Genomic DNA, 230,686 nt, shown 5'->3' on the forward strand with positions numbered 1-230,686 from the left:
TTTGTCATATTTATATTGAGAAGCATGACGATTGACAAACCCAGACAACCAAGATTCATAATCTTTTTCTTCCAACGGTCTAATGATAAGACGTTGTGTACTGAATTGCAACCCTAAATTATTATTCATTCAAAAACCCCTTAATAAAAGGCTTTAGCAACCAAACTATAACATCGTTTGGTATAAAATCAACCTTTTAATTTGAAACGATGAGACACCTATATAAACAATCAAATACATTACTTTTAATCATTATATAACATAGTTTTTAAAATCATTTTTTACGATTTTATTTTCTATCATTTCTTCTATAATTCATTTTTATTATTAATGCATCACAATCATATAATTTTCTATAAAATCAACGACCTATCTTAAAATCATACCCTATTCAAAAGTCAAAAAACGAAAGCATAAAGAATATAACCTCTTTTTCTAAAAATTGCGTTCTTCAACCCATTCTTTGTTAATTTAGAAAAAAGATATAAGCACTAACATGCTTACATCAGAACGACTATACTTCATATATAGATGACATAATCTAAAGCTGTTGCACGCTTCATAGCTCAATTAATAAAGGAATGACATTTCATATTCCACTTTATAATCACCTTACTGTCAATATCATAAAAAAACCTGAGATACATAAATATCTCAGGCATTTCTTACGATTATCATAACTAGAACCCTCAACACACTTATATTGCGTTTTTAAAGAGTCATCTACGCTGCCTAAGTATGGTAACAAAATGATTTAGAAATGATAGCTTTTTTCAAGTTCCCATCAAGTATGACTGGCATAAAATACCATTGGACTCTAGCTTTATATCGTTCTTTAAATAGTTCCTAATTCTTTACCTACTTTTTCATATGCAGCTAATGCTTGGTCAAGCATTTCTTTTGTATGCGCTGCTGTTGGCATATTACGTACACGACCCGTACCTTTAGGTACTGTTGGAAAAACAATAGATTTCACATAGATACCTTCGTCTTTTAAGCGACTACTGAATGTTTGTGTTTCTTTTTCATCACCTATAATTACTGGCGTAATAGGCGATTCAGAATTACCAATATCAAAACCTAATTTTTGTAAGCCATCTTTCAAGTAATTACCATTTTCCCAAAGTTTATCATGTAACGCTGTAGATGCCATTAATTTTTTTACAGCTTCTGTGATTGCTTTCGTGTCTCCAGGTGCTAATGATGTTGAGAATAAAAATGGTCTAGATTGCGCTTTTAACCAATCGATTAATGATTTCGTGCCTGCTACATAACCACCAACAACACCGATGGCTTTTGATAATGTACCAATTTGGAAATCAATCTTATCTTGTAATCCGAAATGTTTAACTGTTCCAGCACCTTTACCCATGACACCTGATCCATGTGCATCATCGACATAAGTAATTAAGCCAAATTCTTCTGCAATCTCAACGATTTCTGGTAACTTAGCTACGTCACCATCCATACTAAATACACCATCAGTAATATACATGACTTTGTTATATTGTCCAGATTCTACAGCTTCTTTCGCTTTAGCACGTAAATTAACCATATCTGAGTGGTTAACACGAATAATCTTTGCTTTAGACAAACGACAACCATCAATAATAGAAGCATGGTTTAATTCATCTGAAAGAATCGCGTCATTTTTATTCATAACTGCTGAAATGGCAGCCATATTACAGTTGAATCCAGATTGGTACGCCATAGCTGCTTCAGTCCCTTTAAATTCTGCAAGTGTTGCTTCCAATTCATCATGCACATCTAAGGTGCCGTTGATTGAGCGTACGGCGCCCGCGCCTACACCATGTGTATCGATGGCATCCTTTGCTGCTTGTTTTAAATCTGTATCTGTTGCTAGTCCCAAATAGTTATTTGATGATAAGTTCACATAATTTTTTCCATTAATAGTAATTTCTGGCCCATTAGCGCCTTCAATTGTATCAATTTCATTATATAATCCGTTATCTTTCAAATATTGAATATTTTCATCTAAAAAGTCATGTAGTGACTGTACCACTGCAATGTCCCCCTTTGAGTTATCTAATGTTATGCTTATCATACCCCATTTTTTATCAACAGGAAAGTAGAATCATCTTAAACAGTAAAGCGTTTTCTACGATTTAATTGCTATGATAATCATTGGCTCTACAGTTAAGTCATTTAAAATGGTATAATGGAGTAATCATTTTTAAGAAAGAAGGGTTGAAGTTGTTTGACTGGTTTCAACTAGCTAAAGAAAAAGAAAACTCAATGATTCAAGTGCGTCGTTACTTACATCAATATCCTGAATTATCATTCGAGGAGTATCATACACGTGATTACATCCTCAATCAACTCAGCCAATTATCATGTGAAGTACGTTCACCGGTTGGACGAAATGGTATCGTTGCGACATTTACAGGTCATGGCGATGGGCCTACAATCGCTTTACGTGCTGACTTTGACGCATTACCTATCGACGAATTGACTGATTTAGATTATAAATCTAAAAATCCAGGTGCTATGCACGCTTGTGGGCATGATGGTCATACTGCAATATTATTAGCCGTTGCAGAAATCATCGAAGCACATCAAAATGCGCTCAATGGCAATGTAGTATTAATCTTCCAATATGGTGAAGAAATTATGCCCGGCGGATCGCAAGAAATGATTGATGATGGCTGTTTACAAAATGTAGATAGAATTTATGGCAATCATTTATGGAGTGGTTACCCAACTGGTACGATTTATTCTCGACCAGGTGCTATGATGGCATCCCCAGATGAATTCAATGTGACAATACATGGCAGAGGCGGTCATGGTGCTAAACCACACGAAACCATTGATCCTGTTGTGATTATGGCTGAATTTATTATGAGTGCACAAAAGATTGTATCTCGAACTATCGATCCAGTAAAGCAAGCTGTCATCAGTTTTGGAATGGTGCAAGCTGGTTCAGCAGATAACATCATACCAGACAGTGCATTTTGTAAAGGAACGGTTCGTACATTTGATACAGAGATACAAGCCCATGTCATGAATAAAATGGATAAATTATTACAAGGATTGGCTGTCGCAAACGATATCACATATGATTTGGATTATATCAAAGGTTATTTACCAGTCCATAACAATCCGACATGCTATGAAATTGTAAAACAAGCTACTAATGATATGAATTTAAGATTTAATGAATCAGAACTGATGATGATTGGTGAAGACTTTTCACATTACCAAAAAGTACGTCCAGGTGCGTTCTTTTTAACTGGCTGTGGCGACCCTGAAAAAAATACCACATATCCGCACCACAGTCCTTATTTCAATTTAGATGAAAAAGCTATGAAATACACGGCTAGTCAATTCTTAAAAATATTAGAGTTAGAAAACGTAATTAGCCAACCTACAACATAACTAACATCTTAAACCCATATAAAATAACAATGGCTGGTAAAATTCAAAAATATACTTATTCCAAAGCGTTCAATTTTCAATTCCAAGTGTCTTTGATATAAAATAATTCATAGGCGCATAATCTCTCCTTAATTTATTTGGTCGGATATTTAAATTATAGAGATTTTGCGCTTTTTTTGTATCAAAAAACAGGACTGATATAAAAACCAGTCCTGTTTAGCATAGTGTCTAAAAAAAGAGCCTCCAATATTGGAGACCCTCTTAATCTATTTTTAAGATAAACTATCTTATTTGAAGATTTCAGTTACAACGCCTGATCCAACAGTACGTCCACCTTCACGGATTGAGAAACGAGTACCGTCTTCAATAGCGATTGGAGAAATCAATTCAACTTGCATTTCTACGTTATCGCCAGGCATAACCATTTCAGTACCTTCTGGTAAAGTAACAACACCAGTTACATCAGTAGTACGGAAATAGAATTGTGGGCGGTAGTTACTGAAGAATGGCGTATGACGTCCACCTTCATCTTTAGATAAGACATAAACTTCTGCTTTGAAGTTTGTGTGCGGTGTAATTGAACCAGGAGCAGCTAAAACTTGACCACGTTGGATATCTTCACGTGCAACACCACGTAATAATGCACCAATGTTGTCACCAGCTTCAGCATAGTCTAATAATTTACGGAACATTTCTACACCAGTAACAGTTGTTTTGCTTGATTCTTCTTGCATACCGATGATTTCAACTTCTTCACCGACTTTGATTTGACCACGTTCAACACGGCCTGTAGCAACAGTACCACGACCAGTGATTGAGAATACGTCCTCAACTGGCATCATGAATGGTTTGTCAGAATCACGTTCTGGAGTTGGAATGAAGTCATCAACCGCTTGCATTAAGTCTAAGATTTTTTGCTCATAGTCAGCGTCGCCTTCAAGTGCTTTTAATGCTGAACCAGAGATTACAGGTACATCGTCACCTGGGAAGTCATATTCGCTTAATAAGTCACGAACTTCCATTTCTACTAATTCTAATAATTCTTCATCGTCAACCATGTCAACTTTGTTTAAGAATACAACTAATGCTGGAACACCAACGTTACGTGATAAAAGAATGTGTTCACGCGTTTGTGGCATTGGGCCATCAGCAGCAGATACTACTAAGATAGCTCCATCCATTTGAGCAGCACCAGTGATCATGTTTTTAACATAGTCAGCGTGTCCTGGGCAGTCAACGTGAGCATAGTGACGTTTGTCAGTTGTATACTCGATGTGAGACGTATTGATTGTAATACCACGTTCTTTTTCTTCTGGAGCGTTGTCAATCATGTCGTATGATTGTGCAACAGCGTCACCATTTTTTGCTAAAACAGTTGCAATAGCAGCTGTTAAAGTAGTTTTACCGTGGTCAACGTGTCCGATTGTACCAATATTGGCATGTTCTTTTGAGCGATCGAATTTTTCTTTAGCCATTATAAAATCTCTCCTATTCGTTAGAAAATTAATTGTAAAATTTATCTCTCATGACAGTTTCTCACCATCATGAGAAAATGATTTATTTAGGTTTAAAAGGACTGTACAGTACCTTTATAATGCATTTTCCCAAAAAAATCAATTGATAAAACTGTAAACTACATAATTAAACTTTACATGTATTGTACAGACTAGCGCTAAACAATACAAGTTTAATTATTCAGCTTTATTACCACTGTTTTTCTTGATAATATCTTCAGCAACTGATTTTGGAACTTCTGCATAGTGATCGAAGTACATTGTGTATGTTCCACGACCTTGTGTGTTAGAACGTAATGCAGTTGCATAACCGAACATTTCTGAAAGTGGTACAAAAGCATTTACAACTTGTGCATTACCACGAGGCTCCATACCATCAACGCGTCCACGACGAGAAGTTACGTCACCCATGATGTCGCCCATGTATTCTTCAGGCATTTCGATTGTTACTTTCATCATTGGTTCTAAGATAACTGGATCACATTTTTTGGCAGCTTCTTTAAGTGCCATTGATGCAGCAATTTTGAAGGCCATTTCTGATGAATCGACATCATGGTATGAACCATCAAATAATCTAGCTTTAACATCAATTAATGGATATCCAGCTAATACACCATTTTCCATTGAATCTTTAAGTCCTGCTTCAACTGATGGGATGTATTCACGAGGAACTACACCACCAACGATAGCGTTTTCGAATTCGAAACCTGCACCTGTTTCATTAGGTGAGAATTCAATTTTAACGTCACCGTATTGACCACGACCACCAGATTGACGAGCGAATTTACCTTGAACTTCTGCTGATTGCTTGAATGTTTCACGATATGAAACCATTGGCGCACCAACATTACATTCAACGTTAAATTCTTTCTTCATACGATCAACTAAGATATCTAAGTGAAGCTCACCCATACCGCCGATAATAACTTGTCCAGTTTCTTCATCAGTATGCGCATGGAACGTTGGGTCTTCTTCTTGTAATTTAACTAAAGCTGTAGTCATTTTATCTTGGTCTGCTTTAGATTTTGGTTCAACTGATAAGTGAATAACAGGTTCTGGGAAATCCATTGATTCCAAGATAATGTCATTTTTCTCACCACATAAAGTATCACCAGTACCAGTTTCTTTAAGACCTACCGCAGCAGCGATATCTCCTGAGTAAACTGTGTTTAACTCTTGACGAGAGTTGGCGTGCATTTGTAGTAAACGACCTACACGTTCACGTTTGTTCTTCGTAGAGTTTTTAACGTATGAACCAGATGATAATGTACCTGAATACACACGGAAGAATGTTAATTTACCAACATAAGGGTCAGTCATTACTTTGAACGCTAATGCAGCGAACTCAGCGTCGTCATCAGCTCTTGCGATAACTTCTTCGTCTGGGTCTTCAGCACGGTGGCCGACAATTGGTTTAACATCTAATGGTGATGGTAAATAATCAATTACTGCGTTAAGCATTAATTGAACACCTTTGTTTTTGAAGGCAGTACCAACAAGAACTGGGTAGAATTCAATATTATTAGTTGCTTGACGAATAGCATCTTTTAATTCAGCTACAGTAATTTCTTCGTCACCAAGGTATTTTTCCATTAATTCATCACTAGTTTCAGCTACTGCTTCAATTAGTGTTGCACGAGCTTCTTCAGCTCTTTCTTTGTGATCTTCAGGAATTTCAATTTCTTCAATTTCAGTTCCTAAATCATTGTTGTATTTGAAACATTTCATTTCAACTAAGTCGATGATTGCTTCAAATTCATCTTCCGCACCAATTGGTAATTGGATTGGTTGCGCATTCGCTTGTAAGCGATCATGAATAGTGCTTACAGCATATTCAAAGTTCGCACCTAATTTGTCCATTTTGTTTACAAAAACAATACGAGGAACGCTGTAAGTTGTAGCTTGACGCCAAACTGTTTCAGTTTGAGGTTCAACACCTGATTGTGCATCAAGTACAGTTACCGCACCATCAAGTACACGTAATGAACGTTCAACTTCTACAGTGAAGTCTACGTGTCCAGGTGTATCAATGATGTTTACACGGTGATCATCCCATGAAGCTGTTGTTGCAGCTGATGTAATTGTGATACCGCGATCTTGCTCCTGTTCCATCCAGTCCATTTGTGAAGCTCCTTCGTGAGTTTCACCGATTTTATGGATACGTCCAGTATAGTAAAGAATACGTTCAGTCGTAGTTGTTTTACCAGCATCGATGTGAGCCATGATACCGATATTACGAGTTCTTTCTAAACTAAAATCTCTAGCCATGTATTTTTCTCCTTCCAGTATAACTGCGAATAAATACTATAAATATGGCGATACCCTAAACATGCACCTAGATAGTAAACTATCGTTTTGGAACACGCTCAGGGAAAAACCTACTATCCTACCAACGATAGTGAGCGAAGGCTTTGTTAGCTTCAGCCATTTTATGAACGTCTTCACGTTTCTTAACTGCACCACCAGTGTTGTTTGCAGCATCTAAGATTTCGTTAGCTAAACGTTCTTCCATAGTTTTTTCACCACGAAGACGTGAATAGTTAACTAACCAACGAAGGCCTAAAGTAGTACGACGTTCTGGACGAACTTCTACAGGTACTTGATAGTTAGAGCCACCTACACGGCGTGCTTTAACTTCTAATACTGGCATGATATTGTCGATCGCTTCTTCGAATACTTCGATAGCTTCACGACCGCTGCGTTCTTGAACTAATTCAAATGCAGAATAAAGAATTTTTTGAGCTGTTCCACGTTTACCATCTAACATAATCTTGTTAATTAATTTTGTAACTAATTTTGAATTATGAATTGGATCTGGTAATACGTCTCTTTTTGGTACTGATCCTTTACGAGGCATAATGTAAATCCTCCCTTCCTAATTGTAATATATTTTTATGCTTTATAACGAAAATTTACGCAATCTTAAACTTATTTTTTATTTTGTTTAGGTTTTTTAGTTCCGTATAATGAACGTCCTTTTCTACGACCGTCAACACCTGAAGTATCAAGTGCACCACGTACGATGTGGTAACGCACACCAGGTAAGTCTTTTACACGTCCACCGCGTACAAGTACAACACTGTGTTCTTGTAAGTTATGGCCGATACCAGGGATATACGCGTTGATTTCAATATTGTTAGACAAACGCACACGCGCATATTTACGTAACGCAGAGTTAGGTTTTTTAGGTGCCATAGTACCTACACGTGTACAAACACCACGTTTTTGTGGTGAATTTAAAGTAGTGTACTTTTTCTTTCTGCTATTGAAGTTTTTGTTCAATGCTGGTGAATCATAGTTTTTTGATTTTCTTTGTCTTGGTTTACGTACCAATTGGTTAATAGTTGGCATGAATGTGTCCTCCTCTCTTCTTTTATAATCCCACACATCCAGGTGGTTCATTTTAAGGGTAAATAAAATTTAGTAAGAAAAATCTTACTAATCTCATTTCAATAATGCAACAATTGTCGCATCAACGTTTATACCTACATACTTTCCTAAAGCTTGTTTGCTTTCGAAAAATGAGATAGATATGTCTTTGTGATTGATATGACTGAATACGCGAGTCATTAAATGAACTTCAACGTCTTCAGCAATAATCAATGATGTAACTTGATCTTTATTCAAAGCTTTGAGCGTTTGTTTAAGACCAATAACATAGTGTTGTTTGTTAAAGCGTGCAACTTTTTCATTAGACATTTAAATATCCTCCAAAGTTCTGCTTGCATCAACCTTAATAATAATAACATCTAAATTACTGCTAAGTCAACTTTAATTAACATTTTTTACAGGAATTATTTTTTAAAAATAAGAGAGCGAAACAAAGGTTAAATTTATAAAATTTAATCTCTGTTTCTACCCTCTGTAAAAGGATTAGGTTTTAAAAATTTAGTATAAACACTTTTAATTTTTAATATTGGACTGGATCAATACAGTACTCATAATGAATACAATATGCGCTAATCATTTTTTAACAATAGCATTAGATTTCAGTTGTTTGAATATCTTCTACAACTTCTTCTGGTGTTGCTTTGTCATACTGAACATCGCTATAACGTCTCATACCTGTACCAGCTGGAATTAATTTACCAATAATAACGTTCTCTTTAAGTCCAAGTAAATTATCACGTTTACCTTTGATTGCTGCATCTGTAAGTACACGTGTTGTTTCTTGGAATGAAGCTGCAGATAAGAAGCTTTCAGTTTCAAGAGAAGCTTTCGTAATACCAAGTAATACTGGTTTAGATGTAGCTGGACGTTTACGGTCTTTGAACGCTTCACGGTTAGCATCTGTAAAGTTATGAATGTCAACGAGTGCACCTGGAAGTAATTTCGTATCTCCAGCTTCAATGATACGCACTTTACGTAACATTTGTCTTACCATAACTTCAACGTGTTTGTCATCAATTTCAACACCTTGCATACGGTAAACTTTTTGCACTTCTTTTAATAAATAACTTTCAGTAGCATTTAGACCTGAAACAGATAGGAAGTTCTTAGGTTCAATTGAACCTTCTGTAAGAGCTTCACCACGTTCAACACTTTGGCCGATTTCAACTTTTAATCTTGAAGTACCTGAAGCCAGGTAAGATTTAGTTTCATTTTCGCCTTTGATTACGATTTCTTGTTGACGGTCTTTTGCAACACTAATGTCATCCACAACACCTTCAATTTCAGTAATCACTGCCTGACCTTTAGGGTTACGCGCCTCGAAAATCTCTTGGATACGAGGAAGACCTTGAGTGATATCGCTACCTGCTACCCCACCTGTATGGAATGTACGCATAGTAAGCTGTGTACCTGGTTCACCAATTGATTGTGCAGCAATTGTCCCAACTGCTTCACCAACTTCAACTTTTTCACCAGTAGCAAGGTTTTTACCGTAACATTTTTCACATACACCATGACGTGTGTTACATGTAAATGCTGAACGGATATACATTTCTTCTATACCAGCGTCCGTGATATTCTTAGCGATTTCTGCTGTTACCAATTCATCTGGTCGAACAATCACTTCGTCTGTTTCTGGGTGACGGATAGTTTCTTTTGAGTAACGGCCTTCAATACGTTCACTGAATGGTTCGATCATTTCTGTACCTTCTTTAATATCAGATACAAGTAAACCTCGGTCAGTACCACAGTCTTCCTCACGAACAATAACATCTTGTGCCACATCAACAAGACGACGCGTAAGATAACCAGAGTCTGCTGTTTTAAGTGCTGTATCGGCAAGACCTTTACGTGCACCGTGAGTAGAAATGAAGTACTCTAATACAGTTAAACCTTCACGGAATGATGAAGTAATTGGTAATTCAATAATCTTACCTGATGGTGCAGCCATAAGACCACGCATACCTGCTAACTGAGTAAAGTTAGATGCGTTACCACGAGCACCAGAGTCACTCATCATAAAGATTGGGTTGGTTTTTTCAAGTGATCCCATCAATTCTTTTTGAATTTGATCTTTAGCATCTGTCCAAATTTCAACAACTGCATTATAGCGTTCAAATTCTGTGATTAAACCACGGTTAAATTGTTTTTGTACTTTATCTACTAATTTTTCATGTTCATCTAAGATTTGTTGTTTATCTGGTAATACAACAATGTCAGATACACCAACAGTAATACCCGCTTTAGAAGAGTATTTGAATCCTAAGTCTTTCATTCTGTCTAACATCATTGATGTATCAGTGATGCTGAAGCGATTGAAGACTTCTGCAATGATATTACCTAAGAAATTCTTATTAAATGGATCGATGAGTTCTTGGTTATCAAAGTATGCTTTCAATCCATCTTCACCTAATTCAGTAGCAGAAACGAAATATTTATCTGGTGTACTGTTTTCTAAATTAGATTTAGTTGGTTCATTAATATATGCAAATGAATCAGGGATGATTTCATTAAAGATAACTTTACCAACAGATGTTGTTAAGATTTTTTTGTTTTGTTCTTCTGTAAATGTTGGGTTGTTAAATGATGATGCATGTACGCCAATACGCGTATGCAAGTGCACATAACCATTTGCATAAGCTTTGAGTACTTCATTTGTATCATTGTAAATTGTACCAGTATTTACAGCATCTTTACGCTCTAAAGTAAGATAATAGTTACCTAATACCATGTCTTGTGATGGTGTAACAACAGGTTTACCATCTTTAGGGTTTAAGATATTTTGAGCTGCAAGCATTAGCATACGTGCTTCTGCTTGTGCTTCTTTAGATAGCGGTACGTGAACAGCCATTTGGTCACCGTCAAAGTCAGCGTTATAAGCTGTTGTTGCAAGTGGGTGTAAACGGATTGCACGGCCTTCCACTAACGTTGGTTCAAATGCTTGGATACCTAATCTATGAAGTGTTGGTGCACGGTTTAAAAGAACTGGATGTTCTTTAATAACATCTTCTAATACATCCCAAACTTCATCATCCATACGTTCAATCTTGCTCTTAGCATTTTTAATGTTTGTTGCAATTTCACGCTGAACTAACTCTTTCATAATGAAAGGTTTGAATAGCTCTAATGCCATTTCTTTAGGTAGACCACATTGATACATCTTCAAGCTAGGACCAACAGCGATAACTGAACGGCCTGAATAGTCAACACGTTTACCTAATAAGTTTTGACGGAAACGACCTTGTTTACCTTTCAACATATGTGAAAGTGATTTTAATGGACGGTTACCTGGTCCAGTTACTGGACGACCACGACGACCATTATCTATTAATGCATCCACTGCTTCTTGTAACATACGTTTTTCGTTTTGTACGATGATGCCAGGAGCACCTAAATCTAACAAACGTTTCAAACGGTTATTACGGTTAATAACACGACGGTATAAGTCGTTCAAGTCACTTGTAGCGAAACGTCCACCATCTAACTGAACCATTGGTCTAATTTCTGGTGGGATGATTGGGAGTACATCTAATACCATCCAAGCTGGATTGTTACCAGAATGTCTGAATGATTCAACTACTTCTAGACGTTTAATTGCACGTGTAAGTCTTTGTCCAGTTGCAGATTCTAACTCATCACGCAACGCTTTTAATTCGGCGTCTAAATCAATTTCATCTAGTAATTCTTTGATTCCTTCAGCACCCATTTTAGCTGTAAATTGACCTGGGAATTTATCATAGTATTCTCTGAATTCTGCTTCAGATAATAATGTCTTTTTCTCTAATCCAGTTGGTCCTGGGTTAACTACAACGTATGAAGCAAAGTAAATAACTTCTTCTAACGCTCTTGGTGACATATCTAATAAAAGACCCATACGACTTGGGATACCTTTGAAGTACCAAATGTGAGATACAGGTGCAGCTAATTCAATGTGCCCCATTCTTTCACGGCGTACTTTAGATTTAGTTACTTCTACGCCACATCTGTCACAAACCATACCTTTATAACGTACACGTTTGTATTTACCACAACTACATTCCCAGTCTTTTGTAGGTCCGAAAATTCTCTCACAGAATAGACCATCTTTTTCTGGTTTTAAAGTACGATAGTTAATTGTTTCTGGCTTTTTAACCTCACCAAAAGACCATGAACGGATTTTTTCAGGTGAAGCAAGTCCTATTTTCATATAATGGAAATTATTTACATCAATCAAGGAGCCTACCTCCTTCAATTTAGATTAGCTGTGCAAATTGATTGATTGCTCTATATCAATAATAGATAAACCGAGAATGAGGCAAGTAATCAATACTTAACCTCAATACGGTAAATCTTTTTATAAACTTAAATGCGAATTGTATTAGTCAGTAATTTCTTTTTGTGATTGTGGTGCTCCTTTTTGTTGGAGATCCACTTTGCGTTCTACTGCGTCTTCATCTTCATTATCCTGCATGTCAATTTCATTGTCATGCTCATCCATAATCTTAACGTCTAAGCCTAAACTTTGTAGTTCTTTCATCAATACTCGGAATGATTCAGGCACACCAGGTTTAGTAATGTTTTCACCTTTAACAATAGATTCGTAAGTTTTAACACGACCTACAGTATCATCAGATTTATAAGTTAAGATTTCTTGAAGTGTGTATGCAGCACCGTAAGCTTCAAGTGCCCATACTTCCATCTCACCGAAACGTTGTCCACCAAATTGTGCTTTACCGCCAAGTGGTTGTTGTGTCACAAGTGAGTAAGGTCCAGTTGAACGTGCGTGTAGTTTATCGTCAACCATATGTGCAAGTTTCAGCATATACATAACACCGACTGAAATTCTGTTATCAAATGGTTCACCTGTACGTCCGTCATACAATACTGTCTTACCGTCACGTGCCATGCCAGCTTCTTCAATTGTTGACCATACATCTTCGTCACTCGCACCATCAAATACTGGTGATGCGACATGAATACCTAAGTTTTTAGCAGCCATACCTAAGTGCAACTCTAATACTTGTCCGATATTCATACGTGATGGCACACCTAATGGGTTAAGCATGATATCAATTGGTGTACCGTCTGGTAAATAAGGCATATCTTCTTCAGGAACTAGCTTAGAAATAACACCTTTGTTACCGTGACGACCACACATTTTATCACCAACATGAATTTTACGTTTTTGAACGATATAAACACGTACTAATTGGTTTACACCTGGAGATAGTGTGTCATCTCCCTCTTCACGGTTGAAGACTTTAACATCTAGAACAATACCGCCTGCACCATGAGGTACACGTAACGATGTATCACGTACTTCACGTGCTTTTTCACCGAATATTGCATGTAATAAACGCTCTTCTGCTGTTAATTCTGTTACACCTTTAGGCGTTACTTTACCTACTAAAATGTCACCATCATTAACTTCAGCACCTACGTATACAATACCACGGTCATCTAAGTTTTTAAGTGCACTATCTGAAACGTTAGGGATATCACGTGTAATTTCTTCAGGTCCTAGTTTTGTATCACGCGCTTCTGATTCATACTCTTCAATATGAATAGAAGTATAAACGTCATCTTTCATTAGACGTTCACTCATAATTACAGCATCCTCGTAGTTATAGCCGTCCCAAGTCATGAAGCCGACAACTACGTTTCTACCTAACGCCATTTCACCAAGTTCCATTGAAGGACCATCGGCTAATATTTCACCTTTAGCTACGACATCACCTGTAGCAACGATAGGTCGTTGGTTATAGCAAGTACCTGTGTTTGAACGTTTGAACTTAGCTAATGGGTAACGATCGATTTCTCCCTCGTATTCTTGGCCATCTTCTTCAATAAGTTGACGTACAAGGATTTCATTAGATTCAACGTGCTCAACACGTCCTTTATTTTTAGCAACAATAGCTGCACCAGAATCGCGTGCTGCTACGTGCTCCATACCAGTACCTACGAAAGGTGATTCTGGATTCATCAATGGTACCGCTTGACGTTGCATGTTTGCACCCATTAATGCACGGTTAGAGTCATCGTTTTCTAAGAAAGGAATACATGCTGTCGCTGCCGAAACAACTTGTTTAGGAGATACATCCATATAATCCATTTTTTCTTTAGCCATCACTGTGTTATTACCACGGAAACGACAAACAACTTCGTCGTCTAAGAAGCGACCATTTTCATCTAAATTAGAGTTCGCTTGTGCTACCACATAGCTATCCTCTTCATCAGCTGTTAAGTAATCGATTTGATCAGTAATGCTGTTTGTTTCAATATCTACTTTACGGTATGGTGTTTCGATAAAGCCAAATTCGTTTACACGTGCATAACTTGATAATGAGTTGATCAAACCAATGTTTGGCCCCTCTGGCGTTTCAATTGGACACATACGACCATAGTGTGAATAGTGAACGTCACGTACTTCCATTTGAGCACGTTCACGTGTTAAACCACCAGGCCCTAATGCTGATAGACGACGTTTATGTGTCAACTCTGCTAATGGGTTAGCTTGGTCCATGAATTGTGACAATTGAGAACTACCAAAGAATTCTTTAATAGATGCAATTACAGGACGAATATTGATTAATTGTTGTGGTGTAATAGAGTCTGTATCTTGAATAGACATTCTTTCACGTACAACACGTTCCATTCTTGATAAACCAATACGGAATTGGTTTTGTAACAACTCACCTACTGAACGTAGACGACGGTTACCAAGGTGGTCAATATCATCTGTAAAGCCAATACCACTTAACAAGTTAAAGAAATAAGACATTGATGCAATGATATCTGCCGGTGTAATGCATTTCACTTCAGAGTCTGGGAACGCATTACCAATCACTGTAGTCGTACGACCTTCTTCATCATTCGGAACATACACTTTGATTGACTGTATTTCAACTGGCTCATCAATCACTGTACCTTCTAGTTCAAACACTTCACTGTTCGCGTTAGCTTCTAATACGTCCATAATTTCATCTAAATTACGACGATCTAAGACTGTGCCTTCTTCAGCAACAATTTCGCCTGTTTCAGTATTAACAATAGGTTCTGCTAATTTTTGATTGAATAGACGGTGTTTTAAATGAAGTTTTTTATTTGCTTTATAACGACCTACACTTGCTAGGTCATAACGTTTTGGATCAAAGAAACGTGAATATAGTAAACTTTTAGCATTTTCAACTGTAGGAGGTTCGCCTGGGCGTAAACGCTCATAAATTTCTAATAATGCTTGATCTGTGTTTTCTGTACCATCTTTTTCTAATGTGTTACGTAAGTACTCGTTATCACCTAAAAGATCAATGATTTCTTGATCTGTAGAGAATCCTAAAGCACGTAACAACACGGTTAATGGTAGTTTTCTTGTTCTATCAATGCGTACATATACTACGTCTTTTGCGTCAGTTTCATATTCTAACCATGCACCACGGTTAGGAATGATTGTTGCATCATAGTTTGTGCGACCATTTTTATCTAGTTTTTCATTAAAATATACGGATGGTGAACGAACTAGTTGAGATACAATTACACGTTCAGCACCATTAATGACAAATGTACCTGTATCTGTCATTAATGGGAAATCACCCATAAACACTTCTTGCTCTTTCACTTCGCCTGTTTCTTTAATGATTAGACGTACTTTTACACGTAGAGGTGCAGAATACGTCGTGTCACGGTTTTTCGATTCTTCTAAATCATATTTCGGTTCACCAAGTCTGTAATCAACAAACTCTAAAGATAGATTACCTGTGAAATCTTCAATCGGTGAAATGTCTCTAAACATTTCATATAAACCTTCTTCTAAGAACCACTCGTAAGATTTAGTTTGAATCTCAATTAAATTCGGTAATTCTAATACCTCTGAAATTCTCGCATAGTTTCTACGTTTACGATGTCTTCCATATTGGACAAATTGACCTGCCAAACAGATTCACCCCTCAAAAATTGCGTGTTTACTTTTACTAAATAAGCAAATATAATTAGACAAAAAGAAAACGGTAGCATACCTCATGACACCATTTTCTATTTCACCTTATATACTTTGTTAATTTATACGTAAAAGTACACACTTATTGAACATAATTTTTTACATTCTATTACTATATCAGAACAGTGCTTTTTAATCAACCTTTTACACTGCTTAATATGTAATAGCCTTTACTTTTTTCTATGACTTTCACGTTGTCAAATGTCTCTTCCATTTTCTTCTTAGCAGATGGCATACCTTGTTTTTTCTGAATAACAACATAAAGCGTGCCATTTGATTTTAATTTTTTAAATGAATCTTCTAAAATACTGTGAACTACCTTTTTGCCTGCTCTAATTGGTGGGTTAGTTAGGATTGCATCAAAAGCATTATCCTCTACCTTCGACAAACCATCACTTTCTTTAATTTCTACATTTTCTATGTGATTTAGTTTTCCATTTTTGGCCGATAAAGCAAGTGCACGTTGGTTTACATCAACCATCGTTATTTCATGATGCGGGGATACTTTCGCAATCATCAAACCAATCGGTCCATAACCACAGCCAACATCTATTATTTTTTTAGTGGGCCCAGGGGGATTTTCTTTTAAAAAAGTGCGTATTAGTAAATCTGAACCAAAGTCTATTTTCCCTTTAGAAAACACGCCTGAATCAGTTACTAATTTTAAATCATAATTTTTGTAGGAATACGTAAAAGGAAGTTCATCACTTTCTACTTCAGGATTTTCATCATAGTAATGACTCATGATTACACCTCTTTTAATCTAATTCGTCTTAGATTAATACTATACCCATAACGCGATGCTATTAACAAATGCTTGGAGGGGTATAGATCAAATAAGATAAAACCCCGTTATATCGATAACGGGGTTTTCATTTCTCAAAGATTTCAGAATATCCATATAACACTTAAAATCAACGTACCGAAGCAGCTAATGTATTAAGCAATTCGGATAATCTTCAATATATAATTATGAACTGTTAGCCAGCTAGAATTATTTTAATTCTACTGTAGCGCCAACTTCTTCTAATGTTTCTTTAAGTTTTTCAGCTTCTTCAGTTGGTAAGCCTTCTTTAATTACTTTAGGCGCTCCGTCAACTAATTCTTTAGCATCTTTCAATCCTAAGCCAGTAGCTTCTTTAACAGCTTTAACGACTTTGATTTTAGATGATCCAGCTGATGTTAATTCAACATCGAATTCTGTTTTTTCTTCAGCTTCGTCTCCGCCGCCTGCTGCATCTGCTGCTGCTACTGGAGCTGCTGCAGTTACACCAAATTCTTCTTCAATTGCTTTTACTAAGTCGTTTAATTCTAAAACTGACATTTCTTTAATTGCTTCAATGATTTGTTCTTGATTAGCCATTTTAATATTCCTCCATTAATTTTGATTAGTTAATTATGCGCAATTATTCAGCGCTTTCTTCGTTTTGTTCTTTATCTTCTCCAACAGCTTTAACCGCATAAGCGAAGTTGCGTACTGGAGCTTGTAATACTGATAAAAGCATAGAAACAAGACCGTCATGTGATGGTAATGTACCAACTGTGTTAACTTCTTCGCCTGAAATAACAGAACCTTCCATAACACCTACTTTAATTTCTAAAGCTTTATGTTCTTTTGCAAATCCTGCAAGTACTTTTGCTGGAGCAACAACATCTTCTGTTGAAGTAGCAACTGCAGTAGGACCTACTAAGTGTTCATTTAAACCTTCTAAACCAACTTGTTCAGCTGCACGACGAACCATAGTATTTTTTAATACTTTGAATTCCACGCCAGCTTCACGTAATTGTGAACGTAATTCAGTTACTTCAGCAACAGTTAGACCACGATAGTCAACGATTACAGTAGATACTGAATTTTTAAGTGACTCAGCAATTACATCAACTTGTTGTTTTTTAGCTTCGATGATAGCAGACATTTAGACACCTCCATAGTTTTTTTATTTGGTGCTTTTAATCTTGATTACAACCATTAATCACGACAACTAATAATTTTGTCTCAATAAAAAAAGCACTTTCTACCCACGGCAAAAAGTGCTTGAAAGATCTAAAAATCTTCACGTTCAAGTCAATTTTAGCCTCGGTAGGATCATTTTTAAGTTATCGCTAACTCCTACTGTCTTAGGTAAAATAATACATTAACCAATATAACTGGTTCAATGTGGTATGTCAATACATTTTTAAGGGGACAGGGTAGAAATCATTTCAAAATGATTTCGCCGTCCACCTCTGGCAAGTAGAACGAGAAAAAAGAGTACAAGTACTATGTTCTTTCATAAATGCTACTAACTCAACAGATTAAGCATTGGCACTTTAAAATCTTAATAAAGCACATTTTCTTTTTAGTCATCTATTGCCAATATAATATTCAACTCTGAAACATTATTTATATCTCAGTATTTTCATTTATATATAAGATTATAGTTTGAAACTAGAAGTATCAACTTTAACTCCAGGGCCCATTGTTGTCGTAACAGCAACAGATTTGAAGTAAGTACCTTTAGCTGAAGATGGTTTAGCTTTAGTTAACACATCTTGTAATGCTTTGAAGTTTTCAACAAGTTTGTCCGTATCAAATGATACTTTACCAATTGAAGCATGCACAATACCTGCTTTTTCAGCACGATATTCTACTTTACCTGCTTTGATTTCTTCAACTGCTTTTGTAACATCCATTGTTACAGTTCCAGTTTTAGGGTTTGGCATTAAACCTTTAGGTCCTAATACACGACCAAGTTTACCAACTTCGCCCATCATGTCTGGTGTAGCTACTACTACGTCAAAATCGAACCAACCTTGTTGGATTTTTTGAACATATTCACCTTCACCTACGAAATCAGCACCTGCTGCTTCTGCTTCAGCTGCTTTATCACCTTTTGCGAATACTAATACACGTTGTGATTTACCAGTACCGTTTGGTAGCACTACTGCACCACGGATTTGTTGATCATTTTTACGTGTATCAATTCCTAAACGGAACGCCACTTCAACTGATGCGTCAAAGTTTGCGATACTTGTTTCTTTAGCTAACTCAACTGCTTCTTCAACACTATAGTGTTTTTGGCGGTCAATTTTATTAGCTACTTCTTGAAATCTTTTACTTTTCTTAGCCATTTCATGTCCTCCTTTAGTGGTTTTAGCGGAATTTCCTCCCACATTTACTTGCTTTTGCAAGTTAAGAGCAGATAACAGAGAGGTTGCAAAATTGTATTTTATATCAGGAAACATTTCCTTAATAAACGACACGCTTCCTCTTATTACGACAATATTGAACGCTCTGATCCTGTTTGTCATTTCTGTCATCTGCTTCATCGTCAATCTATGTTTTTAGTTAATTTTTAAAATTATTGAACTGTGATACCCATACTACGTGCAGTACCTTCGATAATACGTACAGCTGCTTCTTCGTCTGCAGCATTTAAGTCTTGCATTTTTTGGTTTGCAATTTCACGTACTTGATCTTTAGTTACTGTAGCAATTTTGTTTTTGTTAGGTTCACCAGAACCTTTTTCAACGCCAGCTGCTTTTTTAAGTAGTACTGGAGCCGGTGGTGTTTTTGTAATAAATGTAAATGAACGATCTTCATAAACACTAATTTCTACCGGAATGATTAAACCTGCGTCTTCTTGTGTACGTGCATTGAATTCCTTACAGAATCCCATAATGTTCACACCTGCTTGACCTAATGCTGGACCAACGGGTGGTGCTGGGTTCGCTTTACCTGCAGGAATTTGTAATTTAACAACTTTTTCTACTTTTTTAGCCACGATGTGCACCTCCTTGATATCGTGATGTGGTCACAGGACTGAGTTTTGTCCTCCCACTCTTCTACATTTCGTGACGAAATGAACGCTCTATGAGCGCGACCACAGTATTATAACATTGTCCTTATATATAAAGCAAGAGTAAAGCGTAACTTTTTATATAGCTCCCCTAATCATTTTAATGATAAGGGGGCTTAATGCATGAGCTCTAGCTCGGGCGTTCCTCTAATTACGTCATTAAAATGATTGGATAGCCTTAATGCATATAAAGTAACACTTCTTGCTTCAACAAGATTAGTGTTACTTATACAAGTGCGAGCGCACTTGTATAGCTTTACTTTAACAAATCCTTGAAAAGAACTTTATCCGTTAATATATGCTTTTCGCTATATTTGTTTAGCTATAATTTTTCAATTTGATCAAATTCTACTTCAACCGGTGTTTCTCTACCAAACATGTCTACAAGAACTGTCAATTTGAATTTATCCGCTTCAATTTCTTGAACTTCACCCACTTGGTTCGCAAATGGACCAGATTTGATTTGAACTTGTTCACCTAAATCTAATTCAACATCAATTGTTTTTTCTTTCATGCCCATTTGTTTCAAGATGAAACGTGCTTCCTCAGGTAATAACGGATTAGGTTTTGATCCAGCACCTGCTGAGCCAACAAATCCTGTTACTCCTGGTGTATTTCTTACAATATACCATGATTCATCGGTCATTATTAATTCTACTAAAACGTAACCGGGGAACGTTTTTTTAGTTAATGTTTTGGCTTTACCATCTTTAACTTGTGTTTCTTCTTCTTCTGGTATAACCACTCTGAATATCAATTCAGTCATATTCATAGATTCTACACGTTTTTCTAAATTCTTTTTAACTTTGTTCTCGTAACCAGAATAAGTATGCACAGCATACCAACGCTTTGCGCCAACTTCTTCAGACATGTCGTCACTCCTATCTATTTAATTAACTCTATAATTCTACCAATTCCTAAATCTAAAACATAGAAGAACGCTAAGAAAAATATTACCGTTGCTACAACGATGACAGTATATTTAAACAATTCTTCTTTCGTTGGCCAACTTGTTTTTTCCATTTCTGACTTTACGCCTTGAAAGAAATTTTCTTTTTTAGCCATTAGCAATACCTCCGTATTAATTCGTTTTTTCCTCATTTGCTTATTCATACGACAAATTAAGCAAATACAATACTCACAACTTAAATTGGAAGGATATATTTACTCAATTGCTCCATCTAATATACCGATGATTATTTCGCTTCTTTATGCAATGTATGTGCGTTACATCTCGGACAATATTTTTTTAATGTCAATCTAGATGTAAGGTTACTTTGCTTGGGCACATTATAGTTTCTATTCCCACATGCTTCGCAACTTAACGGTACTTTTTTCATATAACTTCACCTTACTCATTATAATACCAATCTACTATACATAACATCGCTGTCTATTGTCAATCTTCCACCATTGCTTTCTATCAATCCATATAGTCACTATCGCACGCTAAATAACTTAGGTAGTAAAATGAAATTTATTTCAAAAAATGTCTCAACTTTATTTTACATCTATGTATTGTATTGTAAACTACTTTGACATCGACACATAAAATAGTCGCTATTTCACACGGTTTATAATCTTTCAAAACATATCTTATAATAGTTTGTTCGAGTTCTGTTAATTTATCAATGTTCTGGTACAGCGTAGATACTATTTCTTTTCTTAAAACAATGCCATCTATCGTGTGTTGCTGTCTTAACATTTGCTCAGTTATTAAAAATTCATTTTCTAATAATTTTTGACGTTTTAAGTTTATTAATTTTTTTCGTATGTAATCATTTTTGGTGTTTTTAATAATACGATTTACATAATGCGCTAATGGTGTTTCTTTTGAAAAATCAAATTGGCTGAGTGCTTTGAATACTTTAAACAGTATTTCTTGTTGAAGATCTTCTTTCTCGTTAGGGTGTATTGAGAAATGATTTAAACTTTTCCAAATATACGGCTGCATTTTATCTAACAACTCGATTAATGCATTCGCATCATCCAGTGTATTATTTAAAATAGTTGTAGATTCTGGTTGGCATATCCTTTGTAGCATATTTTAAATCCTTTCCTTAGATTAAGGATAGCATACAAAGTTCCTTACAAAAAAATCAAGGGGACAATCTCTTTATTTATGATTGTTCCCCCTCCTTATTTTTTCAAATTCTTCTAAAATTTCGTTAGACAGCTCGATTCGAGTCCTAGGCTTACGCTCATTAAAGCCGTCAAGCTTTTTCGATACTAAAATCTCGTTTTCCCTTAGGTCACGCCACATCTCTCTTGAAGATATACGATATGCACCTGCGCCAAATATAGCGTGTTGTTCACTCATGTCGCTCGTTACAACTGTAATGTGCCTCGTATGTTTGTCATATAAATCATACACATATTTTTCAATAAAACTATCTGCTGTTTCTTTTTCTTTAGTGAATATAATCTTTACACCATGATACATATACTCCGATCCTGTACCAGATTGCTCATAAGCATCAAACACACATACGACTTCATCAGCTATAACTGCATTGTAATTTGCAATAGCCGTCAATAACTGGTCTCGAGCTTCTTCTAAATTTTCTTGCGCTATTTGACTTAATTCTTGCGATTGGCCAATCATATTATAACCATCAATAATTAAGTAACGATCTTTCATGATTTATCTCCAATCTGGTTACGTTTACGATACACTTCGTACATCATTAGACTTGCTGCAACAGAAGCATTCAAACTATTTACATGGCCTACCATTGGAATATTAATATAAAAATCACATTTGTCTTTAATTAAACGACTCATGCCTTGGCCTTCACTTCCAATAACGATTGCCAAAGGCATGCCAGCGTCCATTTCACGGTAATCTGTTGCGTTTTCAGCTTCTGTGCCCACTACCCAATAGCCGTTGTCCTTTAATGTTTCAATCGTGTTCGCTAAATTTGTAACCCTCATCACCGGGACATGTTGTATTGCTCCTGTAGAAGCTTTTGCAACTGTTTGAGTCAGTGAAACCGAGCGTCTTTTAGGGATAATCACACCGTCAACGCCAGAGGCATCAGCAGTTCTCAAGATTGAACCTAAATTATGAGGATCTTCAAGTCCATCTAAAATTAAAACTGTAGATAGTTTTTCATTTTCTTTTTGCTGTGCCAGAAACGCATCGAAATCCGCATATTCGTACGGTGCAATATACGCAGCGACACCTTGGTGAGGGGCGTCAGACAATCCATCTAATTTAGATTTTGGCACTGATTGTACAATGATTTTATTACTATTTGCTTTTTTTAAAATTTCATTTATTTGTCCTTTTTTTACGGTGTCTTGAATTAAAATTTTATTAATTGTATGCCCAGAAACAATGGCTTCTTTTACGGCATGACGACCTACGATAACAAGCTCTTCCAAACTCTCACTACCTTTCATCTATACTTTTCACAATATGTTCAAGCAATGTTGTTAAACGGCTTTGATCTTTTTCAAGATATAAAAAACCAATGATTGCTTCTAACCCTGAACTTTTTCGATACGTTTGTATGTCTGTATTTTTCGCCTTCGTATAACTCTTCGCATTTCTTCCACGGCGAACAATATCTAATTCTTCTTCGGTAAACCAGTTGCTTTCTAACAAGCATTCAAGCGATTGTGCCTGGCTTTTCGCAGACACGTAACGCTTGGCTTCTTGATGTAATCGATTAGGTTTAGCTTTTAATTTCAATATAATATACTCTCTCACAAATTGGTCTAAGACCGCGTCCCCCATATATGCCAAAGTCAATGGGTTTAACAATTTATTATCCATATTAGCCACGTTTAAATCTCACGCCTTGAGGTGTGTCTTCCAAAATAATATTTTGTGCTTTCAATTGATCGCGAATTTCATCTGCACGTGCAAAATCTTTATTTTTTCTTGCTGTGTTTCTTTCTTCGATTAAAGCTTCAACATCTTCGTCTAATAATTCGTCACTTGTTTCTGGTTTTAAAGGTACACCTAATACATCACTAAAAATTTGATATACTGTTTTAAATCGTTCAATCACTTCAGTTGACGTTGTATTTTCTAATACATATTTATTAGCTAATTTTGTCAAATCGTACCAAGCTGTAATGGCATTAGCTGTGTTAAAGTCGTCATTCATAACGGTTTCGAACTGTTCTAAAATCTGGTTGATTTCTTCTATATAATTATCTTGAGCTTCGATATTTGTGGCAATCGCTTCACGTTCCTCGATAGCTTGGTAACTATTACGGATACGTTCTAAACCACTTCTAGCAGCACTAACAAGTTCCATATTATAATTGATTGGGCTTCGATAATGTACACTAATCATGAAAAATCGTAATACATCTGGATCAATTTCTTTAATAATCTCGTGTACTAACACAAAGTTACCTAGGGATTTACTCATTTTTTCGTTGTCAATATTAATAAACCCGTTATGCATCCAATAGTTGGCGAATGGCGCATGGTTATGGGCTTCAGATTGGGCGATTTCATTTTCATGATGTGGAAATTGTAAATCAGTACCGCCAGCATGAATATCTATCGTCGCACCAAGTTCATGGTAAGCCATAACAGAGCATTCAATATGCCAACCTGGTCTACCTTTGCCAAATGGACTGTCCCAACTAATTTCATCAGGTTTTGCTTGTTTCCATAATGTGAAATCTAGCGCATCTTCTTTTTGCTCGCCTTGCTCAATGCGTGCACCTACTTTCAAATCATTAAGGGATTGATGACTGAGTTTACCGTAATCTTCAAATTTACGTGTTCTAAAATACACATCTCCACCACTTTGGTAGGCATAACCTTCTTCTACAAGTTCTCCTATAAACTTAATAATGTCATCCATATGATTCATTACTCTTGGGTTTGAAGTTGCTTTTTTCACATTCAAAGCGCCAACATCTTCGTAAAATGCATCGATATAACGATTAGCGATTGTGTTAACAGGTTCATTCAATTCTTTCGAGCGCTTAATCAATTTATCATCTACATCAGTGAAATTTGAAACATAATTTACTTCATAACCTTGGTATTCAAGGTACCTTCTCACAACATCATAGTTAATTGCTGGTCTGGCATTACCTATATGGATGTAATTATATACAGTTGGTCCGCAGACGTACATCTTAACCTTACCTGGTTCTATAGATTTAAACGTCTCTTTTTGACGCGTTAACGTGTTATATAATGTAATCATCTTGAATCTCTCCATTTCTTGTTTTCTCAAGTTGTTTCTCTAATTGTTTTAATTGTTCATAAATCGGATCTGGTAAATTACGATGGTCGAATGTCTTACCAATTCTTCTACCATCTTGTTTAACAATGTGTCCTGGTATACCAACGACTGTAGAATAGCTAGGCACCGAATTCAATACTACTGAATTCGCCCCGATGTTTACATTCGAATTAATTTTAATATTACCGAGTACTTTGGCGCCTGCTGCTATCAGTACATTATCACCTATATCAGGGTGACGTTTTCCTTTTTCTTTACCAGTACCACCTAAAGTAACGCCCTGATAAATTGTAACATTATCACCAATTCTGCATGTTTCTCCAATAACAACGCCCATGCCGTGGTCGATAAATAAACGTTTCCCAATTTGGGCGCCAGGATGAATTTCGATGCCAGTAAAAAAACGTGAAATTTGTGAAATTAATCTTGCTAATATATATCTTTTCTTTTTGTATAAAGCGTGTGCGATTAAATGACTCCATACTGCATGTACGCCCGCATATGAAGTGACTACCTCTAAAGTAGTACGTGCAGCTGGGTCTTGTTCAAACACCATATTTATATCGTCTTTTATTCTTTTTAATATTTTAAACAAGGTTGCGACCTCCTTATTAAAAAAGCACCTCTAACATTATTGTTAGAGGTGCTTTGCACGGTTCCACTCTTTTTTTAAAACAAGCTGCTTGTTCATTAAGTTAGCAATAATCTAACATGGTAAAACAACTTATATTAACTCATTAAAGTTATTCAGTTCATTATTCTAAAGGTGCATTCAACAATTTCCATGATGTGCTCGCAGCAACCGCACACTCTCTTGACACATTCCATTGCCTACTAATCCTTTAGTGTATTCAATTATAATCATAGGTGCTTGATTGTAATTTTTCAAGTATTATCTATTTGATACAATTTACTTATAATCAGCATTAAACGTATTTTTTTAAGCGATTCAATACTTTATCTTTACCTAATACTTCGATTGTATTTGGTAACTCTGGACCATGCATTTGTCCTGTCACAGCTACACGTATTGGCATAAATAATTGTTTGCCTTTAATACCTGTCTCTTTTTGAACTTCTTTAATTGTTTTTTTGATTTCTGCCGCTTCAAAAGGTTCTAGTGCTTCTAATTTGCCATATAAATGGTTCATTAATTCTGGCACTTGTTCCCCATTGATGATTTCTTGCTCATCTGCTCCTAATGTTTGTTCATCACGGAAGAAAATTTCAGATAACGGAACAATTTCGCCAGCGTAACTCATTTCTTTTTGATAAAGAGCAATCAGTTTACGTCCCCATTCTTTATCTTCTTCAGATGGGTTTTCAGGTAATAAATTCGCTTTAACTAAGTGAGGAAAAGCAAGTTCAAAGACTGTTTCAGTGTCTTTTTGTTTCATATATTGGTTATTAATCCAAGCTAATTTTTGTTTGTCGAAGAATGCAGGTGATTTAGATAATCGTTTTTCATCAAAGATTTTAATGAATTCTTCTTTAGAATAAATTTCATCTTCACCTTCAGGGGACCAACCTAATAATGTAATAAAGTTAAATAACGCCTCAGGCAAATAACCCAAATCGCGATATTGCTCAATAAATTGTAGGATTTGGCCATCGCGTTTACTTAATTTTTTACGTTCTTCGTTTACGATTAGTGACATGTGTGCAAATCTTGGCGCTTCCCAACCAAACGTTTCGTAAATCATTAATTGTTTGGGTGTATTTGAAATATGGTCATCTCCACGAATAACATCTGAAATTTCCATCAAGTGGTCATCAATTGCTACTGCAAAATTATACGTTGGCACGCCGTCTTTTTTCACAATAACCCAATCGCCCATATTATTTGAGTCAAATGAAATTTCACCTTTCACCATATCGTCAAATGCATATGTTGTATCTTTTGGCACTCGGAAACGAATCGAAGGTTGGCGTCCTTCTGCTTCAAATTGTTGGCGTTTGTCTTCTGTTAAATGCGCATGTTTACCACCGTAACGCGGCATTTCACCACGTGCAATTTGTTGTTCACGTTCTTCTTCTAATTCTTCTTCAGTCATATAGCATTTATACGCTTTATCTTCATCTAACAATTGTTGGATAAGTGGGTTATATATTTCAGCACGTTCTGACTGGCGATAAGGCCCATAACCTTTATCTTTATCTACAGACTCATCCCAATCAATACCTAACCATTTTAAGTTATCAAATTGTGAAGATTCTCCATCTTCTAAATTACGTTTACTGTCCGTATCTTCTATACGAATTACAAAATCTCCATCATAATGTTTAGCAAATAAATAGTTAAATAATGCAGTTCTTGCATTACCAATATGCAAATAGCCTGTTGGGCTTGGGGCATATCTAACTCTTACACGATTACTCATTATGTTCACTCCTGTTTAATAATTTTTCACGATTTTAATCTTATATTTTCAGCTTAACTGCGCACACACATAAAAAGAATTCAACCTATGTTACTGCACTTTTCAAATGTGCCTAACAATAAGTTAATATAAAAGCATTCAAAGCGTGTTGCTCATTTGCTTATTTATGATATCATAGCTCATCATTTTTTAAAGCATCACTATACTAAAAACAAACGTATGACGCCCATTGAATTTCAAGTTTATAATTCTAAGTACAGTAATACAATTTCGCTATCTATTGTAGCACTTTAAAGATGATTATGATATCACTGTGCTTAAATTAAAATGCTATCTGAACAATTTTTTGAAAATATTGCTCATAATGAAAAGGTTTCATGTGAAACTGTAACTTTTTTAGCTACAATATCAAATGAAACTCGCTTTTTAATTTCAGTATATTTTTTTAGCAAAAATAATGCGTCCGGATGAAGTTTGCAACAAACTTACTACTTCTAAATCAATATATTCACCGATATATTTTTTAGCGTTATCTACAACTACCATTGTACCGTCATCTAAATACCCTACTGCTTGACCAGCTTCTTTCCCCATCTTAGTCAACAACAAGTTAAATCGATCGCCTTGATGTACGGTTGGCTTAATTGCTTCTGATAAGTCGTTCACATTCAACACTTGAACACCTTGTATATAACAGACCTTATTTAGGTTGAAATCTGTAGTAATAATTTGTGCTCTATAATGCAATGCCAATTTAATTAACATTGCATCTATATCACTATGCGATTTTGTTGGATGTATAATGCGCGTAGGGTGCTTTCCATCATGCAAAGCATTGAGCATATCTAAGCCTCTTTGCCCTTTTTCTCTCTTTACACTATCGTTTGCGTCTGCAATTACTTGCAATTCATTAATTACCCCTTGTGGAATTAATATTTCACCGTCTATAAAACCACATTTCAAAACATCTAAAATACGCCCATCAATAATGGCACTCGTGTCTATGATTTTAGGCATTGCACTACGTGTATTCATTGACACAGATCGCGCCATATTTTCAGGTAAAAACAATAGCATTTCATCGCGTTTGCGTAGACCAAATTGAAACCCTAAATACCCCAAGATAATCGTGATAATAATAGGTACAAAATGATTTAAAACATTGTTACCAATAATTTGGAAAATAAATGATATCATAACTGAAATAAGTAACCCTATAATGAGTCCAATTGTGGCGAACAATATTTCAATTGCGCTTTGACGCATAATCATTTGTTCTAGTTCTTTCAATGCTAATGTTACTTTTTTAATAAACCAACCAAAGATTACAAATATCAGTACAATCCCTAGTAGCCCATTGAAATAATTATTTGTTAGTAGCGTGAAATGCCCCAAACCAGCATCTGTAATAATTTCTGGTATAAGATACACGCCTAAACTTGCGCCTAATATAATATAGCACAAGATTACAATGAGTCTTATCATGTTCAAATGTTAACGCTCCTTTCACATGAAAGCTATTTTGACTATATAAGCCAGTTACATGTTGTATCATTAAGTGATATTAATGCTTAGTTAAAGCATATTTTAAAGCCTCATGTACATTTTTAACACCAATGACTTTAATACCGCTAGGGAATTCCCATCCACCAATATTGGATTCAGGAATAATAATACGTTTAAATCCTAGTTTTTCCGCTTCTTGTACGCGTTGTTCGATACGAGAGACGCGTCTTACTTCTCCCGTCAATCCAACTTCACCAATAAAGCAATCCAATCCGTCTACAGTTAAATCTTTAAAACTAGACGCCGTGGCAATAACAATACCTAAATCGACAGCAGGTTCTGTTAATCTGACGCCACCTGCTACTTTAATATAAGCATCTTGTTGTTGAAGCAAATAATTTTCTTTTTTCTCTAAGACAGCCATCAATAAACTTAATCGATTATGGTCTATGCCTGTAGCCATACGTCTTGGGTTGTTAAATGTGGTCGGTGTCACTAATGCTTGTACTTCTATGAGCAATGGTCTTGTGCCTTCCATTGTCGATACAATTGTTGACCCAGGAACATTAGTAGAACGCTCTTCCAAAAACATTTCTGAAGGGTTTTTCACACCTTTCAATCCACTCTGCTTCATTTCAAAAATACCCATTTCATTTGTCGAACCAAAGCGATTTTTAACTGCTCTTAAAATACGATAAGCATGATGCTCATCACCTTCAAAATAAAGTACTGTATCCACCATATGTTCTAATAAACGTGGACCTGCAATTTGCCCTTCTTTAGTTACATGACCAACAATAAAAGTTGGGATGTTTAATTGTTTAGCAATATTCATTAAGCTCTGTGTACTTTCTCTTACTTGAGATACTGAACCAGGCGCAGAGCTGATTTCAGGATGGAAAATAGTCTGTATAGAATCAACTACAAGTAAGTCTGGTTTCAATTGTTTAACCGTTTCATGTATCACTTCTAAATCTGTTTCCGCAAACACATTTAAATTACTTGAATCCTCTTCTAATCTATCTGCTCTTAACTTAGTTTGATTTAACGACTCTTCACCTGTTATATATAAAACGCTTTTACTTTGTGATAAAGCAGCACAAATTTGTAGTAATAAGGTCGATTTACCAATACCTGGGTCGCCGCCAATTAATACAAGCGAACCGTTTACAATGCCACCGCCAAGTACTCGGTTAAATTCTGCTGAGTTGGTTTTAATACGTGGTGTCGTCTCATGTTTAATTTCATTTAGTTTTTGTACTTTCGCGCTATTTTCACGACTTCGAACCCCATGTTTTGGGCTTGTCGATTTTTGTTCTATAATTTCTTCCATTTGGTTCCAACCACCACAGTTGGGACATTTGCCCATCCATTTTGGTGATTGATAACCACACGCCATACATTCAAAAATCACTTTCTTTTTGGCCAAAACTGCACCTCCATCTTTATTGAACAAATCTATTTTATACCTCTGTCTAATTAAAAACAAACTTTATTTATATTCGATTCATTTCGATATTTATTGTTTCTTAGCCTTTAATTTTATATTATAGCATGCACTTCAATAGATTAATGTTAAAGTCTATTTTTTAAATTAACACTATTATATATTCAGTACTATTAATATGATATAGGTGATTAAAATTTTTGACTAACATACGATGATGTTTCGTTTATTAACATTTTAGTGATACTTTTTATAAAAGAAGCGCTCCCCAAGTTGCATTTGCATACTTGAGAAGCGCTATTCATACTTGATATCACTTTAATAACTCAATCTTATGAATCAGAAGTCTCTTTTTCTTTTTGATCTTCTGTTCTATCTTTAATATCGTATTTATATTCTTTACCGTCATAATCGATATAAACATTTTTACCTTCGATTTGGTTACCATCCAAGATTAACTCACTTAAGTTATCTTCGATTGTTTTTTGAATTTCGCGGATAAGTGGTCTAGCTCCGTATTCTGGATCATAACCTTCTTCTGCAATTCTTTCTTTCGCTGCATCAGAAACTACGATATCAATATCTTGTTCTGCTAAGCGATCTGTTAATTTATTCACCATCATAGTCACAATTTCTTTCAATTCATCTTTAGAAAGTTTGTGGAATACAATAATGTCATCAACACGGTTTAAGAATTCTGGGCGGAAAGCATTTTTCAATTCTTTCATCATTGTTTTACGAATTGATTCATAATCTTGTCCTTCAGATGCGCCGCCAAAACCTGCAAAGCGTTGATCTTGCAGTTCTTGAGCGCCAACGTTGGAAGTCATAATAATCACTGTATTGCGGAAATCTACTTGACGTCCTTTTGTATCTGTTAAGTGTCCATCATCAAGCACTTGTAACAAGATGTTAAATACATCAGGGTGTGCTTTTTCAATTTCATCGAATAGTATAACTGAATATGGTTTACGTCTAACTTTTTCAGTTAATTGTCCACCATCATCATGACCTACATAACCTGGAGGTGCCCCAACTAAACGGCTCACAGCGTGTTTTTCCATAAATTCACTCATATCTACGCGAATCATTGCATCATCTTCACCAAACATGGATTCTGCTAATGCACGTGCTAATTCTGTTTTACCTACACCTGTAGGGCCTAAGAAGATAAAGCTACCAATTGGACGTTTAGGATCTTTCAATCCTGCTCTAGCACGTCTTACTGCTTTACTGATAGAAGTAACTGCTTCTTTTTGGCCAATAACACGTTTGTGTAACGTATCTTCCAAATTAAGTAGGCGGTCTGATTCTGTTTCATTAATTCTAGTTAATGGAATACCAGTCCAACCTGCAATAACTTCTCCAATATCTTCTTCAGACAATGATGTGCTTGCACCGTTTTGAGCGTTTTTCCAATTATTATTCGCTTCTTCATATTGTTTTTCTAATTTAGTTTGTTTATCACGTAAATTTGCTGCATTTTCAAATTCTTGTGCGTGTACAGCAGCATCTTTTTCATTTTTAACTTGTTCAATTTCTTGCTCTAATTCTTTCAAGTTAGGTGGCGTTGTATGACTTTTTAGTCTTACTTTAGAACTTGCTTCATCAATTAAATCAATTGCTTTGTCTGGTAAGAAGCGGTCTGACACATAACGATGACTTAATTTCGCAGCAGATTCTAAAGCTTCATCTGAAATATTAATGCGGTGATGCGCTTCATAACGGTCACGTAAGCCTTTCAAGATTTCAATTGTATCTTCGACTGTTGGCTCGTCCACTTGAACTGGTTGGAAACGACGTTCTAGTGCTGCATCTTTTTCAATGTTTTTACGATATTCATCCAGTGTAGTTGCACCAATACATTGTAGTTCGCCACGCGCTAACGCTGGTTTTAAAATATTAGATGCATCAATTGCGCCTTCTGCACCACCAGCACCAACTAAAGTGTGTAGCTCATCAATAAAGAGTACAACATTGCCTGCTTGGTGAATTTCTTCCATAACTTTTTTCAGACGTTCTTCGAATTCACCACGGTATTTCGTACCAGCTACTACTGTTCCCATGTCTAGAGACATCACGCGTTTACCTTTAAGTGTCTCTGGTACTTCGTTGTTAACGATTGCAAGTGCTAAGCCTTCTGCAATTGCTGTTTTACCTACGCCCGGTTCCCCAATTAAGACTGGGTTATTCTTAGTACGTCTACTTAATACTTCGATAACACGTGTGATTTCTTTATCTCTACCAATCACAGGGTCTAAAGTACCATCATTTGCAATAACTGTTAAATCGCGTGCAAGGCTATCTAATGTTGGTGTGTTATTAGATTTATTTGCTTGTGCGTTTTTATTGCTCATTTCAGGGCTACCTAAAGCTTTAACAACTTGCGCACGTGCTTTAGTAATATTTAAATCTAAATTAGCAAATACGCGTGCTGCAACGCCTTCATTTTCTCTAATTAGACCAAGCAAGATGTGTTCTGTTCCTACAAAATTATGATGTAGTTTTCTTGCTTCATCCATTGATAACTCAATCACTTTTTTAGCGCGTGGTGTGTAGTGTAAAGCACCCATTTGTTCTTGGCCGTGACCAATTAATTTTTCAACTTCTGTCACTACTTTTTCTTCAGTAATATCGAATGATTCTAATACTTTTGCTGCAATACCTTCTGGTTCTTTCATTAAACCTAAAAGTAAATGTTCTGTTCCAATATTTGAATGATTTAAGCGAATCGCTTCTTCTTGAGCATGTGCCAATACGCGTTGTGCACGTTCTGTCAGTCTACCAAATAACATAGCATGACCTCCTAATTTATATGTTCTCTTAATATATCTGCTCTTTTTTCATTAACTGCTCTATCATCTTCATCATCTAACAAGAATGGTGATTGAATTGCGACCATTAACTCATTAAATTTGAAGTCTTCTAAATCAATATAGCCTAAATCTATACCGAGTTTCACTTCACTTAATCTAAATGACGCTTCTTCCATAGATATTAGTCTACTATATTTTAATATTCCTAACGAACGATATACTCTATCTAATGTTTCAATTTCATTATGCTTACTGAGACGTTCGCGAATTTGCATTTCTTCGTTAATAATTTGTTGCACAACTTCAGTTAAACTTTCGATAATTTCTTCTTCTGTTTTACCAAGTGTAAGCTGATTAGAAATTTGATAAATATGACCATATACTTGAGAGCCTTCACCGTAGATACCTCTTATAGTAAATCCAAAGCGATTGATTGTTTGAGCGATTCTATTCATCCGCTTCATAATCGTTAGGCCAGGAAGATGTAGCATTACACTCGCTCTCATACCAGTCCCTATATTTGTCGGGCAAGTTGTTAAATAACCAAGTGTTTCATCAAAGCTAACATCTAGTTCACTATCGAGTGTATCATCTATAGAAGAAGCCTTATCATATAATGTTTGCAATGATAGGTCATTTCCCATAGCTTGAATGCGTATATGATCTTCTTCATTTACCATAACACTTAAAGATTCATCATCATTCAAAAGCACAGCTGAAGCAGGCTGCTTTATTAACTCTGGGCTTATAAGATGTTTCGCTACAAGTTTATACTTACTCTGTTGATCCAAAGTGTCTAATCTCTGTATAAACATATCAGGAAGCGCATCTTGTACCTCATTTATTACTCTATAACCATCTTGTTCTGAAGGAAACATCAAAGGATGAACATGATTTTCTAAATTTCTAGCTAATCGGAGCCTTGAGGACATCACAATTGGACTCTCTTCCTCATCTCTCATCCACTCACTAATATGAGTACTAATATCATTTTTACTCATCATGTTTCACCTCGCTGTCTTCTTTTAATGCTTTAATTTCATCTCTAACAATTGCAGCTTCTTCAAAATTTTGTTCTTCAATCAATTGATTTAAATAGTTTGTTTTTTCTTCTATTTGTTTTTTTAACGCTAACTTTCTGTGTGAAGAGCGTGGTGTTTTTCCAGTGTGTTCAATTTGACCACCTTGTACACGTCGTACAATATCAACAATGTCATCTTTAAATGTTGCATAGCAGTCTGCACAACCAAATTTACCGACATGTGCAATATCTTTTAACGTCATTTGACAAGTAGGACATCTTTTCTCTTCTTTAAAAGCTATTTCATCGAAATCAATACCATGTTTAGCTGCTAAATGCTGTAATATTTGCTTTACAACAAAGGCACCCTCAATATCATCTTGTGACTGCATTTGCTGATTTTGAGTCCAAGGATTACCTCCTTGTGCACATGTGGAACATACCCATCTTTCATGTATACCGTCTTGTCCTTTAACCGCTAACTTAACTTCCGCTTCATTTAAATGACAATTTTCGCACAGCACGACTAAACACCTCTCTTTAATAGTAATTTATCACATGTAATACGCGTTTAACTATATTAGCACGTATGATATCTCTTGATAATACATCCATTTTCAATGTTTCTCTATCAATGACCGCATAAATCATCTTCGCTTCCCGTTCGCTAAGATATTCTTTATCTAATAAGCCATCTATAATGTAATAGGCTTGTTGTTGTGAAATAGACGGTCCTATTAATTGAAGTAAATGGTTAATGTAACCTGTTTCGTCTTTATTTTCAATTTTAGTGATTCGAATGTAGCCGCCGCCACCTCTTTTACTTTCTATTTCATAGCCGTGTTCATTAGTGAATCGTGTTTTGATCACGTAATTTAATTGAGAAGGCACACAGTCAAAACGCTGTGCAATATTTGCACGCTGAATTTCAACAACATCTTCATTGGCGTCTTCAAATAATTTTTTAATGTATTGTTCTATGATGTCGGACATGTTATGCATGATTATCACCTCTTTTGACCTTCTTTGACTATATTATATGACCAACTTTGACCTTTTTCAACCAATATGTTTTAAAAATTTTCATTTTATGCATGTAAGAAATCTCCCATTTATTGTATTATAGGAGTTAAGAAAAAATTTAAAGGGATGAAATTATTATGCATATTATCATTGGTTTAATTGGGATTGCAGTTTTTCTTGCATTAGCTTTTCTCTTTAGCTCTGATAGAAAAAATATTCGTTGGCAATACATTGGCCTATTACTCGTCATACAACTTGTATTTGCGTTTATACTATTAAAAACAAAATTTGGTATTACTGTCATTGGTGCCATTTCAGACGGCTTTAACTATCTACTAGCTAAAGCTGCAGAAGGCGTCAACTTTGTTTTCGGTGGGTTTGAATTTGTGGATCCTAACAATCCACCATTCTTCTTCAATGTCTTATTACCAATTGTTTTTATTTCAGCACTAATTGGTATTTTACAATATACAAAAATATTACCATTTATTATTAACTATTTAGGATTAGCTATTTCTAAAGTGAATGGGATGGGACGCTTAGAATCATATAATGCAGTAGCAGCAGCAATTTTAGGACAATCAGAAGTATTTATTTCGCTAAAAAAAGAATTAGCGCATATTCCTAGACAACGCCTTTATACATTAACTGCTTCAGCCATGTCTACTGTATCAGCTTCAATCATTGGCGCGTATTTCACATTAATTGAACCACGGTATGTTGTTACAGCAGTCGTTTTAAATTTATTCGGCGGTTTTATTATTGCTTCTATTATCAATCCATACAAAGTAGATGTTAATGAAGATAAATTAATCGTTGAAGACAGTGAAACAGAGAAACAATCTTTCTTTGAAATGTTAGGGGAATACATTTTAGATGGATTTAAAGTCGCTGTAATCGTAGGTGCAATGCTAATTGGTTACATAGCCATTATTGCTTTACTCAATGGAGTTGTCAGTGCTATTTTCACAGCAGCTTCAGGTGGAAGTATTACTTGGGACTTCCAAACTTTCATTGGTTTCATATTTGCACCATTAGCCTTCTTAATTGGTGTGCCATGGAGCGATGCCGTTCAAGCTGGCTCGATTATGGCAACAAAATTATTGTCAAATGAATTCGTTGCTATGCAAAGTTTAAAAGAAGTTAAAGACATGAGCGAACATGCTAAAGGCGTTATATCTGTATTTGTTGTCTCATTTGCTAACTTCAGCTCTATCGGAATCATTTCAGGCGCAATTAAATCACTTAACAACGAAAAAGGAGATATGGTAGCGCGTTTTGGGTTGAAACTTTTATTTGGTGCTACACTCGTTTCATTTATTTCTGCTGCAATCGCAGGTTTCTTCATCTAAATGAAATTAAGATAAAACAGGTCGATTCTTATATATACAAGAATCGACCTGTTTTTATTTGGTTTATTTTAAACTTTTTCACTTAGTGTTGTTTTCACAATATGATTAATGAAATATCGTGTTATACGGTAATCATCTGTTAACTCCGGATGAAATGAGACACCTAAATAGCGTCCTTCTTGGACTGCTACAATCTTTTCTCCGATTTTGCTTAAGATGGATACATTTCCATGCACTTCTGCTATATGTGGGGCTCTAATAAAGACGCCTTCTATGTCAGCAGCAACATCTTTAACATCTAATTCACTTTCAAAACTATCTACCTGTCTACCGAAAGAATTTCTTTGGACTGAAATATCTAATTTGTTGAGATAGCCTTCTTCTCCAACGATATCTTTTGCCATGACAATGAGCCCCGCACACGTTCCAAACATAGGTAAATCAGATTGTTGTAATGCTTCTTTAAAACCATACAAATTCATTAGTCGGCGCAATGTCGTTGATTCGCCACCAGGTAGTATTAAACCATCAATATCTTTTAATTGTTCTACATGCTTAACAGCGATGCCTTCATGACCGCTTAGTTCAATATGTTTTAAATGCTCTCTTACAGCCCCTTGTAAGGCTAAAACACCTATTTTCATATTACCAACCACGCTCTTGCATACGTTCTTCTAAGGATAAGTCATTAATATCTAAACCTTTCATCGCAGTACCTAATTCTTTAGCTAAACGTCCAATTAATTCATAGTCTTGGTAGTGTGTTGTAGCTTGTACAATTGCTTTGGCAAATTTTTCAGGGTCTTCTGATTTAAAAATGCCTGAACCAACAAATACACCATCAGCCCCCAATTCCATCATTAAAGCTGCGTCTTGTGGGGTTGCAACACCGCCTGCAGCAAAGTTTACAACTGGTAACTTACCATTTTCTTTAATTGATTTTAACACATCATACGGCGCGCCAATATTTTTGGCTTCAGTCATAATTTCGTCGTCATTCATCACTGTGATGCGATTCACTTCAGCGTTTACTTGTCTAATATGTCTAACGGCTTCAACAATATTACCTGTACCTGGCTCGCCTTTTGTACGTAACATAGCAGCTCCTTCGCCTATACGACGTGAAGCTTCCCCTAAATTGCGACAACCACAAACAAATGGTACTGTAAAGGTATCTTTACGCAAGTGGAATTCTTCGTCTGCTGGTGTTAAAACTTCTGATTCGTCGATATAATCAACACCCATGGCTTCAAGCACACGTGCTTCTGTTATATGACCAATACGGCCTTTTGCCATTACTGGTATAGATACTGCATTCATCACTTCTTCTACAATTTTAGGATCTGCCATTCTAGCAACACCGCCTGCAGCTCTTATATCAGAAGGCACACGTTCTAATGCCATTACTGCAACTGCACCTGATTCTTCTGCAATTTTCGCTTGTTCTGCATTAACGACGTCCATAATAACACCGCCTTTTTGCATTTCAGCCATTCCTCTTTTAACTCTTTCTGATCCTGTAAATTTAGACATCTTATTTACCCCTTTACTTAGTTGATTAAATTCATTTTAAAAGATAAACTGGTATTTAAAAAGGTACACTTTCAAAATAATTTAGGAGGTCAGTTTATTGTCTAAAAATCATCTCTATGTCAATTTATATGAAACTTTGAAACAACAAATCATAGAAGGTCAATATAAATCTGAAGATAAGTTTCCATCTAAACGTGCGTTGGGACAACATTTATCAGTAAGTAACACTACGATTGAACATGCCTATCAACTTTTATTAGATGAAGGGTACATTTATTCTAAACCGAGGTCGGGTTATTTTGTTTCTGATATTGAAACGCTTCCTATCATTCCTACAAATATCAATCATGCACATCAGATATTTAGCTCAAACGAAAACTTCCATAATCCAAAACCAGATTACGATTTAGCGTTTAATATGTCTGAAATTGATACAGAATACTTCCCAATGAAACAATTTAGAAAATATGCTAAAGATGCTTTTGAAGATGATGAACTCGATCTTCTGCTACATGCAAGTTTCAAAGGGGAAATCTCATTAAGACAAGAAATTGCGCATTATTTATTTAATAGTCGTGGTGTTACTTGCCATCCTGAACAAATTATTATTGGTTCTTCGACTGAGCAACTTATCAATCTTTTAACAGATATTTTAAGTAACGGCAAATTTTTAATAGAAAACCCTAGTTATCCCCCTATTAAGCAAGTATTAGATAAAAAACAAATAACCTACCTTCAAGTCCCGGTCAGCCATACAGGGATAGAAATAGATTATTTCCAAAAATCAAATAATAATATTGCTTATGTCACACCTTCTCATCAATTTCCAACAGGTTATGTGATGAGCTTAAAAAAACGCACACAACTTATAAATTGGGCACAACAAAGTGAAGGTAGATATATCATTGAAGATGATTATGATTCAGAATTTCGATATTTTGGGAAACCTATTCCTGCCTTACAAAGTTTAGATACTAAAGACAAAGTTATTTATATCAGTACTTTCTCCAAATCACTGTTCCCAAGCTGTAGAATAGCTTATTTAGTATTGCCGAATAAATTATTATCAACTTATAATCAATTAAATAACAAGGAAGGTAATACAGTTCCTGCTCACACGCAAAAAATAGTAGCAAATTTTATGAAATCCGGTAGTTTTGAAAGACATTTAAATAAAATGAGAAATGTATATAGACATAAATTAACGACTATTTTAAATGCATTGATGCCATATCAATCTCAGTTAAAAATAGACGGTGCTTTAGCAGGTATGCATTTTACATTAACTGTAAAAAACAGTCTCACAATGAAACAATGTCTAGAGAACGCCAAAAAAAACAAATTAAAAATCATACCTTTTAGTCAATATGACAATAACCAAAATTCAGTAAAATTTATTTTAGGATTTGGTGGGATACCTATATCTCAATTAAAAGAACATACAGATGCGCTTATTAAATCTTTAATAGTATAAATTAGTATCATTTAAATAATAGATTAAAAATTCTTTCTTTTAAAATGTCACTTTTCTTTTTATGCAGTTAATGGAACTTATACATGAGCTGAGGGCTCATGTATTCCTCACTTGCACGCTTTCCTTACTCACTTACCACTTGTAAGCTCGTTTCGTCTTTCGCGTAGTTCGTCAGCTTCAAACGCTTTCTCATAACAATTGTTTTTCAGTGCTTCACACTGGTAGTTAAGTCCTTTTGGCAAAAAAAAGAGACCTTTCGGTCTCGGCTCATCGCACCCTATATGTTTGCCTGGCAACGTCCTACTCTTGCGGAACGTAAGTCCGACTACCATCGGCGCTAAGGAGCTTAACTTCTGTGTTCGGCATGGGAACAGGTGTGACCTCCTTGCTATAGTCACCAGACAAGTTGATGTATAAATCATTATACATTCAAAACTAGATAGTAAGTAAATTTTAGTTCTACAAACAAAACATTTAAATTTGATTAAGTCTTCGATCGATTAGTATTCGTCAGCTCCACATATCGCTATGCTTCCACCTCGAACCTATTAACCTCATCATCTTTGAGGGATCTTATAACCGAAGTTGGGAAATCTCATCTTGAGGGGGGCTTCATGCTTAGATGCTTTCAGCACTTATCCCGTCCATACATAGCTACCCAGCGATGCCGTTGGCACGACAACTGGTACACCAGAGGTATGTCCATCCCGGTCCTCTCGTACTAAGGACAGCTCCTCTCAAATTTCCTACGCCCACGACGGATAGGGACCGAACTGTCTCACGACGTTCTGAACCCAGCTCGCGTACCGCTTTAATGGGCGAACAGCCCAACCCTTGGGACCGACTACAGCCCCAGGATGCGATGAGCCGACATCGAGGTGCCAAACCTCCCCGTCGATGTGAACTCTTGGGGGAGATAAGCCTGTTATCCCCGGGGTAGCTTTTATCCGTTGAGCGATGGCCCTTCCATGCGGAACCACCGGATCACTAAGTCCGTCTTTCGACCCTGCTCGACTTGTAAGTCTCGCAGTCAAGCTTCCTTGTGCCTTTACACTCTATGAATGATTTCCAACCATTCTGAGGAAACCTTTGAGCGCCTCCGTTACTCTTTAGGAGGCGACCGCCCCAGTCAAACTGTCCATCTGACACTGTCTCCCACCATGATAAATGGTGCGGGTTAGAAATCCAATACAGCGAGGGTAGTATCCCACCAGCGCCTCCACGTAAGCTAGCGCTCACATATCTAAGGCTCCTACCTATCCTGTACAAGCTGTACCGAATTTCAATATCAGACTACAGTAAAGCTCCACGGGGTCTTTCCGTCCTGTCGCGGGTAACCTGCATCTTCACAGGTACTATGATTTCACCGAGTCTCTCGTTGAGACAGTGCCCAAATCGTTACGCCTTTCGTGCGGGTCGGAACTTACCCGACAAGGAATTTCGCTACCTTAGGACCGTTATAGTTACGGCCGCCGTTTACTGGGGCTTCGATTCGTAGCTTCGCAGAAGCTAACCACTCCTCTTAACCTTCCAGCACCGGGCAGGCGTCAGCCCCTATACATCACCTTACGGTTTAGCAGAGACCTGTGTTTTTGATAAACAGTCGCTTGGGCCTATTCACTGCGGCTCTCCTGGGCGTTAACCCTAAAGAGCACCCCTTCTCCCGAAGTTACGGGGTCATTTTGCCGAGTTCCTTAACGAGAGTTCGCTCGCTCACCTTAGAATTCTCATCTTGACTACCTGTGTCGGTTTGCGGTACGGGCACCATAAATCTAGCTAGAGGCTTTTCTCGGCAGTGTGAAATCAACGACTCGAGGAAACAATTTCCTCTCCCCATCACAGCTTGACCTTAAGAGTGCCGGATTTGCCTAACACTCAGTCTTACTGCTTGGACGTACAATCCAATCGTACGCTTCGCCTATCCTACTGCGTCCCCCCATCGCTTAAAACGAATTATGGTGGTACAGGAATATCAACCTGTTATCCATCGCCTACGCCTATCGGCCTCAGCTTAGGACCCGACTAACCCAGAGCGGACGAGCCTTCCTCTGGAAACCTTAGTCAATCGGTGGACGGGATTCTCACCCGTCTTTCGCTACTCACACCGGCATTCTCACTTCTAAGCGCTCCACATGTCCTTGCGATCATGCTTCAACGCCCTTAGAACGCTCTCCTACCATTGTCCTACGGACAATCCACAGCTTCGGTAATATGTTTAGCCCCGGTACATTTTCGGCGCAGTGTCACTCGACTAGTGAGCTATTACGCACTCTTTAAATGATGGCTGCTTCTAAGCCAACATACTAGTTGTCTGGGCAACGCCACATCCTTTTCCACTTAACATATATTTTGGGACCTTAGCTGGTGGTCTGGGCTGTTTCCCTTTCGAGCACGGACCTTATCACCCGCGTTCTGACTCCCAAGTTAAATTGATTGGCATTCGGAGTTTGTCTGAATTCGGTAACCCGAGAAGGGCCCCTCGTCCAAACAGTGCTCTACCTCCAATAATCATCACTTGAGGCTAGCCCTAAAGCTATTTCGGAGAGAACCAGCTATCTCCAGGTTCGATTGGAATTTCTCCGCTACCCTCAACTCATCCGCTCACTTTTCAACGTAAGTCGGTTCGGTCCTCCATTCAGTGTTACCTGAACTTCAACCTGGTCAAGGGTAGATCACCTGGTTTCGGGTCTACGACCAAATACTCAACGCCCTATTCAGACTCGCTTTCGCTACGGCTCCACATTCACTGCTTAACCTTGCATCAAATCGTAACTCGCCGGTTCATTCTACAAAAGGCACGCCATCACCCATTAACGGGCTCTGACTACTTGTAAGCACACGGTTTCAAGTTCTATTTCACTCCCCTTCCGGGGTACTTTTCACCTTTCCCTCACGGTACTGGTTCACTATCGGTCACTAGAGAGTATTTAGCCTTGGGAGATGGTCCTCCCGGATTCCGACGGAATTTCTCGTGTTCCGTCGTACTCAGGATCCACTCAAGAGAGAACAGATTTTCGACTACAGGATTATTACCTTCTTTGATTCATCTTTCCAGATGATTCGTCTAATCTATTCCTTTGTAACTCCGTATAGAGTGTCCTACAACCCCAACAAGCAAGCTCGTTGGTTTGGGCTATTCCCGTTTCGCTCGCCGCTACTCAGGGAATCGAATTTTCTTTCTCTTCCTGCGGGTACTAAGATGTTTCAGTTCTCCGCGTCTACCTTCGATACGCTATGTATTTACGCATCGATAATACGACATAACTCGTATTGGGTTCCCCCATTCGGAAATCTTTGGATCACAGCTTACTTACAGCTCCCCAAAGCATATCGTCGTTAGTAACGTCCTTCATCGGCTTCTAGTGCCAAGGCATTCACCGTGCGCCCTTAATAACTTAATCTATTTGCTTTCCAACTCGACAACCGTCGGTTGAAAACCCAAAATGTTATTAATCTGTGAGTGTTCTTTCGAACACTAGCGATTATTTCTTTTTGAATTCAAGCTTATTTAAAACTCTTATTCACTCGGTTTTGCTTGGTAAAATCATAAATTTTACTTACTTATCTAGTTTTCAATGTACAAATAATAAAAGAATACTCCAATGAGCATTCAAAACTGAATACAATATGTCAATGTTATTCCTTGTTCATCTTCTAAAGAAGATGTTCCGAATATATCCTTAGAAAGGAGGTGATCCAGCCGCACCTTCCGATACGGCTACCTTGTTACGACTTCACCCCAATCATTTGTCCCACCTTCGACGGCTAGCTCCATAAATGGTTACTCCACCGGCTTCGGGTGTTACAGACTCTCGTGGTGTGACGGGCGGTGTGTACAAGACCCGGGAACGTATTCACCGTAGCATGCTGATCTACGATTACTAGCGATTCCAGCTTCATGTAGTCGAGTTGCAGACTACAATCCGAACTGAGAACAACTTTATGGGATTTGCATGACCTCGCGGTTTAGCTGCCCTTTGTATTGTCCATTGTAGCACGTGTGTAGCCCAAATCATAAGGGGCATGATGATTTGACGTCATCCCCACCTTCCTCCGGTTTGTCACCGGCAGTCAACTTAGAGTGCCCAACTTAATGCTGGCAACTAAGCTTAAGGGTTGCGCTCGTTGCGGGACTTAACCCAACATCTCACGACACGAGCTGACGACAACCATGCACCACCTGTCACTTTGTCCCCCGAAGGGGAAGACTCTATCTCTAGAGTTGTCAAAGGATGTCAAGATTTGGTAAGGTTCTTCGCGTTGCTTCGAATTAAACCACATGCTCCACCGCTTGTGCGGGTCCCCGTCAATTCCTTTGAGTTTCAACCTTGCGGTCGTACTCCCCAGGCGGAGTGCTTAATGCGTTAGCTGCAGCACTAAGGGGCGGAAACCCCCTAACACTTAGCACTCATCGTTTACGGCGTGGACTACCAGGGTATCTAATCCTGTTTGATCCCCACGCTTTCGCACATCAGCGTCAGTTACAGACCAGAAAGTCGCCTTCGCCACTGGTGTTCCTCCATATCTCTGCGCATTTCACCGCTACACATGGAATTCCACTTTCCTCTTCTGCACTCAAGTTTCCCAGTTTCCAATGACCCTCCACGGTTGAGCCGTGGGCTTTCACATCAGACTTAAGAAACCGCCTACGCGCGCTTTACGCCCAATAATTCCGGATAACGCTTGCCACCTACGTATTACCGCGGCTGCTGGCACGTAGTTAGCCGTGGCTTTCTGATTAGGTACCGTCAAGACGTGCACAGTTACTTACACATTTGTTCTTCCCTAATAACAGAGTTTTACGATCCGAAGACCTTCATCACTCACGCGGCGTTGCTCCGTCAGGCTTTCGCCCATTGCGGAAGATTCCCTACTGCTGCCTCCCGTAGGAGTCTGGACCGTGTCTCAGTTCCAGTGTGGCCGATCACCCTCTCAGGTCGGCTACGTATCGTTGCCTTGGTAAGCCATTACCCCACCAACTAGCTAATACGGCGCGGGTCCATCTATAAGTGATAGCAAAACCATCTTTCACTTTAGAACCATGCGGTTCTAAATATTATCCAGCATTAGCCCCGGTTTCCCGGAGTTATTCCAGTCTTATAGGTAGGTTACCCACGTGTTACTCACCCGTCCGCCGCTAACGTCAAAGGAGCAAGCTCCTTATCTGTTCGCTCGACTTGCATGTATTAGGCACGCCGCCAGCGTTCATCCTGAGCCAGGATCAAACTCTCCATAAAAAATTATGATGTTTGATTAGCTCATAAAATACTAATTTGTGTTATCAATAACACGTTGTTTTTGAATCAACATTTAATGTTGAATTCGGAATTAACGTTGACATATTGCAATTCAGTTTTCAATGTTCATTGTTTGTTTTTAAATATGGTGGAGACTAGCGGGATCGAACCGCTGACCTCCTGCGTGCAAAGCAGGCGCTCTCCCATCTGAGCTAAGCCCCCATAGTTTTATAAGAGTCGGGAAGACAGGATTCGAACCTGCGACCCCTTGGTCCCAAACCAAGTGCTCTACCAAGCTGAGCTACTTCCCGTATTTATTATAATATGCATTTTAAAATGGTGCGCCCAATAGGAGTCGAACCTATAACCGCTTGATTCGTAGTCAAGTACTCTATCCAATTGAGCTATGGGCGCTCTATTAAAATGATGGTGCCGAGGACCGGAATCGAACCGGTACGATGATCTCTCATCGCAGGATTTTAAGTCCTGTGCGTCTGCCAGTTCCGCCACCCCGGCAATATAATGGAGCAGAAGACGGGATTCGAACCCGCGACCCCGACCTTGGCAAGGTCGTATTCTACCGCTGAACTACTTCTGCAAATTGAAACTGGATGAGCCATAGAGGATTCGAACCTCTGACCCTCTGATTAAAAGTCAGATGCTCTACCAACTGAGCTAATGGCTCATGAAATGGTGCCGGCCAGAGGACTTGAACCCCCAACCTACTGATTACAAGTCAGTTGCTCTACCAATTGAGCTAGGCCGGCTATTCATTTTTAAAAGATGGTGGAGGATGACGGGTTCGAACCGCCGACCCCCTGCTTGTAAGGCAGATGCTCTCCCAGCTGAGCTAATCCTCCACATGATTATTATAAAGCCTGGCAACGTCCTACTCTTGCGGAACGTAAGTCCGACTACCATCGGCGCTAAAGAGCTTAACTTCTGTGTTCGGCATGGGAACAGGTGTGACCTCTTTGCTATTGCCACCAGACAAAATAACTTACTCAATATATGATACACGTTTTATCAAATAATTGCAACGGTCAATTTTACACTATTTTTAAAATTTCTTTAAAAATCATTTACATAAGACTCTGTTGCTTTCTCTTGAATTTGACGACTTTTATATATTACTTCATTTTTCGTTATTAGTCAATAACTTTTGTGTTTTTTATTTTTAAACTTTATATTTAAGATTTCAATGTCTCGTTTCCTCAACTCGACTTGAATAATCTTATCATATGAATATGTTAAATGCCAAACCTTTTTTAGTATATTTTTATATTTTAATAGGCATTTATGTCCCAAATGTTTCTTATTACAAAAATTAATTAAAGTAATATTAACATATCTAATAATTAATAACAGTAATTACATTTATTCCCTATTAATAATATAAAAACTAGATCAGTTATACCCCTATTATACAATATATACTGACCTAGTTTCTTGTTTCTATTTAATTGTGATACGTTTTTTATATAAACGGCTTATTTTTGTCTCATGTATGGGAATAATAGCACGTCACGAATCGAAGCTGAATCTGTAAGCAACATAACCAATCTATCAATACCGATACCTAGACCGCCTGTTGGAGGCATACCGTATTCTAATGCTTCAATAAAATCTTCGTCCATTTCATGTGCTTCGTCATTGCCTTCTTCTTTTTCGACTAGTTGAGCTTCAAATCTTTGTCTTTGATCGATAGGGTCATTCAATTCTGTAAATGCATTGCCGTGCTCTCTGCCTACAATAAACAGTTCGAAACGATCTGTAAATCTAGGATCTTCTGGATTTTTCTTAGCTAATGGTGAAATCTCGATAGGATGTCCATATACAAATGTTGGCTGAATTAATGTTTCTTCTACTTTTTGTTCAAAGAATTCATTTAAAATGTGTCCGTATTTCATATTACCGGTGATTTCGACCCCATGTTCTTTTGCGAGTGTTTTTGCTTCTTCATCACTTTGTACGTTATAGAAGTCTACACCGGTAGTCTCCTTAACTGCATCTGCCATATGGATTCGTTTCCAGTTTGATTCTAAATCAATTACATCTTCACCATAATTAATTTTGGCAGTACCTAATACTTTATTAGAAATGTGTCTGATCATATCTTCCGTTAAATCCATAATATCATGATAATTTGCATATGCTTCATATAGTTCAATCATCGTAAATTCAGGGTTATGACGTGTAGATACGCCTTCATTTCTAAACACACGACCAATTTCATATACTTTTTCCAATCCGCCTACGATAAGGCGTTTTAAGTGTAGTTCAATTGCAATTCGCATATAAAGCGTAGCGTCTAATGCGTTATGATGTGTTACAAATGGTCTAGCAGCAGCACCACCAGCTATTTGATGCATCATCGGTGTTTCTACTTCTAAGAAACCTTGTTGGTTTAAATAGTTACGCATCTCTTGTAAAATTTTGCTTCGGTTAATAAACGTTTTTGTGCTATCTTGGTTTGTAATTAAATCGAGATAGCGTTGACGATAACGTTGTTCTATATCTTGTAAACCATGGAATTTGTCTGGTAATGGACGTAATGCTTTAGTTAAAAGGACAAATGATTTAGCTTTAACTGACAACTCACCTGTTTTAGTTTTAAACATTACTCCGTCGATACCGACTATATCTCCTAAATCTGTTGAATTCCAAATATCAAATTGCTCATCGCCTACTTGATCTTTTCTTACGTAAATCTGAATCTGACCAGATAGGTCTTGTACATGTGCAAAACCAGCTTTACCTTTACCACGTTTTGTCATGACACGTCCAGCGATGCTAACATGGCTCTCTTCTTCTTTTTCTTGCAATTCTTCTTTTGTAAATTGGTCCCAATCTTCATGTAATGGTGTAGCCATTGAAGTTCTTTCGAATTTTTGACCAAACGGATCGATACCTAAATCATATAGTTCTTGCATTTTTTGACGACGTACTTGCATTTGGTCGTTCATTTCTTCTGACATAACTTTCTCTCCTTTATGCTTCTTGTTCCACATTTTTAGTTTCTTTATTTTTTACTTATTGTTAGAAATTGTGAATCATCTATATCATTTCTTATTTAGTTTCTTTTTGATTTAAAACATTTCTAACTTTGTCTTACTATGAAAAAATTTAAATACGCTGGATACATATTTACACATTCTCATTATGACAACTTTTTTCTCTTTTCAATTCTACTAGACGTTGCAAACGTAATAAAGGGATTAAAAATTCATCTTTTATAGAAAACACGTCAACAAGTTGTTTAATTTGTACAAACACATAATAAATGATTCAAAGCTCAACTCATACTTCTGAGCAATTACGCTCTATCTACCTCTCAATTTTGATACTTCTTAACTGAGTTATCAGTTGTCACTAAATTACCAACCTTTTTATTAGTGAGTGGCACAATACAATCTGATGCGATGTCATTTAATGGGATAAGCACAAATGAGCGATCCAACATGCGTGGATGCGGCACAATCAAATCATCTTCTTCAATGACTTGATCACCATATAATAAAACATCGACATCTAAAGTTCTAGGGCCCCATCGTATATCTCTCACTCTATGCAGTTGTTGCTCTGTATCAAGACATGCGTTCAATAAGGCGTGTGGTTTTAGTGACGTTTGAATTTCAATGCATTGATTTAAAAATTGAGGTTGGTCGACATACCCAACAGGTTCAGTTTCATATATTGGCGATATTTGCGTTACATGGATGCCATCTTTTTCATTCAAAATACGAATGGCCTTCTTAAGTTGTACTTCTCTTTCTCCAACGTTACTTCCTAACCCTAAATATGCATATTCCATTAGAAATTCTCCCTCACTATTTCTATACCTACACCATCATAATGACCTGGTATAGGAGGATTTTCCTTAGTGATCCTAACTTTCGTTTCCATTACACGATTATAGTGTGAATTTATACGTTTTGCAATACGTTCAGCTAGATGCTCTAATAAATTTACTGGTTTACTTTCCATGATTGCTTTAATTTCATCGTATATCTCACCATAGTGAACTGTATCAGTGACTTGATCAGTTTTACCAGCAATACTCAAATCCACTTTCATTGTTACATCTACAATAAATATTTGGCCAATTTCATTTTCTGCTGGTAAAGCGCCATGGTAACAATAAAACTTCATACCATTAAGAAAGATTGTATCGTGCATACTCATTCTCCTTTAAATAATCCATACTTTGTCCTAAACGAGCATTGAGTACAACGTTATGCACTCTTACACCTTTAACGCCTTTCATTATACCATATGCAGTCGTGGCTGCTGTCGCTTCATCTCTTTCAGTCGCTTTGGTATCTTTATCAACCATTTCTTTAATAAATCTTTTTCTACTCGTCGCTAATAATACAGGATAGTCTGTAGCTACTAATTCATCTAATCGAGCCATTACTTCTTGTTCTTCTTCTCTGGTTTTAGCAAAACCAATACCCGGGTCAACCCAAACTTTCTCTTGAGGAATGCCAGCCATTTCCGCTTTGTTAGCTTGTTTTAATAAATATAAGAGCATTTCTTCAACAACAGGTTCTGACCTCTGACCATCACCATTATGCATCAGTACAATTTCACCTTCATATTTGGCTACAACGTCGAATATTTTTTCGTCATACAAACCAGCCCATTGATCATTAATCATAGTTGCGCCTAATTTCATTGCAGCTTCTGCAATCTCACTTCTATATGTATCAATAGAAAGTTGAATATCAAATTGATTTAACGCTTTTACAACAGGAATTACGCGTTCCAATTCTTCTGTCACGCTAATTTCTTCATAGCCTGGACGTGTAGATATACCGCCTATATCTATGATATCTACACCTTCATCAATCATTTCTTCAGCTCTTTTGATTGCTTTTTCTACAGAATTATATTTACCGCCATCAGAAAATGAATCTGGGGTCACATTTAATATGCCCATAATTTTTGTATGTGCCATAGTCACTTCTTCCTTTCACGCTTAGATGCTCCATTAGCATTATAATTACTATTCTATAATAACGCTAATTATTATTTTTTTCAGTAAACAATGCTTAAACCATTTATAAGAAACAATTAACGAGATGCTCATTTTTAAAAAGAAACCTAGCGGTCATTTAATTGACTTTTGCATTTCAATATAAAATACTGAGTGTTTATTACAGGTAAAATATAAAATTAACCAATTGTTTTCCTTGAACGATTATTAATACTAAAAAAACCGATCGCGTATATACACGACCGGTTAGGAAAAATAAAATTTAATCTTCAAATGAATATAACGGTGTAGAAAGGTAACGTTCACCATTACTTGGTAATACAGTGACTACTGTTTTACCTTTACCTAATGATTTAGCTTTTTCTAAAGCTGCATAAATTGCTGCACCAGAAGAAATACCACCTAGGATACCCTCTTCTTTAGCAACTTTACGAGACATATCCATTGCTGTTTCGTTACCAACTTTGATTACTTCATCATAAACATTTGTATCTAGTGTGTCTGGTACAAAACCAGCCCCTAAGCCTTGTAATTTATGTGGACCAGGTTCTCCACCACTTAGTACAGGAGAATCTTCTGGTTCAATCGCCACAAGATTAATGTCAGGATATTTTTCTTTCAATACTTTACCGGCACCAGTCAATGTACCCCCAGTACCAACACCTGCTAAGAAAGAATCAATTGTTTTTCCTTCAAACTGTTCGACCAATTCTGGACCAGTTGTCAATTCATGTACGCGTGGATTAGCCGGGTTTTCGAATTGTTGTGGTTCATAATAACCGTATTCTTCTTTTAGTTCTTTCGCTTTTTTAATAGCGCCTTTCATCGCTTCTGCCCCTGGTGTTAAAACCACTTCTGCACCGTAAGCTTTCAATAAATTACGACGCTCTTGGCTCATTGTTTCAGGCATCGTAAATACTGCATTATAACCTTTAGCAGCACATACAAAAGCTAATCCGATGCCTGTATTACCACTCGTTGGTTCGACAATTGTATCACCTGGTTTAATCTTACCTTCTTTTTCGGCTGCTTCAATCATCGCTAAGGCAATACGGTCTTTAACTGAGCCCGCTGGGTTTTGGTACTCTAGTTTTACATAAACATCTGCTGAATTTTCATCCACCACATTATTTAATTTAACTACCGGCGTATTGCCAATAATTTCGACGATATTATTTACTGGTTTATTTGTCATAAGTATTGCTCCTTTTCATTAAAAAGTCTAAAACCTACTTTTTCTATCGGATATACTTTTCATTTTATCAGATTTTGTTTTGAATACAACTGAGAAGATTGAATATTGCAATATTTTTATAATATGCTACTGTTACACTTCTATTTTATAGCAATTATTGCATCTTTTCTAATAATTCCTGTAATTCGCTTTCTGAATATTGATATTTGTTTCTGCAAAAGTGACATTCTGCCTCTGCGCCATTATCTTCATTAATCATGCTTTCTATTTCAGCTTGGCCGAGGCCTTTGATTGCATTCAAGAATTTTTCATGACCACAATTACATTCAAAACTTGTAGGCATATTTTCTAAAATTTGTACATTATCTTCTCCTAGTACTTCAAATAGAATTCCTTCAGGTGTTAAGCCTTGATCAATCAATTTAGAAACTGGCGTCATGTTATTGATAACTTCTTCCAACTTATTAATCGTTTCTTCTTCAGCACCAGGCATAACTTGAATAATAAAACCGCCAGCTGCTTTGATAGAATTATCAGGGTTTACTAGTACACCTAAACCAACAGATGAGGGTGTTTGTTCACTTTTAGCAAAATAGTAAGTGAAATCATCCCCCAATTCACCGGATACAAGTGGACTTGAACCTGAAAAATAGTCTTTCAAGCCAACATCTTTTACTACTGTTAATGCGCCATTACTGCCTACCGCACGGCCAACATCTAATTTACCTACGTTATTTAAAGGAAAATGTGTTTGTGGGTTTGTTACATATCCTCTCACGTGGCCATTAGCATCTGCATCAGCAATGATTTTTCCAATCGGGCCTTGGCCATCCACGGTAACTGTTAATTTTTGTTCTCCTTTAAGCATAGCCCCCATCATTAATGTAGCAGTCATTGTTCTGCCAAGTGCTGCAGATGCTGTTGGCCAAGTATAATGTCTTGTTTGCGCTTCTTGTACGCTTTCTGTAGTTAAGGCACTATATGCTCTTATTTGTCCTCCATAAGCCAATGCTTTAACAATATAATCGTTTGTCATTTCTGTAATTACTCCTTTGATTTATTTTAATGTTTAAATTCATTTTTTAGTTTTCATTTAGAACTTTTTACTACTTTTTATCAATGCAATTTATTGTAATTGTTCAGGCAAAAAATTGCTACATATCTGTTTATAATGTTTATTTAAAAAATAAGTAACCATAAAAAGCTTCTTTCTACATCAATATGATAGCAGAAAGAAGCTTTTCGTTCAGTTATTAATTTCTATTGCTTGGATCATTAGGATCGCTTGGATTGCTTGGTTTATCAATGTTCGGCGGTTGTTCATGACCTGTGTCTTCATCAGAATCATCATCGCCGTCGTGTTGTCTTTCTTCTTTTTCTTTATCGATATCTTCTTCTTCTTTGTGGTCTTCTTCTTGTTGTTTATTACCGATGTCTCGTTGCTCTTTACGGACATCTTCATAAGATTTACCGTATTTACCTTCTTTAAATTCTTTTTCTTGATCACTCACAACTTTCGCTGCATCATAATCCACTTCAGGAAGTACACCATCATAGAATAGTGAATGAATTTGTTCAGCAACTAATGTTTCTTCTTTTAATAAAGCCTCTGCAATTAAAATTAATTGTGATTGATGTTCTAAAAGAATGTCTTTACAACGTTCATATTGCTCTTTGATGATACGTTGGACTTCTTTATCGATTTCATAAGCAATTTGACCAGAGTATTCTGGTTCGCCTTGCATATCTTTACCTAAGAATACTTGTCCACTGCCACTGCTTGAGAATTGAACTGTACCGAGTTTCTTACTCATACCATATTCAGTAACCATTTGACGCGCGATTTGTGTTGCACGTTCAAAGTCATTTGAAGCACCAGTTGATACTTCGTTGAAGTTAATATCTTCAGAAACACGTCCGCCTAGCAAGCCACAAATTTTATCTAATAACTCTGGTTCAGTCATTAAGAAACGATCTTGTTTTGGTAACATCATTGCGTAACCGCCAGCTTGTCCACGTGGCACAATAGTCACTTTATGGACAACCTCTGCCTCATCAAGTACCATACCAATAATCGTATGACCTGCTTCGTGGTGCGCCACAATATTACGTTCTTTTTCTGAAATAACACGTGATTTTTTAGCAGGGCCAGCAATAACACGGTCAGTAGCCTCTTCTATATCACGCATGTCGATTTTCTTCTTACCTTCACGCACTGCAACTAATGATGCTTCGTTTAATAAGTTTTCTAAATCTGCACCTGAGAAGCCAGGTGTTCTTTGAGACACTGCTTTTAAATCCACTGTTTCATCAAGTGGTTTATTTCTAGCATGAACATGTAAAATGGCTTCACGCCCTTTGACATCTGGACGGCCGACTTGGATTTGTCTATCGAAACGACCTGGACGTAATAATGCCGGGTCTAAAATATCAGGTCTGTTTGTAGCGGCAATCATAATGATACCTTCATTTTCACCAAAACCATCCATTTCAACTAGCAATTGGTTTAATGTTTGTTCACGTTCATCGTGACCGCCACCTACACCAGCGCCACGTTGACGACCAACTGCATCGAGCTCATCAATAAAGATAATACAAGGTGCGTTTTTCTTAGCATTTTCAAACAAGTCACGTACACGGCTTGCACCGACACCTACAAACATCTCAACGAAGTCTGAACCACTGATTGAGAAGAATGGCGTACCTGCTTCACCAGCTACTGCACGCGCTAATAATGTTTTACCGGTACCTGGAGGCCCAACGAGTAAAACACCTTTTGGAATTCTAGAACCCATTTGTTTAAATTGTTTATTATCTTTTAAGAAGTCTACAATTTCTATTAATTCTTGTTTTTCTTCTTCTGCACCCGCTACATCTGAGAAGCGTACACGTTTTTTCTGGCTATCGTACATTTTAGCTTTGGACTTACCAAAGTTCATCATACGGCCGCCACCGCCGCCGCCTCCTTGTGCTTGGCTAAGGAAGAAAATAAATAATAAGGCAATGATTAATACAGGAATTAATGTAGTTAAAATACTTACAAATACACTTTGTTTTTCTTCTTCTTTAACTGTAAATTTCAATCCATCTTGATTTTGTGCTTTGTCTGTTATTTTTTCAAGCTCTTTATCATTGTTATATAAAATTGTTGAAGAATAATCTTCATCATTTTTAGTTTTACCACTTACCATATATACATTTTGTTCAGGTTGAATTTCTAATGATTTTAGTTCACCTTTATCCAGTTGCTTAACAAATTGGTTATAAGTAAGCTGTTTTGGCATATTTCCGTTACCATTTAGCCACGAAAACAAACCAAATATAATAACGCCAATGATTGCGATAACTAGCACGTTACGAAAGGCTTTCTGCATGCGTCGTTTCCTCCTACTTCAATAATAAAACTAACAAAAATTGTAACACAATACATAAGTTTCAGGCCAGTAATTATACTTTTTGTACATATGTTAAGACCTTTGTTAATTTTTTACTTTAATAATTTTTTAGATAAGATATACAAATGTTAAAACATACGCTTTATTAAACTTCTAAAAGTTTATGTATAGGCGAGTCAATTAAGTTAACATCACTATGTATATTAACTTATATTATCTAATTACGTTTTATAGTATATAACAATATTTCATCCGATTAAATTGTACTGCTTACTTTGAATAAATTTCTGGTTTAAGTGTGCCGATAAACGGTAGGTTTCTGTATTTCTCAGCGTAATCTAAGCCATAACCCACAACGAATTCATCTGGTATCTTTTTACCCACATATTTGGCTTCGATATCTGCTTTGCGTCGGTTTGGCTTATCTAACAATGTTACAATTTCAAGTGAGTTTACTTTTCTTGATTCTAATAATTCTGTAATTGATTTTAAAGTTGTCCCTGTTTCTAAAATATCTTCGATAATTAAAAGATCTTTCCCTTCTATAGAAGCACTCAAGTCTTTTAATATTTGTACTTCACCAGTAGACTCTGTCCCACCATGATAACTAGAAACATCCATAAAATCGATAGCTAGGTGTGTATCGATGTGTTTAATAAGGTCTGTCATAAACATTACTGAACCTTTTAAAATACCTATGCAAACAAGTGGCTTACCAGCGTATGCTTCAGTGATTTTCGCTCCTAAATCTTTGCATATGCCTTCTATTTCTGCCTCGTCTAATAACACTTCTTTTAAATCATCTCGCATATTTTCATTCCTCTCCCATATTTCGTATAAAAATAGATGTTTTATATTTATTATTTAAATATAACGTACCTACCGCAATAATTTCATCATCTGCATTAACTAAAATCGGTAACTGATTTCGTTCGGTTTGTATAATTTTATAATCAATAAGTAACCTACTAACCTTTTTGTGGCCTTGTACACCATTTAGTTTGAATTTATCCCCATCGTTTCTTGTTCTGACGAGTAATGGGTAACACTCATTTGGAAAATCATTCGTAATATCAATACTATAATGACCATAGTTATATACACCTGGGTGTTGAATCTGTATTGGCACAAGAGATTCATTATAATTTGCCATTATTATAAATTTATCATAAGCGATATAAATATTCCATTTATCTGTCGTATATAATGTGCATTGACTTACATGATTTTCAATTTGCCTGAACCAAGATTCATACATTTTTTCTGTCATCGGTTTTAATATACCTAATTTCGAAACAATTATATCTAATATGATTGTTTTCAAATTATGATTTAAATTAGAAAATAAGTCTCTTGGGATTACTATTTCTCTCTTATTAGCAATACCTTTAACATACATTTCAATAAAATGATTTGCTTCTTTTTTAAGGTCTTCTAGTTGTGTGTCATGCCATGCTTTCAATTTTAACAATTGTTTTGTCGACAAATGGCAGTTACGTTCTATTGCTGGTAAAATACGATTACGAATATCATTTCGTACATACTGATTTTCAGCATTCGTTTCGTCTTCATAATAAGGAACTTCATGCAAGCGCTGGTAATTTCGAATCTCAGCTTTAGTTATTTCTAACAGAGGTTTGCACAATGCATATGACCCTCTTGCAGTAAGATACGACATACCCAAACTACTTCGAGTGGAACGCCCAGTCATCAATCGATAAAAAATCGTCTCAATTTGGTCGTCTTGATGATGTGCCGTTAATAAAATATCTGCGCCAAGTTTTTCCATCATATCATCAAACCACTCGTAGCGTTTTAATCGAGCGATGCTTTCAATACTATTCCCTTTCTCAACGACATTCGATAAGTCTAAATGATGCACGTATAGGGGAATTTGGTATGAAGTACAGAAATGTTTTATAAATGTTTCTTCTTCCTTTGCAACATCGCGAATATGGTGATTCACATGTAAGCACGTTAGTTTACGATATGTTTGAGATAAATCAGTTATTAATTGATGCAATAATGCCATACTATCTATGCCTGTAGAAACAGCCAACACAATATGTTGATGCCCATCCCAACCGGCCGTGTTAATCTTCATCATAGCTTACCTCCTTTATCATAATATGAAAGTACTCCGTATCGCTAATTATTGGTACGATTGGTAAGTCTATATACAACAAAAAAGAGACTGTTTCCTTAAGCAAGAAAACAGTCTTATATTGTTAAAGTCAAACTTAATTTAGAATCATAATAAATGTTGTACTTAAGCAATTAATTTAAGTTCTCTTGGGAACAGTCTTATTTTATATATTTTTTAGCGTCTAGTGCCTTTTCCGCCACGTCTAGATTCAGTTTGACGTTTAATAGAAGTTAGCTTATCTTCGCTATCTTTTAAGAAGTTTGTTAATTTCTTTTCAAAATCCTCACCTTTAGGTTGAGATTGTTTATGATTTGGTTTGTTTTGAGGTCTACGTGGACGATCTTTTGCTTTTTTAATTGATAAACTAATTTTTCCGTCATCAGCAATTGAAAGCACTTTAACTTCAACTTCCTCACCAACAGATAAGTGATCCTCTACGTTTTCAACGTAATTATCTGCAACTTCACTTATGTGAACTAAGCCACTTTTTCCTTCTGGAAGTTCGACGAAAGCGCCAAACTTTTTAATTCCAGTGACTTTACCTTTAAGCTTGTTTCCTACTTCGATTGACATATTATAAATAAATCCTCCCGATTTGTTTCGATTTTAATCCTATTATATGCCTGTTTGCATAAATTAACAATGGTATAATGATGCAAAAAATTAATTTCAATTATTTACTATCTTTTTTATCTTTAGATTTAGAGTCAGACTTATTATCGCTAGGCAATTTAAAAATAACTTCCCCGTCGTTACTTAAATAGTAATCATCTCGTGCAACTTTTTCAATATAATCTTTATCATTCAAATTATTTAATTGCTCCTTCAACGCTAATTCTTCATCTTGTTGTTTTTGATATTTTTGTTCTTTTTGTTGACGTTCGGCTGCATCTTCACTATTACTTTGTTTTTGAGTGACAAGCATTACAGATAAAATAATGATAATGAGTAGTAAGATACCGCCAAATAAAGTGATACGTCTGCGAATGACACGTTTTCTCGTTTGTTTTTGTTGCTTTTTTTTATTTTCTGATGAAGTATACGTATTCCCTATATTTTCAACTTTTTTACTCAATTGCTTGTCACCTCTCTTTCTATATTTATATTTCACTTACTTTTTCTTCTTTAATTAATTCGTACATGCCTTTTGCATTTTCTTTCGTTGCATGTTCACTTAATCCTGTTACTTTAATTGTTACCACTTTTTGCCCAAATCGAACAACAAGTTCGTCAGATTCTTTAACATCTGTGCCTGCTTTAGCAACTGATCCATTGACAGTGACACGTCCTTGGTCACTGATTTCTTTTGCCAACGTACGACGTTTTACCAACCTTGAAACTTTAAGATATTTATCTAATCTCATCCCTTTTCCCTCCTTGCTCTAAAATTTGCTTTAAGTCCGCTTCACTTAATGACATATTTTTGGTTTTATCATACAACGCTAAGAAGTGGTCTGCAAATACTTTTTCAAACTTAACACGTTGTTTCTTTCCTTCTTTCGATTTCGCATCGGACCATATATTTTTTAAATCTTCTTCCGTTTCTGCTTTAGCATCATTAAAAACATGTGGGTGTCTGCGTATCATTTTTTCTGAAAGACTTTGAATCACTTCGTATATATCGATGTAGCCTTCTTTTTTACCTATACTTGCATGGAGCAACACCTGTAAAAGTATATCTCCTAACTCTTCAATCATATGCCAGTCATCTTCATTATCGATGGCTTCAAATAATTCAAATGTTTCTTCCAATAAATAACGTTTTAACGTGTGATGTGTTTGCACTTTATCCCATGGACAGCCTGTTTCCTCATCCACAAGTCGTTCTATAATACTAACTGCGTAGTCAAAATCACTATAATATGCTACTTCTTTTTCAACTTTCGGAATAAATACACTGGTTATGTTATTAAAAGCGTCGCTATAATGGTCTAATTCGTATAAAGGCGTGGCAATTACGTTGGCCTTGTTGTTTCTGGCTCCGTCCACAATATATACCATTTGTTCATCACTATAGCGTTCCATCAATGTTACTTTTAAATCGCCAGCAACCATCGAACTATAAACTTGCGTAACCAATGTATGTGTTCGGATATTCAGCTGTTCAGTTTGTATATCTGTTGCATCTAACATGGTAAAGCCATCATTCGGGTCAACTTTTATAGCTTCAAATATATCGTCTATAAAACTTTTTCCGCCTAAAATTTCAACTTCAACATCAGCATGTGTTTGGGCATATTGCTCTAATTTCACTGTCGTCGTTTCAGCTACACGCGGATGACCCGGCACCGTATATACAATGTCGCGTTCATTTACAGCGCTTATTAATTGCGACACAATTGATTCATACACTTCTTCAAAGGATTGGTTGTTTTGATATGCTTGGTCAAAACTATCGAATTGAATACCTTCCATCGTTAAGTCTTGAATAACTGGATGCTCTAATGTACGTGTATATACTAACGCTTGTTGTTTTAAAAATTTATAAATACCTAAAGGTAAATCATCTACACCATAATTGCCTAGCCCAACGATTGTGATTTTATTTGTCATTAACGTTTCCCTCTTTTCATGTGGAATAGCTTATCTCCAAAAGGTAAATGCTTAAGTTCTCTAAAGCTTAATAAATTCAGACGTACAATAGCAAATATCACCACACTTATGCCCATAAATGCTGCTATCGCTAACTCAACTAATCCTTCAACTCTTCCTTCACCTGGGATAAGAAGTAATACAATTTGTACGGCAAACGATAGCATCACCATTGTGAGCAGTAATTTAAAGATAAATTTTTGCATCGCTTGAAAATGATACGCTTTTAATACTTGGATATGCAATATCCAAACAAATACAATAAGTGATAGTACAGTACTCAGACTTGCGCCTATTATTGAAAGTTGCGGTATTAACACAAGGTTTAATATCGTTTTAATAACAATGCCAGCGCAGAACGCTAATAATATCATTCTCACTTGATTTTTCACTTGTAGTAACGCAATATCCATCATTATGAGAGACACACATATGACTGTAAGCATATAAATTGAAAGCGTTCCGTTTAAGCTATCGTTTTTAAAAAACACATGGTTCATGATTGGAAGCAAATTGATTAAACCAACAGCAGCTGACACACTAAATAAGATGGTTATCTTTATAGACGCATTAGCATAACGATTCATGCGCATATATTGTTTCGTTTTTATCGCATCAGTCAGTAGTGGAATAAGCACAAAACAAAATGTAGTTGTTACAATCAAACCCATCTGAATAAATGAAGCGCCTCGGTCAAAAATTCCTTTTTGAACTGTAGCTGCTTCAAAACCTAGGCCCATATACTGAAGTGAACGTATTATTGTAAAGCTATCAACTACTTGCCATACAATAACAATCAATTGACTTACTGCAAAAACGATAATTCCAAGCGTTAATTTTTTCCAAGCTACATGGTTTCCTGTATATGTGCGTGTTAATTTAAATGGTCTGCGTTGTATCAGAAATAGGCTTGAAACTAAAAAACCTATTGCAGAGCCAAGAATCGCTAATGTACCCGCTTGGTAAATATCCCATGACTGACTTGCGAACATCACGATAGCAGCCATTATAATTGCTACACGAATAAACTGCTCTATTACCTGTGAAATAGCTGGCGTGTTCATATGTCGGTGCGCCTGGTAATACCCACGATATACACCGAGGACACCAACAAATAAAAAGCTAACACTTGCCGCTCTTAACATGGGTGCTAAATTGATATCTCCCATCAGTAGTGCCACCCAATGGGCACAAATGAACATTAGAAAGAAAAATACAATACCTATATATTGCAACCTTAGTAATACGCGAGTGTATTGACTGGCTTGACCGTTCACACCGAAAGTTTGAGTTACAGCACTTGGGATTGCATTCATTGTTAAAATAACGCCTAATGCTACAATTGGATAAACTTGTTGGTAAGCGTATAATCCCTCGTCCCCTAGTATATTTTGATATGGAACGCGATACAAAGCACTAAGTACCTTGACGATAATAAGTGCTATCGTAAGTACAACGACACCATTAAAAGTATTTGGTGTGTCAAATTTAGTTTTCATCCGGTATAACCATACTTTCTTCTAAACATTTTGCTAAGAATTTTAAGTTATCTAACCAAGCTTTACCTTTATTTAACGTCACTTTCATTTTACCATCTTGAACGCCAACTTTCATTGCACGCCCTAAAGGTTGTGTTTGTTTAAAGAGTGTTTCACCATTTATATCAGTAGTCCCTTTTTCAGATAAATCAATTTCAATTTTTTTACCCATATCTTTAATTAGTGTTACTCCTGCGTGCAATGCATATACTTTAATTTCCATCATTTCTAATAATCTTTCAACTTCAACAGGATAGTCGTTGAAGCGGTCTATGAGCTCATCTTTAATGTCCATCAATTGTGATTTTGTTTCAATTTTACGCAGTTTTTTATAAATTTCAATTTTAGCCTGTTCATTTGGAATATATTCTGCTGGTAAATAAGCATCAATATTTAATTCTATTTCAACTTCTGGTACGTCAGGTTTTTCTTCTTTAATACCGCGTTTTTCATTAACGGCTTCTTCTAACATTTGGGAATATAAATCAAAGCCTACTGAATCAATAAACCCATGCTGTTGCTTACCTAAAAGGTTACCAGCACCACGAATATTCAAATCACGCATAGCGATCTTAAAACCTGAACCTAATTCAGTGAATTCTTTAATTGCTTGTAATCTTTCTTCCGCAGTTTCTGATAACACTTTATTAGAAGGGTGTAAGAAATACGCATAACCAATACGACTTGAGCGTCCCACGCGTCCTCGTAATTGATATAATTGACTAAGCCCAAATTTGTCAGCATCCTCAATAATTAAGGTGTTCGCATTTGGGACATCTACGCCCGTTTCAATTATTGTTGTTGTGACAAGAATATCAAATTCATGATTGATAAAACTCAACATAGTTTCTTCTAAGTCTCGTTCATTCATTTGTCCATGCGCTACGCCAATATTGGCGTCTGGCATTAACATTTGTAACTGTTCTCGTTTCTCATAAATCGATTGGACTTTATTATATAAATAAAACACTTGTCCATCTCTTGAAAGTTCTCTTTCCAAAGCTTCTTTAATAAAATTCATATTTTGTTCTAACACATAAGTTTGGACTGGAAAACGATTTTCTGGTGGTGTTTCGATCACTGATAAATCACGAACACCTAACATACTCATATGCAACGTTCTTGGGATAGGCGTTGCTGTTAGTGTTAATACATCAACATTGGCCTTAAGTGATTTAATTTTTTCCTTATGTCGCACACCAAATCGTTGTTCTTCGTCGACAATTAATAATCCTAAATCCTTATAATGGATATCTTTACCTAATAGTTTGTGTGTACCTACAACAATATCCATCTCACCTGATTTCAAACCTTCTTTAACTTCTTTAACTTCTTTGGTAGTTCTAAATCTACTAATGAGTTGAATTTCTATTGGGAAATCTTGCATACGTTCTATTAACGTTTCATAATGTTGTTGCGCTAATATTGTCGTAGGCACAAGGAATGCTACCTGCTTACCTTCCATAACTGCTTTAAACGCTGCTCGAACGGCGACTTCTGTTTTACCGTAACCAACATCACCGCATAACAGTCTGTCCATTGGTTGCTCAACTTCCATATCTTGCTTAATTTCTTCAATCGATTTTCCTTGGTCGGGTGTCAATTCATAAGGGAAATCTATTTCAAAATCATTTTGCTGTGGTGTATCTGGCCCATATTTATACCCAACTGACATTTCTCTTTCTTTATATAGTTCTATTAATTCATCAGCCATATCTTCAACATTTTGTTGAACCTTGGCTTTTGTTTTTTTCCATTCGGTGCCCCCGAGTTTGTTTAACTTGGGTGACTTGTCTTCGGAAGCCACGTATTTTTGTACTTGATCCATTTGATCGACGGGTACAAATAATTGGTCGGTTCCTTTATATTGCAGTTTGATATAATCTTTATGAACGCCTCCAACTTCAAGGGTTTCAACACCTAAATATTTACCGACACCATGATGCACGTGGACCACAAAATCTCCAACTTTTAAATCTTGATAGGATTTAATTTTCTCTGCATTGGTTAATTTTTTATGTTGTTTCGCTTTTTTCTTCTGCTTAGATTTAAAAAGCTCACGTTCTGTTACAACGGCTAACTGCATATAAGGTAATTCAAAACCTTCTGACAAACTACCTTCAGTGATAATTGCGCTACCACCTTCAACCTGTGGGCTTGGTGTATCGATAAACGTTGGTATATGCATTTCATTTAACATTGATTGGATGCGCTCTTTTTTTAATTCAGTTTCTGCTAATACGATGACAGTATAATCATTCTGAATAAAACGCTGAAATTCTGAACGCATAATATCATATTGACCGTAAAATTGTTGTACCGGTTTACAAGAAAACTTAATGATATCATTCAATTCTACAGACATGGTCGTAGTAAATAGCGTAAAGTACGTGACTGGATATTGTTTTAATAAAGATTCAAAACCATCATATTGTAAAAAGTTTTGACCCATAAACCCTTTACCACTCTCGATTAAACCTTGCATAAATTCATCCGCTTCAGAAATCAGGTTTGTTTCTGTTTCTTTAATACGATTGTATTCATCAACAGCAACTATGGCATCATCTTTGAAATAATCAATAATGGTTGCAGGTTCTTCATACATAAACGCTACAAGCCTACGTAGTACTTGATGATCAAATAAAGAAGATTCAAACAGCTGAAAGCTTTCATAAGTCTCTTTCAAATCATTACGTACTGATTTATCTATTTTAGGACGCGTATATTCATATGCTTCTTTTAACTTTAATTTTGTGTGTTTCAATACATCATCAGTAATGATATAATCACTGGCCGTTGTGATTTCTACTTGATCTAAATTAGCCTCTGAGCGTTGTGTTTCCACATCAAAGTGGCGAATAGAATCTACTTCTGTATCGAACAGTTCAATTCGTACAGGCATGCCTATCAATGGGTATATATCAATAATCCCCCCACGTAAAGAAAATTCCCCAATATGTGAGACAACACTTTCTCTTCGATATCCCATGTTCACAAGTTTATTTAAAAATTCATCAACGTCTATATCATCGCCAATAGCTAGTCTAAGTTGATGCGATTGCCACATTTCAACTGGTGTTAACCACTTTTTCAATCCGTTTAAAGGCACGATAAACAAGCCTCTCTTTTCTTGAGCAAGCGCAGTTAATGTGCGCACACGTTCACTCATAAATTGAGGGCTTTGTGTTGAAAATTCTTCTGTCATAATATCTTGCATTGGATATTTGTATATATCATCAGCGTCTATATATTGAAGCAAATCGCTTTCTAACTTATCGGCTTGATATAAATTATTTGTTATCACAAGCATTTGTTTAGGACTGTGAATAAACTTTTCAGCTATAATGGTCGCTTTGGCAGAACTAGATAATCCTGTTACTAATACATTTTCTTCACCAAATACTGCATTCAATTCTTGGTAACGTTTATCTTCTTTAATATATTCTGTAATTATTGATTTCACTTGACCTCACCATTAAACTCATTCATCACATGATCAAAACGAGCGCTTTCAATATATGCTTCTACTGCACGTGCTGAATGTTCTATTACTTTATTCATTGTTTCCATTTCTTGTTTTGTAAACCTTTGTAAAACATAATCAACGATAGACATGCCATTGGAAGGACGATCCACTCCTATTCTAATACGTTTAAATTGATCTGTACCTAAAGATTGTATAATCGATTTCATACCGTTATGACCACCAGCGCTTCCTTTTTGTCGCAAGCGAATCTCACCTTGTGGTAAATCTAAATCATCATATAGTACGAGTAAATCGTCTACATCAATATCATAATACTTCATCAGCGGTCCTACTGCTTCACCAGATAAATTCATCATCGTCATCGGTTCAATAAACATAACTTTTTCACCCGCTAAACGTTCTATGGTATAAGCACCTTTATATTTTTGTTTATCTAATTTAAATTGGTTTTGTTCTAACATATAATCAACGACTTCAAACCCAATATTATGTTTGGTTTGCTCGAAGCGTTTGCCTATATTGCCTAAACCTACAATACATTTCATTACGTTACCTCCAATAATTATTAATCGTCATATATTTTTGTTATTTTGTAACTTTATCATGTCACTCATTTTTGTAATCATATCATTCACTATATTAACATAAAAAAACACCAGCTTAACGAATTAAGCATGGTGCTTTTATAAGGATATGTTTTCTTTATTGAAATCGTGTGTCATAAAGAAGGGGTTAAGAGAATTATTCTTCTTCTTTTTCTTCTTTATCTTCACCTACAACTTCAGGCTCTTCAGTTGTTGATTCGCCTTCCATTGCTTCGATTTCTTCTTCTGTAGGTTCTTCAGTTGGAGGAACTACAGTAACTACTGAGTCTTCAGGATCATTTTCAATTGTGAAATCACCTGAAACTTTAATGTCTGCTACTGTGTAGCTATCGTTGATTTCTAATGCACTAATGTCAACTTCAATTGACTCAGGGATATTATCTGGCGTAGCAGTTACTTCAAGATCGAATAGTGGTTGTTCAACAACGCCACCTTCTTTAGCGCCTACTGCTTCACCAACTAGTTGAACTGGTACTTCAACAGTACGTTCTTCGCTCATATTGATTGCTAAGAAGTCAATGTGAGTGATTTGGTTTTTAAGTGGGTCGAATTGGTAGTCTGAAACCATTACTTTAATTGTTTTAGAACCTACGCCTAATTCGATAACACCGTTACGTCCAACTTCACGGATAACTTTGATAAATTCTACTTCGTCAACTTTAACTGAAGTATTTTTTGTACCGTAACCATATACGATTGCAGGTACTTTACCAATTTTTCTAAGTGTTTTAAGGTCTGAACGTGTTTGTTTACCTTGACGAATAATTGACTTTAATGAAGCCATATTATTTCCACCTTTCATTTTTTGTTCTTATCATCTGAATAAGAACCCCTCACTTGCCCATCAACATGATGTTGCTTGCAAGTGTTTATTAAGTCGTGAAATCACGAACGGAATAATTATATATCTATTTGGTTAATTAGTCAAATAGTACACTAACAGATTCTCTTTCGTAGACACGTATAATCGCTTGTGCTAATAAGCCTGCTACTGATAATTCTTTAGTATTAGCTGGTTTACGTTTTTCATCTAATTGAATTGAATTTGTAACTACTAACTCTTTAATTGCTGAATTTTCAATACGTTCTCTAGCTGGGCCTGACAATACAGGGTGCGTACAGCACGCGTAAACATCTTTCGCACCTTTATCTTTTAATGCTTGTGCGGCTAATGTAATTGTACCAGCAGTATCAATGATATCATCAATAATAATTGCTGTACGGCCTTCAATTTCACCAACAATATTCATTACTTCTGCTACATTCGGTTTAGGACGTCTTTTATCGATGATAGCGATTGGCGTTTTAAGTATGTCTGCAAGTTTACGTGCTCTTGTTACACCACCGTGATCTGGAGAAACTACAACACATTCTTCAGGGTCGATGTCTGTATCATTTTTAAAGTACTCTGCTAAAATTGGTACACCCATTAAGTGATCAATTGGCATATTGAAAAATCCTTGGATTTGTGGTGCGTGTAAATCTAGCGCAATCATACGATCTGCGCCGGCAGTTTCGATTAAGTTCGCCACTAGTTTCGCAGTAATTGGTTCACGACTACGCGCTTTTCTATCTTGGCGTGCATAACCATAATATGGCACTACGATATTAATATTCGCTGCTGAAGCACGTTTACAAGCATCAATCATAATTAATAATTCCATTAAATGTAAATTGACTGGATTTGAAGTTGGTTGAATAATAAACACATCACAGCCACGAATGCTTTCTTCAATATTAATTTGAATTTCACCATCGCTAAAACGTTTTACAGAACATTTTCCTAGTTCAATCCCAACATTATCTGCTACTTCCTGGGCCAATGGTTCGTTACCCTTTAAAGAAAATATTTTCAAAGCAGAATTCTTATACTCATTGTTTAACATTTATAGTCCTCCAATTAATTCATTCAATTAGTTTCGTTTGTAGACAAAATCACATTTATCCACATAAAAGTATCGTTTGAGGTCATTCCAACATTTTGGTTAATTTCAAATGAATAGAACGGCCATCTAATCATGGCTATTGTTTTAGATAACCTTCTTTAGTTGTTTGTCTCGCTCTTGCTAATGCTAAACTGTCTTGTGGCACATTATCAGTAATTGTAGAACCTGCAGCTATAAATGATCTATCACCTAAGGTTACTGGTGCTACCAAATTAGTATTGCAACCTATAAAGGAGTCATTACCGATAATTGTTTTGAATTTATTTTTGCCATCATAATTCACTGTAATGGAACCACAACCTACGTTTGTACGTTCGCCAATTTCTGCATCACCTATATAACTTAGATGTGGCAATTTGGCACCTGCTTTTACAATCGATTTCTTAACTTCTACAAAGTTTCCAACTTTCACGTTTTTACCTAAATCCGCACCAGGTCGTAACTGCGCAAACGGTCCAATAGTGGCATGATCATCTATGACCGCTTCATTGATTACTGACTGTTTAATTGTAACATTAGCACCAATTTTACTATTTATAATCTCTGTATTGTGGCCAACGACCGTATCTTCACCAATTATGCTACGACCTGCTAACTTAACGCCCGGTTCGATAATCACATCAGCAGCGATTTCTACATCTGCGCCTATATATGTAGTAGCAGGGTCGATAAGTGTTACGCCATTTCTCATATGACACGCATTAATACGTTTTCTATAAGCCTTTTCTGCTTCGCTTAACATAACTCGGTCATTTACGCCCATGATTTCGTCAAAATCATCTGTGCAATATATGCCAACATTACCTTGTTCTTCTAAAATTAAAGTTAAAACGTCAGGTAAATAATATTCATTTTGAACATTATCATTTTTTACTAACTCTAATTTTTCAAAAAGTACTTTATTATCAAATGCAAAAATACCTGAGCTAATTTCATTTATTTGTTGTTCAATTTCTGTGGCATCTTTTTGTTCTACAATCTTCACCAAGCGGCCATTTTCGTCTCGAACGATTCGTCCATATCCAAAAGGGTTGGTTGTAGTAGCTGATAAAACCGTTGCTTCAGCTTGGTTTTTCTCATGATGTTCAACTAGTGACTTAAGTGTTCCTGTAGTGATTAAAGGTGTATCACCACAAACTACTAATGTTGTGCCTTGTTTGTCACTTAAATGTTCACTAGCTGTTTTAACAGCATGTGCGGTGCCAAGTTGTTCTTCTTGGAAACTATATAGAGAAACATCTCCTAACGTTTCTTTTACACTTTCTGCGCCATGGCCAACAATTGTTACAAGATTTTCTACTCCAGATTGTTTAACGTTATCAACGACATGTTCAATCATTGATTTGCCCGCAACCTCATGTAGTACTTTGTATTTCTTAGATTTCATACGTGTACCTTTTCCAGCTGCAAGTACTATTGCATGTCTTTGCATGTGTGTAACCCTCCATTAAATTATACACTTCTATATTATTATAATTTAACGCTAGTGCCACTTTCAAGGCTCAGAACCCTAATGTTATATAATAGAAACAAATCAGTTAACTTTCTTTTAAAAATACATATTTATATTTGTCATCTTTGCCTATATAAAAGGGCCTGAAAATGAAACACAAAAAATTTCGCTAAATACATTTTAATCGTTATGTTTTTTGGAAAATAAACCGTTATTAATTTAAATGAAACGATTTCAATTATCAAAACGTCACGAAAGCATATTGAAATGCTAACAGTTTATTTATGATTACAGAAATATAAATTTTGTCACCTTTTCATTATAGCAATTCATTTAATTTTTTATATTTTTTATTTTAGTTCAACAAAATAAAAGGATTGGATTTCGTTTAATGGAAATCCAATCCTTTTAAAATCATATTTTTCTCTTTGTATTAAGCTTCATCATTTGATTCTTCAGATGATTGAGCATTTTTATCAGGGATAACTTCATCAGTTTCGTCATAAACCTTCATAACCGCATCTTGAATCTCTTGTCTCATTTCTGAGTTAATTGGATGCGCGATATCTCGGAATTCACCATCTGGTGTTCTTTTACTTGGCATTGCGACGAATAGACCTGAGTTGCCTTCAATCACTCTTAAATCATGTACAACAAATGATTCATCTAGCGTAATTGAAACTAAAGCTTTCATTCTTCCATCTGTTTGTATCTTTCTAAGTCTTACATCTGTCACTTTCATGTAGTGAGCCCCCCTAGTATCTCTTTGTTAGAAGCTTAACAATTTCATCAAAAATTATAAATCCTTTTAGTTACTTCACTTCAGCTATTACTTCAATTTCAACTTTAACGTCTTTAGGCAATCTTGCGACTTCAACACAACTTCTTGCAGGTTGATGTTCTGCAAAATATGTGCCATAGACTTCATTTATATTTTGAAATTCATTCATATCAGCAATGAATATCGTTGCTTTAATTACTGAATCTATATGTGCCCCAGATTCGTTCAATACAACTTTCAAGTTTTCTAAAACTTGTTTAGTCTGTTCTTTTACATCGTCGCTGACAATTTCGCCATTTAAATTTAATGGAATTTGCCCAGATGTAAATACAAGCCCATTTACTACTGTAGCATGCGAGTATGGACCTAATGCTTCAGGTGCCTTTGAAGTGTTAACCACTTTCATGATGTTGATCCGCTCCTTTAAGTAAATTTAGTTAAACTGTTGCCTTTTTCCACTGTAAATTCCTGATTGTATTCATCTACATCAGATAATCTAACCAAGGAAGTATAATCTTCAATTAGTCTTTGCTTAACTTCTTTTGATTCTACTAATACCGATACCCCTTTAACATGTGCTTTAAACTCATTCATTAAATTCATCACGCCATTAATAGAACCACCAGCACGCATGAAATCGTCTACAACCAAAACATTTGAGTTTTCTGGTAAAGTACGTTTAGATAATACCATCGTTTCTATCTTTCTAGTAGAACCTGAAACGTAATTAATGGAAACTGTAGAACCTTCTGTAACTTTATTATCTTTTCTTATAACGACTACTGGTAAATTCAAAACATTTGCAACTGCATTAGCAAGCGAAATACCTTTCGTAGCAATTGTTACAACCGCATCCAAATCTTGGTCCATATATAGCGTTGCAATTAGTTTTCCTACTTTATTCAGTAGTGTAGGATTCCCCATTAAATCAGATAAAAATAAATAACCTCCGGGTAATAATCTATCTTTTTCTTGAAGGAGTTCAATCACCTCTTCAATCACTTCACTTGCTTCTGCTTCACTCATTTCTGGTTTATACGTTACACCACCGCTTGCTCCAGCCGTAGTAATCACTGTTCCAAGTTCTTCCTTTTGAAATGTAGTTTTAATAATTTGTACGTCTTCACTAATGGATGATTTTGCTTGCTTAAACTTTTGTACAAAATACGTTAGTGGTATTAATTTATTGGGGTTATTCATCAAGTATTGTGTCATATAAACAATACGTTCACTTCTCTTATAGCGCATTTAATTCATCCCTTCTCACTAGCCTAATAATCTTACAACATATACTTCATTGCAACAGCCATTGACTGCATTATAAACATGCTTTGCTTGGCGTTCTTTCTGGGTCAATCCGTAAACTGCTGGTCCGCTGCCACTCATCACAGCCCCATCCGCCCCATTTTTCAGCATATTTTCTTTTATTTTGTAAATCTCTGTATACATTTTTCCTGAGACAGGTTCCAATCGGTTCGAAAGACTGTTACATAATAATTCATAATCACCTGTGTCTAAAGCTGTTTCACAAGCTTTAGTATAAACCTCATGTGTTTGCGTTAAGTCTAATTTTCTAAAAATATCAGGAGAAGATATACCTAAATCAGGTTTAGCGACAACCGCCCAAGCGGAAGGTGGTCTGTTCATAAAACGAATCAGTTCGCCTTTCCCCTTGCAAAAAGCAGTTTTTCCATATATGCAAAAAGGGATATCGGTTCCTATTTGTATACCTAATTCACATAATTCTTCTAGTGGCCTGTTCAACTTATATAAACGGTTCATCCCTCTCATTGTCGCTGCAGCATCTGTCGAACCACCTGCAAGTCCAGCTGACACTGGTATATTTTTATCTATAGTAATTGTAACGCCTTGCTTTAAATTATAGTTTTTTTTCATTAACTCTGCAGCTTTATAAGCTAAATTTTTACTATCGGAGGGAACATAACTTTGTTCTACGTCCACGACTATGTTTTGATCTTTACGTAATTCAAAAGATAGGCGATCATTGAGGTCAATTGTGGTCATAATCATTTCAACTTCATGAAAACCATCATCTCGTTTAAAGAGTGTATCCAACGTTAAATTTATTTTCGCTGGCGCAGTCTCATAAATCATATTCCCCACCCTCTTTCAATTCGATATGGTAATAAAATGATTTTAACATATTGTTATGCATGAGTTACTACTTTTTAAAAAAAGTTAAGTTTATACTTTAAATTATCTATGCATCTTTAACTATGTATTCCAATCCATATGGTATAAAAAACCAGTTAACAATTTATTTTACAATATTATTTTACTCATATAAAATCATATCTCTTTTATTAGGACAGGCACACATTACAAAAAAAGGTATATTGGCGATTATTCACCAACATACCTTTTTCTAATCAATCTCATATTAAAATTTAAAATAAAAAGTGTGGCTCCTAGAACCAAACTTCTCTTTTACATTACTTTTTATTTAGTGTGCAATTGCTTCTTGATGGTTATCATCTTCAAAAGAAACTTGTACGTTTTCTGTTAAAACGTCAGTGTATGTATAAGATACACGCTCAAAATTATGAATATCTTGATCTAACTCAACAATAAAAACAGAAGGGTATGTTTCTTTTAAAACCCCGCTACGTTCAATCGTTTTTTTTCGTCCACCATTCGCTTTCAGTACAATACGATTTCCTAATTGACAATCAAGTGAATTTTTGATGTCTCCAATAGATTTTGGCATATTGCTCCACCTCGCTACACATTGTATAATAACACAATTAGCGTGATTTTGTCAAATAAACATCAATTTTAGCAAGGCGAGGCACAGTTGTCAATAATTTAAAATTCCAATTCTGGGAAATTTTTCAATTCATTGTATAAATGTGCAAATTCTTTTATCGAAAGTGTTTCTCCGCGTCTTCTCGGATCTATGTTACTAGATTCCAACCAATCCAGTATGGTTTGTTTATTTTCTTTACCATTTGTAAACAGGCTTTGATAATTATTATTAATTGTTTTTCTTCTTTGTCCGAATGCAGCTTTTGACATTTTGAAAAATTTATCCTCATCTTCTACTTCGACAATGGGTTGATCGCGTTTCATCAATTTCACAACAATTGAATCTACATTTGGAGGTGGTAAAAAAACCGTTTTAGGAACTGTTAATACCTTGCTCGTTTCAGTATAATACTGCGCGACTATAGATAAAGATCCATAAGCTTTGGTTCCTACCTCAGCGTCTAATCTTTCTCCAACTTCTTTTTGCATCATTACGACATAACCATCAATAGGCAATTTCTGTTGCATCAAGTTTAATAAAATAGGCGTCGTTATATAATACGGTAAATTAGCAACAACTAAAATTTTCTCACAATCTGCGAGCGCTTCAGTCACATAATGTGCAATATCAGCTTTCAATATGTCCTCATTTACTATCGTAACGTTTTGGTATGGCGCCATAGTTTCATTTAATACTGGTATCAAGCGTTGATCAATTTCAAAAGCAATGACTTTTTTTGCATTTTTTGCTAATTGTTCTGTCAATGAGCCCATGCCTGGCCCTACTTCGATAATACCAGTGTTTTCATCTATATCACTTGCATCCATGATATTATGAATGATATTTACATCGATTAAAAAGTTTTGACCTAAGCTTTTCTTAAAACTAAAACCATAATGATTCAATAAAGCTTTTGTTCGTGATGGTGTAGCGATATCCTTATTATCCACTTATAATTCACTTCCTTTATGATCATTTAATGCATTCCTAACATCTTCTTCAGTGTAACCAAATGCGTTTAACTTGTTGAGCAATTGTTTACCATTAGAATGGCCTATATGAAGTTTGCTACCTAACACTTCTCGTTTTCTACGTGCATCTTTACCTATAATTAGGCCAAGGTCAATCAGAACATCTTTACTTATACTTTCATGGCCTTCTTCAAAAGGCGTGCTCACATGCATCAATGCTTTTTGTATATCTTCAATTCGTGCGTGTTCAACACCAATTTTACCGCGTTTACTTTTTGCTTTTTCTCGATCAATATAGGCATGTTTAACAGTTGGAATATATTTTTGAATTGTGTTTCGAATTTTATCACCTGGGAAATCAGGATCAGTTAAAACAATCACACCTCGCGTTTCAAATGCTTGTGCAATCACATTTAAAGTATCCTCATTAATTGCGCTACCATTCGTTTCAATCGTATCGCATTCGACAGCTCTTTTTACCCGTTCAGTATCGTCTCTACCTTCTACTACAATAAATTCATTAATTTTCACTCATTGTGACACCTTTCGTTTAATTACTTCAAATTCAAAAAACAAAAAAGATACCGGCTCAAATTATGGTTACTACTTAGTATTTGATATACCAACTAAGCCATATTTCAGACCGATATCTTTATCATAATATCTTTATGCTTTTAATTTAAATAATCGCTCTGCATTTTCAGAAGTTTGACGACAAACTTCTTCATAACTAACATCGCGTAGCTCAGCAATTTGTTCAGCCACTAAAGTGACACGTGCTGGTTCATTTCGTTTTCCTCTATAAGGATGTGGTGATAAGAATGGCGCGTCTGTTTCAACTAATAATCTATCAAATGGTACATGTTTAGCAACTTCCTTAGGTTGTTTGGCATTTTTAAAAGTAACTGGACCACCTAAAGAAACATAGAAGTTCAGTTTATTGATAACATCATCTGCAATTTCAGGTGAAGCGCTAAAGCTATGCATAATACCACCAATTTCTTCGGCGTGTTCTTCTTTTAAAATATCCACACAATCTTGTGTTGCTTCTCTATTATGAATAATAATCGGCAGATTAACGCGTTTAGCAAGTGCAATTTGTTTTCTAAACAAAGCCTGTTGAACATCTTTAGGTGATTTATCCCAATGATAATCTAATCCTGTTTCACCAATGCCAATCACTTTAGGATGGGCTGCTAATTTTTCTATCCATTCTAATCTTTCTTCTGTGCAATCAATCGCATCTACAGGGTGCCATCCAATAATACCGTAAATAAAGTCATACGCATCTATAAGTTCCATAGTACGTTCAATTGTTGGTGTATCAAAACCTACTACAAACATGCGATCCACGCCATTATCTCTTGCACGCTCAATTACCGCTTCTAAATCTTCGTCATATTGTTCTGCATTTAAATGAACATGTGTGTCAATTAGCATTTTAAATCGCTCCCTTAATCTAGAATTACTTAATTAATGCACCGTTTGGAATTGCGTTTGGTAGACTTATAAGTGTTAACACATCATCTTTTTCAGCAGATAGAATCATACCTTCTGATTTTCTACCCATTAATTTTGCAGGTTTCAAATTAGTCACTACAGCGACTTTTTTGCCAATGATATCTTCAGGTTGATAGAATTTCGCAATACCTGAAACAATTTGACGTTGCTCATTATCTAAATCAACTTGGATTTTCAATAATTTGTCAGATTTTTTGACATTTTCTGCATCAGTGATTGTTGCTGCCTTGATTTCTACTTTGTCAAAATCTTTAATATCGATTTGCGATTTACTAGGTACTTCCTCTTTAGTTTCTTCGACTTTATCTGATTGCATGGATTGCTTAATGTACTCAATTTCAGCATCACTATCTAAACGTGGGAAGATAGGTTGAGGTTTATCGCTAACCATAATAGGTTCAGTTAATGCACCGTATTGTGCTAAACTACTAAATTCATATAATTCAGGTGAATTAATATTTAGTTGTTCAAATATTTGTTTTGGTGCATTTGTTAAGAATGGTCTTAGCAATACTGCAATCATACGTATATTTTCTACTAAATGCGCCATTACGTTCCCTAGCATATCTCGTTGGCTTTCATCTTTTGCTAGAATCCATGGTGATGTTTCATCTATATATTTATTTGTTCTACTAATAAATTTCCAAATTGTTGAAAGTGCTACTGAAAATTGTAAATCGTCCATATTTTCATGGAATGTCTTCACTGTATCAAGGCCCATTTGTTCCATTTCTTCGTCTAACTCATGTTTAGGTCCTTCATAAGCTGGTAATTCACCATTAAAATATTTATTAACCATTGAAATTGTACGGTTAACTAAATTGCCTAAATCATTAGCTAAGTCATAATTTGTACGTTCAACGAAACCTTCAGGAGTAAACACACCATCAGACCCAAATGGCAACTCACGCATTAAATAATATCTCGTTGCATCTAAACCGTAACGGTCAATCAATACGTTAGGGTCTACCACATTACCTTTTGACTTGCTCATCTTGCCATCTTTCATAAGAATCCAACCATGGGCAAAGACTTTTTTAGGTAACGGTATATCTAACGCCATTAATAAGATTGGCCAAATGATAGAATGGAACCGAACAATTTCTTTTGCCATAATATGAATATCTGCAGGCCAATATTTTTTAAACAAACTTTCATCATCTGATAAATAACCTAATGACGAAATATAGTTTACCAATGCGTCAATCCACACATAAACAACATGCTTAGGATTTGATTTAACATGTATACCCCAATCAAATGACGTACGTGATACTGCTAAATCTTCTAAGCCTGGTTTGATAAAGTTATTAATCATTTCATTTTTACGAGATGGTGGTTGGATAAAGTCTGGGTTTTCATCATAAAATTCTAGTAAGCGATCCGTATATTTTGATAAATTAAAGAAATAACTTTCTTCTTTAACTAATTCAACTTCGTGTCCAGAATCTGGACTTTTCCCGCCAATAATTGCGCCATTTTCATATATTGGATCAACAAGTTGCGTTTCAGTATAATAAGTTTCATCTGGTACTGAATACCAACCTTCGTACTCCCCAAGATATATATCACCTTGTGCTAACAAACGTTCAAATATTTGTTGAACAACTTCTTTATGTCTCTCTTCTGTTGTACGAATAAAGTCATCGTTTGATATTTCTAATTTTTCCCATAACGCTTTGATACCTGAAATCATTTCATCAAGATAGTCTAATTCTGATTTCCCAGCCTTTTGCGCTTTTTCTTGTATTTTTTGACCATGTTCATCGGTACCTGTTAAATATCGAACATCATAGCCTTGCATTCTTTTATAACGTGCGATTACATCACCAGCTGTTGTTGTGTAAGCATGACCGATGTGTAAGTTTCCACTCGGATAATATATAGGTGTAGTGATATAAAATGTTTCTTTCGCCATCAATGTTCCTCCTCGTTTCTTTCACTCTAAATATATCTAAATTTATTTTTATTTTCAATGAAGCAGATAAGTATCAATTTATATTTATTAATCAATTTAAAAAGCCTAATTTAGTATCATTTTGAGTCATTTACTTTAATTATTTTCCACTCAATTTTAAACATGATAAATAATCTCTATCTTATCTACATTACCATAAATCATGCATATTATGGGAGTTTTTAGCTTGATTTTATTGATAAAACTGAAAAAATTTATTATTATGTTTACTTTTTCAAGACGTTTTTATTAAGCCTATTTATACATTATGATATATATCATATACTTCACTTGTTTTCATACGCCTTTCTTCAGCAACTTGTTTAATCGCAGCTTTGGGTTTCATATTTTGATTTACGTAATATTCTACATGTTCATTTATCGACATATCTTCAAACCAAGAAGTATCTTCGTCTGCTACAGCTCCCTCAATAACAATGACAAACTCGCCTTTAGTAGGTATCTCTTCTTTATCTAATTTCAATAATAATGTATCTACGTCCTCTGTAACGATTTGCTCGAATTTTTTTGTTAATTCTCTGCCAAGTGACACATATCTTTGAGCGTCAATTTTTTGAACTGTTTTTAACGTATCTTTCACACGATGTGGAGATTCATAAATAATCAAAGTGCTGTCTTCAAACATTCGCTGTTCAAGCAGAGTATATTTGGCCTTTTCTTTTCTTGGTAGAAACCCTAAAAAAGTATATGTAAACGAAGGTAACCCGCTCGCCATTAGTGCAGTCAATCCAGCATTTGGTCCCGGCACAGTTTCCACTCTAATACCCTTTGCTCTAGCAGCGACAACAAGCTCGTGTCCTGGATCACTTATCAAAGGAAGGCCAGCGTCAGAAACTAGTGCAATATTAACGTCCTCATTTAATTGTTGAATAAGATACTCTGTCTGCTGTTCTTTATTATGGTCATGGTATGACTTCAAAGGCGCATGTATTTCGTAATGTGTGCACAGCTTTTTTGTCACACGTGTATCTTCGCATGCGATCATATCAACTGAACGCAAAATATTAACCGCTCTATATGTAATATCAGCTAAATTGCCAATTGGCGTGCCTACTAAATATAAAATTCCCATATCTTATTCCTCACTTATCAATTGTAATTTTTCCTGTCTAGAAAATGTTTTGATTTCATGTTCTCTTTTTAATGCTTCTGATTTGGTATCATACACTTCTTGATAAACTAACTCTACCGGACGTCTTATTTTAGTATATTTGGCACCTTGCCCACTATTATGCTTTGCAACGCGTTTTGTGATATCTTTTGCATAACCCGTATATAAACTACCATCTTTACATTTAACGATATAAATAAAATGCTTATCCATAATAGATTTCTCTCATTTCCTCAGTATATGCGCCATCTTCATGATAAATATAAAAAGGTTGCTGTATATCCAACCCTTGATTACCACCTTTTCTGCCTTCAACAACAATTGTTTGCGCTACCTTCCCTGGTTTACTGTAAATAAAATATAACTTTTTAGGTTCAATTTGATATTGTCTCATGCTGCTTAAGACGTCCATAAGACGTTCTGCACGGTGTACCATTAAGAACCGTCCACCCTCTTTTAATAAGTGCCTGGCTTCAAAGCAACAATCATCTAGCGTACACATTATCTCATGTCTTGCTATCTTATGGGCATTCTTTTGATGTTGAAATTGCTGATTCACTTTAAAATAAGGCGGATTACAAGTTACGAGACTATATTGAGATGGCTTAAAAGATTGATGCGCTTGTTTTAAATCCATATGATGCATGTGAATTCTATTTTCCAATTGATTATGAGCAATGCTTCTTTCAGCCATATCAATTAGTTGTTGTTGTATTTCGATGCCTTCAATAAATTGATTGCTTTTATATGACAGTAGCAAAGGAATGATCCCGTTACCAGAACATAAATCCATAATCATATCCTTTTTCTTAACTTTAGTAAAATGCGCTAGTAATAAAGCATCCGTTGAAAAAGAAAACACCTCATCATTTTGTATAATTTTTAACTTTTCTTTTAATAAAAAATCGAACCTTTCATTTTCCATTAACATTTTCTGCAACCTCCAAAAAAGAGGATGAGCATACGATGCTCATTAACTAAGCCTATCGTTTCTCTCATCCTCAATTTCATTTCTCTATCGTTTTATAAGCTATATTTTAACTATTCGCTTAATACTTCTAAACAGAATAAACAGTCGTCACCTTTTCTATGCTTGCCGAACAACTCTCCGTTACAAATATGAAATCCTTCTTTGTAAAGCATTGCCAAGTTATCTTTACTGCGCAATGGGCGCTTAGGTTGATTCTTTTTATCAGTTTCAATTTTTTTAGTTTTTTCTTCTTTATCTATTAAAGTTTTTAAATTCTCATTTTCTATTTGTAAGGCGACATTTTCTTCAATTAATTCTACTGTAAGATTTTTCAAATTAACCATGTCATGATTAATCTGATTAATGTTTTCCTCCAAATGAGCTAGTTTTTCAAATATGTCGCTTCGATTCAATGTTGTAACGGCCTCCTAATTTAATGTTTCTAATTCTTCCATTTTATATTCTAATGGTTGCTCAAGACCTTCTATCTTAACTTGCATAGATATATCTAAAATATTTAGACCTACGACTCTGCCATTACCTTCTGGTGTTTTAATTTCATCACCAACATCTGGTAATTGCGCACGTGCTTCCTCATAATAATCGTTTTCATATTTCAAACAACACATCAAACGACCACATGCCCCCGATATTTTTGAAGGATTTAAAGATAAGTTTTGGTCTTTAGCCATTTTTATTGAAACTGGCTCAAAATCGCCTAGAAAAGTTGAACAACATAAAGAACGACCACACGGGCCGATGCCACCTAATAATTTCGCTTCGTCTCTGACACCAATTTGTCTTAACTCAATTCTTGTTTTCAATCTTTGTGCGAGTACTTTTACTAGTTTTCTAAAATCTACACGTTCGTCTGAAGTAAAGTTAAAAATAACTTTTGATTTATCCAAAGTAAATTCACAATTGACTAAACGCATCTCTAAGTTTTGTTGTTGAATCGTTTCTTTACAAAGGTTGAAAGCTTGCTTTGCATCATACGTATTTTGTTCATATTGTATCATATCTTCATCCGTAGCAATGCGCACAATCTGCTTTAATGGCAATGCTACGTCTTCATCCGCTACGTTTAATGGCTCATATTTAACGTAGCCCATTTCCAATCCTCTTTTTGATTCAACTACGACCCAATCTCCCACACTCAAGTTGAAATTTTTTGGAGCATAGTACTCCATTTTACCTGAATTCTGAAAATGTATGCCTACAACGTTTTTCATAATTATTTCACCCCTTTTATTACAATTTGTTCAAATACTAATGTCGGATTTACATTTTGATGTAATTTTTTATGTGCTTCAGTTATTTGGTCAAACATCAAAATTATCTGATTATATGTTAAGTTTTGTGAATATTGTTTAATTTCTCCCTGCAAATCTTGAAATATCATTTCATCTTCAATTCCTACTTTAGCATGCATAATATCTTCAAAGAAACTATTAACCGCAGCTAATGATAATAATTGTAATCGCTTATTTTTGGCATGTTTTAATAAATCAATAATAGCTATTAATGCCATAGAACGATTTTTCAACAATAGCTGACACCATTTTATAATGCTTTTTCGTAATGCCATTAAATCTGTTTCATCATTTAACGCAACTGCAGTCTCTATTTGCGTTGTGTATGTACTTAACAATTCTGCAACAGGACGTGTGATATCAAGCTCCACTAACCGGTCAATAAAATTCAATTTATTAATCGGCTTAAAATAAACGTGCTGGCATCTTGAGTGAATAGTATCCAAAATTTGCTCTGGTTTCGTAGTTAATAAAATGGCAACTGTATTATCTGGAGGTTCTTCTAAAAATTTTAATATACTATTCTCACCTTGAATAGTTAACTTTTCAAAAGACTCGATAATGTATACTTTGTAATCCCCTTCAATAGGCAGTTGATTCATATGATGTACTAATTGCTCTATTTGGTCTTTTTTAATTGTTGTTTCTTCAGAAGATACATACATAAAATCTGGATGGTTAAATGTTTCTACTTTCAACTGACATTGATCTTCTTGATTACATAAAATCAATTTAGAAAAATCAATAGCGACTTGTTGCATTGCCTGTCCATCGTCGCCCTCAAATAAATATGCATGCGATAGTTTGTTCGATTGATATGCTCTTGTCAGCCTTTCTTGTTCATCCATTATAATGTTGCTCCTTTATATAAAAAGGCTGCTTATACATAGTGACCTTACAAATTACATTTAGGAGGTACTAACCAATTAGTACAATGTAATTCAGAAAGTTACCATATATAGCAACCATGTTTTAGAATTGATGGAACGCTTCAACAGGCATTACAAATACCGTTGCTCCTCCAACTTCCACTTCGACTGGATACGGTATATAAGAATCGGCACTTCCACCCATCGGGGTGATCGGCGATACGAGTTGTTCTCTATTACCACAAGTATCATTAATAACTTGTAGCATTTCATCAACACGATTATCTTCTACACCAGATAAGAACGTTGTATTACCTGCTCTTAAAAACCCACCTGTCGTTGCAAGTTTTGTAGCTCTAAAATTATGTTTAACAAGTTTGTCCGAAAGTTCCTGACTATCCTGATCTTGTACGATTGCTATAATCATTTTCATACTAAACACCTCTTTTAAATATTATATCATAATTTTTCTAAATATTTAGTGATAGATTCATAGGTTGTATTGACTACTTTATCTATACTTTGATTAGCATTTATTACAATAAAGCGTTCAGACTCATTATGAATAATCTTTTTATAACCTTCAACTACTTTTTCATGAAATTTTACATCTTCTTGATCTAGCCGGTTTTGATCTCTTTGATTTTTGAGTATGCGCTCTCTACCAACTTCAACGCTAACATCTAGATAAATGGTTATATCTGGATACAAACCGTTGATTGCAAATTCATTGATTGATTTTACTTCTTCTATACCAATACCCCTTGCATAGCCTTGGTATGCTAATGAACTATCAATATAACGGTCACACAAAACGACTTTACCTGTATTTAATGCTGGAATGACTTTACCCACTAGATGTTCTCTTCTAGAAGCTGCGAACAATAAAGCCTCAGTACGATCATCCATCGTATCACCTTCAAGTAGTACTTCTCTTATTTGTTCTCCTGTCTTAACACCACCAGGTTCTCTTGTAAGTATGATATTATACTCATTTTTTAATTTTTCTGCAACTTGTTGTATTACAGTTGTTTTCCCCGAACCTTCAGGGCCTTCAAAAGTTATAAAAGCTGACATCTTATTCATCCTTAATTTCTATTTTATAATTTTTTATTCCTTCAACTCTTAGTTGATGACTACACCAATAATCCATTAATTTTACCATATTTTCAGTGATTTTTTCTCCTTTAAACATTAAAGGAATACCAGGAGGGTAAGGAATAATGTGATTAGCTAATATTTTATTTTCAGCGTTTCTAAAATCTATTTCACGTACATGAGCTATATCGCCGCCATGATACAAACCACTTTCAGTTCTAAAAGGGACACTATGGTTCGTTTCATTTAACCTTTTTTCTATATACATATTGTCCAAACGCGATAATAAGGCCGCAAACGGATATCTATCATCTTCGTGCCAAAGCGGTAATACTATTAATACTTGAAAATCGTCTGAAAGTTCAACGTAAATATTTTGTTCTTCGAAATAGGACTGTAACGCGTAACCTTTATAGCCTTTATACCTTATACTCAATTTCAATGGATCTTCTGCCTCAACAATTTCTAATCCTTTTCTCTTTAATAATTGGATCAGTTGTTTTCTTTTTTTAAAAAAGAGTTTACTATCATAATCATCATAAAATGTTTGCGCAAGCTCTAAACTGTTCATCAATAAGTACGACGGGCTAGAAGATTGAAAATACGTTAAATATTTAATCACTTCATTTCGATAAGGCGCATTTTTATGAATGAATATCACAGAACTCATCGTCAATGCTGGTAATGTTTTATGATATGACTGAACCACATAATCTGCGCCTAAAGTTAATGATGATACTGGAAAATGCTCTAAACCAAAATGTGCGCCGTGTGCCTCATCTATTAAAGAAGGCACATTAAGTGCTTTTAAACAGTCCATTATATAGTGTATATCAAAACATTCACCATAATAATTTGGGTAAGTAAATATCGCCAATTTGCTGTCTTTTATTTGATTGTATAAGAATGATTTTTTAGGGCCTAAATATTGGTTTGTAGCATCGCTTATATCCATTTCTAATAGTTTTGCTTGTGCTTGTACTAAATCTAATCCATGAAACACAGATTTGTGCGCGTTTCGTGCTATTGCATATTTGCCTATTTCTTTAGAAAACGCTTGAATTACAGACAATATTCCAGAGGTAGTACCATTAACTAAATAATAAGCATCATAATCAGGATGTTTACTTATACCTTCCATACTTTCCGCTATAGCTGATTCGGGATGATGTAAATCATCAAGGCCTGTGATTTCTGTCATATCCATTTTGAAATTTAATTGTTCTAAATAACCAATTGTCATATTTTTATGTCCAGGTACATGTAATGAAATAGGATATGCGTTTAACAGTTCATTAAATTTACGCATTAACGGTCCATTCATAATTATCCTCACTTTTCAACTTCTATATTCCACTATTTAATTTATTAAATTTAGAGGGATTTGATACAAAATCGCTAACTTTGTAATACTTTATATTTTAACATACTCATATTAAAAAAAGAGAAACACAGAAGTATTACTTCTCAGCTTCATTTAAACTCCCAATCTCAATTTATTGAGTTAGTCGGGTTTATGTATGAGCTGAGGGCTCATGTATTCCTCACTTGCACGCTTTCCTTACTCACTTACCACTTGTAAGCTCGTTTCGTCTTTCGCTTAGTTCGTCAGCTTCAAACGCTTTCTCATAACAATTGTTTTTCAGTGCTTCACACTGGTAGTTAAGTCCTTTTGGCAAAAAAAAGAGACCTTTCGGTCTCGGCTCATCGCACCCTATATGTTTGCCTGGCAACGTCCTACTCTTGCGGAACGTAAGTCCGACTACCATCGGCGCTAAGGAGCTTAACTTCTGTGTTCGGCATGGGAACAGGTGTGACCTCCTTGCTATAGTCACCAGACAAGTTGATGTATAAATCATTATACATTCAAAACTAGATAGTAAGTAAATTTTAGTTCTACAAACAAAACATTTAAATTTGATTAAGTCTTCGATCGATTAGTATTCGTCAGCTCCACATATCGCTATGCTTCCACCTCGAACCTATTAACCTCATCATCTTTGAGGGATCTTATAACCGAAGTTGGGAAATCTCATCTTGAGGGGGGCTTCATGCTTAGATGCTTTCAGCACTTATCCCGTCCATACATAGCTACCCAGCGATGCCGTTGGCACGACAACTGGTACACCAGAGGTATGTCCATCCCGGTCCTCTCGTACTAAGGACAGCTCCTCTCAAATTTCCTACGCCCACGACGGATAGGGACCGAACTGTCTCACGACGTTCTGAACCCAGCTCGCGTACCGCTTTAATGGGCGAACAGCCCAACCCTTGGGACCGACTACAGCCCCAGGATGCGATGAGCCGACATCGAGGTGCCAAACCTCCCCGTCGATGTGAACTCTTGGGGGAGATAAGCCTGTTATCCCCGGGGTAGCTTTTATCCGTTGAGCGATGGCCCTTCCATGCGGAACCACCGGATCACTAAGTCCGTCTTTCGACCCTGCTCGACTTGTAAGTCTCGCAGTCAAGCTTCCTTGTGCCTTTACACTCTATGAATGATTTCCAACCATTCTGAGGAAACCTTTGAGCGCCTCCGTTACTCTTTAGGAGGCGACCGCCCCAGTCAAACTGTCCATCTGACACTGTCTCCCACCATGATAAATGGTGCGGGTTAGAAATCCAATACAGCGAGGGTAGTATCCCACCAGCGCCTCCACGTAAGCTAGCGCTCACATATCTAAGGCTCCTACCTATCCTGTACAAGCTGTACCGAATTTCAATATCAGACTACAGTAAAGCTCCACGGGGTCTTTCCGTCCTGTCGCGGGTAACCTGCATCTTCACAGGTACTATGATTTCACCGAGTCTCTCGTTGAGACAGTGCCCAAATCGTTACGCCTTTCGTGCGGGTCGGAACTTACCCGACAAGGAATTTCGCTACCTTAGGACCGTTATAGTTACGGCCGCCGTTTACTGGGGCTTCGATTCGTAGCTTCGCAGAAGCTAACCACTCCTCTTAACCTTCCAGCACCGGGCAGGCGTCAGCCCCTATACATCACCTTACGGTTTAGCAGAGACCTGTGTTTTTGATAAACAGTCGCTTGGGCCTATTCACTGCGGCTCTCCTGGGCGTTAACCCTAAAGAGCACCCCTTCTCCCGAAGTTACGGGGTCATTTTGCCGAGTTCCTTAACGAGAGTTCGCTCGCTCACCTTAGAATTCTCATCTTGACTACCTGTGTCGGTTTGCGGTACGGGCACCATAAATCTAGCTAGAGGCTTTTCTCGGCAGTGTGAAATCAACGACTCGAGGAAACAATTTCCTCTCCCCATCACAGCTTGACCTTAAGAGTGCCGGATTTGCCTAACACTCAGTCTTACTGCTTGGACGTACAATCCAATCGTACGCTTCGCCTATCCTACTGCGTCCCCCCATCGCTTAAAACGAATTATGGTGGTACAGGAATATCAACCTGTTATCCATCGCCTACGCCTATCGGCCTCAGCTTAGGACCCGACTAACCCAGAGCGGACGAGCCTTCCTCTGGAAACCTTAGTCAATCGGTGGACGGGATTCTCACCCGTCTTTCGCTACTCACACCGGCATTCTCACTTCTAAGCGCTCCACATGTCCTTGCGATCATGCTTCAACGCCCTTAGAACGCTCTCCTACCATTGTCCTACGGACAATCCACAGCTTCGGTAATATGTTTAGCCCCGGTACATTTTCGGCGCAGTGTCACTCGACTAGTGAGCTATTACGCACTCTTTAAATGATGGCTGCTTCTAAGCCAACATACTAGTTGTCTGGGCAACGCCACATCCTTTTCCACTTAACATATATTTTGGGACCTTAGCTGGTGGTCTGGGCTGTTTCCCTTTCGAGCACGGACCTTATCACCCGCGTTCTGACTCCCAAGTTAAATTGATTGGCATTCGGAGTTTGTCTGAATTCGGTAACCCGAGAAGGGCCCCTCGTCCAAACAGTGCTCTACCTCCAATAATCATCACTTGAGGCTAGCCCTAAAGCTATTTCGGAGAGAACCAGCTATCTCCAGGTTCGATTGGAATTTCTCCGCTACCCTCAACTCATCCGCTCACTTTTCAACGTAAGTCGGTTCGGTCCTCCATTCAGTGTTACCTGAACTTCAACCTGGTCAAGGGTAGATCACCTGGTTTCGGGTCTACGACCAAATACTCAACGCCCTATTCAGACTCGCTTTCGCTACGGCTCCACATTCACTGCTTAACCTTGCATCAAATCGTAACTCGCCGGTTCATTCTACAAAAGGCACGCCATCACCCATTAACGGGCTCTGACTACTTGTAAGCACACGGTTTCAAGTTCTATTTCACTCCCCTTCCGGGGTACTTTTCACCTTTCCCTCACGGTACTGGTTCACTATCGGTCACTAGAGAGTATTTAGCCTTGGGAGATGGTCCTCCCGGATTCCGACGGAATTTCTCGTGTTCCGTCGTACTCAGGATCCACTCAAGAGAGAACAGATTTTCGACTACAGGATTATTACCTTCTTTGATTCATCTTTCCAGATGATTCGTCTAATCTATTCCTTTGTAACTCCGTATAGAGTGTCCTACAACCCCAACAAGCAAGCTCGTTGGTTTGGGCTATTCCCGTTTCGCTCGCCGCTACTCAGGGAATCGAATTTTCTTTCTCTTCCTGCGGGTACTAAGATGTTTCAGTTCTCCGCGTCTACCTTCGATACGCTATGTATTTACGCATCGATAATACGACATAACTCGTATTGGGTTCCCCCATTCGGAAATCTTTGGATCACAGCTTACTTACAGCTCCCCAAAGCATATCGTCGTTAGTAACGTCCTTCATCGGCTTCTAGTGCCAAGGCATTCACCGTGCGCCCTTAATAACTTAATCTATTTGCTTTCCAACTCGACAACCGTCGGTTGAAAACCCAAAATGTTATTAATCTGTGAGTGTTCTTTCGAACACTAGCGATTATTTCTTTTTGAATTCAAGCTTATTTAAAACTCTTATTCACTCGGTTTTGCTTGGTAAAATCATAAATTTTACTTACTTATCTAGTTTTCAATGTACAAATAATGGGGCCTAAGTGGACTCGAACCACCGACCTCACGCTTATCAGGCGTGCGCTCTAACCAGCTGAGCTATAGGCCCATTTCGATTTTTGAATACTCCAATGAGCATTCAAAACTGAATACAATATGTCAATGTTATTCCTTGTTCATCTTCTAAAGAAGATGTTCCGAATATATCCTTAGAAAGGAGGTGATCCAGCCGCACCTTCCGATACGGCTACCTTGTTACGACTTCACCCCAATCATTTGTCCCACCTTCGACGGCTAGCTCCATAAATGGTTACTCCACCGGCTTCGGGTGTTACAGACTCTCGTGGTGTGACGGGCGGTGTGTACAAGACCCGGGAACGTATTCACCGTAGCATGCTGATCTACGATTACTAGCGATTCCAGCTTCATGTAGTCGAGTTGCAGACTACAATCCGAACTGAGAACAACTTTATGGGATTTGCATGACCTCGCGGTTTAGCTGCCCTTTGTATTGTCCATTGTAGCACGTGTGTAGCCCAAATCATAAGGGGCATGATGATTTGACGTCATCCCCACCTTCCTCCGGTTTGTCACCGGCAGTCAACTTAGAGTGCCCAACTTAATGCTGGCAACTAAGCTTAAGGGTTGCGCTCGTTGCGGGACTTAACCCAACATCTCACGACACGAGCTGACGACAACCATGCACCACCTGTCACTTTGTCCCCCGAAGGGGAAGACTCTATCTCTAGAGTTGTCAAAGGATGTCAAGATTTGGTAAGGTTCTTCGCGTTGCTTCGAATTAAACCACATGCTCCACCGCTTGTGCGGGTCCCCGTCAATTCCTTTGAGTTTCAACCTTGCGGTCGTACTCCCCAGGCGGAGTGCTTAATGCGTTAGCTGCAGCACTAAGGGGCGGAAACCCCCTAACACTTAGCACTCATCGTTTACGGCGTGGACTACCAGGGTATCTAATCCTGTTTGATCCCCACGCTTTCGCACATCAGCGTCAGTTACAGACCAGAAAGTCGCCTTCGCCACTGGTGTTCCTCCATATCTCTGCGCATTTCACCGCTACACATGGAATTCCACTTTCCTCTTCTGCACTCAAGTTTCCCAGTTTCCAATGACCCTCCACGGTTGAGCCGTGGGCTTTCACATCAGACTTAAGAAACCGCCTACGCGCGCTTTACGCCCAATAATTCCGGATAACGCTTGCCACCTACGTATTACCGCGGCTGCTGGCACGTAGTTAGCCGTGGCTTTCTGATTAGGTACCGTCAAGACGTGCACAGTTACTTACACATTTGTTCTTCCCTAATAACAGAGTTTTACGATCCGAAGACCTTCATCACTCACGCGGCGTTGCTCCGTCAGGCTTTCGCCCATTGCGGAAGATTCCCTACTGCTGCCTCCCGTAGGAGTCTGGACCGTGTCTCAGTTCCAGTGTGGCCGATCACCCTCTCAGGTCGGCTACGTATCGTTGCCTTGGTAAGCCATTACCCCACCAACTAGCTAATACGGCGCGGGTCCATCTATAAGTGATAGCAAAACCATCTTTCACTTTAGAACCATGCGGTTCTAAATATTATCCAGCATTAGCCCCGGTTTCCCGGAGTTATTCCAGTCTTATAGGTAGGTTACCCACGTGTTACTCACCCGTCCGCCGCTAACGTCAAAGGAGCAAGCTCCTTATCTGTTCGCTCGACTTGCATGTATTAGGCACGCCGCCAGCGTTCATCCTGAGCCAGGATCAAACTCTCCATAAAAAATTATGATGTTTGATTAGCTCATAAAATACTAATTTGTGTTATCAATAACACGTTGTTTTTGAATCAACATTTAATGTTGAATTCGGAATTAACGTTGACATATTGCAATTCAGTTTTCAATGTTCATTGTTTCGTTTGTTTCAATCACAAGAATTAATTCTACAGATTTTAACTTAGAAAGTCAATCACTTTTTAAAATTAATTTTAATGATGTTTATTCCATAAAAAAACGACCCAAAGGTCAAAATGGAATTGCCTGGCAACGTCCTACTCTTGCGGAACGTAAGTCCGACTACCATCGGCGCTAAGGAGCTTAACTTCTGTGTTCGGCATGGGAACAGGTGTGACCTCCTTGCTATAGTCACCAGACAAGTTGATGTATAAATCATTATACATTCAAAACTAGATAGTAAGTAAATTTTAGTTCTACAAACAAAACATTTAAATTTGATTAAGTCTTCGATCGATTAGTATTCGTCAGCTCCACATATCGCTATGCTTCCACCTCGAACCTATTAACCTCATCATCTTTGAGGGATCTTATAACCGAAGTTGGGAAATCTCATCTTGAGGGGGGCTTCATGCTTAGATGCTTTCAGCACTTATCCCGTCCATACATAGCTACCCAGCGATGCCGTTGGCACGACAACTGGTACACCAGAGGTATGTCCATCCCGGTCCTCTCGTACTAAGGACAGCTCCTCTCAAATTTCCTACGCCCACGACGGATAGGGACCGAACTGTCTCACGACGTTCTGAACCCAGCTCGCGTACCGCTTTAATGGGCGAACAGCCCAACCCTTGGGACCGACTACAGCCCCAGGATGCGATGAGCCGACATCGAGGTGCCAAACCTCCCCGTCGATGTGAACTCTTGGGGGAGATAAGCCTGTTATCCCCGGGGTAGCTTTTATCCGTTGAGCGATGGCCCTTCCATGCGGAACCACCGGATCACTAAGTCCGTCTTTCGACCCTGCTCGACTTGTAAGTCTCGCAGTCAAGCTTCCTTGTGCCTTTACACTCTATGAATGATTTCCAACCATTCTGAGGAAACCTTTGAGCGCCTCCGTTACTCTTTAGGAGGCGACCGCCCCAGTCAAACTGTCCATCTGACACTGTCTCCCACCATGATAAATGGTGCGGGTTAGAAATCCAATACAGCGAGGGTAGTATCCCACCAGCGCCTCCACGTAAGCTAGCGCTCACATATCTAAGGCTCCTACCTATCCTGTACAAGCTGTACCGAATTTCAATATCAGACTACAGTAAAGCTCCACGGGGTCTTTCCGTCCTGTCGCGGGTAACCTGCATCTTCACAGGTACTATGATTTCACCGAGTCTCTCGTTGAGACAGTGCCCAAATCGTTACGCCTTTCGTGCGGGTCGGAACTTACCCGACAAGGAATTTCGCTACCTTAGGACCGTTATAGTTACGGCCGCCGTTTACTGGGGCTTCGATTCGTAGCTTCGCAGAAGCTAACCACTCCTCTTAACCTTCCAGCACCGGGCAGGCGTCAGCCCCTATACATCACCTTACGGTTTAGCAGAGACCTGTGTTTTTGATAAACAGTCGCTTGGGCCTATTCACTGCGGCTCTCCTGGGCGTTAACCCTAAAGAGCACCCCTTCTCCCGAAGTTACGGGGTCATTTTGCCGAGTTCCTTAACGAGAGTTCGCTCGCTCACCTTAGAATTCTCATCTTGACTACCTGTGTCGGTTTGCGGTACGGGCACCATAAATCTAGCTAGAGGCTTTTCTCGGCAGTGTGAAATCAACGACTCGAGGAAACAATTTCCTCTCCCCATCACAGCTTGACCTTAAGAGTGCCGGATTTGCCTAACACTCAGTCTTACTGCTTGGACGTACAATCCAATCGTACGCTTCGCCTATCCTACTGCGTCCCCCCATCGCTTAAAACGAATTATGGTGGTACAGGAATATCAACCTGTTATCCATCGCCTACGCCTATCGGCCTCAGCTTAGGACCCGACTAACCCAGAGCGGACGAGCCTTCCTCTGGAAACCTTAGTCAATCGGTGGACGGGATTCTCACCCGTCTTTCGCTACTCACACCGGCATTCTCACTTCTAAGCGCTCCACATGTCCTTGCGATCATGCTTCAACGCCCTTAGAACGCTCTCCTACCATTGTCCTACGGACAATCCACAGCTTCGGTAATATGTTTAGCCCCGGTACATTTTCGGCGCAGTGTCACTCGACTAGTGAGCTATTACGCACTCTTTAAATGATGGCTGCTTCTAAGCCAACATACTAGTTGTCTGGGCAACGCCACATCCTTTTCCACTTAACATATATTTTGGGACCTTAGCTGGTGGTCTGGGCTGTTTCCCTTTCGAGCACGGACCTTATCACCCGCGTTCTGACTCCCAAGTTAAATTGATTGGCATTCGGAGTTTGTCTGAATTCGGTAACCCGAGAAGGGCCCCTCGTCCAAACAGTGCTCTACCTCCAATAATCATCACTTGAGGCTAGCCCTAAAGCTATTTCGGAGAGAACCAGCTATCTCCAGGTTCGATTGGAATTTCTCCGCTACCCTCAACTCATCCGCTCACTTTTCAACGTAAGTCGGTTCGGTCCTCCATTCAGTGTTACCTGAACTTCAACCTGGTCAAGGGTAGATCACCTGGTTTCGGGTCTACGACCAAATACTCAACGCCCTATTCAGACTCGCTTTCGCTACGGCTCCACATTCACTGCTTAACCTTGCATCAAATCGTAACTCGCCGGTTCATTCTACAAAAGGCACGCCATCACCCATTAACGGGCTCTGACTACTTGTAAGCACACGGTTTCAAGTTCTATTTCACTCCCCTTCCGGGGTACTTTTCACCTTTCCCTCACGGTACTGGTTCACTATCGGTCACTAGAGAGTATTTAGCCTTGGGAGATGGTCCTCCCGGATTCCGACGGAATTTCTCGTGTTCCGTCGTACTCAGGATCCACTCAAGAGAGAACAGATTTTCGACTACAGGATTATTACCTTCTTTGATTCATCTTTCCAGATGATTCGTCTAATCTATTCCTTTGTAACTCCGTATAGAGTGTCCTACAACCCCAACAAGCAAGCTCGTTGGTTTGGGCTATTCCCGTTTCGCTCGCCGCTACTCAGGGAATCGAATTTTCTTTCTCTTCCTGCGGGTACTAAGATGTTTCAGTTCTCCGCGTCTACCTTCGATACGCTATGTATTTACGCATCGATAATACGACATAACTCGTATTGGGTTCCCCCATTCGGAAATCTTTGGATCACAGCTTACTTACAGCTCCCCAAAGCATATCGTCGTTAGTAACGTCCTTCATCGGCTTCTAGTGCCAAGGCATTCACCGTGCGCCCTTAATAACTTAATCTATTTGCTTTCCAACTCGACAACCGTCGGTTGAAAACCCAAAATGTTATTAATCTGTGAGTGTTCTTTCGAACACTAGCGATTATTTCTTTTTGAATTCAAGCTTATTTAAAACTCTTATTCACTCGGTTTTGCTTGGTAAAATCATAAATTTTACTTACTTATCTAGTTTTCAATGTACAAATAATAAAAGAATACTCCAATGAGCATTCAAAACTGAATACAATATGTCAATGTTATTCCTTGTTCATCTTCTAAAGAAGATGTTCCGAATATATCCTTAGAAAGGAGGTGATCCAGCCGCACCTTCCGATACGGCTACCTTGTTACGACTTCACCCCAATCATTTGTCCCACCTTCGACGGCTAGCTCCATAAATGGTTACTCCACCGGCTTCGGGTGTTACAGACTCTCGTGGTGTGACGGGCGGTGTGTACAAGACCCGGGAACGTATTCACCGTAGCATGCTGATCTACGATTACTAGCGATTCCAGCTTCATGTAGTCGAGTTGCAGACTACAATCCGAACTGAGAACAACTTTATGGGATTTGCATGACCTCGCGGTTTAGCTGCCCTTTGTATTGTCCATTGTAGCACGTGTGTAGCCCAAATCATAAGGGGCATGATGATTTGACGTCATCCCCACCTTCCTCCGGTTTGTCACCGGCAGTCAACTTAGAGTGCCCAACTTAATGCTGGCAACTAAGCTTAAGGGTTGCGCTCGTTGCGGGACTTAACCCAACATCTCACGACACGAGCTGACGACAACCATGCACCACCTGTCACTTTGTCCCCCGAAGGGGAAGACTCTATCTCTAGAGTTGTCAAAGGATGTCAAGATTTGGTAAGGTTCTTCGCGTTGCTTCGAATTAAACCACATGCTCCACCGCTTGTGCGGGTCCCCGTCAATTCCTTTGAGTTTCAACCTTGCGGTCGTACTCCCCAGGCGGAGTGCTTAATGCGTTAGCTGCAGCACTAAGGGGCGGAAACCCCCTAACACTTAGCACTCATCGTTTACGGCGTGGACTACCAGGGTATCTAATCCTGTTTGATCCCCACGCTTTCGCACATCAGCGTCAGTTACAGACCAGAAAGTCGCCTTCGCCACTGGTGTTCCTCCATATCTCTGCGCATTTCACCGCTACACATGGAATTCCACTTTCCTCTTCTGCACTCAAGTTTCCCAGTTTCCAATGACCCTCCACGGTTGAGCCGTGGGCTTTCACATCAGACTTAAGAAACCGCCTACGCGCGCTTTACGCCCAATAATTCCGGATAACGCTTGCCACCTACGTATTACCGCGGCTGCTGGCACGTAGTTAGCCGTGGCTTTCTGATTAGGTACCGTCAAGACGTGCACAGTTACTTACACATTTGTTCTTCCCTAATAACAGAGTTTTACGATCCGAAGACCTTCATCACTCACGCGGCGTTGCTCCGTCAGGCTTTCGCCCATTGCGGAAGATTCCCTACTGCTGCCTCCCGTAGGAGTCTGGACCGTGTCTCAGTTCCAGTGTGGCCGATCACCCTCTCAGGTCGGCTACGTATCGTTGCCTTGGTAAGCCATTACCCCACCAACTAGCTAATACGGCGCGGGTCCATCTATAAGTGATAGCAAAACCATCTTTCACTTTAGAACCATGCGGTTCTAAATATTATCCAGCATTAGCCCCGGTTTCCCGGAGTTATTCCAGTCTTATAGGTAGGTTACCCACGTGTTACTCACCCGTCCGCCGCTAACGTCAAAGGAGCAAGCTCCTTATCTGTTCGCTCGACTTGCATGTATTAGGCACGCCGCCAGCGTTCATCCTGAGCCAGGATCAAACTCTCCATAAAAAATTATGATGTTTGATTAGCTCATAAAATACTAATTTGTGTTATCAATAACACGTTGTTTTTGAATCAACATTTAATGTTGAATTCGGAATTAACGTTGACATATTGCAATTCAGTTTTCAATGTTCATTGTTTCGTTTGTTTCAATCACAAGAATTAATTCTACAGATTTTAACTTAGAAAGTCAATCACTTTTTAAAATTAATTTTCAACTTGTCTTTAAGTTGTTGTTTTGTGTTTGTCGTTTTGTTTCGTCCGACAAGTAAATACTATACACGCTTAATGCACTTTAAACAACAGTAAAATTTACACTTTCCCTCCCAGTCACAAGGAAGTTCACAAAAATAAACATACTTTCAATAGCAAATGATATATATCGTTCGTTATAATATACTTTTTGTCGTTTCATTTATTAAAACAATCAGTTTTAAATTCTATAAACCAAACTTTACTCTTTTTTACGTTTTTTTAATTTTCTTTTTAAAAAAATAAAACCACTTTAAAAAAGCGGTTTTACTTTACTCTAAATATACAGTTAATTTTTGTTACATCTCTGTTCTGCCCATAATCGCTTTAGATAATGTTACTTCATCAGCGTACTCTAAATCCCCACCGACAGAAAGTCCTTGGGCTAACCTAGTTACAGTAATACCTATCGGTTTAACTAATCTCGATATATACATCGCAGTTGATTCACCTTCTAAGTTAGGATTCATCGCTAAAATTAATTCTTTTACTTCATCATTTTTCAAGCGATTGATCAAACTTGGAATATTGATATCTTCTGGTCCTATACCATCCATTGGAGATATCGAACCATGTAAGACATGATATAGACCTTTATATTCACGCATTTTTTCCATAGCGATAACATCTTTATCATCTTCTACTACACAAATAATGGAACGATCGCGCTGTTTATCTTGACAGATATAACATGGATCTTGTTCTGTTATGTGGCCACATTCATTACAATAGGTAAGTTCTCGTTTTACATCCACTAAGGCTTTAGCAAATTGTACGACATCGTCTTCTTTCATATCTAATACATGAAACGCCAGACGTTGAGCTGTCTTGGGCCCAATGCCTGGCAGTTTCATGAAACTGTCGATAAGTTTGGATATTGGTTCTGGATAATGCATACTATCACATACCAGGAATATTTAAGCCTTGTGTATGCTTACCTAAACGTTCTTGTGTAAGTTCATCAGCTTTGTTCATCGCTTCATTTGTAGCAGCGATCACTAAATCTTGTAACATTTCGATATCGTCTGGATCAACTGCTTCTTCTTTAATTTCTACATCAAGCACTTCTTTGTGGCCAGATACCGTTACAGTCACCATACCGCCACCTGCTGTACCTTGTACTTTCTCTTCTTTTAACTTTTCTTGCTCTTCACCCATTTTCTTTTGCATTTTTTGCATTTGTTTCATCATTTGTTGCATATTTCCGCCACCGCGCATATGTTTATCCTCCTTAAAACTTCAATCTCTCTGATTGTAATTAATCTTTTGTTTCATTATACATGCCTTTTAATTCATTGTCATGTCTTACTCTTCATCTATGACGTTCACTGTGTTTTCACCGAATAGGTCTTTAGCTTTTTGGACTACGTCGGCTTCCTCATCTGACTGGGTTGTGGTTGAAGCATTATGTTCTTCGCTCGTACCCTGTTTACGATTCTGAAGGTATTCCGTTCTCACTCTCATCCATTGGTCAGCAGGCACACCGACGACTTTCACTGTTTTCTCAATGATATTACAAACAACATTTTCTATATTCTCACGCTTTTCATCATCTTTATTTACAATTTCACAATGTATTTCTTCCTCGAATTTAATCAACACATGTGTTTCACTTGCTGCTACTGGTTCTGAACTTTGAAGTAAGCTAACTAATGACTTCATATCATTACTTTTAGCATGATCTATAACTTCTTGCCAATGATCTTTTAGTTGTTTGATATCTTCTTTATTTGCTTTATCTAGCACTTTCGCAATTTGTTGCATTGAAAAAGCATTCTTCGATTGAGTCCCTTTGCTAGCTGTTCTTTTAGATTGCGATTTAACATTATTAACTGATACACCTTGGTTTTTTAATGTTTTCAGCTCATTTTCTAGTTGTTCCATACGTTGTAATAATACTTCGTTATTAGGTTCACTAGCCACACTTGTAGTAGCAATAGTTTGAACATTTTCCGATTTATCTTTAATCATCTCAGCTAATTTCACTAATAGGACTTCAAAATGCACACTTTGATTCACACTAAATCTAATTGAAACAAGTGTATCATTAATAACATCAATCATTTTGTAAAGTGTGTCTAAATCAAAATGCATCAACGCATCGTGTTCAGTTTCTATGTTAGATGTCTTATTCATAATTGTATCTCTCACAAAATAAATCATGTCATTAATAAGACGGTTTACTTCTTTACCTTGTGAGATAAATTGATGATAGGTTGAGAAGGCGCTTTTTACATCTCCTTCAACTACCTCTTTAAGTAAGTCATTTAGTGCGCTCGCATCCACACTTCCTGTTACATTCAAAGCATCTTGCAATGTAAGGTGTTCATCACCAAAAGCAATAGCTTGGTCCATGATACTTAGCGCATCCCGCATACCGCCTTCAGAAGCTTTAGCAATAAAATCTAATGCTGATACATCATATTCTATTGTTTGGGAATCTGCTACAAATTTTAATCGTTCTACAATTTCATCATGGCTAATTGCTTTAAAATCAAATCTTTGCGCTCTTGATATGATTGTCGGAGGTATTTTATGTGGTTCAGTCGTCGCAAGTATAAATATTGCATGAGCTGGTGGTTCTTCCAATGTTTTAAGTAAAGCGTTGAAGGCCCCTGTGGTTAACATATGAACTTCATCAATAATATATACTTTAAATTTCGATTCGCTAGGTGCATATTTTACCTTGTCTCTAATATTTCTTATTTCATCAACACCATTGTTACTAGCGGCATCTATTTCAATCACGTCTGAATTCGTTCCACGTGTAATCCCCGTACAAATAGCACATTCATTACAAGGTTCGCCATCCGTATGTTCAAGGCAATTAATCGCTTTAGCGAACACTTTTGCAATACTTGTTTTACCTGTACCTCTTGGCCCACTAAAAATGTACGCATGTGATTGTTTACCTTTTGAAATTGCATTACGCAATGTCTTAGTTACATGTTCCTGACCTACTACATCTTCAAAGCTTTGCGGCCGAAACATTCTATATAAAGCTTGATAATTCACTTTCGCACCTCCAATAGCATTCAATAACTATTATATCATTGTGTTTTACACTTTGAATATTAATTAAATGATTCTGGGTAAACTACATCGCCATTAGGCCGTTCTACAAGTTGATCCCATAGGAATTTAACCATAAAATGCTCTGAAGGCACGCCAAACGGGCTAGCAATATCGTATTTACTTGCTTCTTCATAACCTAGTTTCCCATAATAATTAGGATCCCCCAGTACAATAATAGTAGTATATTCTTGTGCCTTAGCACGTTCTTCTACAGCTTGCACAAGCGCTTTACCGATTCCCTTGTTTTGGTATTCTGGCAATACAGTTAAAGGCGCTAAAGCTAAAGCTGTATAACGCGTTTCATCATTTATGATTTTTATTTCTGAGAGCATTACATGGCCAATTACATCACCGTCGTCTGTTTTCGCGACAACTTCCAATTCATAATTATATTCAGCTGACTCCCTGATTTTCAGAACTAAATCTTGCTCATCGTGGTTGGAGGCTGCGACATTTCTAAAAGCAGTTTTTATTTCGTCTAAACTTGTATCATAATCATTTTCAGTTAAAGTACTTAAATAAATTTGCATGAGCACTACCCCGTAAATTACTGAATTTAATCTTCGACAGCACACTTTCAAATTAGGTTTCAGCTAATTCCAATTATACACATCAAAGGATTATTATTATTTTAATATAAAAAAAGAGTGACTGCTATCAAAAGATAAGTCACTCCTTATTTATTAGTTAATTGAATTAATTTAAAATTTAAAACCGGCACCTTCGCTTCGACTACGTATCATAAACGTTACCAAAGTCGACAGCTAAATCTCGGCAACCCTACGGCACATACGATAATCCACTTAATGCTGCTTCCGTCAGGACCTGACATGATTCATGGGTTCATATTGCATAGGACCGAAATCTTCAAACACTACGTGCTTTGGGCAGACTTCACAAAAACGTAGCCTTAGCGAAGGAATTCAGTCTCGCGTAAAGCGGATTTCGAGTACAGGGAACCGCTACCTCCCCACCTAGCACGGCAAGATATATCATACTATAATGTGTCGGCTGATTGCAAGTCATACCATCCATTAATTTTAACTTATTTTATTAATGTATATCATAGCCTTACCATTGATCATAAAATTTTATGACGTCTAGAAAAATCATTGAACTTAAATTCAGTTGCTAAATGTTTAGAAATATTATATTGGAATTTCGATGTATCCTTTAAATGCACAATACCTCTCACTGTGGCGGTATACGGGGGTGTTACATCTCCAAATACTTCGTATTCTAAATTTCCAAATGATTCAAAAGTAATCGATTTATTTGAGTAGCTAATTTCTAATTTCAGTATTTGCTCTATATAGTGATATAGCGAATCTTTAGCGATATCTAAAGTGATATCAGGCACAATGTCTTTCACTAAATAATCTTCATCGATAATTTTCACACGGTTATCAAGTTTTCTTGTCCGGATAATATGCCATAATTTTGTACTCGAGCGAAGATTCAATGCTTTTTTTACCTCTGGAAAATCACTAGCAGATACACTTTCCAGTAACCGAACATCTGTCTCGTGGCTTAGCCCTAACCCACGTTGCACTTCTCTAAAACTTGTTAGATTAGCAAACGGAAACTCTGTGACACCTTGATAAATAACAACAGAACCTTTGCCTCTTATTTTCTGAATCATACCGTCTCTAACGAGTAAATTCAATGCTTTGCGAACTGTTTCACGAGAGGCACTATAATCTATTACCAATTCATTTTCAGAGGGCAATTGAGCACCATATGGCAATTTTGATTCTATGATGTCAGCGCGTAAATTTTCATATATCGAAATAAATTTTTTCTTTGTCATGTGATATCACTCACTGCCTTTTAATCTAAATTATTGTGCGACCACTATCGCACCAAAGCCTTCTATCAATCCATTGACAATAGAACCGTTTTGTAAAACGATTTCTCCTTCAACATCTAAACCCTCAGGTATCGCAACTTTGTTTTTTGAAAAATTAGCGATGATTAACCAAGTTTCATTTTTATAATGGCGTTTATAAACAAACAATTTATCATGTGTCATATAAAGCGGTTCAATATCGCCATAAGTGATAATATCGTGTTCATGTCGTAATTGAATTAATTTTCTGTAAGTTTGTAAAATAGATTGGTCATCTTCGATAGCCGCTTCAACATTAATATTTTCATAATTGTCTGGGATATCTATCCATGGTGTGCCAGAAGTAAAGCCAGCATTTTCACCACTTGTCCATTGTACAGGTGTTCTTGAATTATCACGGGACTTTTGTCCTAAAATCGTTAATATTTCATCTTCTGCGTAGCCTTCATTTTTCAATCTTTTATAAGCATTGAGCGTTTCTATATCTCGATACTGATCTATACTATCGAAATGAGGGTCTGTCATACCAATCTCTTCACCCTGATAAATATATGGCGTGCCTTGTAACATGTGCAACGTTATAGCAAGCATTTTCGCACTACTTTTGCGTAACGCTTCCGTCGAATCATCTCCAAACCTTGTTACAACACGAGGTTGGTCATGGTTACACCAAAAAATCGCATTCCATCCGCCACCATTATAGATTCCTGTCTGCCACTCCATCAATATATTTTTTAATTGATGGAAATCTAACTTCGCGTTGGTCCATTTTTCTCCATCTATATAATCCACTTTTAAATGATGAAAGTTAAACACACTACTTAATTCTTGTCGTTCAGGATTTGAATATTTAATACAATTATCAATTGTGGTTGAAGACATTTCTCCAACTGTCATCATATCTTTATCACCGAATGTTTGTCGATTCATTTCATGCAAGTATTCATGTACACGTGGTCCATCCGTGTAAAATTCTTTACCGATTTTTGATGAGTTTTTAAACTCACCCTTAGAAATAACATTGATAACATCGAATCTAAAACCATCCACGCCAAAATCAATCCAATAATTAATCACTTTATAAAGCGCTCGGCGTACTTCTGGGTTATCCCAATTCAAATCTGCCTGTGTTACATCATATAAATGCAAGTAATATTCATCTGTCTTCTCATCATATTCCCAAGCATTACCACCAAATTTAGATTCCCAATTGGTAGGCGGTTGATTATCTGCTGACCTTCTAAAGAAGTAATAATCTCTATAAGGATTTTCTTTGCCGGAATAAGCTTGTTTAAACCATTCATGTTCTGTAGAAGTATGATTAATAACAATATCCATCATTACTTTCAAATCACGTTTATGTGATTCAGCTATCAAAGTTTCTAAATCATCAATCGTACCGAACTGTTCGTTTATTTTATAATAATTGCTAATATCGTAACCATTATCATTCATAGGTGATTCATAAACGGGCGTTAACCAAATATAATCTACACCTAGATATTGTAGATAATCTAATTTTTCAATTATACCACGTAGATCGCCTTCACCATTACCAGTAGTGTCATTGAATGACTTGGGATAAATTTGATAAACTACCGACTTTCTCCAATCATTTACAACCACATAATTACCACCTTTTCTTAATATATTTTTAAAATCAATAGACGAGACAGCAATCTGTGTTTCTTTAAAGATTTTATTGCCTCGCCTTGATAAAAAGACAAGCACTAACGTAAATTATTAAGTTTGTGCAAGAATTACCCGCCTTCTTAAGAACGGCATAAGCCAACACTTACAAATAAGTAAAGTTAATTTAATAAATCAAGAAGCCGCTCTATAAAACGATGTTATAAACTCATTTTCATTTCAGCCTTCTACTACAAAGATCATTGATGATTATCGATGCATAGCGTCTTAGTTACCCTTAACGATATAGTTTCTTTATTCTTCCACCATTTCTTTCGCTTCTTCTTTACTAAATTTAGAGAACACGACTGTTAGAATTGCTGGCACAACCATAGCAATAATCGTACAAATACCATACACAAGCCAATAATTGCTTTGAATTGAAATAATGGCTGGCACACCACCTACACCTACTTTACCCAAAACACCGCTTGCACCTATGATGGCGCCTATCACGCTGGAAGTTAAAATTGCTGCTACAAACGGATATTTCAACGGTAAGTTGACACCGAATAATGCTGGCTCAGTAACACCTAAGAAACCTGAAACGCCAGAAGTCATTGCAAGACCTTGTTCTTTGGCCATTTTTCGTTTTTTGTAAACATACCAAGCACCAAACGCTGCTGACCCCTGACAAATGTTAGAGATTGCTAAGATTGGCCATAAATATGTGCCTTCAAGGCTGCTTCCCATCAATTGGAAATCAACTGCCAAGAACATATGGTGCAATCCAGTAATCACTAACGGTGCATAGAACAAGCCATATATTACACCGCCTAACCAACCTACATGTTCAAAGACAAATGTTACTCCGTTCGTGATACCTGTTCCTAACCATAATGCAATTGGCCCAATAACGATAAATGCTAAGAAGCCAGTAATTAATAAGGCCACAGGCCCAACAACTAACATTTTAATTGAATCATGCACATATTTATTTAAGAATTTCTCAATTTGCGCTAATACATAAGACGCTAATAAAATTGGTAATACTTGGCCTTGGTAATTCAATTGTTTAATTTCTAAACCAAAAATATGCCAAGCCGGAATATCACCCTTACCAATATCATATTGTGAAGCCAACTGTGGGTTCATTAAAATTAACCCTAATACTAAACCAAGTATTTGGCTACCACCAAATACGCGCATACTACTCCAACCAATTAATGCCGGCAAGAAGATAAAAGCAGTATTCGCAATAACATTAATAATATCCGCAATATCACCTAATTGTGGATATTGTGCAACGAGTGGTTGTTTCCCAAATAAATCTTCCATCGTTAACACATTATAAATCCCTAGTAACAAACCAGCTGTTACAATAGCTGGCAAGATTGGAATAAAGATATCTCCCAATAACTTAATCAATCTTTGAATTGGATTACCCTTTTTGGCAGCTGCAGCTTTCGCGTCATCTTTCGAGGACGCTTCAGCCCCAGTTTCTTCAATAAACTGCTTGTAAACTTCATCTACTGTGCCTGGTCCAATAACAATTTGATATTGATTGTCTGCTTTAAATTGACCCTTAACCAAATCGTTATTATTCAAACGATCTTTGTCAACTTTATCATCATCTTTTAAAACAAGTCGTAAACGCGTTACACAGTGTGTTGCTGTGTCCAAGTTTTCTTTGCCTCCAATAGCTTCGACGATATCTTGAACATCTTTCTTTTTAACAGCCATGATGATTCACTCCCTTAATTTTTCTATGTTATCCAGATTATAACTTGTCTATACAAGTTTTGCAAAGGCTTTCATAAAGAGAGATAAAAAAAGACCGAAGCGAGACCAAATATAGCATTTGATTTGCATTCACGACCTTGTATAAATCAACCACCTTTTATTTATTTGTGCTTAACGATATAATCTGCCAAACAATACATTATCTACTATAATTCAACATTTATAGATACGCACACGAACCACATTAAATTAGTTACAAGTTAAACTATTGGAGTTATAGTTATGTTAAAATACCCATTTCAAAACAAAAAAGACAAACAATTCATATACATATGAATGTTTGTCTACTCTATTAATTAGTCTTGGTTTTTAATGATAATGGCGGAGGAAGAGGGATTCGAACCCCCGCGGGCCGTTAAGCCCCTGTCGGTTTTCAAGACCGATCCCTTCAGCCGAACTTGGGTATTCCTCCAAATAAACACATTAATTATAGTATTATAGTGTATTGCAAAAGTCAATTATAATTAAAATGTTACACCAACGTTTTTTCCGTTAGGTATCCATCCACCGCATTAGCAACTGCTCTACCCTCTTGGATTGCCCAAACAACAAGACTTTGGCCTCGTCTTGCATCACCTGCCACAAAAATATTTGATTGATTCGTTTTGAAATTTTTGTTATCTGCGATAATTTTATTTCTTTCAGTTTGGATATTGAAAGCGTGTGGCACTGTAGTTTCCGTGCCAACAAACCCTATGGACAACAATACCAAATCTGCTGGCCAGTGACGTTCTGTACCATCGACAACCACCATGCCTTCATCTGTTTCTTCAAGGATCTGTGTGTAAACGCCGGTCACATTTCCAATTCGATCAACATCATAACGCATTGTTTGTACGCCATATGCACGTGGCTCAAATCCGAAACGCGCCTCGTACTCTTTATGTGCATAATCCATTTTAAATACAGGCATTGCTAATGGCCAGTAACTGTTTTCATCAAATTCTATTGCCTCAGGTTGCTTTGTATACTTATTAAATTGAACAATAGATTTACAATTTTCTCTCAATGCCGTAGCAACACAATCTGCCCCAGTGTCTCCAGCCCCGATGACTATTACATTTTTACCTTCTGCAGAAATAGATGGTTCCTTAATTTCATCGTTTAAGTATTGAGCTTGTTCTGTTAAATAATCCATTGCAAAGTGAATACCGAACCCCATACGTCCTTCTAGAGGTAAATCTCTCGCATTTTGCGAACCGGTACATAAAATAATAGCACCATATTCCTCATTAAGTGTTTCTTTACTAATGTCTACGCCAATTTCTGTATCTGTTTCAAATTGAATACCTGATTCTTCCATCACTTTTATTCTACGACGCACTACATCTTTGTCTAATTTCATATTAGGTATACCATACATAAGTAAGCCACCAGCTTCATGTGCGCGCTCATACACTGTTACGTTATACCCTAATTTATTTAATTCATCAGCAGCAGTTAAACCAGCTGGCCCACTACCCACTATAGCAACTGATTCATCTTTACGATGTTCTGGCGTTGTCGGTTTTACCCAACCATTTTCAAAGGCTTCGTCTATAATAGTTCTTTCAATTCCTTTAATAGCAACTGATTCACGATTGATTTTCATGACACAAGATTGCTCACAAGGTGCTGGACAGACCCGCCCTGTAAATTCCGGAAAATTGTTCGTTTCATTTAACCGCTCGTAGGCCGTTTTGAAATCTTGTCTATAGACAAGGTCATTCCATTCTGGAATGTAATTGCCAATAGGACACCCAATTGTTTCTCTGCCGAAAGGCTCCCCTGTCTGGCAAAATGGTGTCCCGCAATCCATACAACGGGCGCCTTGTTGTGCCGCTTCGTCTTTCGTAAATCTTTGTTGAAACGCACCGTGATGCTTCAAACGATCGACCAAAGATAACTCCTGCAGTTGTTGTTTGTCATAATTCATAAATCCTTTGAATTCACCCATGATAAATCCCCCTTCTAGTATTAATATACAGCAGTCAATTGTTGCTCTGATTCTATATATGTGCGCTTATCATTAAAAGCATTTAATAAAGCTTGATCAAGTTCATCTGAGTTTTGCTTTTGCAAGTCGATTTTTTGCATCATTAGTTTATATTCTTTAGGGATAACTTTAACGACTTTATCTGCGACATGCTCAAAGTCAGCTAGGATTTTTTTCGCTTTTGTGCTATTTGTGTATTGCACATGTCCTTCTAACATAGACTTCAAAACTTCGTATTCTTCTGCTACAGTAATGAAATCAAGATCCAAGCTATCAAGTTGATTTTCTGATTTAAATTTTTCTAAGTCAGATGGAAAAATATAACTCACGCCACCACTCATACCTTGTCCAAAGTTTTTTCCTACATCCCCAAGAACGATGACACGGCCACCAGTCATGTATTCAAGACCATGGTCACCTATGCCTTCAACAACTGCCTGTACACCACTATTTCTAATACAGAAACGCTCGCCTGCTTTACCATTTATAAACGTTTTGCCGTGTGAAGCACCGTAAAAGCAAACATTACCCACGATAATTTCGTCTTCACGTTGCTGGTTTGGTGCTTTAACAATCACTTTACCACCAGATAAACCTTTACCTACGTAATCATTAGCATCTCCTGTGTGATGAATGGTTAAACCATGCGGCGTATATGCACCCAAACTTTGCCCTGCATGCCCCACTGTCTTAGCGTAAATTGAATCTTCAGGCAATCCTTCTTTGCCATGGGCTCTTGTAATGGCGCTACCGGTAATAACACCTACATCACGTTGCTCATTTTTCAATAAGTATTGACCAATAAATGATTGACCATTTTCAATCGCTGTTCGCGCGTCTGGGTACAACGCTGTTAAATCAAAGCCTTCATCGAGATGGTGATTTTGTTCGATTTTTTTAAATCTTTCACCTTTATGTTGATATAGCAATGCTTCAACGTTCATCGATGCAGCTTTAGGGCGGCTGCTAGCCAGATTATTTTTACGTGCTAATAAATCCGTTCTACCTACAAGTTCATCTACGGATTTCAAGCCAAGTCCAGCTAAAATCTCTCGTAATTCTTCAGCAACAAAGTGCATAAAATTGACCACGTGATCTGCTCTGCCATTAAATAAAGCTCTTAAATCTTGGTTCTGAGTAGCAATGCCTACAGGGCAAGTATCTTTATGACATACGCGCATCATAATACATCCAAGCACCACTAATGGCGCCGTAGCAAAACCAAATTCTTCTGCGCCTAATGCACATGCGTAAGCAACGTCTTTACCTGTGAGTAACTTCCCGTCTGTTTCTACCGTCACTCTCGATCTAAGACCGTTCATCATTAAGGTTTGATGCGTTTCTGCCAGACCAATTTCCCATGGTACGCCTGCATGTTGAATACTCGTTTTTGGTGAAGCGCCTGTGCCGCCATCATAGCCACTAATAACAATCTTATCCGCGTATGCTTTAGCAACACCTGCTGCAATTGTGCCTACGCCAGTTTTTGAAACAAGTTTCACTGTGATATTGGCATCTTTATTTGCATTTTTTAAATCATGAATTAATTGTGCTAAATCTTCAATTGAATAAATATCATGATGCGGCGGTGGTGATATTAAGCCAATACCTGGCGTTGACCCCCTTACTTCAGCAATCCATGGGTATACTTTAGCACCTGGTAATTGTCCGCCTTCCCCTGGTTTAGCGCCTTGCGCAACTTTAATCTGAATTTCTTTAGCGTGTTGTAAGTAATCGCTCGTCACACCAAAACGACCGGATGCAACTTGTTTGATTGCGCTAGAACGATTACGTCCTTCTTCATCTATAATATAGCGTTCCGGGTTTTCTCCACCTTCACCGCTATTACTTTTACCACCCATTTGATTCATCGCTTCAGCTAATGTTTGGTGTGCCTCTTCCGAAATCGAACCATAACTCATTGCTCCTGTATTAAAACGTTGAACAATAGCGCTTGCAGGCTCGACTTCACTTATATCGATAGCTTCTTGCTTTTTAAATTCCATCAAGTGACGAACGTGATCGGTACGTTTGTGATTAACTTCACGTGAAAATGATTTGAATTTTTCATAATCATTTAAACGACATGCATGTTGCAACAAATGTATAGATGTCGGATTAAAAGTATGATGTTGACCTTGTTTACGCCACTGGAATGTACTTCCTGATTCTATATATTGGCTTGTAGGTGTTTGCCTTGACTTATTTTCCTCATCTATCATATCTATAGATATACCTGAAAGTTTACTTTGTGTGCCCGTGAAATATTTTTCAACAACTTCAGAAGATAAACCTACTGCTTCAAAAATTTGCGCCCCTTGATAACTTTGAACAGTCGAAATACCCATCTTGGCCATAACTTTGATGACACCTTCTGATAATGTATCCGTATAAGTTTGAACATTTTCAGAAATATCCCCTTTTAAACGTTTGTTTTGGACCAACTGCTCAATTGTACGTTGCGCTAAATACGGTACAATTGCGTTTGCACCATATCCTAACAAACAAGCAACATGATGCACTTCTCTCGTTTCACCTGATAATGCTACTATACTCGTACGCATGCGTAATCCTTCTCTAATTAGTAACTGATGAATGTGACTTACCGCTAACAGTATCGGCATCGCATAACCTTCATCTGTATTAACTAAATAACTGTCATCTAACACAATAATTTCTTTACCTTCTTTAACAGCTTGAATTGCTTTATCTCCCAACACATCCAATGCTGTTTCTAAATCATTTTGGTAAACCGTAGATAAATGCGTCACATTAAACCTACTTTGTTCAATGACTTCAAGTTGTGCTTCAGTTAAAACTGGACGCGCTAATTGGATACGATTTAACGCGTTTTCATTAGGCTTCAGCAAATTACCTTCACACCCTAAATAAGATAATTCACTCGTAACTATTTTCTCTCGATACGCATCGATAGGAGGGTTTGTAACTTGTGCAAATAATTGTTTGAAATAATTGAATAATGTTTCGTCTTTTTCGTTTAGAGCAGCGATTGGCACGTCGTACCCCATTGCGCCTATCGGATCTTTCTTATTTTCAACAATTTCTGTCAGATATTTATCCATTTCTTCTTTTGTATAAGCAAACTGTTTTTGTAAACGTGCTAAACTTTCATCGCTCCATTCAGAGTTTTGATATGATACTTTAGATAAACCTAAATCTACTTTAAATTGGTGTAGCCAACTGTCATATGGATGTTCATCTGCAATGCGTGCTTTTAATTCATTATTTTCAACCACTTTATTTTGTTTAAAATCAACCAGCAACAACTTTCCCGGGTTCAATTGACCTTTAAATGCAACATTGTCTTCTGGTACATCTACCACACCAACCTCAGATGAGAAGATGATATAATTGTCCTTGGTAATTGTATAACGACCTGGTCTTAAACCATTTCTATCTGTTAATGCTCCTATTTTATCTCCGTTACAAAAAGAAATCATTGTAGGACCGTCCCATGGTTCCATCAAATAACTGTAAAATTCATAAAATGAACGCACGTTAGTATCATTGGTTTTATTGTATAACCAAGGTTCCGGGATCATCAGCATTGCCGCTCTCTCAGGTTCCATAGCTAACGATAAAAATTCTAATGCATTATCTACAATGGCGGAGTCACTACCATCTTCATCAAGTACTTCTTTCACTTTATCTTTATCATTACCAAAGATTGTTTCAATTAAATCGTTTTGTCTTGCTCTCATCCAATTCACATTACCTTTAATGGTATTAATTTCACCGTTATGCATGAGTAATCTGTTAGGATGCGCACGTTTCCAACTCGGAAAAGTATTCGTACTAAAACGCGAATGCACAAGTCCTAACTTTGAAACATACGCATCATGGTTTAAATCTTGATATAATGTTTTAATTTGGTCTGAGCGCAACCATCCTTTATATACAATTGTTCTATGCGATAAACTTGTAAAATATAAATTCAAGCGTTGTTGATCAGCATAATTTTCAATTTGTTTGCGCGCTAAAAATAATGTTCTGTCTATATGTGCAGCATCGTTTAGCGCAATGAATACTTGTTGTATATGCGGCATTGTTTCAACAACGTGTGAGGCAATTGCATTCGTATCTACAGGAACATTTCTATAGCCAAGGACACTTAAACCTTCCGCTTCAAAGTGCGCATTAAATTGTGCTTCATGTTGAGAACCAGCTATCTTCTCATTAGTAAAAAACATGCCCACCGCATATTGACCTTCATCTGGTAAATCGAAATCCACTTTCATTGCAAAGTACTCGTATGGCACTTCTGTCATAATGCCGGCCCCGTCACCAGTAATCCCATCTGAACCAATACCTCCGCGATGATCTAATCTACGTAACATTTCCAATGATTTTTCAACGATATCGTGATTTCTCTGATTATCCATATTGGCATAAAACCCTATACCACATGCATCATGTTCTTCGCGGCTATCATATAGCCCTAATTGCTTACCATATTCGAGCATGGCCCTCACCCCTTTTACGAAAATTCTGAATATTTAATAAGTAAGGTACACTATAAAGTAATCCATTTATCTATTCAATATATAAAATAGATGATATTATTCTAATAATTAGAATGTAATTGAAATGATGGAGTTGGTTATATGGAAATCAAACAATTAAAGTATTTTATAGAAGTCGCGAAAAGAGAACATTTATCTGATGCGGCGCTTGAATTAAATATCGCTCAATCTGCGATTAGCAGACAAATCACACTTTTAGAAAAAGAGCTACAAGTCACATTATTTAATAGAGAAGGGCGCAATATCCATATCACTGAAGAAGGTAAACAATTATTTTCGGAAGCAACAAAAATTATAGATCAACTTGATAACACAGTTCGTTTGTTCCATAACCAATCTGAAACGGACCATTATATTATACGCATTGGTTACGTTGAAAGTTATATTACACAGGTAATCACTTTATTAATGCAATCCTTTGAAAATGAAAGTGAAGCTATAATCCAACCTATTTTAATGGAAGAAGAAGCTATCTTACCTGCCCTACTCACGGACAAAATCGATATTGCTTTTACTGACATGTCTGAGGAACTCAAACAGCACCGTGCCTTAAAAGTTAGTCCCTTATTCGAAGAAAATTTTCATATCTATGTACCTAAAAATGACCCAATTACATTAGCTACTAATCCACCTTTAGTGCAGCTTTCTAATAAATCAATTTATGAATTATATCCATTGCCGCCAAGAATCAAGCAAATCTTAACAAAGACAATCAAATCACCTATACGTACAATCACACACCCTCAAATAGCTCAATATATCTTAACTAAAGAACGTGGATTTATAGTAACGTCGTCTTATCATCTACTAACGAAAAATCCGCAAAAATGGCTGGAAGTGTCATTAGAGCATACAGAATTAAAAAGAACGATTTGCCAAGTATTTCGATTAGATAATCAGAAACATGATTTTCCACTATTATTAGGTATGATTGATAAATTATTAAGCAGAAGCGCAACTTATCATTAATCATATCCATAAAATTTTTGAATTCAAATCTCAAGGAGCGTATAATCGCATTGTCTAAATAGAGAGGACTGAGATACAACAATGTCTGTCAAAACGTTATTAAAACGCCCTTTTGATTGGGTTATATTGTTATTTTTCATCTTGTTTGTAGGCTTATTTATTTTCACCTTTTTCAACGAGACATTTTACGATACACCTGTTGGGCAAATTACAAAAATAGAAAACGAATCTACTACAAATATTACAGATGATAATCATAATAAAGATACAAAATACAACCAAACACTGACGCTTAAAATTTTAAATGGAAAATTCAAAGGTCAAACGACAACAATTTCACATCATTACATAGCCTCACAGGCTGACAGCGAGGCGTTCTCTAAACATAACAAAGTCTTATTGCACATCGATAAACATTTAGACGATGCATACATCACAGAAAAAAAGCGGGATAGTCTAGTTGTGATGATGACCGGTATATTTTTATTAACTGTATTACTTGTTGGTAGAAAGATTGGATTACAGTCAATCCTTTCTTTAGTATTCAATACTATTGTAGTGCTCTTAGCTATCTATTTGCATAATAAATTTCCTAGTTTAAATTTATTTATGCTGATGAGTATTGGCGTTGTTTTAACTACCATATTTACCTTGTTGTTAGTAACTGGATGGCGATGGCGCACGCTAGTCACAGTAGTCAGCACATTATTAGGCACGTTTGTTTGTGTAGGTGTTACACAGCTCGCCATTAATTTAACTGACGGCGCAGGTTTAAAATTTGAAACGATGAGTTTCTTAACTTTACCACCTAAAGAAGTTTTTCTTGCATCAGTGATGATCGGAACGCTCGGGGCCGTAATGGACGTAGCTATTACAATTGCTAGCGGGATGACGGAAATTTTGCGTAGAACACCCGATATAAGCATGACGCGTTGGGCGTTAGCTGGTCGCAATATTGGCCAAGATATTATGGGCACAATGACCAACATCTTATTATTTTCATATTTATCAGGTAGTTTACCGATGTTTCTTATATATTTAAAAAATGAAAATACAGTCACTTACACTATATCTATGAATTGGTCATTAGAAATTTCCCGGGCAATTACAGGCGGTATCGGTATTGTATTAACTATTCCGATTACTATTTTATTAATGCAATTATGGTTTAAAATGCGAGGTGCTAATCCATGAGCGTTATAACGATCTTAGGGCTGTTACTTTTCATATTAATGGTAATTTTTGGAGGTAAAAAAGGTGTAATATCCTATTTAACATTATTTTTAAACTTTGTTATATTATTAATCACTGTGGTTCTCATTATGCTTGGGGCACCTATTTACCTAGTAACACTGATATTTTGTATTGTGATTGCAGCATGTAACTTATTTGTTTTAAACAGCTACAATATTAAGACCAGAGCAGCATTTTATGCAACAATCCTTACCACTTTATGTTTGATTATCGGTATTTATTTGTCTGTATCCATCGGGCATTTGCAAGGATTCACAACTGAAGAACAAGATGAGACATATGTCTTTTCCATGAATATTGGGATTGATATGGTAAAATTTATGGTCTTTACCATAGTGCTTGCAGTGATTGCAGCAGTCATCGATTTGGCTATCACTATCAGTTCGCCCATGTATGAATTAAGCGAAACTAATCCCAATTTAACAAAAAAAGAGCTCTTTCAATCTGGCATGCGTGTAGGGAGAGAAATTTTAGCTACTTCAGCAAATACGATTTACCTTGCCTATTTCGGCGGCCAACTCACGTTATTCTTTTGGTTCTTCAAACTTAACTATTCATTTGGCCATATTATTAATTCCAAAATCTTTGCACAAGAATTTATCTCTATCCTTTTAGGCGGGATTGCTGTTGCAATCAGTATACCGATTACTGCTTGGTTAACCGCACTGTTAATTAAACACCAAAAGCCTTTCCGAATAGATGATTCGCGGTAATTTATCGTTAGATACCATTTAAATCAGCGCTCTATATTTGATTTGTATATAGTATCTACTACATGTCATTATAGTGCATATCTCAAACAAAAAATTTCAAAATAGCCAAAGAGGGGGTTATTATGACATCAAATAAAAAGCGTAGAAAAAAATCATCAAAAGAAGCAAAAACAGAATTGGGTGTTACTTTTATACCTGAAATATTTGGTGCATTTATTCGGTTTATTAAAACCCTTTTCACTTAAAACAATGAAATATCTTAAGTATTATACTTTATATATACAGAATAAAGCTGCTGATTCCTAAACCCTCTAGGAAATCAGCAGCTTTATTTTAGATTTTCTTATCATAATTGCGCTTTATTCGTTTAATAATCTATTATGATCATTTTATTAAGCAAATTTACTTTATTTATGCATTTTTAATGTCACAATCTTTATTTATGCGTGCGTCCTTTTCTATAAAGGTTGCATCTTGATAAAATTAGATATTTAAAGCGTTTTTAATTTTTGATTTAATAATTCAATTTTATTATCTCGTAGCTCTGTATAATATCTTATATCTGCTTCTCTAGTTTCTACAGGAAATATATAATAAACATCTTGGTAAAAATCAATATTTGATTTAGTACGTCTACCTTCTAAAGATATTTTCGAACTACTAGGTTGCGCTAACGTCAATTCATATTTAGGTAACACACTATGATACACATTTACTATTTCCCCATTTTTGATTAAATCTGATGTGTTTATAAATTTGATTTCTATATGGTTTTCATTCGCTAAACTTCTAGTTAGAAGTGCTAACATAATATCACAAAACATAATAGTCATAACCCCTTTATTTTCAAATGAAGAGATGACTTCTAGTTTCTCAATACAAATCTTTTCAGTCTCTCCAAAATGAGCAAATCTAGATTTAAATGCGTCTTTATCGCCTTTTTCGTATCGAGTAATGACACTTGTGGAAATATAGTCTAATGACGTATCTTTCAAATAATAATACGCCCTCCCATAGTCTATCAATCCATGATATGTAAAAGGTTTCGTTTCTTCATAAATACTTTCACAAATAATATTAAATGGACTGATATTGTTTATCTGTACATTCATAGATTAACCTCCCATTAAATTGTTGCTCCTCATAATAGACGGACACCACGATGACGTTATTGGTATACATAGAAAAACACCCCACATCAAATGTGAAGTGCCGAAGTTGATAGCTATTTTTCAACTTTAAGATATGATTTTAATAAAAATGGATTGATTCTACGATTTCTAGTCATGCTAACTATTGACGAATTAAGCTCGCACAAAGCATAACCCACGCACACATTGCAGCTGATACTATTACTAAAATACCTTCAACTATGGTACCCTTTTTACCTTGTACATAACTTACACGTATGGTTTCGGAAAGCAATCAACACGCTATGCTGTTTTTTTGAATAAACCAAAATGAGGATAACAACTAAATTTTTTTAAATTCAGATAAATATAGCACGATTGGATTTTAGCTATGCATTAGCTAATGAACCCATCTAATACTTTAAAACATTTTAATGCTACGGCTTATACATTCATAAAAATCATTTCCTTAATATGACAATGTCATTTTTAATCTATTTAACAATCAATATCTAACCATATCAGAGTTACATATTTAAATAAACATAATTGTTTTATTAAAAATGAATTAAATTAAGTATAATTTTCACTTATCGTTTTAAATTATCAATTAGAATTATTTGTTCATTATTTATACACACATTTTAACGTTTTTACTGCTATAATAAATTATAATAATTATCAAAAAGTAATTATTACAATAGTATTCACATCTATTGAGAGGAGATATAGATATAAAATGAAACAAAAATTAACAGGGCTGTTTGGAGCGCCCGTAACAGATAGAGAAAACAGTATGACAGCAGGCCCAAGAGGTCCTTTATTAATGCAAGATATTTATTTTCTTGAACAAATGGCTCATTTCGATAGAGAGGTCATACCTGAACGCCGCATGCATGCAAAAGGGTCAGGCGCATTCGGAACATTTACAGTAACAAATGATATTACAAAGTATACTTGCGCAAGTATCTTTGCTGAAGTTGGTAAACAAACTGAAATGTTCGCCAGATTTTCAACTGTAGCTGGAGAACGTGGTGCAGGTGATGCAGAACGTGATATCAGAGGATTTGCTTTAAAATTCTATACAGACGAAGGCAATTGGGATTTAGTTGGTAATAATACACCAGTATTTTTCTTCCGAGATCCTAAATTATTCCCTAGCTTAAATCACGTTGTAAAACGTAATCCAAAAACAAATATGAAAGATCCACAAGCACAATGGGATTTCTGGACTTTATTACCAGAAGCATTGCACCAAATTACAATCTTAATGACAGATCGTGGTATCCCTAAAGGCTTTAGAAATATGCATGGTTTTGGTTCTCATACATATTCTATGTACAACGATAAAGGCGAACGTTTTTGGGTTAAGTTCCATCATAGAACACAACAAGGTATAGAGAACTATTCTGCAGAAGAAGCCGAACAAGTGATGGCTAAAGATAGAGATTCTTCTCAAAGAGATTTATTTAATAATATTGAACAAGCCAATTTCCCTAAATGGAAAATGTACATCCAAGTGATGACAGAAGAACAAGCCCGTAACCATAAAGACAATCCTTTTGATTTAACTAAAGTTTGGTATAAAGATGAATATCCATTAATTGAAGTTGGTGAATTCGAATTAAATCGAAATCCTGAAAACTATTTCCAAGATGTTGAACAAGTTGCATTCGCACCAACAAATATCGTCCCAGGTTTAGATTTCTCACCAGACAAAATGTTACAAGGCCGACTATTTTCATATGGAGATACTCAGAGATACCGTTTAGGTGTTAACCATTGGCAAATTCCAGTTAATCAACCTAAAGGCGTCGGTATAGAAAACATATGTCCATTTAGTAGAGATGGTCAAATGCGTATCTTAGATAATAATCAGGGCGCTAGTACACATTATTATCCAAATAGTAATGGTGCATTTGAAGATCAACCACAATACAAAAAACCAGCTTTAGATATCCAAGGACAAGCATATGAATATGACTTCCGTGAAGATGATGATAATTATTTTGAACAACCTGGTAAATTATTCCGTCTATTGTCATCTGAAGAACAACAAACATTATTTAAAAATACTGCGAATGAAATGAGTCCCGTTACCGACGCATTGAAACACCGTCATATTAGACATTGCTATAAAGCCGATCCAGCATATGGTCAAGGTGTAGCCGAAGCTATGGGCATTGATATTAATGAAGTGGACTTAGATGTCGCGGACTAATATAAAAGGAAAAGGTGATTATATGATATTAGATAACGTAAACCCAGAAGATTTATTTCCAACTGAGAAAAAAGGACCTGCCATTTTAGGGAAAATGGAATACCCTATCAACGGTATTGTAAAAACATATAATGCTGCTTATATTGCAACAAATGAACGTCTTATCTTAAATGTAGATATGGATGGCCAATTTTATTATAGAAATATCCGTTATGATGAAATAGAAAATGTTCAATTAGATGATGATACGCTAACAATGCGTTTTAGTATTGGTACTTTTCCTATTAAAAATTTAAATAAGCTTGATGCAGAAAAATTTATAAACTATATTAATGCATCGTCATAACGGATATACCTTTTGTATGCGCAAACGGACACTACGCAGTTAAGTAAACAATATATAAAATGGTTAGTGCGGCTTGTTTCCGTCTGTATTAATATCATCATATAGATTTTATAATATACTGGCGATGCCCAGATGACGAATATGACCGAAAAATTATAATTTAGAAATACACCCCCGGTCAAACATATTTATCCAAAACCAAAAGATTTTCAAAATAAAAATAGCCCTTCATTCAAAAATGAAAGGCTATTTTATTTTAACATTTGTATTTTTCTTGAATATGAATGGCATATAAATTCTATTATTGCCATAATGTAAAAGTACGTGCTCACGTATCATAATTTATTTTAAGTTGCTTTTATATTCATTCACTTTATCAGTCATATTTGCTTGGTCTGGTTCAAAATACCAAACGCCATCCGATTCTATTAAATTTTCACCATCAATAGACATTTTATCCATCGATTGCACCGCCTCTTTATAATCTGAATATAACGATTTCAGGTCTGCCACATTAAGGTTTGTTTTCACATTTTTTTCACTCACCTTAAGTATTTTATTTAGTTTAAATATGCTTGAAGATTCACGAGCAGATTGAGCTAATGCGTCAATTACTTGTCGTTGTCTTGCTGTGCGGCCTTCATCGCCACCAGCACCTTCTTCTTTACGACTTCTTACATAATTTAACGCTGAATCACCACTTAAATTCTCTTTTTTGCCTTCTTTAAAACTCGAGCCATTATAATTAAAAGTGGCATTACTCGTGACATTCACTCCATCAAAGATATCAATCATTTTTTTAAATCCATCCATATCGACAGTGACATAACTATCTATTGGTACATCAAGATTTTGTCTAATTGTGTCCATGGCTACTTTAGGACCTCCATAAGCGTATGCATGTGCAATTTTCTCATTACCTTCCACGCCTGGGATATCACTACTCATGTCTCTAGGTATAGAAATCAATTTTGTTTCTTTCTTTTCAGGATTGATAGATGCGATGAGTAGTGTATCTGTACGCTGACCCATATTGTCTGCTTCACGCTCTACATCTGAATCAACGCCGAATATCGCGATAGAAATTGGCTTCTTTGCTTTTATTTTCTCTTGGGTTGCTTTCGATTCTTTTCCAGTATTCTGTGGGTCATGTATAGATTGGTTTAAATGGATCAATTTATAAGTAAAATATCCTAAAACGATTAATACAAGGACCAGTATGATAATTAATACCTTACCTTTTCTCGTTAGTTTCATATTGTAACCCCCTTTCCTCTGCTAGTTTCAAACTCATTATCATTATTGTGATTATAATTAAACTGCCTAATGTGTCTGAAAAATAATGTGCATTAACATAAATTCTCGACCCCATCATCGTTACGATTAATACAATGCCAATACTTTTAAACCAGTTATTTTTCGTAATAAAAATAATTAAGCTGACTAATAAGCTCACACTTAGTACATGCATACTCGGAAAACTATAACCATCAAATTGCAAAGAGGGTCTTGGCCGTCCAACTGTATACTTCAATATTGTTCCAATAAAAAAAACGGAAAAGCTCCAAAAACCATATAGCATAAATTGCTTTTTATTTATAAAAAAGCGGAAAGCCAGAATAATTAACACAAATAATAAACAATTGAACGGAGAAAAAATATGAGCTATAACGTTCAGTGTTTGTGCAATTGAATCATTCGATAAATATTGTTTTAAAAAGTGATGCACGTAAACATCTATATTGAACATAAATCCGTTTGCTATTGATAATATAAGCAGAATAAGCCCTGAATATAATAATATTGAGACATATATTTTATTCATTTGTAACGCTCCTCTTTTTTAATTTCTCTAATAACGGCTAACATGCTACCTAAAGCGATACTAACGCTCAACATAGACGACCCTCCATAGCTTAATAATGGTAATGTGATACCCGTTAGCGGTATTAATCCTGAAACGCCACCCATATTAATAAATATTTGCATAAATAGATAACTAACCACGCCGATACATATCAGTTTATAAAAGTGATTATTCGTTCTATTAGCGTATATAAAACCTTTAAATATAATGTAACCATACATACATAATATGAGTAGTACGCCAACAAGACCTAATTCTTCAGAAATAACTGTGAAAATAAAATCTGTATGCGGCTCTGGTAAGTAACCTAATTTTAGAATTCCATTACCTAATCCACGTCCAAAAATACCGCCATTGCTAATAGATACAAGTGCATTGGTCAGTTGATACCCATCACCATTTTCATATTTGAATGGGTCTAAAACTACTTTGATGCGTTTCATTCTATATAAATTTTTAGAATCAAAAACCAATGTATAAAATATGTATATGAGTGTTGGTATAGATGTAACAGCTAATATTTGAATTTTGATTTTATTTTTTATATCAGAATACATTAATATCGAAGCGATAATTGCAACACTTAGTAACGTGCCGCCTAAATCACCTTGCATGAGTACAAGTACTAAACCGACACCTAGAATACCTAGTGGGGGAACTAAGTTTTTAATTTTATAATCTCGTTTGTTTGTTAACCGTTTATCCAAAATAAATGCAAGATAAAAAATAGCTACTAATTTCAAAAATTCTGAAGACTGAACACTAAATAATCCTAAGTTAATCCAATTCCTTGAGCCATTCACATCTTTACCAATTAAAAGCGTTAGGAAAAGTAATACGATTGTACTTAGAACTAAAAACTTTTGGGTGTTTGCTTTTTTTAATGCGTTAATATTAAAATACAGACTGATAAACAGCATTAAAATAAATCCCACAATAGCAAAAATATATTGTCTTTTCATAAAAAAGTTAGCCTCTATCGGTGCTCCACCAGTCAAAGACCCCTTTGAAGCCGAAACCATACTTGCACTATAAACCATGATGACACCAATAATACTTAAAATTATAAAACAACATAAAATGCCTAAGTCCAAATATTTAAAACGCGCTTTAAATCTCTTTATTATTTTTAACATTAACTTAACCCTTTCTTAAAATTACATTTACAATTCTGACATGTTTTAGCCTATATGACAATATTTTTTAGGTTTACCTAAATCTAAAAAGTTAATGTTTTAAATTCAAATTACATATATAACCATTGCTGATTGTCTGTTAAAAAATATACATAGACTTATTACCTTATGTTTTTACTAATATTTAAAAAATACATTATTGTGAGACATCGAACCAAGCATCCTAAAATTAATAAAATCCTTTGAATATTAAGCAAATAAAATTTTTTGAATATACAATAAATGTTAAAATGTTTTAAATTTAACCAGTTATGAGCGCTTCGTCATTTCACAAAAAGTTATATTGTGAGTGGATTTAACATTGAAGGTTGTTATATAGAAAAGTTAATTCACTCAGCTACTTAATTAAATATAGAAAAACGGATGATTTTACGTAAACAAAGTAAAAATCATCCGTTTTATAGAGTGACTGAGCCATAATTATAACTTAGTCACAAGTATGGTATATATAGGGTATAGTTAATACAAAAAGGTTATCAATTGTTATGCTAGCGACACTTACCCGCGAACTTTAACGCTCATATTCTTTCTCCCTGGTCATTAAACTTCTGAGGGAGGATGAAATTCATTTTAGAAAAATATGAATGCTGTCATGCTTTCTCATTGACTTAATTTGACAGTTTTTTCTTCAGAATATTGACGGGTCGCCCTTCTAACAAATCATCACCGATATATTGGTATCGGCATTGCATGTAAAGTGTTCGTGCTTTAGTATTATCGGTATTCACCGTTAAGTATATCTCGTTGATGTCTGGGTAATTTTGCATAACATATTGTGGTAATGCTTGTATAACTTGTTTTCCATACCCCATGCCACGGTATTTATAATCTATACTAAACGATCTAAAAAAAATCGCCTTAGGATTTTCCGTATATGGCGCTACGCCCTTGCTTCCATGCAAGGTAAAGAAACCAATACATTGCTTTTCAACGTTATATACTAATGTTGGATGACGTTCTTTATCGTGCATAGCTAGTTCAATATTTTCCAAAGGCGTTTTTGTGAATTTTCGGTCGTCTTTCGTTATATTCAAGTTTGCTACATCATCATGTAACGACGAATCATAGGGCGTCAAGATAACCTCAGAGCTTAAGTCTTTTTGTTTTGAAAATGCAATCCATGTTATTACAGCAGGCGCAATCTGCTCAGACTCGTTTTTATCAAACCATTTTAATGCAGTTATTTCTTGCGCTGGTTTAATCGATGACCATTCAATATCTAGCGTAGTAGAAAAACAATTCAGCTCTGTTTTAGTATCTTTTTGAGGGTAAGCATCTCCTATAACTGTACCTAAATAGCGAAATGTGTACGCCGGGATATCTAATTGTAACTCCTCGTTTATTTCCCTTTTCAAAGCTTGTACCATTGATTCACCTGGATCTATTTTGCCACCTGGAAAATAGTACTTCTTCCGATGTCTTGCTTGTACTAATAACAACTTATCGTTTGACTCAACTACTAAACATACACATTTTATCATCGTTAACATCTCCCTAGACAAGCATCTCACTAAAATCCAAACTATTTTTTTCTTTCAGCGCTTATGTTACCATAACCCGTTATTCAAGCAAACGTCTGTGTGTCGCTCATTAATGTTTTTCACTACAGACTTCTCTACGATTAATGTTATAATAAATCAATCTATTTTATAAACGGAGGACTTCACAAATGGCTAAAAAATCAAAACTTAACCGCATATCTAATACAATCAATTTTGCAGGTATTGCTGTAGAAGGCTTTAACTGGTATGCATATCAATCCAAAAATAAAAAATTACTTTATGTTAGCATGGCTATTACAAGTGTTGGTGCGCTACTAGATTTTTATACTGCCTTAAAATCACCTAAGAAGTTCGCTAAAATCTTTTCAACATTTACACTTGCAAGCACGTTGTTATCAACTGCAAAACGTATTAAGTCATTACGTCATGAACCATAAATTATAAAACGCCAATAAATAAGACGATGGATACTATAGCGCACTTGTTACATTTATAAAGCAAACAATTTTAATATGATGTATCTATCTGTAATAAAAAGCAAAAACCTTCACTATTTTCATTTTATTTAATGAAAACAGTGAAGGTTTTATTATTTATTACATTTGTTCAATGTGTCTCAATTCATTAATGAATATATTTATATGAACTTACTTGAGACGCAGGTATTGTTCTATATGTAACAACACCTGGCGCAGCGCTATAATTCATTTCAGAAACAGTAATACTGCCATTTGAGTTTACAGATTCTACAAATGCTACATGACCATAATACCCCATATCACTCTGTAAGATTGACCCCACAGTCGCCCGGTGATCTACAGTATAACCATCTCCTGGTGCAGCATTATCCCAGTTATTAGCATTCCACCAATATGTACTAATACCTTTACCAATTTGAGCACGTTTATTAAATACGTGCCACGTGCATTGTCCCCAATCGTACAAGTTAGAATGATTAAATACTGGTGTTTGATACCCAGTTGAACCCGTAGATGTACCTGAACTAGCTGTACCAGATATTTTCAATTTCTGACCTGGATAAATGTTAAAATTTGTAAGACCATTCAAACTCATAATTTTTTGATATGTTGTTCCATATCTTGCTGCAATGACTGATAATGAGTCACCTGATTTCACCGTATAAGTTATCGTACGTCCGTTCGTGCTACCTGAAGTATTTGAAACGCTTGTGGCAGCCGAACCAGATACTTTTAATTTTTGGCCAGGATAGATAGTGTGATTTGACAATCCATTTAAACGCATAATATCCTGATACGTTGTTCCGTACTTAGCAGCAATAGATGATAATGAATCTCCTGACTTCACGGTATATGTCGAACTGCTTGAACCACTAGTTGAAGTATTAGAGCTTGTTGACCCTGAAACTTTCAATGTTTGATTTGGAAAAATCACATTAGACGTCAAATGATTTAAAGACTTCAACTTTGCTACTGAAATATTATATTTATTTGCTATTGACCAAAGTGAATCTCCACTTTTAACTTTATACGTTGTAGCAGCATCTGCACTGGTAGCGTTAAAAGCCGCTAACGCACCTGTCCCAATTGCAGTCGCTATTATTTTTTTTCGCACTTATGTATACCTCCCAATATAAATCCGATACATTTTATGTCTATGACTCTTACTATTATACAATTCAATTTAATCATTTTGTATATAATTTGTATGACATTATTATTACAAAACAAAACTTTTGTTATTTTGTTGAAATATATAGGAGGCGATACATAAATTTCATTCTAACGTCTGTATATTAATATCAGTTATATTAAAAAATCGCTGCAAAAATTGCTTATAATTCTGCCGTGTGACACGTAACTTTTCTTTTTTTCCATATTTTGTAATCGTAAGATGGTCATTGGACATTGTCACTCTACCATATGGTTTAGCTTTGCTAATAATAAGTTTTTGTAAAAATATTGATTCCTCATTATATTGATTGAACGCAATGCCTTTTGCAAAATCATCCAATACTTTGGGATTATCTTTAAATTGATACTGTATTTGCCAATCCTTTTGGACTTCTTTTTTCATTTCAAATGTTTGAAAATCCTTTTTACTTACTTTAAATTTACCATTCACATCATCCACTATTGTATCTGGGGATGAAACAGGGATTGCTGCTTTTGGTACATCAGCATAGCCAACATCCACTAAATATTTTTTCTGATTTAAAATCACAATCAATGCCATATGTGAACCTTCCATAGCCCAACTCGAGCCGTTTTTAATTGTCGCAGACACTATATATACTTCAAAACCTTTAGCTTTTAAATATTGATAAAATAACCTGTTTTGTTCGTAACAAAAACCACCTCTGTGTTCATCAACAATTTTTTCTATCATGGATTTATTATCTAACGCAATAGGCTGTCTATTTTGAACATTTATATTCTCAAAAGGTACATTGAGCACATAACTACCAATATAATGATTTAAAGTTTCCAAATTAATATCACTGTACGATTGATGATCGATGCTCAGGTAATTTTCTAATACTTTAAAATCCGTCATACGAACCCTCCAAAATCCTATTATGCTTACTTCCATTCAAAATAAGGTTGCACATCAAACCACTCGATAAATTTCAAACTATATTGTTAAAAATATGATTGAAAAACGTACGAGCCCTATTTTTTACAATCTATAAGCCTTTATGACTGTTTCATTCATACACGCTTAAATCAATGTACACTTTTCATTAATATATTTGCTATCAACTCATATAATAAACGGTCACGCACACGATAAACAACTTTTTAATATTGACATCAACTACATAAATAGATATTGTATATGTCTATACAGTTATACAAAAATTCAGTAAAATTAATAAAAGTACCATGTTATATATTTGGTTCAATAATATGTTTTTTACATATATCATCAAACATGATATTTTATAGCTTAATTTTTCAGATTATTCACAATATATAGATATTTGATTTTTGGAGGAGATTATTTGAGTAAAGAAAAATCGCATAATGAACAACCAAAAGATTTGCGAATCCGAAGCAAAGTAATTAGCGAAGGAATAAGTCGTACGCCAAATCGCGCATATTTAAGAGCACTTGGTTTTGAAGATGAAGACTTTGAAAAACCAATGATTGGCGTCGCTAGTACTTGGGGCGAAGTTACACCTTGTAATATGCATATTGATGGTCTTGCACGTGCATCTAAACGTGGTATAAGTGAAGCAGGTGCTTCGCCATTAATTTTTAACACCATTACAGTTTCAGATGGGATTTCTATGGGTACTGATGGCATGCGCTTTTCACTCCCCAGTCGTGAAATCATCGCAGATTCAATTGAATCTGTAGTCAGTGCTGAAAATTTAGATGGCGTAGTAGCAATTGGTGGCTGTGATAAAAATATGCCAGGTTGTATGATTGGTATCGCCCGCCTTAATCTGCCAGCTGTTTTTGTATATGGTGGTACCATATTACCCGGAAAATTAGATGGGAAAGATTTGGATGCTGTATCCGCATTTGAGGGCGTGGGTCAATACAACAATGGAGAAATAGATAAAGAAGCATTACATAAAGTAGAATGTGCAGCATGTCCTGGAGCTGGATCGTGCGGAGGCATGTTTACAGCCAATACGATGTCTTCTGCTATAGAAGCGATGGGCATGAGTTTACCTGGAAGCGCGTCACATCCAGCTGTATCTACAAATAAATCTAAAGATAGCCGTGCAGCAGGGAAAGCTGTTTATCATTTATTAGAACAAGGCATTTATCCTAAAGATATCATGACTAAAGAAGCATTTGAAAATGCTATCACTGTAGTCATGGCGCTTGGTGGCTCTACAAATGCCATTTTACATTTATTAGCTATCGCCCATACAATCGACGTAGATTTGACACTTGATGATTTTGAAAAAATCCGTAAACGCGTACCGCACATCGCTGATTTAAGACCGAGCGGTAAGTACGTTATGGCACACCTTGATGAAGTCGGTGGTGTGCCAGGCGTTATGAAGTTACTACACGAAAATGGTTTAATCCATGGTGATTGTTTAACTGTAACAGGTAAAACAGTGGCTGAAAATTTAGAACAGCAACCAAGTCTTTCTGACAATAAAGAAATCATTGATTTTGATCAACCGAAACATCCTACTGGACCACTTGTAATTTTGAAAGGAAATTTAGCACCTGAAGGCGCAGTAGCTAAGATTTCAGGTTTAAGTGTCACATATATTAAAGGGCCTGCTAAAGTGTTTGATTCTGAAACACAAGCAACTAAAGCAATATTGAGAGATGATATCAAACCTGGGGATGTGGTAGTCATTCGCTATGCTGGACCAAAAGGCGCGCCAGGCATGCCGGAAATGTTATCAGCTTCTTCCATTTTAGTAGGTAAAGGATTAGGAGAATCTGTAGCATTATTAACTGATGGGCGTTTTTCAGGGGGTTCACATGGCCTTGTAGTAGGCCATGCGGCACCAGAGTCTCAAGTTGGTGGACCTATGGCACTACTTGAAGAAAATGACATCATAACAATTGACGCTGAAAATTTAGAAATTAGTTTTGACGTGCCTGATGAAGAGCTAGAACGTCGTAGCAAGGCATGGCAAGCGCCTGCATTAAAAGAAACACGCGGTACATTAGCAAAATATGCTAAACTCGTATCATCTGCTTCTAAAGGGGCGATTACAGATTAATTGATCAATATTTTAAGCATTATCATCAAATTTATATATGATGGTAATGCTTTTTGTATTTCTTTAATAACTATAATATTTTTTATATACTCATTTGCCTTTATCTGTATAAAAGCGAATTTTAAATTTTGAAACATTTTATTTCAAAGTAACTTATATAATTTCTCTTTCTTAAGTTCTTCATTTTCATTTTAAAAACATTATTGAATCTTACTTTAAAACCAATATAACTTGTTAAATAATATGGTACTCAAATATAAAGCTATCTAGAACACTTTTGAATTCTCTATTGTTTTATTTTTTTATTAATTGTCATTTCAGAATAATTTTTTGCTATTCAGGGATTTTCAAACAAAATTTTGCACAATTCTTTTATAGTGAAGTTAACAAATAAAAGCGAGGTGAGATACATGAGCTTTATCATTGATATCATCAAAAAAATCGTTGGTTTATTCACAGGCAAATAATTTCTAATCTCTCTAAAGGGTCTGATACGCCATGTATCAGATTCTTTTTTGATTCCATTGATAAATAGATTTATAGCATTTTTCTAGTAATTACCTTTAAAAACACTACTTATAAAACGCATATAATCCACTTGCTCCTAGTAGTAATGTTGCGTGAATTTAGTTTTTTGTTCTGCTTTTCTAAATCTTAATATTCTAACAAGACAAGCCATGTTACTCAAAAATTTGATATCTATCTTGTATCTAGCTTCATAAAATTAGAAAGTATGTTTTGAGTTGTTCAATCTTACCATTCTATTTTTAAAACACCCATTTTAATCGCGTCAAAGTATCAACCATTGACTGTTTTAGCTTCACGAATACATACTTCTTCTTGCATGCCTACTTTTTCAGCTAGCTTTATCATCCGTCTATTACAAGACCAAATTGAAATACCCAGCCTATGTATAAAATTTTGTTTGAATAAATAATCTATCCATATTTTAAAAGCTTCTGTGCCAATGCCAGATTCCCAATCATTATTATCAGAAATTACAACGCCTACTTCTAACCAATTCGTGTTTTCATCAATTCAATAAACATTTACTGTGCCTATAAAATGCCCATCAACTGCGATTGCCGACATGCTTTCAATATTATTTGAAATATAGCAATGGTTTTTTTACGTATTCTCGAACTTCATTTTCAGTCATGTATTTTGCTTTAATATAGGGGGATTCTATTTTTTTGCTTTCTGTTTAAGTTCTTTATATTTCCAAAAATATAATTCTTTCATTAGAAATGCGTCTATAGTTATTAATTCACCACGTGAAAATGCCATGCTCATCATACCCTTTCTCTAAAAACAAGGATAAGAAACCGAAAACATTCCGTTTGATTTCCTATCCTCCTGCTTATATTTCGTGGTCAAGATGCTTCTTAATATTAAATGAAATTGACTAAGTGTATGGATCATAAAGTGCACCACGTATCCTATTAGTCAACGCAATTATTTTTTATTCAGCGCTATATATCATATTTTATTATTTATGAAAATAAAGTCTTAATAATATTGAATAATGAACCTATTAGATCTAAGAAATCTCCACTCATCATTTTCTCCTCACTTTCTTTAAATATACTTATTTCATTATGTTAAGCTTCTAACGCTTCATTCTTCACTAAATCTGATGCAATTTGCTCATAAAGTTGACTTAATTCTGCTTGTGAACGCTTCGTATCATTGTTATCTTGGCCAACGAAATCTGCATGATCCCAGCCATGCATAATCGGTGTCACTTGCCAAACACCTTTTTTGATATTATCCGAAGCTTCAACAAAATTCTGATTAAATGGATGGAGAGCAGAAATCGTCGAAACCAGCCCATCATTCACACGCCAATCTTTTTCTGCTGCTTTTCCAATCACATTACCTGTAAGTACCATACCTAAAAACATATTAATATCTGATTTTTGTCTACCAAATAGTCCATCTCTGGTAGATTCACCTGTATATGTTTTATAAACAATATTAGGATTTAATGATGTCTTTTTATTTAATTCAGTGGCGCCTGCTCTTGTTAAATCATAAAAACCATTGTCATTTGTGGTCCATAATTTGCTATCTTTTAAGCGATTAACATATTGACTATACGTCTCATCGTCTTTTTGTTGTAACCCCCATTGTGCTAAACCAAAATCAACGTTTGAATATTTATTACCCTTTAATTTTGTATAATCGAATGCTACTTGTCTAATTAATGCTTCGTTTCCTAATTCATCTGCAGCATGTGTGCCATTATGTGGTGTAGCTAATGTCGTAATAGAACTAATCATATTATCATGATTACCTTGGAATAAAGGAGATATCTCTCCACTATGTTGTTTTTGATATTCAATTTCTTCTGAGTTACCATTGCGCAAATATTCTTCCATTTGCCTAATCGTTTGGCCGCCCATGCTATGACCTACTAAATGTACTTTTTGACCTGGTTGCCAATCTTTATATACACCTTCATATGTTTTTCCGTAGCGATCATGACCATATTTTTCAGCATGTGCAGCACCATAATCTACCGTGCCGCCTTTAATGTAATAATACAGCTCTACTGCTCTGTCATGGTTACTGCTAAGAGCCCCGATACTTGCCTCATACGCGTTATAACCTTTTTGCTCTAAATCTTGTTGGATATTTAATTTATCGCCGCCCCAATAATGAGGTAAAACTGAAGGCTTAATATCGTCTGTAAATCCATTAAAACCATGTACTAAAATAATAGGATCTTCGTTGTTATATTGACTTTGTTTTGCTTTCTTTGTAGGTTGTTCTTCTGATTTTTCATAGGTTTGTTGCTCGGTTTGATTATTTGTAGTTGCCATTGCATTTTTCTTAAGTAAAGTTAAATTTTTATCCTGTTCATCTTTTTGTTTATCGCTTTGTCTTTCTTTACTGCCTATTTGATTGTTTTTTAAATCTTCAAATTTAACTGGTTGATTTACATGCGATTGCATGGTACTTCCGTCAACTGCCGACACTTTGTTTTTGTCATTTTCATTATTTTCCAGGTCTACTTCGTTCGATGGCTCTGTTTTAATTTTATCGCTTTCGTTATATTCCGGGTCTACTTCGTCCGAGGCTTCTGTTTTGTTTTTGTCATTTTTATTATTTTCCGGGCCTACTTCGTTCGATGGTTCTGTTTTAGTTTTATCGCTTTCATTATATTCCAGGTCTACTTCGTCCGAGGCTTCTGTTTTGTTTTTGTCATTCTCGTTATATTCCGGAGCTGCTTCGTCCAAGGCTTCTGTTTTGTTTTCGTCATTCTCGTTATATTCCGGGTCTACTTCGTTCGAGGCTTTTGTTTTGTTTCTGTCATTCTCGTTATATTCTGGGTCTACTTCGTTCGAGGCTTTTGTTTTGTTTCTGTCATTCTCGTTATATTCTGGGGCTTCTTTGTTTAATGTCCCTTCACCCACGTCTTCCAGTTCAACATTCGTTTTATCGTTATGTAAGCTGTGTTCACTTGAAGTTTGTTCATCATTCTTCAAATCATTTTTTTCATTAACCAATATATGACTTTGTGCATCCCCTGTCGCCCCACTACTTTTAATTCCCTCAATATTATCCTTGTCATTTTGACGCTCAATTTCACTCATTTGGCTATTTGTCTCTGCAGCTTGTACACTATTATCTATACCTATCAATAACAATGAACCTATTAAAATAGATGATGCGCCAAAAGTGAATTTACGAATACTGTACTTATTTTTTCTTGGCTCCATACATAACACCTCTTGATTAATAAATTTTGACGATTAAAATAAGCTTCTTTTTCCCTAAATGAACAAATTCAATATAAAGCGTGGAATTAACTCAAAAAACTTACCAATAATTGCTTTCATAACGTTTAACCTCCTCAATAGAAAACGCTTTCAAAAATATAAAAAAATAATTATCTATTAAAAATAGGTGGTTTAAACTATACTCAATTTTTAATAAATAATTTGGTTAAATTATACTAAAAACAAAAATATAGTCAACAACATAAATGTTAAACATATATTTTGCGCTGATTTGACATTTTATCAAATACAACGCCCCCTTCTACTAAGCAGATCACATTCCATGAATACTTAATAAACGGGGACGTTCGCACGAGTTTATTTCTATATAAATTGCACAACAAATATTAATATAATTACAATTGGTAAAATAAATTTAATTAAATAATACCATGGTATAAATAATTTAAATCTATCATTTCCAAAGTGTGCTTTTAACTCTTGTTTATTTAATAATTGACCTACCACAAGCGTAGTGCCTAACGCACCTAAAGGCATTAAAATATTAGAAACAAGAAAGTCCATATTATCAAAAATAGTTCCTGCAGCAAACTTGATATGATTCAAACTTCCAAATGATAATGTCGCTGGAATACTGATGATAAAAACAAGCAAACTCATATAAAATGCCACAGGTTTACGTTTTGAATTATCATTTTTCGTAAAGTTTGAGACATTGAGTTCAAGTAATGAAATCGAAGACGTCAATGCTGCAAATAAGAATAATATTAAAAAGATTAAATAAAATCCTTGACCATATGCCATTTGATCAAACACTTTTGGCAATACTTTAAATAATAAACCCGGGCCTTCAGTTGGACTATAACCAAAAGCTGAAATCGCAGGGAATATAGCTAAACCAGCTAGTATCGAAACAAGAATATTCATCGCTACTATCGAGATAGCCGATGTTTTAATTGTCATTTCCTTGGACGCATAGCTAGCATAGGTGATCATCCCTGTTGTTCCTAAGGAAAGTGTAAAGAATGATTGACCAAGTGCAAATAAGATGCCCTCAATGGATATGTCTTCTACACGTGGTTGTAATATATATTTCAATCCTTCAAATGAACCCTCAAGAGATAAAGACTTAGTTACTATGATAACTAAAAAGATAAATAATAATGGCATCATAAATTTGGATGCCTTCTCTAATCCTTTTTCTACACCCATCATGACGATAATCATCGTTAATAAAATAAATATGCCTTGACCAACGATTGTTAACCATGGGTTACTAATAATCGATTCAAATTGAATTTGTCCTAATTGGCCTGCGTTCAATGACAATATTTGAAGCGCCACATTGAAAATATAAATGATAATCCAACCGCCGATAACACTATAAAATCCAAATAATATAAATACAGCCAAATTACCGTTCCAACCAATAATATTCAACCATTTTTTATTTGTTAATTTTTCATAAATTTTAGTTGTATAGGTTTTGCCCATTTTACCTACTGTAAACTCCATCATTAATAATGGAAGACCCACAAACAATGTAAATATTAAAAACATTAATAAAAATGCGCCGCCCCCATATATGCCTGCCATATATGGGAATTTCCACATTGCACCTAATCCTATAGCAGAGCCCGCACTCGCTAATATGAAGCCCATCGAAGACTTCCATTGTGATTCATTATGCATAAGTCCATACATCCTTTATTTTTTCATTAAACTTTATCACGTTAAAGCGTTTATGTAACATAGGAACTACTATAACATTTTTTTGAATTGAGCTCAATAGGTAATTATGCTATGTCCTCTTTATCATATGATATGACAAGGTTTAAGTATTTAATATAAATACTTATAAACAGCTATGCTGACCAATTTCAAGTGTTTAATTTTCTGAAATTTCATTGAATTCGTATAACTTTTATGTTATATTAATGTATGTTTTGCAACAATTAATTATATAAATAATAGAGGTATTAAAAATGAATAGACTCATACTGATTTCTGGTCTTATGTTATTCTCATTTTTCTTTGGCGCCGGAAATCTCATATTTCCACCTATGTTAGGATATACAGCTCAAGAAAATATGTGGGTTGCAATGATAGGATTTTCAATTACTGGTATTCTATTACCATATTTAACTGTTATTGTCGTTGCTTATATGAATGGCGGTGTTGAAAGTATTGGTAATAAAGTACATCCTTTATTTGGCACTATTTTTGCTATTTGTATTTATGCATCTATTGGCGCTTTATACGGTATTCCACGTGCCGCAAATGTCGCTTATGAAATCGGGACAAGAAACGTTTTGCCGGTACATAACCAATTTACTTTAATTATATTTTCAGCAGTCTTTTTCTTAATTGTTTATTTAATCGCGCTATACCCAAACCGTATTATAGACAATTTAGGTAAGTACCTGACACCTATTTTAATTTGTATTATTGCGATTTTATGTATTTTAGTCATCATTAATCCTGAGGGCTCAATTGGTGAATCTGGCGGTGATTTCGCTCAAACGCCTCTTATTTCTGGTGTTTTAGAAGGTTATTTCACAATGGATCTCGTTGCGGCATTAGCCTTTTCTGTCGTGATTGTTCAAAGCTTTAAATTGAACGGCGTCAATAACCAAAAATTACTTGTTAAAAATGTAGTTAAAGCTGGTTTTATTTCTGCGATTTTGTTATTAATCATTTATTTCGCATTAGCTTATGTAGGTGCAACAACAGATCAAGCTGGCTTTAAAGATGGCACGGATATTTTAACTTTTAACTCTTTACGTGTGTTTGGCACTTTCGGTAACTTAATTTTCGGCGTGATTGTAATCTTAGCTTGTTTAACAACGTGTATCGGGCTTGTAAATGCTTGTTCTGCTTTCGCTATGAAAAAATTACCAAAAATTTCTTATAAAGTATTTGTACTCATTTTTTCATTATTAGGCTTTCTTGTATCAACATTAGGTTTAGAGCTTATTTTAGAAATTGCGGTGCCTTTACTAACATTTATCTATCCAACGTCTATCGTGTTAGTGCTCATTTCACTGTTAAGTATCTTTATACCATTTGAAATGAAATATAGCTTTATCATACCAACTATTGCAACATTGATCATTTCTTTATTGCAAATACTAAATGATTTTAATTTATTTAAATTGCTTAACGTGCTATACATGCACTTACCATTAGCTGATATTCAATTAGCTTGGTTAGTACCATTTATTATATTACTCATTATTGGTTTGATCATCGATTATGTTACAAATAAATCAAATACAGCAACTACTTAAACAAAGGTACAAATAAACGACCTATCATAATAGTATTTAAAAAACACTTTCGTAGCATTTACATTAACAATGCGCCTATACGAAAGTGTTTTTTTTATTTAAATTGTTGAAGAAAGAAGATAAGTTTATATTTTCCAAAAAGATACCGCGATCCTACATTAGTAGGGTGAATTGAAAACTTAATATAAATAAATTTATACTGACTATCTGTTATTTCATTTTGTCTATTTATTCTCTGAATCGATATATTTATGCAACATTGGTATAGTATGATTAAGCCATGTGCTAAAAATCAATAATTAAGAATGGAGCGTTTTTTATGACTGAATTTAATGATTTCTTACAATCACTGGAAAATGACAAACAAAAAGCAACTATGGAAGACATATTCAACTGGGTTTCCGAAACGTTTCCTAAACTTGAAACCACTGTAAAATGGCACCAGCCTATGTTTACACACCACGGTACGTTTATCATCGCTTTCAGTAAATCAAAACAACATTTTTCAGTAGCACCAGAAGCTAAAGCAATAGCTAAGTTCACAAAACAAATTGATGCGTCTGCTTATTCGCAAACCAATAATTTATTCCGTATTAAATGGTCTCAAGATGTTGATTATTCATTATTAAAGTCTATCATTCAATTCAATATTGAAGACAAAGCAGATTGTACTACTTTTTGGAGATCGTGATATTCTGTTAAAACGGTTAACAACTTGAGCTATATTCAAATCGTTAATCTATTTTATCTATAATGAAATTAAAAACTTAAATAACAGTGTGTTGCTCAGACACTTATTTTGCTTTAAAGATTTTCTACTCGATCAACCGAAAATGGCTAGAAAAAAGAATACAAAATATTTTCATCCTAGCCATCTATGATCAGTATCCATATTCAAGCAGAAACGGGTTTATGACACAATTTCTTTATAAGGATATTCATAAGATTGCATGAGCTAACCTCATGCATAAGTGCTACTAGTCTTCATAAATGAGGAAGTAGTACTTTAGAAGTAGCGCTTAAAAGTGAGACTGTCATTTTCATTCTACTCATCTACCGCCGATATCCTATATCATATGGGTGTGTGGATTCGTATTGGCTTTTTACAATGCCTTAGCAATTTCTTTAAGTATAGTCTTCAAAAAAGGCGATAATATCTTGTTCTACTTCAAGATGGCCTTCGCCGTATGTCATTAAATGTTTACATGTAGCATAACCTTGAATTTCTTTACCTTGATGTGCGATTTGCCTATAAATATAATTCGCGCTTGTTTCGTAAGCATCTTCATCTTGTTCCCCATATTTTATAGCAATAGGTGCTGATATATCATTTAAATTTGCCATGGCTTGATCTACTAATGCTTTAAATTTGTCTAATCCCTGTGCGTAATCATCTATTTTTTCAATTTGTTGTTGGATTGCTTCATGAGATAAACCAACCAAATTGCCCATGCGCGTACCATAATATTCAAGTCTACCAATGAGGCCAGCGTCGTCTTTACTAAATGGCGTAGACATCACTACAATTGAGTCAATCTTTTTTTCTTCCGCCAATTTTAGAGATAGTATGCCACCTAAAGATATACCGCAGACGCTGATATTTGAATAACCTTTTTCTTGTAAAAAATGATAACCATCTAGCGCATCTTGCCACCAATCAGTCGCATCATATGCCATTAATGATTCAAGCATCAGTCCATGTCCCTTATAAGAAGGCACATAACATGTAAAGCCGGCTTTATTTAATTTTGTAGCCAACAACTTTACGTCTCTTACAGTACCCGTAAAGGAATGTAATAATAATACTGCATGCTCAGAAGATGTATCCTCCAAATAAATTGAATTAGGTTCTTTAACGTTTATCATCAATTGTCACTCCAACTTTTAAAATTATTATAATTGTAATAGAAATAGTTTCACTATACAAAGCAATAGATTTACTAGATTAAATAAAATGATTTCGTAATTATCCATCTTATCAAACGGTTCGGTTTTTATGTATTTTCAAACAAAAATACAAGCCACTCTCTAAAAGAAAGTAGCTTGCATCTATGAGGAAGTCTGGAAACATGCCCGAGAACATGCTCACAGAAACCCATAGTTTGTTTTGCATGCCAAGGACATGCTTTTATAGTGTACAATTTTATTTATTGTTTTTCAATCATTCATAAAGTTTTTAAAATTACAAAAATAGTTCAATACTCAATATCATCATAAAGCCTGTTTTAAATAAAAGCAGATAATCCAAATATTATTTTTGTAATATTCTGACAAATTATTGTTAAATAATTATCAATTTTGACGAATATATTATACTTCTAATACAGTATAATATATAATGACGTAATTTATAGAAAATGAGGTAATAAATATGGATGATTTGAAAATCAACAAACGATTAATTATGACACCAGGTCCAGTAAGCGTAGACCCCCGTGTTTCACAAGCAATGTCAAATTCTATTTTAGGTCAATTTGACTATGAGTTTGTAGACATTATGAATCAAACGATGGAACTAATCCGTAAATCATTTTTAACTAAAAACCAATGGTCATTTCCAATTGATGGTACAAGTCGAGCTGGTTTAGAAGCTGTGATTTCAAGTATCGTTAAACCTGGTGATGAAGTCTTAGTACCTGTAATTGGACGCTTCGGTTATTTATTTACTGAACTCGTTACACGCGCAGGCGGCAAAGTACATAATATACACAAACCAATGGGTGAAGTCTTTGATCAATCGGAAATCATTGAAGCCTTAGACCAATATAAGCCCAAAGTGCTTGCTATCGTACATGGTGAAACATCTACCGGTAGATTACAACCTATTGACCAAATTGGTCGTGCATGTAAAGAAAGAGGCATATATTCCGTTGTAGATGCTGTCGCAACCTATCAAGGCATGGTTATTCCTGTAGACGACTGGGAACTAGATGCTGTTATTGGCGGCGCACAAAAATGTTTATCTATCCCTTCAGGTATCACCCCGATTACCTTTAATGATAGATTCAGCGATGCTATTAATGAACGCAAACGTGTAGAACTTGGCATACGTTCTACTGAAACAACAGAGCAAGACCACTTTATCCGAAGCAATTACTTAGATTTAACACAATTACAAGATTATTGGAGCCCGAAACGTCTAAACCACCATACTGAGTCCACAACTTCTATATACGCACTGTATACTGGTTTGAAATTAGCATTGTCAGAAGGTATTGAAGCACGCGCACAACGCCACGCATTCCATCAAGAAGGATTAAAAGCAGCGCTAAAAGCTTTAGGTTTAGAAATTTATGGCGATGAATCTAATGAAATGAAAATGGTTATATGTGTAAATATTCCAGAAGGTGTAGAGGATGCTCCATTCAGAAATGGATTATTAAAAAATTACGGCATAGAAATTGCAGGATCATTTGGCGATTTACAAGGTAAGATTTGGAGAATTGGTATCATGGGATATGCCGTACAAAAACAAAATATTTTAACATTTCTATCTGCTTTTGCAGCTTACCTGCTTTCACAAGAGAATATCAAACATTTAAATATAGCAGATGCTATTAAAACTTTAGTTAATTATTATGACAGCAATGAAGTTTAAACACAGATTTAACTTATAAGTTTCAGCATAAATAAAAGGTACAACCTCATGCTCGTATGAATGGGGTTGTACCTTTATCTTATATCGTTATATTTCAATTTCGTTCTTAATTTGATTATTCATCTTCTACAACTCTATTTTTAGCTGCTGGGTAACCAAAGATAAAGAATAGTACTGCCATTAACAGCAGCGCAATAATGCCTGACACCCAACTTCCTGTAAAATCATGTAAATATCCAATTAAGAATGGCCCTACTGCAGCAATTAAATAACCCACTGATTGACCAAATCCTGATAAAGAGATACTTCCATCACTTGTTCGCGCACGTATAGAAAAGAACGTCATACATAAACTGAAGCATGCGCCCATAGCTAAACCTGCAATAATAATACCAATAATAAGTAATACTAATGATTGCGTAAAGAACAAGCCAAAACCAACCAAGAATAAAATAGTAATAATCACAACTAAAATACGTTGGTCTTTCAATTTAGATGCTATGATTGGAAACGTGAATGTCATAGGTACTTGTGAGAATTGGTTGAGCATTAATAAATACCCAGCTGTCGATGGATCGAGTCCTCTATCGACAAGTATAGATGGCACCCATGCAACAACAGTATAAAATACCATAGATTGGAACCCCATCGTTAAAGCAACCATCCAAGCTAATTTAGATTTAACGATATTTATCTTTTTGTGCTGTTTCCATTGTGTTTCGTCAATGGTTTGTTTTTCTAATTTAGCACCACTTCGTGCTTTTGGTATCCATAAGATAATTGCAATAATCGCAAGAATAATCCAAAACGATAATGATAATCTAAAGCCAAGTGGTGACTGAGATAGTGGGAAACTTAATCCACCGCCTAACCCAGCCGTAAAATTCATTGTCCCACTGTAAATACCTGTAGCGACTCCAATTTGCATTGGGAAGTACCATTTTACATAACTTGGTAATACCACATTACCAAATGCAATAGCAATACCTAAAACCAATGTACCAATAATGAATAACGTGAAATCACCCGCTACACGTAAATATAATCCAATGATTAATAATATCGTAGAATAAAGGATTGTACGAGACATGGTTAAGCGTGCTGTTACTCGCGATACTAATGGAGAAACAACAGCAAAAATAATTAGCGGTATAGTAGTTAAGATGCCAGCAACACTGTTATTAATTTCCATTACATGCTTAATCTCATCAACTACAGGCCCTACTGATGTGAGTGGCGCACGTAATGTAGAAGCGATAAATACGATTGCTAAAATTACGCCCCAATTTTCTTTAATTCTATGTATACGATAGGGTTCAGTCATCTTATACCACCTTTCTTCAAAATCTTTTAATATAATAATACAACGAACCGATCAAATGAAGATCATTTGAACGATTCGCATGTATCAGTTTTATAATTAGCTAATCAATTATTGATTTGCATTTAATAAAATACGTGTACCTGCTTTACCTTCCAACGCTTCAATTGCATCATCTAATGAACAAATAATCGCTTCTTTGCCCATTTCAGCAAATTGAATTGCAGCTTCAATCTTAGGTAGCATACTTCCTGCAGGGAATTGCCCTTCAGCGACATAAGCTTTCGCTTCATCTACTGAAATTGTTTCTAATTTTTCTTCATTTGGTTTACCAAAGTTCACACAAACATTTGATACATCAGTTAACATCATGAATGTATCTGCATCAACTTGTTGCGCAAGTTTCAAACCAGAACGGTCTTTATCGATAACCGCTTCAACGCCTTGAATGCTTCCTTCTTCATCACGGTAAACTGGTATACCACCGCCACCAGATGAAATAACGATAGCTTGGTCAATGAGTGCTTTAATTTGGTTTACACCGTGGATTACAAGTGGTTCTGGCGATGGAACAACACGACGGTATCCTCTACCAGCATCTTCTACCATTACAAAACCATGCACTTCTTCTAAACGTTTTGCTTCAACTTCGTCAAAGAATACGCCGATAGGTTTAGTTGGATTTTCAAATGCTTTATCGTCTTTATCTACTTCTACCATTGTCAATAATGTTACAACATCACTTTGAATGTCTAATGCATGTAAATGGTTTTTTAATGCTTCTTCCATCATATAACCAATAAAACCTTGTGATTCAGCATTACAAGCGTTGATTGGAAGCGGGTCGACAATGTCTTTTGCCGCTTCATTTTGAGCGATAATATTGCCAACTTGTGGCCCATTACCATGTGTAATGACAACATTATGTCCAATTTTTTTCAATTCTGCCATTTTACGTGTAGCAGCATACACATTGTTATATTGATTTTCGTATGACGCTTCTTGTTTAGGTTGTAAAATTGCGTTACCACCTAGAGCAAGTACAACACGCTTACTCATACGTTTCACTCCTTCAAGTTAATGCTACGAACATGCCATAAACTGTGTCTCTTCCTGATGACGAGCCTACTTTTAGCAGTCGATCAATGTTTTCCAGTGACGGTTCATGTTGTAACTTTGATATTTTTGAACTGAATAATCCTTTTTGTGCACATTTTAAAAAAGTTTCTCCTACTAGCGTCGTTAATGATTCGTTAAGTAGTTGTTTTAATTTTTCTAAATTTGGTTTTCTAATATACGGATTGGTAAAATGAATAAACAACATACCAGTTAGGATGTCATCACCAGAAGGCGTTAATCCCTCTCCTCTACCAATTAGATAGCGGTAATATTGTTCTATAGTTTCAACATCTTCATATTCTAATGCGTACATGATTCGGCTCATTGTTTGGCGGTCAAAGTCACCATCATCATACATCGTAAAATCATATGTCGATAAATTTGCTTTAAGGTTATCAGTGTTTACACTATCAACGAGGTCTTTAAATGGCAATGATGCAACATGCCAAACGAGTTGGCATGTTTTACTTATATGAATCGTGTTAGGACCTATTGTGAGTTGTTGGTTTAATTTAATTTCATTAAGCAAACTATGTTTCGTTTGTTGGTCCACTAATATACCGAATGGAAACATACCGTTTTCATCAGTACCTATAAATATAAGCTCTTGCGCATCATTTACAATATTGAAGCCTTTTTTAAAAATACTGTGCACATAAAATGTCTTTCGATTTTCTAATATTTCCTTGGCAATATCGCCTATAGCAGTTGCGCGAAAAATCACGCTTTAAAGCCTAATTTCTCTGCGTATGCAGTAATTGCTTTTTCAAAACATTCAATTGGTGGGTGAACTGTACCTGCACCAATTTGTCCATATCCAGCAATTTTATGAGCGATACCTGTATTAATAACCGGTGTGATACCTGTTTCCACAACTTTACGGGCATCAATGCCTAAACATGCCCCTCTAAAATTCCATGTAGGGATTGCAAAGTTAGGGTTTTCACCGATGCAAATTTCAGTCATTTCGTTACTGATGTCTAAAGCGTCGTCAAAGCCACCAGTACCAACAAAGCGAGTTACTGCTGGCGCAGCGATCATTGCCATACCACCAACACCGATTGTTTCAGTAATTGCAGAGTCACCAATATCAGTGTTTGCATCTTCGGCAGAATAACCTGTAAAGAATAATCCGTGAGGCGTGTTTACTGGCGCAGTGAACCATTCGTCACCCATACCAGCGATACGAATACCAAAGTTTTCCCCGTTACGACACATAGCAGTAACAACCGTACCATGTTCGATTGTACGCGCTGCATCCATCATCGCTTTACCTGTAGCCATTGCTACGTTTAAGAAGAATTGGTCTGTATCTGCTAAGAATTGGAGTACTTCTGTACGTTTTTCTGCTGCTACATCTTCTAATGACGAGATAATTGGCGTCACTTCTTTTAAGAATGCTAATGAAGCTGCAATATTACGTTGGTGGAATTCATCACCCATTGCAATAGCTTTAGCAATTAATACGTTTACGTTTAAACCGTCATCCATTTTGTGTAATGCTTTACTTAAAACTGGGCCTAAAACATCTTTCATCCAGTGAAGACGATTGATTACAGTTTCATTGTAAGCACCAAAACGTAATACCGCTCCAATACCTTCGTTCATTTGGCAATACGCTTCATTACCTGTTTCTCTATTTTCAACAACAAGTACAGGCATATTAGCAGAAGTAATACCACCCATTGGGCCAACTGTATTTACATGGTGGCATGGGATAAAAGTAATCTGTCCTTCTTCTAATAACTTACGTGCACCTTGTTCATTGTCAGCCCATCCTTCGAAAAGGATGGCACCTACACAAGAACCTTGCATTGGGTCCGTCATATTTTCATATTTAATTGGTGGACCAGCATGTAATAATACATTTTCTTTGAGTTCAGGAATTTTAGATTTAGCAGGCACTACATCTACTAAAAATGGCGCTGCTGCAATCATCTTGTCAATGACTGCTTGGTTAGCTTCATCTATTGTTTTGTAACCCATTTTATACCGTCTCTCCTTCATAATTGTTTAAGAATTGAAGTACTTTCATTAATTTTTCATCCCCACCAGCAATTGGGCGCCAATTAAATTGAACGACTGGTGCATCGCTTGCTTGGATTGCTTCAGTAAAGCTCTTCAGTCCAATATTAATAACGCTTGGTTTCATGTTGATTAAATTCATTATTTTTTCATCCACAGTTAAATCAACTGGTTCTGATTCAAATGATTTTGTTTCTAACATTGGTTGTTCAACACTGCTGCCTACTAAATTAAGTGCAGTACGAACCATTTGGTCGTTTGTTTCACAAACAATTGCGCCAGCTTCTTTTAACGTGTTAACTTGACTATCATAACCTTGATGATCATGTTGTGTACCTACAACTGTAGTAAGTACCGCCAATGAACGGCCCTCAGCGTTTACTTTATCTAAAATCGCTTTGATTGTAGGCGCAAGTTCGTTTGCCATATCATCATGACTACCGTAACCAATCACGTTATCTAACATAATGACAGCAGTGGATGGGTCATCTGATGAAGTTTCTAACATTTCAATACGTTTTGAAGGATCAATCATTGGGTGTGGTCTACCTTGCGTATAAATATCATCACCTAAGTCAATGATTTCATGATTTCCACCTTTATAAGAGAATCCTTCTGGTGTTTCTGCGCCTGAATCATCTCCTAGTGTATCTTTGACTAACATAGCAGCTTCTGATGCTAACGTGCCACCTGAGTAGTAACCTTTAATACCATCTTGGTTATCAGCAAACCTAATATCAAGGTCTGCTTTAAATGATGGATTAAATTGAGGTGTTTCATCATTAGATAATTGAACAGATACACGTGCTGCTTCTTCTAGTGTATAAGCGTGATAAATATTTTCTTCAGTAAATGCTGGTTTAGCACCTAAGAATAATGTAACCACTGGTTTTTCAATGTTACGTAACATATTTAATACTTTTTCTTCAACTTCTTTAGCTGGCGGCTTAGAAATAACAGTAATGACTTTAACTTTAGGGTCAGCATTTAACGCTTTAATACTATCTAGCATTGTAATAGCGCCGACTTCTGTTGATAAGTCCCGGCCACCTGTACCAATTGCATTTGTAACACCTTTACCTTCACGGTCAACGATGGTTGTTACTTCTTGAATACCTGTACCAGAAGCACCGATAACGCCGATATCTCCTTCATTAACGATGTTAGTGAATGCAAGTGGTAAACTGTGGATAATACCTGTACCACAGTCAGGTCCCATAACTAATACCCCTTTATCATGCGCCATTTGTTTTAAGCGTACTTCGTCTTCTTTAGCGACATTATCACTAAACATAAATACGTTTAAATTGTTTTTTAAAGCAGTTTCAGCTTCCATTGCAGCGTATTGTCCTGGGATTGAAATTAATGCTAAGTTTGGATTATTTGCTAATTCTAAAGCGCGGTTCCAGTTTGAAGCTTCATCTTGTTTTTGAGATTTATCTTCGTCGTCGCCTTTGCCTTTTAGCTCAGCATCTACTTGTTCATTTACTTCGTCTACTTTTGATTCATCATCTGTATCTACAATGACAACGATATCATTTGGTTTAGCATTATCTAATGCTTCAGTATCAAATCCTGAAGATCTAAAAATGTCTTTATTCGCAGGCGTTCCCATCATAATTGATACTTGGTTCACGCCATCAATAGCAGATAATTTATTCGATAATAACATTAGTACAATCGAATCTTGGTACGTGTTTTCTTTAATTATTGTATATAACATACTATTCCTCCGTTATTATTCTGCAAATCTGTTTTTTCCGTGGTAACGATCAAAGTGCACATCTTCTGACACTAAGTAATCGTAAATTTCATCCACAATTTCAATGCCTGTTTCATCATATTTCTCACTACGTAAGCGACCACGCTCACCAGGATAGAATATTTCTCCATAACCTTCTGCTGCTGGTTGTGCTTTAAGCTCATCTAACATTGTTGAAATACGTGATTTAAATTGATCTAAATCTGTAAAGAATGCAGGATTGATTACGATGTGTAACTGTCCTAAGTCACGGCCTTTAGTTAGATCTTTATACATTGATGAAACGTGCACACCGTGTGGTACGCCAAGTAAACTACCTGATAAGATATCCACCATCATCATTAAACCATAACCTTTTGGTCCAGCAACCGGTACAAGCGCATGAACGTCTCTTGCGTTTGTTGTTGGCTCACCATTAGCATCAACTGCCCATGTATCTGGGATAGATTGGTGTTTGGCTCTAGCATCAAGCACTTTGCCCCACGCTTGAACTGTTGTAGCCATATCAAAAGTAATGATACGATCATCGTTAGATGGTGCACTAAATGCAATTGGGTTCGTACCAAAATAAGGTTCTGTGCCACCAAATGGTACAACCATTGGATCCGATTGACACATACTTAAACCAACCATATTTGCATTAGATGCCATTTCAACGAAATAACCTAACGCACCACTATGTGAAATATGTTTAACACCTACAACTGCTACACCGTTTTCTTTAGCCATTTCTATCGCTTTCTCCATGGCCTCTTTTGCTGCTTGGTGTCCAGGACCGTTATCTCCTTCAAATACACCAGTAGAAGGACCAGTTTGTTCAAATTGGTAGTTCGGGTTAGCAGTAATACCACCTTTTGCGATACGTTCTGCATAATATTCCACCCTAACAGCACCATGAGAGTGAATACCTCTGTGATCTGCAAAAGTTAAAACATCTGCAACATCTTTTGCAGCATCTTCATTTAAGCCCGCTTTAACCAATTTATTTTTCATTAAATCGAATAAATCATTTTTAGAAACGCGCATATTTCAACCTCCTTATTACAAAAATTGTGTATTTTTTTAATAAACAAAGTGTTTTCAAGCAGTAAAAAAAGAAGTTACTAAAGACGCACCATGCTAAATGTCGTAAGTTACCATTTATTACATTAAATTATCTCGTTCACTTCTTTTATTCCTATCTAATATATCTCATCAGATATTAAATAATCATAAATGTCTTGGGCAACTGGAATGCCACTCTCTGCATAACGTTTTTTAACTTCTTCTTGAATCTCACCTGGATAATATACTTGATCAAAACCTTTAGCAGGTTCAATGTCATGCAATTCATCTACCATGTCAGAAACTTGTGTTAAAAACTGTGTTTCGTCACCAAAATATGCTGGGTTAATCACGATATGAAATTGTCCTAATCTACGATATTGGCTTAAATCTTCATACATTGAAGTGACATGCTTACCAAATGGCAACCCTAGTAAAGTGCCTGCTAGGATATCTACCATCATCATCAAACCATAACCTTTTGGTCCAGCTACAGGTAACAACGCAGCTACTTCGAATGGATCTGTTGTAGGCTCGCCTTGTTTGTCTACTGCCCAGGTATTCGGTATTGATTTATGTTTAGATCGTGCATCTAATATTTTACCCCATGCTTGCACTGTTGTTGCCATATCAAACAATATGGGTTCGCCATTTTTTCTTGGTGAGGCGAAAGCAATTGGATTCGTACCGAAATATGGTTCTGTACCACCAAAGGGCACAACCATTGGATCAGACTGACATACAGTTAATGCAACCATACCTTGTTTTGCAGCTTGTTCTGCAAAATAGCCGATTGCGCCACTGTGCCCCATTTCTTGGATACCTACCATACCTATCCCGCTGGATTTTGCTAATCCAATGGCTTCTTCCATAGCTTCATAAGCAACATAGTGACCTACAGCATTATCGCCGAAATATGTGCCTGCTGATGGACCAGTTTTAGTGAATTTTAAATCTGGGTCCAAGTTATAACCTTTTTTCGCAATACGTTCTGCATAATATTGCATTCGGACGGAACCATGTGAATGAATGCCTCTTTCATCCGCAAAAATCATCAAGTCCGCTGTTTTTTCAGCTTGCGCGTCAGGCAAACCTGCACGTGTTAGTTTCTCTTTGAATAATTGGCGCAGTTTACCACGTTCGACGTATACTAATGCTTCCTCTTCCATGACTAACAACCTTCCTTAAATTTCTATATCTCTATTTGCATCTTTGGAATAGATGTAAGCGAATGGTTCGTCTAAACCAATAGCATAAGTTGCTTGTGGTGCATAAGCGCCCATAAAGATGTAATCACCTTTATCAACTGGTTGCCATTCGTTATCTAAGTTGTACATGCCACGTCCACTTAATACGTAAGCACCATGTTCTTGAACGTGTGTTTCGATGTAGCCGTGTGAAGCACCTGGTTTAAATGATAAGATATGAATATTCATGTCATATGCTAATTCTTTTGGTAGTAAATCAAGAATCTTCACTTCTTCCATACCTTCATATGGTTCTTGAACCATATCATTGACGTTACCTGTTACAACTTCTGGTGTATAACCTTCTAATGGTTGATAACGTTTTTTGTATAAGAATACACGGCTGTCGTTGTTTTGGTTGCTGTTTTCAAATGTCATAACTTGATGAGATGGTACGTATAAATAACCACCTGCACTTAGTTCATATTTTTTATCGTCTGCATATGCATTGATATTTCCATATTCAACATAAATAAATGTTTGAACGCCTTCACCACCAAATCCTTGTCTGTTACCACCTTGATTTTTTAATGTTACTAGGTAATCTACGAAGCGCGCACCCAATCTTGGTGAACCTAAAATAGTTACGTCGCAATCTTCAAAACCAGGTACTACGTTATTTACTAAACCGTCTGGTGTAATAACTGCATAATTGTCCTTTTTAATTACTGAACGTGTTTCTAATAAACCTTCTCTATAACCTTGATTATGATTGATATAACCCATAAATAAAATGCTCCTTTTCTTTATCTGTATTAAAAATTTTTGTGCTTTTATCTATAAAAAGTTTGTTGAACCATGTTTATTTATATAGCTCAATGATGTTGTTCTAGTTGCTTATTCCCAAATATTATGCTTGATAAGCAAGTTGATATAATACTTGTTTTAACACTTCAATACCTTTAACTAAATCTTCAACATTCGTTTCTTCTTCAACGTTGTGACTCACACCATTAATTGATGGTACAAACAACATTGAAGTTGGTATATATTTAGCGAAAATTTGAGAATCGTGCCCAGCACCAGAAGACATTAATTTCCACTCTGATTCACCAACTACTGTTTCAGCAGCTTTTTGTATTTCATTAACTAATCTTTCATCCATAAGCGTTGGTGCTTCATCCATCCATAAGTCGATGTCATATTGAACGCCTTCTTCTTCAGAAACATGTTTGATACATGTATCAATTTCTTCAGCAAACTGATTGAGTTCATCTTGGTTAATGTGACGACAATCGATTGAAAAAGTGACCTCTCCTGGCACTACGTTAACCGTATTAGGTACTGGATCTACGCGACCAAATGTAATAACTAATGGGTCACCTATTTCTCTTGCACGATCTGTTAATTGGTTAGCAATTTTACTAAATGCCACCACTGCATCTTGTCTCAAGCCCATCGGTGTAGTACCAGCATGGTTTGCTTCACCTTTTAAGTTAACTGTATAACGTTTTTGACCAACGATACCATTAACGACACCAATTGATTTTTTTTCATTTTCTAAGACTTTACCTTGTTCGATATGGACTTCGATAAATGATTTAATATAGTTATAATCATTATCTTCTGTACGATAATCAAAACCAGATTCACGCATCGCATCTTTGAAAGCGACACCTTCGCCATCAGCAATTGCGTCTACGTCAGCTTTATCAGCTAAGTTGAAGAAGTTTTTACTTCCCCAGAAAGCGTATGGGAAACGGCTGCCTTCCTCTTCAGCTAACGCTAGTATTTCTAATGAACGTAATGGTTGTCCATATTCTGCTTTCAATGACTGCATAGCAACAACTGCTGCTAGTACACCGAATTGACCATCTAAATGGCCACCTTCAACTACTGTGTCAATATGTGAACCAGACATAATTGTTTCTTCAGGATATTTGCTACCTTCAATACGTCCTTTTAAGTTACCGACACTATCGAACTGTGTTTCAAATCCATCTTTTTCTAATGTTTCTTTTAATGCGTGAACCGCATTTGACCATTCTTTAGAATAAAGTAAGCGTGTAATCCCGCCACCAGTCAAACCGCCAAACGCAGTAAATTTTTTGTCTAGAGCCTCAAAAGAAGATCGGATGTCCATGTAATTCAACTCCTTTTTCATTTCATATACAATTATAAGCGTTTACATTACACTTATCATTCACAATTCTAACAATAATATGCTTTACTTTTATTCGATTTATACAAATACGCCTTATTTTTTATTTGAGATACTATATTTAGCAAAATATATCTAACAGGAGGTTAACCCATTTGACTCAAGTAGAAGCAACTTGTCAATCAAGCGATGGCTTTCAATTACCATATACCATAATAAAAACGAAAAGTAAAAACCCCAAAGGTGTGATTATATATTTCCATGGCGGCGGGCTCATATTTGGTCAACCAAACGACTTACCACAAGATTATATTGAAATTTTGACTGAATCCTATCATGTCGCGTTAGTATCTTATCGACTTGCTCCAGAAAGTAATATCAATACGATTATTGAAGATGCACTCAGCAATTATGATCATTTCAAATCGCTTTATCCTTCGTTACCTTTATTTACCTTTGGTCGCTCTGCTGGCGCTTATTTAGCAATGATGGTCGCACGTCATCGTAAAATAGATGGGATTATTGATTTTTATGGTTACGCTCGTATACATGTACCCTCATTTTTAAGACCAAATAAACAATACCAAGATTTATCTACTCAAATCACGCCTGCAATATTGAATCAACTTATACAAGCACACCCACTAACGTCAGGCCTATTACAAACAAGGTATCCTATTTATTTATATGTTCGTGGTCAAGCGAAATGGCTTGCTTATCTGGGAATTGAGTCCTCTACACATAGTGCTTACAATATCCCGCCACAAGTATTGAAAAATTTCCCTCCTACCTTTATTGTACACTGTACAGGAGACCCTGATGTGCCTTATAGTGAAAGTGAACATGTGCATAAATTAGTTGCAAATAGTCATTTTGAAACTTTAAACCAAGATAATCATGATTTTGATCGTGAAGTTAGTTCAATGAGTAAAACATTATACAAACAAGCTGTACAATTTTTAAATCAAATTTAATAGATTAGCGAAGGGGACAAACGATGAACTTACAAAATGTAATAGAGAACTTCCAAACATTTAATAATTTTGCGCGAAATCCAAACAACGGCGGTATTAACCGAATTGCTTTCAGTCATCCTGAACGTGTTGCTGCGTTAAGATTTTCAATGCTGTGTCAAAAAGCGGGTCTCGATGTTTATTTTGATTTCTTTGGAAATGTTATTGCACGCCGAGAAGGTAAAAACCCTTCTCTAAAGCCAGTTGTTTTAGGATCACATATTGATACCGTAAAAGATGGTGGACAATACGACGGGCTACTCGGTGTGTTAGGTGCTCTTGAAGTGGTCGAACATTTAAATGAACATCATATCGAAACAGACCATCCTATTATTATTATCGCTTTTGCTTGTGAGGAATCTACACGTTTCAACGAAGCGACATTAGGTAGCAAATATCTTACTGGTAAGATGACCAAAGAAGATATGAAATCGATTAAAGATAATGATGGTCATGTACTCTATGACATTGTGGCCCCTTTAGCACAAGATATGCACGGCAAAGCGGCTCTATTTGAAAGAAATAAAATTAAAGCATTTTTAGAGTTGCATATTGAACAAGGTCCTATTCTTGAAAATAATCAAAAAGATATTGGGATTGTAACGGATATTGCTGCACCACATCGCTTCAAATTAAAAATTCAAGGCGTTACAAGTCACTCAGGTTCAACGCCTATGCCAATGCGGACCGATGCTCTAACTACCGCCTCCGAAATCATTTTAAAAATCGAAGCTTTAGGTCGGGCATATCATGATAAAGGAATCGTGACAACGGTAGGATATGCAAGCGTTTATCCAAATACAATGAATGCTATCCCTGGTGAGGTTACACTGCTTATCGACATACGTGGTAAAGACGAAGGTGTTCGCGAAACCGTCGTCAAAGAAATGCAACAGCATATCGATACGATTACAAATCACCGACAAACAAGCTATGACTTAGAAGATTTAGGACAAGACCAACCACGTCGTTTTAATCAAACCATTGCAAAGATTTCTGAACAAAGTTGTAACACATTGGGATATCATTATCGTTATATGTACAGTGGTGCTGGCCATGATGCAATGAATTTCGCACCAATTTGTCCAACAAGTATGATATTTATTCCTTGTAAAAATGGCATCAGTCATTCTCCAAAAGAATCTGTAACAGATAAAGAAATTGAAAAAGGTATTAATGTCCTGATTGAAACGACAATTGAATTAGCTAAAATCGATACCACATTAGAAGCATAAAGACGTTTAATTTTACAATTGAAGTCAATAGCAAACGATACGAGTGACCTCTAACACCGATCACCTGAGGTAGCTCGTATTTTAAATTATTTGAATATAGATATATTATGATTGAAAAAAGTGCCAAGCTGTATAGGGCACACATCACTCTAAAACACATAATAAAGGTTGAATTATAATGACAAAAATATGTTTTATCAGACACGGCGAAACAGATTGGAATATTGCTGGCAAATTACAAGGTCGTACTGACATCCCACTAAATGAATCGGGTATATTACAAGCACAAGCATGTGGCGAGTGCTTAACCCCAAATGAATGGGATCTTATTATTACAAGTCCCTTACTAAGAGCCAAAGAAACCGGTCAAATTATCCAGCAAAAATTAGATATTCCACTTTATGAAATGGCTTCTTTTATAGAAGTTGCCTTTGGTGACGCAGAAGGTCTTACGCAACACGAACGCGCCTTACAATTTCCTGATCGCAATTATCCAAACAAAGAAACTGAGTCAATGATTACGGACCGTTTTTTAAACGGTATGCGTACTGTGCATGAAGACCACGCTAATCAAAATATTTTAATCATTTCTCACGGCGCTTTTATCAAAGCAATTTTTCATTACTTTTCAAATGGAAAAATAAGCCCAGGGATAACTAAACTCATAAACGGTAGTTTCAGTACGTTAGAAATAAATAATAATCAAACCAATATTCTAGATTATAATATCGTTGACCATTTACCGACGCAACACCCAAATAGCTAACACAGGTGTTTATCCATAAAATTACCATACCTTACATACATGTTTAACCTACCTTAAAAGTGAAGCACGACGTTTCACTTGGTAGTAACGCTGTATGCGAGATTTGGTACTTTTTAGATTAAATCTTAAAATTTACTTATAATTTTTAAAGAAATCTGTAGTTAATGACTTTACTTTTGGCGATAACATAAGTACGGCTATGACGTTTGGGATCAGTACAACAGCAAGCGCCAAGTCAAGCAAGTCCCACAATTGTTGTGCTGCGCCTAATGCTCCTACAATCATAGAGAGCACGTATATCCCCTTCATAATCCACCCAGCTGTGAGCCCAAATAAGAATTCCGCCATTCTTGATCCATAAAAAATGACAACAATAACAGTTGAGAATACGAAGAACATCATTGAAATAGACACCATCATGCTACCAAATTCACCAAATGAATTTTCAAACGCTCTTGCGGTTAGTGCTGCAGACTGCGCTTTGGCATCGTTCGCTTTCCAAACCCCTGAAACCAAAACCACAAATGCAGTTGTACTACAAATGAGTAAAGTGTCCACGACTATTTCACTAATCCCCCAAAATGCTTGTCGAACCGGATGGTCTGTTTTAGCGGCCGCATGGGCAATCGATGATGTGCCAAGCCCTGCTTCATTAGAATAAATACCTCGGGCGAATCCCCAGCGAATTGTAGTCGCTAACGCCGCACCAAATGTTCCTCCTACAGCAGCCGTTGGGTTAAATGCCTGTTCTACGACTAATAAAATAACATTAGGCACGTGACCAATGTTCATCAAAATGATTAAAAATCCAAAAAAACAATAAAGTCCGACCATAATTGGCACAATTTTTTCAGCAAAAGAAGCGATACGTTTCACACCGCCAAATACTACTAAGGCTGCAAGTATTGCTAATACAACGCCTGAAACACCCATATGTATATTGAAAGTGTCATGCATTGTACTCGCTGCAGAATGGCCTTGAACCATGATACTTGGAACAATTTCAATCATTAATGCAAATGCAAATACTAGAGAAAATATCGCACCTAGCTTCTTATTTTTAAATCCCTTTTTCATATAATAGGTTGGCCCACCTACAAACTCACCCTTTTTATTTTTTTCACGATAATGTACTCCTAAGACATTCTCGCTAAATTTTAAAGCCATACCTAAAAAAGCAATAACCATCATCCAAAAAACTGCGCCAGGGCCTCCCATCATAATTGCAGTAGGCACCCCTACAATATTGGCTGCACCTACAGTAGAAGATAAGGCCGAAGTTAATGCTTGGCGAGGCGTGATGGTCCCCTCCCCTTTAGGTTTTTGATTAACGCTACCAAATGTTTGCTTTAACATATAAAAAAAATGTCGAAATTGAAGAAATTTTAAATTAATGGTTAAAAACACACTCGCAAATAAAAGCAATAAAACGAGTGGATACCCCCAAAGCCAATCCGAAAATGACACTAATTTTTCCAATGATTACAACCCCTTTAATTCTAATTATCTTATGCTTTTAGTTATTTTATATACTTGTGTTGTTTCGATAAATTTAAGTACACACTACTTATTATCAAGTGTTCAAATGTTCTATTATAAAACTATAATATGTCATGTTATTCCCTAGAGCTAAGTAATCAAACTAACTTCACACTTTATGAAAATAGAAAAATCCCTTTCAAAGCGAAAAACTTTGAAAGGGATTCAAATTTATTATTTTAAAATTTATGGTAAGTCAAATGATACTTAGATAAAACGTCCAATACGTTTATCTGAAATACCCGCTTCTTTGCTATAAATTGCTTGACCTCTTAAAATAGTTTGTGTAACTTGAGCACCAATTTCACGGCCGATATATGGGCTCATTTTGTTACGGTAAGCTAAGTCTTCAGCTTGTAACGTATATGATGCATTAGGTTTAATGAATACGAAGTCAGCATCTTTACCTACTGCAATGCTTCCTTTTGTATCTAAACCAAAACGTTTTGCAGGTGCTGTTGCGATAATATCAGCAAATTTTTGTAATGACATTTGACGTTTTTGGACACCTTCGTCAAATAAGATGTCTACGTTATTTTGTAATCCAGCAATACCGCCCCATGCTTCAAATGCATTGTCAGTATCTTTTAAATCTGGTGTACATGGTGAATGGTCAGAAGTTACAAAGCTAATATCACCATTTAATACACGGTTCCACATACCTTCTAAACGTGATTGTTCACGGATTGGTGGAGAACATTTAACAACTGGACCAATTTCATCTAATTCTTCTTTGTAGAAATATAAATAATGTGTACATGTCTCACAAGTGATGTCTACACCTTCTTGTTGTGCTTTAATAATTTCGTCTACGCCTTCTTCACAAGCAACATGTACGATATGCACACGACAACCTGTTTCTTTAGCGAATAAGATAATTTTACGAATAGGTTCAACTTCTGTAAATACTGGGCGACTATCTACATAAGCACTTAATGTAGTTTCACCATTTGCTTTGGCAATTTCACCTAAGCGATCAGTGATTGTAGCATTTTCAGAATGGATTGATAAGATTTTTCCAGTCTTAGCAATTTGTTTCATACCTTCGTATAATGAATAATCGTCAACATTTTCAAAGTCGCCTTCAATAGAACGATCACCACAAGTAGCTAAGAATGCTTTATAAGCAACTACACCAGCTTCATCTAGTTCTTGAATACCGCCGTTTAAGTTATACGGCACGAGACCACCATAGCTTGCAACATCAACTGATAATTCATCTTTACCTGCATCAAATTTAGCTTGGATAGATGCTTTGTCTGTTGTAGCTGGAACTTGGTTTAATGGCATTTCAACAAATGAAGTTACGCCACCTTTAGCAGCTGCGTTTGTTCCTGTCACATAACCTTCCCATCCATCACGGTATCCACCGCCTGGTTCAGTAATATGCACATGTGCGTCTACCATGCCAGGTGAAACGATTTGATTTTGTGCGTCGATGACTTGTTCAGCTTCTCCTAATTCTTGTCCAATAGCAGCAATTTTACCGTCTTTAACGCCGACTTCAACTTGTTGCTCCCCATATTCTAAAATAACCAAGCCATTTTTAATAATTAAATCATATTTCATTATAATCTACTCCTCCTTTTTTTCTCTTATCTGCGTGGAATACATAATGTAAAATTAAGTAAACACCACCGGCTATGATAAAGCCTATAAACCATGAAAAGTCTGATATCACAGTAAATGCTGGTAAGAAGCCTAGTAATGAAACAACTACACCAACAACCGTTCCGATGTACGCAGAAACATTAATACGTGGTATGTCGTGGTTTTTATCTTTTAAATCAAAATACAACTTATCTATATCAATGTGACATTTAGACACAATATAGAAATGTACAATCATAACACCTGCTACTGGACCTAGTATAGCACCAATCGCATTTAGGAATAAGAAAATACTGTCTTCTTCTTCCATCATCTTCCATGGCATAATTACAACACTCAAGACTGAGGCGATAACTACACCACGGCGATAGTTGATCCATTTTGGTAAAAGTGCGCTGAGTTGATATGCTGCCGGGATGATATTACTTGTCGCATTAGTTGAAATAGTAGTCATCAATAATACGCCAGTTGATATCAGAATGGCCCAGAAGTTATCCCATTCATTAATAATCGTTAATATATTCCATTCTTGATGACCTAGATAAATTGAGCCACCAATAATGATGAACACACTCGCAATTGCAAATAAAATATGTGCAACTACGATACCTGAGATTTGCCCAACAACTTGTGTCTTAGTAGATTTTGCGTTTTGGGTAAAGTCAGACACGCTTGAACCAGGGCCTGCCCATACACCTAATAATGAGTTGAAAATTAAAATAAATGATAAAATTGCTGGGTAAATAATACCACTTGATTTTGTAGAAATTTCATAATCTAAAATATTGCCAACGCCACCTGCAGCCATAACACCCCAGATAGCCATACCACCAAATACAATGTAAATGAGTGGATTTAAAATAGCAGTGAATTTATTTAAAATATCCCCACCGCCAAAGCCAATTGCGAAACTAATAGCCCAAAATATTAGAAATGCGATAAGCCCTGGAACAGAGATACCAAGGATTGATATACCTTGTCCAATATCAGCAAAGCCTGGGAATATTTTATTTAATAGAATTAATAGTGCTTGTGATCCAGCAAACGTTTGCAAACCAAACCAAGCGATACCCGCTACAACACCACGTAAGATACCAGGTAACTTAGCGCCTACATCACCGTATGTATGACGTAATTGCATAGCAAAAGGGATGCCGTATTTTGAACCCGCATAGCCGTTCCCAACCAGTAATAAAGCAATAACAAATGAACTCAATATTAATGCAAATATGACTTGTAATGGTGACAATCCTAGTAATAAGAATCCCCCAACAGCAGTGTAGTTAGGTATATTATGAACAGCCCCCATCCATAGTGTAAAAAAGTTAAATGCGGAGTTATTTCTTTGTGCTGATGTCTTTGGCATTATGTCTTCATTATAACCGCGTTCTTTGAAAACCGATTCTGTTAATGCCGCATCATTCGCCTGTCTTCCCATTCTCTTTATATCTCCTTTGCTTTAATAAGCTAATAACTAGATGTATAATCTTCAGTTATAAGTGTAGTATGAATGTAAGCGTTTTTCTTTGTTAGTAATGACATTTCTATTTGATAAAATTATAGGAATCGAACAAAATATGTGTATAATTAATTTTATAAATTATATTTTTTGAACATTTTGGACAATCATTATCACAAATCGACAAAATTCTTTGCTATAGATAGATTGAATCATTATATATATTTATACACATTAGCATGCGTTATGTTAGTGTTAATTCGAAACGGAGGACATTATGATGACTACCCTAAATGAAATTTTATCCGTTCCCCAATTTAAAGGTTTAAAATTAATCAATAACAACGGAGATTTATCAGCAGAAGTAACCAATTTAGACATCACTGAAAATAATGATATCAAACATTTCACATCGAGTAATTCTTTTATTCTAACGACAGGCGTATTATTTCAAGATAATCAGGATAACTTAAAAAAATTAATTAAAGACTTAAATGATATCCACACGGCTGGATTAGGTATTAAAGTTTCAAGATTTTTACATGAAATCAATCAAGATGTCATAGATTTCGCTGATTCAATCGAGTTTCCATTAATTGAAATTCCTGAAAGTTGGAATCTAGGTGAAATCACGCATGAAATTTCTTCATTTATATCAGATTCTGAAACAGGTAAACTGAATTATGCTTTACAGGTACAACAAGAATTAAATCAATTATTAATCAAGGGCTTTAGTATCGATACAATGATCGATCGCATGAGTAAATTACTTGGCGTACCGATTATTTTATTTGATCCTTTCAAAGCGCCTGAAGCGTATAGCCGTCATTATAGACAAGGCAATGCTTTAATGACTGAACATATCAAATATTTCATGAACCACTACCAAGATGCACTCACATATGACAAGAACAATTTAGTCTTCGAAAATAGAGATCATGTCATTTTTAAAGTATTAGGTTACACTTATTTCCCATATTATTTAATGGTTTCTCAAGTTAATAAATTATCTTATCCATTTAGTTTATTAACCATCGAACAAGTTGTCAGTGTGTTGAGTTTTGCTTTGTACAAAAATACAAAGATTCAAGAAGCGGAAGAAAATGATATCAATCGATTTTTCGAATCATTAGTCAATAATCAAAATGATCAAACGCTTTCTATTAAAAAGCATTCTGAATTATTAAGACAGTACTATATTTATCCTTCTGATTATTATCAAATTATCATTTGTGGTATAGATGAAAAAAATAATTTAGAAAATAGCTACTATTTGAATGAACGTCATCACCTCACCTTCCTTTGGTTAAAGCATAAATTAACGGATATCGATTCTTATATTAGTGTTTATAAATTACCTAGTAATGATCGGTTTGCGGTATTATTACAAAATCGCCATGAATATTACTATGAATACCTTAAAAAAATCCAAAAAAGTTACAGTGAATATTTTGACGATAGCATTTCATTTGGTATCGGAAATGAAGTGACAGAATTTTCACAGTTGCCTTCTTCATTTTTCGAAGCTAACGAAGCCTTTGAAAATGAATTACCTAGCGGCACAAAAGCATTTATCTCACAATATCATTCCAAAGATATTCAAGAGCTACTACAATTGATTCCACAAGAAAAGTTATTACCATTCGTTAAACATACGCTTGGACCGTTGAGTTATCCAAAAACAAAGAAAGATGTGGAATTAAAACAAACGCTAAAAGTTTATATGGATAATCAGTGTGATATTACGAAAACAGCAGATAAAATATTTATTCACAGAAATACTGTAAAATATAGAATTAATAAATGTAGTAATATGATTGGTACTAATATTGAAGATCCTGTCCATTCATTAAATATACGTATCGCGTTATATGTATCAGAAATGATTCACTTTGATTAACGTTTCAACATAATGAAGACGAACTAGAAACTGACACGGTTTCAATATATTGTAACGCAAGCAGAGCATAACAGAAGCCACACAGGTTCAAAAAGCGTATGTTGTATCAATTAAGTAAAGTTACGCTTAGATAAAATGACACAGCCGCTTTAGCGCTTATAAAGCGATCAGAGACCCAAACGGGTCTCTTTTTTTATATAAAAAACGTCCAAGTTAAATAATTGGAAAACTAAACTCACACATAAGTGCAATTCTCTCAATAAATTAAAAAGCGGCTTTTTAACCTATTTGAAAACAAGATATGGAGTGATGGCTTGGCACGATCCCCTAAACAAACACGCCGTAAAAGCTTCATTTGTAACTTATCTACTTCATTATTTATATATTGACGCATCTTGTTTAAGTAAATTTTTCTATCTCTTCCAACGTAACTATTTTATTATTCATAATATAAAAAAGATAACAGATTCCGACCTATTTTATTTGCATATTATTTTCGTAAAAATATTTTTTAAAAAACATTAGTTTTTTAAACCGAATGGTTTGCTTTGCTAACTTAAAGTGATTAAAATTTATCGATGGGATGTTATAAAAAGGAGATGTATTTATAATGTCGGAGAATGTTATATCTAACAAAAAGAGAAATACCATTATATTAGTTATGCTCAGCAGTGCCTTTGTAGCAATGTTAAACCAAACATTACTTAACACGGCATTGCCAGCCATTATCACGGGATTAAAGATAACTGATACCACTGCTCAATGGTTAATAACAGGATTTATGTTAGTTAATGGTATTATGATTCCATTAACAGCCTTTCTAATGGATCGTTTCCACACGAGACCACTCTATATCTTTTCTATGAGTGCATTCCTAGTCGGTTCTATCATAGCAGCACTGTCGCCTACATTTGCATTACTTATGTTTGCACGTGTAATCCAAGCTATTGGTGCAGGTATACTATTACCACTCATGCAGTTCACTGTATTCACGCTATTTCCAGCTGAAAAACGTGGATTTGCAATGGGACTAACTGGTATCGTCGCTCAATCAGCACCCGCAATCGGTCCGACTTTAACTGGTTTCCTAATCGATACATTTAGTTGGAGAGCACCATTTATAGTAGTAGCGCTCATTGCTATCATTGCATTCATTGTAGGTGCAATTTTTGTGGAAAGTAACAACGAAACAAAACATACACAGTTGGATAAAACTTCTGTTGTGTATTCAACACTCGGTTTCGGTTTAATGCTTTACGGCTTTAGTAGTGCAGGAAATTTAGGATTTTCATCACCAATCGTGATTATCTCACTTATCGTAGGTATCCTAATTGTTGCAGTTTTCGTCACAAGACAAATTAGAATTGATAATCCACTATTAAATATGCGCGTATTTGCAAACCGTACATTTTCACTATCATCATTTGCTTCAATGGTGTTATTTATTGGTATTGTTGGTCCAGCGTTATTAATTCCAATCTATGTACAATCTGGACTCGGACTCTCTGCAATACTCTCAGGACTCGTTATTTTACCTGGCGCAGTAGTCAACGCCTTTATGTCGGTTTACACAGGTAAAATATATGATAAATATGGACTAAAAGTATTAGCCATCCCTGGTTTTATACTGTTAATTATTATGACGATACTCCATTGTTTCTTAACTTCAGAAACACCTTATTGGTACATTATTGTCATTTATGCGGTGCGTATGTTTGCTGTAGCACTCATTATTATGCCACTTAATACAATTGGCATTAATGCACTAGAAAGTAAGAATATTTCGCACGGCACTGCTATTATGAACTCTTTAAGAATTATTGCAGGCGCGATAGGTACTGCCATTATGATTACCATTATGGCGATTGTACGTACTAATTATTCACCTAGCCCAGGTCAGACAAAAACCGATATTGCTCAACAAACGACTGTACTAGGTGTTGATGCAGCATTTGCATTCACTACGATATTATTAATCATCGGCTTTATTTTAACGTTACTTATAAAAACGAAAAATAAAGCAGAAAATACACGTGAAATATAATATTAAAGGATTTATAACAAAATAATAAAAACGAAGGACGCAATCCATAGAAAAAGAAAATTTCAAGAATTGTATTCTTGTAAAAATAGAACCGACGAAAAGGACTAAGCATTGATTTAACAGTGTTTAGTCCTTTTTCAATTTGCTTGATTACATTTATAATTCAAAACTTTCTAAAAATCTTTCTAAGCGTGACTTAAACCCCAAATATAGAGCGACAACTACATATTCAAACTACTTGATATATTAATTTCTCTTTCCAATATTTATAAAAATAGTTATTCGTATAGTGAATAACTAGAAATAAACAATAAGTATTTGTTATAACTAAAAATCAATTTTACACTATAATTAATTATTAAATTAGGAGCGTATCGATTTGAAAAATAACAAATTCATTATATTCATCCTAACAATAGGTGTTTTTGGTATATTAAATACTGAGATGGGTTTTATCGGTTTAATACCCGAAATTGCTAGACAGTTTGATGTTACTATCTCTACTGCAGGTTGGTTAGTTTCAATATTTGCAATAGGTATTGCCATATCCGGCCCGATCATGCCATTGCTATTATCTAAAGTAGAACGCAAAAAAGTCATGATTATTGTATTAGTTATATTCGTTATCAGTAACTTAGTTTCTGTGTTTACAACGAGCTTTGCTGTTTTATTAATCGTAAGAATTATACCAGCGATTTTCCATCCCGTTTATATCTCACTCGCTTTTTCAGTAGCTTCTGATTCTGTTAAACCGGAAAACGCACCAAAAGCAGTAGCCCGTGTATTCATCGGCGTTTCAGCAGGTATGGTTGTAGGGGTGCCGATTGTTAACTTTTTAGCAACACAATTCAATTTACAAATTGCGCTATTATTCTTTGCTATTGTTAATATTGCTGTACTTGTTTTAACACTTATTTATATTCCAAAAATGCCTGCTAAAGCATCAATCACTTATGGTACACAATTACGTGTTTTAAAACGTCCATTAACATGGATTTCCATACTAGTATCCACGCTTTTTAACGCTGCTGTATTTGGCGTTTATAGTTACTTTACAGACTTTTTAAATATCGTAACGCAAGCACCAGGTGATTTTGTTTCAATTATATTATTCCTTTATGGTGCATCCAATATAATCGGTAATATCATTGCTGGTAAATTACTTTCAAGTATACCTAAAAAAGCAATACTAGCATTACCTTTTGCACTTATCGTCATTTATATTATTATGTTTGGTTTAGGTTCGTTCTTAATACCAATGATGATTATTTCGATTGCTTGGGGAACACTGGCCGGTATCTCTGCTAACGTTACCCAATACGTAGTTACTTCGTCCGCACCTGATGCGCCTGATTTGTCTAACGGTATCTATTTATCTGCTGTCAACTTTGGTACTACTGTAGGTACTTTTATAGGTGGTTTATTTATTACAGGATTAGGATCAAATTATGTATTAATAATTGGTATTTTAGCCAGTATAATCAATGTTATATTCATTATTATTAGAAACAAAAAAATAGATGCGAACCAGAAATCACAACTCACAAGCTGATTTCATATCTTCGCACCCATAAAGGTGACTTATTACGAAGTGTTCCGTAATATAGTCATCTTTTTCTTTATATTTCAAATCATGATAATGTGCCTAAAAGTTAATTTAAGACAAATAAAAAAAGACGAGCGATGCCCGTCTTTTTTATGCGCTATTATAATTTGATAACGTTAGCTGCTTGAGGTCCGCGGTCGCCTTCAACGATTTCGAATTCAACAGCTTGTCCTTCTTCTAATGATTTGTAGCCGTCTTGGTTGATTGCTGAGAAGTGTACGAATACGTCGTTTCCACCTTCAACTTCGATAAAACCAAAACCTTTTTCTGAGTTAAACCATTTAACTGTACCGTTATTCATAATAAAAATCCTCCATGTGCTTTTGCACGAATATTTGTAATCTGTCTAAAAAATCAAAAGGAGTAAATTCAAAAGAATAAAACTACAAATCAATTTCACGAACTAAATTACTTAATTCCTATTATAACGAATACTCTAGCTTTTGTATACCCTTATTTGTAAATAGGTAAGTTTTGCGCTTGTTTTTTTATTAAAACAATAAGTTGATAATGATATATTTACTTTCATAACCAAAAGAGGAATGACAAAATTGTTATATGAAACGCTTATTTTGTTACTTCAAATTATAGAAAAATAAGAAAATAAATTTTACATTATAATTAACCACTTTTTAGGAGGTAATAGATATGAATAAACCTTTAAAAACACTGATTATTATTATTATTATAATTGTAATTATCTTTGTTGGACTTTTTGTTTGGAAAGTTTACGCAGAGAAAAATTCAGATAATGCCAGTGTAGTAGATTTCGCAAAATTAAATCCACTGATTCAAAACGAGGATTATTATGTAAAAACGCAAAAACCATCTAAAGTTACGCATAGAAAAATGGACGATGGAGAAAGAATAACCACATATAATTATAAACAGAATGGATATAATACAAAAGGCAATAAACAATCAATGGATTTCAATTCTTTTGATGACAGACCATTAAAAACCAATCATTACTTGAAGTTAGAAGCTAAACTTGGCCACGTACAAAGTTATGAAGAAATCCCTAAACACGACGTGCCTAAAAAGGCACTTAATAAACTCCAGCAGTGATGTCACAAACCTTGCTGTATTCTAAATTTAAAAACAACTTATTGTTTTCTTTCCACTCAATCAGATTAACATCAATATTTTATGCATAAAATAACCCCCACGCTAATATTAATAGTGTGGGGTTATTTTTATGTTTCCATCTTTTATGTGTTCATTCTCTTAACAATTTCATGTTTAATAATCATCAATGCTTGGCTATACTTTGAACTTGTATTTTCCTGTGTGTTAATAATCAACACGTCTACTAATTCATCATTGCCCATTTGCGTTAATTCTTCACGAAATTGATCGATATTCTCCACCAATTTTTTGTGACCTGCTTGATGCTTATCGATAACATAATACTGATCAGCGCCAAGTCCGCCTTCTTCTATCATTTTAGAAATTTCGTCTGAGCGAATTTCATCTGTTCTGTCTATTTTGATCTCTTTATTATAAGCATTAACCATTGTTATACCCCCCGTCAATTGTTACATCACTTTTAATCTTTATTGGTCATTCTATACATTTATATTTTAGATGGCTCCAGTAAAATACAAACCTATCTCACCAAATATAAAAGTTACATATTACAATTTTACCCCAAATTTAAGATTTAAACGTTATGCTCACTAATTTAATTTTTTAATTTAAATATCAGTAATCAAAAAGAGCGGAATAGAAACACAAAGTTCAGATTTGATTGCTTACACCGCTCTTAAGTCACGGAGGCTAGAGGTCTAAAACGTTATTTAGACATCCAATTTATTCATCTTGTTTATCGAATTTTACATTAGGGTGTTTGTCATGGCTCAAGTTATTTTCGATAAAGTCATCGTCTAAAGGTAGATGTTCTTTCAGTAAATCTTTAGGCGTATTAGCCATCCATTGATTTAATGATACATCGGCAAAGTGATCGTCTTTAAACATTTCTAAGAAACGCAACGTTGTATCTCCCGTATTTTGGACATAATGACCCATCGCAAATGGCACATAGCCTACATCTCCTGATTGATAATTAAACGTTCGCGCGTGGCTTTCAGCAGCAAAGACAGTCATTTTTGCTTCACCTTGGATATAGTACTGCCATTCTGAAGCATTAGGATGCCAGTGCATTTCTCTAATGCCGCCTGGTTCTACTTCAACTAAAGCGCCAGCTACAGTTTTTGATGCTTTAAAATTATTTGAATCTGCAATCCAAACTTCTCCACCAGAAGTTTTAACAGATTCTACATCTTTTAGTTTAAAGGTAAATGGATTAGGAGATTTTTCAACTTTATTCAAAATCGCTTCTTCCTCTTCCTTACTTGGCAATTCACCTTGATAGATGTATGCTTCACCTTGTGGAAAATCTTCGAATGTTTCTGATGACACACCAAAATTGCTCGCTAAAACATCATTGGGTGTAGACGAGAACCAATCTGTAATTGAAAATGTACTATTTTCAGAAAAACTTCCGTTATCAAATACTAGAATAAATTCAGCGCCATTTTCCATGCCTTTTAATGCATGTGGGATGCCTGCTGGGAAATACCAAAGTTCATTTTCATGCACGATATCAATCCAAACTTTACCATCTTGGTCCACTGAAGTTACACGCACATCGCCATTGATCACAAACGCCCATTCCGCTTCTTTGTGCCAATGCATTTCACGCACGCCACCAGGTGTCAAACGCATGTTAACACCAGCAACTTGTTTAGAAATAGGCAATTCACGTTCAGTCACTTCACGAGACCAACCGCCGTGCTCTATACGTACATGTGTATCAGAATATGAAAATTTCATATTATCTAGTGTGCCGCCGTCTGTTGCTGGAGGTACGATCATATCTGGATTTTGAAGATCTCTTTCGATATTTCTTGGTCCTTCGTCTGTTGCACCTTTGTCTCCTCTTATTGGATGTGGTGTTGAGTTATGATTTATATTTTTATTCATACTAAAATCCCCCTTAATATCCTAATGCTAAACCATGTGAACGTGGGTCTGCCCCAGATTCAAAACGGTCTTTAAATATTTGAATACCTTGTGCATGGCCAACTAAATCACTATAACTATCAATCAAGGTGACATGAGCGTGGCCTAATTTTTCTAGTTTTTGAATAAGGCTTTTATCAAATCTGCCCTCAAGTCTTAATCCATTATGTTTTTCTCCCCAAGTCCTACCTAATAACCATCGTGGTTGATCAATCGCTTCTTGAATATTTCTACTTTCAACGATTACTCTACGAATTAAAGTCGCTTGGGTTTGAGGCTGCCCATCACCACCCATAGCCCCTACAATCAATTCAGGACCGTCATCGCCCTCAACCATAGAACAGGTTAATGTATGACCAGGCCGTTTATTGGCTTCTAATTGGTTGGGTGAATTTTTATCAAGTGAGAAAAAGGCGCCTCTATTTTGAAGCAAGAAACCTGTGCCTTCTGGAACAATACCAGAACCCCATTCCCAATATATACTTTGGATGACGCCAACTACATTGCCTTCGCTATCCGCAGCGCAACTAAATGTGGTGTCCCCTTCACTATTAATTTCTTCTTCTGGTGGTTTTTGCTTAGATTCTTGTTGTAATCTTTCTGCGCGTTCTGAGATATATTGTGCATCTAGGAGTTTATCAGTGGGCACATCCTTGAAGTCTGGATCCGTGAGGTAAGCATTACGGTCTTCAAAAGCAAGTACGGTTGCTCGAGTAAACCAATTGATAAAATCTTCGCTACTTTTATCTAATTCTTCGTTGGCAATGTTATCAAGCATGCCTAAAATTTGAAGTGTAGCCATGCCATCTGAGTTCGGTGGTAACGAGCTTACAGTTTTACCATTGTAGTTAATAAATAGCGGGTCTTCCCATTGTGATTGATGTTTGCGTAAATCATTTCGCGTAATATAACCTTTCTCTTTCTCCATATAATTCACGATTTTATCTGCAATATCTCCTTGATAAAATGCTTTACTACCTTTTTCAGCTATTTCTTCAAGTGTATTTGCTAAATCACGATTATAAAAAATATCTCCTTCCAAATAAGGAGATACCTGGTCTTTTAAAAATATTTTAGAAGTTTCGTCGTATCTTCTTAAAATATTTAATTTTTCGTCTGAAAATTGTGCGAATGACTCACTCACAGGAAATCCGTCTCTAGCATATTCTATTGCTGGTGCTAAACATTCAGCAAATGATAATTTACCGAATCGTTTATGCGCTTCATACCAACCATCAACTGCGCCAGGTACTGTAATTGCTGCGTTGATCCCTCTATTATCAATAAAATCTTGCTGTTGATAATGCTCAATATCTACATCATTGACTGAATGTCCACTAGCATTTAAAACGTATTGTTGCTGAGTCTTAGCATCGTAAATGAGCCAAAAAGCGTCTCCCCCAGCTCCAGTCATATGCGGGAACACGACACCTAATGTGGCATTCACCGCCACCATAGCATCAATTGCGTTTCCACCTTGTTGCATAATTTTGTTTCCTGCTACCGTTGCTAAATTATTAGGCGATGCAACAGCTGCGTTTTTGGAAACAAATGGTTGCCCAATACGTGGATCAATCATATTATCCATATTCCTCATCCCCTTATAAAGAACCTATTTTATATCTATCCGTTTTAAAAATTTTCAAAACATTTTATTCTTTTATATTATCCCATTGAATTATATTTTCTAGTAATAAAGATAAAATAATACCGACTAATAAGCCGTTACTTAATATCGGACGAATAATACTTGGAATAGATGAAAACGTCTCTGGAGGTAATATCATAACTACAGTCCCAACGAACACTGGAATCGCTGCACGGTAAATATTAAGTGAGTTAAATTTTAATTTTTTAAAGAAATCAAATGAAGAATTAAGTAATTGTAAATATGCAACAAATAATACTGCACTACCTATACTCAACGGGATTGTTGAGAAAAATTCGCCTATAGGAGGGATCAAACCAATTAATAAAAAGATGATACTTCCAATAATAAATGGCAACTTAGTAATAATTTGTGTTTGTTTTAAAAACCCGATTGAGGATACAAATGGTGCATAAGGCACAACACCTAAGAACCCGGCGATACCAGTAAAAAAACCACTAATTGTAATAGAATGGCGATATTGTTTACGTGTCGTTTCTTTCTCGTACATATCATCAGTACCTTTCAAAGCACCAAATGTATTTGCTAAGTTCAACAAACCTGTTATCACCGCAGTCGTAATAATGCCCAAATTAAACCTAGGATGACCTAAAGGGAACCATGTAAAGCTAAATGATGCACTACCCATGTTTTTATTTGTACCAAAAATAAGTACAAAGGCAATCCAGCCTATTATAATACCTATTAAAAGGCCATAACTACGAATGTTTGCTGAAGCTTTAATATTAAAAATAATTACGATAATCGCGATAATAAATGAAAGTAACGCAATAGGTAAATCAATTTTAGAAGTTTGGTTCCCAAATGGGAGTCCAAGCATACCTTTCAAAAAGATATTAATTAATGTAAATCCAAAAAGTAACATAAACGTTCCCATGACCCCAGAATTAAACCATTTTGCAATCATCGGGCCAAGGCCAGTTAATCCAATGAGCATGGTAATAATTGAAGAAATAAAAATGCCCACAGCTAAACTACCGCCCAATTCTTGTAATGATATACCTTGAGCAGCAGATGTGGTTACTAGCGTTAAAATAATCCCCCACCATAGACCGGATTGGCCTTCCATAATTGCTCTGCGATGTCCAAAAAATGCTTGAAACAAACAAGCAATCCCAGTAATCACAAATGAATATTGTAATGTAGCGACTACTTTATCTTGGCTTAAATGGAATGCTTCTCCAATCGTTAGAGGTATGATTACAATGTTTGCAAAGATGAAGAAAAACCATTGCAATCCCCCTAGCCAATTTGTTTTATCTTTCAGATTTTTATCCATCCCAATCTCCCCCTTTGATTTAGATATTGACGTATTACAATTTTTCAAAACATGACTAGTTTGTTTTAATAAACAAATGTAATAAAAATGATAGTAATCAAACTAACGTCTTATTTCGAAAATTAAATGTCAATCTCACGCATCTAAAATGATAAATCAGGTTAAAAGAAAGCATGATATCGCACCTTTAATATTTATTTACTTTCCACAAAAATATAAGTCTGAGACATCCATGGTATGCCCCCTTTAAAGTAGTCACTGAAAAGTGAAACCTATAAAGGTAAAAAGAATTTTATCTTTAAAAATTATGAACACGCAGTAATTGAATTAACTAATCATATCTATTTTTATAATACTAATCGAATAACATTAAAAATGGCCGAATCCATAGCTTAGCTATGAATGCGACCGTTAAGTTATTTTAATTATTTAGTTGTCCGAGCTTGACTGTGTACAGTTTATCATTTGTCCTAGCCCCAAGTTTGCCATTGTTAGAATGTTAATAACTACAATCTCTTTTTGACATCAATTCCTATCAGTATGTTTCCAATTAAACCTACAACGCCTACTATGCTTGAGGTTAATAAATCTTGGTTACCCGTGTAAAAGGTTACTAAAAACATAATTCATCCCGTCATGATACTGATTCATATAGATGATAATTTCATGTTAGACCTCCACATTGCGTTATATTAATAAAGTATCATTCCTATAACAAAATGAACGCGAAATCTGTAGGCTAATGATCAAGTTTTCTAAAAATCGAATAGATACCAATGATAACTAACCCTAGTGAGATCAGTAAAATATGTATGACATAACTTATTATGGAAAATCCTTGAATACCAAATACGCTAAAAATAATTTTTTGTAATAAGACTAAAGTTAATAAATATATGATTACTTTATTTCCCGTAAAATAATATCCCATCTCGTCACCCCTCATTTATTTTTAGCTTAATATATTTCCAATGATAAATAATATAATTGAAATAATTAATGAGAGCAACCACAGTGGTGAACTTACTAAGTCTTTATACGCTTGGTCTGGTGCGTTACGCATTTTCAATCTAATGTACTGAACTAACAAATACAAAGCTTCCACAAAATTCACAATTAAAACGATAATCCATAGTACTAAACCCATGATGTCCCCCCCTGCGTGTCATTTAATTCAACCCACATGTTACCATAATATTTTTAAAAACAAATATTTTATAAATATTAATTTAAATATTTATTATCATTGAACACTATCTATGTTATTTTAAAATGAATGCTAAATGTTTTAAACTTTATAAATATTTCACCTTAATTTAATGGTATTGGAGGATTAATATGGACCCATTGCTACTCGTACTTTTCGGTATTGTTTTCGTTTATGTATCAGCTTCAAATTCAACTATACTATTACAAAATAAGCTGATTAAAAAGTCGAGAACTGAAGACGCAGCACCTATGAATGGTAAACAATTTCGCTTTATGTGGTGTTTATATGCCATCATGGCTATAGGGTTATATTATTAGTGAAGATGTCTATTTTCTAATTTGTAAGTAAAATTGAGTGGATAGTTATTTGCACGTTAATTAGTAAAGATATTTAGTGGCAGATTTACTTTTATTTATGTTAACGTTTGATGCTTTACCTTTTAAATAAAGCAGGATTTTTCTATCTGAGCAAACTATTTTCTCAATACAATATATTCGGAAAAATACTTTTTCTAGCGCTTTATATTTTTGAAAATACTTCATTCGTATTTAGCTATCCCCCTAAATTTTAAATATTTATGACCTGCTCAAGTTGATTTTTATGGAAGTGGTTCATTCTATTTCTATCACTAAAATCAGTTAGTTTTACAGAAAGAAAAATGGATTACAAGCCCATTTATCAAAAACGGAATATTTTTCTCATTTAAAGACAGTATAATAATGAAATCGCTTATCTCTCAGGCGTCAAATTGACGTAGAGATGAGGTGCTATGCTGATGAACATCTTTGTTCATATCATTATCACAACAATTAGCGGTTGTATCGTTTCATATTTTACGCATTGGGTGTGCAATCACAACAAGAAGGAAAAACAGGCGGCTTTATCAGTCAACACCTAAAAACCCCTCACTATCGCACCGCGTGATGGGGCTGGTGAACGCAAAATGGTATAGCATTCCATCATCATATCTCTTTTTTACAACTATACTATCTCGTTTTTTGACGTTTACTTCTCTATGTTAACGATACAAATCACTTTAAGATATTATTCACAACAAATAATGACTGTATTTCCTCTTGTCAGACACCTATTAAAATAGCGATTTAATAACAAAAATTAAAAACCCCTAGTCCAATGATTTGGTCAAAAATTCGAAAGCTATTCATGATACCTTCAAAAATAATAGTACTATGCTAAATCTTTACATTTTGTTATGGTTTAAGGTAATTAGTTTTAGGTTTAAACTGTGCACAATAATTTGGTAAAACAGAGTATAATATAATAAAAATAACAAGCAATAGCAAAGGAGTTCACATATGAAATTTATAAACTTTACTGCGATGACAGAAAAAGGCTTAAATAAAAAAGTAAATGAATTTTTAGAAGAAAACCCTTATATCGAAATTCTCAAATTTGATTATCAAATAGGTTACAGTGGTTATGGCGTAGGTATACTTTATAATAAAGTTAAAACGCAATCTTGAAATTAAAAGATTGATTAGTCATGGCGATTCATTCAAACATTTATTTAGAAGGGAAACAATGAATAAAGCGATATACTTACACCACACAGTCAACATTGTACTTATGATGACGCTAATCGCTTTGAATTTTTTAGATATTGGCGGTCTAACTACTTCGATCATATAAACCGTTGTATTTTTCAGTAATGCTATGCTTTCATTCAGAACTAATAGTAAAAAAGTAAGAGAAGATGGTCTGTCGATAGAAGATACACATAAATAATCCTACTTGGTAAGCAAGCCTTAATAAACTATGCCTTTGTTATAGTTTTGGTACCGCGTTTAGCTGTAAAATCAAATTTAATTAGCGAAAAGGTGACAGCCTATGAATTATAAAAAACACCTTCCTGGAAAATGGAAAATTGTTGCTACTTCATTTAGCATGTGGAAATCGGATAAAAATAAAAATCCTACCGTTACTTATTCATTACATAAGGATGTTCCACTCATTTTTAATGATTTAGTAGAATATAAGAAAAATCATAAATTGAAAAGTATTACTGGCTATGACAAACTTCGTAATGAGTCATTTATTTGGAGAGGCAAAGGATGGTTAAAACCATTTACTAGTAAGTGGAAGGTGTTATATTTAGATTCAGACCTATTAATTATTAAATTTAGCGCCACTCTTATCACACCCTCTGGCATGGATATTTTAGTTAGAAATACAAAGTATTTCTCCTATTACAAAGAACGAATAAATGGCCATCCAAAATTATTTAACTTAAACACTGTAGAAACACAAAATCTACATTGGCTTTACTAAACCTACCTTTAATTTCGTTCATGCTCCTGATCTATAATATGAGCGTTACAAAAAGAATTTAAATCGTTCTGAACTAGCAAACCTATTCTGTTACTGAAAAATGGTAGCATTCTATCAATCAAATGGCATATCTTGTAGTAATTTGTGCTATATGCTGAAGCGAAATATTTCAAGAACAAATTACATAAAACGACGTAATAATCACTTTCATAAAGGAGTCTTAAATTGGAAACGATCATAGCTATATTAATAAAAGCAATTGATTTCATATTGAGCGTCATCCCAGAAAGTTTATTATATATTGGCAAGCTATTTAAACGTAAGGAAAAAAGGTAAGGATAAAGCACAATAAATCAAATAACAAACCACTTTGAATTTCTGCGTACACACGCCTTATTTCAAAGTAGTTTATTAAAAAGCGACAAGGAGCATTGGTATGAAAGACGATAAATTGAGAACAAGCAACTCAAATATTAAAGCAATTTTCCTCACTATCTTACCTATGCATATATTTTTTATCGCACTATCAATTTATAATATATTAACCAAAGATAGTATACTTGCATTATCTTTATCTATATTCAGTTTAATGATTTTTACATCTATGTTAACACTATTTTTAAATACATATATGATTTCTAAAACCAAAAACAATTCAAGGTGAGACCGTGTCATTAAATAAAAACTAAATTGATGATACATAAAGGATATTTACTATGCGTTTACCAGTCGCTATTGTTTTAGGGGTTATTTTTATAATGGGTTATGTTTATTTTTGGACATTCGTATTTCTTTGGGAAAATAAAAAATAAGTAAAGCCCAACGGACTTAGACCTATGACTAAGAAAACATTTTATATCGCTTTCATTGGTAATGGGTTTATCGCTTCTGCTTTCATTGGTATTGCAATATACTCAAGTTATTTTAAATAGCCAATTAACGTGTCTATAATCGAACACATTGTACGAAATGGCCATAAAAATATAAAGAGGTTCTAAAATTGGATATACTTATTGGTTTAGTGATTAAAACAATAGATATAGTTGTAGCTATAGCAAGTTTTTTTGAATGGAAAATATCAAGGTTATTAAGTAACCTTTTAAAACGTAAAAGTAAAATTGAAAATAAGAAGAACAAATAGTAGTCATAACTACGCACTTCAGTACACATACACGCTACTTTAAATTTTACTATACATCGTAGACTTAATTTTAAGAGCATATTGCATAAAGAAAAAGAAAGGAAAAGTTTAAATGAATAAAGCAATGATTGTGCATCACACACTCAACATTCTCCTAATGATTATCTTAATAATAGTAAATTTCTTTAATACTTTGAATTTACCAGTATCAATAACGCTAGCCACTTTAATTCTAGTAAATGCTATTTTATTAATTAGAGCAAACAGTAAACAAGTTAAGAATAATGGCATTACTATAGATGACTATAAAAAGAAATAATATAACTTTTTTGGGAGCAGATTATGAAATTCGGCAATTCATTATAAATATGATTATAATGATCTACTTATGGCTATCCCATTATTAGTAGTATCTATTTTTGTGCCGGTTATATTTGTGATACTTCTTATACGTATTATTTGCGGATTCGAAAAGAATAAATAAGAGCATTTTACGAAATCTGGTAATCAAAAAATTGTATCCATCCTCTTTGATAAAGAACCACACAAAAACACCCCCTTAAGCCTATGCCTAAGGGGTTTCATCATTCTATACTATTATTCCCACTCGATTGTGCTTGGTGGTTTAGAAGTAATATCATAGACAACGCGGTTAACGTGGTCTACTTCATTTACGATGCGGCTTGAAATTTTCTGTAAGACTTCCCAGTCAATGCGGGCAAAGTCACTTGTCATACCATCAATAGATGTCACTGCGCGGATACCTACAGTGTGATCATACGTACGGTAATCTCCCATAACACCTACTGATTGAATACCCGGTAAGACAGTAAAATATTGCCAAACCTCACGTTCAAGACCTTCTTCACGGATGACTTGTCTTAAAATCGCATCTGATTCGCGTACGATTTCAAGTTTATCTTCTGTAATTTCACCCAGTACACGAATCCCTAAACCTGGTCCTGGGAATGGTTGTCTCCATACTAAGTGTTCTGGAATGCCTAATTCAATACCTAATTCACGTACTTCATCTTTAAATAATGTATTAATTGGTTCAATTAATTGGAATTCCATATCTTCTGGCAATCCACCTACATTGTGATGAGATTTAATCGTTTGTGCTGTCTTCGTGCCTGACTCGATAACATCTGTGTACAACGTGCCTTGTGCTAAGAAGTCTACACCTTCTAGTTTAGATGCTTCATCATCGAAGACATAAACGAATTCGTTACCGATGATTTTACGTTTTTGTTCTGGGTCTGATACGCCTTGTAATTTACTCATAAAACGTTCTTGAGCATTAACACGAATAATATTCATGTTAAAACCTTCACCGAATTGTTCCATGACCATGTCGCCTTCGCCCTTACGCAATAAACCATGGTCTACAAATATACATGTCAATTGGTCTCCGATTGCTTTGTGTAATAGCACTGCAACAACGGATGAATCCACGCCACCACTCATTGCGCAAAGTACTCTACGGTCACCAACGAGCCCACGAATTTTCTCTACCTCAATATCGATAAAGTTTTCCATTGACCATTCACCTGTACAGTCACACACACGGCGTACGAAGTTACGCAGTAAATCGTTGCCAAATTCTGTGTGGCGTACTTCTGGGTGGAATTGTACGCCATAGATACGACGCGATTTGTCTTCAATTGCTGCATAGTTTGTACTTGGACTGTCTGCAATCACTTCAAAGCCTTCTGGAATTTCGATGACTTTGTCTGAATGACTCATCCACACATTTTGTTCTTCAGGTAATCCAAAGAATAACTCATCTGTCTTAGCGTTAATCACAGCTTTACCATATTCGCGTTCATTAGCGCGTTCAACTTTTCCACCTAATAACTTAGTAGTTAGTTGCATACCATAACAAATGCCTAAAATAGGCACGCCTAAATTGTAAATTTCTGGATCAATTGTGAATGAATCTTCCTCATATACTGAATTAGGTCCTCCTGAAAGGATAATACCTTTCGGGTTCAAACGTTTAATTTCTTCAATACTAATTTCATGGTCATGTAACTCACTATATACGCCCATTTCACGTATACGACGTGTGATTAATTGGTTATATTGGCTACCAAAGTCTAAAACAAGTATGAGCTCTTGCTCTTTCGCCATTTCCATAGATTTAAATCTCCTTTAACTTAGAATGAATAATTGGGTGATTCTTTTGTAATTTGCACATCATGTGGGTGGCTTTCTGCTAAACCAGCTGGTCCCATACGTGTGAATTGAGCTTCTTCTCTTAACGCTTCTAAGTTACTTGAACCAGTGTAACCCATACCTGATCTTACGCCGCCCATAAGTTGATAAATTGTGTCTTGTAATGGGCCTTTGTAAGCAATACGTCCTTCAATACCTTCTGGAACGAATTTTTTCGGTGTTTTATCTTCTTGGAAATAACGATCGTTTGAACCACTTTCCATTGCACCTAATGAGCCCATACCTCTGTACACTTTATATTGTCTACCTTGGAATACTTCTGTATCGCCTGGGCTTTCTTCAGTACCTGCAAGCAAGCTACCTAACATAACTGCATGTCCGCCAGCAGCTAGCGCTTTAATGATGTCACCTGAGAATTTAATACCACCATCAGCGATAATCGCTTTACCTTGTTTACGCGCTTCTGAAGCACAGTCGTACACTGCTGTAATTTGTGGTACACCAACGCCTGCAACAACACGTGTTGTACAAATTGAACCAGGACCGATACCAACTTTAACAACATCAGCACCCGCTTCATATAAAGCTTTCGTACCTGCAGCAGTAGCTACGTTTCCGGCAATTAATGTAACTTGTGGGAATTTTTCTTTAATATGTTTAACTTGTTCTAATACGCCTTTAGAGTGTCCGTGAGCTGTATCAATAACTAATGCGTCTACGCCAGCTTCAACTAATTTTTCAGCACGGATATCGGTATCTTTTGCGATGCCGATTGCTGCGCCTACTAATAGTCTGCCAAGTTTATCTTTAGCAGAATTTGGGAATTCAAGTACTTTTTCAATATCTTTAATTGTGATTAAACCTTCTAATTTCCCGTCCTTAACTAAAGGTAACTTCTCAATTTTATGTTGTTGTAATAATTCTTCTGCTTCATCTAGTGTAGTACCAACTGGGGCTGTGATTAAATTTTCTTTCGTCATAACATCTGAAATTTTTATAGAAAAATCTTCAATAAAACGTAAGTCACGATTAGTCAAAATACCAACTAATGTTTTATCTTCTTCATTATTTACAATTGGCACACCTGAAATGCGGTATTTGCCCATTAATGCCTCTGCTTCAAACACACTTTCTTCTGGCGTTAAGAAGAACGGATTTGAAATGACACCATTTTCGGAACGTTTCACTTTTTGGACTTCATCTGCTTGATCTTCGATATTCATGTTTTTATGAATAACACCTAGGCCACCTTGTCTCGCCATTGAGATAGCCATTTTAGATTCCGTTACAGTATCCATACCTGCTGAAATAACAGGAATATTCAGTTTAATACCTTCTGATAATTGAACACTTAAATCTACTTCTTTCGGTAATACATCTGATTCTGCTGGCAACAATAACACATCGTCAAAAGTTAAAGATTCTTTTTCAAATTTATTTTCCCACATATGAATACAGCCTCCTAATATTTGTTTTATAGCTCCATTATTCCATAGTTTCTACATTTTGTTGATTCTTAATGCCGTTAAAAAAGAAATTCAAAACAATTGCTGAAATAGCACCAAGTACAATACCATTTTGAGTCAACCATGCGAATTGGTCGCCTAAAGCTTGAAATGCTTGTGGTACTGCACTTATACCCGTTCCTAGTCCAACTGATACCGCAATAACCAACAAATTATTTTGATTCTTGAAATTAATATTACCTAATATACTAACACCATATGCCATTACCATGCCAAACATAGCTATCATCGCGCCGCCTAATACAGGCAGCGGGATCATATTAGCTAAAGCACCTAATTTAGGAATACAGCCACAAATGATGAGTAGGATGACCATACCATAAATGACTTTATTCTTTTTAGCGCCTGATAATGATACTAGTCCCACGTTTTGAGAATATGCTGTATACGGAAATGCATTAAAAATAGAGCCTAAAATAATCGCGATACCTTCAGCAGTATAGCCTTTACGAAAATCTTTTCTCTCTAAGCGCTTCCCTGTAATTTCACTTAATGCGTGGTAAACACCTGTTGATTCTATCAAGCTGACTAATGCAACGATAAAGAACACTAAAGTTGCACCAAAATCAAAACTGAATGTTGAAAATCTAAACGGTTGTGGCAATGCAAACCAATGGGCTTCTCCAACTTGTTTAACGTCTACAATGCCAAACGTTGAAGCTAAGACGGTGCCAACAACCAAACCAATCAATATGGCAATCGATTTTAAGAAACCGACTGTAAAGCGTTGTACAATTAATATGACAATTAATGTGATAACACCGAGCATGATATGCTTAGCGTCACCAAAGTTTTTAGCGTCTTCTCCGCCCGCCAAATAATTCATTGCTACTGGCATTAAATTAATACCTATGATAGTAACCACACTACCTGTTACAACAGGCGGGAAGAATTTAACTAAATAAGAAAAGAATGGTGCGATTATAACGACTAATATACCTGATAAAAAGAGGGAACCATATAAGTCGCCTATGCCTTTCGTTTGGCCAATTAAAATCATCGGCGCAACTGCAGTGAATGTGCAGCCTAAGACAATGGGTAAACCAGTACCTGTCCCTTTCCACACTTGCAAAAATGTAGCCACACCGCACATAAAAATATCTACAGTAACTAAAAATGCAATTTGTTCTGGCGTGAAGTCTAAGCTCGTCCCGACAATTATCGGTACAAGAATTGCACCAGCGTACATCGCTAAGAGATGTTGTAAACTTAAAATAAAGGTTTTCATGATTGTTCCTCAACAAATGTCACTTTATTACCACTAAGAGAAGCAACTTTACATAGGGATGAAACTTTCAACCCAGCTTTTTCCAAACGCGCTCTCCCTGGTTGAAAACTTTTTTCCACTACAATGCCAACACCTATAGTTTCAGCATTTGCTTGTTTAACAATCTCATTTAATCCTAACGATGCATCGCCATTAGCTAAGAAATCGTCTATGATTAATACTCGATCATTTTTATCTAAAAATTCATCTGAAACCATAACAGTACTTGTCGTATTTTTGGTGAATGAATGGATATCAGCGTAGTAAGCCTCTTTGGTTAATGTACTTGGTTTTGCTTTTTTAGCAAATAAACACGGTACATCAAAATGCATCGCTGCCATAATCGCTGGTGCAATACCAGATGCTTCAATGGTTAATACTTTAGTAACCCCTTCATCTTTAAATTGATTATAAAACGTTAGCCCTACGTCGTGCATCAGCTTTGCATCAATTTGATGATTTAGAAATCCATCTACCTTCAAAATCTTCTCATCAATAACAACGCCGTCTGCCTCAACTTTCCGTTTTAACAAATCCACTCAAAAAACCTCCTCATTTTGTATACAAAAAAAATCCTAAACTAACCTAGTTTCAGGATCTATGAGTGAACGTGCAATACTATAAAGAAGTGATGTTCAACTTACAACTTGCGCTGCATTAATCAATGCTTCTACATTCATTTCCCTATTTATGTAAAAATGAAAAACAACAATGGTTTATAAGTGTGCTAATTAAAAGGTACATTTCCCAAATCATACTTTAAAACGATTGAAGTTGAATGTCTCGTATTGTATTGGTTACTCATAGTCATGTCGTTAATGGCAACATGGTAGAAACTTCTAGAGCCGTATCCTCTAGATTATATGAGTTAGATAAATTATTAACTGATGATAGCAAATTTTCGCGTTGTTTTCAATACAATTATTATAAGTAAGCGTTTTAAAAAGATAGATTTATTATTAAATATGTACTTTAGTAAACGTTTTCTTTACTGTAAAATCAAGATTGTCAGATGCGTAACTTCATTATATAATAAAATTGTATTCGTTTTATCTAATCATTAATAGGGAACACATTATAGAAGTAATAGAAAAACGGACGGAGGGACAAACAATGGCTGATTTTACAATCATACAAAGTAGAGAAGAAATACTGCCTACAATTGAAAAGAAACTTTCTGAAGGATATGCTGAATCCGAAATTTCAGTTATAAGTAAGACTAAATTGCATTTCGAAGAATTACACGATTCTGAAGTGAACTTAACAGCTACAAGCGGTTCATTTAGTGACAAAATGGCTAAAATTTTAACTGGCGAAGATGGCGAAGAAGTGGTTTTATCTTATTATGATATTAGTGATTATGATAAAGAGCGTTATAAGAAAGAAATTTTAGATAATAATTATCTTATTATCGCTGCTAAGGATCGTTCTTCTCATGAAGAAGTTCAAGAAGCCAACGCTGCTTATGCTACTGATCTTTTTGAAGGCACGCATTATTCAGAAGAGACCGAAGGACCAAAATCTTAACCTTCTTAATCATTCATACTCGTTGAGTGGCTTAAGTAATGGTAGACCTATGTTTATATCAATATACTAAACTTATATGATAAGTGGCTCATTTTTAAAATATACATATATGATATTTTAAAATTTTAGCCACCTTTATTAGGGCCGAGACAGAAATCAATTTAATTACTTTGATTTCTGTCTCGGCCCTCTTTGACTTCTTCAACGCATAAAATTATTTTTAAAATCTTTAAGCAACTTATGTCCACTGTTTTACTATGTTATAATGAACGCATTATTATTGGGGGGGCGTCTTTCTATGGAATTTAAAACGATTCAATCAATCGATGATCCGTTATTCAAAGCCGCATTGGCGTTATATGATAAACAATTCGGCATTGATTTATCTGAAGATGAACAAATATTTAAGCAATCTTTAAAAAATGAACATACCAAAGATGATTACATCTTTTTAGTTGGGATACAATCAGATGGAGTTGTCAGCTTGGCTACAGCACATTATGAAGCTACTACAAATTCTTCTTTTTTAATTTATCTCGTCGCAAACGATCAACCAGACCATGATGAAATAATCACCAAAACTTTAGGGCGTATAGAAAAGGAAATTAGTTATTTATCGAATCAATTACATGCGCATGATGTCAATTTTATTATGCTAGAAGTGCCTAAAGAACCTGACCAAGTTTCAGAAGAAGAAAAAGCAATTTTGAACCATAGACGTGATTTCTTATTTAATCATGGTTTCGAAAAACAGTATGACCTTGACTATTTAGCGCCCAATTCAGACGGTTTCTCGGAAGGGTCACCTAAAGATTTATATATCAAATCAAATATCGAGCTCACTAAAGATATTTACGGACCAAGCATCAAATCTAACTATATCTTAAAATATGTCTTTGCTAATAGAATTTCTAGAAGTATTATTTATCCGTTATTAGAAGAGATGGACTTACGTAAATCATAGAAGACACCACTTGAAATCACTATAAAAACAGTTTAGACTAGCATAGAGGTAAGGCTGACGTTTCACTAACCGAAGACAAACGTCGGTATACATAAAAATTATGATGAAAGGACTTATTTCTATGTTAACTAAAGAATTTGCACAACGCGTTGAGCTAAGCGAAAAACAAGTCCGTAAAATCGTTCAGCATTTAGAAGAACGCGGTTACCAACTTAGCAAGACTGAATACCGTGGTCGTGAAGCCACAGATTTCCAAGAGGAAGATATCGAATTATTCCAAGATATCGCTGAAAAAGTCAAACAAACGAATAGTTATGACTTGGCTTTCGAAGAACTTGAAAAAGAAAAAGACTTCTTACAAGTATTAGTCAAGGATGATGATAACAATCTTCCTTCTGACCAAAATGTTTCTTTACTCATTGAAGACTTACGCAGTGAAATCCAAAAAATGCGTGACGAGCGTCAAATGCTTGGTCAAATGATTAACCAAGTTCATCATCAACAACAAGAATTGCACAAAATGCAAAACCAAATTACATCTCAATTAGAAGAGAATACAGAATCTCTAAAAGCGATTCAATCATCAACAGATGAGATTAAATCTACTCAGAGTGTTATCCAAGATTCACAAAAAGAGCAAACTGAACTTGTGAAATCCAATGTTGAAACAGAACAAGTACACACTAACCAAACAACTTCGGATGATCAAACAACTTCGTTCACAGAAAATACAACTGAGCAAGTATCAGCAAAATCAGACGATAAAGAAACGGATAAGTCCGTTGATGACGCTGCAAACGATAGTGCCAAAAATGCGTCAATCCAAACTGAAAGCGAAGAAATCACTCAAATTAGCGAACAACCTTCTGAACAATCAACAAATTCAGAAAATGACCAAGCAACACCTGAAAGTGGTGCAACTAAGCGTGAAGCCTCCACTGATGAATCAGAGCAAAGCGCCGATGCGGAGTCTAATAAAGAAAACGATGCAAGTGTACAACCTACAGACATCGATAATAAAGAAGAAACCGTATCAACTACTAACGAATCAAATACGCCAGGACAAGAAACAGATGCATCTCAAGAGACACCTTCTTATTCTTCACCAATAGCTAAAGAAGAACCTAAAGAAGAACGCAAAGGATTTTTTGCACGTTTATTCAATTTATAATAGTGAAAATAGCACGCCATCCTAAAATTAGGATGGCTTTTTTATGTTTACCCCCCTACTCCAATCCCTTTATGCCTTGTTCCAACCGCATGTATATCCTATATACAACTACCACAAATTGGGTGTTATATAAATTTCTTAAAATTTTTTGAGTAATTGACTTGAATATTATTTGTTTTGCTACTATCCTTAGTATGCGTATCGGATTTCAAAAAATTAATTTAAATTTAGAAAGTGTAGGTCCTGTTTTTATGTTATTAACAATTCTTAATATCGTTATTTTTGTGGCCTTCCTCATCGGTTTATATGTAATGGCAAGAAGACACGTTTCATTTCCTAAACGTGTCTTCACAGCGTTAGGCATTGGGATTGTCTTTGGGATCGCTATCCATTTAATTTACGGTGTGGATTCAAAGGTTACTAAACAAACAACAGATTGGTTTAGTATCGTTGGAGATGGCTACATCTCATTCTTACAAATGATTGTTATACCTTTAATTTTCATTTCAATCGTTTCAGCTTTTACAAAAATCCAAATTGGAGAAAAATTTGCTAAAATCGGCATTTACATCTTCATTTTCTTAATCGGTACTGTTGCAATTGCAGCAGTCATTGGTATTATTTCAGCCTTAGTATTTGGTTTAGACGCTTCAACAATCGATTTAGGTAGCGCTGAAAGTTCAAGAGGTAGTGAACTTGCAAGCCAAGCTAAAGATATGACAGCGAGTACGTTACCTCAACAAATTTTAGAGTTATTACCAACTAACCCATTCTTAGATTTCACTGGCCAACGTACGACTTCTACAATTGCTGTAGTTATCTTTGCTGCGTTTGTCGGCTTTGCATTTTTACGCGTTATGCGTAAACAACCTGAAAGCGGACATTTACTTAAACGCGGTATCGATGCTATTTATAGTATTGTTATGTCTATCGTAACTTTTGTATTACGCTTAACACCTTATGGTATTTTAGCTATCATGGCGAATACCATCGCAACAAGTGATTTTGGCGCAATATGGACATTAGGTAAATTTGTGATTGCATCTTATGCAGCATTGATTGTCATGTATATCATTCATTTGATTATCGTGACAGGTATCGGCTTGAACCCCGTTACATTTGTTAAGAAAACATCTGAAGTACTCTTATTTGCGTTTACATCTCGCTCAAGTGCAGGGGCGTTACCTCTAAACGTTCAAACACAAAAAAACCGTTTAGGTGTACCAGATGGTATTGCTAACTTCTCAGCTTCATTCGGTCTTTCAATTGGTCAAAATGGCTGTGCTGGTATCTATCCAGCGATGCTTGCTGTCATGGTAGCCCCAGCAGCTGGCGTCGAAGTTAACTTGCAATTTATTTTATCTGTAATTGGCATTGTTATTATCAGTTCATTCGGTGTAGCTGGTGTCGGAGGCGGAGCAACATTTGCTTCTATCATTGTGTTGTCTACATTAAACTTACCAGTTGCATTAGCAGGGGTGTTAATCTCTGTAGAACCATTGATTGACATGGGTCGTACCGCATTAAATGTTAACGACTCTATGCTTGCAGGTGCTGGCACTGCTAAACTAACAAACAACTTAGATTCTGACACTTATCATTCCAAAGATTATGGTGAAATTACAAGTTCCTAATCTATCATTACCTTTTACCCCGAATATAGATTAGAACTAAGACATCCATTACGATGCTCCTTCTAAAGTAGACACTTAACAGTGAAAACTTTTTAGAAGGAGTTATTTTTATGTCTAAAATCAATTTTATCTAGGGTGATTTCAATTCATTTATGTAAGCAGACGTTTTTAATAAACAATTGAATAAGTTGTTATTTTTTAGCTCTTAGATGTTCATAATGCTTTCTTAAATATATAAACTATATATTATTTTAACAATCAAAAAAGCACGTTTCTTGGATATGTCTTAGTCATATCCAAGAAACGTGCTTTTAGTCATTAATATTCAGGTTTAAATGGACCCCAAGTAATTTTCTGTTTACCATCTAATGGAATTGAATCTATTGTGTTAGATACATCATCAAACCACTTTAAAAAAGCTGGGTTTTTATCTAAATAGGCTTCTGCACTATCTTCACTAATATCATGTAAATACCAAGCCTTACTCTCGAACTCATATTGAATTTGTGAATAGGCAAGCCGTGTGATATCAACACTGTCATACAGGCAGTTCACATGCTTAACGAGATTAGGTGCTTGTGAAATTAGGCTATTAGATATAATGTTTTTATGCGTTTGGTTATCTAAATCATTCCACATTCTTAACTGGCCGTCCATTTGAAAGAATATATCTATCGTGGAGTCATTCTCATTGAACGAAACAAGGATAAATACGCGCTCTGCTGTATGATCAACTGAATTTATCGCTCCGACGATTAGTTTTTGAGCCATCTTTACCCAATAGGCTTGAGCTTCTTGAGGGGTTAGTTTACTGCTAGAAGAGTAAATATAGTTTTTATTTGCATTGGAATCTCCATGCGTCTTCTTTCCAAATAACTTGTCAAACATGCTCAACATAACCAACCCCTTTCTAAGAGATGAACTTTTCCCATCCTAAATGGTGTTCAACAGAAGTTGTCAGTTTACTATTTTTGAATAAAACCTGATTTATTCAATTGCTCTAACATATCTAATCTCTGTTTAGCACTCATAAAATTAGAGATTTGTTCTGACCATGTTTCACTACGTTCTCCATTTGTGCGAGATGCATAATACTTACTAACTGTTTGATCATAAGCACTTAATGCTCTCCGTTGCACTTCTTTATCGCTGTTATACTTGTTTTGATGGAAAACATGCTCGATTGGTAAACGTGGTTTAGGGCTACCATTTTCGTTATCTGCTGGTATACCCAATGCCATTCCAAACAACGGGAAAGTATGCTCTGGCAATTCTAAAATTTCACGTACACGTTCAACATCGTTTCTAAGCGATCCTAAATAGACCATGCCGTAGCCCATATCCTCAGCCGTAGTAGCAATATTTTGAGCAACTAATGCCGCATCAATTGTACCTACTAATAGTCCTTCTGCTGATTCAAAAGACGTCGACATATCATTTTTAGAATTTTCATTCACAATTGCATGTCTATAATAATCCATTACAAAGACGAGCAAATAGCCATTTTCAACTACATAGGGTTGACCAGAGACTTCTTTCAAATCTTCTTTAACCTCAGGGTCATCAATACCGATAATTGAATACGCTTGTAAATAACTGGATGTCGAAGCACTTTGCCCTGCTTCAATTAATTGTTTAACGCTCTCTTCTGAGACAGGATCTTTCTTGAAACTTCTAACCGAATGATGTTTTTTCAATAAGTTGTATACATAATCAGACATGTCATATCCGCTCCTCTTTATGTAAATGTTTATAGTATTTAAATGATAACAAAGCTTGTATTTAATTGCTCATTATCTGTTTACCCATTTTTTATTATTTCAAAATAATTGAATACTGATATAAATTAAATTAGTGCTATATTTGTAAATGAATTTTTGAAACGCATGACATAATAGTTAAAAATTAATTTCGACCTGCTTTCCTTTGCGTGACAATGCTTTTTATACATGTTCAAATCATATTGATGAAAACTTCATTATATAATCAATCATTTACAACTAAAATGTTTTCTAAACCCATTAACGTGGAACTCATAATGTAAGGGGGGAATTATTTTGAGTAACAAAAAACAAGATCAATTAAAAAATGTAGAAAAAGACAATGACGAAAAAGCAATGACGGCGAATAATGGTGTCAAAATAAGCGAAGATGAAAATACCTTAACAGTAGGAGAACGTGGCCCCAGCTTATTAGAAGATTTCCATTTCAGAGAAAAAATCATGCATTTCGACCATGAACGTATCCCAGAACGCGTCGTTCATGCACGCGGTTTTGGAGCTCACGGTGAATTCCAAGTATATAAAGATTTATCAGAATACACTTCTGCAGACTTTTTAACACACCCCGAAAAAACAACGCCAGTGTTTGTTAGATTTTCAACCGTTCAAGGCTCTAAAGGTTCTCCAGATACAGTCAGAGACGTACGTGGTTTTGCCACAAAATTCTACACAGATGAAGGCATTTTTGATTTAGTAGGAAATGACATCCCAGTATTCTTTATCCAAGACGCAATCAAATTCCCAGATTTAATTCATGCAGTTAAGCCAGAACCACACAATGAAATGCCTCAAGGTGGTACAGCGCACGATACATTTTATGACTTCTTTGCCCAAAATCCTGAATCAACACATACAACTGTGTGGGCAATGAGTGATCGTGGTATACCTAAGAGCTTCAGACAGATTGAAGGTTTTGGTATTCATACTTTCCGTCTAGTGAACAGTGAAGGCGATTCGTATTTCGTTAAATTCCATTGGAAGCCGCTTCAAGGTTTAGAAGGTTTAGTATGGGACGAAGCTCAAATGTTACATGGTAAGGACGTAGACTTCCATCGTAAAGATTTGTATGAATCCATTGAAAAAGGCGATTACCCTGAATGGGAATTAGGTCTCCAAATTATACGTCCTGAACAAGAATTCGATTTTGATTTTGATATTTTAGATCCAACTAAAATTTGGCCTGAAGATCAGGTCCCAGTTCAAAGAGTTGGTAAAATGACATTAAATCGAAATGTTACTAACGTTTTTGACGAAACTGAACAAGCGGCTTTCCATCCTGGTCATATTGTGCCAGGTATCGATTTCTCTAATGACCCATTATTACAGGGACGTTTATTCTCGTATACAGATACGCAAATCACTAGATTAGGTGGTCCAAACTTCAACCAAATACCAATCAACCGTCCTGTTAACGAGGTACACAATAACCAAAGAGATGCCATGCATCAAATGAACGTGAACAAAGGACAAGTAGCTTACCATAAAAACGCACTTAACAACAATGATCCTCATACAACACCTAAAGAAGAAGGCGGCTATGAACACTACCAAGAAAAAGTCGAAGGCCGTAAAATCCAAAAACGTAGCGAAAGTTTCAAAGATTATTATAGCCAAGCTAAACTTTATTTAAATAGTTTAACGCAACCTGAATTTGACCATACTGTAGATGGTTTCTCATTTGAAATAGGCATGTGTGATTCTATTATGGTTAAGCAAAATGCAGTTAACCAATTAAATAAGGTAGACCGCACTTTAGCTGAGCGTGTAGCTAAAAATGTAGGTGTCGAAGTACCTGAAGTAAATGAAGAAGTAAATTCAGACGAAAAAGATAGCAAATTATCAATGGAAACACTAGATATTCCATTAGCTGGTCACTCTGTAGCAGTAGCAGTAAATGGCGATATCAGTGCGGATACATTGAAATCTTACGCTAAAACATTTACAGAAAACAAATTGAATTATGCGTTCGTTGGACAGCACCCTAAAGATATTTCAGAAGAATTCGGTATCACGGAAACATTTGATACTGCTCATCCAACACTATTTGATAGTTTAATCGTTTTATCAGATGGCAGCGACATTCTTCCACCTGTTGAAGAATTCGCAGAACTCACGTATAAGCACAATAAACCATTAGTGGTGAACCAAGCAGCTTCTCAAGGCTTAGCAGGTGCTAAGTTAAATTTAGAAGCTCCTGGTGTCTTTGTTTCAGATGACCCTCAAACAATTGTGCAAGCATTTGAACGCAAAAGATATTGGGACAGATAATCTTTTTAATCACTAGCAAACTATATACAGGTTAGTCACCTTCCTACTGGGGGCGAGTTAAGAAATTAAATTGTTACTTTTAATTTTTTCTCGCCTCCGTTTCTTTTATCCATTAAAATATTGTGTAAGTAGATATTAGATTAATTATAGCTTGCGGCGACATAGATGGATGATGCTTTACCCGCATACGTTTCAAAAATCCTAAAGGCGCAATAGCGCAACCTCAAGTTGCCTTGTAGAAAATAATTAGGCGCGTGACTTTATACTCACATTACTTTATTTTTGAATACAAGGCGTGGTTAATATGGAAATTGGTTCAAGCATCAAAGAACAACGCGAACTCAAAAATGGGTCGCAAGACGAACTAGCTGAAATACTAAACATTTCACATCAAAGTATTTTTAAATGAGAGTTAAATAAAGTCTACCCTAGTATTGATATGTTCATTAAAATGAGTGATTTATTCGATGTTTCTCTAGATGAACTAATTAAAAGTGATAAAAACTTTAAGGAAACTACTATCGAAACCTACCAACAACCTGTTTCAAACCAAAATCACCATCCTATGGATGGTTGGGAATTTCTGTCTAATTACTGGTGGCTCTTCTTTCCTGTCGTTGTTACAATTTGGTGGATGCTACAAACATTTCATTAATTTGTCTAATCTCATACAGTTCGTTTCCAACACATGAGATAAAACATCATGCGCTTTTGGTTAAACGGAGATTTATAAATCATACATGCAGCAAACACCTCCGTGCGCTATAGATTAAACTACCTCAATATAAGAGAGAAGTAACAAAGCGCATTTTTGTTATTTCTCTCTTATTTTCTTTTAGAAATGAACACACACAGCGGTATAAGATTGTTATACTATGTTACAAATATACTAAATGAGGTGTCAGTTATGGTTGATAACGTAAAATTGTTTATATATGCTGATAAAGAAGTTGAACTCAAACATCACCTAGCTACGATAGTGACAGAAAACGAACTTCAATATTCTATTATCAACTTAAATCATAATTACGCGCATTTTAAGACTTACACGCTTGACGAGCCACTCCCAGAACGTATGAAAGTCAAAGAAATCATTAAATTTTGGTGCAAATGGTATAGCTCCAGTCTCGCTAGCGAAACCATCATACACAAATGCAATCTCGCAATATTTAGTCAAAAACGAATTAAAAAACTTTCTAATTCTGAACTTAAGCTATTACATATCGCTAAGCTTGTGATAGTGCCAGAATCAAAATTTATTATAAAAGAACCCCTACAAAACGTCACAATTGAAACAAAATATACGATTATTAATTTACTTAATGAGTTAAGTACATCTAATACCATTATTTCATTAACAAATCACACTGAAGAAGCGCTTCTAATTAGTGAATATTGCTATCGTTTTAACAAAAATTCATTCAAACCCATAGCGCTTTCCAACGACAATTCTGAAAAGTATGCATCATCTATTGCCGAAAATCAAACACACTTAAGTCGTCAGCCGATCAGAAGACTAACAGTAAAGACAAATGAAAAAACAATGTTCCTTGACCCTATAGATATTGATTATTTAGAAAGCCAAGATGGCAAAGTAGTCATTCATGTGGGCGATGAACAATATATTCATGACACGACATTACAAAATATAGAAACGCTTATCACTCCTTATGGTTTCTATCGATGCCACCGTTCGTATATTATTAATTTACAAAAAATTACCGAAATTATTTCATGGTCTAAAAATAGTTACTCTATTCGAATTAATACTTCCAAAGATACATTAATACCTTTATCAAGACAGAAAGCTAAGGATATTGAACAATTTTTCAATATTTATGAGTAACATTTCACTGTGATATAGATACAATTCACCTTCTTTTGACTGTACAGCGCTCCTGTAAACGATAAACTGTTGTTGATTTCAAAAGGAGGTTTTTTCATGGATAATGTAATTGAAATGGAAAATGTAACGAAGTCTTTTAAAAATAAAGATGCTGTTCAAAACATGAGTTTCACCGTAAAAAAAGGAGAAATTTTCGGTTTTCTTGGCCCAAGCGGCTCTGGAAAAACGACGACAATTAAAATGCTAACTGGTTCCTACTGTCAGTCTAAGGGTAGTCTAACGGTGTTAGGTTATCGTAATGAAAACATTGGTTCTAATGGATTTATAGATCAAATAGGTATACTATCTGACCACAGTACTGCTTACGAAAGACAAAGCATTGCAGATAATTTGAAATTATTTGCGAAATTAAATGATGTGCCGTTACAAAAAATAGATGACACTTTAAATTTTATTGGTTTAACTCAAGATAAAAAAACATTGGTTAAACATTTATCAGCCGGTATGAAGCAGCGCGTTTTATTAGCAAAAGCATTGATACACGAACCAGAATTACTGTTTTTGGATGAACCTACTGCTTCATTAGATCCCTTAACAATTCAACACATACACAAAGGGCTTAAAGCGCTCAACGAACGAGGTACAACGATATTTTTAACGACGCATAATATGCAAGAAGCTAACGATCTATGCCATCGCGTCGCATTTATTGAATCTGGCATACTAAAAGAAATCGATACACCTGATAACTTTAGATTTAATCATTCAAACCATACGATTAAAGTGATGCACAAAAACAATCGGTCCAAGACTTTACCCATGACTAGTGAATCAGCCCAATATATTTCAGATATGTTAGAAGCTAATGATTTAAAATATATTTCCTCTGATTTACCTACATTAGGTGATGTATTCTTAAAAATCACAGGAAAGGAGCTCGTTTAATATGAATACCACACGTTTATCTGCCCTATTAGAAAAAGATCTAAAAGAAGCCATACGTAACCCATCTATTATATTTATGCCAATCATTATATTGTTTGTTAGCTTTTTCTACAGTTTTATAATGTCTGAAATAGGCAACGCTACTTCAGCCACAATCCTAATGCAGTTTATTGTGGTTAATATGGCGTTTGTGATGGTGGCAACTGCGACAATCATTACGATGTTTGCTGAAGAAAATGAAAAAGGCACTTTAAAAGGATTAATTGAAACGCCCGCATCAAAAGTTGAGATATTATTATCAAAAGCCATTATAATGACAATACTTACTATCATTACAACTATCTTAAGTCTCCTAATTCTTGGTAGTTCTATTCATTTTGGTTTTCAAACTTATATCGGGCTTGTGATCATGTTGTTTTTCTATCTTATATTAGGCTTAACATTAGGCCTTTTATCTAACAGTACCGGAGCAGCTACAACGTATACAATGCTACCCTTCTTTATATTTGGTATGATACCTTTATTTGAAATGATGAAGGATGTCTTAGATTTAGGTTTCTTTGAAAAAGTATTAAACTGGTTACCTTTCGGACTCGTTTTAGAGTTAGAAACAAATCACGCAACGTTAAATTTAATTTATTTAATGATTTGGTTAATTGTAAGTATCATTACTTTAACATTCGTTTATGATTACAAGTTCCGAAAGCGTTAAGAATGTTCACAAATTCGTTATAATTTACTTCAAACGCATTATATCAATATTCTATAGCCTTTCTTCTCAATTTCATATGTTTAGTTGAGAATTGAAAGGTTATTTATATTTTATGAAAGACTATATAAACAATGTATATGCTTTCATTTTTGTATGTGTAAGCATGACTCAAATTGTCTGTCAACGCAAATAGCGCGCACGCTTTAAATCTATTATGATTCAAGCCCTCTATTGTTGACGAAATACGTACTACATGCAATAATAGAAAATGAAAGATTAGAATTATTATAATTAAGAAATAATAATAATCTAATCAATAATATTTTACATTAACAATAAGTTATTAAATAGGAGGATGTTTTACATGTCTTTAATCAACAAAGAAATTTTACCATTCACAGCTAACGCTTATGATCCAAAGAAAGATGAGTTTTTCGAAGTTTCAGATGAAAACTTAAAAGGTGCTTGGAATGTCGTTTGCTTCTACCCAGCAGACTTCTCATTCGTATGCCCGACTGAATTAGAAGATTTACAAGGACAATATGACAAGTTACAAGAACTAGGTGTCAATGTATATTCAGTATCAACTGATACTCACTTTGTACACAAAGCTTGGCACGATCATTCTGAAGCGATTAATAAAATTCAATATACAATGATTGGTGACCCTTCACAAACAATCACTCGTAATTTTGAAGTATTAGATGAAGAACTTGGCTTAGCTCAACGTGGTACATTCATCGTAGACCCTGATGGTGTTGTTCAAGCAGCTGAAATTAATGCAGACGGCATTGGCCGTGATGCAAGTACATTAGTACACAAAATTAAAGCAGCACAATATGTACGTCAACACCCAGGTGAAGTATGCCCAGCAAAATGGGAAGAAGGTTCAGAAACATTACAACCTGGTCTTGACTTAGTAGGTAAAATCTAAGGAGGCATTGATTTGAATGCTTAATGATCAGCTAAAATCACAATTGCAACAATTACTTCAATTGATGGAAGGTGACGTTGTACTAAGTGCAAGTCTTGGTTCAGATGATAAATCTAAAGAATTAAAAGAATTGCTAGACGAAGTAGCTGCAGCGTCTTCAAACATAACAATTGAAGCAAAAGACCTAAAACGTACGCCAAGCTTTACTGTTAATAGACCTGATGAAGACACGGGTGTAACATTTGCTGGTTTACCTATGGGTCATGAGTTTAATTCTCTTGTATTAGCTTTATTACAAGTAAGTGGTCGTGCGCCTAAAGAAGAACAATCTGTCATAGATCAAATTAAAGCTTTAGACCGCCCGCTTAATTTTGAAACGTATATCAGTTTAACATGTCAAAAATGCCCTGATGTTGTTCAGGCTTTAAATTTAATGAGCTTATTAAATCCTAATATCACTCACACTATGGTTGATGGTGCAATCTTTAGAGATGAATCTGAAGATATCATGGCAGTGCCCGCTATCTATTTAAATGGTGAAGAATTTGGTAATGGCCGTATGACTGTTCAAGATATATTAACTGAATTAGGCAGTAAAGTAGACCCATCAGAGTTTAATGATAAAGCGCCTTATGACGTGTTAATCGTTGGTGGTGGCCCTGCAAGTGGGAGTGCTGCGATTTACACAGCTCGTAAAGGATTACGCACTGGTATTGTTGCCGATCGCATCGGCGGGCAAGTGAATGATACTGCAACAATTGAAAACTTTGTCACTGTTAAAGAAACAGACGGACCTAAGTTTTCATCTGCACTTGAAGATCATGTAAAACAGTATAATGTTGATATGATGACAGGTGTCAGAGCGAGCGACATTGAAAAAACAGATAACGGTATAGTTGTTACTTTAGATAATGACGCTAAATTACAAAGTAAAACTGTTATCATTGCTACAGGTGCACGTTGGCGGAAACTAGAAGTACCTGGTGAAGAAGCGCTTATCAATAAAGGCGTTGCATTCTGTCCGCACTGTGACGGTCCTTTATTCGAAAATAAAAACGTCGCTGTCGTAGGAGGCGGAAACTCTGGTGTTGAAGCTGCAATAGACTTAGCAGGTATTGTAGAGCACGTAACACTATTTGAACGTAACGCTAGCCTTAAAGCAGATGACGTACTACAAGAACGTTTGAGCGCTTTACCAAACGTTACAATTATTAAAAATGCTCAAACTACTGAAGTGCTTGGTGAAAATTCAGTTACTGGTCTTAAATACCAAGACAAAGAAACGGGCGAAGACCATACTGTTGAATTGGAAGGTATATTCGTTCAAATCGGGTTACTACCAAATACAGAATGGCTTGATAATTATGTCGAATTAAATCAAGCGAATGAAATTATAATTGATCGTACCAACGCCACAAGTATTCCTGGCATATTCGCAGCAGGTGACGTAACAGACGATCGTAACAAACAAATTATAATTTCAATGGGCGCTGGCGCAAATGCCGCACTCAATGCATTTGATTATATTATTCGTCACTAAATTACATGCCCTATTAAAATCAATAGATAACTTTCTAGGAGGACCAAATCGGTTCTCCTTTTTTATGTTTTCAGTTAATAAATCGTACCGTTTTGATGTTTTAACATCCATAACAAATCGTTTAAGTCAGATTGCACTTTTATATTTCGTTCAAAAGATTGTGCGTTTATGTATCATTCGTCTATATAAATCAGTAGCTTGAGATGATACCCTTAAGTTATAATTTCAAGAGCAAATAGATTATGATATAAACAGGACTATGATTAAAGGAGTAGTACGTTCTATGAAAAAAAGTATATTTTTATCGTTAGTACTCATGCTAACTGCTATACTCGCCGCATGTTCTAACGAAGATTCGAATGATGACCAACAACACAGTGACAGACACGCACCTACCGATGTCAAAAAATTAACAGAAAATGACATTTTTAGTTCGAATAAAACAGATGAAGCCATTAGTGAAGAGGAAATGAATAAAGCAATTAAAAAGTATTTAGATGTTAACTCAGATATTATAGACAACAAATATTTAATACAGTATAAACTAGATAAACAAACGGGTACTGATACTAAAATTACAGATGCTCAAGCAAAAAGATTATCAGATTTGTCTCACAAAGCTATCAAAAATGATGTACGCTTCGAGAAATTCGTCAAAGAAAATCATTTACCAAAAGGTTATAAAACCCATGTTGACCGTATTATCACTTACTTCACAGCTTTAAATAGCACAATTAAAGATGCTGATAAACAAATTGAAGAAGTGAATTATCAACCCCAGAACAAATTGAACGTTGTAGATGTATCGACAGAATACGCTGGAGATGTAAATGGTAAACAACAAGAAAAAATTAAAAAATTCCTTAAAGAAAAAGGCATAAAAAGTGACGCAGTAGATAAATAACCACATTATTTATTTTTATGAAAATAATAATCATAATTGTGAACATTATTTTAAATAAATGTCATATTTACTTTACTTAATAAGAGATTAAATCAATAGCATTACAAAACGATGACATCTTTAATTTCCAGTCTCATAAAGCCTTTTAAACGCTTACACATTATTTTTCGAAAAACATTGACTTATATTTGTAAAAAACCTTACATGATTGTAAGGTTTTTTAATATGATATGTCTTTTTTTCTCAGAGTTGTGTTTGTTATCCTTTAGTATAAGATTAAATACAGTAAACGTAGGAGCACAGTCGAGAAACCATTTTAAGGAGGTAGCACCCATGGTGATAACTATTTTACTAGGTGCAATGGCTGCTGTCTTCATAGCTTTTAATCTCTTTGAGAAGAAAGAAACATATGGCGTTATCTCATATAAATCAATTGCTCTAAGTATAACTTACGTCATACTAGCAGTTATTGTCGGTAGTTTTTTAGACAATATACACACAATTTTTCAAGGATTTCATGATAGCTTAACAGCAGCAAAAAGATATTAACTGACAGGGCAGAGTTCACATTTCTCTAAAATGATTGCTCAGTTGCGCCCTGCCAAGGATGGCTAGTTAATGTAAATATAAAGCTTGAAGCGTGTTTTCATTCCTGGTCATCTATTGATAGCATACTGAGACCCACAGAAGTCTGTATCAGAAACTACAGCACCAAATCATATGCATTGGCAAGTATGTACGTTCAAAATTAAAATACTTAAATATAACAGTGCACCTTATTTAACGAAGGTGCATTTTATTTTTATTTTGGCCGTGAGTATTTATCTTTAGATTCTTATGCTATTTTTCAACTTCATACGGTACACAATTTTCTATTTTTTTGTCTATTACAGTATCTTTATTTTCATACCCTAAATATACTAAGCAACATCTGATTACGACTTGATGCGCAATAATTACAATAGATTCTAAAGATGGGTCTACTTCATTTTTAAAGAAAGCTTCTACACGTTTCAATACATCTTCATAACTTTCACCTTCTGGCGCTTTTTGAGTAAAGCTGTGTCTAAATGCATGATATGCGCCATTACCAAAATATGCTGCATATTGAGGATCTTGTTCAACTTCACTCACTTTTTTACCTTCAAAAATACCTAAAGAACGTTCTCTTAATAAAGGGGTCACAGTTGCAGGGATAAATTTATCAAAAATTACATTATATGTTTGCCTAGTTCTCGTTAAATCTGATAAATAGATATGGTCAATCTTCATTTTATTAAAATGATATTGCAATCGTTGTGCGCCGCGCGCTCCTTTTTCCGTTAAAGGCACGTCTAATTGGCCACAAAAATAATGATTCCCTTCTTTTTTATCATAATTAGATTTAGATTCACCATGTCGAATTAAGTATATTTTCATATTGATTTATCCTCCTTTTTATCTCATCTAACACTTTTGTTAGATGGAGCATATAGACTATAATTCATTTTTTATTGTTGTTATGATTAACATGAGGTGATAAAAATGAATGAACAATCATTACATTCGGATACACAAGGCGGTCGCGTTCTATCTTCTATCAGTTATTTTAGTATATTTTTTGCACCTATTATTTTACCAATCATTATTTGGATTTTTGCTGATAAGCCAGCGTCTGCGCATGCAGCTAAATCGTTATTTTATCATATTATCACATATATCGGTCCAGTCTTCATTGCAATTACGTTAGGTTTAGGAAGCACACTCATCAATCAGCAACAAAACACGATTACTGTTATCGCTATTATTTTCTCTATCATTTTAATCATATTGACCATTTGGTATACAATTAAAAACGTTTATCGCGGTGTTAAAGTACTAATTTCTGAAAATGCTTATTTTAACCCGTAAAATAATATTTAAAAAGGAGGATGGTTCTTAATAAACGTGAAACCATCCTCCCTTTTTATATTCGCTTTTATTAACTACTTTTACTAAATAGTAAGTTAAGTGACAGACCTATTAAAACTGTTCCTACTGCGTAATCAAAAATGGCTTTGACTTTTCTATTAGCAAAAAGTAGCTTGATATATTGAAAAATATAAACACAAAAAATAAACCATAATAAAATAACTGTAGTTACAATCGCTGACAGTATGGCTATTTGTGTTGTAACGCCTTCACCCGTACTTAAAAATTGCGGTAAAATACTTATGTAATAGAGTAGTGCTTTCGGATTTAATATGGTACTCAAAAAGCCTTGTCTATAAGAGCTTAAATAACTAAACTGTTGCGCTTCGATTTGCGTTACAGAAAAATTCATACCTTGACGTGCACTTATAATACTTTTTATCCCTAGATATATAAGATAACCAGCGCCAAGTATTTTAATTACTAAGAATACATAATACATATTTGCTAATATAAAAATAATACCAAAAACCGCTAATAAAGAATAAACAACGTGACCGGTTGTGATACCTAACGCTGCCATTGCGCCATTACCTTTACCTGACGTAATCGAATTTTTCATTACTACAAAAAAATCTGGACCAGGGACGATAATAATCATTAAAGTGATTGTAATAAATGCGGCTAATCCTTCCATTCTATGCACCTCCACTTTGTTTATGTTATCAAGATGCACTGACCATCGCAACACGCTAGTCCATTATTTTTTAATAATTCAAAGAAAGTATATTACAAGCTAGGCCTTAAACAGTTTACTATAAAAATACACCGTCTGAATTGATTCAAATTAAACGATTATGCTATATTACCTGTGTAGTCGAGAATCGGCTACTTGTCTTTTATATTCATAAACATATTACACTTAATAGAGAGCAGGACAGAAACGATTTTACTCAAAAGTTTTCACCCTGCTCTCTTCTATTTTATTAGCAATAACTCAATGAATCGAGAATAAGCTAATCTTTATTTTTCGATCTTTTTATATTTTGTCTAGAAAAAACTATCGCATATTGCGTAAGCTGTAAGTTCTATTCTAAACCTCCAAAGCAAACCAAACACATTAAAGACTAACATTAGCCAATAAGAGGATTACACATCTTCTTAATATTGATTGATACAATAAACATTAACTTATTAATTTCAAACCAATCGTACTGCCTAATATGACAATAATACAGATAATTCTTTTTATATCAGTTGACTCTTTATAAAATAGCATACCTAAAACAGCCCCTCCGACTGCACCAATACCAGTCCATACAGCATAAGCCGTACTCATAGGCAATTGGTTCATTGCTATGGATAACGCTAAGAAACTCACTGCAAAGAAAGCTATCATCCATCCAAGCGAACGCCATTTACGACTATGCACATAAGCATTCAAAAACGTGATACCTAACATTTCAAAAACACCTGCAAAAATTAATAAAATCCAAGCCATTACGAACGCCCCCCATCACTTGTTGTCACTAATTTCAAGCTAATTACACCTAATAATAGTGTTATTATTAAAATAATTTTCCCTAAATTAAATGGTTGTCCAAAAAATAGAAAATCAAATAATGTCACACCGGTCGTACCAAGTCCAACAAACACTGCATAAGATGTTCCTACTGGCAATACTTTAGATGCTTCAATAAGCAAGTAAAAGCTTAAAAATATAGCAATGATAGTTAAAATCCATTCAAATACTGATGAAGCATGCGTTAAACCAATCACCCATCCTACTTCAAAGACAGCTGCAATAATAATTTTTAACCAATTCATAATAAGATACCTCCTAAAAAAGTTAAAAAAGCCCGGGAGATAGTTGTTCATACTATCTCCCAGGCTTTTATCCTTCCGTGTCACATCATATATGTGGCTTTCTCTCGGACCGAACCAACAAAAATGTTGTGGAACCCTAGAAAGCGTTTATTCAATTATTTAAATCATATCAAATTACACTTTTATATTCAAGCTTAAGAAATGAATTTTATCATAAATTATAATAATTATCATAAGGAAAACGCTTTACATAAGATTAACGCTTAATTTTGCACTTTTTTTATAATTTTTCGAGTCAAAACTCTCTACATTTTATGAATTTTAATGTATACTAAGCATTAAATTATAATAATTATAATTTAATAGCGTGATTGATGAAACTCATTCTCAATTAAGCACTTTGATTAATTAAACTATAAATTTTTATAAAAGCGAGGGATTATGATGAAATTATTAAATTACAAAATGCAAAATGATGAACTTATTGCTACTGTATTATCCGACAAGAAACAAATATTCAAATATACTTTTGATATCAATACACCTGAATACGAGATTTTAGATGTACTTGAGGAAATCAATCACTATGTAGATAACGGTCAACATCCACTAGGCTGTTCATTATTAAAAAACTATTCACACGAGGATGTGAGCCACAATATTTTATAATCTAAATCCTCGACCAAAAAGGTGAGTATAACTGATGCATACGAATCAGTATACTCATCTTTTAATTTTTGATTAGCGCCAATAACATATCTGTTTTTAATTTTCGATATCATGTTTAAAATTAAATACACGCAGGAGAACGTCCCTGGATATATTAATATTCTATTTCATAATTTGGATAGGCTTTATTTGCAATAGCCCCATAAATCACCGCATTAAAAACACGACATTTATTGGCTTTTTTGTTTTATATCTAACTATACCCTTTCTTTACATAATCATTTATAATATATATAAACCGTATTTTAAATTTAATATGCATAATATCATTATAAATAACAAGACGAATGCGTTAATCCTAGAAAGTAAAAGGGTAAATATATAATAAGAGCATGTGTCATAATCAAATTACATAAGGAGGGACGCAAAATGTGGATTATCTCAATATTACTCATTATTGTTGGTATTGTGTTGCTCATCCTAAATAATCGTATACCAAAAAAAGAAAACGTGGGCAAAAAACAAAGTTTAGTTAGCTTCGGCGTTGTTTGTTTAGTTATTGGTATTTTTGGATTGATTGGTCAGATTATTAAGTCAATAATATAATACGTTTCATATAAGAAGGCTGAGACAAATTTAGTACAATGTCTCAGCCTTAAATATCATATTGGCAGTAGATAACTGGAATGAAAATACACTGATATTAAATTTTTAAAGTACCACTTCTTAATTTATTAAGTTGAAGGCACTTATGGCAAGCATTTTAGCTCTTGCATGCTTTTTTTCTAGTCACCTTTACCGAGATAGGACAGAAACCATTTTAGAAACATACGTTTTCTGTCGTATTCTATTATGCATGAACTTGCTTTATACGATGCTCTAAACCTTAGTAGTCCTTATATACAAATCTTAGCAAATGTATACTTATTACTGTTTGCTACCTACATATTAAATAAATCATTAAAAGATTCTGCCATTGTAGGATGGGTATAAATATTCTCTTTCAATACTTCAAAAGGTAAGCGTTGATCGATTGCTAATTTTATTAAATTAATGATTTCTTCTGATTGTAAACCATATAATGTCGCACCTAGTATTTCATTTGTTTCTTTGTTAACTACTGATTTAAACAAACCTCTTGTGTCATTGTTTACTTTGTGACGTGGGATTGTATTAACTGGAACTGCATTTTCTAAAATTTGATAACCTTGCGTTTTGGCTTCTCCTGCTGTCAAACCAACGCGTGATAATGGAGGATCAATAAATACTGTATAAGGTACAACGCCACGATTTTCAGTTGTACGTTCGCCGTTCCCAAATAACTGGTCTTTGACGATTCTAAAGTCATCTAATGAAATATAAGTGAATTGCATACCGCCTTTCACATCACCTAATGCGTATATGTGTGGTACATCAGTTTGTAAATGTTTGTCTACTTTTATTTCACCACGTTCGCCAATTTTGATGTCCGTATTTTCTAGTCCAAAATCTACATTAGGTTTACGGCCAGTTGCTAATAATACGGCATCTGCTTCATAGTTACCTTTCGTAGTGTGCACAATCGTGCCAGAAGTTGTATCTTCAAAACGTTCTGTATCTGCGTTCAATACGAGGTTTACGCCTTTATTTTCTAAATCCTTCTTAACTTCAGAAACAATCTCTTTATCTTCTTTAGGCATAATATCATCATGTTTTTCTAAAATTGTGACTTGTGTACCAAAATTCGCAAACATAGAAGCAAATTCTAATGCAATATATCCTCCACCAACGATAACTAACTGTTTAGGTTGAGTTGTCAACGCCATAATACCTGTAGAATCGTATAAATGTTGTGACGTCTCTACACCATCAATGGATGGAATAACGGGATTCGCACCTGTGTTTATAACAATGTCAGTTGCTGTGATTGTTTCTTGTATTTGATCATCTTCATCTAATAAATCAATTTCTTTATTAGACGTAAATACTGCCTTATAATCTAGGACACTTATATTGTTATCATCTGCTAAATTATGATAATTTTTGCTATTTAAAGCATTAACTACGTCGCTTTTTCTAGAAAAAGCTTCATCAAATGAACCATGCTCTAATCCTTCGTGTACAAGCGTTTTAGAAGGAATACATCCTATATTAATGCATGTACCACCATACATTTTCTTAGATTTTTCAACTACAGCGACACTTTTCCCTTGTCCAGCTGCAAATTTGGCTAATGTTTTGCCGCCTTTACCGAATCCTATAATAAGTAAATCAAATTGTTTCATTAGTATCCTCCTTAAGCGTTTCATTTAAAACATCACGTATTGTAATACCTTTATAATAATCGATTAATATCTGCTGTTCCTTTTTGTGGAACTTAGACATTGTATTACCAATCTCTCTAGATATTTCACAATTACTGCTTTCATCTCCAGTATATATACGTCCTTCCGATTTATCTTCATTAAAAAGTATAAATAATTCAGCTAAATTCACCCGAGCCGTTGTAATGTTGGCTCGATACCCACCAAACTTACCTCTTGATGTTTCTAGATATTGGTATTGATTTAATTTACGCGTCACCCTACGTAATTGCACTGGGTTTACACAAATACGTTCAGCTAATTCAGTGCTATTAAAACGTTCATCAAAATGCTTTACCAAAAATGATAATAAGTGTACTGCTATATTAAATTCTAAATTCATAGTCTCACCTTTTGATTTTAATTGAAACTTTTATAGTTACATTTAAACATACAATTTTATTTCACACAAATCATTTGTTTAATCCTTTGCTATATTATAACGAAAAGCGTTCAAAATGATTTAACATCTCTCCTCTTCATGGAACTTATAATCATGCACCTCTTATTTTATTATCGTATACCATATATATCTTTAAACAGCTGACGTATAAATCCCCCTTCTTTTTGTCCCAGTAAGCGTTTCACATCATTTCTATTAAACCCACTTTCTCTTGTAGTCACTATCGTGTAATGACTATTACATTTAAAATGAATTGTGACTGAATGCGATGCTCCTCATTTAAAGTTAATTTCTTCATTTTCAACAATATTTTTTATAAATATATTAATTTCAGCATTATACGCCTCATATTGTAAGTTGTTGTTTTTCCTTAACATCAACGCTCAGAGCCAGAGGAAAACCAGAATCCTCCAACACAATCTGGATTTACAAAAGCTTCAAACACTTTATCACTAGGCACATTGTTTTACATTTTCGTTACTATATCCAACAAATTCACAACCTTTCTCCTAAAATAAATCTTTTATCTACCAACCATATGTTCATTTTCAACTGTTTCATTATTGGCTATGTATTATGTCATACCCTAAAATGTAACTAGGTATTACGGAATCAGTAATACAATTGCAAATTACTTATAACTTATATATTATTAATAATTTTGTTATAATTTAACAATCACTAAATATATAGATTTAGGAGCTAATTATGAAAAACATCTTAAAAACTTATTTATATTATTTAATTATGCTCGTTATTGTCGGCATAGTATTACTCGGTTTATATTTCACATACGTATGGAATCAGGACCAACCTCAGAACCATGATCAATCCCAGAACCAAGACCAATCTCAAAATCAGGATAAATACCAAAATTTCTCTCAATTAAAATCAGACACTGAGAAAAATAGCGATTGGCAAAGAAACATTAAGAAAACTAATAATAAAGATATATTAATCACTGCTATCCATGGTGGTGGCATTGAACCTGGTACTTCTGAATTAGCTAAGATTATCTCTAAAAAAGGAGATTTCAACTTATACAGCTTTGAAGGATTATTAAAATCAAATAATAAACAATTACATATTACTTCTACTCGTTTTGATGATTCTAAATTAAAAGAAATGAGTAATAAATCTAAAGAATCTATTTCTATACATGGCTTTCAAAGCGATGAGAATGCAGTTTATATTGGTGGCCGGGATAAAAAAATGGCCGATTCAATTAAGAAAGAATTAGAAAAAGAAGGGTTTAATGTAGAGGAAAGTCCCAACCGTATTGACGGGAGTTCAAATAATAACTTTATTAATAAAAACGACAGTGGTTCTGGTGTACAACTTGAGATATCTACTTCTATCAGAAAATCGTTTTTCAAAAAAGATAACTTAGACAGAAAAACGAGAGAGAACACTTCTAAATATCGTCAATCTATTTATGATTTTGCAGAAGCTGTCACTAAAGGCATTCACTCTCAAACATAAAAAATTTAATTTATTAAATAACTCATTTTAAAATAAATTCAACGAAGGTATCTTTATTTTATTTTCGTTAACTGAGGTTATTTTGTATTATACAGGCTAAGACTTTTTAATAGTTGCCTTATAAAAACGTCACGATTAGTATATTTTAATTCTAATTTACTACAGCCAAGCATATTGAAAGCCTGGGGCACATATTGCTCCCCCAGGCTCTTCTTATTCTACAAACTATTTAACGAAATACCTACTATAACGCATCTTTCAAATGGTGTACCATTTATCTAAAGCATTTAACGATTACTACACTACCAATATCATTTTATGCTTTTTAAAATAATAGACATCACTGCACACACCACCGTAATTAATAAGAAGATATTCATTATAATCATATCTGTGCCATACACGTCGAAGCCTAATTTAAAATTCCCAGAATGATTACCCACGTAACTATTTATAAATACAATAATCAACACGCCAATTGCAGACAGAATTCCAATAAAATCAAATAATAATTTAACACGTGGATGTTTAATTCCTTTTGTTAATATAGCATTTCACCTCAAGTTTTATAATTATCTTTTGATTTATATTTTATAACTAAGTAAAGTGCTCTATATGTGTGGTTGAATCATAAACTTTATACATACATTTGTTCATTTTTGGCTATCATTAAATGAAGTTCATTTATTTTTTTATTGATGTATGTCCTTTTTGATACGATACCTACGGTTCATTATTCCAATCAACACACCAAATATCATATATATAATATAAATCCAAAATCCCTTGCCTTCAAACGATTTTAAATTTGTATATTCAAAAATAAGGTAAATAGACCCTATCAATAAAAAAGCATATAATAACGTAAAATAATGATTAAAATATTTCATAAACATGCCCCTACGATATCAATATTAATTATTTTGATATCTTTCTAAATCATACTCTCTGAACTTAGACACCTACGTTTTAATATTTGAATTAATGTATATATCAGTCTCTCAATTTCTATGCATAGAGTTAATTTAACACGACATGATACATTCCACAACTTTAATAAAAAGAGAAAAACAGTACTAACACAAGATTAGAACAGACTGAATATAGAAGGTAAAACGCTTATATAAGGACTATTTCTATTTCAAATACACATATTCTAAATTATATTGAAGGCCGAGACATTATAAATGTTCGGCCTTATTGACAGTAGCAATTTTTATTTGATTTTTAAAATTTGTCCTATTTTCAAACTATTCGACGTTAATTTATTATCCTTTTTAATTTTTTCTACACTCGTCCCTTGCTTTTTAGCAATGCTGTAGAGCGTATCTCCCTTTTTAACAGTGTGTGTTTTAACTAAGTATAAAGTTTGCCCTTTACTAATATGATCTGATTTTAAGTTATTCCATTTTTTTATATTATCTACACTCACTTTACTTCTTTTCGAAATATTATAAAGCGTATCTCCCTCGACTACCTTGTGTGTATCGCCAGTAATCGAATCACTCGGTGTTTCGGGATTTTTCAACTTCAATACTTGCCCCACAGTTAAATTGTTACTACTTAAGTTATTCCATTTTTTTATATTATCAATTGAAACACCACTTCGTCTTGAAATACTGTAAAGCGTATCTCCTTTTGTCACTTTGTATGTGCTGCCAGTAATAGCATCATCACTATCGTCACCTGAAAGAGATTTATAATGTTTTTGCACTAAACTGTAAAATTGGTTCATGTCATATCCCCATTGACTAAAATAACCAATAGGATCCGTATGGTTTGTGCCACCCCAATACTGACTTACAGCATTATGACTAATAATTGTCCCTGTACCTTGGTTGTTATCTGCAAGAGAAGGTTGTAAACCATTAGCTTTCAACATTTTTGCTGTTAAATAGGCCTGGTTATTTACAGATTTAGCGAATTCATCAAATGTATTAGACCTTGTTAATTCGATTTGATAAAAATAAGGGTTCGCGTTTGCGCCAGCCCCCCAAGCTAAATATTGGCTTGGGGCAGTTTGAATAATTTTATCACTACTCGCGTATGCGTGAACAAATGCACTATTGTAATTGTTGTACATATAATTCACTTCACCATCAATCGTGCTATTTGGATTAGCCGTTTCATGAATAACTACACCAATGTATTTGCCAGACTTATAACTATACTGTGGCAAATTATTTATTCTAGTATCTTGAACAATCTTTGCTGGCTTAATATTATTATTTGCTATATATGTATTCACATCTTGATAAGCACGATTTGCAGCAAAACTTCTCATCTCTGTACTATTATGTTCTGCAACTTTATTATGTAATTTTAAATCTTCTGGTGTCAGTGCATTTTTCAATTGTTGTGGGCTCATTTTTTGAGCTTCTTCATAATCAATCGCTTTGCTGGTGTCCTCTCTATTTTGCTTATTGCTTTTATCTGTGTTTTGTTCATTATTATCTTGGGCAGCCATCGCCGTTTGCGAAAGTAGCAAGCTAGAAACCAATAATAGTGAAACACCAAACCTAAATTTCATAACAACATCTCCCTAGTTAAAATTTGAATCATATTACATGTCGATTTCAAAAAAATTCATTTTCAAAACCTCTTTAATTTATTCTATATTAATTTTGAAACATTTACAAAATGTTATTTTATTTGGCTCATTATAATAACAAAAATTATATTTTAATTATTTACAAAAAAAGCCGCTACTCATTTCGAGTAACGACTTTGATTATATATCTGTAAAAACACTTGATAAAATCGCGACTAAAGCCACTATGAGCACTAATACTAATATTGAGTCAATTTTCCTTTGGTTCCGCTTATTCATAGGTTTTTTAAACTCTTTTATTGCTACAATACCAGCGCTTACCACAATGATTAAACAGATTACATGAAATAACAAAATCAGTACAGACATCACGAACACCCCAAATCGTTAAAAATGCGCTTATTCAGTAATATTCACCTTAATATATCCTTACGAATAAGTTACACTGCTTATTTATTCATACCCATTTTATAAACTAAAATAACCAGATTTTTACATTTCAAATTGACTATAGATAATGTTAAAAAGATTTGACATATTACGCAATTTTTTTATGTTAATGATACGTTAAACCTATTTTAATTTCGAGGTGTCATATATGAAATATTTAATTATTTTTATTGTAGTTCTATTGTTTTCAGCTAGTTGGAACGTCTTGTCTCATAAATTTTTACCTTCAGAGCTAACTGACCACCCTGACGAGAGGCAAAGAAAAATGTTTTTAGCGGTTTTAGCAAGAACCTGCGTATGGAGTGTATATAGTTTGTTATTTATTCTTATCATGCGCTTATTAAATGTGTGGGATTTTAATCATAGTCTATTTGGAAACTATCCAGAAATAACTATGATATTCATTATTTTCTCATTAGCTATTATGAACTATTTCTATATTAGACGTAAATATATGTCAAAAGGTCGTTAAATCAAAAATAAAATTAACGTTTATCGTCAAAGCAATGCATTTCTCAATTCACATGAAACCAAGTCGTGAATGTATCTAGACAAATTATTAATGCTATTGAAAACAATCAATACAACTCTTCGTGATCTTTGGCATTCAAACTTGCTAAAATACATGGGGCCACAGTTGATGATTTAATTCGTTAATTACTTATTAATCATAAAGATAAGCCTATTCCGCTTCAATTCGCATATACATTTCCATTTATGTATAAAAAAAATGACGCAACCATACTATTGAATTTTATCATTCATTATGTTCATATTTCTCTACTTATATGCTTTATGATTTACTTTAGTATTAATTGGTAAAATGCTAAATCTAACCACTGTTCAAATTTATAACCAACACATTTTATATTCCCACATGCTTCAAAACCATATTTCTGATGAAGTTTTATACTTCCAACATTAGAAGCATCAATACCTGCTACGATTGTTTTAAAATTATTTTTTGTGATTTCATCAATTAATTTAGTTAATAATTGGGAAGCAATACCCTCATGACGTGTTTCGGGAGCAACGTAAATAGAATGCTCCACTGTATATTGATATGCTACCCAATTCCTAAATGGTCCGTATGTTGCAAATCCAACCACTTCACCGTTTTTAATGTAAACAAAAACAGGTTCCGCTTTTTCTAATTTCGAATAAAACCACGCTTCTCTTTCTGCTAATGTAACTGGTTCATATGTATAAACTGCAGTAGTGTTTAAAATCGCATCATTATAAATAGCTAAAATAGCTTGTAAGTCTGTTTGTTGTGCATGTCGTATCATAAAATATCACCTCTCACTTATTGTATATTGAATGTAAACCAGCAACAAATTAATGTTAGAAAATATAACAAAAAAATCACTCATCATAACTGTCATCAGTTAGCAAATGAGTGTTGTCCATTAAATGATTTACATAAAAAACGCATATACTTATCAGTTATTATTTATTAATAAATTGTAATTCATAAAGTGCTTTTTCTTCATACGTATTAAATCTATCTAGCTTACCATTTAACATAATCGTTTTTTCTTTTCTACTTACATTATGGTAATAAGTAATTTTTATATTTAAATGAGACTCATAACCATTATTTTGAATCGTAGACTGTAATTCATCGAAAACATCTTTATTGATTGGTAACAAATAGCTTTCTTTACTAGGTAAAATACTCACATATTTTTTCTGAATTACACTATCTTCATCTAACAAAATTTCAATCTTAATGTCTTTAGCTGCGCCGCCTCCTAAATTATACATCTTTAAATAGTCTTGATGATTAAGAGAATCAGCGCTTGTATTAATCATTTGTAATTGGTTATCTTTATCTAGAGAAAGTAGAATCTGATTAAACCCTAAAGCAGGAATAAATGTGATTTTCATTTGATATAATTGAATCGAAACTGAAATAAAATAAAACAATGCCATTATAAATGTTCCTATAGAACCAATGGCGGAAATGATATTAATCATAATAAGCCACCTTTAAATTTAAAATTAGAGATGGTCGTTGATTACCGCAACGCTTTTTACAATTGTTCATCATTTTCTACCCGTTATATTAAGAAATTGTTGTATCATTCATTGGCTTTCCATTATATTGTGTCTTTATTTATTCTTTTTAAGTGCCCCAACAATAAGTGAAACTACAAAAATAAGTACGATCGCGCCAATAAGCGCTGGGAAGATTGGGACGCCGCCCCATACTGGTCCCCAAGTACCTAATAATCTGCTTCCTATAGCTGAACCGATAAGTCCAGCAATAATGTTTCCAATGATGCCTCCTGGGATATCTTTACCTACAATAGCACCTGCAATCCAGCCGATCAAACCACCGACAATAATCATTATTATAAAACTCATATGAATAATCTCCTTCTTAACTATAAATTTTAAGATACACGAATATTGCGATAATCAACATGAAAATAAAATACCATACATACTTTTAATTCGTAAATAGCTATAAAATGCTAAATAAAAAAGACCCCTAATTAAAGGGGCCTTTATAACGGGAGTTATGAATCTTCTGCATACCCAAGGGCACACAGAAAACCCATCTCCTCATTTTCGCACACCCGAGGGCATGCAAAGTACATTATAAAACGCATTAGTAAGAATGTAAATCTTAAATTGATATTTTTTCTACTAAACTATAACACAATATTTAAGTTACTTCGTCCGCATTATAAAATAATGACAATACAAAAACCTCGTAAGCTTTCTGCCTACGAGGTTTACAGATACAATATTTATTATTGTTCTTCTTTAACATATGGTAATAATGCCATATGACGTGCACGTTTAATAGCTAAAGTTAACATACGTTGGTATTTAGCTGAAGTACCTGTTACACGACGTGGTAAAATTTTACCGCGTTCTGAGATAAAACGTTTTAATAATTCTGTATCTTTATAGTCGATATGTGTAATGCCATTTGCTGTGAAATAACAAACCTTTTTACGACGACGTCCGCCTCTTCTTGGTCCACCTGCCATGGTAACTGCCTCCTTTTAAAAAATTTTATATTTTATATGTTCACTATAATTAGAATGGTAAATCATCATCACTAATATCAATAGGTCCGTTTGCGTTCGCAAATGGGTTGTTTGATTGATTATGATTTGATGAATTATTGTTATTATTTTGATAAGAAGACGTGTTTTGTCCAGATTGTTGTCCACCAAAGTTTTGGAAATTATTATTTCCTTCTTGAGCATGACGCTGATTTTGGTTTTTAGGTTCAAGGAATTGAACACTATCACAGACAACTTCAGTCACAAATATACGACGACCTTCTTGGTTTTCATAGCTACGTGATTGAATGCGACCGTCAACGCCAGCTAAACTACCTTTGAATAAGTAGTTGCTTACATTTTCTGCTTGTTTTCTAAAAACAACGCAGTTAATGAAATCAGCTTCGCGTTCCCCTTGCGCATTTGTAAACGTACGATTTACCGCTAGAGTAAAAGTCGCAACACTCACGCCTGAGGGTGTTGTTCTATATTCTGGATCTTTCGTTAAACGACCGACTAAAACAACTCTATTTATCATTTAAACGACCCCCATTTATTATTTTCTTGTCTTATCTTCGTCTTCACGAATTACGATATAACGGATGATATCATCTGTAATTTTAGCTAAACGTTGGAATTCGTCAGTAGCTTCGTTATCTTCAGTTTGGATACGTACGATATTGTAGTAACCTTCACTGAAATCATTAATTTCATAAGCTAAACGACGTTTGCCCCAATCTTTAGTTTCTAAAACCTCTGATCCGTGAGAAGCTAAGATACCGTTGAAACGATCAACAACAGCTTTTTTAGCATCTTCTTCAATGTTTGGACGAACGATGTACATAACTTCATATGTTCTCATTTATAATTGCACCTCCTTGTGGTCTATACGGCTCACCATCTAATGTGGTAAGCAAGGAATAATTTTCATTACTCACAATCAAGAATTATAGCACACGCCTTTACATTTTACAATGATTAACAGACGTTCAAACGTATATTTTTTATTGAATGTTTCATATGAAACATCTAGAAATACGAGTACATTTAATGAAATTCCAAAATCACAATAAACGCATACTTTAAATCATGAACCCCATTTATATTTTATAAAAATTTCTTATTTATATAATTAAAAATCACTTGAGACAAACTTGATAAATAATTTTAATTCTACTAGCATGTCAAATATGTTCTTGTTTTATATGTTCTTCTAGCAAAAAACGCTTACATTATTTACATCATTCTATATTTAAAAAGGAGATTTATATGAGTTCAATAATCAGAAAAGGGTTTTTATCAATTAGTATTCTATTTGCAACTACAATGACTTTGAATGCTGCACATGCAGCTGAAGATACAGCTAACCAAAAAGGCACAATGGGCTACGGATACCAAAAATACCTTGACGAACATCCAGAAAAAGCTCAAAAAGAAAAACCTGAAAGTAGTTTTCGTTCTGAAGCTGGCACAACAGCTGCTGGAGAACGCGTCTTAGATATATCAGAATGGCAAGGTGACCTAACAGCTCAACAAGTAAAAGACTTAAAATCAAATTACGACTTTATTATTATTCGCGCCCAATACGGATCCGAAAAAGTTGACGCTACATTAGAACACAATTCAAATTTGTTAGATAAATATAACTTAGATTTCGGTGTTTATTCCTACAGCATGTATGAAAATCCAGAGGACGCACGATATGAAGCACAAACATTATATAACCGAGCACCTAAGGCTAGCTTTTATATTAATGACTTTGAAGAAAACACCGTAACATCTGGCACGACAGAAGAAAGTACTTCCGCATGGTATGATGAAATGCGCAGCCTTGCTGGTGATAAAAAAATCTTATTCTATTCTTATGAAAACTTTATGAAAGAACATGCTTCGGAATCTGTTGGTCAATATGATGGCTATTGGATAGCTAATTATAATCCAGGACAACCAACTCAAGAACATGTGTTATGGCAATATACAGATAGCTACGCATCACCTGAATTAAATCAAAATGTAGATGCAAATTATACTGGCCCTGGTGTAGATACATCATGGTTCACATCATAAGTGTTTTAAAATAACTGCACAATGTGTTATAAAAACATCCACAACATATAAGAAGCAAGGCAGTAATCCAATGTTTCTAAAATTGATTGCTGCCCTATTTTTATTTTGGGTACACATATATAAGCTCAAGTCTTTCTTTTTAATTTATATATCACTCAAACAAAAATCTAACCAATCAATATAAGCTTGTTCACGAAGTATTGCCTTTTTCACTATACGAATATGTTGAGCATCTTTAGTAGAATCAAGACTTTTAAAAATCGACTCTAAGTAACTTAGTTTTTCTAACTTATATGTTTGCTTACTTACTAAAAGATTTTTCTTCTCTTCAGCCTTTAAATAATCATAGAAGTAAACTTTAATTGCAAAAGGGTCTTTATTATTTTCTTCCTCATCTGCTGTTTCAATCCAATGGTATAAGGTTTTCTGACCTAACGGCGTAATACGATATATTTTTTTTGTTACCTTACTCGTTTCATCTACATCTGAAATAAAAATATGTTCAGATTCCAAAAGTTTTTTTAGTTCATTATATATTTGGCTATGTTTGGCAGACCAAACCTCCCCTATAACCTCACTGAATGATTTATAAATTTCGTACCCTGTTAAAGCTTGATGGTTTAATAAACCTAAAATTGTGTATTGAAGCACATTTTTCAATTTAATCACTCCCATTGATTTGACATGATTAGTATACAGATTTAACATGTAAAAGTAAACATGTAAGTAATTACATATAGGAGGTCGATCAGCATGTCTACATTAAAAGAATTTATTGGAATGCATATGATTTATACGTATGACAATGGATGGGAATACGAAATGTATGTTAAAAATGACCATACCATTGATTACCGTATTCATTCAGGCATGGTTGGAGGCAGATGGGTAAAAGACCAAGAAGCTGATATCGTTGAAATCATTGAAGGCGTTTATAAAATATCTTGGACAGAGCCAACTGGTACCGATGTTTCATTAAACTTTGTCCCTAATCAAAATCTAATGCATGGTGTTATTTTCTTCCCAAAATGGGTGCATGAGCGCCCAGATATCACCGTTTGTTATCAAAATGATTTCATTGGTTTAATGGAAACATCTAGAGAAAAATATGAAACGTACCCTAAATATGTTGTACCAGAATTTGCAAAAATTACTTACATTGGTGCACCTGGCGTGGATAATGAACAAGTTATTGCACAAGCACCATATGAAGGTATGCCGGAAGATATCAGACAGCACAAATTAAATTTCCAAAAATAAGTTAGAAGTACAAATTTTAATATTTAAGACAGCCGTATGATTAAATATTAAAATTATAAAAACCCCTATATATTACAAAATACGTAATATATAGGGGTTTTAAATTTAAACATTAAATCTAAAGTGAACAACGTCGCCATCTTTCATGATATATTCTTTACCTTCTAATCTTTGTTTACCAGCTTCTTTGGCACCATTTTCACCGTTAAATTCAACGTAATCATCATAACTTGTCACTTCTGCACGAATAAAACCGCGTTCAAAATCTGTATGGATAATGCCCGCACATTGTGGCGCAGTCATACCCTTAATAAATGTCCAAGCGCGTACTTCTTGTACACCAGCTGTGAAATAAGTCGCTAAACCTAATAAGTCATAAGTTGTTCGAATTAAACGATCTAAACCTGGTTCTTCAATACCTAGATCTTCTAAAAACATTTCTCTGTCATCAGCTTCAAGTGTAGCAATTTCTTCTTCAATCTTAGCGCTAATTACGATTACTTCAGAATCTTCTTTATCTGCATATTCACGAATTGCTTGAACCTTTTCATTATCTTCATCGCCTATTTCATCTTCACCTACGTTAGCGATGTATAGCATTTCTTTAGATGTTAATAATTGTGCTTGATTCACATATTTTTGATCTTCTTCAGTGAACTCTAAACTTCTTACTGGAGCGCCTTCTTCTAATGCTTCTTTAATTCTTGTTAAAATACGAACTTCATTTACAGCATCTTTATCTTTTTGTCTCGCCATTTTCTCTAATTTTGGTAGGCGTTTCTCAACTGATTCTAAATCTGCTAGTACAAGTTCCATATTAATCACTTCGATGTCTTCTATAGGATTCACTTTACCAGACACATGAGTTACGTTATCATCATCGAATGCACGCACAACTTGGCAAATGGCATCCACTTCTCGAATATGAGATAAGAATTTGTTCCCTAACCCTTCACCTTTAGAAGCGCCTTTCACAATACCTGCAATATCAGTAAATTCAAATGTTGTAGGTATTGTTTTTTTCGGTTGTACCATATCCGTCAATACATCTAATCTGCTGTCTGGAACCTCTACAATGCCTACATTGGGATCAATTGTTGCGAATGGATAGTTCGCTGCAAGTGCACCAGCTTTAGTAATTGCATTGAAAAGTGTTGACTTACCTACGTTGGGTAAACCAACGATACCTGCTGTTAAAGCCATTTAGTCATTCTCCTTGTTTTCAGTATCTTGATTAGATACTAGTATTTTTTTTAATTTTTTATTAAAAGTTTGTCTTGGAATCATAATACTTCTTTGACAATTTTCACATTTTATTCGGATATCTGCACCCATGCGAATAATTTTAAAACGATTTGTGCCACAGGCATGTTGTTTTTTCATTTCTACAATATCATTTAAACCGTAATTGGATGTCATTCTGTAACACCTCCGATCGTCTTACGCATTATTTTGTTGATTGGCTTCGTATTTTACCATCATTGGTTGTGGCATTTTAATTTCTTTAAGTTTGAATAGTTTCAATATTTCTTTTCTTAAAATGCGTGCGCCTGTAAAGCCTTCTCCAGGTATCGTCTCTGCAGAAATACGCAATACGATTTCATTATTTGTGATGGAATTTACACCCACAACCTCTGGCGTAGATATAAATAAATAATATTTCGAACGAATCGCTTCAAAGAAAGCATTTAATTCTTCTTCTACTTTATCAATATCTTCCTCTATAGAAACTGGGATTTCTACGATCGCTTCACCATTTATCACAGAGTAGTTCGTAATTTCACCGACACTACCATTTGGTAATGTCGTCAGTTCGCCAGAAATAGTATTAATGCGCATAGATCTTAACCCTATTGATTTAACAGTACCTTCTGCTACTGGAGCACCACCGTTACTAATTTTAACATAGTCTTCCACGTCAAATTGATTTTCAAAAATAATAAAGAAACCTGTAATGATATCTTTAACTACAGTTTGTGCACCAAAACCGACTGCTAAACCTACAACACCAGCACTTGCTATGATGCCTCCCACACTGATACCAAATTTACTTAAAATCGTAGTCAACACTATAAACCATACCACATACGAGACTACATTTTGTACTAATGATATTAAAGTTTTTGACCGCTTTTTATTACCATTTTTGCCTTTATTTTGAATTTTAAAGAACTGTGCGATACCTTTGTTCACAAAATGTAAAATAATCCATGCAGCCACTACATAAACAATAATCATTATTAGATTAGAGAGTAATGATTGATACGTTTCTGGTTTCAATAATGGTTCTATTATCGAATATAGAATATTTTTCACTTGATCCAACTATACTTCCTCCTTAACACATTGTCACTTTAGTTTATTATAACCTTTTTAAAGCTGAAACAAATCCAACTTTCGCTCTAAATTACGACCTTATCAATGATCTATGCCACTACGTTAACCTCATCTAGTTTATTAAAAATATAAGGATTAGCAAAGTGTTTAAGCATAATTATCACTATATTTTTTAATGTTTTTAGTTAAAAATAGACAAAAGAAAAAGAACCATAATTTAAAATTATGATTCTTTAACACCCAATAAGTAATATTACTACAAAAACACTTTGAAATAAAGCATTTTTTTGATTTTCTTTCCCCCCCTCAACTACTCAATATCAATTTTATATACTTCTTTATCTATCAAGCACATTTTACACTAGTTAAAATAATAATTACATACATTCTAATTTCAATTAATTTATTATATTAACGCTCAGGAATACTTTTTGGCCATCTAGGGAATTTTCAACATAAACCAATATAATTATTATAATATTCAGATAAAGGGGGTGTTCACTATGTTAGCAACATTAGCAGAACAAGTTCTCAAATTAATTTTTGATCAAATTGAATAATCGCGTTTTACTTTTAAATATGAAGGAGTGATTAAAATGATTGAAAACATACTTGAACTCATTTTCAAAGATATTTTAAAATAGTAGATGTTTCTTTTAAATGAAATACTTACAATGGATAAGTATTCAGATTAAGGTTACATACATTTGAAAGGAGGGATATTATGGTAGGAGGATTATTACAAACAGTATTAGACTTAGTTTCAAGCATTTTACCTTTATAATTTTAAAGCATGGATAAAAATTATGATTCTTTAACACCCAATTATTTATATGAGGATAGCCATCTTTTAACAAACGATACTTCTGATTTCAATAGGTTATGAGTGCCTACTGACCCTTACATCAGTAGGTACTCTATTTTTGAGACTAACAATAAAAATGAGCCTAGGCAGCTTTTATGCCTTAGGCTCATTTTTATTGTTAGCAGTAATGAACTTGAATGAAACTATACTTGTACCAACAACCATCTGTTACTACATCCTATTATACAAAATTTCAAAACACTAAATTTGATAACGGATTTATTCAGCAATTTTTTTCTCAAGATTGTTGAAAAGTTTAAATATCATGACACGTTCACCTGTTTTAGAACTTAAATCAGTGTGAAAACCTTTAACTTCTTCACCAGTAATCGAGTAAATAATATCATCGAGTGCTTCAATACCAGATTCTACTAATTTTGATCTTGTACGTTTAATTGTTAATAATCCTTCATGCGTTTCGCAAACTTTATATTCAGCTTGTGTCAAAACGCCTTGTAAACTCACAATAATCATATCACGTAAAATATCTGTTTTTACAGAAAGCGAACCACGACCAAGGAAATCTTTTTCCCATTGTGTAATTGCTTTACTGATTTCAGACTCATAGGCACCTTTGGTTGTTTTCATGTCGTATGCATCTCCCATAGAATCAGAATGTCTTATCACATTATTTTAATAATGCTAACATTATCATTTTTGCATGTATTTCTCCATACTTATGCGCAATTACCAAGAAATTAATCTATCTAGTTGCCTTAACCATTCACTTATCTGCCACCATATCATTTTAAAATCATCTTGATAAATTAATTTAATGGCCAATCATGCCATTGACCAAATGCATCTATACTTGCTAATTTAACCCATCTGTTTAATACTTTTTGATAAAAATCATGATTATCGTTTAATATCTGTCTAATAAAATCATCCGGTGCTTGAACGACAATAAGGAGTCTGATAGGTGAATGATACATTTCATTATCTGCTGACATCACAGATTGCCAAGGTAGACCTGTCAATAAATCACTCGCATTGCCTTGCATCACGCCTATACCAGCTGTGATTGTTTGTGTCGTCTTACTGCCACTACCGTAGTAGTGAGGCGCTACTGTTGAAGCGTAGTATTGTAAATTAATCCATTGTGCTACAGTAGCTGGTCCACTAATTATATTAGCTAATATACTACCGTCACTATCTTGCTTCCAATCATAATTGTGTAAAAAAGATCGCCCTTTTAAATCACTATGTTTAGTTAAGTCACGTTGACCAATGATAAATGAAGCGTTTCTTGCTAACCCCCACTCAGGTCTAATTTCGCTCCAATCATTTGTTAAGCGATGTACTTCTTTTAAAGGGTCTTTTTTAAACAAATGATTGTCTGGCAAAGCTTTCAAACGCTGCTCGTTTGCTCTATAGCTAATATCAGGCATAGCTGCTTGTATTTGATTAAAAGCATTTTGCGCAGTTTCAGATAAATTAGGCGTATATATCCAATCTAACTCATCGATAGAAGTTTGATGTTCTGCTGCTACAAAAACAGTATCTTCTGGGATAACGATGCCTTCAGTTAATAAGGATGCCCTTACTTCTGGTAAATTACATAATTGCGCCAATACTTTTGCATTAAATCCACTTGCTGCACCGCCACACGCCCCACAGTCTAACGAGGAAGCATAGGGATTGTTCGCACTTTGACTTCCATGGCCACATAACACCACTAACGGCGCAAAATGAGAAGTCAGTCCCATTAAACGCAACGCCTGATGCACATAATCTACTTTCTCTTTTTCTGTAAAACCAACTGGCATACCTTCTTCAGTATGGTTACAATGTTGCAATGATAATGTTGTATCATTTGGTTTTTGTAACCAACCCGCGTAAAATTTTCTAATTAATTTACCAACAGGTCTGGGTGTAAAACTACGTGAAAACATTTGAAGGGTTAACCAAGGTCCACTTAATTCTGGTAATAGCAAACTAGGCAAAGCGTTTTGCTTCATTTTCTTAAATGTATACGTTATTGATTTAAGTATATGCTGATGTTGGCGAAAAGTAGTAGGTTCTTTTTCGTGTGTGTACTCTTTAATTTTATGTTGAGGCTGGTTCATCACAGGTAAAGAAGGATGACTATGTTCACTTCCTAACGCTTCCTTTGCAATAGGCAAAACAAAGAAGCCTGCAATACCAATTGTCTCAAATGGCCCCGCCGCTTCTATTTGCTGACGGAAAGGTTCTGAACGCACATCGATACAAAATGCCATTTGCACTTGTGTTGTGTGCTGTTTGTGCTCAACGTTTTGCTCCGATTCAACAGCGGTTTTTAACTGTTTTTCATAAGTTGCTTCCCAAGCTTCTAGTAACAATTTTTTACAAATTTGCGTTTCAAAATGGATCGCAAAATCAATATACACCTTTTGTTGAGATACGGATAACTGGTCCCATTGTTCAGTTGTAAACAGATCGGTATGAATCCAATTTTCCCTAAATTCATCAACTGAATATTCAAATTCATAATTTGGCTCTGTTGCAGGCAAATAAGGTTGAACGATAGCCCATTCTAAGCCAACACGAATCGCTAAATAGGCTAATAGCAATTGATATTCAGTGTGATGATATTCATCTTGCCATAGCATCATGCCAGCCCACCCAGGCAACGCTAATAAATGATTTTCTAAATAGGATTGTATCTGGCCCTCCGACACTCCTAATGCTTCTAAACATACTTCAAGTAAATCTTCAGCATTATCTGGTAAAGTCTTCAGACGTGTACGCTGTTTTTTAGATAACGCAGGATCATGTTGAACAAGGCATCTCCATGCAACAAACAACCCTTGGTCACGGTTGGGCATTGTCCAACCCGATTGAGCATCGTCAACGTACAATTTACACCATTTAATCACATGATAATCTACTATATCTATTAATTTTTTATCGTTTTTATCAGTGATATACGTACTCACTAATGATGTTGTATTCATGTCATCTGTTTTATTTAATGCATTCGTACGATGGTTTGCTATGTCTTGACTTTCTGAAACACGATTCAATACTGTTAAGTGGGCTAAATCTAGAGATTTTCTAGCATAAGTTTCAACGTGATTTTTAGCTATGGAAGGGTTTATTTGTTTTAACCACTGTTGTAACTTAAGTTCAATCTCACGGTCATCTATTTCATTACGCTCATATGCCTGTTTAAATGTATTAAATGTTGGATAAATATCTACGTCACGTACTTTTTTCAACCATTGTGCAATATTTTCAAATGTATATTGCTCTAAATTGGCCCATGGGTTTCTTGCAGCAAATACTGAAATAGGCGATAAAGGCACAATGACCCTGCTTGCTTCAGAGATGATATGATTGATATCATCCGTATATTGGTTTTGGTTTGTTATGACTTTATTCATTCCCATTTTAGCGGCCTCCTTTTGATAAATAAGACTTAAGATAATTAGGATGACGTTCAACTGTTTCAGCTTTTGCATCACCTAAACGCACAATCCACATATATAAAATTGAAAATGCTACAGTAGAACGATTGTGTGCCACCCATGTACTAATTAAACTACCTAACAATAAAATAAGCGCTACAAGAATCACGATAATTGTAGGAGGTTGCGCACTATGCAATGTCATTGTATATAATGCATCAGCAAAATAATGATGGACTAAGAAGTATACACCACCGACAACAATTAATACTGTCAAACCGACAACACGCCCTAAACGACCTTCTCCAAACGCAACTAACTGCGTCCACGATACAGATAACGACCAAGCTAAGATAAGGCCACTCACAAGGCGGTAACCTTCTTCTGGCGCGCTTAACCAAAAGCCTAATCCAATAACGATTGCTAAAATACGCCCACTTACAATCCATACATAAGACATTCTTTCATTTGCACGACTTGGCACACTAAAATGGCGTACCGCTGATCCAGAACGAAGGAATAATGTAGCTTTGAATAAACCATGTAAAATTAAATGAATAATAGCTGGAACATATGCCCCCAGAGCACATTGGATAAGCATAAAACCCATTTGGCCAATCGTTGATCCTACTAGTAAACGCTTATAATCCACATGTATTAAGCTTATACCTGCACCTAACAATACCGAAACACTTGCAAAAAACAATAAAATAATAGCTGCTATATCGCCGCTAAAGATTGGTGAAAATTTTGTTAACATGATACCCCCAGCGTTAACGATACCAGCATGCATAATAGCAGAAACTGGCGTCGGTGCGGCTACTGACTCGATTAGCCAACGTTGGAAAGGCCATTGCGCCGCTGGAATCATAACTGCTAAAACAATGAGTAAATTAACGCCGAATTGACCCCAGCTGCTTATAATAGATAAATGTGTCTCATCTAGCGCAGTAGAATAATGCCATTCCCCTGTCAATATACCAATCCATAATACTGCTAAAAGTAACGCTACCCAGCTTAATAAAAATAATTTTGCTGTCACCTTAGCTGCAATACGTGTCACTTGCCATGCATTTGTCAATCTAATTAATAGCGTAAGCCCTAATAATGTGATTCCCCAACAAACTACCATGATTCTCATGTCTGCAGTCAACCAAGCTAATGCCGCAAAAGTAGTCGTAAAAGTAAATAAAGTGAAATATTTTTTATAACTTTTATCTCCTGCCAAATAGCGAATACAATAGCGTTGAATAACCAAACCGATGACTAAAACAAAGCCTGCCATTAACCATGACAATACATCCGAACGCCATACACCTACTTCTACATTTTTCTGTGAAAAAATAAGACCTAAACATGCAACTAAAGCTGGTAATGCTACAAAATAAATATGTATACGTGCATATTTAGGTGTGATTTTTTTGATTAAGAAAAAGAGACTACTCAAAATAGAAACAATTAATGTTATAAATAGCAATGCTAACAATGCATTCGTATTAATTATGATCATCACGCTACCTCCTTTGATACAACTTCTAAATTTACATCAGCGCAAAATGTCCATTTGCATAATCGTTGGGATTTACATTTTCCATAGAAAAAGCCGACAATTAATAACAAATCGATATTGATTCATTATTATTGTCGGCTTCATTACAACTCACATCATTTTGTGTTTTGCGCTGCTACCTATTAAATATTTATTTATGTTGAAGTTCATTTTTTAATGTCGTACTGTGAGACGTACAATTCTTAATTTCCACTGATATTCATACACTTTTTCAATTTACCAATACAGTTCAATTAGCAACTTGCTAAAGCATGATTTACGTAGAAAACAGAGAATAATATGCCTAACATTTTAGTTTTCAATATTAATAAGATATAACGATTATTCGTGTTTGTCAAGAAAGACTACATGTTACTATGTTGTTTTACAATGCTTTATGTTTAAACACATGTTTAGAAGTAATAAACGAAAGCAACATAACGATTAAACCGAACACTGCAAATGTGCCACCATACCAAAGATTTTTACTGACTTCACTTATCATATCCCCTGAGCCAGAGAATAAGGCTAATAAGCCAAAATAGTAAACGAAAAATACAATCACTACTATAATAGAAACAATCATAAAGATTACATTAGATTTTTCAGCACCTATTTTAAAAGTAAACGGGGAAATAAGTGAATATAATGCAATAAATCCAATGCCCAGCATTGCAGAATTAATGCCTGTAACGATACTATCTGCCACAATAGCATTGATTACAAGGGACACGATCATACCCATGAGTGCCAATATACTGTAAAAAGCAAAGTGACTTGCCACATAAGTATTTCGACTATAAGGTAACGTTGACACAAAATACATCCATTTTGAATCCTTTTCATCCTTTAAATTATCTGTTGCTGGAGAAACTAAAAAGATCATAGGCATAAAACTAGCGATTAACGGATTGGAAAATGAGAAAAATAAACAAATTGGAATACTTAATAACAAATATGTATAAATGGATTTTTTATTCGTAAAATAATAACTCATTAAGTAACCTTTCATACTAACTCTCCTCTCATTAATATTTTCGTCGCGTCATCAATTTGTTCTATAGATTGTGCTATATCTATTTCATCTTTGTTATTGATCAGTGCTTTACCTGAGCCTTTATGTATACGATAAGCTATAACAGCACTTTGATTTACATCAAATTGCCCCTCTTCAAAAGTAACAACGCCATAATCGTTTTATATGCTTATTTACAATATATTAACAAAGTTATAGTTTTTATATACGTCATAACGAAATATATAAATCCAACCATCTGATGATATGAACCATTAACAAAAAATCCCGACGCACTATTAAACAGTATGCCGGGATTTTTCTATTGCTATTCTACTTAAATGTTTCCTTCATAAACTAGAATTAAATTATAAATACTTCGCTTTTTCCGCTTCTCTTAGCTCAATACGTCTTATTTTGCCAGAGTTGGTCTTAGGCAAGTCTTCAACAAACTCAATTGCTCTTGGGTATTTATAAGGTGCAACGTCTTGTTTAACAAAATTTTGTAATTCATTGATTACACTTTCGTCCCCAGTAATGTGATCTTGCAAAATCACAAATGCTTTGACGATATTTCCTCTGATTTCATGTGGACTAGCTACTACTGCACATTCTTTAACGTATGGATGTTTTGTAAGTGAATCTTCAACTTCAAACGGCCCAATTGTATAACCAGAACTGATAATAATGTCATCTTTTCTACCTTCGAACCAGAAGTAACCATCTTCATCTAATTTCGCTAAATCACCAGTAATAAAGTATTCACCAATTTGTGGCTCAGCAGTACGTGCTTCGTCTTTATAATAACCTTTAAACAAAGCAGGTAAATCTAACGGCACTGCGATATTCCCTACTTCATTTGGTTGTGCAGGGTTACCATCATCATCTATAACTGTAACGTAACTACCAGGAATGCCTTTACCCATTGATCCAGGGCGTCCTTCGGTGTCTTTTAAGAATCCGATCAACAATGTGCTTTCTGTCTGACCATAACCATCTCTAACTGTTAAATTAAAGTTTTGTTTGAATTTATCAACAACTTCTTTGTTTAATGGTTCACCTGCAGATACGGCACTATGCAAATGTACTAGTTTATAATTTGTTAGATTGGGTGACTTAGCCATTAAACGATATTCTGTTGGTGTACAACATAATACATTGATGTCGTATGTTTCTAGTAATTCAAGATATGTCTCTGCATTAAATTTACCGTTATAGACAAATGCTGTCGCACCTGATCCTAAAATTGATAAAAATGGGCTCCATACCCATTTTTGCCAACCTGGCGCTGCAGTTGCCCAGACCGTATCATCTTCTACAATACTTAGCCAATGTTTAGGCGCCATTTGTAAATGCGCGTATCCCCAACCATGAGAGTGCACAACTGCTTTTGGATTTCCTGTAGTACCTGAAGTATATGATAATAAAGCAATATCTTCTTTTGAAGTTGCTTCAATTGTAAGCTCATCTGAAGCTTCAGCTTGTTCGTCTTCAACGTTTATCCAATTTTCTACTTTGTCACCAACAATAAATTTAAGTAATGACTCATATTCTTTAACATCCTTAAATTCTTCAACGCTGTCACTGGTAGCTAAAATTGCTTTTACTTCACCATGCGTAATCCGATATTGCAAATCTTTAGTGCGCAACATTTCAGAACTAGGGACGATAATAATACCTAATTTTAATGCTGCTAGATAAACTTCATATGTCTTAATTGCACGTGGCAACATAACTAATAATTTGTCACCTTTTTTTAAACCATATTTTAAAAACATATGTCCAATTTTATTAGCATTATTAATAAGTTGGGTATATGTCGTATCTTCTTCTTTACCACTTTGATCCCTGAAAATAATTGCTTTTTTTGATGGATTGGTTGCATATTTCTCAATTTCACTAACTATATTGTATTTTTCTGGAGCAATTAGATCTGCTTTATTCATTTGTTACTCTCCTTAAATCGATCATTAATTTTGTAATATGCGATGTAATATGAAATTACATTGGTTCTGATTATTCTGAAAATAAAAACGCATGAGTATGCCTTTCTAACAGAACAAAAAGTTATTACATATCTACTTAGCTTATATACCTAAATCATTTTAACATTATAACAAATGATAATCTAATTTACTTCATCTAAGCATTTGTCGTATTGGTTTCATACTTGTATTTTGTGGTAAGACATTTATAGCAAAAACTTTATTAGGTGGTGCGGCATTATGAAGATTAAAGATTGGGAAAATGAAAAAGATACACTACACTTATTATCACAGATTTTGGGGAAATATAAATTAGAAGCAAATTACCAAGAACCTCAATGGTCTCACGTCACTCTTAATATAAATGTTCAAGGCTTTTCTACAGGTATGTTAAATTATAAGACACATACCTTCTCACTAGAAGTTAATTTATTACAACATCAAATTGAAATAGTAGTTGACCAACACATAAATGATATCGATTTAGAAAATGGAAAAACAATACAATTTTATTACAACCAAATTGAAACGATTTTAAACCAATTAGGTATTAACTTAAAAATCAATACGCTGCCCCAAGAAGTAACTCATCCAATTCCGTTTGAAAAAGACGATACACATCATCACTATGAACCTAAAATAGCTGAAAAAGCTTTAGATTTAATGAAATTTGCCTATCATGCTGAAGCGAATTTTATTAACAGCTTAAGAGTAAGAAAATCAAAACCGGGGTTATTCTGGGGAACTTTTGATATTTCATGCATTATTGTAAAAGATAAAGCTGCACCGTTTGAAGATGATTCTAAAGTCATTGAACGCGCAGCCTTCGATGAAGAAATGATTGAATTTGGTTTCTGGTTTGGTGATGAACAGTTTGAAGGTCCAACATGTTTTGTTTTACCTTACCCTTTTGCAGACCAATCGTTTAACGCAGATCATCATTTCCCGGAAAATAGTTATTTCGATAAACAATTAATGGAATTTATTTTTGAGCACGCCCATCACCATCATGTTGATACTATTACTCAATTTTTCAAAGCATCTTATTTAAAATTTGCAGATTTTTTAAATTGGACAAATATCGATTATGCATTTACGCCTTTAAAAATGAAACCCAATTACTTAGATGATAAATCGTGACGCCTGAGTAACTTTAACTATGAGATGCATCTTAGAAACATAAACTTAAAGTAATATGCTCTTTTAAAATATTACACTAGATAGCAGCAAACTTTCTCAAAAATAAATCTATAACAGTATTTTAAAAAACTTATTCTTTTAAAGTGATAGCCAGTTATACATGCGTCTTAGTCCATGCAGTCATTTATGAAGGTAATCAGCATGGTACTTGTATTTTTTCTAGTTATTCTTGCTGGAGCGGGCCCCGAAACTATTTGGGAAAATATGGTTTCTCTCCCGCTTCCTTCTTTATATATAATTTTTTTACATACATCAACTGCTGTTAAATAACCAATTCGAATTGTATTGCAATATAAGCAATGTACTTACATGCATATTTAAATACAATGATAAATAAATTTTAAAAAAGTAAGTTCAACCTTTAGCTTTAACATACGACAAGTGATATAATGTTTTGATGTGTAATTTGTTAAGAAAGAAGTGAGTATATTGACAGAAACCGGAACATTTCATATTGAAAAAAGAATCCCTCTGTTTATAGTTCTATTGTCAGGGGCTTTTATAACTATTTTAAACCAAACTTTACTTGGTACAGCGTTGCCACCCATTATGAAAGACCTTCAAGTATCAGAAAGTACAGTTCAATGGTTACAATCTATATTTATGTTAGTAAACGGGATTATGATTCCTGTCACTGCATTTTTAATTGAGCGCTTTACATCGAGGCAACTATTCTTAACTGCAATGAGTATCTTTGCAGCAGGTACGCTACTCTGTGCTATTGGAATTGATTTTTCAATGCTATTAATTGGGCGTGTCCTTCAAGCTGCGGGCGCAGGTATTATGATGCCGCTTATGCAAACTATTCTATTTTTAACTTTCCCTAAAGAAAAACGCGGTACAGCAATGGGTCTATTCGGACTTGTTATCGCATTTGCTCCAGCAATTGGACCTACCTTATCTGGTATATTAGTTGAACACCTATCTTGGAGAAGTGTCTTCTATGTAGTATTCCCTATCGCGATTATTATTATTATCGCTTCCATTTTCTTATTAAAAAATGTTACAGAAACAACGCATCCAAAATTAGATATTGCTTCAGTTATCTTATCTACGCTAGGTTTTGGCGGATTACTATATAGTTTCAGTTCTGTTGGTGAAGCAGGTTGGGGAAGTATTCAATTTATTGTACCTATCATTGTTGGTGTCGTTTCACTCGTTATATTTATTCGCCGTCAATTAAATTTAAAAGAACCAATGCTCGAGTTTAGAGTGTTTAGTTACGGTATTTACACATTAGGTACTGTACTAAGTATGTTTGTATTCGGCGTATTAATCGCAACGAACATCATCTTACCACTATACATGCAGAATATGTTAGAATTCTCTGCATTAGAATCTGGTTTAGTATTACTTCCAGGGGCAATCATTATGGGTATGATGAACCCTATTACTGGTTATCTCTTCGATAAATTTGGTGGCAAGTGGCTCGCTCGTATTGGCTTATTTGTATTAGTTATTTCAACATTACCATTTACAGTGTTAACAGAACATACAAGCTTTACGTATCTTGCTACTTCAAATGCATTCAGAATGATTTCAATCGCTATGGTTATGATGCCTATGACTACATTAGCAATCAACCAATTACCAAACGATTTGATCGCACATGGTACAGCGATGAACAACACATTTAGACAAATGGCTGGTGCAATTGGTACAGCAATTTTCATTACTATGATGTCTGTTTCAGCAATACCTTCAGAAGGTATGGTTGGTATGATTCATGGTGTAAACGTCACATTCATTACTGCTACAATTATTTCAGTTATTGCACTGCTATTATCATTTAAACTTTCTGATGACAGTAAGCCAAAACGTCGTACATTATAATTCATAATAGTTATCAAAACCTCGTAAACTAAAATGTTTACGAGGTTTTTCTGTAACATAATACACCAAGGGTTTATTCATAGTAATAATAAGGTTATCATCCACCCTTATCCCAAATTGTTTTGCTTTAATTAGGAACGGGTAACTATATACTAGCTCTTGACATAATTTTTCGTTTTACACTTGCTACTGTTAGTCGTCTATTTTGCACTAACAGTAGTTTTTATTTTATCTTGCTATGTTACGCTTTCTAGTGGATAGGTTATACAACCATTTAGAGGTGATACTACATGGATGAAAACACAAAAAAAGAATTAGAGTTTACATTTCTAGGCTTTGATATAAAAATTGACGCTTTCTATAAACTTCTTTATCAAATCAACGATATCCTGTTAGCCTTATGCTTTATCATTGGTAGTTTTTTATTTTTTAGTGAATCCACTACTTTCTATGGCACTGTACTATTTGTCATTGGTAGCTTTGAATTATTAATTAGACCTATCATAACTATTATTAGAGATATCCATATATATAAAGTTAAGAAAGATAAAAATTTATAAGTTTGAGTTGTTTTCTGCTAAATAGATAATGCTGTATACACTCTTTACTAAATTTACTCTAATAGGGAGGCATTGATTAGAAACTCATTGCTAGATAAATTTATGAAAAATTTAATTACGCAATTTTCAACAATGGTTTCAAGACGAAAAATGAAACCACAGGCAGATGCGCATCAAATATTAAAACAACTAAAAATAAACTGAAAACAGTTATATTTTTAGTGAGCAGGATTATTGCTACTCCCACGGTATATTATTACACTGTAAGAATAATAAGAAAACGAAAAAAGTTAATACCAGACACATTCGATAAAAATTGAAAATCAGCAAAACAAATAAAAAGCACACAAGTGGAATATCTAAAATGATAGAATCAGGTGATATAATGAAAAAAGTTTTGGTTAAATATGACGAATTAGTCCCTAAAGCAGCAGAACTGACAATTAAAGAAACTGAAAATCGTTTTAATGATTTAGTCCCTGAGCAAGTTTCAGATGCCGAGGAATTTATGGGAAAAACGACTGACGCCTTTCTAGATCATTACGAAGCAGTATTTCGCAAAAATTTACACGATCTTGTACTAGTGTCTCTCAACGAGCAACTTAATGAATCATAACTTTTAAAATGATACACTTTGGCGAAAATGCTTGAAACCAAAAATAGCATTTATCAATCACATGCATTGTGTGACATTAAGCGTTTAGAATATAAATATATTTACCTAAAGTACAAACGTCAATTTCTATATTATTTCAATAGACATTGACGTTTGCTTTGCTTTCATAAATCTAAGTGTCTTTTAGTTCGGCTAAATAAATGCATTCTTTATTACTGACTAATACTATAATTCAGCTAACAAACCATTTTTACTTTTATATAATAAAAATAGCCTATGTTTCATGTAATAACTACGTGGAATATTAATACTATGAGTACCTAAAGGAGGTAATACGATGACTTTCGAATTTAAACATGATGTAGGAACTACTGAATTACCAGAAAATATTAATTCAGCAGTAGCTTTAGAATTTTCATTCGTTGATGCATTAGTAGCTTTAGATATAGACATTAAAGGTATTGCTGATGATAATGATAGTACGAATTTAATATCACCAATAAAAGAAGAAGTCGTTGACTATGTCTCAGTAGGTACACGTGTTGATCCAGATTTTGAATCAATTCGTTCTGCTGCCCCACAACTTATTATCGGAGATGCTGATCGCCATGACGATATATATAATGAATTAAGCGAGATAGCTCCTACGATTTTATTTAGAAGCTTTGACGCTGGTTACCAAGAATCATTAGAAGTATTCCAACGTATTGGTACAGCAGTTAGTAAATCTAAAGAGGCCAAAGAACGCTTAGATAGTCACAAAGATTTAATAAATAACTATAACAATCAAATTGATATAGATAAAAATAAAGAAACCCTAGCAGTTGTAATTTCTGAACAAGGTGTGACTGCACATTCAGATAAAACATATGTGGGTGAATTTTTAAATAAATTAGGTTTCAAAAACGCACTTAACGAAAAAATTGCTGATAAATTACCAGCATATAGAGAATCAGATTATTTAGAAATGTCATATGAACAACTTGCTAATGTTAATCCAGAAAGATTAATTGTTATGGTTGAAAATGATGATGATGAAGACTTAAACAAATTACAAAATAGTAATCAATGGGACGATCTTGACGCTGTAAAAAATAACAGAGTGCATTTTGTAAATAGAGATGAATGGGCTAAATTACGTGGTTTAGTAGCTTCTGAAGATATGATTGAAACTTTAGCTAACCTCAAAGAATAATCAGCATTTATACCGGCGTTAAAATATCAAAAACTTTATCCTTTTACCTTCCAACTGCTGTGATGTTAAATATATTTAACGAAAATAAGTATTCTCTTATTCACACCCCTCACTACTGCGAGTAGCGAGGGGATTTTTATTGGTTTGGCCTAATGTCGCCTAATTTTTATTTCATTTACTATGCCAATAAGTAGACGCATCATAACACAATCAATGATGATTGACGCTTTAATGCGAACGAAAATGAGCATCCTTTTATACCTCTTTCTTTAAATCAACTTGGCGCTCGAGAAATAGGTGATTTCATTATTATAACGTCTGTAAACATCTGAGTGTGCCCACTCCCAGCAATCGATTGTGTTAACTAAAAACAAACAATTCCATGGTTTATTTTGCTGTTTAATTACTTGATGGTTACATATAATGATTATTGGCATTACAGCTCTAACCATAGTTCAAAAGGATAAATCACTATGTGGCTGTTTATGTTTATAATTTTTATGTATATTATTTTATTTCTAAATGACTAAAACACTTCTTTTAAAAAGAGGTGTTTTTTTATAAATTATAATCATCATTTCACTCAATATAGTTCTTTATATTTAAACGGTTTATATAATCTTCTTGGATACCGACTAATTACTAGTTTTATTAATATAAGAAAAGCGAAATCTTTATACCCGTGTAGGGTATATGTTATACTCTCATTATCTTATAAATATCTTTAAAAATTAAAATTCAGGAGGTTTATTGTGTCGAATAACTGAAACCCCCATAGTCAACATGAATGTGGGCAACGTTATCGTAATAAATACGATGAGGAAAATAACTCAAAATTTACGTGTGCTACAGGATATAACGTGGTTATCGCTCCTCTTATGTCCGATATATCAGCTTTTATTAGTTTGATATTACCACAGCCTGCAGGCGCAATTATTAATATCTTTAAGCACGATACTCATAGTAATTAACGCTTTTACATTAAAATAAACGAAGGAGTTTTTAAATATGATGAAAGAATTGAGCTTTATTATATTAGCATCAGGTTTAGTATTATCAGCTTGTTCCAATGATAATGAAAAAGAAAAACAAGAGTCTAAAGACCAACAACAAGAAGAACATATGGCACATAAAAGCGAAAGTAAAGCTCCAAATGGTATAAAGACTACAGATGATGGTAAGTTTAAAAAAGGTGATGAAGTTACTATTACAGCAGGACACATGCCTGGTATGAAAAATGCCGAAGCTACCGTAAAAGGCGCTTACAAGACATATGCTTATGTCGTAAGCTACACACCTACAAATGGGGATGAAAAGGTTAATAATCATAAATGGGTTGTTAATGAAGAAGTTGCCAACGCCCCTGAAAGCGGACTCAAAAAAGGCGATACAGTTAAGTTAGAAGCTGATCACATGCCTGGTATGAAAGGTGCAAAGGCTAAAATAGATGATGTAAAAAACACCACCGTTTATATGGTAGACTATGAATCCACGGAAAATGACGAAGTGGTTAAAAATCATAAATGGATGACAAGCGACGAACTCAAATCACGTTAAACATGTTACTAACATTTATAAATTAACTATTTAAGATTATACTTTTAAAAATGGATTGTTAAACCAACAATATAACATTTGCTTTTGTCACTTTACTTAGTATGTGTGGGTAATTTTAGCTAACAAATGAGAAATTCTTGCAACATATGCTCCAAAATTCAGCTCCGAAAAGATTTCTTAAATTAGAAATCTTCACGGGGCTTATTTTATATTCCTTTCCTCTCTGACCACAGGTATTTAGCTTTATCCTTGTATTTTCTCTTATGTTCGACAGAGTACCTTGTAATGTATCAAAATTATATTTAACGATTTTATCCTTATTTTGAGCTTCTATTTGTTTTATATTATTAATAAATCGTTCAATATTATCCAAAGTTTCTATAAATATATCTGTTCTATTGTAAATATATCTATTTAAATAAATAATTTTAGCATTATTTCCGAGAAGTTCTTTTTCTATATCGCTTATATAACTATTAAATATAGTGAAAATATCTACGTTTTTTATTTCTTTATACTGCATTTCTAACTCGCTTCTTTTTTTTCGCTCTTCATTTAATATAGCTTCAATATACTGTTGGTATATCCCTTGTTTTTTCATATATATTTTTTGTTGCTTCATCAATTTTTCAGATAATTCATTTTTATATTCTATTAGTTCAGGGTTTTGTGGAAAGTGAAAGTTTATTAGCTTTAATAAATCTTCTCCTTCTATACTATCACTTATTTGTAGTTCATAATTTTCAAGTAAATAATCTTCTAATTCATCTATTTCTTTTCATTTAAAGTTACTATGCCATTTAGGCATAATTCTTTAAGTTTCATATAAATGTTGAGACGATAACCAAATGAATATCTACCACCTTTTATTATATCAATTGCTTCACTTTCTTTACCTTTAACTTTATCCTCACTATACAACATAAAATTTCTTAATATATACAGTACGTCTTCCTCTGCATTTTTTTCACTAAAATTATCGTTTAGCTTTTTTTGATATTCTTCTATATCTAAAACACCTTCAAAAATATAATTGTTTAATTCCCTTGAAAAAAAGGCATATTTTTTGCAATTTCATTTTCTTGAAAATATTTTTGGTAAATTTCTTCTTCAGGTGATGGTTTTTTATCTTTCTTAGAGTTTATAAAAGTAAACCCATTAGGAACTTTCATATCTTTGAATTTTTCTTGATTGTCAATTACATTATCTCTATTTATATTATGCAATATAAATAGAGAAGTAAATAAAGACATACGTGTATTCACGTGTTCTTTATTACAATTTTCTAATTGATCATATATATTTTTAAAATCTGTTATTACCAAATTTAACGTCCTAAGATTTAATACATTTGCTTTAGACGTGGACAAGGGTGAAACCTGAATTAATTCTATTAAATCTTGAATTTCATTTTCATTAAAATAACTTTTTCTCAAATCATTATTTAATATTTTCTTTCCTACTTCTAAATTACTTGGAAACTTTAAATTTCTACTGATTACCTTCTCCCAATAATTTTTCATCTCATTTTTATTTTCACTCGTTATTGCTTCTTTATTACCAATTATAATAACTTTACAGTTAAAGCTGTCTAATAAAACATTGCGTATAAACCCTAAAAATTCTTTTAAACTGATTCCATCATTTAATCTTTCTATATCGTCTATTATAAAGACGACTCGTCCTCCATTATTATTGAACTTATCCTTAATTTTATCACGTGCTTTTGATTCTAAATAATCATCTATTGAAGCAGTTATATTTTCAGTATTCAAAAACTTTACTTCAAACATTTTAAAAATATTACTAATTCCTTGTTTTAAGTTTTCGCTAATTACATCATCATCTACATAGCTCAAAATTTTTGTAACAATTATTTCTTTTATTTCTTTCAAACTATGCTTGCCATATACGCTAATATATTCTTTCTTATAACATTTCTTATCGTGGATTTCTTGAATTTCATCATTATCTTCTCCTACTTTATTTAAGAAATAATCATGCTCAAAGAAATGTGTTTTACCTGTTCCCCATCCTCCATCAACAAACACTGCAAAATTTTCATCTTTCTCTATATAATTTGTTATAGCTTCTTTAAATTTTTCCATTCGTTCACTTCCGTTTATATAATTTTATAAAAAATTACCAGCTTTTATAAAAAGCAGTTAAGGTTTAAATGTGCTAAGGATATAAAAATTCCAATTATTTTGTATATTATGTTCTCAACTCAATAATAACCACTTCTATTAACTCAACCTAGTAAATTTTATATAAATTATTCTTTATGTTACACTCATACTCATTAATTAAAAATATGGTTCGTCATATGCAAGCCTTACTGTCGTCTAAAGCAAAGTAGGGTTTAATTTTTTATATCCTTTCTCTATTTGGAATATAATATTTTGAGTAATAGCAATCACATTTTGGATCGCATCGTTTTATGTTTCTGAACTATGATATTTTACCACTATATTTGGGATAATTATTATAGTAAATATATCTATGTACCCTTGGTTTAATGATCTACCTATAGGCAATAATAATGATTTCAGAGCTTTTATTTGGTTAATAATGAATATTTCGGTCAATGTTTTCAAATAAAATTTAGCCTTTTTATGATCAAGTTTGTTAAAAAGGAGTGATCAATCATCTTATATTACTACAAATTATTTTGGATGAATGGGTTAAATCTAAAAGGGAGGTCAAGACGTAAAGAATTTTGGTACCCAGAACTAATGACATTTATTATTTCTTTAGTGGCTTCTGTTTTAAACTATATAATACCTATACCTTCCATTTTAGCTATAATTATTTATTGGATTTTTACAATAGCTACATATATCGCAAATTTTTCTGTATCAGTTCGACGGTTTCATGATTTAGGTATGTCTATGCTTTTCCCTATAATATTTTTTATTTTTGGTATAATACTAGGTGTCACTAATAACTATATAGCTGAAATAAATACAGGCTCGTTCTTGTATACTTTATTTGTCATTATCGGGGTTATATACATAGTAATGTGTATTATATCTTTAGCTATTTGTTGTACTAATGGTTCCAAAAAAGAAAATAAATATGGTAAGGACCCTAAAGAAATATAACCTATCAAACCCAATATAGCTAAAAGTATAAGTATTGCGTTATCATACAATCTAAACACTTCTTAGGTTTATGTTATAGGTAATACTTATTTTTTTAATTATTATACTTTTTGCTTAATTTACAAAATCTCAATAAAAATTACCCCCGCCCCCACATCTTTCAATTCTTGCGGGGTGAGGGGGTATTAGGATTTGTTTATGTTTGTATCTGTATTTTCTCTTATGATTTTCATAACGCCTTAGTGGCTATAAACAAAAGTATCTCTCTTGATTCTTTTTAAAAATCTTCAACTAACGTTTCTTCAATTTGCCTTTAACTTTATCTACTATGTTTTTTTAACTACTTTTTCTCGCTTTGCTCTTGTATATCTTTAAGTGTTATCTTCACTTTTGCTTCTGGCAAAAGCTTTATATCTTTTGTCTCTTCTTTAAATTTTCCAAATTATCTTTTATAT

At 35.1% G+C, this 230,686-nt stretch carries 193 protein-coding genes, 10 tRNA genes, 10 rRNA genes, 1 other RNA gene, 2 riboswitches and 1 other annotated feature (1 of these 217 running past the window's edge); of the genes, 55 read left to right on the top strand and 159 right to left on the bottom strand.

Translation table 11 applies throughout. The annotated features are described in order from the left end of the window. Both BJG89_RS12470 and BJG89_RS12475 read right to left on the bottom strand, forming a co-directional pair. Positions 1-129 carry the 5' end (the start) of a GNAT family N-acetyltransferase gene (locus BJG89_RS12470; RefSeq protein WP_096810910.1) on the bottom strand. 441 nt of this gene lie to the left of the window's left edge, so the window shows 129 of its 570 coding nt (coding positions 1-129); it begins with the start codon at positions 127-129; its stop codon lies off the left edge, out of view. A gap of 706 nt (positions 130-835) precedes the next feature. Further along, the gene (locus BJG89_RS12475) at positions 836-2,023 is read right to left on the bottom strand and encodes a glycine C-acetyltransferase (RefSeq protein WP_096810911.1); all 1,188 of its coding nucleotides are present in this window, start codon (positions 2,021-2,023) and stop codon (positions 836-838) included. Between the two features lie 191 nt (positions 2,024-2,214). Between BJG89_RS12475 and BJG89_RS12480 the strand changes: the two genes are divergently transcribed. Continuing rightward, positions 2,215-3,396 carry a M20 family metallopeptidase gene (locus BJG89_RS12480; RefSeq protein WP_096810912.1) on the top strand — a complete coding sequence of 394 codons (1,182 nt, stop codon included), beginning with the start codon at positions 2,215-2,217 and terminating at the stop codon, positions 3,394-3,396. Positions 3,397-3,683: 287 nt separating this feature from the next. Here the strand turns inward: BJG89_RS12480 and tuf are convergent, their stop codons facing one another. The 28 genes from tuf to BJG89_RS12620 form a co-directional block, all read right to left on the bottom strand. Further along, positions 3,684-4,871, bottom strand: a complete 1,188-nt coding sequence (gene tuf / locus BJG89_RS12485) for an elongation factor Tu (protein WP_096810913.1) — start codon at positions 4,869-4,871, stop codon at positions 3,684-3,686. A 216-nt stretch (positions 4,872-5,087) separates the two neighbouring features. Then, positions 5,088-7,178: an elongation factor G gene (gene fusA / locus BJG89_RS12490; protein ID WP_096810914.1), complete on the bottom strand. Its 2,091-nt coding sequence runs from the start codon at positions 7,176-7,178 to the stop codon at positions 5,088-5,090. A gap of 118 nt (positions 7,179-7,296) precedes the next feature. Further along, complete coding sequence (gene rpsG / locus BJG89_RS12495) at positions 7,297-7,767, bottom strand: 30S ribosomal protein S7 (RefSeq protein ID WP_019468564.1); 471 nt, start codon at positions 7,765-7,767, stop codon at positions 7,297-7,299. A gap of 71 nt (positions 7,768-7,838) precedes the next feature. After that, positions 7,839-8,261, bottom strand: a complete 423-nt coding sequence (rpsL, locus tag BJG89_RS12500) for a 30S ribosomal protein S12 (RefSeq protein ID WP_096810915.1) — start codon at positions 8,259-8,261, stop codon at positions 7,839-7,841. A gap of 93 nt (positions 8,262-8,354) precedes the next feature. Further along, positions 8,355-8,609 (bottom strand): ribosomal L7Ae/L30e/S12e/Gadd45 family protein, encoded by a 255-nt coding sequence (locus tag BJG89_RS12505; RefSeq protein ID WP_096810916.1) that lies wholly within the window; start codon positions 8,607-8,609, stop codon positions 8,355-8,357. Positions 8,610-8,892: 283 nt separating this feature from the next. Then, positions 8,893-12,486 (bottom strand): DNA-directed RNA polymerase subunit beta', encoded by a 3,594-nt coding sequence (gene rpoC, locus BJG89_RS12510; RefSeq protein ID WP_170006859.1) that lies wholly within the window; start codon positions 12,484-12,486, stop codon positions 8,893-8,895. A 171-nt stretch (positions 12,487-12,657) separates the two neighbouring features. After that, positions 12,658-16,209 (bottom strand): DNA-directed RNA polymerase subunit beta, encoded by a 3,552-nt coding sequence (gene rpoB, locus BJG89_RS12515; protein ID WP_096810918.1) that lies wholly within the window; start codon positions 16,207-16,209, stop codon positions 12,658-12,660. A 199-nt stretch (positions 16,210-16,408) separates the two neighbouring features. Then, entirely contained in the window at positions 16,409-17,017 is a 609-nt protein-coding gene (locus tag BJG89_RS12520; RefSeq protein WP_096810919.1) for a class I SAM-dependent methyltransferase, read from the bottom strand. A 249-nt stretch (positions 17,018-17,266) separates the two neighbouring features. Continuing rightward, entirely contained in the window at positions 17,267-17,635 is a 369-nt protein-coding gene (rplL, locus tag BJG89_RS12525; RefSeq protein WP_096810920.1) for a 50S ribosomal protein L7/L12, read from the bottom strand. A 43-nt stretch (positions 17,636-17,678) separates the two neighbouring features. Next, on the bottom strand, positions 17,679-18,188 hold the full coding sequence (gene rplJ, locus BJG89_RS12530; protein ID WP_096810921.1) for a 50S ribosomal protein L10: 510 nt from the start codon (positions 18,186-18,188) through the stop codon (positions 17,679-17,681). Between the two features lie 77 nt (positions 18,189-18,265). Further along, positions 18,266-18,413 (bottom strand) — a sequence feature (ribosomal protein L10 leader region). Between the two features lie 274 nt (positions 18,414-18,687). Next, positions 18,688-19,383 carry a 50S ribosomal protein L1 gene (rplA, locus tag BJG89_RS12535; RefSeq protein WP_096810922.1) on the bottom strand — a complete coding sequence of 232 codons (696 nt, stop codon included), beginning with the start codon at positions 19,381-19,383 and terminating at the stop codon, positions 18,688-18,690. A 230-nt stretch (positions 19,384-19,613) separates the two neighbouring features. Further along, the gene (gene rplK, locus BJG89_RS12540) at positions 19,614-20,036 is read right to left on the bottom strand and encodes a 50S ribosomal protein L11 (protein ID WP_096810923.1); all 423 of its coding nucleotides are present in this window, start codon (positions 20,034-20,036) and stop codon (positions 19,614-19,616) included. Between the two features lie 397 nt (positions 20,037-20,433). Then, positions 20,434-20,982, bottom strand: coding sequence for a transcription termination/antitermination protein NusG (gene nusG, locus BJG89_RS12545; protein WP_019468574.1), 549 nt, complete (start codon positions 20,980-20,982; stop codon positions 20,434-20,436). 14 nt (positions 20,983-20,996) lie between these two features. Further along, positions 20,997-21,176 carry a preprotein translocase subunit SecE gene (secE, locus tag BJG89_RS12550; protein WP_096810924.1) on the bottom strand — a complete coding sequence of 60 codons (180 nt, stop codon included), beginning with the start codon at positions 21,174-21,176 and terminating at the stop codon, positions 20,997-20,999. Between the two features lie 131 nt (positions 21,177-21,307). After that, on the bottom strand, positions 21,308-21,451 hold the full coding sequence (gene rpmG / locus BJG89_RS12555; protein ID WP_096810925.1) for a 50S ribosomal protein L33: 144 nt from the start codon (positions 21,449-21,451) through the stop codon (positions 21,308-21,310). 137 nt (positions 21,452-21,588) lie between these two features. Beyond that, positions 21,589-22,155 carry a sigma-70 family RNA polymerase sigma factor gene (locus tag BJG89_RS12560; protein ID WP_096810926.1) on the bottom strand — a complete coding sequence of 189 codons (567 nt, stop codon included), beginning with the start codon at positions 22,153-22,155 and terminating at the stop codon, positions 21,589-21,591. 72 nt (positions 22,156-22,227) lie between these two features. Beyond that, positions 22,228-22,752, bottom strand: coding sequence for an NYN domain-containing protein (locus BJG89_RS12565; RefSeq protein ID WP_096810927.1), 525 nt, complete (start codon positions 22,750-22,752; stop codon positions 22,228-22,230). Continuing rightward, a complete protein-coding gene (rlmB, locus tag BJG89_RS12570) occupies positions 22,749-23,498 on the bottom strand; it encodes a 23S rRNA (guanosine(2251)-2'-O)-methyltransferase RlmB (RefSeq protein WP_096810928.1) in 750 nt (249 codons plus the stop codon). Before rlmB ends, BJG89_RS12565 begins: the two co-directional genes overlap by 4 nt. Positions 23,499-23,505: 7 nt before the next feature. Continuing rightward, positions 23,506-23,892: a Mini-ribonuclease 3 gene (locus tag BJG89_RS12575; RefSeq protein ID WP_096810929.1), complete on the bottom strand. Its 387-nt coding sequence runs from the start codon at positions 23,890-23,892 to the stop codon at positions 23,506-23,508. A gap of 1 nt (position 23,893) precedes the next feature. Next, positions 23,894-25,294, bottom strand: coding sequence for a cysteine--tRNA ligase (gene cysS, locus BJG89_RS12580; RefSeq protein ID WP_096810930.1), 1,401 nt, complete (start codon positions 25,292-25,294; stop codon positions 23,894-23,896). Continuing rightward, the gene (gene cysE, locus BJG89_RS12585; RefSeq protein ID WP_096811242.1) at positions 25,278-25,919 is read right to left on the bottom strand and encodes a serine O-acetyltransferase; all 642 of its coding nucleotides are present in this window, start codon (positions 25,917-25,919) and stop codon (positions 25,278-25,280) included. Before cysE ends, cysS begins: the two co-directional genes overlap by 17 nt. A gap of 340 nt (positions 25,920-26,259) precedes the next feature. Continuing rightward, complete coding sequence (gene gltX, locus BJG89_RS12590; protein WP_096810931.1) at positions 26,260-27,714, bottom strand: glutamate--tRNA ligase; 1,455 nt, start codon at positions 27,712-27,714, stop codon at positions 26,260-26,262. A 432-nt stretch (positions 27,715-28,146) separates the two neighbouring features. After that, positions 28,147-29,205 carry a PIN/TRAM domain-containing protein gene (locus BJG89_RS12595; protein ID WP_096810932.1) on the bottom strand — a complete coding sequence of 353 codons (1,059 nt, stop codon included), beginning with the start codon at positions 29,203-29,205 and terminating at the stop codon, positions 28,147-28,149. 73 nt (positions 29,206-29,278) lie between these two features. Further along, positions 29,279-30,649, bottom strand: a complete 1,371-nt coding sequence (radA, locus tag BJG89_RS12600; RefSeq protein ID WP_096810933.1) for a DNA repair protein RadA — start codon at positions 30,647-30,649, stop codon at positions 29,279-29,281. Positions 30,650-30,999: 350 nt separating this feature from the next. After that, positions 31,000-33,462, bottom strand: a complete 2,463-nt coding sequence (locus BJG89_RS12605; RefSeq protein WP_096810934.1) for an ATP-dependent Clp protease ATP-binding subunit — start codon at positions 33,460-33,462, stop codon at positions 31,000-31,002. Positions 33,463-33,473: 11 nt separating this feature from the next. Continuing rightward, on the bottom strand, positions 33,474-34,484 hold the full coding sequence (locus BJG89_RS12610) for a protein arginine kinase (protein ID WP_170006919.1): 1,011 nt from the start codon (positions 34,482-34,484) through the stop codon (positions 33,474-33,476). Beyond that, a complete protein-coding gene (locus BJG89_RS12615) occupies positions 34,477-35,028 on the bottom strand; it encodes a UvrB/UvrC motif-containing protein (RefSeq protein WP_096810936.1) in 552 nt (183 codons plus the stop codon). The genes BJG89_RS12610 and BJG89_RS12615 overlap by 8 nt, the downstream gene beginning before the upstream one ends. A gap of 16 nt (positions 35,029-35,044) precedes the next feature. Further along, complete coding sequence (locus tag BJG89_RS12620) at positions 35,045-35,506, bottom strand: CtsR family transcriptional regulator (protein ID WP_096810937.1); 462 nt, start codon at positions 35,504-35,506, stop codon at positions 35,045-35,047. Positions 35,507-35,664: 158 nt separating this feature from the next. Here BJG89_RS12620 and BJG89_RS12625 point away from each other — a divergent pair, with 158 nt between their 5' ends. Next, a complete protein-coding gene (locus BJG89_RS12625) occupies positions 35,665-36,879 on the top strand; it encodes a NupC/NupG family nucleoside CNT transporter (RefSeq protein WP_096810938.1) in 1,215 nt (404 codons plus the stop codon). Between the two features lie 68 nt (positions 36,880-36,947). Here the strand turns inward: BJG89_RS12625 and pdxT are convergent, their stop codons facing one another. Together pdxT and pdxS are read right to left on the bottom strand one after the other, a co-directional pair. Next, positions 36,948-37,523: a pyridoxal 5'-phosphate synthase glutaminase subunit PdxT gene (pdxT, locus tag BJG89_RS12630; RefSeq protein WP_096810939.1), complete on the bottom strand. Its 576-nt coding sequence runs from the start codon at positions 37,521-37,523 to the stop codon at positions 36,948-36,950. A 1-nt stretch (position 37,524) separates the two neighbouring features. Further along, positions 37,525-38,412, bottom strand: coding sequence for a pyridoxal 5'-phosphate synthase lyase subunit PdxS (pdxS, locus tag BJG89_RS12635; RefSeq protein WP_096810940.1), 888 nt, complete (start codon positions 38,410-38,412; stop codon positions 37,525-37,527). Between the two features lie 97 nt (positions 38,413-38,509). On the opposite strand from pdxS, the gene pdxR reads away from it, so the two are divergent. Further along, a complete protein-coding gene (pdxR, locus tag BJG89_RS12640; protein ID WP_096810941.1) occupies positions 38,510-39,886 on the top strand; it encodes a MocR-like pyridoxine biosynthesis transcription factor PdxR in 1,377 nt (458 codons plus the stop codon). A 287-nt stretch (positions 39,887-40,173) separates the two neighbouring features. Here the strand turns inward: pdxR and rrf (BJG89_RS12645) are convergent. The 67 genes from rrf (BJG89_RS12645) to gltB form a co-directional block, all read right to left on the bottom strand. Then, positions 40,174-40,288, bottom strand: a 5S ribosomal RNA gene (gene rrf / locus BJG89_RS12645). A 78-nt stretch (positions 40,289-40,366) separates the two neighbouring features. Beyond that, positions 40,367-43,287 (bottom strand): 23S ribosomal RNA (locus BJG89_RS12650). A 283-nt stretch (positions 43,288-43,570) separates the two neighbouring features. Next, positions 43,571-45,123, bottom strand: a 16S ribosomal RNA gene (locus BJG89_RS12655). A 146-nt stretch (positions 45,124-45,269) separates the two neighbouring features. Beyond that, positions 45,270-45,345, bottom strand: a tRNA-Ala gene (locus BJG89_RS12660). Between the two features lie 15 nt (positions 45,346-45,360). After that, positions 45,361-45,434 (bottom strand) — tRNA-Pro (locus BJG89_RS12665). 26 nt (positions 45,435-45,460) lie between these two features. Continuing rightward, a tRNA-Arg gene (locus BJG89_RS12670) sits at positions 45,461-45,537 on the bottom strand. Positions 45,538-45,550: 13 nt separating this feature from the next. Next, positions 45,551-45,639 (bottom strand) — tRNA-Leu (locus BJG89_RS12675). A 7-nt stretch (positions 45,640-45,646) separates the two neighbouring features. Then, positions 45,647-45,721: transfer RNA gene (locus BJG89_RS12680), tRNA-Gly, on the bottom strand. 14 nt (positions 45,722-45,735) lie between these two features. Beyond that, positions 45,736-45,808 (bottom strand) — tRNA-Lys (locus BJG89_RS12685). A gap of 6 nt (positions 45,809-45,814) precedes the next feature. Next, positions 45,815-45,890 (bottom strand) — tRNA-Thr (locus BJG89_RS12690). Between the two features lie 17 nt (positions 45,891-45,907). Continuing rightward, positions 45,908-45,983: transfer RNA gene (locus BJG89_RS12695), tRNA-Val, on the bottom strand. Between the two features lie 16 nt (positions 45,984-45,999). Then, positions 46,000-46,114 (bottom strand): 5S ribosomal RNA (gene rrf / locus BJG89_RS12700). The 16S, 23S and 5S rRNA genes sit together here with 8 tRNA genes alongside, the layout of an rRNA operon. Positions 46,115-46,613: 499 nt before the next feature. Beyond that, positions 46,614-48,101, bottom strand: coding sequence for a lysine--tRNA ligase (gene lysS, locus BJG89_RS12705; RefSeq protein WP_096810942.1), 1,488 nt, complete (start codon positions 48,099-48,101; stop codon positions 46,614-46,616). Positions 48,102-48,457: 356 nt separating this feature from the next. After that, entirely contained in the window at positions 48,458-48,937 is a 480-nt protein-coding gene (gene folK, locus BJG89_RS12710; RefSeq protein ID WP_096810943.1) for a 2-amino-4-hydroxy-6-hydroxymethyldihydropteridine diphosphokinase, read from the bottom strand. After that, positions 48,937-49,302, bottom strand: a complete 366-nt coding sequence (folB, locus tag BJG89_RS12715; RefSeq protein ID WP_096810944.1) for a dihydroneopterin aldolase — start codon at positions 49,300-49,302, stop codon at positions 48,937-48,939. Before folB ends, folK begins: the two co-directional genes overlap by 1 nt. Continuing rightward, positions 49,280-50,083: a dihydropteroate synthase gene (gene folP, locus BJG89_RS12720; RefSeq protein WP_096810945.1), complete on the bottom strand. Its 804-nt coding sequence runs from the start codon at positions 50,081-50,083 to the stop codon at positions 49,280-49,282. The genes folB and folP overlap by 23 nt, the downstream gene beginning before the upstream one ends. Positions 50,084-50,384: 301 nt before the next feature. Continuing rightward, a complete protein-coding gene (gene cysK / locus BJG89_RS12725; protein ID WP_096810946.1) occupies positions 50,385-51,317 on the bottom strand; it encodes a cysteine synthase A in 933 nt (310 codons plus the stop codon). Positions 51,318-51,471: 154 nt separating this feature from the next. After that, the gene (gene hslO, locus BJG89_RS12730) at positions 51,472-52,353 is read right to left on the bottom strand and encodes an Hsp33 family molecular chaperone HslO (protein WP_096810947.1); all 882 of its coding nucleotides are present in this window, start codon (positions 52,351-52,353) and stop codon (positions 51,472-51,474) included. Between the two features lie 217 nt (positions 52,354-52,570). Further along, a complete protein-coding gene (ftsH, locus tag BJG89_RS12735) occupies positions 52,571-54,691 on the bottom strand; it encodes an ATP-dependent zinc metalloprotease FtsH (RefSeq protein WP_096810948.1) in 2,121 nt (706 codons plus the stop codon). A gap of 291 nt (positions 54,692-54,982) precedes the next feature. Then, on the bottom strand, positions 54,983-55,522 hold the full coding sequence (gene hpt / locus BJG89_RS12740; RefSeq protein ID WP_096810949.1) for a hypoxanthine phosphoribosyltransferase: 540 nt from the start codon (positions 55,520-55,522) through the stop codon (positions 54,983-54,985). Between the two features lie 4 nt (positions 55,523-55,526). Next, complete coding sequence (gene tilS / locus BJG89_RS12745; protein WP_096811243.1) at positions 55,527-56,816, bottom strand: tRNA lysidine(34) synthetase TilS; 1,290 nt, start codon at positions 56,814-56,816, stop codon at positions 55,527-55,529. A gap of 216 nt (positions 56,817-57,032) precedes the next feature. After that, positions 57,033-57,431: a S1 domain-containing RNA-binding protein gene (locus tag BJG89_RS12750; RefSeq protein ID WP_096810950.1), complete on the bottom strand. Its 399-nt coding sequence runs from the start codon at positions 57,429-57,431 to the stop codon at positions 57,033-57,035. A gap of 100 nt (positions 57,432-57,531) precedes the next feature. Beyond that, positions 57,532-57,933, bottom strand: a complete 402-nt coding sequence (locus tag BJG89_RS12755; RefSeq protein ID WP_096810951.1) for a septum formation initiator family protein — start codon at positions 57,931-57,933, stop codon at positions 57,532-57,534. Between the two features lie 25 nt (positions 57,934-57,958). After that, positions 57,959-58,222, bottom strand: coding sequence for an RNA-binding S4 domain-containing protein (locus BJG89_RS12760; protein WP_096810952.1), 264 nt, complete (start codon positions 58,220-58,222; stop codon positions 57,959-57,961). Continuing rightward, entirely contained in the window at positions 58,209-59,411 is a 1,203-nt protein-coding gene (locus tag BJG89_RS12765) for a MazG nucleotide pyrophosphohydrolase domain-containing protein (protein ID WP_096810953.1), read from the bottom strand. Before BJG89_RS12765 ends, BJG89_RS12760 begins: the two co-directional genes overlap by 14 nt. Beyond that, positions 59,411-60,949: a polysaccharide biosynthesis protein gene (locus BJG89_RS12770; protein WP_096810954.1), complete on the bottom strand. Its 1,539-nt coding sequence runs from the start codon at positions 60,947-60,949 to the stop codon at positions 59,411-59,413. The genes BJG89_RS12765 and BJG89_RS12770 overlap by 1 nt, the downstream gene beginning before the upstream one ends. Further along, on the bottom strand, positions 60,939-64,451 hold the full coding sequence (mfd, locus tag BJG89_RS12775; RefSeq protein ID WP_096810955.1) for a transcription-repair coupling factor: 3,513 nt from the start codon (positions 64,449-64,451) through the stop codon (positions 60,939-60,941). Before mfd ends, BJG89_RS12770 begins: the two co-directional genes overlap by 11 nt. Then, entirely contained in the window at positions 64,448-65,020 is a 573-nt protein-coding gene (gene pth, locus BJG89_RS12780) for an aminoacyl-tRNA hydrolase (protein WP_096810956.1), read from the bottom strand. Before pth ends, mfd begins: the two co-directional genes overlap by 4 nt. A 196-nt stretch (positions 65,021-65,216) precedes the next feature. Beyond that, a complete protein-coding gene (locus BJG89_RS12785; protein WP_096810957.1) occupies positions 65,217-65,864 on the bottom strand; it encodes a 50S ribosomal protein L25/general stress protein Ctc in 648 nt (215 codons plus the stop codon). Positions 65,865-66,000: 136 nt separating this feature from the next. Beyond that, complete coding sequence (locus BJG89_RS12790) at positions 66,001-66,966, bottom strand: ribose-phosphate diphosphokinase (protein WP_096810958.1); 966 nt, start codon at positions 66,964-66,966, stop codon at positions 66,001-66,003. A gap of 136 nt (positions 66,967-67,102) precedes the next feature. Then, positions 67,103-68,458 carry a bifunctional UDP-N-acetylglucosamine diphosphorylase/glucosamine-1-phosphate N-acetyltransferase GlmU gene (gene glmU / locus BJG89_RS12795; RefSeq protein WP_096810959.1) on the bottom strand — a complete coding sequence of 452 codons (1,356 nt, stop codon included), beginning with the start codon at positions 68,456-68,458 and terminating at the stop codon, positions 67,103-67,105. A 454-nt stretch (positions 68,459-68,912) separates the two neighbouring features. After that, positions 68,913-69,221: a septation regulator SpoVG gene (gene spoVG / locus BJG89_RS12800; RefSeq protein WP_096810960.1), complete on the bottom strand. Its 309-nt coding sequence runs from the start codon at positions 69,219-69,221 to the stop codon at positions 68,913-68,915. Positions 69,222-69,291: 70 nt separating this feature from the next. After that, on the bottom strand, positions 69,292-69,666 hold the full coding sequence (locus BJG89_RS12805; RefSeq protein WP_096810961.1) for a RidA family protein: 375 nt from the start codon (positions 69,664-69,666) through the stop codon (positions 69,292-69,294). Positions 69,667-69,683: 17 nt separating this feature from the next. Then, a complete protein-coding gene (gene purR / locus BJG89_RS12810; RefSeq protein ID WP_096810962.1) occupies positions 69,684-70,508 on the bottom strand; it encodes a pur operon repressor in 825 nt (274 codons plus the stop codon). Positions 70,509-70,526: 18 nt separating this feature from the next. Then, positions 70,527-71,375 carry a 4-(cytidine 5'-diphospho)-2-C-methyl-D-erythritol kinase gene (ispE, locus tag BJG89_RS12815; RefSeq protein WP_096810963.1) on the bottom strand — a complete coding sequence of 283 codons (849 nt, stop codon included), beginning with the start codon at positions 71,373-71,375 and terminating at the stop codon, positions 70,527-70,529. Between the two features lie 349 nt (positions 71,376-71,724). Further along, on the bottom strand, positions 71,725-71,988 hold the full coding sequence (veg, locus tag BJG89_RS12820) for a biofilm formation stimulator Veg (protein ID WP_019467722.1): 264 nt from the start codon (positions 71,986-71,988) through the stop codon (positions 71,725-71,727). A 98-nt stretch (positions 71,989-72,086) separates the two neighbouring features. Then, a complete protein-coding gene (gene rsmA / locus BJG89_RS12825) occupies positions 72,087-72,977 on the bottom strand; it encodes a 16S rRNA (adenine(1518)-N(6)/adenine(1519)-N(6))-dimethyltransferase RsmA (RefSeq protein WP_096810964.1) in 891 nt (296 codons plus the stop codon). Beyond that, positions 72,978-73,529: a ribonuclease M5 gene (gene rnmV / locus BJG89_RS12830; protein WP_096810965.1), complete on the bottom strand. Its 552-nt coding sequence runs from the start codon at positions 73,527-73,529 to the stop codon at positions 72,978-72,980. A 135-nt stretch (positions 73,530-73,664) separates the two neighbouring features. Next, positions 73,665-74,438, bottom strand: a complete 774-nt coding sequence (locus tag BJG89_RS12835; protein WP_096810966.1) for a TatD family hydrolase — start codon at positions 74,436-74,438, stop codon at positions 73,665-73,667. A 25-nt stretch (positions 74,439-74,463) separates the two neighbouring features. Next, entirely contained in the window at positions 74,464-76,437 is a 1,974-nt protein-coding gene (gene metG / locus BJG89_RS12840; protein WP_096810967.1) for a methionine--tRNA ligase, read from the bottom strand. 298 nt (positions 76,438-76,735) lie between these two features. Further along, a complete protein-coding gene (gene rsmI, locus BJG89_RS12845; protein ID WP_096810968.1) occupies positions 76,736-77,569 on the bottom strand; it encodes a 16S rRNA (cytidine(1402)-2'-O)-methyltransferase in 834 nt (277 codons plus the stop codon). Positions 77,570-77,572: 3 nt separating this feature from the next. Beyond that, on the bottom strand, positions 77,573-77,821 hold the full coding sequence (locus BJG89_RS12850; protein WP_096810969.1) for a GIY-YIG nuclease family protein: 249 nt from the start codon (positions 77,819-77,821) through the stop codon (positions 77,573-77,575). Next, a complete protein-coding gene (locus tag BJG89_RS12855; RefSeq protein ID WP_096810970.1) occupies positions 77,814-78,539 on the bottom strand; it encodes a tRNA1(Val) (adenine(37)-N6)-methyltransferase in 726 nt (241 codons plus the stop codon). The genes BJG89_RS12850 and BJG89_RS12855 overlap by 8 nt, the downstream gene beginning before the upstream one ends. A gap of 110 nt (positions 78,540-78,649) precedes the next feature. Next, a complete protein-coding gene (gene yabA / locus BJG89_RS12860; RefSeq protein WP_096810971.1) occupies positions 78,650-78,991 on the bottom strand; it encodes a DNA replication initiation control protein YabA in 342 nt (113 codons plus the stop codon). A 15-nt stretch (positions 78,992-79,006) separates the two neighbouring features. Beyond that, positions 79,007-79,810: a PSP1 domain-containing protein gene (locus tag BJG89_RS12865; protein WP_096810972.1), complete on the bottom strand. Its 804-nt coding sequence runs from the start codon at positions 79,808-79,810 to the stop codon at positions 79,007-79,009. Positions 79,811-79,812: 2 nt separating this feature from the next. Next, positions 79,813-80,739, bottom strand: coding sequence for a DNA polymerase III subunit delta' C-terminal domain-containing protein (locus BJG89_RS12870; RefSeq protein ID WP_096810973.1), 927 nt, complete (start codon positions 80,737-80,739; stop codon positions 79,813-79,815). Positions 80,740-80,863: 124 nt separating this feature from the next. Beyond that, positions 80,864-81,193, bottom strand: a complete 330-nt coding sequence (locus tag BJG89_RS12875; protein ID WP_046206571.1) for a cyclic-di-AMP receptor — start codon at positions 81,191-81,193, stop codon at positions 80,864-80,866. Between the two features lie 26 nt (positions 81,194-81,219). Next, positions 81,220-81,837 (bottom strand): dTMP kinase, encoded by a 618-nt coding sequence (gene tmk / locus BJG89_RS12880; RefSeq protein WP_096810974.1) that lies wholly within the window; start codon positions 81,835-81,837, stop codon positions 81,220-81,222. 1 nt (position 81,838) lies between these two features. After that, entirely contained in the window at positions 81,839-83,182 is a 1,344-nt protein-coding gene (locus BJG89_RS12885; RefSeq protein WP_096810975.1) for an Orn/Lys/Arg family decarboxylase, read from the bottom strand. Positions 83,183-83,582: 400 nt separating this feature from the next. After that, positions 83,583-83,697: ribosomal RNA gene (gene rrf / locus BJG89_RS12890) — 5S ribosomal RNA — on the bottom strand. 78 nt (positions 83,698-83,775) lie between these two features. After that, positions 83,776-86,696: ribosomal RNA gene (locus tag BJG89_RS12895) — 23S ribosomal RNA — on the bottom strand. Positions 86,697-86,883: 187 nt separating this feature from the next. After that, a tRNA-Ile gene (locus tag BJG89_RS12900) sits at positions 86,884-86,957 on the bottom strand. A 104-nt stretch (positions 86,958-87,061) separates the two neighbouring features. Beyond that, positions 87,062-88,614: ribosomal RNA gene (locus tag BJG89_RS12905) — 16S ribosomal RNA — on the bottom strand. Between the two features lie 257 nt (positions 88,615-88,871). Further along, positions 88,872-88,986: ribosomal RNA gene (gene rrf, locus BJG89_RS12910) — 5S ribosomal RNA — on the bottom strand. A 78-nt stretch (positions 88,987-89,064) separates the two neighbouring features. Next, a 23S ribosomal RNA gene (locus tag BJG89_RS12915) occupies positions 89,065-91,985 on the bottom strand. Between the two features lie 283 nt (positions 91,986-92,268). Continuing rightward, a 16S ribosomal RNA gene (locus BJG89_RS12920) occupies positions 92,269-93,821 on the bottom strand. Positions 93,822-94,366: 545 nt separating this feature from the next. Next, the gene (recR, locus tag BJG89_RS12925) at positions 94,367-94,963 is read right to left on the bottom strand and encodes a recombination mediator RecR (RefSeq protein ID WP_096810976.1); all 597 of its coding nucleotides are present in this window, start codon (positions 94,961-94,963) and stop codon (positions 94,367-94,369) included. A gap of 4 nt (positions 94,964-94,967) precedes the next feature. Then, positions 94,968-95,285: a YbaB/EbfC family nucleoid-associated protein gene (locus BJG89_RS12930; RefSeq protein ID WP_002484224.1), complete on the bottom strand. Its 318-nt coding sequence runs from the start codon at positions 95,283-95,285 to the stop codon at positions 94,968-94,970. An 87-nt stretch (positions 95,286-95,372) separates the two neighbouring features. Further along, complete coding sequence (gene dnaX / locus BJG89_RS12935) at positions 95,373-97,082, bottom strand: DNA polymerase III subunit gamma/tau (protein WP_096810977.1); 1,710 nt, start codon at positions 97,080-97,082, stop codon at positions 95,373-95,375. A gap of 59 nt (positions 97,083-97,141) precedes the next feature. Further along, positions 97,142-97,672 (bottom strand): GNAT family N-acetyltransferase, encoded by a 531-nt coding sequence (locus BJG89_RS12940; RefSeq protein WP_096810978.1) that lies wholly within the window; start codon positions 97,670-97,672, stop codon positions 97,142-97,144. Positions 97,673-97,856: 184 nt separating this feature from the next. Beyond that, positions 97,857-98,125: signal recognition particle sRNA large type (ffs, locus tag BJG89_RS12945), an RNA gene on the bottom strand. Positions 98,126-98,223: 98 nt separating this feature from the next. Next, a complete protein-coding gene (gene treR / locus BJG89_RS12950) occupies positions 98,224-98,952 on the bottom strand; it encodes a trehalose operon repressor (protein WP_096810979.1) in 729 nt (242 codons plus the stop codon). A 30-nt stretch (positions 98,953-98,982) separates the two neighbouring features. Continuing rightward, positions 98,983-100,617, bottom strand: coding sequence for an alpha,alpha-phosphotrehalase (gene treC / locus BJG89_RS12955; RefSeq protein WP_096810980.1), 1,635 nt, complete (start codon positions 100,615-100,617; stop codon positions 98,983-98,985). A 318-nt stretch (positions 100,618-100,935) separates the two neighbouring features. Beyond that, positions 100,936-102,363, bottom strand: coding sequence for a PTS system trehalose-specific EIIBC component (gene treP, locus BJG89_RS12960; protein WP_096810981.1), 1,428 nt, complete (start codon positions 102,361-102,363; stop codon positions 100,936-100,938). 379 nt (positions 102,364-102,742) lie between these two features. Then, positions 102,743-102,835, bottom strand: a tRNA-Ser gene (locus tag BJG89_RS12965). 60 nt (positions 102,836-102,895) lie between these two features. Then, positions 102,896-104,359, bottom strand: coding sequence for a glutamate synthase subunit beta (locus tag BJG89_RS12970; RefSeq protein ID WP_096810982.1), 1,464 nt, complete (start codon positions 104,357-104,359; stop codon positions 102,896-102,898). Positions 104,360-104,379: 20 nt separating this feature from the next. Further along, positions 104,380-108,882 carry a glutamate synthase large subunit gene (gltB, locus tag BJG89_RS12975; RefSeq protein WP_096810983.1) on the bottom strand — a complete coding sequence of 1,501 codons (4,503 nt, stop codon included), beginning with the start codon at positions 108,880-108,882 and terminating at the stop codon, positions 104,380-104,382. Between the two features lie 141 nt (positions 108,883-109,023). On the opposite strand from gltB, the gene gltC reads away from it, so the two are divergent. From gltC to BJG89_RS14960, 4 genes are all read left to right on the top strand, one after another. After that, positions 109,024-109,911 (top strand): glutamate biosynthesis transcriptional regulator GltC, encoded by an 888-nt coding sequence (gene gltC / locus BJG89_RS12980; RefSeq protein ID WP_096810984.1) that lies wholly within the window; start codon positions 109,024-109,026, stop codon positions 109,909-109,911. Between the two features lie 81 nt (positions 109,912-109,992). Then, positions 109,993-111,105: a YibE/F family protein gene (locus BJG89_RS12985; RefSeq protein ID WP_096810985.1), complete on the top strand. Its 1,113-nt coding sequence runs from the start codon at positions 109,993-109,995 to the stop codon at positions 111,103-111,105. Continuing rightward, the gene (locus BJG89_RS12990) at positions 111,102-111,878 is read left to right on the top strand and encodes a YibE/F family protein (protein WP_096810986.1); all 777 of its coding nucleotides are present in this window, start codon (positions 111,102-111,104) and stop codon (positions 111,876-111,878) included. Before BJG89_RS12985 ends, BJG89_RS12990 begins: the two co-directional genes overlap by 4 nt. Positions 111,879-112,000: 122 nt before the next feature. Continuing rightward, positions 112,001-112,123, top strand: coding sequence for a hypothetical protein (locus BJG89_RS14960; RefSeq protein WP_255312547.1), 123 nt, complete (start codon positions 112,001-112,003; stop codon positions 112,121-112,123). A 246-nt stretch (positions 112,124-112,369) separates the two neighbouring features. On the opposite strand, the gene BJG89_RS12995 is transcribed toward BJG89_RS14960, so the two are convergent. After that, complete coding sequence (locus BJG89_RS12995; RefSeq protein WP_096810987.1) at positions 112,370-112,990, bottom strand: hypothetical protein; 621 nt, start codon at positions 112,988-112,990, stop codon at positions 112,370-112,372. Positions 112,991-113,747: 757 nt separating this feature from the next. Here BJG89_RS12995 and BJG89_RS13000 point away from each other — a divergent pair. Both BJG89_RS13000 and BJG89_RS13005 read left to right on the top strand, forming a co-directional pair. Beyond that, entirely contained in the window at positions 113,748-115,229 is a 1,482-nt protein-coding gene (locus tag BJG89_RS13000) for a catalase (protein ID WP_096810988.1), read from the top strand. Between the two features lie 22 nt (positions 115,230-115,251). Next, positions 115,252-115,575: a PH domain-containing protein gene (locus BJG89_RS13005; RefSeq protein WP_096811244.1), complete on the top strand. Its 324-nt coding sequence runs from the start codon at positions 115,252-115,254 to the stop codon at positions 115,573-115,575. Positions 115,576-115,917: 342 nt separating this feature from the next. Here BJG89_RS13005 and BJG89_RS13010 read toward each other — a convergent pair whose 3' ends face one another. The 4 genes from BJG89_RS13010 to BJG89_RS13025 all read right to left on the bottom strand — a co-directional run bounded on the left by BJG89_RS13010 (position 115,918) and on the right by BJG89_RS13025 (position 120,119). Further along, on the bottom strand, positions 115,918-116,832 hold the full coding sequence (locus BJG89_RS13010; RefSeq protein WP_096810989.1) for an LCP family protein: 915 nt from the start codon (positions 116,830-116,832) through the stop codon (positions 115,918-115,920). After that, positions 116,810-117,400: a phosphatase PAP2 family protein gene (locus tag BJG89_RS13015; RefSeq protein ID WP_096810990.1), complete on the bottom strand. Its 591-nt coding sequence runs from the start codon at positions 117,398-117,400 to the stop codon at positions 116,810-116,812. Before BJG89_RS13015 ends, BJG89_RS13010 begins: the two co-directional genes overlap by 23 nt. Beyond that, the gene (locus tag BJG89_RS13020) at positions 117,397-118,578 is read right to left on the bottom strand and encodes an FtsW/RodA/SpoVE family cell cycle protein (RefSeq protein WP_096810991.1); all 1,182 of its coding nucleotides are present in this window, start codon (positions 118,576-118,578) and stop codon (positions 117,397-117,399) included. The genes BJG89_RS13015 and BJG89_RS13020 overlap by 4 nt, the downstream gene beginning before the upstream one ends. A gap of 668 nt (positions 118,579-119,246) precedes the next feature. Continuing rightward, positions 119,247-120,119 carry a GNAT family N-acetyltransferase gene (locus tag BJG89_RS13025; RefSeq protein ID WP_096810992.1) on the bottom strand — a complete coding sequence of 291 codons (873 nt, stop codon included), beginning with the start codon at positions 120,117-120,119 and terminating at the stop codon, positions 119,247-119,249. Positions 120,120-120,307: 188 nt separating this feature from the next. Between BJG89_RS13025 and BJG89_RS13030 the strand changes: the two genes are divergently transcribed. Continuing rightward, positions 120,308-120,577: a hypothetical protein gene (locus BJG89_RS13030; RefSeq protein WP_096810993.1), complete on the top strand. Its 270-nt coding sequence runs from the start codon at positions 120,308-120,310 to the stop codon at positions 120,575-120,577. 187 nt (positions 120,578-120,764) lie between these two features. Here BJG89_RS13030 and BJG89_RS13035 read toward each other — a convergent pair whose 3' ends face one another. Continuing rightward, positions 120,765-121,733: a LysM peptidoglycan-binding domain-containing protein gene (locus BJG89_RS13035; protein WP_096810994.1), complete on the bottom strand. Its 969-nt coding sequence runs from the start codon at positions 121,731-121,733 to the stop codon at positions 120,765-120,767. 162 nt (positions 121,734-121,895) lie between these two features. Then, positions 121,896-122,675 carry an arylamine N-acetyltransferase family protein gene (locus BJG89_RS13040; protein WP_096810995.1) on the bottom strand — a complete coding sequence of 260 codons (780 nt, stop codon included), beginning with the start codon at positions 122,673-122,675 and terminating at the stop codon, positions 121,896-121,898. A 448-nt stretch (positions 122,676-123,123) separates the two neighbouring features. On the opposite strand from BJG89_RS13040, the gene ilvD reads away from it, so the two are divergent. Continuing rightward, positions 123,124-124,824 carry a dihydroxy-acid dehydratase gene (gene ilvD, locus BJG89_RS13045; protein WP_096810996.1) on the top strand — a complete coding sequence of 567 codons (1,701 nt, stop codon included), beginning with the start codon at positions 123,124-123,126 and terminating at the stop codon, positions 124,822-124,824. Between the two features lie 798 nt (positions 124,825-125,622). Here the strand turns inward: ilvD and BJG89_RS14845 are convergent. The 3 genes from BJG89_RS14845 to BJG89_RS13060 all read right to left on the bottom strand — a co-directional run bounded on the left by BJG89_RS14845 (position 125,623) and on the right by BJG89_RS13060 (position 130,262). Next, a complete protein-coding gene (locus BJG89_RS14845) occupies positions 125,623-125,862 on the bottom strand; it encodes a GNAT family N-acetyltransferase (protein WP_257790618.1) in 240 nt (79 codons plus the stop codon). Between the two features lie 563 nt (positions 125,863-126,425). After that, a complete protein-coding gene (lip, locus tag BJG89_RS13055; protein WP_096810997.1) occupies positions 126,426-128,549 on the bottom strand; it encodes a YSIRK-targeted triacylglycerol lipase in 2,124 nt (707 codons plus the stop codon). A gap of 384 nt (positions 128,550-128,933) precedes the next feature. Further along, positions 128,934-130,262 carry a sodium-dependent transporter gene (locus tag BJG89_RS13060; RefSeq protein ID WP_096810998.1) on the bottom strand — a complete coding sequence of 443 codons (1,329 nt, stop codon included), beginning with the start codon at positions 130,260-130,262 and terminating at the stop codon, positions 128,934-128,936. Between the two features lie 293 nt (positions 130,263-130,555). Here BJG89_RS13060 and brnQ point away from each other — a divergent pair, with 293 nt between their 5' ends. Then, on the top strand, positions 130,556-131,860 hold the full coding sequence (brnQ, locus tag BJG89_RS13065) for a branched-chain amino acid transport system II carrier protein (protein WP_096810999.1): 1,305 nt from the start codon (positions 130,556-130,558) through the stop codon (positions 131,858-131,860). A gap of 319 nt (positions 131,861-132,179) precedes the next feature. Then, positions 132,180-132,551, top strand: a complete 372-nt coding sequence (locus tag BJG89_RS13070; RefSeq protein ID WP_096811000.1) for an iron chaperone — start codon at positions 132,180-132,182, stop codon at positions 132,549-132,551. Positions 132,552-132,985: 434 nt separating this feature from the next. Here BJG89_RS13070 and BJG89_RS13075 read toward each other — a convergent pair whose 3' ends face one another. Further along, positions 132,986-133,726, bottom strand: a complete 741-nt coding sequence (locus BJG89_RS13075) for an alpha/beta hydrolase (RefSeq protein ID WP_096811001.1) — start codon at positions 133,724-133,726, stop codon at positions 132,986-132,988. Positions 133,727-134,231: 505 nt separating this feature from the next. On the opposite strand from BJG89_RS13075, the gene BJG89_RS13080 reads away from it, so the two are divergent. Beyond that, positions 134,232-135,458 (top strand): pyridoxal-phosphate-dependent aminotransferase family protein, encoded by a 1,227-nt coding sequence (locus tag BJG89_RS13080; RefSeq protein ID WP_096811002.1) that lies wholly within the window; start codon positions 134,232-134,234, stop codon positions 135,456-135,458. A 115-nt stretch (positions 135,459-135,573) separates the two neighbouring features. Here BJG89_RS13080 and BJG89_RS13085 read toward each other — a convergent pair whose 3' ends face one another. From BJG89_RS13085 to allC, 9 genes are all read right to left on the bottom strand, one after another. Continuing rightward, positions 135,574-136,782: a CynX/NimT family MFS transporter gene (locus BJG89_RS13085; RefSeq protein ID WP_096811003.1), complete on the bottom strand. Its 1,209-nt coding sequence runs from the start codon at positions 136,780-136,782 to the stop codon at positions 135,574-135,576. A gap of 108 nt (positions 136,783-136,890) precedes the next feature. After that, on the bottom strand, positions 136,891-137,838 hold the full coding sequence (gene arcC, locus BJG89_RS13090) for a carbamate kinase (protein ID WP_096811004.1): 948 nt from the start codon (positions 137,836-137,838) through the stop codon (positions 136,891-136,893). A 13-nt stretch (positions 137,839-137,851) separates the two neighbouring features. Beyond that, entirely contained in the window at positions 137,852-138,622 is a 771-nt protein-coding gene (locus tag BJG89_RS13095; RefSeq protein ID WP_096811005.1) for an oxamate carbamoyltransferase subunit AllH family protein, read from the bottom strand. Further along, positions 138,619-139,884, bottom strand: a complete 1,266-nt coding sequence (locus BJG89_RS13100) for a YlbE family protein (RefSeq protein ID WP_096811006.1) — start codon at positions 139,882-139,884, stop codon at positions 138,619-138,621. Before BJG89_RS13100 ends, BJG89_RS13095 begins: the two co-directional genes overlap by 4 nt. 1 nt (position 139,885) lies before the next feature. Beyond that, positions 139,886-141,646, bottom strand: a complete 1,761-nt coding sequence (locus BJG89_RS13105) for an acyl-CoA synthetase FdrA (protein ID WP_096811007.1) — start codon at positions 141,644-141,646, stop codon at positions 139,886-139,888. Between the two features lie 15 nt (positions 141,647-141,661). Next, on the bottom strand, positions 141,662-142,711 hold the full coding sequence (allD, locus tag BJG89_RS13110) for an ureidoglycolate dehydrogenase (protein WP_096811008.1): 1,050 nt from the start codon (positions 142,709-142,711) through the stop codon (positions 141,662-141,664). Positions 142,712-142,866: 155 nt separating this feature from the next. Continuing rightward, on the bottom strand, positions 142,867-143,898 hold the full coding sequence (gene allD / locus BJG89_RS13115; protein ID WP_096811009.1) for an ureidoglycolate dehydrogenase: 1,032 nt from the start codon (positions 143,896-143,898) through the stop codon (positions 142,867-142,869). Positions 143,899-143,913: 15 nt separating this feature from the next. Continuing rightward, a complete protein-coding gene (gene allE / locus BJG89_RS13120) occupies positions 143,914-144,702 on the bottom strand; it encodes a (S)-ureidoglycine aminohydrolase (RefSeq protein WP_096811010.1) in 789 nt (262 codons plus the stop codon). Between the two features lie 124 nt (positions 144,703-144,826). Beyond that, complete coding sequence (gene allC / locus BJG89_RS13125) at positions 144,827-146,059, bottom strand: allantoate deiminase (protein WP_096811011.1); 1,233 nt, start codon at positions 146,057-146,059, stop codon at positions 144,827-144,829. A gap of 173 nt (positions 146,060-146,232) precedes the next feature. On the opposite strand from allC, the gene BJG89_RS13130 reads away from it, so the two are divergent. The 3 genes from BJG89_RS13130 to BJG89_RS13140 all read left to right on the top strand — a co-directional run bounded on the left by BJG89_RS13130 (position 146,233) and on the right by BJG89_RS13140 (position 149,091). Then, positions 146,233-147,051 carry an alpha/beta hydrolase gene (locus BJG89_RS13130; RefSeq protein WP_096811012.1) on the top strand — a complete coding sequence of 273 codons (819 nt, stop codon included), beginning with the start codon at positions 146,233-146,235 and terminating at the stop codon, positions 147,049-147,051. Positions 147,052-147,074: 23 nt separating this feature from the next. After that, the gene (locus tag BJG89_RS13135) at positions 147,075-148,325 is read left to right on the top strand and encodes a M20 family metallo-hydrolase (protein ID WP_096811013.1); all 1,251 of its coding nucleotides are present in this window, start codon (positions 147,075-147,077) and stop codon (positions 148,323-148,325) included. Positions 148,326-148,503: 178 nt separating this feature from the next. Further along, a complete protein-coding gene (locus tag BJG89_RS13140) occupies positions 148,504-149,091 on the top strand; it encodes a histidine phosphatase family protein (protein ID WP_096811014.1) in 588 nt (195 codons plus the stop codon). Positions 149,092-149,223: 132 nt separating this feature from the next. Here BJG89_RS13140 and BJG89_RS13145 read toward each other — a convergent pair whose 3' ends face one another. The 3 genes from BJG89_RS13145 to allW form a co-directional block, all read right to left on the bottom strand. Further along, complete coding sequence (locus BJG89_RS13145; protein ID WP_096811015.1) at positions 149,224-150,570, bottom strand: alanine/glycine:cation symporter family protein; 1,347 nt, start codon at positions 150,568-150,570, stop codon at positions 149,224-149,226. A 267-nt stretch (positions 150,571-150,837) separates the two neighbouring features. Continuing rightward, positions 150,838-152,199, bottom strand: a complete 1,362-nt coding sequence (allB, locus tag BJG89_RS13150; RefSeq protein WP_096811016.1) for an allantoinase AllB — start codon at positions 152,197-152,199, stop codon at positions 150,838-150,840. Continuing rightward, positions 152,189-153,679: an allantoin permease gene (gene allW / locus BJG89_RS13155; protein WP_096811017.1), complete on the bottom strand. Its 1,491-nt coding sequence runs from the start codon at positions 153,677-153,679 to the stop codon at positions 152,189-152,191. Before allW ends, allB begins: the two co-directional genes overlap by 11 nt. Positions 153,680-153,980: 301 nt before the next feature. Between allW and BJG89_RS13160 the strand changes: the two genes are divergently transcribed. From BJG89_RS13160 to BJG89_RS13170, 3 genes are all read left to right on the top strand, one after another. After that, positions 153,981-155,600, top strand: a complete 1,620-nt coding sequence (locus tag BJG89_RS13160) for a PucR family transcriptional regulator (protein WP_096811018.1) — start codon at positions 153,981-153,983, stop codon at positions 155,598-155,600. Positions 155,601-156,210: 610 nt separating this feature from the next. Then, positions 156,211-157,644 (top strand): MDR family MFS transporter, encoded by a 1,434-nt coding sequence (locus tag BJG89_RS13165; protein ID WP_096811019.1) that lies wholly within the window; start codon positions 156,211-156,213, stop codon positions 157,642-157,644. Between the two features lie 379 nt (positions 157,645-158,023). Next, a complete protein-coding gene (locus BJG89_RS13170) occupies positions 158,024-159,196 on the top strand; it encodes an MFS transporter (protein ID WP_096811020.1) in 1,173 nt (390 codons plus the stop codon). Positions 159,197-159,350: 154 nt separating this feature from the next. Here the strand turns inward: BJG89_RS13170 and cspD are convergent, their stop codons facing one another. Beyond that, the gene (gene cspD, locus BJG89_RS13175; protein ID WP_019469926.1) at positions 159,351-159,551 is read right to left on the bottom strand and encodes a cold-shock protein CspD; all 201 of its coding nucleotides are present in this window, start codon (positions 159,549-159,551) and stop codon (positions 159,351-159,353) included. Between the two features lie 347 nt (positions 159,552-159,898). Here cspD and BJG89_RS13180 point away from each other — a divergent pair, with 347 nt between their 5' ends. Beyond that, entirely contained in the window at positions 159,899-160,318 is a 420-nt protein-coding gene (locus tag BJG89_RS13180) for a YxeA family protein (RefSeq protein WP_096811021.1), read from the top strand. A 143-nt stretch (positions 160,319-160,461) separates the two neighbouring features. Here BJG89_RS13180 and BJG89_RS13185 read toward each other — a convergent pair whose 3' ends face one another. The 5 genes from BJG89_RS13185 to BJG89_RS13210 form a co-directional block, all read right to left on the bottom strand. Beyond that, the gene (locus BJG89_RS13185) at positions 160,462-160,767 is read right to left on the bottom strand and encodes a hypothetical protein (protein WP_096811022.1); all 306 of its coding nucleotides are present in this window, start codon (positions 160,765-160,767) and stop codon (positions 160,462-160,464) included. A gap of 295 nt (positions 160,768-161,062) precedes the next feature. Then, positions 161,063-162,235 (bottom strand): cupin domain-containing protein, encoded by a 1,173-nt coding sequence (locus BJG89_RS13190; protein ID WP_096811023.1) that lies wholly within the window; start codon positions 162,233-162,235, stop codon positions 161,063-161,065. Between the two features lie 13 nt (positions 162,236-162,248). Beyond that, positions 162,249-163,862 (bottom strand): gamma-glutamyltransferase, encoded by a 1,614-nt coding sequence (ggt, locus tag BJG89_RS13195; RefSeq protein ID WP_157772559.1) that lies wholly within the window; start codon positions 163,860-163,862, stop codon positions 162,249-162,251. A gap of 64 nt (positions 163,863-163,926) precedes the next feature. Continuing rightward, positions 163,927-165,222, bottom strand: coding sequence for a uracil/xanthine transporter (locus BJG89_RS13200; protein WP_096811025.1), 1,296 nt, complete (start codon positions 165,220-165,222; stop codon positions 163,927-163,929). 952 nt (positions 165,223-166,174) lie between these two features. Beyond that, positions 166,175-166,369, bottom strand: coding sequence for a hypothetical protein (locus BJG89_RS13210; protein ID WP_096811027.1), 195 nt, complete (start codon positions 166,367-166,369; stop codon positions 166,175-166,177). A 191-nt stretch (positions 166,370-166,560) separates the two neighbouring features. Between BJG89_RS13210 and BJG89_RS13215 the strand changes: the two genes are divergently transcribed. From BJG89_RS13215 to BJG89_RS13235, 6 genes are all read left to right on the top strand, one after another. Then, positions 166,561-166,749, top strand: coding sequence for a hypothetical protein (locus tag BJG89_RS13215; protein ID WP_096811028.1), 189 nt, complete (start codon positions 166,561-166,563; stop codon positions 166,747-166,749). A gap of 458 nt (positions 166,750-167,207) precedes the next feature. Beyond that, positions 167,208-167,330 (top strand): type I toxin-antitoxin system Fst family toxin, encoded by a 123-nt coding sequence (locus BJG89_RS14515; protein ID WP_411756568.1) that lies wholly within the window; start codon positions 167,208-167,210, stop codon positions 167,328-167,330. A gap of 418 nt (positions 167,331-167,748) precedes the next feature. Next, on the top strand, positions 167,749-167,916 hold the full coding sequence (locus BJG89_RS14635; protein WP_096811029.1) for a hypothetical protein: 168 nt from the start codon (positions 167,749-167,751) through the stop codon (positions 167,914-167,916). A 364-nt stretch (positions 167,917-168,280) separates the two neighbouring features. After that, positions 168,281-168,721, top strand: a complete 441-nt coding sequence (locus BJG89_RS13225) for a hypothetical protein (RefSeq protein ID WP_096811030.1) — start codon at positions 168,281-168,283, stop codon at positions 168,719-168,721. A 436-nt stretch (positions 168,722-169,157) separates the two neighbouring features. Further along, positions 169,158-169,385, top strand: coding sequence for a hypothetical protein (locus tag BJG89_RS13230; protein WP_096811031.1), 228 nt, complete (start codon positions 169,158-169,160; stop codon positions 169,383-169,385). Positions 169,386-169,974: 589 nt separating this feature from the next. After that, positions 169,975-170,181, top strand: coding sequence for a hypothetical protein (locus BJG89_RS13235; RefSeq protein ID WP_096811032.1), 207 nt, complete (start codon positions 169,975-169,977; stop codon positions 170,179-170,181). Positions 170,182-170,459: 278 nt separating this feature from the next. Here BJG89_RS13235 and guaA read toward each other — a convergent pair whose 3' ends face one another. From guaA to xpt, 4 genes are read right to left on the bottom strand one after another with little or no spacing between them, the layout of a single operon-like run. Next, positions 170,460-172,001, bottom strand: coding sequence for a glutamine-hydrolyzing GMP synthase (guaA, locus tag BJG89_RS13240; RefSeq protein ID WP_096811033.1), 1,542 nt, complete (start codon positions 171,999-172,001; stop codon positions 170,460-170,462). A 20-nt stretch (positions 172,002-172,021) separates the two neighbouring features. Next, entirely contained in the window at positions 172,022-173,488 is a 1,467-nt protein-coding gene (guaB, locus tag BJG89_RS13245) for an IMP dehydrogenase (protein ID WP_096811034.1), read from the bottom strand. Between the two features lie 37 nt (positions 173,489-173,525). Then, on the bottom strand, positions 173,526-174,794 hold the full coding sequence (pbuX, locus tag BJG89_RS13250; protein WP_096811035.1) for a xanthine permease PbuX: 1,269 nt from the start codon (positions 174,792-174,794) through the stop codon (positions 173,526-173,528). Beyond that, the gene (gene xpt, locus BJG89_RS13255; protein ID WP_096811036.1) at positions 174,791-175,372 is read right to left on the bottom strand and encodes a xanthine phosphoribosyltransferase; all 582 of its coding nucleotides are present in this window, start codon (positions 175,370-175,372) and stop codon (positions 174,791-174,793) included. The genes pbuX and xpt overlap by 4 nt, the downstream gene beginning before the upstream one ends. A 245-nt stretch (positions 175,373-175,617) precedes the next feature. Beyond that, positions 175,618-175,720: riboswitch (purine riboswitch) on the bottom strand. A 226-nt stretch (positions 175,721-175,946) separates the two neighbouring features. Between xpt and BJG89_RS13260 the strand changes: the two genes are divergently transcribed. From BJG89_RS13260 to BJG89_RS13275, 4 genes are all read left to right on the top strand, one after another. Then, entirely contained in the window at positions 175,947-176,360 is a 414-nt protein-coding gene (locus BJG89_RS13260; protein ID WP_096811037.1) for a general stress protein, read from the top strand. A gap of 298 nt (positions 176,361-176,658) precedes the next feature. Continuing rightward, positions 176,659-177,324 carry a hypothetical protein gene (locus BJG89_RS13265; RefSeq protein WP_096811038.1) on the top strand — a complete coding sequence of 222 codons (666 nt, stop codon included), beginning with the start codon at positions 176,659-176,661 and terminating at the stop codon, positions 177,322-177,324. A 121-nt stretch (positions 177,325-177,445) separates the two neighbouring features. Further along, complete coding sequence (locus BJG89_RS13270) at positions 177,446-178,495, top strand: prolipoprotein diacylglyceryl transferase (protein WP_096811039.1); 1,050 nt, start codon at positions 177,446-177,448, stop codon at positions 178,493-178,495. Positions 178,496-178,746: 251 nt separating this feature from the next. Then, positions 178,747-180,129 (top strand): L-cystine transporter, encoded by a 1,383-nt coding sequence (locus BJG89_RS13275; protein WP_096811245.1) that lies wholly within the window; start codon positions 178,747-178,749, stop codon positions 180,127-180,129. Positions 180,130-180,447: 318 nt separating this feature from the next. On the opposite strand, the gene BJG89_RS13280 is transcribed toward BJG89_RS13275, so the two are convergent. Next, positions 180,448-181,017 (bottom strand): hypothetical protein, encoded by a 570-nt coding sequence (locus BJG89_RS13280; RefSeq protein WP_096811246.1) that lies wholly within the window; start codon positions 181,015-181,017, stop codon positions 180,448-180,450. 77 nt (positions 181,018-181,094) lie between these two features. Continuing rightward, entirely contained in the window at positions 181,095-181,850 is a 756-nt protein-coding gene (gene nfsA / locus BJG89_RS13285; RefSeq protein ID WP_096811040.1) for an oxygen-insensitive NADPH nitroreductase, read from the bottom strand. Between the two features lie 336 nt (positions 181,851-182,186). Here nfsA and BJG89_RS13290 point away from each other — a divergent pair, with 336 nt between their 5' ends. The 10 genes from BJG89_RS13290 (at position 182,187) to BJG89_RS13330 (ending at position 191,608) form a co-directional block, all read left to right on the top strand. After that, positions 182,187-184,178 carry a catalase gene (locus tag BJG89_RS13290; RefSeq protein WP_096811041.1) on the top strand — a complete coding sequence of 664 codons (1,992 nt, stop codon included), beginning with the start codon at positions 182,187-182,189 and terminating at the stop codon, positions 184,176-184,178. A gap of 304 nt (positions 184,179-184,482) precedes the next feature. Further along, a complete protein-coding gene (locus tag BJG89_RS14850; RefSeq protein ID WP_232514185.1) occupies positions 184,483-184,587 on the top strand; it encodes a helix-turn-helix domain-containing protein in 105 nt (34 codons plus the stop codon). Positions 184,588-184,629: 42 nt separating this feature from the next. Further along, positions 184,630-184,833 carry a hypothetical protein gene (locus BJG89_RS14855; protein WP_232514186.1) on the top strand — a complete coding sequence of 68 codons (204 nt, stop codon included), beginning with the start codon at positions 184,630-184,632 and terminating at the stop codon, positions 184,831-184,833. A 252-nt stretch (positions 184,834-185,085) separates the two neighbouring features. Then, positions 185,086-186,024, top strand: coding sequence for a LytTR family transcriptional regulator DNA-binding domain-containing protein (locus tag BJG89_RS13300; RefSeq protein WP_096811042.1), 939 nt, complete (start codon positions 185,086-185,088; stop codon positions 186,022-186,024). Between the two features lie 96 nt (positions 186,025-186,120). Beyond that, the gene (locus tag BJG89_RS13305; RefSeq protein ID WP_096811043.1) at positions 186,121-186,969 is read left to right on the top strand and encodes an ABC transporter ATP-binding protein; all 849 of its coding nucleotides are present in this window, start codon (positions 186,121-186,123) and stop codon (positions 186,967-186,969) included. A gap of 1 nt (position 186,970) precedes the next feature. Then, positions 186,971-187,681, top strand: coding sequence for an ABC transporter permease (locus BJG89_RS13310; RefSeq protein WP_096811044.1), 711 nt, complete (start codon positions 186,971-186,973; stop codon positions 187,679-187,681). A gap of 364 nt (positions 187,682-188,045) precedes the next feature. Then, positions 188,046-188,615 (top strand): alkyl hydroperoxide reductase subunit C, encoded by a 570-nt coding sequence (gene ahpC, locus BJG89_RS13315; RefSeq protein WP_096811045.1) that lies wholly within the window; start codon positions 188,046-188,048, stop codon positions 188,613-188,615. 16 nt (positions 188,616-188,631) lie between these two features. Further along, a complete protein-coding gene (gene ahpF, locus BJG89_RS13320; RefSeq protein ID WP_096811046.1) occupies positions 188,632-190,155 on the top strand; it encodes an alkyl hydroperoxide reductase subunit F in 1,524 nt (507 codons plus the stop codon). 283 nt (positions 190,156-190,438) lie between these two features. Then, positions 190,439-191,059 carry an NDxxF motif lipoprotein gene (locus BJG89_RS13325; RefSeq protein WP_096811047.1) on the top strand — a complete coding sequence of 207 codons (621 nt, stop codon included), beginning with the start codon at positions 190,439-190,441 and terminating at the stop codon, positions 191,057-191,059. A 333-nt stretch (positions 191,060-191,392) separates the two neighbouring features. Next, entirely contained in the window at positions 191,393-191,608 is a 216-nt protein-coding gene (locus BJG89_RS13330; RefSeq protein WP_096811048.1) for a hypothetical protein, read from the top strand. A gap of 291 nt (positions 191,609-191,899) precedes the next feature. Here the strand turns inward: BJG89_RS13330 and BJG89_RS13335 are convergent, their stop codons facing one another. Continuing rightward, the gene (locus BJG89_RS13335; protein ID WP_096811049.1) at positions 191,900-192,478 is read right to left on the bottom strand and encodes a histidine phosphatase family protein; all 579 of its coding nucleotides are present in this window, start codon (positions 192,476-192,478) and stop codon (positions 191,900-191,902) included. Between the two features lie 105 nt (positions 192,479-192,583). Between BJG89_RS13335 and BJG89_RS13340 the strand changes: the two genes are divergently transcribed. Continuing rightward, positions 192,584-192,949 (top strand): DUF4870 domain-containing protein, encoded by a 366-nt coding sequence (locus BJG89_RS13340; RefSeq protein ID WP_096811050.1) that lies wholly within the window; start codon positions 192,584-192,586, stop codon positions 192,947-192,949. 70 nt (positions 192,950-193,019) lie between these two features. On the opposite strand, the gene BJG89_RS13345 is transcribed toward BJG89_RS13340, so the two are convergent. The 3 genes from BJG89_RS13345 to BJG89_RS13355 form a co-directional block, all read right to left on the bottom strand. Beyond that, positions 193,020-193,646 (bottom strand): LysE family translocator, encoded by a 627-nt coding sequence (locus BJG89_RS13345; RefSeq protein WP_096811051.1) that lies wholly within the window; start codon positions 193,644-193,646, stop codon positions 193,020-193,022. Positions 193,647-194,135: 489 nt separating this feature from the next. Beyond that, positions 194,136-194,450 (bottom strand): DMT family transporter, encoded by a 315-nt coding sequence (locus BJG89_RS13350; RefSeq protein ID WP_096811052.1) that lies wholly within the window; start codon positions 194,448-194,450, stop codon positions 194,136-194,138. Further along, complete coding sequence (locus tag BJG89_RS13355) at positions 194,450-194,776, bottom strand: DMT family transporter (RefSeq protein ID WP_096811053.1); 327 nt, start codon at positions 194,774-194,776, stop codon at positions 194,450-194,452. The genes BJG89_RS13350 and BJG89_RS13355 overlap by 1 nt, the downstream gene beginning before the upstream one ends. Before the next feature lie 54 nt (positions 194,777-194,830). Further along, positions 194,831-194,927: riboswitch (guanidine-I (ykkC/yxkD leader) on the bottom strand. A 293-nt stretch (positions 194,928-195,220) separates the two neighbouring features. Here BJG89_RS13355 and BJG89_RS13360 point away from each other — a divergent pair. Both BJG89_RS13360 and BJG89_RS14640 read left to right on the top strand, forming a co-directional pair. After that, positions 195,221-195,445: a hypothetical protein gene (locus BJG89_RS13360; RefSeq protein WP_096811054.1), complete on the top strand. Its 225-nt coding sequence runs from the start codon at positions 195,221-195,223 to the stop codon at positions 195,443-195,445. A 429-nt stretch (positions 195,446-195,874) separates the two neighbouring features. After that, positions 195,875-196,051, top strand: a complete 177-nt coding sequence (locus BJG89_RS14640; protein WP_170006901.1) for a hypothetical protein — start codon at positions 195,875-195,877, stop codon at positions 196,049-196,051. A gap of 335 nt (positions 196,052-196,386) precedes the next feature. On the opposite strand, the gene merA is transcribed toward BJG89_RS14640, so the two are convergent. Then, a complete protein-coding gene (merA, locus tag BJG89_RS13365) occupies positions 196,387-197,709 on the bottom strand; it encodes a hypothiocyanous acid reductase MerA (protein ID WP_096811055.1) in 1,323 nt (440 codons plus the stop codon). Beyond that, complete coding sequence (gene hypR / locus BJG89_RS13370; protein WP_096811056.1) at positions 197,696-198,130, bottom strand: redox-sensitive transcriptional regulator HypR; 435 nt, start codon at positions 198,128-198,130, stop codon at positions 197,696-197,698. The genes merA and hypR overlap by 14 nt, the downstream gene beginning before the upstream one ends. A gap of 768 nt (positions 198,131-198,898) precedes the next feature. On the opposite strand from hypR, the gene BJG89_RS13380 reads away from it, so the two are divergent. Continuing rightward, on the top strand, positions 198,899-199,672 hold the full coding sequence (locus tag BJG89_RS13380) for a poly-gamma-glutamate hydrolase family protein (RefSeq protein WP_096811057.1): 774 nt from the start codon (positions 198,899-198,901) through the stop codon (positions 199,670-199,672). Between the two features lie 692 nt (positions 199,673-200,364). On the opposite strand, the gene BJG89_RS13390 is transcribed toward BJG89_RS13380, so the two are convergent. Continuing rightward, complete coding sequence (locus BJG89_RS13390) at positions 200,365-200,562, bottom strand: hypothetical protein (protein ID WP_096811059.1); 198 nt, start codon at positions 200,560-200,562, stop codon at positions 200,365-200,367. Positions 200,563-200,888: 326 nt separating this feature from the next. Further along, complete coding sequence (locus BJG89_RS13395) at positions 200,889-202,202, bottom strand: LysM peptidoglycan-binding domain-containing protein (protein ID WP_096811060.1); 1,314 nt, start codon at positions 202,200-202,202, stop codon at positions 200,889-200,891. A 619-nt stretch (positions 202,203-202,821) separates the two neighbouring features. Here BJG89_RS13395 and BJG89_RS13405 point away from each other — a divergent pair. Then, positions 202,822-203,145 (top strand): hypothetical protein, encoded by a 324-nt coding sequence (locus BJG89_RS13405; RefSeq protein ID WP_096811062.1) that lies wholly within the window; start codon positions 202,822-202,824, stop codon positions 203,143-203,145. A 328-nt stretch (positions 203,146-203,473) separates the two neighbouring features. Here BJG89_RS13405 and BJG89_RS13410 read toward each other — a convergent pair whose 3' ends face one another. The 6 genes from BJG89_RS13410 to rpsF all read right to left on the bottom strand — a co-directional run bounded on the left by BJG89_RS13410 (position 203,474) and on the right by rpsF (position 206,558). Continuing rightward, on the bottom strand, positions 203,474-203,962 hold the full coding sequence (locus BJG89_RS13410) for a GNAT family N-acetyltransferase (RefSeq protein WP_096811063.1): 489 nt from the start codon (positions 203,960-203,962) through the stop codon (positions 203,474-203,476). Positions 203,963-204,122: 160 nt separating this feature from the next. Then, positions 204,123-204,653, bottom strand: a complete 531-nt coding sequence (locus BJG89_RS13415) for a hypothetical protein (RefSeq protein WP_096811064.1) — start codon at positions 204,651-204,653, stop codon at positions 204,123-204,125. A 135-nt stretch (positions 204,654-204,788) separates the two neighbouring features. After that, positions 204,789-205,043 carry a GlsB/YeaQ/YmgE family stress response membrane protein gene (locus tag BJG89_RS13420; RefSeq protein ID WP_096811065.1) on the bottom strand — a complete coding sequence of 85 codons (255 nt, stop codon included), beginning with the start codon at positions 205,041-205,043 and terminating at the stop codon, positions 204,789-204,791. Between the two features lie 392 nt (positions 205,044-205,435). Then, entirely contained in the window at positions 205,436-205,678 is a 243-nt protein-coding gene (rpsR, locus tag BJG89_RS13425; RefSeq protein WP_042737618.1) for a 30S ribosomal protein S18, read from the bottom strand. Positions 205,679-205,727: 49 nt separating this feature from the next. Further along, positions 205,728-206,234, bottom strand: a complete 507-nt coding sequence (gene ssb / locus BJG89_RS13430; RefSeq protein WP_096811066.1) for a single-stranded DNA-binding protein — start codon at positions 206,232-206,234, stop codon at positions 205,728-205,730. An 18-nt stretch (positions 206,235-206,252) separates the two neighbouring features. Next, the gene (rpsF, locus tag BJG89_RS13435; RefSeq protein ID WP_096811067.1) at positions 206,253-206,558 is read right to left on the bottom strand and encodes a 30S ribosomal protein S6; all 306 of its coding nucleotides are present in this window, start codon (positions 206,556-206,558) and stop codon (positions 206,253-206,255) included. Between the two features lie 407 nt (positions 206,559-206,965). On the opposite strand from rpsF, the gene BJG89_RS13440 reads away from it, so the two are divergent. Then, a complete protein-coding gene (locus tag BJG89_RS13440) occupies positions 206,966-207,763 on the top strand; it encodes a GH25 family lysozyme (RefSeq protein ID WP_096811068.1) in 798 nt (265 codons plus the stop codon). Positions 207,764-207,907: 144 nt separating this feature from the next. Here BJG89_RS13440 and BJG89_RS13445 read toward each other — a convergent pair whose 3' ends face one another. Next, positions 207,908-208,414, bottom strand: a complete 507-nt coding sequence (locus BJG89_RS13445) for a PadR family transcriptional regulator (protein WP_232514235.1) — start codon at positions 208,412-208,414, stop codon at positions 207,908-207,910. Between the two features lie 102 nt (positions 208,415-208,516). On the opposite strand from BJG89_RS13445, the gene BJG89_RS13450 reads away from it, so the two are divergent. Beyond that, positions 208,517-209,023, top strand: coding sequence for a phenolic acid decarboxylase (locus tag BJG89_RS13450; RefSeq protein ID WP_096811070.1), 507 nt, complete (start codon positions 208,517-208,519; stop codon positions 209,021-209,023). Between the two features lie 105 nt (positions 209,024-209,128). On the opposite strand, the gene ychF is transcribed toward BJG89_RS13450, so the two are convergent. The 8 genes from ychF to mbcS all read right to left on the bottom strand — a co-directional run bounded on the left by ychF (position 209,129) and on the right by mbcS (position 220,127). Then, on the bottom strand, positions 209,129-210,226 hold the full coding sequence (gene ychF / locus BJG89_RS13455) for a redox-regulated ATPase YchF (RefSeq protein WP_096811071.1): 1,098 nt from the start codon (positions 210,224-210,226) through the stop codon (positions 209,129-209,131). Beyond that, positions 210,227-210,442, bottom strand: a complete 216-nt coding sequence (locus tag BJG89_RS13460; RefSeq protein WP_096811072.1) for a DUF951 domain-containing protein — start codon at positions 210,440-210,442, stop codon at positions 210,227-210,229. Between the two features lie 21 nt (positions 210,443-210,463). Then, positions 210,464-211,348, bottom strand: coding sequence for a mechanosensitive ion channel family protein (locus BJG89_RS13465; protein WP_096811073.1), 885 nt, complete (start codon positions 211,346-211,348; stop codon positions 210,464-210,466). Positions 211,349-212,444: 1,096 nt separating this feature from the next. After that, on the bottom strand, positions 212,445-212,813 hold the full coding sequence (locus BJG89_RS13470; RefSeq protein ID WP_096811074.1) for a Na-translocating system protein MpsC family protein: 369 nt from the start codon (positions 212,811-212,813) through the stop codon (positions 212,445-212,447). A gap of 179 nt (positions 212,814-212,992) precedes the next feature. After that, the gene (locus tag BJG89_RS13475) at positions 212,993-215,599 is read right to left on the bottom strand and encodes a DUF2309 domain-containing protein (RefSeq protein ID WP_096811075.1); all 2,607 of its coding nucleotides are present in this window, start codon (positions 215,597-215,599) and stop codon (positions 212,993-212,995) included. A 1-nt stretch (position 215,600) separates the two neighbouring features. Then, positions 215,601-217,127 (bottom strand): NADH dehydrogenase subunit 5, encoded by a 1,527-nt coding sequence (locus BJG89_RS13480; RefSeq protein WP_418347396.1) that lies wholly within the window; start codon positions 217,125-217,127, stop codon positions 215,601-215,603. A gap of 424 nt (positions 217,128-217,551) precedes the next feature. Beyond that, entirely contained in the window at positions 217,552-218,178 is a 627-nt protein-coding gene (locus BJG89_RS13485) for an ABC-2 transporter permease (RefSeq protein ID WP_096811077.1), read from the bottom strand. Between the two features lie 371 nt (positions 218,179-218,549). Then, entirely contained in the window at positions 218,550-220,127 is a 1,578-nt protein-coding gene (gene mbcS / locus BJG89_RS13490) for an acyl-CoA synthetase MbcS (protein WP_096811078.1), read from the bottom strand. 279 nt (positions 220,128-220,406) lie between these two features. Between mbcS and BJG89_RS13495 the strand changes: the two genes are divergently transcribed. The 6 genes from BJG89_RS13495 to BJG89_RS13520 all read left to right on the top strand — a co-directional run bounded on the left by BJG89_RS13495 (position 220,407) and on the right by BJG89_RS13520 (position 227,127). Then, a complete protein-coding gene (locus tag BJG89_RS13495; protein ID WP_096811079.1) occupies positions 220,407-221,306 on the top strand; it encodes a DUF5996 family protein in 900 nt (299 codons plus the stop codon). A 489-nt stretch (positions 221,307-221,795) separates the two neighbouring features. Further along, a complete protein-coding gene (locus BJG89_RS13500) occupies positions 221,796-223,199 on the top strand; it encodes an MDR family MFS transporter (RefSeq protein ID WP_096811080.1) in 1,404 nt (467 codons plus the stop codon). A gap of 290 nt (positions 223,200-223,489) precedes the next feature. Then, positions 223,490-223,759 (top strand): YrhK family protein, encoded by a 270-nt coding sequence (locus BJG89_RS13505; RefSeq protein ID WP_096811081.1) that lies wholly within the window; start codon positions 223,490-223,492, stop codon positions 223,757-223,759. 364 nt (positions 223,760-224,123) lie between these two features. Then, positions 224,124-224,375, top strand: a complete 252-nt coding sequence (locus tag BJG89_RS13510; RefSeq protein WP_096811082.1) for a hypothetical protein — start codon at positions 224,124-224,126, stop codon at positions 224,373-224,375. A 337-nt stretch (positions 224,376-224,712) separates the two neighbouring features. After that, positions 224,713-225,570 (top strand): ABC transporter substrate-binding protein, encoded by an 858-nt coding sequence (locus tag BJG89_RS13515; protein WP_096811083.1) that lies wholly within the window; start codon positions 224,713-224,715, stop codon positions 225,568-225,570. Positions 225,571-226,578: 1,008 nt separating this feature from the next. Continuing rightward, on the top strand, positions 226,579-227,127 hold the full coding sequence (locus tag BJG89_RS13520; protein ID WP_096811084.1) for a DUF1541 domain-containing protein: 549 nt from the start codon (positions 226,579-226,581) through the stop codon (positions 227,125-227,127). 115 nt (positions 227,128-227,242) lie between these two features. Here BJG89_RS13520 and BJG89_RS14645 read toward each other — a convergent pair whose 3' ends face one another. Both BJG89_RS14645 and BJG89_RS14650 read right to left on the bottom strand, forming a co-directional pair. Then, the gene (locus BJG89_RS14645; protein WP_198401685.1) at positions 227,243-227,749 is read right to left on the bottom strand and encodes a hypothetical protein; all 507 of its coding nucleotides are present in this window, start codon (positions 227,747-227,749) and stop codon (positions 227,243-227,245) included. A gap of 415 nt (positions 227,750-228,164) precedes the next feature. After that, entirely contained in the window at positions 228,165-229,235 is a 1,071-nt protein-coding gene (locus tag BJG89_RS14650) for a P-loop NTPase fold protein (RefSeq protein WP_198401687.1), read from the bottom strand. Positions 229,236-229,802: 567 nt separating this feature from the next. Here BJG89_RS14650 and BJG89_RS13530 point away from each other — a divergent pair. Then, complete coding sequence (locus BJG89_RS13530; protein ID WP_242693736.1) at positions 229,803-230,231, top strand: DUF805 domain-containing protein; 429 nt, start codon at positions 229,803-229,805, stop codon at positions 230,229-230,231. Positions 230,232-230,686 lie beyond the last annotated feature (455 nt).

It is taken from the genome of Staphylococcus nepalensis, from assembly GCF_002442935.1.
In the GTDB taxonomy this organism is placed as follows: domain Bacteria; phylum Bacillota; class Bacilli; order Staphylococcales; family Staphylococcaceae; genus Staphylococcus; species Staphylococcus nepalensis.

What these genes read in the sequence shown, in the direction of transcription:
- BJG89_RS13015 (WP_096810990.1), bottom strand. Translation starts at nt 117,400, where the DNA reads ATGAATAAAATATATGTCTCAATATTATTATATTCAGGGCTTATTCTG.
- BJG89_RS12875 (WP_046206571.1), bottom strand. Translation starts at nt 81,193, where the DNA reads ATGAAAATGATTATAGCAATCGTACAAGATCAGGATAGTCAGGAACTT.
- BJG89_RS13410 (WP_096811063.1), bottom strand. Translation starts at nt 203,962, where the DNA reads ATGATACGACATGCACAACAAACAGACTTACAAGCTATTTTAGCTATT.
- BJG89_RS13470 (WP_096811074.1), bottom strand. Translation starts at nt 212,813, where the DNA reads ATGAAAACAACCAAAGGTGCCTATGAGTCTGAAATCAGTAAAGCAATT.
- cspD (WP_019469926.1), bottom strand. Translation starts at nt 159,551, where the DNA reads ATGAATAACGGTACAGTTAAATGGTTTAACTCAGAAAAAGGTTTTGGT.
- gltC (WP_096810984.1), top strand. Translation starts at nt 109,024, where the DNA reads ATGGAAATCAAACAATTAAAGTATTTTATAGAAGTCGCGAAAAGAGAA.
- ftsH (WP_096810948.1), bottom strand. Translation starts at nt 54,691, where the DNA reads ATGCAGAAAGCCTTTCGTAACGTGCTAGTTATCGCAATCATTGGCGTT.
- BJG89_RS12805 (WP_096810961.1), bottom strand. Translation starts at nt 69,666, where the DNA reads ATGAAAGTGGTTAACACTTCAAAGGCACCTGAAGCATTAGGTCCATAC.
- gltX (WP_096810931.1), bottom strand. Translation starts at nt 27,714, where the DNA reads ATGAGTAATCGTGTAAGAGTTAGATATGCCCCAAGCCCAACAGGCTAT.
- rsmI (WP_096810968.1), bottom strand. Translation starts at nt 77,569, where the DNA reads ATGGGAATTTTATATTTAGTAGGCACGCCAATTGGCAATTTAGCTGAT.
- BJG89_RS13030 (WP_096810993.1), top strand. Translation starts at nt 120,308, where the DNA reads ATGGCTAAAAAATCAAAACTTAACCGCATATCTAATACAATCAATTTT.
- BJG89_RS12610 (WP_170006919.1), bottom strand. Translation starts at nt 34,484, where the DNA reads ATGAGTAAAAATGATATTAGTACTCATATTAGTGAGTGGATGAGAGAT.
- BJG89_RS13260 (WP_096811037.1), top strand. Translation starts at nt 175,947, where the DNA reads ATGGCTGATTTTACAATCATACAAAGTAGAGAAGAAATACTGCCTACA.
- rpmG (WP_096810925.1), bottom strand. Translation starts at nt 21,451, where the DNA reads ATGAAAAAAGTACCGTTAAGTTGCGAAGCATGTGGGAATAGAAACTAT.
- pbuX (WP_096811035.1), bottom strand. Translation starts at nt 174,794, where the DNA reads ATGAAAACCTTTATTTTAAGTTTACAACATCTCTTAGCGATGTACGCT.
- pdxS (WP_096810940.1), bottom strand. Translation starts at nt 38,412, where the DNA reads ATGTCTAAATTTACAGGATCAGAAAGAGTTAAAAGAGGAATGGCTGAA.
- secE (WP_096810924.1), bottom strand. Translation starts at nt 21,176, where the DNA reads ATGGCTAAAAAAGAAAATTTCTTTCAAGGCGTAAAGTCAGAAATGGAA.
- BJG89_RS13105 (WP_096811007.1), bottom strand. Translation starts at nt 141,646, where the DNA reads ATGTTATATACAATAATTAAAGAAAACACGTACCAAGATTCGATTGTA.
- BJG89_RS13235 (WP_096811032.1), top strand. Translation starts at nt 169,975, where the DNA reads ATGAATAAAGCAATGATTGTGCATCACACACTCAACATTCTCCTAATG.
- metG (WP_096810967.1), bottom strand. Translation starts at nt 76,437, where the DNA reads ATGGCGAAAGAAACATTTTATATCACTACACCTATATATTATCCGAGT.
- hslO (WP_096810947.1), bottom strand. Translation starts at nt 52,353, where the DNA reads ATGACAAACGATTATATTGTTAAAGCATTGGCTTATGGAGGACAAATA.
- folB (WP_096810944.1), bottom strand. Translation starts at nt 49,302, where the DNA reads ATGCACGATACAATCTTTCTTAATGGTATGAAGTTTTATTGTTACCAT.
- rpsL (WP_096810915.1), bottom strand. Translation starts at nt 8,261, where the DNA reads ATGCCAACTATTAACCAATTGGTACGTAAACCAAGACAAAGAAAATCA.
- treR (WP_096810979.1), bottom strand. Translation starts at nt 98,952, where the DNA reads ATGACAAAGAAAAAATTTATTTCGATATATGAAAATTTACGCGCTGAC.
- BJG89_RS13225 (WP_096811030.1), top strand. Translation starts at nt 168,281, where the DNA reads ATGAATTATAAAAAACACCTTCCTGGAAAATGGAAAATTGTTGCTACT.
- tuf (WP_096810913.1), bottom strand. Translation starts at nt 4,871, where the DNA reads ATGGCTAAAGAAAAATTCGATCGCTCAAAAGAACATGCCAATATTGGT.
- nusG (WP_019468574.1), bottom strand. Translation starts at nt 20,982, where the DNA reads ATGTCTGAAGAAGTTGGCGCAAAGCGTTGGTATGCTGTGCATACTTAT.
- arcC (WP_096811004.1), bottom strand. Translation starts at nt 137,838, where the DNA reads ATGAGTAAGCGTGTTGTACTTGCTCTAGGTGGTAACGCAATTTTACAA.
- BJG89_RS13020 (WP_096810991.1), bottom strand. Translation starts at nt 118,578, where the DNA reads ATGTTAAAAATAATAAAGAGATTTAAAGCGCGTTTTAAATATTTGGAC.
- tilS (WP_096811243.1), bottom strand. Translation starts at nt 56,816, where the DNA reads ATGAAGATTAACACGGCCGGTTGGGATGGGCATCAACATATTGTGTTG.
- BJG89_RS13265 (WP_096811038.1), top strand. Translation starts at nt 176,659, where the DNA reads ATGGAATTTAAAACGATTCAATCAATCGATGATCCGTTATTCAAAGCC.
- BJG89_RS14960 (WP_255312547.1), top strand. Translation starts at nt 112,001, where the DNA reads ATGACATCAAATAAAAAGCGTAGAAAAAAATCATCAAAAGAAGCAAAA.
- allB (WP_096811016.1), bottom strand. Translation starts at nt 152,199, where the DNA reads ATGAAATATGATTTAATTATTAAAAATGGCTTGGTTATTTTAGAATAT.
- BJG89_RS14850 (WP_232514185.1), top strand. Translation starts at nt 184,483, where the DNA reads ATGGAAATTGGTTCAAGCATCAAAGAACAACGCGAACTCAAAAATGGG.
- treP (WP_096810981.1), bottom strand. Translation starts at nt 102,363, where the DNA reads ATGGCTGTTAAAAAGAAAGATGTTCAAGATATCGTCGAAGCTATTGGA.
- BJG89_RS12520 (WP_096810919.1), bottom strand. Translation starts at nt 17,017, where the DNA reads ATGAGTCATTACTATGATGAAAATCCTGAAGTAGAAAGTGATGAACTT.
- BJG89_RS13420 (WP_096811065.1), bottom strand. Translation starts at nt 205,043, where the DNA reads ATGAGTTTTATAATAATGATTATTGTCGGTGGTTTGATCGGCTGGATT.
- rpoC (WP_170006859.1), bottom strand. Translation starts at nt 12,486, where the DNA reads ATGAAAATAGGACTTGCTTCACCTGAAAAAATCCGTTCATGGTCTTTT.
- cysS (WP_096810930.1), bottom strand. Translation starts at nt 25,294, where the DNA reads ATGATTACATTATATAACACGTTAACGCGTCAAAAAGAGACGTTTAAA.
- ychF (WP_096811071.1), bottom strand. Translation starts at nt 210,226, where the DNA reads ATGGCTTTAACAGCAGGTATCGTTGGTTTACCCAACGTAGGTAAGTCA.
- BJG89_RS12625 (WP_096810938.1), top strand. Translation starts at nt 35,665, where the DNA reads ATGCATATTATCATTGGTTTAATTGGGATTGCAGTTTTTCTTGCATTA.
- BJG89_RS13405 (WP_096811062.1), top strand. Translation starts at nt 202,822, where the DNA reads ATGAAATATTTAATTATTTTTATTGTAGTTCTATTGTTTTCAGCTAGT.
- BJG89_RS12970 (WP_096810982.1), bottom strand. Translation starts at nt 104,359, where the DNA reads ATGGGTGAATTCAAAGGATTTATGAATTATGACAAACAACAACTGCAG.
- BJG89_RS12620 (WP_096810937.1), bottom strand. Translation starts at nt 35,506, where the DNA reads ATGCATAACATGTCCGACATCATAGAACAATACATTAAAAAATTATTT.
- BJG89_RS12790 (WP_096810958.1), bottom strand. Translation starts at nt 66,966, where the DNA reads ATGTTAAACAATGAGTATAAGAATTCTGCTTTGAAAATATTTTCTTTA.
- BJG89_RS13140 (WP_096811014.1), top strand. Translation starts at nt 148,504, where the DNA reads ATGACAAAAATATGTTTTATCAGACACGGCGAAACAGATTGGAATATT.
- BJG89_RS13215 (WP_096811028.1), top strand. Translation starts at nt 166,561, where the DNA reads ATGGACCCATTGCTACTCGTACTTTTCGGTATTGTTTTCGTTTATGTA.
- BJG89_RS13280 (WP_096811246.1), bottom strand. Translation starts at nt 181,017, where the DNA reads ATGTTTGACAAGTTATTTGGAAAGAAGACGCATGGAGATTCCAATGCA.
- BJG89_RS13360 (WP_096811054.1), top strand. Translation starts at nt 195,221, where the DNA reads ATGAAATTATTAAATTACAAAATGCAAAATGATGAACTTATTGCTACT.
- BJG89_RS12765 (WP_096810953.1), bottom strand. Translation starts at nt 59,411, where the DNA reads ATGACAAATAAAATCACAATCGTTGGGCTAGGCAATTATGGTGTAGAT.
- BJG89_RS13350 (WP_096811052.1), bottom strand. Translation starts at nt 194,450, where the DNA reads ATGGCTTGGATTTTATTAATTTTTGCAGGTGTTTTTGAAATGTTAGGT.
- BJG89_RS13005 (WP_096811244.1), top strand. Translation starts at nt 115,252, where the DNA reads ATGATATTAGATAACGTAAACCCAGAAGATTTATTTCCAACTGAGAAA.
- BJG89_RS13165 (WP_096811019.1), top strand. Translation starts at nt 156,211, where the DNA reads ATGTCGGAGAATGTTATATCTAACAAAAAGAGAAATACCATTATATTA.
- BJG89_RS12835 (WP_096810966.1), bottom strand. Translation starts at nt 74,438, where the DNA reads ATGCTAATTGACACACATGTTCATTTAAATGCAGAACAATATGACGAA.
- BJG89_RS13060 (WP_096810998.1), bottom strand. Translation starts at nt 130,262, where the DNA reads ATGCATAATGAATCACAATGGAAGTCTTCGATGGGCTTCATATTAGCG.
- BJG89_RS14515 (WP_411756568.1), top strand. Translation starts at nt 167,208, where the DNA reads ATGAACATCTTTGTTCATATCATTATCACAACAATTAGCGGTTGTATC.
- BJG89_RS13185 (WP_096811022.1), bottom strand. Translation starts at nt 160,767, where the DNA reads ATGGTTAATGCTTATAATAAAGAGATCAAAATAGACAGAACAGATGAA.
- BJG89_RS12985 (WP_096810985.1), top strand. Translation starts at nt 109,993, where the DNA reads ATGTCTGTCAAAACGTTATTAAAACGCCCTTTTGATTGGGTTATATTG.
- BJG89_RS12850 (WP_096810969.1), bottom strand. Translation starts at nt 77,821, where the DNA reads ATGGATAAGCATTTTATTTATATCGTTAAATGTAAAGATGGTAGTTTA.
- BJG89_RS13505 (WP_096811081.1), top strand. Translation starts at nt 223,490, where the DNA reads ATGGATGAAAACACAAAAAAAGAATTAGAGTTTACATTTCTAGGCTTT.
- lip (WP_096810997.1), bottom strand. Translation starts at nt 128,549, where the DNA reads ATGGAGCCAAGAAAAAATAAGTACAGTATTCGTAAATTCACTTTTGGC.
- BJG89_RS13330 (WP_096811048.1), top strand. Translation starts at nt 191,393, where the DNA reads ATGGTGATAACTATTTTACTAGGTGCAATGGCTGCTGTCTTCATAGCT.
- BJG89_RS13485 (WP_096811077.1), bottom strand. Translation starts at nt 218,178, where the DNA reads ATGAAAGGTTACTTAATGAGTTATTATTTTACGAATAAAAAATCCATT.
- BJG89_RS13325 (WP_096811047.1), top strand. Translation starts at nt 190,439, where the DNA reads ATGAAAAAAAGTATATTTTTATCGTTAGTACTCATGCTAACTGCTATA.
- BJG89_RS13355 (WP_096811053.1), bottom strand. Translation starts at nt 194,776, where the DNA reads ATGAATTGGTTAAAAATTATTATTGCAGCTGTCTTTGAAGTAGGATGG.
- folK (WP_096810943.1), bottom strand. Translation starts at nt 48,937, where the DNA reads ATGGAATATGCATATTTAGGGTTAGGAAGTAACGTTGGAGAAAGAGAA.
- BJG89_RS13345 (WP_096811051.1), bottom strand. Translation starts at nt 193,646, where the DNA reads ATGGAAGGATTAGCCGCATTTATTACAATCACTTTAATGATTATTATC.
- mbcS (WP_096811078.1), bottom strand. Translation starts at nt 220,127, where the DNA reads ATGAATAAAGCAGATCTAATTGCTCCAGAAAAATACAATATAGTTAGT.
- BJG89_RS13210 (WP_096811027.1), bottom strand. Translation starts at nt 166,369, where the DNA reads ATGGGTTTAGTACTATGGATTATCGTTTTAATTGTGAATTTTGTGGAA.
- BJG89_RS13415 (WP_096811064.1), bottom strand. Translation starts at nt 204,653, where the DNA reads ATGATTAATATCATTTCCGCCATTGGTTCTATAGGAACATTTATAATG.
- hypR (WP_096811056.1), bottom strand. Translation starts at nt 198,130, where the DNA reads ATGAATTTAGAATTTAATATAGCAGTACACTTATTATCATTTTTGGTA.
- folP (WP_096810945.1), bottom strand. Translation starts at nt 50,083, where the DNA reads ATGGCACATACAAAAATTATGGGCATATTAAATGTGACCCCAGATTCA.
- BJG89_RS13530 (WP_242693736.1), top strand. Translation starts at nt 229,803, where the DNA reads ATGAATGGGTTAAATCTAAAAGGGAGGTCAAGACGTAAAGAATTTTGG.
- rplJ (WP_096810921.1), bottom strand. Translation starts at nt 18,188, where the DNA reads ATGTCTGCTATCATCGAAGCTAAAAAACAACAAGTTGATGTAATTGCT.
- BJG89_RS13040 (WP_096810995.1), bottom strand. Translation starts at nt 122,675, where the DNA reads ATGACGGATTTTAAAGTATTAGAAAATTACCTGAGCATCGATCATCAA.
- merA (WP_096811055.1), bottom strand. Translation starts at nt 197,709, where the DNA reads ATGAAACAATTTGATTTACTTATTATAGGATTCGGTAAAGGCGGCAAA.
- BJG89_RS13275 (WP_096811245.1), top strand. Translation starts at nt 178,747, where the DNA reads ATGTTATTAACAATTCTTAATATCGTTATTTTTGTGGCCTTCCTCATC.
- BJG89_RS12885 (WP_096810975.1), bottom strand. Translation starts at nt 83,182, where the DNA reads ATGAATGGACCGTTAATGCGTAAATTTAATGAACTGTTAAACGCATAT.
- guaB (WP_096811034.1), bottom strand. Translation starts at nt 173,488, where the DNA reads ATGTGGGAAAATAAATTTGAAAAAGAATCTTTAACTTTTGACGATGTG.
- BJG89_RS12770 (WP_096810954.1), bottom strand. Translation starts at nt 60,949, where the DNA reads ATGAAAACTAAATTTGACACACCAAATACTTTTAATGGTGTCGTTGTA.
- BJG89_RS13520 (WP_096811084.1), top strand. Translation starts at nt 226,579, where the DNA reads ATGATGAAAGAATTGAGCTTTATTATATTAGCATCAGGTTTAGTATTA.
- BJG89_RS12575 (WP_096810929.1), bottom strand. Translation starts at nt 23,892, where the DNA reads ATGGATAATAAATTGTTAAACCCATTGACTTTGGCATATATGGGGGAC.
- BJG89_RS12995 (WP_096810987.1), bottom strand. Translation starts at nt 112,990, where the DNA reads ATGAATGTACAGATAAACAATATCAGTCCATTTAATATTATTTGTGAA.
- BJG89_RS14640 (WP_170006901.1), top strand. Translation starts at nt 195,875, where the DNA reads ATGTGGATTATCTCAATATTACTCATTATTGTTGGTATTGTGTTGCTC.
- hpt (WP_096810949.1), bottom strand. Translation starts at nt 55,522, where the DNA reads ATGCGAGATGATTTAAAAGAAGTGTTATTAGACGAGGCAGAAATAGAA.
- cysK (WP_096810946.1), bottom strand. Translation starts at nt 51,317, where the DNA reads ATGACAAATAAACCAGTAAATAATATCGTCGAAATTATTGGCAATACG.
- BJG89_RS13200 (WP_096811025.1), bottom strand. Translation starts at nt 165,222, where the DNA reads ATGGATAAAAATCTGAAAGATAAAACAAATTGGCTAGGGGGATTGCAA.
- BJG89_RS13340 (WP_096811050.1), top strand. Translation starts at nt 192,584, where the DNA reads ATGAATGAACAATCATTACATTCGGATACACAAGGCGGTCGCGTTCTA.
- BJG89_RS13070 (WP_096811000.1), top strand. Translation starts at nt 132,180, where the DNA reads ATGACTGAATTTAATGATTTCTTACAATCACTGGAAAATGACAAACAA.
- BJG89_RS12605 (WP_096810934.1), bottom strand. Translation starts at nt 33,462, where the DNA reads ATGTTATTTGGTAGACTGACAGAACGTGCACAACGCGTATTGGCACAT.
- BJG89_RS13395 (WP_096811060.1), bottom strand. Translation starts at nt 202,202, where the DNA reads ATGAAATTTAGGTTTGGTGTTTCACTATTATTGGTTTCTAGCTTGCTA.
- BJG89_RS14635 (WP_096811029.1), top strand. Translation starts at nt 167,749, where the DNA reads ATGAAATTTATAAACTTTACTGCGATGACAGAAAAAGGCTTAAATAAA.
- BJG89_RS12760 (WP_096810952.1), bottom strand. Translation starts at nt 58,222, where the DNA reads ATGAGATTAGATAAATATCTTAAAGTTTCAAGGTTGGTAAAACGTCGT.
- ssb (WP_096811066.1), bottom strand. Translation starts at nt 206,234, where the DNA reads ATGATAAATAGAGTTGTTTTAGTCGGTCGTTTAACGAAAGATCCAGAA.
- BJG89_RS13080 (WP_096811002.1), top strand. Translation starts at nt 134,232, where the DNA reads ATGGATGATTTGAAAATCAACAAACGATTAATTATGACACCAGGTCCA.
- BJG89_RS12930 (WP_002484224.1), bottom strand. Translation starts at nt 95,285, where the DNA reads ATGCGCGGTGGCGGAAATATGCAACAAATGATGAAACAAATGCAAAAA.
- BJG89_RS13270 (WP_096811039.1), top strand. Translation starts at nt 177,446, where the DNA reads ATGTTAACTAAAGAATTTGCACAACGCGTTGAGCTAAGCGAAAAACAA.
- rplL (WP_096810920.1), bottom strand. Translation starts at nt 17,635, where the DNA reads ATGGCTAATCAAGAACAAATCATTGAAGCAATTAAAGAAATGTCAGTT.
- ispE (WP_096810963.1), bottom strand. Translation starts at nt 71,375, where the DNA reads ATGATTTATGAGACTGCGCCAGCGAAAATAAATTTAACGTTGGATACA.
- purR (WP_096810962.1), bottom strand. Translation starts at nt 70,508, where the DNA reads ATGCGCTATAAGAGAAGTGAACGTATTGTTTATATGACACAATACTTG.
- BJG89_RS12785 (WP_096810957.1), bottom strand. Translation starts at nt 65,864, where the DNA reads ATGGCTTCATTAAAGTCAATTATTCGTCAAGGTAAACAAACACGTTCA.
- rpsR (WP_042737618.1), bottom strand. Translation starts at nt 205,678, where the DNA reads ATGGCAGGTGGACCAAGAAGAGGCGGACGTCGTCGTAAAAAGGTTTGT.
- BJG89_RS13025 (WP_096810992.1), bottom strand. Translation starts at nt 120,119, where the DNA reads ATGATAAAATGTGTATGTTTAGTAGTTGAGTCAAACGATAAGTTGTTA.
- BJG89_RS13515 (WP_096811083.1), top strand. Translation starts at nt 224,713, where the DNA reads ATGACTTTCGAATTTAAACATGATGTAGGAACTACTGAATTACCAGAA.
- lysS (WP_096810942.1), bottom strand. Translation starts at nt 48,101, where the DNA reads ATGTCAGAAGAAATGAACGACCAAATGCAAGTACGTCGTCAAAAAATG.
- BJG89_RS13300 (WP_096811042.1), top strand. Translation starts at nt 185,086, where the DNA reads ATGGTTGATAACGTAAAATTGTTTATATATGCTGATAAAGAAGTTGAA.
- BJG89_RS13460 (WP_096811072.1), bottom strand. Translation starts at nt 210,442, where the DNA reads ATGACATCCAATTACGGTTTAAATGATATTGTAGAAATGAAAAAACAA.
- BJG89_RS13085 (WP_096811003.1), bottom strand. Translation starts at nt 136,782, where the DNA reads ATGACTGAACCCTATCGTATACATAGAATTAAAGAAAATTGGGGCGTA.
- BJG89_RS12750 (WP_096810950.1), bottom strand. Translation starts at nt 57,431, where the DNA reads ATGTCAATCGAAGTAGGAAACAAGCTTAAAGGTAAAGTCACTGGAATT.
- BJG89_RS14855 (WP_232514186.1), top strand. Translation starts at nt 184,630, where the DNA reads ATGAGTGATTTATTCGATGTTTCTCTAGATGAACTAATTAAAAGTGAT.
- allD (WP_096811009.1), bottom strand. Translation starts at nt 143,898, where the DNA reads ATGGAAGAGGAAGCATTAGTATACGTCGAACGTGGTAAACTGCGCCAA.
- ahpF (WP_096811046.1), top strand. Translation starts at nt 188,632, where the DNA reads ATGCTTAATGATCAGCTAAAATCACAATTGCAACAATTACTTCAATTG.
- rpsG (WP_019468564.1), bottom strand. Translation starts at nt 7,767, where the DNA reads ATGCCTCGTAAAGGATCAGTACCAAAAAGAGACGTATTACCAGATCCA.
- BJG89_RS13160 (WP_096811018.1), top strand. Translation starts at nt 153,981, where the DNA reads ATGACTACCCTAAATGAAATTTTATCCGTTCCCCAATTTAAAGGTTTA.
- fusA (WP_096810914.1), bottom strand. Translation starts at nt 7,178, where the DNA reads ATGGCTAGAGATTTTAGTTTAGAAAGAACTCGTAATATCGGTATCATG.
- BJG89_RS13450 (WP_096811070.1), top strand. Translation starts at nt 208,517, where the DNA reads ATGTCTACATTAAAAGAATTTATTGGAATGCATATGATTTATACGTAT.
- BJG89_RS12940 (WP_096810978.1), bottom strand. Translation starts at nt 97,672, where the DNA reads ATGCAAATTTATTTAAGTACTTTAACTGAAAATGATTATGATACAAGT.
- pdxT (WP_096810939.1), bottom strand. Translation starts at nt 37,523, where the DNA reads ATGAAAATAGGTGTTTTAGCCTTACAAGGGGCTGTAAGAGAGCATTTA.
- BJG89_RS13190 (WP_096811023.1), bottom strand. Translation starts at nt 162,235, where the DNA reads ATGAATAAAAATATAAATCATAACTCAACACCACATCCAATAAGAGGA.
- glmU (WP_096810959.1), bottom strand. Translation starts at nt 68,458, where the DNA reads ATGCAAAGACATGCAATAGTACTTGCAGCTGGAAAAGGTACACGTATG.
- ggt (WP_157772559.1), bottom strand. Translation starts at nt 163,862, where the DNA reads ATGGATAATATGATTGATCCACGTATTGGGCAACCATTTGTTTCCAAA.
- BJG89_RS14650 (WP_198401687.1), bottom strand. Translation starts at nt 229,235, where the DNA reads ATGGAAAAATTTAAAGAAGCTATAACAAATTATATAGAGAAAGATGAA.
- BJG89_RS13310 (WP_096811044.1), top strand. Translation starts at nt 186,971, where the DNA reads ATGAATACCACACGTTTATCTGCCCTATTAGAAAAAGATCTAAAAGAA.
- BJG89_RS13135 (WP_096811013.1), top strand. Translation starts at nt 147,075, where the DNA reads ATGAACTTACAAAATGTAATAGAGAACTTCCAAACATTTAATAATTTT.
- BJG89_RS13230 (WP_096811031.1), top strand. Translation starts at nt 169,158, where the DNA reads ATGAAAGACGATAAATTGAGAACAAGCAACTCAAATATTAAAGCAATT.
- allD (WP_096811008.1), bottom strand. Translation starts at nt 142,711, where the DNA reads ATGCGCGTTTCTAAAAATGATTTATTCGATTTAATGAAAAATAAATTG.
- brnQ (WP_096810999.1), top strand. Translation starts at nt 130,556, where the DNA reads ATGAATAGACTCATACTGATTTCTGGTCTTATGTTATTCTCATTTTTC.
- BJG89_RS14645 (WP_198401685.1), bottom strand. Translation starts at nt 227,749, where the DNA reads ATGAAGCAACAAAAAATATATATGAAAAAACAAGGGATATACCAACAG.
- rplA (WP_096810922.1), bottom strand. Translation starts at nt 19,383, where the DNA reads ATGGCTAAGAAAAGTAAAAGATTTCAAGAAGTAGCTAATAAAATTGAC.
- BJG89_RS13440 (WP_096811068.1), top strand. Translation starts at nt 206,966, where the DNA reads ATGAGTTCAATAATCAGAAAAGGGTTTTTATCAATTAGTATTCTATTT.
- BJG89_RS13000 (WP_096810988.1), top strand. Translation starts at nt 113,748, where the DNA reads ATGAAACAAAAATTAACAGGGCTGTTTGGAGCGCCCGTAACAGATAGA.
- rpsF (WP_096811067.1), bottom strand. Translation starts at nt 206,558, where the DNA reads ATGAGAACATATGAAGTTATGTACATCGTTCGTCCAAACATTGAAGAA.
- BJG89_RS12855 (WP_096810970.1), bottom strand. Translation starts at nt 78,539, where the DNA reads ATGTTAATGGAAAATGAAAGGTTCGATTTTTTATTAAAAGAAAAGTTA.
- BJG89_RS13390 (WP_096811059.1), bottom strand. Translation starts at nt 200,562, where the DNA reads ATGAAATATTTTAATCATTATTTTACGTTATTATATGCTTTTTTATTG.
- BJG89_RS12990 (WP_096810986.1), top strand. Translation starts at nt 111,102, where the DNA reads ATGAGCGTTATAACGATCTTAGGGCTGTTACTTTTCATATTAATGGTA.
- BJG89_RS13010 (WP_096810989.1), bottom strand. Translation starts at nt 116,832, where the DNA reads ATGAAACTAACGAGAAAAGGTAAGGTATTAATTATCATACTGGTCCTT.
- BJG89_RS13100 (WP_096811006.1), bottom strand. Translation starts at nt 139,884, where the DNA reads ATGGGTTACAAAACAATAGATGAAGCTAACCAAGCAGTCATTGACAAG.
- gltB (WP_096810983.1), bottom strand. Translation starts at nt 108,882, where the DNA reads ATGCTCGAATATGGTAAGCAATTAGGGCTATATGATAGCCGCGAAGAA.
- veg (WP_019467722.1), bottom strand. Translation starts at nt 71,988, where the DNA reads ATGCCAAAATCTATTGGAGACATCAAAAATTCACTTGATTGTCAATTA.
- spoVG (WP_096810960.1), bottom strand. Translation starts at nt 69,221, where the DNA reads ATGAAAGTGACAGATGTAAGACTTAGAAAGATACAAACAGATGGAAGA.
- BJG89_RS12560 (WP_096810926.1), bottom strand. Translation starts at nt 22,155, where the DNA reads ATGCTACAAAGGATATGCCAACCAGAATCTACAACTATTTTAAATAAT.
- BJG89_RS13475 (WP_096811075.1), bottom strand. Translation starts at nt 215,599, where the DNA reads ATGGGAATGAATAAAGTCATAACAAACCAAAACCAATATACGGATGAT.
- BJG89_RS12565 (WP_096810927.1), bottom strand. Translation starts at nt 22,752, where the DNA reads ATGAAAGATCGTTACTTAATTATTGATGGTTATAATATGATTGGCCAA.
- BJG89_RS13075 (WP_096811001.1), bottom strand. Translation starts at nt 133,726, where the DNA reads ATGATAAACGTTAAAGAACCTAATTCAATTTATTTGGAGGATACATCT.
- nfsA (WP_096811040.1), bottom strand. Translation starts at nt 181,850, where the DNA reads ATGTCTGATTATGTATACAACTTATTGAAAAAACATCATTCGGTTAGA.
- BJG89_RS13510 (WP_096811082.1), top strand. Translation starts at nt 224,124, where the DNA reads ATGATAGAATCAGGTGATATAATGAAAAAAGTTTTGGTTAAATATGAC.
- ahpC (WP_096811045.1), top strand. Translation starts at nt 188,046, where the DNA reads ATGTCTTTAATCAACAAAGAAATTTTACCATTCACAGCTAACGCTTAT.
- BJG89_RS13495 (WP_096811079.1), top strand. Translation starts at nt 220,407, where the DNA reads ATGAAGATTAAAGATTGGGAAAATGAAAAAGATACACTACACTTATTA.
- BJG89_RS13305 (WP_096811043.1), top strand. Translation starts at nt 186,121, where the DNA reads ATGGATAATGTAATTGAAATGGAAAATGTAACGAAGTCTTTTAAAAAT.
- guaA (WP_096811033.1), bottom strand. Translation starts at nt 172,001, where the DNA reads ATGGAAATGGCGAAAGAGCAAGAGCTCATACTTGTTTTAGACTTTGGT.
- BJG89_RS13380 (WP_096811057.1), top strand. Translation starts at nt 198,899, where the DNA reads ATGAAAAACATCTTAAAAACTTATTTATATTATTTAATTATGCTCGTT.
- allE (WP_096811010.1), bottom strand. Translation starts at nt 144,702, where the DNA reads ATGGGTTATATCAATCATAATCAAGGTTATAGAGAAGGTTTATTAGAA.
- recR (WP_096810976.1), bottom strand. Translation starts at nt 94,963, where the DNA reads ATGCATTATCCAGAACCAATATCCAAACTTATCGACAGTTTCATGAAA.
- BJG89_RS13180 (WP_096811021.1), top strand. Translation starts at nt 159,899, where the DNA reads ATGAATAAACCTTTAAAAACACTGATTATTATTATTATTATAATTGTA.
- BJG89_RS13480 (WP_418347396.1), bottom strand. Translation starts at nt 217,127, where the DNA reads ATGATCATAATTAATACGAATGCATTGTTAGCATTGCTATTTATAACA.
- BJG89_RS12865 (WP_096810972.1), bottom strand. Translation starts at nt 79,810, where the DNA reads ATGAAAAACGTTGTAGGCATACATTTTCAGAATTCAGGTAAAATGGAG.
- allC (WP_096811011.1), bottom strand. Translation starts at nt 146,059, where the DNA reads ATGGACATCCGATCTTCTTTTGAGGCTCTAGACAAAAAATTTACTGCG.
- BJG89_RS12870 (WP_096810973.1), bottom strand. Translation starts at nt 80,739, where the DNA reads ATGGATGAACAAGAAAGGCTGACAAGAGCATATCAATCGAACAAACTA.
- allW (WP_096811017.1), bottom strand. Translation starts at nt 153,679, where the DNA reads ATGGGAAGACAGGCGAATGATGCGGCATTAACAGAATCGGTTTTCAAA.
- BJG89_RS13335 (WP_096811049.1), bottom strand. Translation starts at nt 192,478, where the DNA reads ATGAAAATATACTTAATTCGACATGGTGAATCTAAATCTAATTATGAT.
- BJG89_RS12505 (WP_096810916.1), bottom strand. Translation starts at nt 8,609, where the DNA reads ATGTCTAATGAAAAAGTTGCACGCTTTAACAAACAACACTATGTTATT.
- pth (WP_096810956.1), bottom strand. Translation starts at nt 65,020, where the DNA reads ATGAAATGTATTGTAGGTTTAGGCAATATAGGCAAACGCTTCGAGCAA.
- tmk (WP_096810974.1), bottom strand. Translation starts at nt 81,837, where the DNA reads ATGTCAGCTTTTATAACTTTTGAAGGCCCTGAAGGTTCGGGGAAAACA.